Below are 230686 nucleotides of genomic sequence, written 5' to 3'. Positions count from 1 at the left end.
AGTTTAATTTGCAAAAAAAATCATTGTTTTGATTTATCTAAAAATGGTTATATAAACTTATTACCTCATTCAATAAAAAGTGAATATGGTAAAGAAATGTTAGAATCTAGAAACACATTGTGTAAAAGTGGATTTTTCCATCCAATGACTAAATCTGTTAGTGATTTAATCATTAAAACCATGGCGCCTTTTAATAAAAAGAATATACAAATGTTAGATGCTGGATGTGGAGAGGGATCACATTTAAAAGACATCTTATCTAATACAAATGTTAGTTCAAAGTCTAATTTTAAAGGTATAGGTATAGATATATCTAAAGAAGGAATTCATATAGCTTCAAGAGAGTATCAAGATGCCATATGGAGCGTAGCTGATCTATCAAAGATGCCCTTTAAAGATAATGCTTTCGATATAATTCTTAGCATACTTTCCCCTTCTAATTACTCAGAATTTAATAGACTTTTAAGTTCTTCTGGGTTTCTTATAAAGGTTATACCTGGAAGTGATTATCTGTTAGAACTTAGAAGTATTTTGTATAATAATACCGATAAAGAGAAATATTCAAATGAAAGAGTCATAAATCATTTTTCTAATAATTTTAATATAGTAGCTACAGAAAAAGTAAATTATACTGCTTATTTAGATGCATCACTTTTTAAACACCTTATAAAAATGACTCCCCTTTCTTGGAATATAACTGATAATAAAATTAAAGAAGCTTTAAGTCTCAATATAGAAAAAATCACTGTAGATTTATTAATACTAATAGGAAAGAAAAAATAAAATCCACAGATTTTATTTTTTCTTTATTTAATAATTTAATTTAAACCTTGTTATTTGCTGTTAATTAATTGTTTTATATTTCCTATATACTTCTAAACAATTGCTCCTAATAAAAGAACTTCTATATTATCTCTATATATTTTATCAAACTGTGATATAGGTAATGGATTCTTCCCCTTTCCAACTTCTATAGTATAGCCAGGCCTTACAAACTTTTCTATAAACCAATCTTTATACCCTGCATAAGAAACTATTCCCGTAGTTTCTGATAACATATATCCACTAGCTTTTGAAAATATCTCAGCAATTTTTCTTGAGTCGTTAGGTATTATATTTAGATATTTCCAGTATATTACCTCTCCTTGTGTATGATATGCTATTACCAGTCTAAAATTATGTGCTCTTGTAAAGTTTGCTAAAGACTTAGTTTCTGGTTCTGATTCTGGATAGGGTCCTGAGTACCTAGTAGGACCTGGACCATAAATTCCATAGACTACCTCTGCTTGCTTAGACAAAGCCCAAGAAGCATCATAATTATGATTTAAATCCACACCTCTAATATTAGCCTGCCAGTCTTTAGAAAAGTCAGTACTTCCTTTATTCCACTGAATAAGCCTTGAATAATACGGATTGTCTCTCTTTAATCCCTCAATAACTAGATCCACCCCATCTGGATTTACCATAGGCATTATATAAATTGTGCTTTTATTAAAGATATCCTTTATCCTATACCCATTTATAAGTCCATCCTCAGAGTAAGCCTTTGAAAAGTCCTCAATAAACTTCATAAGAAGAGTTGATGTAATCCACTCTAGCGAATGATGAGCCGCATTATAAAACACTTCATTTGGACCATTTCCAAGCTTAATATAATATAGGTTTTTTTCAAGTACACTCTTTCCTAAAATTCCTCTTTCAATAAAAGGATACCTGGCTTTTAATCCTACCATATCCCTTTCCATAATTTCATAAGTATAATCTATATTTGTATCTACTACATCTATTCCAAAAGGCACTACTATACTTTCACCTATAGTTAAATTATTTATATCTATCCTTGGATTTGCTGTGATTATTTTATTTATAGTAGTGTAATGTGTTCTTGCTATATCATATATATTGTCTCCTGGTCTTAAAATATAATCTTCATATCCTAGTAAAAATTTATTTAGTATTTTGTAAGTTTCTTCTCCTATAATCCCATCTGCTGTTAAACCATTATTTTGTTGAAACCTTATAACTGCACTTCTTGTCTCATTTCCAAACACTCCATCTAATACACCAGGACTATACCCTATCTTTTTTAAAACAGCTTGTATTTTCATTACATCAGATCCCTTAGATCCTATTTTTAAAACCTCCACAATACCCCCCCCTAATTATTATTTATATAAGTTAATTTAAATTAATATATATTTTATTTATACTAAAATCTTTTAATAATTAGAATGATTATTACTTGTATTTAATGTATTATTAATATATCAAGTGATTCTTAGACTGAGGTGGAGTTTGCTTATAAAGAATACATCTCTCCATCAAAGGCTTAGAAGAACTTATCTAGTGGCATAGCAGCCCTCATCCCCCACCTTGAAGAGGATAGGGGTGTTACGGATGGTAGCCATGGGATAAAATAAACCTAATTAGAGGTGTTAAAATATGAGTTCTAAATTTAAAAGACTTAGCCCTGAAGAGGCTCTTGAAAAGGCAAACAGTGGGAAAAGAGGATCTCTTAAAATTTTCTTAGGTTATGCCCCTGGAGTTGGGAAGACTTATTCTATGCTAAACGAGGCTAATAGAAGACTTTTTAGACAAGAAGATGTAGTAGCTGGCTGCATTGAAACTCATGGAAGAATAGATACTAAAGAACAAATAGGTGTTTTAAAAATCATTGCTAAAAAAAAGATCGAATATAACGGTAGAATCTTAGAGGAGATGGACACTGAAACCATAATAAAGCTTAAGCCTGATGCAGTTTTAGTAGACGAATTAGCCCATACTAATGTACCTGGCTCTAAAAACAAAAAACGCTTTGAAGATGTTGAAGAAATGCTAAGTGAAGGTATAGATGTAGTAACTACTGTAAACATTCAACACTTAGAAAGTTTAAATGATGTAATAAGACAGATAACTGGGATAAAGGTTAGAGAAACAATACCAGACTCTATTGTGGAAAATGCAGATGAAGTTGTTGTAATAGATGTAACCCCTGACGCCCTTCAAAATAGATTAAAAAGAGGAAATATTTATAAGACTGAAATAGATAGAGCTCTAAAAAACTTCTTTAGAAAGGGCAACCTAAATGCTTTAAGAGAAATAGCACTACGACAAGTTGCAGAAGAAGTAGATGAAGACTTAACCGAATATATGAAAGAGCATGAAATCAGGGAAAATTGGCATACTGCTGAAAGAGTAATGATTTGTATAAGCTCTAGTGAATCTTCAAAAAAACTTATACGAAGAGGTGCTAGAATTGCCAAAAGGTATAAGTGTGAATGGCTTGTAGTAGATGTTATTTGCACTAGCTTATTTTATGCTAAAGCTAGTCCTAAGGATGAAGAAAATTTAAATAATAATAGAATCTTAGCAAAGCAGCTAGGTGCCCAAGTATTTACACTTAAAGGGAAAAGTGTTTCAAGAGAACTTGTAAACTTTGCTTTTGAAAGACATATAACACAAATAATAATAGGTAATAGTAATCGCTCTACCCTTCAAACTATGCTTAGAGGATCTACTGTATATAAAATTTTGAAATATACAAATGATATTGAAGTTCATGTAATTCCAAATTAAAAACTCATTATAATATTAGTTAAATTTAAAGAGGTAGTCCAAATATTTGAACTACCTCTTTAAATTTTTATATTAATCCAAGTTTTTCTGCAACTTCAAGATTCAATTTTAGTACATTTACTCTCTTTTCTCCAAATACTCCAAGACTTTTTCCTTGTACTGATTTATCTATGATTTCATTTAAGTCATCTTTGCTAATACCAGTGCTTTTGGAAATAGAGTCTACTTGAATCCTTGCTGATTTTATACTTATATTAGGATCTAATCCAGATCCACTGCTTGTTAGTAAATCTGTTGGTATATTTTCTTTTTTTGCAGTTGGATTATCCATCAAAAATTCATCCATATCTTTTTTTACTCTATCTTTTAGAATTTCACTTGAAGGTCCCAAATTTTGTGATCCTGATGCTACACCTAAATATCCTATCTCTCCATCTTTATTTGGTATGGTATCTTCTGTGCTATAGGTGTTATAATTTATTCCTGAAACTCTACCTTTAAAGAATCTTTCATCTGTAAAGCTTTGTCCTATAAACTCTGAACCTATCTTTTTGCCATTCACCTCTATGATACTTCCGTTAGCTTTTTTATTAAAAACTATTTGACTTACTCCTGTCATAAAGAGGGGGAATATTAATCCACATAATATAAGCATCACTATACTTATAATTAAACTTTGTTTTAAAATTTTCATATAGATACCTCCTGATCAATTTTTATTAATTTACCCTCTACATAAAAAAGGGGCTTATTACTAAATCTATTATCTTAATCCCAACAAAAGGTACAACTATTCCTCCAACTCCATATATAAACAAGTTTCTCTTTAATAATTGTTCTGATTTCATTGGTCTATATTTTACTCCTTTCATAGCTATTGGTATTAATGCAGGTATTACAATTGCATTAAATATTAATGCAGATAATATAGCTGTAGTTGAACTTGTAAGATTCATTACATTAAGTACCTTCATCTCTGGAATAGCTACGGTGAACATAGCTGGTATTATAGCAAAGTATTTAGCCACATCATTAGCTATACTAAAAGTAGTTAATGAACCTCTAGTTATAAGAAGTTGTTTACCTATTTCTACAACTTCTAGTATTTTTGTAGGATCTGAATCTAAATCTACCATATTAGCTGCTTCCTTTGCAGCCATAGTTCCACTATTCATAGCAATGCCTACATCTGCTTGAGCTAATGCTGGTGCATCATTAGTACCATCCCCTGTCATGGCCACTATCTTCCCTTTAGCTTGTTCTTTCTTTATAATATCTATCTTATCTTCTGGTTTACACTCTGGTATAAACTCATCTACTCCGGCTTCTCTAGCTATAGTTTCTGCTGTAAGAGGATTATCTCCTGTACACATTATAGTTTTTATACCCATTTCCCTTAATCTTTGAAACCTTTCAGGAAGTCCTGGTTTTACAGTATCCTTTAGATATATTACTCCATATATTTCATTTCCTACAGAAACAACTAAAGGTGTTCCTCCTACTTTAGATACACTATTAACTATCTCGTCTATATCTTCTGGTATTTCCCCTCCAAGATTCTTTACAAAGGTTTTAACTGACTCTGCAGCTCCCTTTCTTATTGTAGTTCCATCTTTAAGATTCACTCCACTCATTCTAGTTTGTGCTGTGAACTCTATGAAGTCTAAATCCATATATTCTTCTTTATTTATTTCAACTTCCATTTTAGTTGAAAGTTCTATAACTGATCTTCCTTCTGGTGTATCATCTTTTAAAGATGATATAACTGCGTATTTTATTATATCTTCTTTTGAATGCATTTTAACAGAAATAAAATCTGATGCCATTCTATTACCAAAAGTTATAGTTCCTGTCTTATCTAATATCATTGTATCTACGTCTCCACAGGCTTCTACTGCTTTTCCTGACATAGCTATAACATTAAATCTTGTAACTCTGTCCATTCCTGCCACACCTATGGCAGATAATAATCCTCCAATTGTGGTAGGTATAAGGCAGACTAGAAGTGCTACTAAAGTAGAAACTGCTATAGTAACCTTTGAATAGTTTGCTATAGGATATAAAGTAGCTATTACAACTAAAAATATTATAGTAAGACTAACTAAAAGTGTAGTTAGTGCTATTTCGTTTGGTGTCTTCTGCCTTTTAGCACCTTCCACAAGGCTTATCATCTTATCTAAAAAAGACTCACCAGGTGTTGCTGTTATCTCAACCTTAAGCCAATCACTTACAACTGTAGTTCCTCCAGTAACTGAACTAAAATCTCCCCCAGCCTCTTTCATAACTGGTGCTGACTCACCAGTTATAGCTGACTCATCAACGGAGGCCATACCAGATACGATGACTCCATCATTAGGTATCATATCACCCATTTCTACAAGAACTATATCTCCCTTTTTAACTTCACTAGAACTTATTATACTTAAAGAACCATCTTCCAAAATCAGGTTCGCTTTAGTATCTTTTCTTGTTTTTTTCATGCTGTTAGCCTGTGCTTTTCCTCTACCTTCTGCTACAGCTTCAGCAAAATTTGCAAATAATACTGTTATAAGTAATATTGTAGTGACTATAACATTGTATCCCCTTAAATTTGCTGGATTATTCCCAAAAATGTTTGGAAATAAACTTAAAATAAATGTTACAAAAAAACCTATTTCTACTACAAACATAACTGGACTTTTAATCATATACTTAGGATTTAACTTTATAAAAGACTCTTTCATAGCCATTAAAAACGTTTCTTTTGTTACAAACCTTTTGCTATTTTCCTTACTCATAATTACAACCTCCTGTTAATATATACAACCTTTATCTATATCTTTAGATGCATATATAAGCTTATGCAATATTAATTTTTCCCAAACTATACTCTTACAATATCTAATTTTAACCTTTAGCTTTTCTAATGTAGTGTTAGATATTCTGCAATAGGTCCTAAGGCTAAAGTAGGTAAAAAAGTAAGTGCTCCTATAATTATTACAATAAATATAAGCATCATCACAAACATACCATTATCAGTTTTAAATGTACCTGCGCTTTCAGGTACAGCCTTTTTATTTGCAAGAGACCCTGCCACAGCAAGAAGTAATATCATAGTTATATATCTTCCAAATAACATTACAAGTCCTGTAGAGGTATTCCAAAATATAGTATTATCAAGTAGCCCTTCAAAGCCTGACCCATTATTAGCTGCGCTAGATGCATATTGATATACTATTTGAGATAACCCGTGGAATCCAGGATTACTGATACCATTAAGTCCGGCTTTTGTAATTACTGCTATAGCTGTTGGTACAAGTATTAATATGGGGTGTATAAGTATTCCAAAGGCTATAAGTTTCATTTCTTTTCCTTCTATCTTTTTGCCCAAAAATTCTGGTGTCCTCCCAACCATAAGTCCACAGATAAAAACAGTTATTATGGCATACATTATCATACCCATAAATCCTACTCCCTTACCTCCAAACACTACATTTAACATCATATTCCATAGAGGAACTATTCCTCCTAATGGAGTTAATGAATCGTGCATATTATTTACAGATCCTGTAGTAAAGGCCGTTGTAACTGTTGTAAATAATGAAGATTGTGCTATGCCAAATCTTACTTCTTTTCCTTCCATATTGCCCATAAGCTGACTTAACCCAATGCCCTCTAGTGCTGGATTACCAGCCATTTCAGCTTTATAGCATACAGTTAAAGCTACAACAAATAATATAGCCATAGCTGCATAAATTGCAAAGGCTTGTTTCTTATTTTTTAAGTATAAACCAAAAGCACAAACTAATGCCCCTGGTATCATCATCATAGATAGCATTTCTATAACATTAGTAAGTGGTGTTGGGTTTTCAAAAGGATGCGAAGAGTTTGCTCCAAAAAAGCCCCCTCCATTTGTTCCTAGATGTTTTATAGCTTCTAATGAAGCTACAGGTCCTAATGCTATATCTTGCATTTTATTTTCTATAGTAACAACTGTTTGTATTGGTTTGAATGTTTGAGGTACTCCTTGCCATACTAAAAGCAAAGTTATAACTGCTGCAAATGGAATTAAAAGTCTAGTTGTTATCCTTGTGAAATCCACAAAAAAGTTTCCTATGCCTTTATCTCCACATATGCCTCTTATAAATGCTACCGCTGCACAAAATCCAGTAGCAGCTGATGTAAACATTAAAAATGTTATTGATATCATCTGACTTAAATACGAAAGAGAACTTTCCCCTGCATAATCTTGAAGATTAGTATTTGTAATAAAACTTATAGCAGTATTAAAAGAAAGGTCTGATGACATTGCTTTTATTCCATTTGGATTTAAAATGCTTACACCTTGAAGTCTAAGTATTCCATAGACTATAATGCACATAACTACATTAGAAACTAATATAGCTAAAGTATACTTTTTAAACCCCATATCCTCCCCTTTTATTCCTGCTAACTTATATATAAAGTTATCAACTTTATCGAAAATTATATCGCCCTTACCTTTTTCCATGGACATTATCTTGTACAAATATTTTCCAACTACTATGGAAAGAAAAACAAATATTATAAGTACTAAAACTATTTGAAAAATCCCCATATAAATCCCTCCTCTTATTAAAACTTTTCTGGATTGAAAAGTACATAAAATAAATATATAAAAAGTAAAATCATTATTATAATAAGAGCTATCATAATAAACCTCCCTTTATTCTTTTTTACTGCTTATTTGTTTTTCACACCAATTACAAAATAAAAACATTAATAAAAAAAAGCATAACAAAATACTTAAAAATACTAAATCAAGAACCATGCTTAATTCCCTCCTTACTTAAGATATATCCACAATTTTTAATCTTTTCCCTTGGCATAACATCTATTATATATCTTTAAAATTTAAAACTAAACTATGGTTAAATCTTTAAAATAAGCTTATCTACCTTATTAGAGGCAATGAAACAACAAGGGCTATGTATACCGTAGGGATGTTTGATGTTTTCTCGTTTTAAGATAGGTATATAAATATATAAAAGCTACCTTTATCATTTATATAATAAAGGTAGCTTTTACACTGTGTTTTATATTGTTATATCCTTGCATTTCTATATTTTTATATTAGTTCCTACATTAGCATCTTCCATAGTAAATACTTTTTTTATATCTTCTTTAGTCAAAATTAACATTAAATCACTCCCTGTATTTTTTTGGATGCACCCTAGAGGTGCATCCATTATATGGTATAACAACTGTTTTGTAAGTATACTTACAGGTACTTCTTATATTGTTTTATTTGTTTTTTATAATATGGGTATTTATCCACGTATTATTAGTGAATTCTCTAGACTTTATTTCAACTCTATCACCATATATGTTTAATAATAATCCTTGTGAATATTTACTATCTTCTTCGCCTTTTTCTGAGCAAGTGTAGGCTATTGAAGATGTGTTTACCATAGTAAATCCATCTTCGTAAATAGATTTTGGATGATTCAATATATAGTGTGAATGTCCTGAAAAGAGTATACTTTGTGGATACCCTTTTAATATCTCCATTAGCTTTTCATCCTTTAATTCCCCAGATTCACAGCTACCATATACGGTATTGTAAATTGGTTGATGCAAAAATATAAATATAGGTTTATTATCTTTATCATGAACTTCTAATACCTTTTTAAGCCATCTATATTGAGTTTCAGATATTATTGCAGTATCTCCATTAGCCATATCTGAAATCATAGACTCTTCACCACCTAAAGTTATAAAGTGATATCCTTCTATCCATTTATCATAATAAAGAGAAGGCATACCTGTTTTTTTAACAAATCTATCACTTAATTCTTTATCTGTAACTTTAGACTCGGGAAAAACTCCTCTTTCGTAATACTCATGGTTACCAATAGAAATAACCCTTTCTACCTTTGGATCTAAGGTTTTATTTAACAAGTGCATAAACTCATCATACTGAGATTCTAGACCATTGTTTGTAATATCTCCTACTACAGCTAATACTTTAAGGTTTGGCGCTACATTTTTGTAATCATTTAAAGCGCTTTTAAACAAATCCTTTTCTCTTTCATCACCAATATGCACATCGCTTATAACACCTATTTGAAGATTTGGTATAGAATATTTATCCTTTTCCTTACTAGCAAAAACATTACTATGTAGTATAAAGTTAAGTGCTATTAGCCCCAGTATAAATATAAAAACCTTTTGTTTCAATTTAACTTAATGTAAATCCTTGTTTTAAAATTGAACTCTTTATTGCTCCCTTAGTTGCGGGCTCATTATACTGGACCTTTACCTTCCCTGTTCCAGCATCAACCTGAACCTCTTGCACACCTTGTATTTTATCTAATGAGTTTTTGATTTTAGTCTTACCTTCTGAATTCATAACCCCTGACACTTCATATTGAATCTTCTTCATAAAAAATCCTCCTTTGTATTTAATAACTTAAACATATTATTATCAAATACAAAGGATTTTATGTAATAACTATTACATATTTATATATACTTTTTAGTGTCCACAATATTTAAAGGATTTCAGTAATTGCTTCAATTTCTTTTGTTAATTAAACTGGCTATCATAAAGTTTATAATAATATTCCTTTCTTTTTATTAATTCTTCATGTGTACCCATTTCCATTATGCTTCCATTATCAATTACCATAATTTTATCTGCATCTTTTATAGTGCTTAATCTATGAGCTATTATAAAACTTGTTCTACCTTTCATAACTCCTAGCAAAGCTTCTTGTATTTTAAGTTCTGTACGTGTATCTACGCTACTTGTAGCCTCATCTAATACTAATATTGCTGGATTAGATAAAATAGCTCTAGCTATAGATACAAGTTGTTTTTCTCCTTGACTTAAACTTACTCCACCCTCCGAAATAATTGTATTATATCCTTTAGGTAATTTACTTATAAAAGCATCTGCATTAGCCAGCTTAGCCGCACTTTCTATTTCCTCATCTGTAGCATTTAAGTTTCCATACCGAATATTTTCTTTTATAGTATCCGAAAAAAGATAGCTATCTTGGAGTACTATTCCAAAAGCTTTTCTTAAACTATCTTTAGTGTATTTTTTAATGCTTTTCCCATCTATTAGTATATCTCCCTTTGAAACATTGTAAAACCCTGTAAGTAAATTAACTATAGTTGTCTTTCCAGCACCCGTAGGCCCAACTAAGGCAATATTTTCTCCCCTTTTCACATTAAAGCTTATGTCCTTAAGCACATAAGAATCTTCATTATACCCAAAGGTTACATTTTGAAATTCAACATCTCCTCTTACATTGCTTAATACCTGTGCATTTTTTATATCTCTTGGCTCTTCCTTTTCATCTAAAGTTTCAAATACCCTTTCAGCACCTGCTACGGCAGATTGAAAGGTATTAAATATACTTGCTAAGTCATTTAAAGGTCTTGCAAACTGCCTTGAATAGCTAATAAAACTTGCTATTATTCCAACGGTAATTAAATCCTTTACCGCAAGTACTCCACCTATAGCTGCTACAGCTGCAAATCCAATATTATTAATCACATTCATTAAGGGCATTATATAACCAGACCATACTTGAGCCTTTATTCCTACTTCACATAAGTTTGAATTTAAGTCATCAAACTCTTCAATTATCTTATCTTCCCTATTAAAAGCCTTTACCACATGAATTCCAGATATAGACTCTTCAATATGACCGTTTAATTTACCTAAAACCACCTGCTGCTCTTTGAATAATACCTTGGTTCTTTTTGCTATACTATTTGTCATAAATAAAACCAAAGGTAATGTCACCATACTTGCAACAGTAAGAAGAGGACTTAATATAAGCATCATAGTAAAAGCACCTATAATATTTATGAAACTTGACATTAATTGAATTGTGGACTGAGATATGGTAGTACTTACGTTTTCTATATCGTTAGATAATCTACTCATTATTTCTCCATGAGTATGACTATCAAAAAACATCAAAGGTAAACTTTGAAGCTTTTCAAAAAGTGCTTCTCTTAATCTAAATACAATTCTTTGGGATATACCAGCCATTATAAACCCTTGCAATAACGTTATAAAACTATCTATAATATATGTGGATATAAGCACTATAGCTATTATTTTAAGGGTTTTAAAATCAACATAAAGCTTCCCTAAATTTAAAGCATCTACAGCTTTCCCTATTAAATATGGAACTAAAAGTCCAAAAGCTGAGCCTATTATTACAAGAGTAAATATTACTATCAATAGTTTTCTTTCTTTCCCAAAATACTCCCAAAGCCTTATAAGAGTTTCTTTAAAATTCTTTGGCTTAACTACTGGTTGCATACCTCTGTTTCTTTTGAAACTGTTTCCAGCGGGTATATTAGGTTTGGGACTTGTATATGAAGCACTCCTTTTATCTTTCTCCATTTATCTCCTCCCCCTTCCTATTTGTGAGTAATATATATCTTGGTAAACTTCAGAGCTTTTCATTAACTCTTCATGAGTTCCTATACCTACCATACATCCATTATCTAATACAATTATTTTATCTGCGGACATAACTGAAGTAATTCTTTGTGCTATTAATAAACAGATAATATTTTGTGAGTATTCCTTTAACCCTTTTCTTATCTCTCTTTCAGTAGTTAAATCCACCGCACTAGTAGAATCATCTAAAATAAGTATGTTTGGATGTTTAATCAAGGCCCTTGCAATAGAAATTCTTTGTTTTTGACCTCCAGAAAGATTCACTCCGCCCTGACCTAAAATAGTATCATACCCTTTTTCAAAAGAAGTTATAAAATCATCAGCTTTTGAGATTTTAGCTACCATTTGCACTTCTTCTAAACTTGCATTTTCATTTCCCCACCTTATATTATCTAAAATACTTCCTGTAAAAAGTATTGTTTTTTGTGGAACTATGGATATTATCTCTCTTAGAACTTTTAAATCGAAATCCTTTACATCCACTCCATTTACTTTTATGTAACCTGATTTCACATCATAAAATCTTGGTATTAAATTAACTAAGCTACTCTTTCCAGATCCTGTGGCTCCAATTATACCTATGGTTTCTCCAATATCACAGGTAAATGTAATATTTTTAAGAATATCCCCGCCGTTTTTATCATAAGAAAAGTATACATTGTTAAATTTTATTTTTTCATATGTATCTTTTGGCTTTAAGGTATCTTCTTTAACTATTAGGCTGTCTTCCTCTGAAAAGACCTCTCCTATACGCTCTGCTGACGTCCTTGCTCTTATAAACATGTTAAATACATGAGATATCATTATTAATGAAAATAATATTTGTGTCATATAATTTATAAATGCAATTATTTGTCCTACTTTCATAGTTCCGTTATTTACTTTTATTCCCCCAAACCAAATAACTAAAACAATTCCTAAATTTACGGTTAAAGTGATGCTAGGATTTAGAATTGACATAACCTTCATACCCTTTATTGAAGCATCAGTAAGCTCTCCATTTACATCTTTAAATCTTTCCTTTTCATAGCTGAATCTATTAAAAGCTTTTACCACCCTTACCCCAGATAGATACTCTCCCATTACTCCATTTACTTTATCTAAAGCTCTTTGTATGTTTTTAAAAAAAGGATAGCTAACCTTCATATTTATAAATATAAATACAGTAATAATAGGGACTATTGCTATAAGTATGAAAGCCATAGATGGATTAATTAATATGGCCATTATTATACTTCCGATGCACAGTATAGGTGCCTTCACAAATATCCTCATTGTTCCATGAGCAAAGGTTTGTACTTGATTTACATCACTTGTGAGCCTTGTCATAAGTGATGCTGTTTTAAATTTATCTACATTTTCAAAGGAAAAACTTTGTATCTTTTTAAAAAGGTCTCCTCTAAGATCACTACCAAACCTTTGCGATACATTACTTGAAATAATATTTCGTGTTATAGCACATGATGCTCCTATAGCTGTTACAAGAAGCATTAGTCCCCCCAAATTAAGCACTAATGATATATCCTTTGTTGCAACCCCTTTATCTATAATTTTCGACATTATAGTAGGTTGCATAAGATCACAAAGAGTCTCAATAGTTATAAATATAAATGCAATCATATACTTATTTTTATACCTTTTTATATACTTATTCAAATAATCCATTATATCACACCCCAAAATCAAACTCATAATATGTTTAAATAAGAAAAAGGCAGATTTTAGCTGCCTTTTATTTCTTTTATATTTCAAAATCATAGACCTATATATATTTTACACAAGCTATACAATTTCTCTTATTATTTTGCTATTATTTCAATTCCATCTTCTGTTACTAAAATCATGTTCTCCCACTGTGATGAAAGTGATCCGTCTTTTGTAATAGCTGTCCAGTCATTATCCTCATCTATAAATAGCTTATAATCACCTGCATTTATCATAGGTTCAATAGTAAACATCATTCCAGGAACTAAAATCATTCCCTGCCCTTTTACCCCATAATGATATACAAAAGGCTCCTCATGAAATTCGATTCCAACTCCATGTCCGCCAAAATCTTTAACTACAGAAAATCCATTATTTTCTGCATGGGTTTGAATAGCTTCTCCAATATCACCTAAAAATCCCCAAGGCTTAACTGCTTCTATTCCTTTTTCTAAACATTCTTTACTTACCTTAACTAGCTTTCTAGCCTCATCACTTACATCACCAATCATGAACATCCTTGAAGCATCAGAATAATATCCATTAAATATAGTAGACACATCTACATTTATTATGTCTCCATTTTTAAGTATTATGTCTTTACTTGGTATACCATGACAAACTTCCTCATTAATTGATGTGCAAACACTCTTTGGAAAGCCCTCAAAATTAAGAGGAGCTGGTACAGCACCTTTAGATATAGTATAATCATAAACTAACTTATCAATTTCTTCTGTGCTCATTCCCTCTTTAATATTTTCAGCTACTAAATCTAAAATAGCATCGTTAATAGCTGCACTCTTTTTTATAGCCTCTATTTCTTTTGCATTTTTAATCATATCTCTTGTAGGTACTTCATATCCTTCAAGTTCTAGCGAACTTAATCTTTCATCAAAATCTAAATGGCACCTCTTGTATTTGAGTCCACTTCCGCACCAACACTTACTATTTCTATTTAAACTCATATTATCGTCTCCTTAACATAATACAATTCTTTGCTATATATTATTAATTAATAATACATATAACATTATACTCTTTTATGATAATTTTAAAAGTACTGTTTGTATTATATGTTGTATCTATTTTTATGTACTCTTTATATATTCTTTTTCATATAATACCTCTTATTTCCTATTGGACAGTCATATACCAAAAACTTCATATCCCTTTTTAATCTATATTCATTTTAAAGTCTTTCTAATTGCTAAATCTAAATATTAATTTTTCTCCATCAAAAGTTGGGCCACATACACTTTCAAACTTTCCTGAAGTATAATTATTAATAGTTTTATTCCAAAATGACTGAGCCTTTTTATTTAAGGATGTATGATTAGTATGAAGTTGCCATTTACCTTGAAATTTATCAAAAACTTGTTTTGCTGAAATTTCGCCAATATCTTTTCCACGATATGGTCTAAGTAAGAAAAACTCATACAGATAATAATCAATATCTTTAGGTGAGTATTCTCCCGTCGACACTAACGCAAATCCTGCTGGTTTCTTATCTGCAAAAATTATAAAAGGAAAGAGTAGTTCAGGTTTTTGAAACCATATATCTTGCACGTGATATTGTTCTTCCAAAGTCTTTATTGGTTCATCTTCATAAATTCCATATTCATTTGGAATATTGCCATAAATTTCAGATAAATCATATAAATATAGTGGATATAAGTTTTTAATTATGTTTCCACTTTCATTATTTGCTAAAACTAATTCTATTTCCATAATAATTCTCCTTGTTATATTAATTAACTTAATATATCACTCATATTAAAGTCTTCTTTCGCTAACCAAGCTTAGCAAATGCAACTGTTACTCCTTTATCACAGGAAACAAATCCATTTGATTCATAGAAACCTCTCGTTTCTTCAGCATCCTCTGTAAGCAAAACCTTTTGTCGGACTTTGCTATATTTATCTAAAATATCTTTTAAAAGTTTTGTCCCTATCCCTTTTCTCTTGTATGAATCTAATACTAAAATATCTTGGATATATATTATAGTTATGCCATCTCCAACAACTCTAATTAATCCAATTAATTTTTCCTTGTCCCATGCAGATATAACCATTAAGGATGCCTCTATACTTCCCATTAGTTTAGACAAATCCTCTGTATAGCTTGTCCATCCTGCATCTTCATATAAGTCTTTTATATCTTCTCTATTAAATTCATTAACATATTTATATATAACATTATCCATATATTATTTTAGTAGCGCTTATATCTAATGACAAAAGCCACTAAATATTCACTTCCTTTCTGTATTTCTCTAATATCTTGTAAGAATAATATTTTACATTAAATCATAGTAATTTACATTCACACCATTTATAATTGAATTACCATTACTTCTCCATCATAAATACTTAATGGATAAAGCTCTTCTTCAAATCTTGCCTGTAACATAGAATAGCAATTTGAAGCGACATATTTTCCTTGTTCCCTTGATACTGTTAAGTCAGCACATTCTTCCCAGTTTTCCCTGTCTATTTCTTTAAAGATAAGTTTCATTTGTATCTCCCCCAAACTTCATGTACAAGTAAGATTATACCATAAATGGCCTCTATTATAAATCTTACTTAAAGTAGATCCTATCCTCTTCCATTCTATCCACAATAGCTAATGATTCAACTTTCACGCCTAAATTATTTATGGCTTCTCTTCCACCTTGAAAACCTTTTTCAATAACAATTCCTACTCCTACAACTTCTGCTCCAGCTTGTTTTACTATATCAATTAATCCACAAGCAGCACATCCACTAGCTAAAAAGTCATCTAATATAATCACTCTTTCATTAGCCTTTATAAAACTTTTACTTACCATCACATTATAAGTTTTATCTTTAGTATAGGAATGAACCGATGATTTATAAAGATCATTGTCTATATTTAAGCTCTCAGCCTTTTTTGCAAAAACTACTGGCACAAAGTCAAAATATTGAGATGCTATAGCTGCTATACCAATACCTGAAGCTTCTATAGTAACAATCTTATCCACCTTTTCTCCTTCAAATCTTCGCTTAAATTCTTTTCCTATTTCATTTAATAAAACTATGTCCATCTGATGGTTTAAAAAGCTATCAACCTTTAATATTCTTCCATCTCTAACCTTGCCGTCTTGTATTATTCTATTTTTTAATAAATCCATAAAATTCATTCCTTTCGATTAGATACCATATTAGATTTCGTGTTGATTTTTAAAGAGCTTGTCTTTATGGAGTAATATCATGAATACTAAGGTTAAAAGTACTCCCTTAAATACGCTGCTCATGCTTATACTCCACCATATTCCATTTAGTCCAAGCAAATTTTCTGAAGATAATATTTTGGCTGCTGGTACTCTAAGCCCTGTGAATACTATACCTATAATAGATGGGAATAAGGTTCTTCCAAGTCCATTAAATGCTCCTGTAGTAGTTATTTCAAGACACATAAAGAGCTGAGAATATCCAAGAATTCTTAAATAAACTATCCCATATTCTATAGCTTCTTTTTCAGGTATAAAGAATCCAAATATGTACTTTCCTCCAAATACTAAAAGTAGTGTGGCCAGTATTCCAACTACAGATGCCATTGCTAAGGTGTAAAAATATCCTTTACGTATTCTATCATATCTTTTAGCACCATAATTTTGACCAACAAAGGCTCCAAGAGCTGTAGAAAGCCCTCCTGCAGTCATCCATGATACAGCCTCTATTTGGGATCCAACCTTTTGAACTGCTATAGGTACAGGTCCCCATACAGCAATTATTCTTGCTATTAGCATGGAAAACAATGTAAATAATCCATTTTGGAAGGCCACAGGCATTCCAAGCTTCGCTATATCTTTTACATAATAAAAATCTATTTTAGAAAATATATTTATTTTAAATGCATGTTCTTCACTTTTATACATAATAACTAAAAAACAAGTAGTAACTAAAGCCTGAGCCAAAACTGTTGCTATAGCTGCTCCCTTTACTCCCATAACTGGGAATGGACCTACTCCAAATATCAATAATGGGTCAAAAATTATATTAAATATAAGACCTACAGTGTTTATTAAAAATGGTATTTTACTATTGCCTGTACCATTAAATATAGCTGTAAATACAGGGTTTAAAAAGTTAAATATAATCCCCATTCCAACTATGGAAAGATAGCTTTCAGCCATAGATATTACATGAGTATCACCAAGATTGAAAAAGCTAATAAGATTACTTTTAAAAATCACAAGTATAAAGGTATATATTATAGCCAAAATTATATTTATTTGTAGGCTTGTAACTATATACTTTTTCGCTGCCTTCTCATCCTTTTTTCCAACAGCTTGGGATACTCTAACCTCGGCACCAATCTTTGATATTAATATAAATGCCATAGAAAGCCAAGTAAAAAATCCAGCAGTGCCAATAGCCGCTACAGCCTTACTTCCAACTCTTCCTATCCATATCATATCCGTCATATTATAAGCCATTTGTATAAAAGAAGTACCCATTATTGGTAATGCAAGTCTTATAAGGCTTGTACCTATATTTCCCTCTACAAGATCTATTTTTTTCAACTACACCACTCATTTCTTAACAAATTTTATTTCTTAACAATCTTAAGTATATCTACAATAATCTCTTTAAGCAATATCCTATATTTATCTTTTATTTTAATGTTTTTTAAAATTACAAAACTCAATCTACAAATTTTATTTCCTAAGAAATACTACAATTCTATCTTTTATTTAGAACAAAACACCTTTACTAGCTGCAAAAAAAGAGATAGAAATCTGAGTTTTCTATCTCTTAAAAAATGTGTTATCTACTTTTTAATATTTTTTATAGATTCTTTTGCATATTTTGTATTAACAATCTTATCATAGGGAGCCCTTTTATCAAGTTCTCCTGCTGTGTCCATTACATCCATTAACTTATTTAAGCTTTCCTCTTTTAATATAGGATCTTCACACCAAGCATCTACAGACTTGTATCTTTTAACTACCTTTATTAGGTCATCCATGCTAATATCAGTAAAAAATGGTGCTATAGATTTTGCTATGTCTTCTTCACTATGATTTTTAACATATAGTTGTCCTTTGTATATAGCATTTGTGAACTTTTGAATTACTTCTGGATTCTTTTCCATATAATTATTAGTTACACAGTATGCTGTATAAGGTATCTCTCCTGATAATTCTCCTATAGAAGCTAATATATATCCCTTATTTTCCTTTTCTACAGCTGTGGCCGCTGGCTCAAATAACGTTACATAATCACCTTCACCCGCTATAAATACTCCACTCATTACATTAAATTGTACATCAGTTCTTACATTTACTTCTCCTTCTTTAGTATTTTCCCCTACCTTAAGCCCCTTATCTTTTATAACATACTCTAATGTCATTTCAGGCATTCCGCCTTTTCTTCCCCCAATTACTTCTTTTCCTTTTAATTCTTCAAGCTTAAAGTCCTTTTTATCTTCTCTTCCAACTAAAAAGCTTCCATCTCTTTTAGTAACTTGCGCAAAGTTTATAGCATAATCTTTACTCTTTTTATTATAGATATATATAGAAGCTTCCGGCCCCATAAGTCCTATTTGTGACTCTCCTGAAACTAGAGCAGCCATGGTTTTATCTGCACCTTGAGCTGACATAAGTTCTACTTTTAACCCTTCCTCTTCAAAAAAGCCTTCATTAATAGCTACATACTGTGGTGCATAAAAAACAGAATGAGTAACTTCCGCAACCTTTATTTTAGTTATCTCATCTTTTTTAGTGCAAGATGTAAGTGTTATTGTTATTGCTATTGCTAATGTAAATGGCAAAGCCAATGCTATCTTTTTAATAATTTTCATAATGTCACCACCACTTTTTTATAATATAAACCTTTTAATATTTTATTGTAACTTAGTTAATTTCTTTTTTGTTTATATAACTTTTCTATTACATTTACAACTTGATACATAATCAAAGCACAAATTGCTAAAACTACAACACCCATCATAACCAAATCTAATTTAAATACCTGTCCACCATATACAATCAAATATCCTATACCATACCTAGATACTAAAAACTCTCCAACTATAACCCCAACCCAGGACATTCCTATATTTATCTTTACTATATTTATTATATTTCCAATGTTTGAAGGTAATATAAGCTTTCTTAGTATTTGACCTTTTGTAGCTCCAAAGCTTTTTAGCATTTTAATCTTTTCCTCATCTGCATTTATGAAATGATTATATGCAGATAAAATAGTTGTAACTAATGAAATTGTTATTGCAATTACTACTATACCTTTTATACCAGCCCCAACCCATACTATAAGAATAGGTGCCAGTGCAGTTTTGGGTAATGCATTTAAAACAACTAAAAATGGATCTAAAATTTTAGATGCAGTTTCAGACCACCAAAGCATTATAGCTATTAAAATTCCGAGTATGGTCCCTATAGTAAATCCAAATACAGTTTCTAGTACCGAGATCCCTATATGTTTAAATAGCTCACCAGTTTTTACGTATTTTAGAAAAAGCAAATATATATCACTTGGTTTACTAAATAAAAAAGTATCTATTACATTAACCTTTGCCAGGACTTCCCAAATTAATAGACATATTATAAGAATAAAAATTTGCCAAAATAAAATCATTCTTTTTTGTCTTTTTTTATCCTTCAAAAAGCTTTCATAAGGGCTCAAATCTTTATTTTTCATAAATATCTAGCTCCTTCCATAAAACATCAAAATAATCCTTAAACTCCGGTGCCTTCCTTGCAGATAAAGGAGTTTTATCCCCTTCAACTGTAAGCTTAATATCATGTATAGACTTTATGGTTGAAGGCCTTCTAGACAGTACCCCTACAAAATCTGCCATGGATATTGCTTCAGATATATCATGTGTAACTAATATTGTAGTCTTCTTCTCATTTTTTATAATTTTATATATATCATCGCTAACTAAAAGCCTAGTTTGATAGTCAAGGGAGGAAAAAGCTTCATCTAAAAGCAAAATATCTGGATCCACCGCAAGAGTCCTAATTAAAGCTACTCTTTGCCTCATTCCTCCAGACAGCTCTTTTGGGTACCTATTTCTAAATTCCCAAAGCCCATAATTTTTTAAAAGACCTTCTATCCTTTTTTTATGGTTATTATCTAGCTTTTTTTGTATCTCAAGTCCAATAGTTATATTATCCATTATAGTTCTCCACTCTAAAAGATGATCTCTTTGAAACATATAACCTATTTTACCCTTAATATAAACTTCTCCAAAGTTTGGTTTTAAAAGACCGCTTAATATATTAAGAAGTGTTGATTTACCACAACCTGACGGCCCTAATATAGCCAAAATCTTACCTTTTTCTACAGAAAAATTTATATTTTTAAGCACATTTAATTCACCTTCTAAAGTGTAAAAGTCCTTATTAATATCTTTAACATCTACCATTATCTCCATAAACTCACCTCCATAAAAGGTCACAGCTAAACCTAAATTTAACATAGGCGCCTTTATACTATATTATCTAACTCTAATATAAAGTGTGATTAATTCTTTTGAAATATTTATTCTATCATGTTTAAAATCAGAAGCTATATTAAAACATAAAAAGTTATAGGTAGAAACTTCCACCTATAACTTTTATGCTATTTTAAAATATAACATCCATTAATAATTACCCTAACATATTATTTAACATTATTATCTGATTTACCTTCAAAATTTAAATTCTTGTTTACTTTGTCTAAATAATCTACTTCTTGTACTATGTTGTTTTCAAAACTTTTCACAGCATTTCTTGTATAACGTCCTATTCTAACTACACCTTTACCATCTGTATTTAGCCTTTTCATAAAATCTCCTCCTTTTTATATAGTTTCAGCTATTTTTCAAAAAACATACTAGAAAATATATATCTTATAATTATGAATGTTTCCCACAGTAGTTTCATTATCATTTGATAATAACTTGTACCCATTATTACATATCATATGTCTCATTTTAAGGGTTCTATCATATAATGTGAGTATATAAAATTATCAATTAGGAGTGAATTAATTGGAAAATGCTAAACTTGGAACAAGAGCCTCCTTAATCACTATTTTAGTAAATATAGTTCTTTGTATATTTAAAATGCTAGCAGCTTTTGTCGGCAAAAGTAGCGCAATGCTAGCCGATGCTGTTCATAGTCTTGCTGACATATTAACAACAGTTATGGTTATAATCGGTCTTAAAGTATCAAGTAAAGCAGCGGATACAACCCATCCATATGGTCATGAAAAATTCGAGCCCATATTTGCAAAAATTATGAGTTTTATATTAATATTCACTGGAGTCTCTATAGGCTATAAGGCCTTAATGGACTTAATATCAGGAAATCTAAATTACCCTGGTAAAATAGCATTAATTGCTGCTGCAGTTTCTATATTTGTAAAAGAACTTATGTATTGGTATACAATAAAGATAGCAAAGAAAATAAAAAGTGTTGCCATGGAAACGGACGCTTGGCACCATCGTTCTGATGCATTATCCTCTATAGGTACATTCTTAGGTATATTAGGTGCAAGAATGGGATTGAAAATTTTAGACCCTATTGCAGGACTTCTCGTAAGTTTTTTAATTATAAAAATTGGTATAGAATATTACTTAAAATCCATAAATGAGCTAGTGGACCACTCTGCAGAAGATAATATTGTAAGACAGATTGAATATATAGCCTCTAATGTTCCTGGAGTTATTAATATTGTTAACTTAAAGACTAGATACTTTGGAAATAAAGTATATGCTGACATTGAAATATCTGTAGATGGAGATTTAACTGTAAATGAGGGGGATAAAATAGCTGAAAATGTCCATGGGTTAATTGAAGATAATATTTCAGACATAAAACACTGCCTAGTAAAGTTAAAACCTAAATAATAAATTGATATTTATAGGTGGACTCGGTATTTATGGTGCATATATAAATAAAAAGTATACAGGCACTTGGCTTAAGATTCATAGAATAGCAGCTTTTACACTAATAGTTTCTATAATCATACACGTTATATAAAAGGTAGCTTTTTATTGCAAAAAACACCCTATAGGATACACAAATAAAGAAGTGCATCTATAAGGTGTTTTGATTTAATTATGCTGCTATCTTCAAAAATTCTTCCATAGAAAGAGTATACTGAATTTGCTTTGAAAATTCTTTATCTTTTGTAAACCCTATTTTCTTGAAAGCTTTTGTGGATCTTTTATTTTCGTAGCTTATTTTGGCGATTACCTCATCTACTCTCCAATTAAAAAATGCGTGTTTTAATCCTTCAAAAATAGCTTCAGGTCCAAGTCCTTGACCCCACTTTTCTCTATCACCAATTACTATTACCATTTCTGCTCCACTAGGCTTTGGAACAAGTCTCAAAAAACCAATAGGTTCATCTTTTTTTGTAGTTACCATGAAAAAGCTACCATCATTATTAAATAAATGAGTAAGGATTGGCATATTAGTATTATGTATTACTTGTTTAATACTTTTACAGACGTTTTGTCCTTCATTTAAATATTCGACCACTTCTTCATCCTCCAGCCAGTCAATAATCTTCCATGCATCATTAGTAAAGACTTCTTGACGTAACCTTATATTATTAACCTTCATTTTTATATAACCCCCATAAAATAATAAAAACCCTATTATAGGCAAAATTCTCGCCCTTAATAGGTTTCGACTAAATACTTATAAAGCATACCATCCTAATACATTTATGACAACCATTGTATCCTGCCCTTTTATGGGGTAATCTAAGTTTACTAACATTTAAATGAGGATGTCTTTAAAAAAATACCTATTGCTCCTTTAAGCTAGCTTTTTAGATATAAAAATTATAAATCAAGAAGTACCTTCTTAACAAAACCCCACCAAATTAATTTGATGGGGTTTACTTGAATTAAATTTAACTTTTCTAGTCTCTATATTTCCATAATAATAGGTAAAATTATCGGTCTTCTTTTTGTCTTTTCATATAAAAACTTTTCTACAGCCTTTTTCATATTTACTTTTAGGATATACCACTCAACTACCTTATTATCAAGGCAATTTTCAAGTTCTCTTCTAGCAATTTCTTTAGCTTCATTAATTAAGGCATCTGACTCCTTTACATATACAAATCCTCTTGTTATTATATCTGGACCTGCAATTATACTGAAGGATTCTTTTTCTATAGTTACAACTATTGTAAGCATACCATCTTGAGATAAATATTTTCTATCTCTAAGAACTACATTACCTACATCTCCAACTCCAAGGCCGTCTACAAATACAGACCCTGTGTGTACCTTTCCTGAGATCTTAGCCTCTTTTTTAGAAACTTCTAAAACTTCTCCTGTTTCTAAAATAAATGTGTTTTTCTCATCCATCCCAAGGCCTTGAGCTAGCTTTGTATGATGTCTTAAATGTCTATATTCACCGTGTACAGGCATAAAGTACTTAGGTCGAATCAAAGCATGAATTAATTTTAGTTCATCTCTATATGCATGACCTGATACATGTACCTCTTCTAAATCTTCGTAAATTACCCCAGCACCCTTTTTAAATAATTGATTTATAACTTTATTTATCATTTTAACATTACCAGGAATAGGTGAAGCTGAAATAATAAATAAATCTTTTGGTTCAATTTCAATCTTTCTATGAGTACCAAAAGCTATTCTAGTAAGAGCTGCCATAGGTTCTCCTTGGCTTCCTGTAGTTATTATTGTTACTTGCTCATTAGGATACTTTTTCATTTGATCTAAAGTTATTACTTGACCTTCTGGTATGTGTAAATATCCAAGTTCCATAGCAAGCTCTGAAATATTTTCCATACTTCTTCCACTAAAAGCTACTTTTCTACCGAATTTAATAGATGCATTTACTATCTGCTGCATCCTGTGTATATTTGAAGCAAAGGTCGCTACTATAACTCTTCCCTTAGCATTAGATAATATTCTAGTTAATGTATCACCTATTGCCTTTTCTGAAATGGTGTGACCTGCACGTTCCACATTAGTACTATCAGCCAAAAGCAATAACACTCCTTGCTTACCTAATGCAGAAATACGTTCTAAGTCCATAACCAAACCATCTATAGGTGTAAAGTCTATTTTAAAGTCTCCAGTGTGGAATATTACTCCGACTGGCGTATGAACTGCAATACAACAAGAATCTGCTATACTGTGAGTATTTCTAATAAATTCTACCTTTAAATCTTGTAATTCAACTATATCTCCTGCTTCCACCACATGAAGATCACAATCTGAAAGTATATTGTGTTCTTTTAATTTGTTTTTAACTATGCCCAAAGTTAAATTTGTACCATAAACTGGTACGTTTATTTGTTTTAAAATGTAAGGTAATGCTCCAATATGATCTTCATGTCCATGAGTTAAAAAAATACCCTTTACCTTTTCAGAATTATCCACTAAATATTTTACATCTGGAATGACTAAATCCACTCCATACATATCTTCATCTGGAAAAGATACTCCACAATCTATAACCATTATCTCATCTTTATACTCAATTGCTGTTATATTTTTTCCTATTTCCCCAAGTCCGCCTAATGGGATAACTTTTACACTATTTTCCATTATTATTAATTCCCTCCGTTTCTCTATAAGGATAGTATCTTTCTATTATCTTTCCTTACAATGTTCAAATTAATTCTTTTTACTTTAAATTTTCAAAACCTTTAAAATACAGTACTTTTCATAAAATAATTTATTTCACTACCTTTAAGTATATATAAATGTTTTATCTAAATTTCTATAATTAATTTCAATATTTATTCTTATAACAAATATTATAAGCTATATTTAATACAATATATGATTTTTTCATACATTATAATTTCATTTTAACATTAAATCATCTTTTATACACCAAATTTATAATAATTCAACAGTGTTTTAATTTTGACCCCTCTGACACCTCAAATGATTCTAAGCTATTTGTCTACTCTCCAATCATATTTGCCGTTAGGTAAGTTTATCTTATGACCATTAATTATAACAGTATCATCATTATCCCAAGTAATTTCAGAAACATTAATTTTATATTCCCAATAAATATTTCTTGCCTTCTTATTTTTATTATTTATTATTAATTCGCCTCTCACTGCATAATCTACTGTTGCACCGCCATTACAAAGATATGTCCTAATAACATATCTTCCATCTAGAGATGTGGAACTACTCAAATATTCGCCAGTTGGTAAATTACTCATATTATCCAACGGTGTATTTTCAGTTCTAAAAAAGGTTATTGCTATAACAATAGAAATTATTACTACACCAAAAATTATTTTAATTTTCTTCATAAATAAACCTCATAATATTATTATTTTTTCCTAATTGCTGATATTTTTCTTCAATCTTTAAATCGATCTCACCATCGGTTAAGTAATCAAAATCTTTGAATTTAAACACCTGTATTCCTCCTTATAAATAAATTGTAATTTATTTATCTATTTTAAGTAAATTATAACATATCTTCCATACCCTTTTATTAATTTTCAAATGTTCAGGCCAATTGAACTTAAAGCATAAAAAGATACCGTATTATTCACTTCTAGATAATACGATATTTAAATGAATTATTAACTTTTAATATTTTCATTAAAACATTCTATGTTGCAAAAACTTTATTCTTCAATAAATTTCATCAATTCTTCATTAAATTTTTCTCGCTCATCATAGAATGATCCATGACCACTGAATTTAAATGGTACAAGCTTTGCATTTTTAATACATTGTTTTTGTACTTCTCCTAGCTGGAATGGAACAACTTTGTCATGAATGCCGTGAATAATTAAGGTTGGGACATTTATTGTTCCTAGATCATAAAATAGCACTTCATTTAACCAAGTATTTGCAATCTCGGCAGTTGCCCACCCTGCTGCCTGTAACCCCAATTGAAATAGCCAATCAGATAATGGTTTTGTTATATATTGAAAGAAAAATATATCTCCAAAATCCCGCAACATTTTAGGACGATCAGTGTATGTTCCCTGGATAATTTTGATTATGTCCTCTTTTTCTAAACCATACGGGAAATTTGGGCGCTTGATAAGACTAGGAGCTGCTGCTGCAAAAAGAGCAAGTTTAGATACTCCGTATCCTTTATGTCGGGCCATGTATCGAATAGCTATAGCTCCTCCAGTTGAATGTCCTGCAAGTGTGAAATCATGTAATTCTAACTCATCAACCACGCATCTAACATCGTTTGATAATCGATCGTAGTCATAACCTCTATAAGGCTTATCCGAGTTTCCGAATCCTCTGATATCTATTCCTATGCACCTATATCCCCTCTTTGGAATCTGGTCAAATTGATATTCAAATAAATTATGACTACCAGGCCAACCGTGTATAAAAAGAATTGTATTCTTTCCCTCCGGATTAAGATCCTCTATATAAATTTTTACATTTGGTTCTACTCTAACATAGTATCCCAATTATAACCTCCAATTAATAAATAGCTATGTTAATATATTATTCACGTAAGTATAAATTTATGAATATTGATCCTAATTCTTAAATACCTTACTATTCAATTTCCAAACCTCCTTACTTTGTAATATCTATATGAATCTAATTACTTTTTTATTGAGGCATAAAAAATATCGCAAATTCATTTCTGAATAACGCGATATTTTAATATATTATTTATTTTTGATTTTTCATTTAGTCAAAAAATCTATTTTAAGCTTGGAGCATATTTTTTTAATGCTTCTTCTCTAATTGAATTTTGATGATCAAATTCTGATAATACTTAATTAGCATAATCAGAATTTGCATTTTGTAAAGATTTCTTTAAACCGTTACCTTCATTTTGCAAAGGAACTTTTCCATAATTAACACCTGTTATTAGATAATATGGATCTGTTTCTGATTTTTTTAGAAACAATAAATAATCGTTATTTGTTTTCATTAATTCGTATCCAGCAATGTTATAAGTCAAATTTTCCTTTTTATTGTATGCTGTATTTTCTAAAATTATAATTTCTGTTCCTGAAGTAAATGAATTTCCACTTATAACTTTCTCAATTAAAAAATTAGACAAAGTATAAGAGATATCAATTCGACCTTCTTGATTATATATAATTGTTGGCTCTTCTTGATTAATCTTTTTACCAACCACAATAATATCTGTATTATCCTCAACAGAATTTAAATCAGGAAATTCATCAATTTTTGCATCTAAGACTAAGTTTTGACCAAATAAATGGTCTTCCATACCATTATCAGTATCAAAATAACTTTTCATTCATAATATAAGGTGGAAGCTATTTTCTATGGAGGATATATATGTACAACTGTCCCTATTTTTATAATATGATGAATTTAAATAGATATATTCAGATGAACAATCAAATGAGATTTGAAAGTATGATGAGATCTATTGCACAAGATTCTCATATATCCTTAGATAACAACAATATAAATCTTATTTTGGACTCACAAAATTACTATGGTATACCAAAACATTTTCGTAAATCTACTAATATGTTAAATGTCGAAAGTAGCAAAGAATTAAATCTTAGTGGATTAAATGCATTAAATATTTCTGGTAGCAAGCAATTTTCAGAATACAATTTGCCTCTTGTAATAGACAGTATAGGCACTTCATTGCCTATAACAATTATTGACCTTAGGCAAGAATCACACGGATTTATTAACGGAGCGCCCATTAGCTTTGCTAATGCTAAAAATAATGCTAACATGGGTTTAACAAAGGACGAAGTAATTCTTGATGAATACAATAGACTAAATAGTATTAAATTAAACGTTCCCATTACTTATTATAACCATAAAAATATAACTATAGTTCCAAAAAAAGTTGAAGATGAAGATCATCTTGTTACATCTAAATCACTATCATATATTCGCATCCCTGTTACTGATGGTAAGATTCCTACAGATGATATGGTAGATTATTTTGTAAGTTTTGTAAAATCACAACCTAAGAATACCTGGCTTCATTTTCACTGTAAACAAGGTATAGGAAGGACTACTACTTTCATGATTATGTATGATATGATGAAAAATGCTCACCATGTTACAGCTGATGATATCATAAAAAGACAACTACTATTAGCAAATTTTGATGAGGGTCAGATTAAATCTTTTTATAATAATGAAAGAATTATTTTTTTGAATAACTTCTATTTTTCCTTTGATTTTTTATAAAATGCCAGTGTTAAAATCAAGGCTAAGCCCTCTGCAAAGGGTACTGTAAGCCATACGCCATTTAATGCAAATATATTAGGTAAAATAAATAATCCTAGTAATATAAATACTACTCCTCTAAGAAGGGATGTAATTGTAGCTATCATAGAGTACTCAATAGCTTGGAAGTAACTTCCCATAACTATATTTACTCCCATAATTATAAAAGCTACAAAGTAAAGCTGTATTCCCTTTGATGTAATCTCCATAAGTTCTAAATTTTCTTTATTAAAAAGCTCTACGATTTGTCTTGGGAAAGACATTCCAACTGCAAAAAATGCCACCCCAACAAATAATGCAAAGGTTATTGCCATCTTTAAAACCTTATTAACTCTATCCATTTGATTTGCCCCATAGTTTGTACTTATTATAGGCTGACTAGCCTGGCAAATACCTGTAAATATAGCTACACACATTAATGATATGTTTGCAATTATGCTGTATGCCGATATTCCTATAGTTCCGGTTATATCTTCTAACACTATGTTGAAGGCAAATATTACTATTCCAGATGAAATTTCTATTATAAAGCTTGGGGTTCCATTTTTTAATATTCTTTTAAATGTATGTGTTTCAAGATTTGTCTTTACAAACTTCAAGTTACCTCTACCTTTTATAAAGTGGAAATATATTAATATAAATAAACTTGTAATAGATCCAGAAATAGTAGCAAGTGCCGCTCCCCTCATACCTAAGTGTAATACTAAAACAAATAGTGCATCTAAAACTATATTAATAATTGTTCCAATAATACTACTCCACATAGCAAGCTTTGGTGCGTTATCATTTCTTATAAATACCGACAAAGCATTTACTATTAGAAAAGAGAAATTAAACATTATAATTATACTTAAATAATCTTTAACTAAATTAAAATTGCTTTCTGTAGCACCTAGAAATATGCATAGGTTGTCTATAAAAACACTTCCTAAAATAGTAATTAGTGCTCCAAATACTATTGCCATTATCATAGATTGAGTGAATATTTCATCTACCACATGGAACTTTTTCCGTCCTATATTTATAGCCATAACGGTGGCTCCACCTACTCCTGAAAGTAGCCCTAATGCAAATATTACATTGTAAACAGGTAATGCAATATTAAGAGCTGCAAGTCCTTCGCTTCCTATTCCCCTTCCTATGAATATAGTATCAAATAAAATATACATAGATGACATAAAAGTAGATGCAACGCTTGCACCTAAATATCTTAAGAAAAGTTTAAATATATCATCTTGTAAAACGTCCACCTTTTGTTTCATTCCTTGTCCTCCATAAAAAAAGTGGCAGATTAGTATGCCACCTTTTTAAACAAATTTTAATTTTTTTATTCTATTACCTTTTTCTTTAACATAGCCATAACTATCATACCTATAACTGAGCCTACAACCAAGGATATAAAGTATCCAAGTGGATTAGATATAACAGGTAATACAAATATTCCACCATGTGGAGCTCTTAAAGTACACCCAAAAGCCATAGATAAAGCTCCTGCTGTTGCTGATCCAATTACACAAGCTGGAATTACTCTTAAAGGATCTGCTGCTGCAAAAGGAATAGCTCCTTCTGTTATAAATGATAAACCCATTATATAATTTACTAAACCTGATTGTCTTTCTTTTTTTGTAAATCTATTCTTAAAGAAAGTTGTACATAAAGCTATTGATAGTGGAGGCACCATACCCCCAATCATTACTGCAGCCATAAAGTGAAATTGGTTATTGGCAAGAGAAGCTGTTCCAAATACATAAGCTGCCTTATTTATAGGGCCTCCCATATCTATAGCCATCATTCCCCCTAAAACTGCTCCAAGAACTATCTTACTGCTTTCTCCCATGTTATTCAAAATAGTTGTTATTCCATTATTTAGTGCTGAAAGTGGAGGATTAATTCCATATACAATTATTACTCCTATTAGTAAAATACCAAGTAGAGGATAAATAAGTACTGGTTTTATACCCTCTAAGCTACTTGGAAGTTTGGAAAATACCTTTTTTAATGCTACTACTAAATATCCTGCTATAAAACCTGCTAAAAGCGCTCCAAGGAAACCTGATCCACCTTCATTTGCAAGCATACCACCAACAAACCCTACTGCTAAAGCTGGCCTATCTCCAATACTCATAGCAATATACCCAGCTAAAACTGGAAGCATAAATCCAAAGGAAGTACCACCTACCTTCATTAGAAATTCTGCAAATGGTGTATTAGAACCAAAATTTGATGGATCTATACTATAATCATCAAATAAGAAAGCTAAGGCTATTAATATACCTCCACCTATAACGAAAGGTAACATGTGAGAAACACCATTCATTAAATGTTTATATATCTCACGACCTAGACCTTCTTTTTCTGTTACATCTTCTTCATCTTTACCTTTACTACCATAATGATAAATAGGAACATTCCCACTTATGGCCTCACTTATTAGCTCCTGAGGTTTGTGTATACCATTTGAAACTCTAGTTTGAATAACCTTTTTACCATCAAATCGAGCCATTTCAACATTCTTATCTGCTGCTATTATTATACATTCAGCCTTTTCTATTTCATCTTTAGTTAGAATATTCTTTGCTCCTCCAGCTCCATTAGTTTCAACCTTTATAGTTATGTCCATATCTTTACCCTTATTTTCTAAACTTTCCGCTGCCATAAATGTATGGGCAATACCAGTTGGGCAAGCTGTAACAGCTAATACTCTATATCCATCTTTTTGTTCTATTTTATCTTTTTCTTTGTCCTTTTCTTCAGTTATTTTGTTATTTTCTTTAAAATCTATTAGTCTTAAAAATTCTTCCTTATCTTTTGCATCTATTAAACTATTTCTAAAATCTTCATCCATTAAAATAGTAGAAAGCCTTGAAAGAACTTCTAAATGAATATTATCTTCTCCTTCTGGAGCAGCTATCATGAAAAATAGTTTTGCTTTCTCTCCATCTAAGCTATCATAATCTAACCCATCTTTAATAACCATAGCACTAAGTCCAGCTTTTTTAACTGCCTTTGTTTTAGCATGTGGTATTGCAATACCATCTCCAATACCAGTAGTACTAATCTCTTCCCTTTTTAACACTTCATTTTTGTACTCTTCTTTATTTAATAAAATCCCTCTGCCATCCATTAAATCTACTAATCTACTTATAGCTTCATTTTTAGTTATTATTATAGGGTTTAATTCTATACCACTTTTATTTAATAAATCAATAATTTTCATTTATTACCCTCCTTTTATATATATTTTTATATAATCTCATTTAATAATTTTTCTATTAAATCTTTTTTAGCAAGATCTTCTGAAAATGCACTAGCACTGCCTGTGGCCACTCCCATTTTGAAAGCTTCCTCTAGGTCTTTATTTTTTAAATATCCCGCTATAAATCCTGCTACCATAGAATCTCCAGCCCCTACTGAATTTTTCACGTCTCCTTTAGGTGCAACACTTTTCATAACTTCTCCATTAGACTTTATAAATATTGCTCCCTTTGATGCTCTAGACACAAGTACATTTTCTGCTCCCATTTCTTGAAGCTTTTTTGCATAATATATTATTTTCTCATCATCTTTAATCTCTATATTAAATAAATCTGAAAGTTCATGATGGTTTGGTTTAATCAAAAATGGCTTATACTTTAATACATTTAATAAAAGTTCTCCTGTTGCATCTACTATAAATTTTACTTTTTTCAAATTAAGTCTTTCCATTATAGTTTCATAAATGTCTTTTGGAAGAGTATCCGGTATGCTTCCTGCAAGAACTAAAAAATCTCCTTCTTTAATAGCTTCTAGCTTACTAAACAATTCATTAAGCTCTTCCTTACTTATATAAGGACCTTTTCCATTTATCTCTGATTCTTCCTTAGATTTAAGCTTTACATTTATTCTTGACATACCATTATTTAATTTAATAAAATCTGTATGAACACCCTTTGATTTCACTCTTCTTTCTATCTCGTCACCAGTAAATCCAGCTATACATCCAAGTGCTACACTTTCAACTTCCAAATTGTTTAAAACAGTAGACACATTAATGCCCTTACCACCTGCATAAATTTCTTCATAAGATGTTCTATTCACACGTCCAAGGTTAAAATCATCAACCCTAACCACATAGTCTAAAGCTGGATTAAAAGTAATAGTATAAATCACTTTGTAATCACCTCCAATATTTCTGTTAAAGCTTTGTATTTATTATCCAAAAGCTTAGTTGTAATTATACTTGCCTTTGAAATATTTCCAAAAGTTATAGAACTAATTTCATCAAATTTAGAATCATCAGCTAGTATATATGCTGATCTAGCTCTATTTAGAGCCTCTTCTTTAACTGACGCTTCTTTAATATCAGGGGTTGTATAACCCCTTTTAATTGATATACCATTAACACCAAAAAAGCCCTTAGTAAAATTATATTTCTTTAGGCTGCTAATTGCTTCAATTCCAACTATGGCCTCTGTGATACCCTTTACCTCTCCACCTAAAATATAAGTTTTATGATCATTTTGAATAAGCTTTTTAGCATGACCTATAGCATTTGTAACGAATATAGCTTCTTTTTCCTTTATAAAATCTATCATAAGTTCTGTAGTAGTTCCTGCATCTAAATAAACAAAATCATAAGGCTTTATAAGTGATGCTGCATATTTCGCTATTTCAAGCTTTTCATTAGTTTTTAGTCCTTGCCTTACAGCAACCTTATCTTCCCTTGTATTAATATCCTTATCTAAGGCCATTGCCCCTCCATGAATCTTATTTAGTTTTCCCTCTTTATGAAGTGCATTTAAATCTCTCCTAATTGTAGACTCAGATGCATTTAACTTTATAACTAAATCACTAACATGAACCACAGAGTTATTCTTTAATTCTTCAAGAATAAATTCATATCTTTCTTCTGTTAACATCTCTATCACTTCCTAATTACATATTACATCTATCATAAAAATAAATCAACCATTTCCATTCATAATAATTCATAAGCGCCCATTTACCTTTAATTCCATTCATGTTTATTTGTAAAAAAAGCACTACTTCATCTTAAAGTAGCGCTTATATTTTTTCATTATATTTATTATTAGTATTTATCTTTCCAAAATAATATTAATCACAAATAAATTATATTATTATAACTAACTTTTCCACATAGATGGCCTTAATATAAGTAACATTGGATATATTTCAAGTCTCCCCGCTAACATACAAAATGAAAAGACTATTTTGCTAAGTGATGAAAAGCTACTAAAGTTACCTATAGGTCCCACAACTTTAAACCCTGGTCCTATGTTACCCATAGTTGCAAACACCGATGTTACTGTGCTCTCAAAATCCATTCCATCTATAGATACAATTATCACTGCTATTACGATAATTGCCATATATGCAAATATAAATATACCTACCTCAGATATAATTTTGTCATCAACTACCTTGCCGTCAAGCTTTACTGAATTAACCATTCTAGGGTGAATTATTTTATTTATATTCCGTTTTATAGCTTTAAATAAAAGCACTATACGCACAGTTTTAATTCCTCCACCAGTAGATCCTGCACAACATCCTGTAAGCATTAGCAGTGCTAAAATTGACTTACTAAGTGTGGGCCAAAGATCAAAGTTCGTTGTAGCATAACCTGTAGTTGTTACGATTGAAGCAACTTGAAATGAAGACTGCCTAAAAGATGTAGCTAAGGAATTTCCATTTAACCCTTTAATATTAAAAGCTATTATAATCATAGCAGCAAATACTATTAAAAAGTAATACTTTACCTCTTCATTTTTAAAAGCCTGCTTTATATTTCCTGTAATAAGATGAAAATATACCGTGAAATTAACTCCAAAAAGTAACATAAATACAGTTATAATAACTTCCACATAAACATTATCATAGGCTCCAACACTACTGTTCATACTAGAAAAACCTCCTGTACCTGCTGTACCAAATGCATGAATTAAGGCATCATAAAAATCTAATCCTGCAAATAAAAGTAATACTATTTGCATTATTGTCATAACAAGATATATTAAATACATTATCTTCGCGGTCTGTTTTATCCTAGGAACAACCTTACCTGGAGAGGGACCTGGACTTTCTGCTCTTAATAAATGTATAGTATTTCCCCCAATAGATGGCATAAGTGCTAAAGTAAATATCAAAATTCCCATACCACCTATCCAATGGGTAAAACTCCGCCAAAATAAAATTCCCTTAGGTAGGGATTGTACTTCTTGCAAAATAGTAGCACCTGTAGTTGTAAATCCTGATACCGTCTCAAATATACAATCTACGAAAGAAGGTATTGATCCACTTATGTAAAATGGAAGAGCTCCAAAGATGGATATAGCAACCCAACATATAGCAACAGCTAAAAACCCATCCTTAGCATAAAATGTCTTTTTCTTAGGATTTATTAAAGACATAAATACACCAATAATTAACATTATTATGATAGTTACAATAAAACTATTAGTATCACTCCCACCGTAATATACGGATACAATAAGGGGTAATATCATAACTAATGCTTCATATTTTATAACATTTCCAAGTACCTTTAGTACCATTAAGTAATTCATATTAGAGTCCTCCCTCAAGGAGTATATCGTTTATTCCCATTACATTATGTCTTTCTGTTACTATAATTACGCTATCATTAATTTTAATAATATCATTTCCCCCAGGAATTATTATCTTATGATTTCTTACAATAGCTGCAATTAATACACCTTTTTTAATCTTTATATCTTTTAAAGGCACATTTTTGCACCTAGTATTAGCACTTGCTACAAATTCTAAAGCCTCAGCCTTTTCCCCTACTATCTTATATAAATTTTCAATAAAATTTCCATCTTTACTGTTAAGTCCTCTTACATATTTTATTATTTTATTTGCTGTAATCATTTTAGGACTTATAACACTTTCAACTCCAACCTTTTTAATTATATTACTATAATTCACGCGTGTTACCTTGGTTATTACATTATGTACCCTTGCATTTAAAGCAAAAAGAGATGATACTATATTTTCTTCGTCTCTATCAGTTAAAGCTATAAATACATCAGTTTCATTTAAATTTTCAGATTCTAAGATCTCTTCTTCTGTTCCATCGCCATGGATGATAATAGCCTCTGGTATTAATTCATTTAGTTCTTCACATTTATCATAATTTTTTTCTATTACTTTTATTTTTGCTCCAATTTTATTAATTAATTTAACAAGATAGTAGCTTATCCTTCCGCCACCTATTATCATTACATTTTTGACTCTCTTTTGATACTTACCAAGATGTTGTAAAAAGGAGGTTATATTGGAATGATCCCCTATAACATAAACTTTATCATTAGCTTTAAGCACAAAATCACCTGTAGGTATTAAAACCTTATCATTTCTTTCTACTACACAAAATAACACAGAACACTTTTTTAAATTTATATCAGATATAGCTTTATTCACAATAATATCCTCATTTAAAAGTCTAAAACTAACTAAATCAGCCATGCCATTTGCAAAGGTTTCTATACTAGATACAGACGGAAACTTTATAAGCTCTGCAATTTCCATTGCAGCTTCTTTTTCTGGATTTATAATCATCTCAATACCAAGCTCATCTTTTAACATTGAAAGTTCCTCTGCATACTCAGGATCTCTAATTCTTGCAATAGTATGTTTTGCACCTAGCCTTTTTGCTGCTAAAGAGCAAAGAGCATTCCTCTCATCACTATCAGTAACAGCAATGATTACATCGGCTCTTTCTACCTCAGATTCTTTAAGTACATTAACTCTTGTACCATTACCTTTTATACACATTACATCAAGACTATCAGTAGCCTTCTTAAGCACTTCAGGATTTTTATCAATAACCATAACATCATTTCCTTCTTCTGATAGATGTTTAGCTAAAGTATATCCAACCTTGCCAGCCCCCACAATTATAATATACATTTTGTTTTTACCTTTCCTTTCATATGCATTATATGGTAAACAATATCTTATAGACAATAAATATTATAATACAGTTCCTATCCAATAGCTACCATAAAAACTTAAAAGATAATGCATAAATCCATTTAATAAAGGAGTAGTCACTTATAAATAGTGGCTACTCCTTTATTTTTAGGAAACTACAGTTTTGCTTTCCATTTCCTTTTCCAAAAGAAGCTGATTTGTATAAAGCTTATAATAGTAACCCTTTTTCCTTATAAGCTCCCTATGAGTTCCATGTTCAGTTATCTTTCCTTTTCCTATAACAAGAATCTTGTCTGCTGATACTATGGTTGAAAGCCTATGAGCTACCACAAAACTTGTTCTATCTGAAAGTACTTTTTCTATAGCGTTTTGTATCATTCTTTCTGTTTCTGTATCTATAGATGAGGTAGCTTCGTCTAGTACAAACAGTGCTGGATTTGCAACTATTGCTCTTGCAAAGGATATAAGTTGTTTTTCTCCTGTTGAAAGGTTTCCTCCACCCTCTCCAACCTCTGAATCATAGCCTTTTTCCATCTTCATTATGAAGCTATGAGCATTTACAAGTTTTGATGCTCTTTCAATTTCTTCATCTGTAGCTTCAAGCTTTCCATAGATTATATTATCTTTAATAGTTCCACTAAAAAGGTGTGGACTTTGAAGTACATAACCTATATTTGACTGTAGCCACAACATAGACCTTTCTCTATAGTCTTTACCATCAATTAATATTTCACCACTTGTAGGTTCATAAAATCTACATAATAAATTTACTAAAGTGCTTTTCCCTGAACCAGTTTCCCCAACAAGGGCAATAGTTTCTCCTTGCTTTACCTTTAAATTAAAATTTTCTAAAACCTTTTCTCCATTTTTATATGAAAAGCATACATTTTTAAATTCAATGTCTCCATGTATCTTTTCCCAGTTTTCTTTTTTTGCATCAAACAAATCTCCATACTTTTCTATTACATCTTCTCTATCCCATATATCTGGCTCTGTTTCTATAAGAGATATTATTCTTTCTGCTGATGCCTGTGCATTTTTAAGTTCTGCAAGAGTTCCAGCTAGCTGGCTTACAGGGTCAAAAAACTGTATAGTATAAGCAATAAACATTACAAAGGTACCATAAGACAAGGTTCCAGCTATAACGCTATTACCCCCAAACCATAGTGCAAATCCGGTACCTATACTCCCCATAGATAAAACAATAGGAAGAAATAACGCAGAAAACATAGCTGCTCTTACAGAGGAATTTCTCATTTTAGTAGCATCCTCTTTAAATTCATTTAAGTTTTCTTCCTCTCTAACAAGAGTTTTAGTAGTTTTAGCTCCAGATATCTCCTCACTAAAATCTGCTGTTAACTGAGAGTTTAATTTTCTTACACTTCTATAGGATTTTAATATTTTCTTTTGAAAGTACATTCCTATAAAAAATAATGGAGGTACAACGCACATACTTATAAGGGTTAGCTTTACGTTATTATAAAGCATTATTCCTATGAAAGATACCATGAGAACCAAAGCCCACACCATATCTATAAGCCCCCAAGATATAATTTCACTAAGCTTTGCTACATCCGACGTCATCCTTGCCATAAGCCATCCTACAGATGAATTATCATAATAAGAAAATGATAATTGTTGAAGCCTTTTGAATCCAAGATTCCTTATATGATAGGCAAGGTGAGTTTCAATTTTACCTGCCTGCATTATAAATAGTTTTATATTTAGCACTTGGAAAACAACTATAAGAAAATAAACTATCGCAAAGGTCTTTATCCCATCTAAACTTTTACCTACAATAAAATTATCAATAGCATATCTTGTAAGAAGTGGCATTATAGCATCTACCCCTGCTACTCCTACCATTAAAATTGCTAAAAATATAAGTCCTTTTTTGAATTCAAGAAGATACTTAAAAAACCTCCGCCAAATTCCAATATCCAGCTTTTGTGTTGATTTATCTTCATCTATTCTAGCCATTCCATCATCCCCTTTTTACTCTTTAATGCCTTTTTCATAACTCTCCCTAAAGACTTACCTATAATAAAATTTTTATTCATTTAAAGCCTCTTCTTCATCTTCACTAAAAGCATCTAATGAATTTTGTATGTCCCATATTCTTTTATAGATACCATCCTTACTTATAAGCTCTTTATGATTTCCCATATCTTCAATCTTTCCTTGATTTAAAACTATTATTTTATCTGCATCCATAACTGTTGAAATTCTATGAGATATTATAAATGTAGTGTTATCTTTACTTTTCTTTTTTAACTCTTCTCTAATTACCCTGTCTGTTTCTGCATCTACTGCACTTAAGGAGTCATCAAATATTAATATAGGCATGTTTTTTATAAGAGTTCTTGCTATTGCAACCCTTTGCCTTTGTCCTCCAGATAGAGTAACCCCCTTTTCTCCAACTACAGTATCATACCCTTTTTCAAAGGAGCTTATAACTTCATGCACCGCAGCTGACGTTGCTGCACTTTCTATTTCCCTATCACTGGAGTCTAATTTAGATATCATAATATTTTCCTTTATAGTACGTGCATAAAGAAAAGGCTCTTGTAGCACAATTCCTATATTATTTCTTACCCATTTTCTTTCAATATCTTTAAGCTCTATGCCATCTATTTTTATAGAACCACTGTCATAATCATAAAGTCTTAATAAAAGATGCACTAATGATGACTTTCCTGATCCAGTAGGTCCAACTATAGCTATAGTTTCACCTTTTTTAACACTAAAACTTAAATTTTCAAGTATTTTAGTATCCTTGTCATATTTAAATGACACATTTTCAAATGTTACCTCACCCTTGATGTCAGGCTTTAAAGCCTTACCATATTCCTGTTCTACTGGTGTTTCAAGAATATTTGTAATTCTTTTAAGAGAAACTGTCATTTTTCCCATATCTGAAAGAATTCTACCAAGCTGTCTTACAGGCCAAAGTAACATACCCTCATAGGTATTAAAAACGACTAAAGTTCCAAGACTTATCTCACCTTTATTTGCATAATATATACCGGCAATTAAAACGAGTCCAATTTGAGTCATACAAAGCAAATCCGATATAGACCAATAATTAGAAAGTAATTTAACTAAATTAAAATTCAAATCTCTATATTTTCTATTTTGTTTTTCATATTTTTCTATTTCAAAACTTTGCCTTCCAAAAGCTTTTACCACTCTAACGCCACTTAAGTTTTCTTGAAGTACAGATGTAAGAACCCCTTCTTGTGCGTCAGCCTTTTCAAAATTGTGCTTAATCTTTTTAAAGAATACATATGAAAATATAAATATAAATGGCACTATTACCATGGCAATCACTGTCATCTTTTTATTTAGTGATAGCATCATTATAAGTGCAAAGGTTACTATAAATACTGCCCTTCCTATATCGACAAGTTGCACTGCAAAAAATCTTCTAATAGTATCTACATCTGATGTACAACGTTGAATTAAATCTCCTGATTCTGAATTCACATGATATCCATAGGGTAAGTTTTGAATATGATCATAAAGTTTTACCCTTATATTTTTAGCAATATTTTCAGCTGCCTTAGCCGCAAGCTTTCCTCTTAAAAATAAGAAAACCCCTCTTATAACGGTTAGTGTTATTAGAAACAAAGAACATATCCATAAGTTTCTAGAAAGCACTCCTTTACCACCAAAAAACTCTATAATTTTCTCAATAAATGGTGATGCATTCAAAGGTGTATTTCCGATAATAGAATCTATAGTAGTCTTTATAACCATAGGTTCTAGCATAGCTATAAATGTTGATATAGCTATAGAGGCAATTGCCGCAACATATAACAACCTATTTCCTTTAACTAGTTTTAAAAGTTTTTTCAAATTAATCCCCCCTTGTATTGTCATAATAATGTTCCCGTCAAATTAATCTTTTAAAAAGGTTTTAATATAATTTTTTAACTCAGGTACTAAAATTAAAATACTCACCTCTTACTTTTTCTTTAACATAATTTTTAATCATACTTACCACTCCTTTTATATTTTTGTAAAATAAAAAACCGAAGAATGTAGTATTCTACGGCTTTAAACGCATAAACTGTATCTTAAGTTTAAATAGAGCTCACAATTGATATGAAATCTTGTCTTTAAACTAAAAATTACAATCTTTATCTTATGTTACAGTATGTACCTTACAATGAACTGTTTCTAGGTACAGACTTCAACTTAAGATAAAGTAGCTTTTAGAAGGATAATCTAATTATATATCCTTAAAGCTAATATAAAAAGCCATAGGTACACAACCCATGGCTATACATTACTAAATTACAAATTAAAAACGTATACCAAGATCGTGCATGTATAATTTATTAAATTGTGCTGAAACATTAACATCATGGGCTACTTTATTATTAACAGAACTCACTAAAATGTTCATATCATTGCCTGCTACGAACCTTTGAATCATCAACATATTCACGACCTCCTTTTTTTATTTATTGTAGTTATTTACCACATAATAATTATATAATGGAAATTAATAAATTGCAACAAGAATTTCAGATTATTCAAAAGAATCTTTATTGTGTGTTTGTAGGTTTTCTATGATAGCCTTAAATTTTTTAGGATTAATCTCATGGGTAACGAACTCACCCTTATAAAAAAGAGAATAGTTAGTATAGCAACATGGACTATTTATAGCCTCTTCTCTGGTTTTTAGTCTAACAGCTTCATATATACAATTATTATCCTTTGCTATTTCTTGTTGAACTATATTTACGTTATAATCCATAAAAGGACATGCATCAGAATAATATGCTACAAAGCCTCCATTATCATAAGAAGTGGCCTCTTTAGCTTTAGGCAAAATCTTAGGATCCATAGCATCCTCATTAAATTTTAAGCATAATAGTTCAAAATAAGGCTTAGCTTTATCTACCACTAAAAATTCTTGCTTTAAAAAGAACTTTTTATCACTTATAAAGGGCCTTTTCTTATCACTGCATAAAGTAACTATTCCATCTTTACCTTTTGCCTTTGCTTCCTCTATACACTTACTAAGTAGCTCTTTCCCATAACCTTTTCCAGCATATCTTCCTGATACCCAAAAACAATTTATCACCATATAATTAGGTGCATTTACTGGAACATATGCTATTTCTGAAGGGCAATATTCTATAAAAACCTTTGCTCTTTCATCTAACTTTGTAAATTTATATCCATTTTCTATATTGTCTTTAAGCCATTGCTTTTTAAGTTGATAACCATCTTTACACTTTTTATCTGAAATAGCACAACATATATGCTCGCTTTCTATGTTTTCTTTAGTTAAAGTAATAAATCCCATAAATACCTCCTATAAATAAACAAACTCTTTATATTGTAGTTATTAATTAATCTGAGATTTCCTCTATATTTTAATTTTAAGTAAAAGTTCTATTTACTTCTTAATTCCACTAACTCTTCTTCTGTAAGATTACGCCATGTACCAGTATCTATACCCTGGATTTTTATATTAATAATTCGGATACGCTGAAGACTTATCACATTATACCCAAAAGTCTTTGTCATCTTTCTAATTTGCTTATTAAGCCCTTGGGTAAGTATAATTCTAAAAGTATCTTCACTAATCCTACTTACCGTGCAAGGCCTTGTTCGAACTCCAGAAATTTCTACACCTTCTGACATTCCCTTTATAAAAGAATCATCAAAAGGTCTATCCACAGTTACTATATATTCCTTCTCATGGTTATTTTCTGACTCTAAAATTTTATTTGCAAGGTCACCATCATTAGTCATTAATATTAGCCCTTCAGATGCCTTATCTAATCTTCCAATAGGAAAAATGTATTCCTCATAATTCATAAAGCTAATTATGTTACCTTCCACTTCCTTTGCCGCAGTACAAGTGATCCCTACCGGTTTATTTAATGCAATATATATCTTTTCCTTAGGCAAAAGAGGAGTATCATCAATAAGAATATCATCCTCCTTCTCTACCCACTGCCCTTTAATAGCTAACTCTCCATTTACCTTTATTCTACCTTCCTCAATAAATTTATTTGTTTCACTCCTAGAACAAAACCCATAATTACTAAGAAGTTTATTTATCCTCATATTAAAATATCTGTCCTTTCATTTGTATCTGATATATCTAATTCAGACTACATATAAAATATCATAGTATTATTTCCTATTAATAACCTTCACCTGCAAAGATTCAATTACATCTAGTGCCTTTTCATGTAACTCATCATTAAAACTAGCACAAAGTCTTCCATCAACTATAATCTCTGCATTCCTATATTGTGACTGAAACATAATAACATTGCTTATTACGCACATATTGGTAACCACTCCAACTAGCTCAATTTCATTAATATCTTTTCCTATTTCACTAGCTAATTTCACCATGTCCGTTGGATCTATTCCAAAACCCTCTTTATTGTAATGCAATGTAGTTTTAGAGTTTATAAACTCATTTAACTTTCCATATAACATGTGACCATCAGTATCCTTTATACAGTGTGAGATTGGTAAAGATTTACCTTCCCTAGTATCTAAATAATTTTCATAATGAGTATCATAAGTAAATAAAACCTTGTCCTCATTTTTAAGATATTCATTTACCTTATTATATATAGGCATTTCTAATGTTTTAGCCTTTATGAATCCTAATGTACCATCTACGAAGTCATTTTGATAGTCAACAACTACTAATAATTTAGTCATCATTAGCACCCCCTAATCCCCATTATCCCTTTATTATAACCATTTTACAATACCTAGCTAAAAATTAAATCCACACCTTTTTTCTCCATGTCTTTAATATAATCATCTTTACACTTACAATCATTATTACAAATACAAAATTCATTATTAATAGTTTTTATAAGGTCTTTTCTAAGGTCATTATAACTCTTCTTAATTGTTTTATATTCATCAAATAATATACATGCAATAATCATTGTAACAAAAAGCATTCCAAATATAATTGGGTCAAACCTTTTTAGAATAGTTTCTGTACTATGATTTTGAAGAAAAGCCATTACATAAGAACTATATCTGTTGATATTCCAAACTACATAAATACCTAGTAAAACAATAGCTCCACCTGGTAAGGTTAATAAACTAAGTTTTTTATTCATTTGTTCTTTTAGCTCGCATACCTTATTAGTTTTTTTCTTAACTGTGTAACTAAGTGTTGAGTAATTCAATTTAAAACCCCCATTTATTATCATTAAATAAGATACCCTTAGCTATTACTTTTTAAGATATCTACTAATAAATATGATTTTTTATGAAAAGTTATTACTTCACTAATTAACATCTTAATTATATTCTTCAAAATAATTAATGCTATATTGTATTATTTTACTTAGGCTTTTGTTAAAAGTTTTTTATATGTCCTATCAATACCTATAGCGCCAATTGGAGCTGTAACTAAAATAGCAAGTACTGCAACTGTAAGAATGGTGTTTCCTGCCAAAACCCCAGCTGAAAGAGGTATCGAACCAATAGCAGCTTGAACAGTAGCCTTAGGCAAATAAGATATGGCACAAAAAAGCTTTTCTCTATTTGTAAGCTTGGTTTTTATTAAACATATATAAACTCCACATATTCTAAAAATAAGTGCACTTAAAATAAGAATAACTGCCATAAGGCCTACATCTGAAACAAACCTAATGTCAACAGCAGCCCCTACTAGAACAAAAAGCAAAATTTCAGCCCCCACCCATACTTTTAAGAGCTTCTCAGATAAACGCTTAGCCAAAACCTCGTATTTTTTTAAGATAGTTCCTCCTAAAGCCATTACTGCTAGTAATCCTGACATAGGAATATAGGATTTAACTTCTGATTCAAGACTTATAAATAAAAAAGAAACACTAAGAATTATTAATATTTTTACAGTATCTCTTATATGAAGTTTTTTGAATACAAACACAAGTAAAAGTCCTGATAGAATACCTATAGCCAAACCAACAACTATCGAAATTGGAACTGCTGTAAGACTTAGTAGACTAAAGCCTTTTCCCTGATACATACCCATAAATGATGTAAATAATACAATAACATAAACATCATCTACAGATGCTCCTGCTAATATTAATTGTGGTATGCTTTTTTCCTTACCATACCCACCTTCCATAACTTTAAGCATCCTAGGCACAACTACCGCTGGAGAAACAGCAGCGAGAACAGTTCCCATTATAGCAGCTTCTATATATGACACCTTAAAAAGTATTGGAGCAAGTAATGTTATTGCAACAAGTTCAAAGGTAGCCGGTACAAAGCACATCAAAATAGCAGGTGTTCCTACCTTTTTTAAATCCTTAACATCTAGTGAAAGACCTGCCCTTGAAAGTATTACAATAAGGGCTATTTGCCTTAGATCCTTAGATATATTAAGAATATCCGGTGATATTAAATTTAATACAAAAGGTCCAAGAATAACTCCAGTAATAAGCATACCTAAAATTCCTGGTAACCTAACTCTATTTAGAATACCACTTAATGTGAATCCTATAATAAGAATAAGAGCAAGACTAAATAACATAAAACTCCTCCTTTATTAAATAACAAATATTAAATAACAAAAAAAGCTGATAGCTCCGCAATAATATTATTGCAGAAGTCATCAGCTAAATAAGCGATTTTAGCATTTGCTAAGGGAGTACTTCATTCCCAATAATGAAATTATAACATAATAATATAATAATATACACCTTGTTGTGATTAAAATATCACATACATTGAAATTTCACTCTACACTTCCAACACTGTTACTTAACTAAACTCTTCAAAATAAAACCATAGACTAATTGATTAGTCCATGGTCTTATTTGTTAATCAGTTCATGGTGATAGGATATCACAAATAAAACATTAATATTATATTCTTAGCCTAAAAATGAACTTATAATTGCAATCACAATATATAGATAAGGTTCAAATTTGGTAACTATTCTATCACTAGAGAATGGTTGGTTTACTGTTTTATTAGCAAATTTATGAAAAACTTTACTCATAATATTAAAAACAATCCACCCACAAATAGTTCCTATGGTATTCATTATTAAATCATCAACATCCGTTGCACGATATGGAACAAACAATTGACTAATTTCAATAATAATTGAAAATAATATTCCTTGATACAATGTTGACCATAATGTTCTATATCTTTTCCATAATGTTGGTAATAAAAATCCGAAAGGCATAAAAAATATTATATTAAGTATTGATGATATTTGAATTCCATCTTTAAAAGGTACTAAATTTATATTAGGATTGAATATAGGCCTATTAAATCTTGAAATTCTTTGCCATTTTTCCAAAGAAGGAAATCCTACTACTTGTGTTAATGCAACTACAAGATACAATATAAACATGTATCTAAAGAAGTAATGTTGCCAACTTACTTTATTTTCAAAGTTCTTATTACTCTTTCTTAAGAAAATATTTAAAATGGTTATTAAAATAAATGATATTATAAAACTTATTAATTCCCTCATCTCTTCTCTCCTTTTTTGAACTCAATATTAACTAGCCAATTAAAATTTCATTTTAAAACTAAACAAAAATATTCTTTTTTTAATTTTTTATTACCAAATATATTATATAATTAATTATCTAAAACTTATTTAAGAATATCTTAAATCTTTCTTAATATAATAATTATCAAGTGATGCTTAGACTCAGGTGGAGTTTGCTTATAAGGAATACATCTCTCCATCTGAGTCTTAGAAGAACTTATCCAGGGGCATAGCAGCCGTCATCCCCCACCTTGAATAGGATAGGGGTGTTACGGATGGTAGCCATCGGACAAAATTTAAATTGAGGTGGAATGATGGATAAGGTTAATGTAATATTTTTTGATATGGGAAATACTTTATTACATTTTCATTATGGAAACTCAGATGATGAAAAAGATATGCAAGGTTTAATATATTTAACTGAATATCTAAATAAATTTAATACAAATATTAAATTTGATGAAGTAAAGCAAGGATTTTATCAAAGTTGGATGGAAGGGATAAAAGATATAAAAGTAACACTTACAGAGTACCCAATAGAAGACTTTCTAAATAATTTTCTTCAAAAACATGAATTAAGTCTTAACTTAGAGCAATGCATAGAAGCAATTAATTTATTCTATACAGGTTATAGGGAACAAGTATATTTTGAAAATAGTATATATGACACCTTAAAAATAATAAAAGAGAAGGGTTACAAAATAGGAATTATATCAAATACTTGTTATTATGATGAGGTTATGAAAGAATGTTTTAAAAAAGCAAATATTTATGACTTAATTGACAGTTTTACATTTAGTTATTCATTAAAAATTGGTAAACCCAATAAAAAAAATTTTAAAACTGCTTTTGAAACAATGAAAATTACACCAGTAGAGGCAATAATGGTGGGTGATAATTTAGAAAGTGATATTAAACCAGCATTAGATTTGGTAATGAAAACTATATGGCTTAATCATAAAAATAACAATATAAATGGTAAAATTGTACCACATATTGAAATATCATGTATATCAGAATTGCCTAAATACAGATAGATACATGGGGTTATAAGTTGTTTATTAAATGTTTTGTAAGGCATACGAACTCTTTATATAATAAACTATTCTATAAAGAGTTCGTACCAAATTATATTCAAAACTACTTACTATTAATACTGGGAAATGTTTTCAAATAATTATGCAAGCTAAAAACCATGTCTTAAATTTATAATTTAACTTCTCTAATCTTGTCTCTATGAACTAAACAAAACTCATAACCCTTCTTCATAAAATCAAGGATTGAGTTGTTTTCATATATTTCCCTTAAACAGTCCATAGCTGGTTTGCCATCTATTTCTATACTATAAAAACAATCATATGCCTTTTGTTCATAAGGATTTAGATAAGCCAGTCTCTTCTCATTAAGAATTGGATCTATGGCCATCTCACTTAGTATCCACTTTAAATGAGGAGTTTCATATTCTTCAGGACTATCATGAAAATATGACTGCCATATATTAAACCAAATAAAATGAGTAATTTCATGCAAAGCACATCCAACAGCCTCTTTATCACTATTTATATAAAAAATATCAAATGTATTAGTTTCAAGGTATCTAGGCATTACTGGATTTAAACTAATGTATGCTACCATATTATTAAATTTATCTTTTAAATCTATATCAAAGACTTCTTCAAATCCCTGTTGTATTTCTTCTTCATAAAAATCCCAATATTTTTGATAGCTATTTTTCTTTTCTAACAATACTAATTCATTGCTATTGTAGTTATCCAGTAACCTTTTCTCAATATATTCAACCTGATCAGTTTTATCTAAGGAAATAAAGACAGATTCATCTATGTCTTTATAAAAATAAGTAATCATATCTAAAAATGTCTCTGGCTCATATAGTAAAAATTCTTTAATAGAATTCATTATATAAGAAAAATCTGCTACTTCAAATTTAACTTTCACTCTAATCCCTCCCCCTGAATTTAATTATGTGAATTAGATTTATTCTCCCAGTTAATTGATGCTATTTTTTAATTTATAAGTTTAAAACTGTATTATAATATCTATCCGACAAATCATCATGAGTAATAATAAATGTTATTCTATTGCTACTGTCATCAATTATCCTATTTAAAATATCATTTGCGCTTTCTTTATCTATATTTGAAGTTATCTCATCTAAAATAAGAACATCCGAATGATTATATAAAGCTCTAACTATGGCAATCTTTTGTTTCTCTCCTCCTGAAAGATTAGTTCCCCCTTCAAGTATAACAGTATCCAAATTAATATTTTTAAAAATTGTCTCTAAAATAGGATCTTTAATTAAGTCATTTTCTATTTCTAATAATCTCTCTTTTCCCAAAAATAAATTATCTCTTAAAGTACCTTTTATAATAGGAACATTTTGAGATAGATACTCTACATTAGATCTAATACTTTTATTTGTTATATTGATGATACTTTCTTTATTTAACTTTACACCTTTTGCTTCTCTAAACTTTGGAATTAATTTAAGTAAAGTAGATTTACCTGCACCACTTGAACCCTTTATCCAAATTATATCACCTTTTTTATAGCTACCATTAATATTCTTAGATAATACTCTATCTTTTATCATTAGTTCATCTATTTGTAAATCAACTGTATCTATTGATTCTATATCAATATGTCCGTCTAATTCTCTATGTTGTTTAAGTTCTTCTACAAACCTTTTTGAGTTGACCATATCTCTTTTATTCAAATTAGAGCTGGTCAACTGATTTACTTGATTAAAAAACAAAGGCAATATTATTGTATAAATAACCAGATTCATTGGATTTTGATTTAATTTCATATAGTCCATTACTAAGAAAACCATAACCATAATGTTTACTATAGAATTCATTGATTTTAACAAAGTACTTGATGACTGAGCATAAATATTGACCTTAGCCATTGACCCGTAAATCTTTTTTAATGATGAATCAAATTGTTCAAATAATCTCTCATAATCAGGTAATTGTTTTAAATAATCTGTTTGGTTTACTATAGAGAGAATCTCTTGCCATCCAGATGAAGTGCTCTCTTGCATATTTTTTGATCGTTTCATTAGTTCTTTATTTAGTAGTCTATAACCAAAATAATTAATAGGTACAATTATTACTAATATAATAGCAATATAAGGATTCATCAAAAAAACCATTACCGTTATTGAAGTAATTATTATGAGGCTTGACCATATTTTAATAGCATCTCCTGTATAGTATGCATAGAAACTATTTACTGAAATGGCTATTCTCTCAATCAAATTCATAGGTCCCTTTTCATTGATTTCATCATACTTCAAATGAAACATACTATTTAACATCATTACACAATTCTTTATATTAAAACCCTTTGCAAACTTTTCCCTTATTGCTGTAAATATAATTTCTATAATTAAAGCAAGTAACAAAACTACGAATAACCATATAACTCTTTCAGATGTAAAACCTATACTGTCATTATTCCATATCTGTATAAGTATAGGCGGTGCCAAATATGCTAAACTATTTATTATAACCATACATATCATAACAATTAAAAACTGACTATATTTCACTTACAATCACATCCTATAAATATTTCTGAAACTCCCACACCTAAATGAGTGGTCTTTTTATGCGAAGCTGTAAATGTCGCTTTTGTTTATAGATAACCCTTATACGTTGCTACCTAATTGTTACTTATGCCCCCCCAATACTATATACTATATACTATATAGTATTTGCCATGTTATTTAAATAAATACCACTCTACATATTCCGACAATATTAGATATATGATAGCTATAGTGTCAACCTACATCACTCTAATTAGAAAGTCTTCATTAGACAATTCATGAAACTCTAAAAAAAGTGCCACTAAATTAACTTTAGTGACACTTTTACTTTTTCTATTCTATTTAAAAACCTATTTTATATCTGATTTAATCATTGGAAGTATTATTTCAACATCAGAGTGTGGTCTTGGTATTACGTGAACTGATACTAATTCTCCAACTCTTTCAGCAGCAGCAGCTCCTGCATCTGTAGCAGCTTTAACAGCTCCAACGTCACCTCTTACCATTACAGTAACAAGTCCAGCACCTATTTGCTCTTTACCTACTAAAGTTACATTTGCAGCTTTAACCATAGCGTCTGCTGCCTCTATTGCTCCTACTAATCCTTTTGTTTCTATCATTCCTAATGCATCATGTTTCATTTTAAATTCCTCCTAAATATTTTTATTATATTTATATTAATTTTATAAATATTTACTTAATTATTGTTATCTTTGTTTTTGAGCTAATGCCCATTGCGTTAGCTTCTTCAATATCAAGATGGCATTCAAGTTTTGAAGCGTCATTTGCTCTAATAGCAACATTGCTATATATTCCACCTCTTAAGTCATCAATTTTTATTGATACTGTATCTCCATTGCAAACACCTAAGTTTTTAGCGTTTTCTTTTGTCATATGAATATGTCTTTGTGCAACAACTAATCCTTCTTCAAGTTGAACAGAACCTTTTGGTCCAATTAATGTAACCCCAGCTGTTCCGCTTAAGTCTCCAGATAGCTTTACATGTTGCATTACTCCAAGTTTAATGCAGTCTCCCATCAATACCTCAACTTGCGTTTTACTTCTTTCAGGTCCTAAAATTCTAACTCTTTCAATTGCTCCCTTTGGCCCACAAATTGTTAAAACTTCATTACAAGCATATTGACCAGTCTGAGATAAATCTTTAAACTTTGTAAGCTTATAATCTTTTCCAAAAAGACTTTCTATATCCTTTTCTGAAAGATGCACATGTCTATTAGAAATTCCTACTGGAATCTTTGATAAATCTTCTTTAGGCAACGTATTTGCTTGCTTATCCTTAACAGCTTCTAATACAAGCTTTAATAATTCTTCATAATTGTCCATTAGTTATTGCCTTTCATAGATGAAATCATTTGATTAACTAAAGCTAAAAGTTCTTCTTCTTTTAATTTGCTACTATTAGATTCAGTAACTATAGTTTTCTCATTAGACTCTTTTAAAGTTTTTGCTGCTGCTGCAATTTGATCTGGGCTCATATTCATACTTTGATTTCTAGCTGCATTACAATTTTCCGCAGTTTTTATACGATTAAAGCTTGCATCATTAGATGCTAATGTTGCACAATCTTTTAAGCCATAAGCAACTCTCTTAATATTTATAAGGTGTTTTGGAGTAACATTTTCAGATGTTGAACTTCCTCCCCATGTACCACACCCTAATGTAAATGAAGGACTAAGTCCTGTGCTTGCACCTGTTCCCCCTTGTGATCCACCAGTATTAACAAGAATACGGGAAGCTGGTTTCTTTGCAAAAGCCATAACCATGTCTCTATCTTCAGTATGTATGCTCATTGTATGTCCAATTCCATTTTGAAGTAATTCAATACTTAATTCACATGCTTCGTTGCAATCTTTTACTGTATAGAATCCAAGAACTGTTGTAAGCTTTTCATATGATAGTAGATTAGTACCACCTACACCATTTTGTTTTCCTATAAGTACTTTAGTGCCTTGTGGAATTGAAATTCCTGCAGAACAGGCTATAACTTGTGGACTTCTTCCAACGAATTTAGCATTCATAGTATGTCCATTTTTAAATAATATTTTGCATACTTTATCAGTTTCTTCTTCTGTCATAAAGTATCCGCCTTGTTTTTTAAACTCTGCAACAACTGCATCGTGATTGCATTCTTCACATATTATAGATTGTTCTGAAGCACAGATTGTACCATTATCGAAAGTCTTACTTGCCATAATGTTTCTAACAGCTTTTTCTATGTTGGCAGTCTTTTCTATATATGCTGGAGAGTTTCCTGCTCCAACACCAAGAGCTGGTTTTCCTGCACTATAAGCAGCTTTAACCATTCCTGGGCCACCTGTTGCTATTATTATTGCAACTTCATTACATTTCATTAATTCATTTGTAGCTTCAATAGTTGGTGTTTTTACAGTACTTATAATATTCTCTGGTGCACCAGCTTCTATAGCTGCTTGGTTCATTAACTCAATTGCTTTAATTGTACATTTTGCAGCAGATGGATGTGGAGCAAATACTATAGCATTACGAGATTTTATAGAAATCATAGCTTTAAAAATTGCAGTAGAAGTTGGGTTTGTTGAAGGTATTATACCCATAACTAAACCAACTGGTTCAGCAATCTCTATAACCTTATTCACCTTATCTTCGTTAATTACGCCTATAGTTTTCATATCTTTTATTGAATCATATACTGCAGAAGATGCCATATGGTTTTTATAAGTTTTATCCTCAACTTTACCAAAACCAGTTTCTTCAACTGCCATTTGTGCTAAACAAACAAGATTTTCTTCTGCAACTCTAACCATATTGCATAGTATTTTATCGATTTGTTCTTCATTATAAGTAGCAATTTTATTAGCTGCCACTTTTCCAAGTCTAGCAAGGTTTCTTGCCTCTTGTACTGAATATAAATCCTTATCAAAATTTTCCATTGTATGTTCATTCCTTTCGTAAATTTATAGAATTTCAAACTGAAATCTTAAATTCACATTTATTAATTAAGAAAAATCAAGTAATTAAATCTTACTATTTTTTTCGTAATATGCTTTGAATTTTATAATTAATAGCTTCTTATCAGCTTTTGAAATTGTTCTACCCGTAATTACAAAGTCTTCATACTCACGAGCTAAGTTTCTAAGCTTAACAACTTTTAGCTTATCTAATATTAAAATAACTTTTTCTATACCATCTTCACTTACTAATTTATCTATATCACTTTTATGTAGTTTATCTAAATCCATTTCTTTAACCTGTACTAAACCTTTTACAAATTTTTCTTCTTCTACTACTTTTGAAACTTCTTTTTTAGATTGTACTTCTATATCTTCCACTTGTGATGCTGTAGCTTGTACTCCTACATCTTTATTTTCTAACTTCTCTACCTTAGTATGCTTTATATCTTCTTTTTGTATTTCTTCTATTCCTATAACATCCTCATTAGATGTGATAACTTTCAAAACCTCAACTGTATCTTTAGGTCCAATTATAGTTTTAAGTTCTTCGCTTGGTCTTGGCATTATGTGATCTGAAATTAAATATTCTGGGTTAATCTTTTTTACAGCTGCCGAACCCGCTTCTATAGCTGCCCTAACCGAACCTACATCCCCTGTAACTATAACTGTTACAAGACCACCACCTACATAAGTTTTTTCAACAATACTTACATCTGATGATTTTAGCATTGTATCAGCAGCCTCAATTGCTGTAATTAATCCTTTTGTTTCTATTAAACCAATTGCTTGCATAGGTTTATCCTCCTAGCTTTTTTATGAAAGATCCGCCCAGTTTGCTGGATATGTTACATAAAACATCCTTGCTTTATCTGGTGAACCCCAAACTACTTTAGAACCTGATGGTACAAACAAAACATCTCCTGGATATGCTGTGTATATCTTTTCATTGATTTCAACTGTTAAAGTTCCTTCTATAACATAATCAATTTCTTCATAAGTTAATTCCCAATCAAATTTTGAGTCTTGAATTACCAAAAATCCAGCGCTCATTTTTGATTCCTTTTTACTTATTAATTCTTGAAAATACACTCTTGCATCTTTATTACCAGTATCAAATGTATCCATTTTTACTGTGTTTCCTCTAACGAGTTTAACTCCACTAGAATCACACTCTGCATCAAATAAAAGATTTTTTGGTTTTAAATTTTCCATAAGTTCTTCTAAAAGACCTTTGTCCATCATTGCTCTAAAGACGTTAAGTATCATTTCACTATCAATATCTTCTATACTTGTAGTCTTTTTATCTTCTACGCTTTCTATTTTAGGTTTTGTAGTTTTAAATAAACCTTTATCTTCTGTTGTAAATGTTATTTCATTATTTATTGCAAGTTCTTTAGCTGATGGTGTAATTATTTCAGTTCCATCTATATACAATGTCTTTTCTCCACTTACTATTAATTGTTCAACGCTCTTTGCACTAATTAACTTTTTCATATTTTCACATCCCGTCAGATAATTTTAGTCTTTATATTAATCCTAAAGTCCTATGACTTTTCTAAAAGAAATTGTGTTTTAACTTAAGGTGCAATCATTGTCAATTATCCCAACTACAACTGCATCTACTGGGATATTATCCTTTTCTAGCATCATACGTGCAGATGATCCAGTACTTACAATAACCCTATCTCCAATACCTGCCCCCATAATGTCAGCAACAATAAACCTGTGTCCTTCACCCGTTTCACCGATATCCTCAGCTAGCATAAATCTAAGTCCATTAAGTGATTCTGATTTCCTAGTAGCCCATACTGTATCAATAATTCTTGCTATTATCATTTTAATTTACCTTGTTCCATTTTAAGTTCAATCTCATTTAATGCAGATTCAACTGATGAAGTGTCACCAAAAATAGCAAGCAAAACCATGTGTTGGGGACATGTACCCCTAATATCTTCAACATCAACACCAACAGCTTTTTCAGCAATATCTGCAACATAAATCATATCAATAAGTTTACCTTGAACGAGGCCTATTGTATCAGCATTATCTAAACTTGCTTTGCAATTTCCTCCCATTCGTCTTCTAAGAATCTCTTTAGTGCCATTGGAAGGTGATTTTATAATTCTAAAATCCACTTTTAAACACACTCCTTATTATTCAATAATATCCTGTGTACAACTTAACGCTATTCCAAGTGGTGTAACAAACATAGGGTTTTTAGGTTTATGAGTATATATCCCTGTACTTTTTTCTATAATTCCTTCAATTCCTGTTAAACAGCAAGTACCACCTACTAAAGAAATTTCATCTACACTATAATTCCTAATATTATTAGTAATTATTGATGCTACCTTTTCAACTACTGGTTTTAGTATCGGTAAAATCTCTTTATGATTTTTATTATCTCTTTTGAACTTATCTGCCTTTGAAAAATCAATTTTATATGCACCTGATATAACAAGTGAAAAGTGAGTACCCCCTGTAGCTTCATCAACAACATGAACAACTTTTCCATCTTTTAAAATTGATATCCCAGTTGTTCCACCACCAATGTCTACAACAGCGCCGTTTTCAATCTTAAGTACAGCATTTGCAGCGGTAGGTTCATCTAAAAGACAGGTCAATTCAAATCCAGCTGCTTGAACCACATTTTTAATTGCTCCAGAATCTAAAGTATCTGTTCCAGGTGGAATTGCTGCAGCTGCATAAATAAGCTCAGTATTTAATTTCCCCTCTATTTCCTCTTTAAGTTCTCTAACAAGTCTTACTGCACCAATATAATCAACAACCATACCATCACGAACTACATCATCATATCTGTATGCACCAGCAACAGGTTTATAGTTTTCATCTAAAACTGCTAAAACTACACATGCAGTACCTAAGTCTACACCGGTATAATAGACAGAAGTTTTTTTTGTAATTGGTTTTTTTATAACTTCTTCGAATTTTTTAATTAAATCATCACAATATTCAAAGTTTATTCTTTGATTTGACATTTTCTCCTTTGACATTCTTTTCCTCCTACTGCTGAACAAATCAATTGAGATAATGAATTAATTATTAAATTAATTCTCTCCACAATTTTATTTTTTACATCAGTATTATCATTTTCAAAGCTTTCAAGTATTTCAACTTGTAACTCTTGTAAAATACAACGAAGTATATGCATTTTTAAAATTATCTTGCCATTTTTAAGTTGCATATGAAAATCTGTTATCTCAAAACAGTCATCAAGCTCACTTGAAGAGTTTAATGAATTCATTCCTGTACAATCTTTAAAATATACATCTTCAAAATCTTCTTTTTTTTCTATAGCTTTTCTTATATTTGATAATCTTTTGCTTAAATTCATAATATTTTGTGCTAAAAATACATCTTCTTCTAATATTTCACTAGTAGTAATAAGGATTTTAGCTTCTATAGCTTTTAATCTTAAACAAAATTTCTTTTTAAATTTAAAATCTATATCTACTTCTTCTTTTACTGTCTTATCTTGTTTATTTTCTGTTCCTTTGATTTGAAACTTGTTATTTTTAGAACCATCCATCTTTATATTTGAAGCATTATTATTTATTTTTATTCTCTTGTCAGATAAGTATTGAGCCGCTCCTGGCGTAAGTCGCTTCCCTTGCTCTATTTCGTAGGTCTCAAAATGTTCCTTCTTATATATATCTCTTAAATATTCTTCGGTAATAAATTTTTTCATTGACCTTACTCCTTACCTTTTTTAAATAAATACTTCTTTAAAGCATCAATACTTCCATATTATCTATTAACATTAATGACGAATTACTTCTACTTTTAAATCGTATTTTGAAATCCATCCTTCTATTCTATCTAAATCTTCATCCTTTAAACTAGGATCATCCTTTATAGGATATTCCACATTTAATTGATTGTATTTGTTTACTCCCATCTTATGATACGGAAGTAAATCAACTCCTTTAAAGTTCTTATAATCTTTATATGGTTTTAAAAATTCCATAGCTCTTTCAATATCTTCTTTTGAATCATTAACACCTTTTAGTAAAGGCATACGAATTTTTACATTATATTTTAAACGGAAAAGTTCTTGTAGATTTTCTAAAATCTGTTCATTTCTAACGCCTGTTAATTTAAGGTGTGTATCAGAATCTATATGTTTAATATCGAATAAAAATAAGTCTGTAAACTCTGCAACTTTAAGTACTGATTCTAGTTTTGCATAACCACAAGTTTCAATTGCAGTATTTATACCTTCTTGCTTACATGCCATTAATAAGCTACAAGCTGCCTCAGGTTGCATTAAAACTTCACCGCCACCAAGTGTAACTCCGCCACCAGACATTTCATAAAATGTTCTATCCTCTTCTATAATTTCTAGAAGTTCTGATATAGTTTTTGTTTCTCCTACTATTGTTAAAGCTGATTTAAGACAAGCTTCTTCACACTTTCCACACCCTATGCACTCTATATCACGATTAACTTCATGCTTTAGAGTTTCCTTTGAGATGCTATGTATTCCAACTGGACAAACAGGAACACAGTCACCACAATTAACACATAAATTAGTTTTAAGCATAACTCTATGCTGTTTAATAAGTCCTTCAGGATTTGCACACCATTTACAACGAAGTGGACATCCTTGGAAAAATATTAATGTTCTTATGCCATCTCCATCATACATATTATACTTTTGAATGTTAAAAATTCTTGCTTTTCGTTCCATTACACCTAAATTTACATTACTCATATTCTTCATTCTCCAGTTTCATTTACTTTGATTTTAAATGGAATCTATAATCTACATATAATATGTAGATTATAGATTTTGTAAAATTTAATTACTTTGAAGTTTACACTAACTTTGATTAAAAGTGTGTAATTACAGTTCTACTGATTATTTCATCTTGAACATCTTTACATAACTCAACAAAGAATGCACTGTATCCAGCAACACGAACTATTAGGTCACGATATTGCTCAGGGTGTTTTTGTGCTTCTATTAAAGTTTTGTTATCTAAGTAGTTAAACTGAATTTCTCCAAGTTGAAGAGTACACGCACTACGTAGTAATGTAATGATTCCTTGCTCTCCTTCTTTTGTATCTAAAAGACCAGCTATTAATTTAAAGTTGTGAACCATTCCTATATTCATATCTTCACAAGACATCTTAGAAACAGACTTAATTATAGCAGTAGGTCCTTTAAAGTCAGCTCCTTGTGATGGACTTATCCCATCTGATAGAGGCATCCATGCTCTACGTCCATTTGCTGTAGCTCCAGTTAATTGTCCAAATGGAGTGTTGTTAGAAATTGATAAAGTACCATGACTAAGAACTGAATATAATGTCTTATATTTACGGTGTTCTCTTTCTGTAAAGTCAATTAGATCAGCTGCAATGTAATCTGCATAGTCATCATCGTTACCATACTTAGGTGCTTCTAAACAATCTTTTCTTAATTTATCATATCCAACAAAGTCAGCATTTAAAGCTTCCTTCATTTCTTGCAAACTGTATTTCTTATCATCAAATACTAGTTTCTTTATAGCTGCCATAGAATCTGTGTAAGTAGCTAAACCACTCCATACAACTCCTGGTCCAAAGTTATACATGGCTCCACCAGCTTCTACTCCTTTACCTTGTTCCATACAACCTTCATACATCATAGACATAAGTGGTTTTGCTGCAAGTTCTCTATGAACACGTTGAGAAATTACTGTAGCAACACTTGTCCATTTGGTGATATATTTAACTTGGTCTTTAACAGCTGCTTCAAATTGTTCATAAGTTTTAAGGTTACTTATATCTCCAGCATCTGGACATACAGGCTTACCATACCATTGTGGTACACCATTATTTAAAGCAAGTTCTATACATATTGGCCATTGAGTATATCCTGTAGAAGTCCATTGGTATAACCTTCCTGACTTTTGAGGCTCAACACATCCCATTAAGCAATAATCTCTTGCATCTTCTATAGAAACTCCTTTTGATAACATCATTTTTATGTGAACATCATCAAAGTGACATGCTGGGAATCCCATACCTGCACGAATAACTTCAACTATCTTTTTAAGATACTTTTGTGGTGATGACTTGTGTATACGACAAGCTAAAGATGGTTGATATATCTTAACATGACGAACTGCATCCATTAAAAGATATGTCAAATCATTTGTAGCGTCACGTCCTTCTCTAGTAACACCGCCTACGCACATGTTAACGAATGGTTGATAACCTGCGAAGAATTTAGATCCTCCTTCACTTGTTATCCACATCATTTCAGACATTTTTATAAGCATACAACCTGCCAATTCAAATGCTTCAAAATCATTCATACGTCCTGACTCAATATCATTTTTGTAGAATTCATACATGTATTGGTCAACACGTCCTATAGACATACCTGTTTGGTTTTCTTCAACTACAAGTAATGATTCTATAGTCCAAACTGATTGAATTGCTTCAAAAAAAGTTGATGGCTTATGTGCTGGTACTCTAGCATTTACTTCAGAAATCTTTAGAAGTTCTGCTTTACGAGTAGGATTAGTTTCTTTTACTGCAAGCTCTGCTGCGTAATCTGAAATACGTTTAGCATATATCATAACACCTTCTGCAGTATCAATTAATGATCTGTAAAAGTATATCTTTTCAATATCTTCTGGTCTGTCATAGCTAAGATTTGCTAACTTTTCTTCTGCTTCTTTTACTATGTCAAGCATACCTTTTTTCATTAATATAACGTCATATCCTGGGTTAGAGTCTCCTCCACCATTTACTGCGTGATATGAACAATCTGAAACAAAAGATTCTCCTGAAAGTTCCCATACTCCAGCTTCACGATACTGGCTTTCACAGTACTCATCAACTGATTTACCTTCCCAAAATGGAAATAATTCTTCACGCATAATTTTCTTATCTTCTTTTGAAATATAGAATGGGTCTTGTGGACGAGTTCCTATTGTATCTATTTCGTCTACCATCCATCTCCAAGCTATATCAGGTGAAAATGCTCCTGCACGTGGACTTCCGTTTGGTGCTCCAACTATAAGCTCATTATCTTGAATTAATAAAGGTGCAGTTTCACAACAACGTTTAAAAGATTTACCACGTATAAGTGATTTAGGCATACCTGGGTTTTCCTTAGTTATTTGAGTTATAACTCTTGCACGGTGAGTTGTTATTGATGGAACATGCTTTAAGTAGTTTTCTTTTAACTTAACTAAACGCTCTGTTATTCCATTTGGAATTTCACCATTTCCTACAACTTTAGTAGTTGGCTCTTCGTCTACCATATCTTTTGAAACCTTTTTAAACATTTCTAATATACTAGCACGTTCTATTTCTGACATGTTCTTAGTAGCTTCCATAAACTTACTTGAAAATTCTTTTGAAAATTCGTTAATATCCATTTCAATTACCTCACATTCTTTAATTTGTTCTTAAGACAGATCCCTACTTTAACTCTTTTAAAACTTCTTTTATTATACGTTCTAATATCTTAAAGTCCTCTGTTTTATCTTTGTCTTCATTAGTATCTATAACTCTATTTGTATCATCTACTGATCTTTTAAATTCATCAACTTTACGAACTCCATAACCAATTTTACGTATATATACTAAATTCATAGGTGAAACATTATCCGATGTCATACCCTTGCCTGCAGATCCGCTACCTAAAGTCATTGAAGGGAATAAATTTGTAGTAGCTCCCATACTTCCAAAAGTTCCTGGAGTATTAACAAGTACTCTACCAACCGGCTTCTTCAATGCAAATTGCTGAATAACATCTTCATCTTTTGAATGTATAACTAATGTATGTCCATGTCGCTCACTTAGTAACAATTCTATACATTTTTCACAAGCATGCATCCAATCATTTTCTACGTAAAATGCTAATACAGGACTTAGCTTTTCTCTTGAATAAGGATTTACTTTTGAAACAAACTTTTGCTCTGAAATAAGAATCCTAATATCTTCTGGAACGCTAAATCCAGCTCTTTTAGCTAAAAATTGTGGTGACTTACCAACCATCTCAAAGTCAAGACTTCCATCTCTAAAAAAGAATAATTTCCCTAAGCTTTCAGCTTCCTGTTTAGTCATAAAGTACCCACCATTTTTTTGTAGTTCCTTTTTTACTTCTGTTTCAATGCAGCTATCAACAACAATTGACTGCTCTGCAGCAGAAACAACACCGTAATCAAAGCTCTTACTTTCAATAATATCTTTAGCCGCATTACTTATATCAGCTGTACGCTCTATAAATGCTGGGCCATTTCCATTACCGCCATATATTACTGGCTTGCCAGATTTATAAGCTTCATCAAGCATTTCTGGTACACCGGTATTCATTATAAGTGAAGTGTCTTTATGATTCATAAGTTCTAAGGATCCACTTTTCATAACTGTATGCAAATATGCAAGAGCACCTTCTGGAAGGCCAGCTTCTTTTGCAGCTCTTATTAGAATATCCATTGTTTTAAAAGTGGTATTCTTAGCTCTTGGATGAGGTGAAAATATAATTGCATTTCCTGATTTAATTGCAATTAAAGCTTTATATATTGTTGTAGAAACTGGACTTGTTGCTGGACAAAAGGCTATAATAACACCCATTGGTACTCCAACATCTTTTGTCATGTTTTCTTTATCATCACTTATAATCCCTACACAATTCATACCTTTAAGTCTATTTTTTAGATCCTTACATACAAAATGGTTTTTTATATATTTATCTTCCCATCTTCCATATTCGGTTTCCTCATTAGACATTTTTGCAAGTTCATTTAAATGTTTTTTAATTTCCTCAATCATACATTCAACTATCTCATCAAGTTTTGCTTGTGGGAATGTTGCTAATCTTTTTTGGGCCTCACGAGCATTTTCAACAAGAATCCTCGCTTCTTGCATGGAGAGTAAATCATTATCAATAATATTCATACTGCTCTCTCCCTTTCCTTTTCCTTATAAACACTATATTTTTTATTCTGCTACAAGACTTGAAAGTTCATAACGTTTTATTATCTTATCAATATCTTGATGTGGTCTTGCGATAACAATTGAACTATAAACATTTGCATCTTCCATAGCTTCAACAGCTGCAACGCCGGCATCTACTGCCGCCGTACAGGCACCAACATCTCCACGAACTAATACAGTTATATAACCTGATGCAACGTTTGCATATCCTTCAAGTTCAACATTTGACGCTTTACACATCGCATCTGCTGCCTCTAGAGCAAAAACTAAACCAAAAGTTTCAACTAGTCCTAAAGCTTCATAACTTGCCATCTGTATCCATTCCTCCTATATTCTATAAATCAATATCGTGTACTGAAACAATATCGCCAACTTGTCTTATAGGACGTGGCATAACATTGTGTGCTGTTAATGTTCCAATTGATGCTGCTGCTTTAGCCCCTGCTTCTACTGCAGATTTTACTGCGCCTACATCACCTTTTACCATAATTGTTACAAGAGTTGATCCAATATTTTCATATGAGATTAATTCTACATTAGCTGCTTTAAGCATTTGGTCTGCAGCATGAAGTGCAGGAACTAATCCTATTGTTTCTACAAGACCTAGGGCCTCATTTCCATAATATCTCACTTATAAATCCTCCTTCATGATCTTAGCTCATGTATATTTGTGTTTATATGTATTCTTTTATTTATCAATATCCTAGTAAAGGTCTTAATCTACTAAATGCAAAGGATGTAAAACTAATCTCTAATGTATTTATTGATTGTAGCGGCGCCCTCTTCATGTGCATAATAATAAACTCTTAATTGTCCATTTTTATTTAAATCTATTCTTGTTTCCTCTATAAGTCCATTTGCTTCTGCTGTCATTAGAGCATTAATTACTGAATCTCTTTTTAGTGCTTTAAAATCGCCATAGTCACCTTTTAAAGCTTCTATAACATCATCAGCGCAAGCTTCTTCGACTTTAGTAAAGTGTTTTAAGATTGCATAATTAAGTGGTTTCATCTATTTAAACCTCCTCTTTCTTTTTTCTAAACAAATCAAGCGGATTCATAGATATTGTAACTATACCAAACATCATTACTACAGCTCCCATCCAAGCAACTGGAGGTAATGACCATCCATCCATTCCACCGTATACACCTAATACTAGTAAGCAGAACAATGGTCCAAAGAAAGAATATGTACCGTTACATGCAGTACCAAGACCAGCTCCACACATACTGTTTGCAGCATACCATGTCATAAATGTTAAAAATGTTAAAAGGCCGCTTAAGGCAAACCAAATCATTGCAGGACCGCTTGTAAATGCTTGAATTGCAAGATTTGTAGAAATATTTACTCCGCCAGCCATCATTCCTAAAACAGGAACTAGTATAAATAAATTTGCTATACCTGATGTTACTTGACGAATACAAATACCGATTTCAGGATCAATCATAGCTGTACCATATCCAGCAACACAGCCTTCAAATCCCCATCCTAAAGCTGCAATAACAGCTATTCCTAAACCTAAAAGTAAGCTTGGTGAAGTCTCTCCTGTAAATCCTGTACTACCAATTAAGAAACTTGCGCTTACGCATATAACAATTCCAACTGCCATACGTTTATTTAATTCTTGTTTATATAAAACTTTTCCTAATATAGCAGCTATTGCAGGGCAAAGTGCCGATATTGGAACAACTATTGAACCAGCCATCTGTATAGCTATAACATAAGCTGTACTAGCTATAGGTCCACCAATAAGTGCGGCTAAAATCATAATACGTCCTGGAGGAGTATTGATACATCTTAAAAAGTCTTTAAACTTCCCTTTAAGTCCTGCATACGAAAGAGCCCACACAGCGCTACAGACATCATTAATTGCATTTCCAAGTGCTGCAATTAAATAAACTACAACAAATGCTGACAACCCTTTTGTATTAGCACCATACCAGTCCCCCCAAACTCCTTTAGTCATACCCATTGTTAAAAACGCTGTGTATAATCCATAAGAAACCCCTGAAAACAAAGCTAGAGATATACCCCTTTTAAAGAAACTACTTTGCAAATTTTTTCTTGCAACAACGGCTTTTGCATTTGCCGTTTTTGAAACTTCAGCCATAAAATAAAACTCCCTTCAATAAAATTAATTTATATATTAATTAATAAAATATATACCCTATGCAAACTTACCTTACTAAAAACCTTTTCTTACAGTAATTAATTTTTCTTTGTGATTGTTATAATTTCTTCATTCCATCCATAAACTATGTTAATAACTTTTCAATTCATATCTACAATATAAATTATAATCCCTTCCCTATAGGTCAAAGTCAATGAATATATCTCTAAATATTTAAACAAATCTTTATTTTTAACAATTCAATATATTCCTTTCAAGTTTTCTTAAATATCCTTAATAGGCCTAACCCTGCTTATACCAATACTTGTGTCCTGTGTAAATATAGATTTAATTTTTAGAAAACAAAAAAGAGGATATAATTAAAATTCAATTATATCCTCTTATAAATTCTATATTTTTCTAAAACAATTATGATTTTTGCATAATATTTCTTAAAGTTCTTGCATACTCTACCCTAGGGTCAACGTTTTCACTATTGTAAGTTTAACTTTTTTTCTCAATTTTAATTAAAATCTCTGTTACAAATTTATCTATATTGTTCGTTGTCCAATAATCTGTTACATATCTTTCATAAGCGTCCTTACTGCATATATATCCATGATCTTTTGCCCACTCTTCCATTTTTATATACGTGTCATTAATGTTATGATGTGACCCTATATGATAACAGGTAACTGCCATCCATCCACCAAAGTCTATACTTAATTCTTCCTTACATTTCAAAATGGCTTGTTGCATTATGCAAACTTTATCACACTTTCCCTCAATTTTATCTTTAATGGAGGGGAAATGTATAATTACAGGCCCTGTTATTGCATTTTCTATACTATCTATGTAATTAGTAAATTCTATATTAATTATGGAATCCATATAATCGTATTCAAAATCCTGTTCTAAAAAGGTTAAAGTATTACTATTTATATACTTTACAGCTACATCACAAGCATTATTTTTAATTACCATCTGTGCCTCAACTATTAAATCATGCCAGTCTTTAACAGACCTCTTTTTTAGATTTATTTCCTTTTCAAGTTCATTTAACTCATTAATTTTATTTCCAAAACTTTTATCGAAAAAATCATAAGTGGTACCTTCTAAGAATGCTTTCATTTCTTCAAGTTTAAATCCACTTTGTTTATAATATTTTATAATTGGCACAGATAATAAATTTTTCTTGCTATAATATCTGTAGCCACTTTCATCACATACCTTATCTGGAGACAATATACCCATTTTGTCGTAATACCTTAAAGCTTTTGTTGTAAGTTTGCACATTTCCCCAACTTTTCCTATGGAATAAAACTCTTTACTCATACTAGGCCTCCCTGTTGTGATATTTAAAATCCACATTTAAATATGAACTATATGTTAATCTTTAAATTTCGAAAATAGCTTCAAGATGTACAACTTTACATCTTGAAGCCTATATTTTCATTAAATAATTATATATTTTACCTTTATTCCATAATCTTATCTAAAATCTTTAATAAATCTTCTTTAGTTGTTTCTCTAGGATTTGCAATTGTGCAAATATCATTTATAGCTGCATTAACAATTTCTTCTCTTGCTGCTTTAACTAAATCCATGTCAATTCCTTGTTGCTTAAATGTTTTTGGAATCATTAAAGTGGTTTGAAGCTGTACAATAGCTCTAATTAAATTGTTAACTCCAATATACACGTTAGGTGCACGTAAATTTAATAACTTTGCAAGCCTTTGATATTTTTTAGCTGCTAAATTATATTCAACTTTTAAAGTATCTTTACTTAAATTAGCATTATACTCAATTATATGAGGTAATATCATTGCATTACTTCTTCCGTGAGAAATATGAAGTTTTCCTCCTACAGCATGAGCTAAACTATGAGTGATTCCAAGTCCAGCTGCATTAAATGCCATACCTGCAAGGCATGATGCATTATGAAGTTTCTCTCTTGCTACTATATCATTTCCATCGTTGTAAGCTCTTGGCAAAAATCTAAAAGCTAAAGTTACAGCCTTTTCTGCCAGGGCATCTGAAAAGTCAGTAGCTGTATTTGAAACATAAGCTTCTATAGCATGTGTAATTACATCCATTCCTGTGTCAGCAGTTATGCCTTTTGGAACAGTTTTTACTAACGCTGGATCTAGTATAGCAAAGTCTGGAAGAAGGGATTTATCTGCAAGAGCGCATTTTAATCCTTCTTGTTTATTTGTAATTACCGCATATTCAGTTACCTCAGACCCTGTACCACTTGTAGTGGGTATAGCATAAAATTCTTTTATAGAAGAAACTCCTCCGCTAACCTTTTTAGCATATTCTCTAATAGCTTTAGCTCCATCAATTGCTGAACCTCCACCTAAAGCTATAAGTATTTCTGCATTGCAACTTTGTAACTTTTGGATACCAGCTGCAACAATCTCTAAAGATGGATCAGGCACAATATCGCTATATATATAAGTTTCACAATCAACAAGTTTTCCTTGTATCATAGAGGCAACGCCTGAAGTTTCCATAAATTTATCACATACAATTAGTACCTTCTTATTTTTTACTTCATTCAATCTATCTAAAGAACCCTCTCCAAAATAGACATTAGTGTTAATACTAAATTCTTTCATATCCATATCCTCCTACTTTTAAAGCATTTAAGATATAAATAAACCTAGTTATTCCATAATTTAAAAATAAAATCAATATAAAATTATAACAATCAAATCACGTTTAATATTATATCAATATTATCTTAATAATACAACTATTGACCTAGCTTAAATCAAATTATGCTCACAATTTAGTATAATAAAATGCTTGTACCTGGTAATTTTTTAGACCTCAGAGGCGCTCTTATATTCTTTGGCTTATATTTTTCTTTGCTCCAAAATAAGTTGCTATAAAATATCCACCATATATAAGGATTAATACAAATAGTGAAATTAATACATTACTCATTGCTCCCGTGCCCCCGACTAGGCCTATTATTTTCTGAGAAAATTTTAGTCCCACCATGGAATGTATCAATGCCAAGGATAATGGCATTATAAAGTATATTGCTATTTGACTTAACAAAGATCTATTAATTTCATTTTCATCTACCCCTATTTTTCTTAATAGGTTATATCTTTCTACATTTTCCGTTGATTCAGATAGCTGTTGAAGTGCTAATATAGCTGCTGAAGTTATTAAAAATACTCCTCCAATATAAATACCTAGATAAGATATTATTGCTCCAAAACTTGATGATTGTGCCACTAACTCATCTATTGTAATATAATACAAACTGCCTTTTTCCTTTTCCACTAAAGGGTCCAACTCATCTTTAATTAATTTTTCTATATCCTTTTTATCTTTTTTATAATTTAAGTTTAAGAAAGAACCTACAGGTGTTAGCTCTTCTGTAACAGAATCATTAACTATAATAGTACATAAATTACGTTTCATCATATAATCATAAGCAACAACTTCCATTACATTAACTTCACTTGGTTTTAATTTAAATCCATCTATATTTATTTCCTTATTAGAATCTAAAATCTTATCAAACACCTTTATAGAATCTTTTATATCTGTAAAGATTGCATATTCATCCCTGTCCAATTTAATCGTATCTTTCTTTGCCATCTTCATGATTTCATTAAATTTTGATATTCCTATAACTTGAACTGCTTGATTTGAGCTTACGGGATAATAACTTTTAAGTTTTTCTTTTCCTTCCTCTGATAAAATATCATTATATTTAAAACCACTATTATAATTTGTGTAATTTACATATTCATTAGAATACTTGCTTAAATCTACTCCATTTTCCTCTAATACCTTTTCTATATTAGCTCCATTAAAATTCCAACATGTTAAATCATATTGGGTTAAATCTTTTATATCTGAATTCATAGCGCTATTTATACCAAGGCCTCCTGAAAACATACAAATTCCGAAAAATAACATTAAACATATAAAAGACATAGATATAAATACTGTGTTTATCTTACTATTTATTTGTCTTAATACAAACATATTTAGCCCTTTTAAATAATGTTTTTTATTAGCTTGAACAAGCTTTAATAAAAATCCTGATAAAGAAAAGAAAAATAAAAAGGTCCCAACTGTACCTAATAATATACTTAAGCCACTTACTTTAAACTCCAATTCAGCTACTCCGCTATTTAAAATCATATAGTATGCATATCCAATAATAAAGCAGCTCACAATGAATGTTATTACTGAAATCCAAATGTTTCTTATCTTTATGTTTTCATTTTTGCTTGATGATGTTAACAAATCAATAAGGTTAACTTTTCTTATAGTTATTGAATTAAACAATAGTACAATTAAATATATACCACCAAAACAAAGTAAAGTTTTTATCATTGAACTTGAAGAAAAAACAAATTTAAACTTAGTAAGATTTACTTCAAACATTTTTGCTGTTAGCACTGATAATCCTTGTGATAATAGCACCCCTATACCGAGTCCTATAGCTAAAGATATTATCCCAACTAATAAAGTTTCTATAAAAATTATTTTAGATAAACTTCCTTTTTCCATTCCTAGCGTCATATATATTCCAAATTCTTTTTTTCTTCTTTTTATTAAATAATTATTTGCATATATAATCAAAAATCCTAAAACAAAGGATACAAATATAGATGCATAGCCCATTATAGATTCTACTTGTTCAAAAGCTACTGCTTGAACCTCATTTAATTCCATCATGATACTTTGAGATTGTATTGAATTAAAGGTGTAAAATATACATACTCCAAATACTAATGTTAGAAAATAGATAGTATAATCTTTGAAACTTCTTTTTAAATTCCTAAAAGCTAGCTTAGAATACATTGTTTTGGTCACCTCCAAGAAGGGTTATAACTTCAATTATCTTCTTAAAGAATTCTTTTCTTGAGTCACTTCCACGAACTAATTCATTAAATATCTTTCCATCTTTAATAAATAAAATACGACTGGCATAACTAGCAGAAAAAGCATCATGAGTAACCATCATAATTGTGGCATTTAAACTTTTATTTAAATCTTCTAAGCTTTCTAAAAGCATTTTAGCTGATTTAGAATCTAATGCTCCAGTAGGCTCATCTGCTAATATTAATGAAGGACTTGTTATTATTGCTCTTGCAGATGCAACTCTTTGCTTTTGTCCACCTGACATTTCATATGGATACTTATTTAAAACCTCTTCTATATTTAATTTTTTAGCTATGTCTCTTACTCTTTTATCTATTTCCTTGTGATCAACTTTTAATATAGTTAAAGCTAAAGCTATATTTTCATAAGCTGTTAGAGTATCTAAAAGATTAAAATCCTGAAATATAAATCCTAGTTCTTCTCTTCTAAACCTTGATACCTTTTTTGAATTTAATTTTGTAATATCATTTCCAGATATATGAATATGTCCACTAGTTACCTTATCTATTGTTGATATACAGTTTAAAAGGGTAGTTTTTCCACTACCTGAAGCCCCCATAACACCAACAAATTCTCCTTCTTCAACGGAAAAGCTTATATTATCAATTGCTTTTGTAATATTTCCTTTCCTTCCATAATATTTCTCTATATTACTTACTCTTAAAACTTCTTTTTCCATATTATCCTCCTCCTACTAAGTCTTTAGGATAATTGTAAGCCTTATTAAGCCCTGGAGCCATAGAATGACATAACAGAAAGCTTACACTTTTGTAATATAACTATATTTAAAATTATTTTTCAAAAATCATCATTCTATTTATAGGAAATATTATGGATACTTTAGTTCCAACATTAATTTCTGAAGTTAAACTTATTCCAAGTCCAAGTTTCATGGCTAATTTTTTGCATAGATATAAACCTATGCCTGTGGATTTCCCAAATTGACGTCCCTTTTCTCCAGTATACCCCTTTTCAAAAGCCTTAATTACATCTTTCTCATTCATGCCAGTGGCTGTATCTTCAATGTTCAACATAATATTTTCTCCTATATTATTTGTATAGAACTTGATTGTACCTTCACCCTTCCCCATATATTTAATGGAATTGGATATTATTTGATTTATAATAAATTCAATCCACTTACTATCCGAATAAACAATTGCCTCTAAATCCTTTACTTCAATTTTTATTTTTCTTTCTATTAATGTATTAGCATTTCTTTTTATAACTTTATTAATAGAGCTTTTTAAATTTAATTCTTTTATTATATAGTCCTTTTCTAAAGCATTACTTCTAGTGTAAAAAAGTGCTTGTTCTATATAATTTTCAACTTTATCTATTTCTTCATCTATGCTTTTTGTAATCTCTGATTTATTATTTTCTATAAGTAGCTTACAGCTAGATATCGGAGTCTTTACCTCGTGAACCCATAGTTCTATATATTCTCTATATTCATTATTATTTATTTTTAAAGAAGCAATTTCATCGTTCATAGCTTTAGTAGCTTCTTTAATTACGTAATATAAAATCTTACTATCTAGGAAATTCCCATCATCTATCACCTCTGAAATTAAATATTTTTTATCCAACCTATCTAAATTTGAAATTAACTCATTGTAATATTTTCTTTTATTAAAATAATCATATACATGAAATATGGATACCCCAATAAAATTAAGTATAAAAATAAAAAAAATAGCATAAGAGTCTACCCTTAGAGCAGCCAGTAATATTGAACTAAATATTAGTATAGATAAACTTATAATTATAAATAATATTCTTTCTTTAATGAAATCCATTAATTCCATATTAATATATACCCTTGACCTCTCTTAGTTTTTAAATAGTCTATTACTCCTATTTCTTCTAGCTTTTTTCTTAATCTATTTATATTTACTGTTAATGTATTATCATCAACAAATTCATCTGATTGCCATAAAGCTTCTATTATCTCATTCCTAGATACTATCTTTTCCTTATTTTTTATTAAAACATATAATATTTTGCTTTCATTTTTGCTAAGTTCTATTTTTTTATTATTATATTCCACTTCACTTATGGATAAGTTGTGTAAAAGTCCTTTGTATTCCAATATCTCTGAATCGGAATCACTGTAGGTTCTTCTTATTATAGAAGATATTCTAGCTAAAAGTATTTGAGTATTATAAGGCTTTGTTATAAAATCATCTGCTCCTAAATTCATACTCATAAGTTCATCTAATTCACTATCCCTACTTGTTACCACTATTATTGGCACAGAACTTCTTCTCCTAATTTCCCTACAAATATAATAACCATCATAGTAAGGAAGATTAATATCTAATAAAATTAAATGATATTTTTCTTTCATAACTTCTTCTACTATATTTTCAAAATTTAAAGAATAACTAGTTTCATATCCATATCTATTTAAAAATGTACTTAGTTCCTTCCTAATCTTTTCCTCATCTTCTATAATAAAAATTTTCTTTGTGTCCATATTATCCTCCTAATCAATAAACCTATTATCTTCTTGTTTTGCATCTTATTAAAGTATATATCAAATCTTTTTATAACAACATAGCTTATATAAGAGCTTCCCACTTTTCCATTACATCATATAACTTACTTTCTAGCTCTTCTTTCTCAGTATAAAGCTCATTTAATTCACTATAACTATCTTTTAAAGAGTTCATCTTTTCATCTATTTCTTTTATCTTTTCCTCTAAAATTGATATTTCATCTTCAATCTTAGCTATCTTTTTATCTACCTTTGGTCTATCATCTACTTTTTTTACTACTTTAATCTTTTCTTTCCTTTCTTTTTTCTCTTCTACAACCTCTACCTTAAGCTTATCCTTTTCTTCTTTATAATTATCATAATTACCTAAGTAGTTCTTAAAGGTTTTATTATTAATTTCTATTATTCTGCTACTCATTTTATTTATAAAATATCTATCATGGGATATAAAGAGTATGGTGCCTTCAAAACATTCTAATGACTCTTCTAATGCTTCAATAGAATCTATATCCAGATGGTTAGTAGGCTCATCTAATATTAATAAATTTATTTCTTCATATAAGAGTTTGCTTAACTTAAGTCTAACCCTTTCCCCGCCTGATAGTTTATTAACTTTTTTAAATACATCACTTCCAAAGAACATAAACTTTGATAAATACTCTCTAGCCTTACCTTCAAGTATCATAAAGTCTTCTCTAAAAGAGTCAACTACGGATAATTCTTCATCCTTAAAAGTTATATTCTGAGGTAAGTATGCCACCTTTACACTTTCTCCAATTCTAACACTACCTTCATCTGTAGCCTCTTCCCCTAGTAGCATTTTTAAAAATGTAGTTTTTCCACTTCCGTTTGATCCTATTAATGCTGCTCTATCTTTAAAATTAATTAGTAAGTTTGTATCCTTAAATAGCTGCTTTTCCTCATAGCTCTTACTTAAACTATTTGCAATTACAACTTGATTTCCAGACCTTTCTACAGTGTTAAAATCCAGCTTAATATTTTGCTTATCAAATTTAGGTTTTTTAATCTTTTGCATTTTATCTAGCTTTTTTTGCATACTAGCTGCCCTTTTAAAGAATTTGTTATTGTCTGCCCTTTGTGCCCAATCTCTTAGATCCTTTATGGTCTTTTCCATAGCAGATATTTGTTTTTGTTGCTCTTTAAATTGATGAAATTGTATAAGCATATTTTCGTCCTTTTGCCTTACAAATTCTGAATAGTTTCCTTTATAGGTTTCACATTCCCCATCTTCTATTTCTATAATTTTTGTTACTACATTATCTAAAAAATACCTATCGTGAGATACTATAATAACCATGCCTTTGTAACTCTTTAAATAACCCTCAAGCCACTCTGTAGCCTGCATATCTAAATGATTTGTAGGTTCATCTAAGAGTAATATATCAGGGCTTTCAAGTAGAATTCTCCCAAGTACCACAGTGGTCTTTTCACCTCCACTTAATATACTAAAATCTTTACTCAAAAAACTTTCCAAAAAATTAAGTCCAGTGCATACCTTGCTTAATTTTTCTTCCCTTTCATAGCCACCCTTAACCTCATAACTTTGCTGAATATCACTGTATCTTTTAAGAGTTATCTCTAGCTTCTCTCCTGTTAAGTGCTTCATTTCCTCTTCCATAAGCTTCATTTTTTCTTCCATAAGTTCAAGGTCACTAAAGGCCAAGTTCAAAATCTCCCTTACCTTAAGATTGTCATCATAATTATGAACTTGCTCAAGATAACCAATAGACTTTCCTCTAGGTATAGAAATAAATCCTTTATCATCCCTAGTGATTTTCTCTACCCCTGCTATTACTTTTAATATAGTACTTTTCCCACTTCCGTTTACACCAACTATACCAACTCTTTCAGTATCATAAATACTAAAACTTATGTTTTCAAGCACTAGAGTGGCATCTAGATACTTCTTTAAATTATTAAACGATAATTCCATCATAATAAATTCCTCTTTTCCTTCTTTACTTTTTTTATTCTTTACCTTTTTCGCCAAACTCTATTATTATCAAAGCAAATTAGAATGCTTATTACTATAACTTGATCAAGTATTTTTAGTAAAACAAAAAGACCATAAGAAGATTTCTCCTCTTACAGTCTAAAACACAAAATTACTATATTTAGTTAAGATAAAATTAGAAATTATTAAAGATTTTAAGTAGGTATCCTTAAAGGTAGTGTTCACTTTAACTTAAAACTAATATTAACTAAATTAAAGCTAACATCATATTAAGCTTCAAAACACTATACTACCCCTATATAAATCATTAAACCTTTTCATCTTATTAAATATAAATATTTTAGTAACGTAAGTTATCTTCTAAATTGCTAATTCCATAAAAGAGTACAACAAATACACCTTCCACATCTATGTGAAAACAATACTCTAATAGAACAGACTATTAATTTTTAGGTAAAATTAATATTTTAATTAGCAATTAGTTGGTATCATAACTTACATTCCTCCTTAATATATTCTTTGGTTATTATACCATGTAAAGAAATATAAGTAAATATGGTAATATAAAATAGCTAATAGATACTAACCTTAGTTTAAATTATCTAAAAGGTTTAGAATAGACTTTGATGTATCACTCATTTGCTCTTTATTTGTTATAAAGGCATCTCCATCTCCTTTTTGATATCCATAATCTCCAAATCCACCATGATTTCCACCTTCTATTTCAATAAATTCTGAGTCAGATGGCATAACGTTTTTGGCTTCTTTTATTTTATTCAAATTCGCTACTTTATCATTGCTCCCCCATAAGGACAAAACCTTAATTTGGTTACTAGTAAAATCTTTTTTATCTTTAGGATATGATGCTAAAAATACTAGCCCTTTTATTTTATTATTCTTAAGTGCATAATCTGCTGCCATAACTCCACCTAAAGAATGTCCTCCTATAACCCAGCTATTAATGTCTTTATGCTTACTTACTATATTTTCTGCCTTATTAGGAGATAATATAGCTAAATTAAAGCTCATTTTAGCAATAACAACCGTATATCCCTTTGATGCTATTTCCTTTGCTATAGGTGCATATGCTGAAGCTTCTACCTTTGCCCCTGGATAAAAAATAAATCCTATGTTCTTATTATTATATATTGGTTTAAATAAAATATCTCCATTTTCCTCTACCGTAACCAAAGAATCAGATTTCAAAGCATCCAAAGCTAAAGAACTAGACTTATAATATGAACTTACATATACAAAAAATGTTGAAACCATTATTATTAGAAAAATAGCAATACCTCTAAAAACTTTAAATTTAAAAGACCTTTTTTGTTTCATGTTATATCTCCTTTTATATTTGCACTAATTTTTAATATAAAATGCTTGTACCTTGTAATTTACTGGGACCCTGGGATACTAGATGCTTAAGGGATATTGATGATTTCATGCAATCGGACTCTAAGCTAAAAGAGTCAATAATTTTTTGGGCTTCGGAGGCCCCTTTTAGTTCGCAGTATAATATTTAGCTTGGGCATTCCACATTTCGCTGTATAACTTACCATCTTTTAATAAGCTCTCATGATTACCACGTTCAACAATTTCTCCCATGTCAAGTACAATAATATCAGAGCAAAATCTACAACTACTCATTCTATGTGATATATAAACACAAGTTTTATCACCTACTAAGGAGTCAAATCTTTGATATATATCATACTCACTTAAGGGGTCAAGAGCTGCAGTTGGTTCATCTAAAATTACTAATGCGGCGTCCTTGTAAAGTGCTCTTGCAATTGCTATTTTTTGCTTTTCTCCACCGCTAAACTTTTCACTTTTGCCACTGCTTCCAATCGCACTTATCATTGTAACTTCATTAATATTTTCATAAATCTTATCTTCAAAATGATTTAAACCACTTTTATTTAAACAACGTTTTACTTTATTTTGGTCATAATCTATGGAGCTTGCTACATTTTCTCCTAAACTAAAAGAAAATAATCCAAAGTCTTGAAACACCACTGAAAATAATGATAAATATTCCTCATAATTATATTTTCTTATGTCCACTCCATTTAATGTTATCCTTCCCTTTGTAGGTTCATAAAGTCTACATAAGAGCTTTATAAATGTACTTTTGCCTGCCCCATTTGGTCCTATAAGACCAACCTTTTCATGAAGATTTAACTCACAAGAAACATCCTTTAATACATAATCATTCTTACATTGATACTTAAACCATACATGTTCAAAACAAAACTTATATTCATGATCACTTCTCTTTTCAATAGGAATTGATCCTGTTTCAAATTTATTTTCTAAATCTAAAAACTCCATCAGCTTATTCATGTATACCATTATTTCCGAAATATCTTCATTAACCGAAACCATATTAAGAATAGCTTCATTCATTTTAATAATTGCCTGGCTATATTTTAAAAAGCTCGAAAGACTTATAGCATTTGCTAATACCTTCAAAGTAACCACTCCATAAGATAACACAGTAATAAGTGCACTTGAAAAAGCCTGTACAACAGAGCTGATATTCCAAAATGTACATTCCCTTTTATAATTCTTTCTTATTAATTTACTTGTTTTGCTAAAAGTATCAGACACTAAATCTTCCGCATCATAGGATTGGACCATTTTAACCATATCCTCATCCCTAATCATTCTAGCCAAATAAGCAAATCTCTTCTCACTATCCAGTTTCACTTCGAATAATTCGCTTATTTCATTTTGTGCCCACTTTACAACTTTCCCCATGACACCGCTTATTAAAATAATTATTATTAAAATAAACATAATGGAAAACAAAGGACTCGTAATAGTATTTAACCATGTATAATTAGATTTTCCATCACTAATACATAATTTCAAAGTTAAGGTCAGGGCAAATATAAAAGAAATAATATTTTGCAAAAGCTTTGCATAATCTTTTAAAAGAGTTGCATAATTACCCTTATATCTTAGTGCCATAAAAGCACTTGTGAAATCTTTTATAACATTACCATCTTCAAGACTTGCATAATCAAGCTTTAAGGGTTTTTCATGAATCATACTTTCAATTTTCATAGAAAGAGCTGTTGATCGTGCATTAACCAATTTATTAAGGTACTCAGATAAAATTCCAAAAACACAAGTCATAACCGCCATTATTATTGAGTATTTAAATGCAACTTTGTATTGTTTATTTATAAGCTCATTTAATATAGGAGCACTAAAGGCTATGGATATAAATGGAACTAAACCTGCTACAAAAGCACTTACTATAATAAGGGGCCCCATAGAATGATCTAAGGAGTGAAATCTCTTCATTATTTTAAAGGCATCTTTATGCAATTTACCTATCTTCATATTACTTCCTCCTGATAATAATGGGCTTGAACTAAAAACATTTCTCTATATGGTCCCTCTTCCCTAACTAGCTTTTCATGGCTACCATCCTGCTTTATCTTACCTTTTTCAAGAAAAATAACTCTATCACAAAATTGTGTAGAACTTAATCTATGTGAAATAAAAAGTGAGGTCTTTCCCTTTGTAAATTCATTATATTTTAAATACATATCTGCTTCCGCTAAAGGATCTAATGCAGCTGTTGGCTCATCTAAAATTAAAACCTCAGCATTTTTATAAAGGGCCCTTGCTAGCATTAATTTTTGATACTGTCCACCAGAAAACTCCACACCATTTTCATCTAGGTTCTTAGTTAGAATAGTTTTTTCTTTTGAAACTAAATTTTGTACTGTTTCATAGAAACTGGCACCTTTTAAGCTCTTATTTATTAATGCTTCATCACTATCTTTTTCTAATTTACAAGATATATTTTGCACAATACTTTCTGGAAATACCTTGATGTCCTGAAACACAATACCAGTAAGTTTCAATACTTCCGTTGGATTAACTTTTGAAATATCCACACCATTAATAAGTATTCTTCCTGACTTTGGCTTATAAAGCCCACTCATAAGTTTCACTAAAGTGGTTTTTCCAGCCCCATTTGCTCCTACAAGAGCTATTTTTTCGCCACCCTCAATGGTTAAGTTTAAATTTTCAAATAAAGGGATACCCCCCTCATAAGAAAAACTAACATTTTCAAAAACATAAGTGTAGTTTTTAGACTTTGGTATTGTTAATTCATATTTACCTTCTCCAATTTCCTCTCCTAAAAGGAATGTCCTTAAATTATCTACAATAATAATATTTTCTGTAAAGCTAGCATAATGCTGAAATATATTCTTAATCCATATATTTAAACCACCAATTACCCCAAGATATAAAACAAAATCACTTATGGATAAACCCTTTGTAACCCTATACACTAAGTAGCCATAGCAAATAACATCTCTAAATAGCCCTGATAAAAGTCCAATTCCTTGTGCCTTAAAATTATTGATTTCTCTTTTATTATTATAAAACATGATTTTATCACGTAAAAAGCTAAATTTATCAGAAAACCATTTTTGCATTTTATAAATTCTTACATCCTTGCCTATCTTATCATCCAAGCACTTTCTGTATAAATAATAATTTTCATAAACAAGAGAATTTTTCTCATCTTGATGATTTAAAATCCATTTTCTATTTTTCACATCTTTAATAACTCTAAAAGAACCAGTTACAATTAGCACTATCATAATAAGCGGATGTAGTCTAGCAGATACAAATGCAAATATTATTAAAGAGCATAAATCCACTACTAAATTTAATAGGCTTCGAGTAACCTCCTCAACCCCAATTTCATTACCTACCCCAATGGCTTCATAGGCCTTTTCAAAATCCTTTTTTCCCTTACTACTTTCAATATATTCATAAGGCAATTTCAAGAATTTAAGAAAAAGATGTGGCATTTCAAGTATTCTATATAAAAATAAGCTAGCATTTAACTTTTGGTAACAATAGTTTTCAAAGGTACATGAAAGTGCATAACTACTTACCATGACCATTATAATAAAAAGCGCCTTTAAAGGATCTCCCTTCTCTTCTAATATAAAAATAGCATTACTAGTTAAAAAAATCACAAAAATACAATTCAATGTTTTAAGTACTATATATAACATGGCATAAATAGGACCTAGTACACCTTCTTCTTTTCTCCACCTATTTAAACAAAACTTCGTGTTTTTAATTTTAGTACCCATAAAATCACCTCAATATAATAGTATCATCTTTTAATTTATATAAAAAAAGCTGACGTGAATTGTCAGTTTTTCTACGTGAATTGTACATATTAAAATGGTATGGTAATCTCACTTGCAAATATCCCAGGTTCATTTTGCAAATTAAGAAACCCATTATATTTATCAACTAAAAGCTGAACCCTTTTCATTCCAAAACCATGCTCACCACGTTTATTTGAAATATAGTTTCTTGCATTAAACTCTAAGTTTTCCTTAGAACTATTTTGTATGGACATATAAAATTGTGATCCATAAACATCTGCATAAATTCTAATAAAGCGCCCTTCTACTGGCACTTGAACGCAAGCCTCAATAGCATTTTCAAGAAGATTACTAACCATTACACATAAGTCCACATCATTTATCTTCAAATCCTCTGGTAAAACAGCCTTAAAATCTACCTCTATGTTATGACGTTTCATAATACTTATTTTACTATTTAAAATTGCATCCATCATGACATTTCCCGACTTTACCAAGTTATCTACTGCATCTAAATCCTTCTCAACCTTAAAAAGATATTCATCCAACTCCTTAAGTTCATTCATGGATAAATAAGCCTTCATGGTTTGCAGATGATTATGATAATCATGTCTCCAACCCCTCATATTCATGTAAATATCCTTTATTTCCGCATACTGATGAGAAAGCAATTTTCTTTGGAAAAGCTCCATATTTCTATAACTTTCACTTTCCTTTGAAGATGCATATTGATCAAAGGCTATAACCATCATAACTATAGCAATTAAAAGACTATTAGAAGCTTCAACAAAAATCATAGACAAAGACATGAGTATTAAAGGAATAAAGGTTCTTTTAGTAACATTTTTATGAAACAATAAAATTATCCATAAACATATAAATGCAAATATTATCCCTCCGCCTGCATATGGCTTGTACAAGACAATAAAGATATAAGATAAAACAAGTGGTACAAACCATCTTAGCTGTTGAATAAATACATCATTATTATAAAAAATTAAATATATAGATATTATTAAACTCTGAAAGCCATAGATTAAAAAATTATAATACCAATAATCCAAATTCAAAAATACAATTATCTCTTTTGTTATACCACATAAGACTATGAGAGCTAATCCAATAACGTAAATCTTAATATTTTTATCTAGATTTGTATTCCTAGCAAAACTATAAATTAATAAAAACAATAATAAACTTCGGATAAACATTAATGATATACCTTCCTTCTATAAGCTAAATAAGCCATCATGAGTTCTTCCCACATTCCTCTAGCAATTGGAATTTCAGTATCATTGTTCATTAAAACCTCCGTCTTTTCTATCTTCTCAATCATACCTAAATTGATAATATAGCATCTATGGACTTTAAAAAAACTTTCCTTTGAAAGCTCTTCTACCCACTCCCTAAGTTTTGTATTTGAAACATAACTCCCCTTATTTATATGTAAAATAGTACTATGATTTGAGCTCTCAATATAATAAATATCATTTTCGTAAAGATTAATAATCCCATCTTTAGTCTTAACTATTAAAGATTTCTCAACTGAACTTAGCTTCTTAATAATTTTATTCATGAGTTGGTATACACTCTCCACTTTTATAGGTTTAAGAATATATCCACAAGCATCTACATTGTACCCCTCAAAAACATAATCTTTTATTCCTGTAATAAAAGCTAAAGGTATATTTTTATCTCTTTGTCTAATAATTTCAGCAAGGGCATAACCATTCATAGTTTTAAGTTGAATATCCAATAGCACTGCATCCACTTTTTCTTCTTCAAAAGCAAATAAAAAGGCCTCAGCACTATCAAAAACCCTCAGCGATAATACCATGCCATAGTCTTTTGCTACACCTTTAAGCATTGCAGCCAAATAATCCTGATGAATCTTTTCATCCTCAACAATTGCTATTTTCATGCCCTCACCCCTCTTTGGAACTTATGTTATAATTATACCATAACCTAGTATATGTTTTTAATCTAATATGCTATAAAATAGGAGGAATTATATGAAAAATAAATTCAAAATATTAATACCAGTAATAATATTGTTATCATTAAATTTGATAGGTTGTGAAAGTAATCCTCCCAAAATATCAAATCAAGATACAAAACCTACTTTGCAAGTTAAAACATATGATTTAATTAAATATAAAGATTCATATGTAGGTGATAATAGTGCTGTAGGAAATATAATAGCAAAGTTACCTGCTAATGTTTATAATGCAGGCTTTAGTTTGCAAACTAATAAAGAGCCATACGGAATAACTATTAACTATAAAGCAAACCAAAATTTAGACAAAAAAGATTATAATGAATTTTGGAGTAGTAAAAACATTAATGAGCTTTTAGAAAAGAATGCAGTAGTATTATTATCCCTTATACAAAATGCTGATGTTATAGAATTTAATGTAGATGAAATAGGTGAAAAGTCTTATAAATATAATAGAAAAGATTTAGAACAAAAATATGGTGGGAATTTAAAAAACTTATTTGAAGATGATAATTCATTTGAAAAGTTTTTAAATAACTAGTAAGTTTGTAGCCTATATCCGATGGCTACCATCCGTAACACCCCTATCCTCTTCAAGCTGGGGATGACGGCTGCTACGCCCCTGGATAAGTTCTTCTAAGACTCAGATGGAGAGATGTATTCCTTATAAGCAAACTCCACCTGAGTCTAAGAATCACTTGATGAAATGGATTAAGAGAAGTCATCCGACTTCCCTTAATCCTTGCTATATTATCAATACTATCTGAGTCAGATGGCATAACGTTTTTGGATTCTTTTATTTTATTATTCTTAAGTACATAATCTGCTGCCATAACTCCACCTAGCTTATTTAAAAACTGTAATATCTTTTGCATCCAATCTTACAGACTCATGTGCTGTATAGTCTGACTTTCCTATAGCAACAATTAGAACGGGCACATATCTTTCGGGATCAAGTCCAAAGGCTTCTGCAACTTTATCTTCCTCAAATCCACCCATAGGGTTAGTGTCATATCCATGTTGTCTTGCAACCAGCATAAGCTGCATTGCAGCAAGACTTGAATCTATTTTTACAATATCATTCATTTTTTCCTTTGGTGCATTTTCATATCCTGGCATAAAGAAATCCATTAATTCCTTTTTGACATCTTTAGTCATTAAACCTTTTTCTACGGCAGAGCCATAAATTTCTTCTGCCTTTTCATAGCATTTCATATCTCCAAAAATAAGTATCATAGCAGAAGAAGTATCATTCTGTCTTGTATTAAATCTGATTAGATGAATGTCTGTTAAAAGTTATATCTTTAAAATCATTATTTTTCATTTGAACCTCCACCTTTTATAATTTCTTTTCCATCACTGAAAGCATTACCTACCTTTTCTCCCATACTCCAGTATGCCGTATGTATAGGATCAAATATTATAGGATTAAGTTTTTTTACGTCAATTTTTGAATCTGTCAAAATAGACTCATCTGCTGATACATTGATAATCATACCTCTTAAAATTTCTGTTTTTTCATCATAGGATATCATTTTACATTCAAGAGACATAGGAAGTTCCTCTATAATAGGTGCATTTATCTTTTCCGCTTTTGTGTGATGAAAACCTGCTTTTTCAAATTTATTAGGCTCCTTATTTCCTGAAACAATACCTACATAATCACATGCTTTTAAATATTCCTCTGTTGCAATACTTACTGTGAATTCACCTATTTCTTTCAGATTTTTAATGGTTTTATGATTTGAAGCAAGACAAAATGATATTTCAGTTGAATTGCTTATTCCTCCCCATGCAGCATTCATTGCATTTGGAACCCCATTTTTATCATATGTTCCTATAATGTAAACTGGCTGTGGATATGTCCATGCTTTAGCCCCAAAATTTTTTCTCATAACTTTTCCTCCCTTTAACAAATTAATTATTAGTTCTTTTATTTAAATATCTATATCCATATTTATATAGATAAGGTATACTAATTTTCTTTACTCTATCAACTGCTTATCACTTTGGATAAAGAAAGAAGAATATTTACTGATATTTATATAGCTCCAGCTTTAGCTGTTCTTTAATTCTAATTTCTTTTCTATATTTTCAAGTACATCAATAAGCTTTTCAATTTCCTCCTGCTTAAATGGAACAGGAAGCTCACACTGATTTTTGCTTTGTTTTTCTTCACATTCGACAAGTTCAGACCTTGCATAATCAGTAAGTGAAACAATCACTTCTCTTCCATTTTCTTTATTCCTTTTTCTTTCAACATGGCCTTTCTCTTCTAAAATCTTGAGATGCCTTGTAACCGCTGCAGGATCTATTTCAAGATAACCAGCTATTTTAGTCTGTAGACTATCTCCATTATCCCTAAGGTATATTAAAATCTCATACCTTGTAAGACTAAATCCTGTACTACTTTCAAATTCCTTCGTAAGTTTCTGTTCAACGCTTCTTAATTTCTGAAGCATATTGCTAAATGCTTTTAATTTCATATTCCTTAAATCTCCTAATATTCTTTCATAATAAAGACTAATTTATTCTTTAATTTATTCTTTAATTAATCCTTTCAATTCCCTATTCATCCAATCTGATTCTTTAAAAACTGATCTACCTATTCCTACAAGATCGCATACATTTCTATCAAGGATATCCATAACATCTGTGCCTTTTTTCACTCCTCCTGTTAAAATTACAGGAATATTCACTGCTTCAAAAATAGGTTTAGATATTACATCAAAATATCCAGGTCTTGTATCCTTTATGGTGTAAAAGCACATACCTCCTTCTCATTTGACTAATCAATTGTTGATGCCTCAAGTATACTCTTTAGTACAAATTTTGTCAATAATGCTTATGATGTTCTATAAATAAAGTTGACACCTTATTCTCTTATAATTCAAAATATAATTAAGGTAATTGGTAACAAAAAGGCACCCTTTCTAATTTTTCTCGTTAAAAGTCCCCATCAAAAAACTCTGATGGGGACTGCATTTACACACTATACACTTTGTAGCTTACCTAAAAAATTAACTCTCCTGGTTTGTATCCACTAGGTAATTCTTCTTCACTTAAAAATTTGAAGTTATCATCACTCAATATTGGTAAGAATGCTTCATATGGTATCCTAGAAAACTCACAGGCATAATTACTAGCTCCGAACCATCTTTCCTCTTTACTGCTCAAATTTAAATCCCTAGCAAATTTTGTATGATTCGAGCAATCATGAACTGCTAAATCCCAATTTTCCTCATCAGCTATCTTCATAAATTTAAGAGTTAATTCCCTACTCCAAATGGGAGATATGTAACCCTGTCTAGAGATATACATATTTTCTTCGCTATAATTATATATGTTGTTATCATTTAAATGTAATTCTGCACAATTTATAAAATCTAGTTTTGTATCTAAAATTACTTGCTTTTTCTTTGAAAATTCTTCGAAAAACTCAGGTGTCATTGGGGTTTCAATACCTACATTTTGAATATATTTTTTAGCTATTTTAATATTTTCAATAACCTTGTCCGAACAATTCGTAGCCCCAAGGTTAAAGCGTATTTCATCAAGACCAGCTTCACCTAATGCTTTCAGTGTCTCTTCCGTAGCCGAAATACCATTTGTGTATAGATGCTGATAAATTCCTGCAGCTTTAAATTTCTTTATAACTGAATAGTATTTTTCAATTTCCATAAATGGTTCTAAATAAACATAGGCAACTCCAGTAGGTTTCTTGTGGATTGAAAGTAATAAGTCAATATCTTTCTCATAAAATTTTGTGCCACCAATTTCCCACATACCTTCACCAATAGGAGGAAGATTATCAAGCTCTCCATAATTATAGCAAAACTTGCACTGTGCATCGCACTTATTAGTCTTCCTTATTGCACCTAATCCAGTTCCAAATAGGCAAGAACGACATCCTTTTGAGAATTTGTTATCATTTCCTACAAAGAATGTTCTATTCTCTAAGTTTTTCAAGCCTTTTATTTGAGACATTAATATATCATTTCTATGATCAATAGTTTCCTCAATTTGTGCAAAAGTTGCATAAATAATTTCTTGCTGCTTTACCATAAGTTCCTGGTCCTCTGGAAGCATTGCAAAAAATTCAAACCACATCAAAGCATCTTTCTTTGGTATCTTCATAATATTTCCTCCTATATTTAAACCCTAAAGATTCAGTGCAAAATAAATTCAAAAAAGATTATCACTTCTCACGGTAAATATCTTCTATGAATTCTTTTCCTTTTGTTCTTTAGAACATATAATTATTATATGGTAGCATACTTTCTCTACATCTGCAATTATCAACGTTTGAGTTGTTTGAGTCAAGTAAAAGTGGGCAACTATTTTATTTAATTTATTTAAGTGTGGTTAATATACCTTCCCTCACCTTTAGTATGAAAGCTCATAAAAAAGCACTTCATTAAGTTTTAGTTTAATGAAATGCTTTTACCTGGTAATTTACTGGAACCCTGGGGTGCTGGAGGAAGCAAGGTGACACTCTTGCTATTTGCGATTGCTAATATTTCTGCTTAAGCGCAATTTTCCATTTTATTCTACCCTGGGTTCCTTGTGAGGACATGCTTTGCTAGACTCTCTTTATACGATTTCCTTCCAGCCTTTACACACATCAATCCAACTTACAAAATTGGAACAATATTTTTCCAATTCATCACAGGTTAGTTTAACTGCACTATTACTACTTCCAGCGGCAGGGTATACTGTTTCAAATCGCTTTAGCGATACATCTAAATAAACCTTAACATTGCCCGGTAACGCAAAAGGGCACACTCCACCAACATCATGTCCTATTAAATTATGAACTTCCTCATATATCAGCATCTTTGCCTTTGTATGAAAATATTGTTTATATGCACTATTGTCAACTTTGGCATCTCCAGCCATTACAATGATGATAGGATTATTCTCTACCATAAAGCTAAGACTTTTGGCAATTCGTGCACCATCTATCCCTAAAGCCTTAGCCGCCAAATCAACAGTAGCCGATGAAATTTCAAATTCTTCAATTTTATCTTCTATTCTAAATCCCTTAAAATATGTTTTTACTTTTTCAATAGACATTGACTAATCTCCTTTTTATTATACTTTTTATACTATCCTTATCGTAAATAAAAGTTACACCTGAACCCAGAGCAACATATTTTCTTCAAAAAGATTGTTAAGCGCCCAGTATCTTTCTTCAGATCTATATGATCAGAGACAAAGAATTTAGCCTTAAGAGTTTTTACATATTCCAGTGGTTCCAAATATGCACCTACATCATAAATAAAATTGATTGCATATTTATCCACTAATTTACTGGAACCCTTGGGTACTGACGGGGAACAAAATAACACTCTTGCTATTTGCGATTGCTAATATTTCCGCTTAAGCGCAGTTTTCCATTTTATTCTACCCTGAGTTCCTTGTGAGGACATGCTTTGCTGGGCTCACTTGCTATTCTTTTCATCTATGATATAAAATTTTTCTTCAACACTTCTCCAGTTAACTATCATATTTGAATCTCTATTTCTACTTTTCTTTCCATTGTAAGCAATTAAGCAAGCTTCTTTAAATGAGTTCCAATGTACTTCATCTAATTTCAATACTTCATCAAAAGTAAAATATAAAATATCGCATTCAATATTTTTAAATTCCCATTTTTCAATATTATTCAATCTCTCCTCTGATATTATGGTTTTAAGATTGTAGAAGTCTTTTTTGGATATATTATTTCAGCTATAGTTTTACTCATACATGGTAAAAGGAAAATTCTATAGTTCATTATATTCATAGCAACATCTACTCTGCTTTTATTTTTCCTATACCTAAATGCACAAAATTCCCTTATAGCTTCTGGTATATTAATTTTTATCCGATCATAGACTTCAACTATTTTTTCTCTAATGTTTTTCATACCACATTCATTAACAACTAAATCCAATGCTTAATATTCTGAAATACTATTATTAGTCGTTTCTTTATTTAAATTCTCTCTTCTATATGGATGACTTCTTTTGTGCTCTATAATTTGCTTATTTACTTCATTAATTTCATTCTTTATTTTATGTGCCTGCTTTTTATGTTCTTCTAAGATGTTAAGCTCATCTTGTATTGAAGCTATTATCTCATCATTAACTATACCAGCATTACTCCATAAATTGTTTATATCCCGTATCATATCTGTTAAATCCTCTTCAATCAAAACACCATATTCTAAATTGTTATACATACCATTTTGAGTAAAGTTTGCTGATGTAATCACAGCCTTTTTTTCATCAATAACATAGATTTTAGCATGAAGATTAGAATAATATCTTACTTCAATATTATTGTTCTTAGTTAACTTATTGAGTATATTTATGTCTGAGGAACTACTTATAAAGTCATCTAATGAAAGTCTTGTTAGAATTCTTATTTTTATTCCATCTAAAACGTCAATTATATTTATTAGAAGATTTTTAGATATATATGGTGCTACAATTGTTATTTCATCTTTTGCATCAGCTATCAACTGTTTAAGTTCTTCTCCAATACAATTAGATTTATTATGGTTATATAAAAATTTTACACTCATTATAGAATCTCCAATCATAATTATTACAATTGGTATTTCTATATTTATGTGAAAATTCCTTTAAAATAATAAACTCCTATCATAAAATTTCAAACTCTTAACCCCTTGAATAAGTTGCAACGCCCCATAAAGACTATCAGGAGCATCATCATAAAATGTACACTATCGCTATGACCCTACATAAGTTCTTCTAAAAATCAGATGGAGAGATGTATTCCTTATAAGCAAGCTCCACCTTAATCTAAGAATCCCTTGATATTAAGTATGGTTAATATCTTTGCTCTCATTTTTAATATGAAAACTCATAAAAAAAGCATTTCATTAAATTTTACTTTAATGAAATGCTTTTACCTAGGAACTTCATGGCCCTAGAGGTGTTAGATGGAGATGAAGTTTCCCTCTTGCTATTTGCCATTGCTAATATTTCCGCTTAAGCGCAATTTTCCATTTCATTCTACTCTGGGTTCCTTGTGAGGACATGCTTTGCTAGACTCACTTGCTAAAGATCAAGTTATAGAGGTCCAATATAAGGGTAATTTACTAAAGATGAAAGTATTAAAGTTTGAATTAAATTCTGGTGTAATAGAACCATTAATAACAAATATACTAGCTTTATGACATTGACCCTGAGGTACTAGATGGTGACGAAGTTACCCTCTTGCTCTCTCCCACTTTCCCATGAAATGTATTCATCTGAAAGCATATCTCTATTTTATGATTTCTATTATATTCATGCTCATTTTCCTTACTATAAATTGTTTCAACTTTACTTCCTAGCAAATAAAAGTTATCTATTGATGGGGCCTTTAATACATAATCATGAGTATTTTTAAATTTAAGATATTCTTCTCTCAATTCCATCAATAATCTCCCTAATACATTAATACCAACTAGCTCATTTTCATCTATAGGCTTTGCTCCCCAAAAATCATCTTTGTGAGATTCTTCTACAATTGGATATTCCAAAGTAGACTCAAGTAACGTACCAAACTTAATCCAATTTTGTGCAAGCTTCACTCTTAAACACCATTTCATAATTTGCACTCTTATATTCTCCCAGTCTTCTCTTGTGTTATTTCTATATAGCTTACTTTTCATTTTACCTGTCATTGGACTATTCTGACTAATGATAGCCCTCTGTACATCTGGCAAATGTGGGTATCTGCATGCTTGATATAGTGCCTCTGATGTTCTTATATAAACTCCACTTAACTCTATTGGATATCCCGAAGCCATATTTGACAAGCCACCAAAATTTTCGTGAGTTTTTCGAAAAATAATAGATGAATCTCTTTTATAAACTCTCTTCACAGATCTATCTTTCATTAAATAGTTCCTCCAAATCTATTTCCTTTGGTTTTATATTTATACTAACGCCATTTCCTTGTGTCATCCTTGGAAATAATGGATACCACATACGAAAAGGATGATTTCCTTCATATGTGGGATTTCCATACCACAATGCTAATGGACAATTATTCGCAATATTTCTATACGTTATAAAAAATGAACCAAACCCTAATGATTCTAATTTTTGAAAACCAAGTGGTCTCATTGATTGAGCAGGTGACTCTGCTGACATTACCAACTTTGCTCCCACTTTTAAAAAAGCTTTTTCTACTATGTTTCTTGCTTTATCTGAAGTAAATAAAACTTCATTTATTGTTGTAGATGGGTTTCTGAATAATTTATCATTCCACCTATTTGTTTTACATATTTCTATTACCTTATTGTGGTAGTCTTCCACAAAGCAATCCTCACATTTAAGTGGCCATAACACCTCTATGCTGGAATTATCCTCCTTTATATCATTTATACACATATGTCTCCAACCTTCAATCTCCAAACCTTTAGTATCTGCTTCACTTTTTATTCTTTTATATGCATAAGACCATCCTGATTTATGTAATGCTATATGATAACTAAACAGCTTAGACCCTTGATTAAATTTATTTTTATTAATCCAAGTTAATAAATCATATACAAACTTGTTTCCTGTAAATATGCAGTCATCTATATAAAAATAAAAATCTTCACTAGAGCAACTTTCTATGCTTAAATTATACTCTTCTTCAAGGACTTCATCTACTATTTCTAATAAATCCTTTTGACTACTTCCTCTAGTTTGAATACTTAAAAAAGTAGTATTTCTTATCCTATTAATGGGGTTATCTCCAAAGATAACATTGCTAGTTAGTACACTTTTTATTCTTTCCTTTACAGCTTCACGTGAAAGATAAAACCTTTTGAGTATCCCATCCATTTCTTGAAGAATTATATCTTGATCATCTTTTTCAAATTGATAAACCCATCTTTCAATATGATCACAAGACATATATGATTCTGATGGCATCTTATAATCCTTTATAGTTTCAAAAATTGATTTAATTAAGTATTCTCTTTTCACTCATAATACCCCCATATGAATTATTGTATAATATAAAACTTCCAATGCATGGTCTTTTAATTTTAACTTAGTAGTTCTAGTATATTTATATCCTTATTTATCATATACTTAAACTACTTGATTCGATAAAAAATACAGTATTCCTTTATAAATCGTATGCTATGATTCCCTTTAAATCGACATTATAAATTCAAGTGATTTGCATATTTTTTTATTATTAATATTCATCACTTTAAAGCATTTCTATAAATAATATTACTCTATATACATTTTAATTTATTCAGTACATATGTCCGTATTTTTTATAGCCTGTTTTGGAACCTTTAGTTATTTAAGCCTGTATTTATTTTCATAAAATCGCTCTCGTGTAAGCATAATAAAAAAGCATTTCATTAAGTTTTACCCTAATGAAATGCTTTTACTTGGTAATTTACTTCCCTACGAGGTGTTAGAGGGGTGCGAGGTTTCCCTTTTTATTCCTCAACACTTTGTTTTTATCATGTGCTTTAAAAATAATATCATCTACATTCATATTGTTAAAAATCTTTTTTCTTTCTTTATATAAATCTAAATATTTAGGGTTTTCGTTTATGAGATTATATACAATCAACTTTGATTTAGGATATTTTTTCTTTAAGTCTTTCTTATAAACAACTCTTTCGCCTTTTTTTAGCACTCTAACTAAACTTGTAGATGCATTTATTTCTATATTTTTATAATGCTCTAACACTTCATTATTGTAAAAATTATCATAACTTAGTATTAACTTGTCAGTAACAATGCTTTTAGGAACTAGTATTATCTTTTTACCACCTATACTTGGTAATTTATAGTCCTTTTTAATCCATTTTTTTATATTATCATCCCAAATATTATTACTAAATAAAGTCATCGGAATATTATAAATCTTACACTGATTTTGAGTGAAGTCTATTAAATATTCTCTAATTACATTTGTAGTTATATCAGATATACTATCCTTTCCAATTCCATCTATCATTAATTCACAATCTGATAAATCCTTTAAATTCCCTGTTTTAGCTGCTCTACTTTTAGATAACATTTTATACAGTTTTGCTGCCTTTTTTCCTCTTACTCCATTTCCATATATGGAGTGTTCTGATAACCCTAAGTGTGTTTCGGATGGTTCTTTTAAGCCATTTAGCATTCTCTTAGCATTTATTTCATCATTTTTTCTTATTAAATTTATAACTCCATTAAAAAATTTTATAATAGCGTTATTACAGCTTTTTGCGAAGTCACCATTTAATTTTGTAAAAATATATGGGTCTATGAATAATTCTAAATCCTGTTGTAAATCTATATCTACAAATTCTAAGTCTTCTTGATTTTTCTTAATGTTGTATGATTCTGTTAATTTTATATTAATCACCTCATAATTATATTTTATCTATGATTAACTAAAAAACAAAGCTCTATAATACTATATTACCTCCTTTCCACTCATTAAAGAAAAGCATTGAAATACATACAGTATTAATATACAATATTAAGTAGGTAACTATAATATTTGAATATTAGTATGTATTTATTAACTTTTGAGCAATAATAGCGCTAACTATTTTGCTCTTTTGTTTTTTAGAATTTTTATTTTATGTTTGGTATACTACTAAATGCTCCTAACAAATATTGTTTGACAATTTTACTATCTTTTCTTATACCTTTAAACTCTGTTAAACGCTTGATTTTACTAACCCCATATTCATTTTTATCTATAAAATATATTTGGTCTTTCCTCAAATCTTCATCTAGTAACATTATATTATGTGTAGTACAAATTAATTGAGCATTGCTTATGTTTGAGTTAAATAACTTTACTAAATGATTTACTAATAGCGGATGTAACCTTGCATCTATTTCATCTATTATTATAATCTTACCATTTTCAATAGAATCAATTATGGGACCAGCTATTTCAAACATCTTTTTAGTTCCGTTAGACTCAATTCCTATATTCTTTTCTATAGTACCAATTTCTGACCAATTCTCAGAGTATACTTTATGAAGAACTTTTAAGTCTACCCTTTTAAATGAAGGTAATAAGTCTAATTTATCTATAACGTTCTTTTTCAAAGATTCCGCGAAAAATTTTCTACTATCATCTTCTTTAATTTCTAGATTAATATCTAAAACATCTATAGCTGCTTTATTAAGAAACTTTAGCACCTTTTTTTTATTTTCTTCATTCTCTTCTATGTAACTAACAGTAGATGATAGAAATTCATTTGTATCATCTCCATCAAAAATTTCAATACTTTTAAACCAATTATAGACATTCATAGCAATTTCGTTATTTCCAAAATTAGCCCATGATAAAAATAATGCGTCTTCTCTTGTATTTTGAATTAAATGTTTAACATTTTCAAAATCACTTGTAATGCTTATATCTTTCCAACTAGGACCTTTTCTAATAAATACTTCAGTTCTTCTCTTTATTTTTTTATACAAATATTCCTTCTCTATTTTGCCGTTTAATATTGAGAAACCATATTCATATAAAATATTATTAACTATAAATGATACCTCAAAAGACTTTGGCTTATTGAGTCCTGTTTCATTAAATGCAAAATTATTTAAAACAGATATAATCTTTGCTTGAATTTCAAATCGTGCTAAAACACAATTACACATATATTGTAGTGCATTCACAAAATTACTTTTTCCACTTCCATTTGCTCCAAATATGAGAGCCGATTTGTTTAATCTTCCATATTGCGTTTTAAATGTATTTTGTTCTATAAACTTTCTATCCTTTCCTGATTCCATTGATAAATTAGTTTCTTCATAAAAAGAAGTATAATTATCAAATTTATATCCTACAAGCATATTATTCCCTCGCTAACTTTAATATTCAAATTAATGACTTTTGCTTCTTTATGTTAATTTTATACCATTAACCTCATGTAGTCAATAGCTTAATTGGTGTTTTTGCATCTTTCTTTCGCTTTTCATACTTAAGCCATTCAAAAGTCTTATTGCTTGAATTTGCACATTTTATGCATAATATATTCTCTTCTGAATATATATTTTTTCAAGAGTATAAAGTTGCAGATGGTATCCTATATTCTTCTACCCGCACCAGTATAAATTGAAGCTTAGCTTTCACATCTACGATAGCTGAGGTAATCTTTAAAAAACATATGAATTCGATTCCCCATTACAATGAAGAGCATAATTAATTGCATATTAAGTTTCTACTTCATCCCTCTACCATGGTAATTAGGGTAATATTCTAACATTTCGATAAAATGACCCAATAAATCTTTTATGTATGGTTTTCTCAGTTTTTAGAATATATGTTCCAAGTCCCTGAATAATAAAAAAATCTCCCAAGGATTTCAATTCTCTCAAAGAAAAATATGCTATCAGCCTTAATTAACATGTAAACTCTTTCTAAATAAAATTAATTTCTAATCCTTATTTTCCACTTCTCTTTTTCCTGGTGTGTGTCACCTTTAAACAACAGTCCACCCACAATCAAGTGATGGGCCACGAATATGCTAAACAATAAAACTACATTTTCGCTATATTTCCGGTGGGTTATGACCTCCATAATGCCCAACATATCAATCGGTAAACTTTTAAAATCCTTCTTCTATACTAGTAGATGGATTAAATCCTACTGATTCTTGAAGTCTATCTGTTTAAGCGTAAGTTGCTGGAACATAGGCTTGTTTAATTGGTTCAAATATCTTTTCAAAGGTAACTTCTTTACTTAAAGAATTACTTAATGCCTTTTCTAAAGCCCCTATAAATTTCTTAAGCTTTTCTGGGCTATTATTGCCGATATTAAATACCTTGTGAGGAACTTCATTTTCATTTATGGATGGATTATTAAGTAATTTTTCAATTCCTTCTACTATATCATCTACATAGATAAAATCTCTATATAAATCATGGTCAAAGTCTCCATTATTAAATATCTTAATAGGTTCTCCTTTAAAGTACTTATCAGTAAATCCAAAGTATGCATTTCTGGTCTTCCTATAGGGCATAGACTGTAAAAAAATTCAATCCTGTAGATGGTATATTGTAAAGATGACTGTAAATATGATCCATTAATTCATTTGACTTTTAGTGGCTGCATATAATGATACTGAATTGTCTACAAAATCAGTTTCTTCAAATAATACCTTTTTATTAGAACCATATACCGAGCTTGAAAATGCATAAACAAGATAATCTACTGGGTTATATCTACATGCTTCTAAAATATTTAAACGTCCTATAGTATTACTCTGCAATCTTTTTCTATAGGTTTCTTAGATTAATATTCTTGACCTTAAGGGTATTAGAGGGGGCGAAGTGTAGTTCTATCACTCTATTAGTATCCTTGATATTCTTAATATTATTCTATATTGTTCTATATTGTTAAGGTTATCCACCTTTTTCTATTAGCTTTAGTTTTGATATGATTTTTACCATTTACCTCTTCTACCTGTATCACTTATCCTAGCTTCCACATTTAAGACTCCTTTTAGAAGATAAAGACACTTTCTCCATTTTTATCTACATCGTTTATAACATTCTGTCTTGTTTGCTCTGATTCTTTCTACGGTACAGTTGCTTTATTGCATGATATACGTATTTTAACGGTTTCTCCAAGGTAATCGCGGGAAACAAAGTGACCCTCTTTTTATTACTGCTCAAACATATTTTTATTTTCTTCAATAAAGTCCTTTTGCTTATTTATATAGTCTACTAATGGTTTTACATCCTCACTTGTAGAAGATCCTAAAGCTTTTTTATATTCACTTGAAGTTTCACCACTCATATACTTTAAACCTAATCTATTATCTAATAGATGTTTTAAATATATAAACCTTCCTATCCTACCATTACCATCTTGAAATGGATGAATTATTTCGAATTCGAAGTGAAATCTAGCAATATCCTCTATTCTAACTTTCTCCAAAGAATAGAAGTTATTCATTAAAATATTTAGTTTGTCTTCAACTTCTAAGGAGTTAGCAGTATCAAATTTAGCTCCTAATATCTTGTTTTGATACTTTTTAAATACTCCTGCAATTCCTAAATCGTGCAATTTAGTTCTATACATTAGGCTACCATGCCAATTTTTTATCATATCTAAGGTTAAATCCTTATCTATGCTATCTATAAGCAAATCAAAAGTATAAAATGAGTTAACTGTTTCTTGTACATCATCTAAGGTATGAGTTCCAGTAACAATATTCTTTTCAAATAACATTTGCAAATCTTCTATAGTAAAAGCGCTACCCTCTATTTTATTTGAATGATATATAAAATCATATTTCATCAATTCATTCAATGAATTATGAATTCCCTTAGTTTGATTTAATATTTCTAAAAATCTATTATAATCTGTTAAGTTCACCACTTTTCTATAAACCCTTCTGTAATTATTCAATTTATATACAATTATTATAACCTTTAAACCAAGTAATAATTTTGGGGACATCTGAGTCGCTCCAGAGAAAACAACGTAATCCTCTTACTAATATTCTTTTATTAAACCAATATTGTCTTTATCTCTTTTTACCTTATAAACATTCTATTCTATCAATCCCCCTTTTTTAACATAAAAAGAAGAGAAAGACTAATCTTCCTCCTCTACTATCTGTTGCAACTTTCTTGCCATATGCTCTATTAAATTTACAACTAATGCATTTCCCATGCAAAAATATCTAAACGACTGAGTCATTCCTGTATTAGTCCAGTTATCTGGAAATCCATTAATTCTTTCACATTCTAGTGGAGTTAGCACTCTTAACCTTCCTGTTTCAACATCCTCAACAACATGAGTACTTCTGTTTTTAGTTGATTCACTTGTTAACATTGTACGAGCTGGCTTATTTATTGAATCTGGAAATGCTATTCCGCCTTCTCTAAATATGTACTTATGACCTTCCTTAGATGTTCTCTCAATAGCTTTAGAGCCTTTCATATAAATCCACTTTTCTAAATCCTCATCAGATAAAATATATTTCTCATCTACATGTTTTTCTAGTACATCTTGTAATGTAATTTGATACTTTGTCAATAAATTATTTGGAGTAGTTTCTATTGTATATATTACTCCATTTCTGTACATTCCAGAATTTTTAAATTCAAAGTTAAAATCATTTGAAATTTTAAGTGTATCCAAATCAAACTTTTCTTTTATATCTATACCATTAATAGTTTCTTGTGAAAAAGTTTGTATGTTAAAGATAGAACTAAAGAATCCTGAATGTTGAAGTTGCTGATATACACTTTGATTTTTTAATTCCTTATAATAATTAGTTGTGTTATGCACAGCAAAAATAAATGTACGCCTTCTTCTTTGTTGAAATCCATATTCAGCAGCATTTATTACTCTCCATTCAATAGAATAACCTAATTTAGCAAGACAGTTTATAATTACCCCAAAATCTCTTCCTCTTTGTTTTGATGGTGATTTTAATAATCTATCAACATTTTCTAAAAGCACAAATGGTGGTCTCTTATCTTTTAAGATTCTTTCAATTTCCCACCAAAGCACACCCTTTTTACCTTGTATTCCTTTAGCTCCAGTACTTGCAACAGAATAATCCTGACAAGGGAATCCCCCTACTAACACTGTATGATATGGAATACTCTCTGTTGGGACTTGTGATATATCTACATTACTAAATTCATTTATTCCACCGGAGGTTTCAAAATGACTCTTATAGCATTCAAAAGCATGTTGAGTTTTTTTGCTAGGCTCCCACTGATTCGCCCAAACTGTTGTCCAATGAGAAGAACCCTTTTCAAATCCAACTCTAAATCCCCCAACCCCAGCAAACAATTCACAAATTGTATATTTCATTTAATCTTACCTCCTAATATGTAACGTATAGATTATACTATATATTATTTAAAAAAGGAAGATCGATTTTAAAAATGTTAAATTATATAGTAAACTTTTATTTTAAATTTCTTTTTCAATTTGTTCTTTTATATATTTAGAATTTAGCCAAAAACATTTTTTTCTTTCTTTTGTGCCTTGAGGTGTAAGGGCTAAGTCATTTGCATCTTTTCCTTTTGGTCTTATATGTGCAATTTCTCCATTACTAATTTTAATAAAGTTATTATAGTCACCTTGTTTAATCTTATTTGTAGTATCTATCCATACCTTGTACATACTATTATCTAAATCTGCTATAGGCATATTCCAAAGCATAACCTTATTTAGTAAAATATCATCCAATCCTAATTCTGATTGTTTTTTAAAATTTATTTTACTCTTGAATATTATCCATAAATGCTTCTTATTTTCGAACTTATTTCTTATAGTCGAAGTGTTCCATTCTTCATTTACTATTTCGCAATAATCTATTTGTTCAAAAGACATTGATTCTTTTGGTATCCCATTAGGTTTTAATAAAATAGTTTTAATTTCAATATTAGCTTTTTTAAATTCTTCAAAGTTATCAAGCTTGTCTCCGAAAGCTATTTTACAAACATCATCAATTACAAGCCTTATAAAATTTTTAGCTTTTCTTTGTCTATTAATTGAATACACCTTTATAATTTCATCAAGAGACTTATTTACGATTTCATTAAATATATTGTAGATTTTTTGATCAAAAAGCATATATTCATCACTCAAAGATTTAGCTAATTTAAACTTTTTATATTGTTCCTTTCTAAGTAAATCCTCTATTATATAATCTACATATGATCGTTTATAAGAAAATGCTCTTTGAGGAGCCAAGATATTTGAATTTGGTTGTAATCTTTTACTCTTTTCTGCAGTACTTCCTTTAGTGCACGCACCTAAATACATTGTATCTCCTTCTGAAATTTCATGAGCTTTACCGTCCTTAACTTTTGATACAATTGTATTCCAATCACTTTCAATAATTTTCAAATCCTGCTGTGAGGGTTTCCATAAACTTATAATCTTAAATATTAAGTCTTCTGTAGGAACATCTTTCTTGTTCATATAAAACATCAAAAGAAGCTCTTCACATTTATCCATTATTGAATTATTATCCCATACTTCATTGTTCAATTTAAAATAATCAATAATACTTAATACTACTCTTTCCTTAGCTGAATACCCTAATCTTTCTCTTATATTATTGGAATTAGGTTTCTTTTTAATATTTTTAAGAGGGCATACCTTTAATTCTACACCTACTTCATCAAAGTCAGCTTCTTGTTTGCTGTTAACCCTATATCCAAAATATGATTCTTCTACAGTTTGTCCTAGTCTTCCTTTTGACTTTTTATTATTAAATCTATACTCTCTATTATATATGTTCAATTCATTTAAACTTTTATTAAGCAGTTTTCTTGCATATTGTTCTATAGATTCTTTATTATTTTTATCATAGTTGTAATCCACTTATATCCCCCCATACAAATATTCTCTTTATTAGATATTATACTATTGTTATAACATATATTACATTACCAATTTTCCATTTATGTTAATTGAATTATTTAATGATATAATATAATACATAACAAATAAGCAATATCAAGTATAATAACTTTTATAAACTAAAGGGGTGGACTATTGTATGATGAATGTAGATGCTAAAAAAATTGCTAAAATTATAGAAGCTGGAAGATTCACTCAAACTCCACTTGTGAGGTGCTGGAATGAAACAAAGTCATCATCTTTATATATATCGATGATATGTCTTTGAAAATGAAAAAAGTAGAAGTCTTTTAACTAAGTCTCCTACTTTCCCATTCTCTAAGTAATTCATCTACAATATATAAATATTTCTAAAGCCTTACTGCTACTTATATTATGATTATATACAAATCCTTCAATAGCTTCTATAACTAATAAGTTTTTGTCATTTTCTATACCATCCATATCTTTTCCTCCATTAAATATATTCAAAATTCCTTCAATTATAAAATTTATAATTAAAATTCATACCAACAATTCTAAATCCTCAAAATACCATCTAAATTAAAATAAACATTACGTATTTTAAATGGCGAGGGATTAGTATACTGTAGTTTTACTTTCTCAAAATCACTTATCCTCTTAGAGTGGTAATAGGGTCTATCAAATTTCAATCTTGCATCCCTTAACCAATTTGGAACTTCTAAGCCATGGATTTGTAAATAATAATCTATTAAAGCTGATACTTTTGTTAAATATACTATTTCTTCCTTACTGCACAGTTCTAAATTTATAGTTTCATTATTTAAACTATTTATAAATCCCATATCTTTGTATTTCAACAACTCTAGAAGTTGATTTAAACTTGTATCCTCATCTAAATAATTAAACAAATCTTGTAAATACTTATTCCCAATCATAGCCTAAATCCTCTCCTAAGTATTTAATGAAATTCATCTGTCTTTCTCCTATAAGAGTTAACGATATATGTTCCTCAAAAATATTTAATAGCTCTGCTTTAGTTGATATATTTAAATCCTTACATAATATATATGCATCTACAAAATCTTTGGCTGGTTCCGGTCTTGCAGCTAATATCTTCATAGCCAATAATTGTTCAGCTTTAGGTTTTAATATCTTTAAATTAGAATATATCTTATAGGTCTCTTTATCTTCCTTTAAATAGTCAAATATATTTAATAATTTATCTTTATCCATAAGACCTATTTCATTTGATTCACCCATAGGTTTCCTCCTTGTATAATGTAGTTACTGCTCTAATTATATCATATAAATATGTAGTTTCTGTTAGAATATCATAACGTTAACATTTAAAAACAGTACCTAGAAAAGCTTCAGATATATCTTGGAAATAAAGCAAAAACCAAAGTTACAATAGAATTTAACGTATGGAGTTATATATAACTTTCATATTAAAAATGAGAGCAGATATATTAACCCTACTTAAATAAATACGAAAAAAACAAGCTCCTCATAAAGCCCCTCATAGGTCCCCTATAAACAAATATAAGCCCCTTATAAGGACATAAGACAATAATAATAATAATAATAATAATAAAAAGAATATTAAAAATAAATATAATAATAAAACCATAATAATAAATAAAATATTGTAAATATACTAGTAATAAAAACAAAGGTAAAATTTAATACTAGTAAATTTATTTTAAAAACAAAGGCACTATTATTTTTAATATTTAGTAGAACTTTATTAACTATTGCATACTTAAAGGGTAGACCAATTACTTTGAAGCTATAAAGGAATTAATGATAAGTTAAATCAAAGGGTTGCCTACCTTTACTTGACTGAAGCTATGGATTTATTTGGCTATTTTTTTTAATTAAACCCAGTGTATAATCATAGTAATTAAGCTTATTAGATTTTTAATTAATGTAATTTAAAAATGATATTTATTAGGGGGAAATACTTATGTGGGGTAAATTCATGAATAATAAAAAAGTAATAATATCCGTAGCGTCACTGATAATATTAATGTCACTGGTAATAATGTGTTCACAGCTGTCAGGTTGTGCAGCAGTCAATTCTAAAGAAATGTTAAGCCTTATAGATAAGGGTGAAACAATAACATTAGAATTAGCAAGTCCTAGTTATGACATTAAGGAAAAGGGAAAGCAATAGGAGGAACTAGATTGGGTACAACTAGACCAACTTAAGACATTTAATCAAGGGTTTAGACAAGAATTTGACCAGGTGTTCAACATTAATATTGTAACGGAGAAAGGTGTAAATGGAAAGTCAGGTTGTTTATATGTAGACGAGGCAGGTGACAGAGAAGGTAATACAACCTTAGAGGACGCCTTTAGAAATAAGACATTCGTTACTAAGTATTGGGATGGCAGTGAAGTAAAGGATAAGATGGCTAAACTAGGGAATAACGTTTATACAGATGTAGCTGACAGTGATAGTGACGCAATAGCAGCATCTATAAATGCCTACTATAACTTAATGCCAGACGCAACTAATCCTGAATCATTTAATGGTACACAGTCATTAACAAGAGAGCAATTCTATGAGTTAGTATACAAGACAGAAAACGGAGTGCAGGAGATAGAAATAGATAAGAACTTCGAGACAGCAGTTGGAGGTGCTACAAGTCATACAAAGTTTGCACAAGGCGTAGATGAATATGGTTTCTTATCTGTAGAGAATAAGAGTTTAGATGGTAATTCATATAGTGGCAGCATATCAAGGTCAGAGGCCATCTATATGTTAGTTAATAAACACTTTAAAGATGAAATGTCAAAGGTAACTGGTAAAGAGAAGGCATTTAAAGATAATAAGAATGCGGGAGATTTAGCTTTAAAGGCGGGTTTTAAGTATAAAGACAAGGAGAGTAAAGAGGTAGTAGCGAAGGATAGGTGGCAATCATATACACTAGCCTATATGTTACAAAACAACATTAAGGGTATGCAGGAAGAGGTTTATAAGGCAATGGTAGTAGCTAAGAATTTAGGCTTATTAACATCAGACGAATCAAGATGGGACGAACCATTAAGTAAATCAGAATCAATCATGTTAATAGCTAATACACAGCTAGCTAAAAACAAAGCTTATGGTTATTTAAGTGAGGGAGAGTATGGTAAAATCAACTTAGATAAGTTTAAGGTATCAACAGGAAAGCCAGAGGTACTAGGAGTAACAGAAGAAGGCTTAGAGTATGGCAAGGATTGGATAGAAACAGAGGGTATGCCATCTGACCCTAACAAGGTATTATCTAACGGTATAACACTTTGGGACGCTAAGCTACAGTATGATGCAGCTAAGGAAAGTATAGGGAGATTAGGATTACCTAATGCAGAATTTGATGCATTTCTTAAAGACGTAGCGGAGAGTTTAGGAACAACAGTCTTAGAGATAGAGAGTTTACCTGATACACCACCAGCACCACCAACACCGAAGGTAGTGCAAAAGCAAGAGAAACCAGCACAAAAGCCAACACAAGCACCTGCTGAAAAGCCAACACCACAACCAAGTAAACCAGCTAACAACGGTGGGTGGGAACAGCGGAGTAGACGCAGATGGATACAGCTCTAACGGAGTAGACGATTTCATTAGAGATAAGACAATTATACCTGACGGGTTCACACCTTATGACGGACCAGGCTTAGGAGATGGAAACTAATCACTAAAGTAAGCATGTAAGAGTTTATAGGAAATAAATCATAAGATAAGGAGGTATAATAATATACATGAGGAAGGTTAATAAGATAATATCCACCTTACTGTGTTTACTTCTAGTGTTAACATCAGTTCCAATAACAGCACTTGCAGAGGGTGCAGGAGTTGGTGACAATGATAACGGTTAAGGGGAATACTTTAAGAAGTTGTTCCTAAACAGTGAAGGTGGATTAGATTCAATAGAAACAAGTCCACCTTACCACTTATATACACCCTTAAGTAATTCTATTTCTCTTTTATGTCCTTCAAGTTCATTTGGAGTTTCAAGAAAAAATGGTAGATGGCATAGCTTCTTATGATTAATTATATTAGATATAGCATCTAAACCTATATAGCCCTCTCCTATTGTTTCATGTCTATCTTTGTGGCTTTTAAATGGATTTTTACTATCATTTAAATGAATAGCACATAATTTATCAAGACCTATTATCCTGTCAAACTCATCTAAAACTTTATCTAATTCATTTACTATATCATATCCTGCATCATAAATATGGCATGTATCTAAACATACACCTATATGATCTTTTAGCCTAGCACCCTTTATAATTTCAGCTATTTCTTCAAAATTTCTTCCTATTTCAGTTCCTTTTCCAGACATGGTTTCTAATAGGACCTTTGTTGTCTGCTCTTCTTTCAAAATTGAGTTTAAAGCATAAACTATATATTCTATTCCTGCCTCTACTCCCTGCTTCACATGATTTCCGGGATGAAAATTATATAAGTTATTTGGTATATATTCCATCCTATTTAGATCATCCTTCATTATCTCTATAGCGAATTCTCTATTTCTATCATCAGCTGAACATGGATTTAATGTATAGGGTGCATGGGCTAAGATTTTCCCAAAGTTATTTTCCTTTGCTAATTCTAAAAATTCTTTAACATCCTTTTCGTCTATATCCTTTGCTTTACTTCCTCTTGGATTACGAGTGAAAAACTGAAAAGTATTGGCTCCGATTTTCAGGGCATTTTCACCCATGTTCTTAAATCCCTTTGATGAAAACAAATGACATCCTATATTTATCATATATATATTTCCTCCGTACTTTACTTTATTTTATTAACTTATTATACCCTTCACTTATCAATATCACTATACCATAATTATACTATAATATAATCACTAATGAAATCATTTACACCTTAACTAATATAGAAAATGCGAGGTAAATATGAGTAATATAATTAAATCTGATATATCACACAACCTAGAAGGTATTACCATAAAGTCTATTGATACAGGCGATAAAAGTATAATTAAAAATGAGATTCTTAAAGCTAGTGAAGCTGGTCTCATAAATAGCTTAATAGATTCAAATCTAGCTTTAACTCCAAAGTTAATAGTAAACGACTACTCAAAGGGTAGCAAAGTTTTAACCGAAATAATTTCTGAATTAACTAAGTGTAAGGAATTTTTTATATCCGTTGCCTTTATTACAAGTAGTGGTATAACCCCCTTACTTGAAACTCTTAAATATTTAGATGAAAAAGGTATTAAAGGTAAGATATTAACTACAGATTATTTGAACTTTAGTGAGCCTAAAGCCCTTAGAAAACTACTTGAATTTTCAAATATTGAAATTAAACTATATAGCAAAGAAAACTTTCATACTAAAGGTTACATATTTAAATATGATGATCATTATAAATTAATCGTTGGTAGTTCAAATTTAACTCAATCAGCCTTAACCAAAAACAAAGAATGGAATTTAAAAATTTCTTCTTTAGAGGAAGGTTCTTTAACTGAAAATGTTATTGATGAGTTTAACGGACTTTGGGATGATGCCTATGATCTAACTTTAGATTGGATAGAAACCTACCAGGATATTTATAAAAAGCAAATTGAATACGCTAGAAAAAGTAGTGTTCCAAGGCTTTCACAATATAAGCTTAAGCCAAATAAAATGCAGGTAGCTGCCATACAAGGATTAAATAAGATCCGGGAAGATGGCTCTGATAAAGCTCTTTTAATTTCTGCTACAGGTACTGGAAAAACCTATTTATCTGCTTTTGAACTAAGAAATTATAATCCTAAAAAGGCCCTATTTATAGTACATAGAGAACAAATAGCAAGGCAAGCTTTAAATAGCTTTCAAAATGTATTTGGTGATACTAGAACTATGGGTATTCTATCTGGAACTAGGAAGGATATTAATAAGGACTTTATCTTTTGTACAGTCCAAACACTATCAAAGGATGATGTTCTTAAAAGTTTTAAAAGGGATGAATTTGATTATATTATCATTGATGAAGTACATAAAGCAGGAGCTAATAGCTATCAGAAGATAGTTGAATATTTTGCCCCTAAATTTTTGCTTGGTATGACAGCCACACCTGAAAGATGTGATGACTTTGATATTTTCAAAATGTTTAATTACAATATCGCCTATGAAATACGTCTTCAAAAAGCCTTAGAAGAAGATTTACTTTGCCCCTTCCATTACTTTGGTGTATCTGATATTAGCGTGGATGGTGTGGAGCTCGAAGATAACTCTTTCTTCAGAGCCTTAGTAGCTAAAGAAAGAGTTAATCATATAATAGATAAAATTAATTTTTATGGATATTGTGGTGAAAGAGTAAAGGGATTAATATTTTGTAGTGATAAGAAGGAAGCCCATGAACTTTCAGATATATTTAACACCTATGGATATAAAACAGTGGCTCTAACCGGAGATAATACTCAAAATGAAAGAGAAATAGCAATTCAGAGCTTAGAACAAGATGAAATAGATAATTCTTTAGATTATATATTTACTGTGGATATCTTTAATGAAGGTGTAGATATCCCCTCTGTTAATCAAGTTGTTATGTTAAGGCCAACTAAGTCCTCCATTATCTTTGTTCAACAATTAGGTAGAGGCCTTAGGAAGGATAAGTTTAAAGAATACGTTGTTATCATAGACTTTATAGGAAACTATAACAATAACTTTCTAATTCCTATTGCTTTATCTGGAGATAGGACTTTTAACAAAGATAATATTAGAAAGTATGTTATGGAAGGCACAAGAATAATACCTGGTTGCTCCACTATTAATTTTGATGAAATATCTAAGAAAAAGATATTTGAGTCTATTGATAGGGCTAACTTTAATGATATTAAGCTAATTAAAGAAAGCTATAATACTCTTAAACAAAAGATTGGTAGAATACCAAGTTTAGCGGATTTTGATACCTATGAGTCTATTGATCCTTTAAGAATATTCCAAAGCAAAAGTCTTGGCTCTTATTATATGTTTTTACAAAAGTATGAAAAGGAATATGACATAAGACTTGATGATTCAAAGGAATTGTTTATTGAATTTATTTCTAAAAAGCTAGCTTCTGGTAAAAGAATTCATGAACTACTTATGCTTAAATACGCCATTAACTATGAAACTGATCTAATTTACAATCTGAAAAAGGGATTAAAAGAAGATTATGATATAGACTTTAAAGCTAGTACTGAAACCAATGTAGTTAACGTTCTTACAAATGAATTTTTATCAGGCGCCGGTAAAAAGACTTATGAAAAATGTATCTTCTTAGAAAAGTCAGATTCTGATTATAATATTTCTAAATCATTTAAAGATCACCTTCAAAATAATGATTTTAAATATATGGTTGAGGAATTAATTGATTTTGGAATAGAAAGATACAATAAGTTTTACAGTAACAGATATATGAATACTAGCCTTCAGTTATATGAGAAATATACCTATGAGGATGTTTGTAGACTCCTAGAGTGGAAAAAAGGAGAGGTTGCTCTTAATATTGGTGGCTATAAATTTGATAAAGCCACTAAAACCTACCCTGTATTTATCAATTATAAAAAGTCTTCCGATATTACAGATACCATTAATTACGAAGATAGATTTCAATCCCCTTCTCAGTTAATTGCTATATCAAAGGTAGGTAGAACGATAACTTCTGATGATATAGTACAAGCTTATAGAGGTGAAGAAAATGGTGTTGAAATGAGCTTATTTGTTAGAAAAAATAAGGATGATAAAGTTTCAAAAGAATTTTACTTCCTAGGTAAAATCAAAGCCATAGGAAAACCCATACAATTTATTATGAAAAACACTAGTAAAACAGCTGTAGAAATTAAATATCAATTAGTTACTCCTATAAGAGAAGATATTTATGACTATATAACTAGCTTTCTACCATAGTTCCGCCATTAACATGAATCACCTGACCAGTTACATATGATGAATCTTCTGAGGCTAAATAAACATAGGCTGGAGCTAATTCATAGGGTTGCCCTGCCATTTTCATTTGTGTATTAGATCCAAATGTTGTAACCTTAGTTTCATTAAAACTTGATACTATAAGCGGTGTCCAAATAGGTCCTGGTGCTACTGCATTTACTCTAATTCCATTACCAACTAAAGATAGTGATAATGAACGAGTAAAGCTTACAATTGCTCCTTTTGTTGCAGAATAATCTATAAGGTCTTTGTGTCCTTCATAGGCAGTAACTGAGGTTGTATTAATTATTGTACTTCCTTTCTTTAGATGCGGAAGAGCTGCCTTTGTAAGATAAAACATAGAAAAAATATTTGTCTTAAAGGTTGATTCAAGTTGATCTAGTGTTATTAAATCTATACTTGTCTTTGGATACTGAACTCCTGAATTATTTACTAGTATATCTAACTTTTTAAAGGTATCTATTGTCTTGTCTATTATAGACTTACAAAAGTTTTCATCAGATATATCACCTGCTATAAGCAAGCATTTTCTTCCACAGTTTTCAACATACCTTTTAGTCTCCTCTGCGTCTTCATCTTCATTTAAATATGAAATAACAACATCTGCTCCTTCTTTTGCAAAGGCTACTGCCACCGCTCTTCCAATTCCACTATCACCACCTGTAATTATGGCGACTTTATCTTTTAGTTTTTCACTTCCTTTATAGCATGGATTATCAAATATAGGTCTTGGTTCCATTATCCCCTCCATGCCCGGCTGAGCTTGTTGATGCTGTGGTGGGAAACTTATAGGTTTTTGTTTACATTCCATATTTTCTTTATTATCCATATTTACCTCCTAATAAACCATTATTATAAGAAATTTTACACATATAATTACTGTTTATTATTAGTAAATTAGTTTGGAAATATTCTTATAAGGAGTTTATATTCTAAATTCTATATTCTAATACGGACTACTAAAAAGACCTGCTCCTTTTATGATTTCCTGTTCCCTAAATAAACTTGAAACCGCTTGTTCATAATCACTTAACCTTTGAGACTTCTTTATTTTCTTAGCATACTTTTCATTATTTGAAAATATGTGACTCATGTATCCCCATAATTCTTTCATTCTAAACATTGCATTTCTCTCTTCATTTAAGAATTCTCTATATCCACTAAAAATTTCATCATGGAAATCTTTAAGTACCTCTTTGTCTAAATTAGTATTGTTTTTGATCTCATTTATAAATCCTGGATTAGCTATTATTCCTCTACCTATCATTACTTTATTTACCTCTGGAAAGTCCTTTATTAACTTTTCATGGTTATGAGTAGTAAAAATATCGCCATTATAACATATTGGATTAGAGCTTAAAGACAGTGCATCTTTAAATACCTCTAAATTAGGTTTATTTCCATAAAAGTCTTTTTGTGTTCTAGGATGAATGATTAATTCCTCTATAGGATATTTATTATAAATTTTTATAAGCTCATAAAACTCTTCTGAGCTATCCTTTCCTATTCTAGTCTTTATAGAAATTTTCATATCATCCATTTTGAATATTTCCTCTAAAAACATATCAAGCTCTTCTCTTTTAGCTAGAAACCCAGAGCCTGTATTTTTTGAAACAACAGTTCCTGAAGGACAGCCTAAATTTAAATTAACCTCATTATAACCTAAGCTTTGTAATTTTCTAGAAGTATTAATAAATCCTTCCGAATCATTAGTAAGTAGTTGAGGCACAACATTCATACCCTTATTGTTTTCAGGTAACACATCCCTTAGCTCTTTAGTTTTAAGACTTCTACTTTTATTTGTTACAATAAAAGGTGTAAAGTATTTATCAATGTTATGAAAAAATTTATCATAAGCATTTCTATATATGTATCCTGTGATTCCTTCCATTGGTGCTAAATAATATTTCATTTAAGAACTCCTTATATTCTAATTTCATTTTAAAGGTAAGTTTAAATTTATTATATTACCTTACCTTTTTTCTTTGCATCAGCATCTAGTCCTGATCCTACTCCAACACCCACTGCCATACCAATAGGTAGTCCTAATGCTAAATTATGAAACAACGTTAGTCCGAAGATGAGTCCCAAACTAACTCCTATACTGATATAAATGCTAGTATAATGCCCTTCAGGTACTAATTTATGCTCTTTTTGCAAATGTAATTTCATAGCTTCAATTTTCTTAGTATGTTGTTTTAGTTCCTGTTTATCAAGCAAACCTCTCTTATTCCTTAACTCCCTAACTTGATCATCTAATTCATTAAGATATTTATTACATTCATTACAATCAAAAGAGTAGAGCCTTTTATAAATTCGCTCTAGTAAATCTAATTTTAACCGCCCTGCCAATTTCTCATCTACTTCATTCCTAAGGAGTTGAATATTTGCTAAAATTTCATTAAAATCTTTACTATCCATGATATACCTCTTCCATTTAATATAATTTTATAACTGATGTTCTTATAGTTATAAGCCATTTTTTCTATAACATTTATTTATTGCATTTTCTTTTAGCTTTTATATAATAATTTATACTTGAAACACCAAAAGCAGCACCTATCATAATAAGCATCAGTGCATCATAATACTTTCTTTCAGTTAAATTCACTATTCCTAAGCTTAAAAAAGCAAGACTTACAAACGCATTTATTGCACCTTCAAATTTATTAGCTGCTATTTTACCATATTTATTTATCTGTCTTATTCTATGATTATAGGCTAGGTATGGTAAAAAGTTAAATATAAATACAATTATATTTATCATGAATAATCCCAAAACAATTAAAAATATAGGTCTTATAGTAATTACTGATACAAATAATATAATCATAAGCACAATGCCTGTGATGAAAGAGTACAATGTTCCCCTACCTGTTTGTATTTTCATTCTTGTATATTTTTCTATTTCCGATTCCTTATCACTGTAAATTGGCTTTATTCCAGTAGGGCCTGAAAAAATGTGCATTTCATTCCCTATAGAAACAACAGGTGTCCAACCCGCTTCTTTAAATAAAGTAAAATATTCCTCACTAGGCTCACTTTGATAGTCTAAGCTATACACTATCTCTTGATTCAAATCCTTTTTTAATTTGTAGAAAAATCCACCTACTATGTCTTCTAGTATCCAACCTTCCTTTGCATAATTTTTTAGTTTTTCCATGTCACTTTCTTCACTAAAAGCAAATCCGCTGATCATGACATATTTATTTTTCACAAATATCACCCCTTTTCTACTACTTTAAAAATTTTTCAGCGAAGTTAATCATTTGTTTTTTTCGCTCAATCTCTTTTATAAGCATCTCACGCCCTAGACTTGTAATCTTATATATCTTCTTATTTTCATCTGTGCTAGGCTTTAATTCTATGAGCCCTGCTACTAAGAGCTTTTTAAGTGTTGTGTATAGTGATGCAGGTCCAATTGTTACTTTATTTTCAGTAAATTCCTCAATAGTTTTCATAATTAAGTAACCATGCTTTTCCTCACTAACACTAGATAAAATATAAAAAGCAGAATCTGTTAATTCACCTATGTCAATGGAATCTTTTCTTGCCATAATAACCTTCTCCCTTTTCTTATACGCTATATCATTTAATGATATAGCATTAAACATACTATATCATTAAGTGATATAGTTGTCAATTATTTATTTGTCTACTTAATACCATTTAAAACTTATACTAAAGAATCATACAAATTAAAACTAAATTAATGTTTTATGCACACTGCTTTCCTCTTATGTATAAGTTTATACACCTTTACAAATACTAAAATCAAACTAATAGAGGTGATAATATGACTTCTGAAGAAAAAGCTTATATAGCTGGAATTATAGATGGTGAAGGTAGTATTATGCTTTTAAAGTTTCATCACAATCAATTCCCCTCTCCATGCATAAGCAAAAATCCACGATATTTCCATCGTGGATTTTTTGCTGGAGTCAAAACATACCATTTGAGCTCCTCTATATTGTCATTAGATTCCTTTATTAATATTTTAACTGCTTAATTATTTTAAAACTGAATCCTTTATCGTCATATGGTACTGAGTTTCAAAATACTCTTCTAAACTTTTTACTTCTTCATCCATCTTTTCGCTAGCACTATCCCATCTTTGAGACTCTTTTGTACTTTGCGTTGAATCATTATGATCTTTATCTTCTATTTTAGTTAAAGTATTGCTAGTTAAATCATAATAGTAATAAAATCCATTCCCCATGGCTGAAACATAATAATATTTTTCTACCTGATCCTTTTCATAGTTAAACTCATAATAGTCAACTGTAGGATTGCCTTCTTTATCAGTCTTTACAAATTTAACATATCCATCTTGGCCTTTTTTTATTGTAATTGCAAGACCACTATTTTCAAAGGGGCTATTAGTTTTATCTGTATATAAAAGAAGTCCATTTTCTTCTTTAAATTCTTGTAATTGAGAGCTTGATTTAACATCGCTTTTCTCCTCTTTTTTAAGAGAGCCACATCCTGTTAATATACTAAATGTTAAAATTAATACCATAAAAATTTTTATGTTCTTTTTCATTTTTATATCTCCATTCATCATATATTTATAAGTGTTTTTATATTTGACTTTATTTCTGATTCTGAGTTATTGTTTATCTTCATGTATTGACTATCCATTACTTTAGAAAGCTTTTCTGCAAATCCATACTGAATATAGGAATCCTCCGTATCCATAACCATGCTTTTTATACCTTCATTTTGAATCTTTTTACCTATGGCTAATGCATCTTCAAAAGCGTTCTGGCTCTTCATAGAAACGTTAGCTTTTCCATCAGATACAAGGATTATATATTGCAGTGAATTAGTATTCTTGATCTTTTCCGCCTTTAAAAGTTCATAAGCCCTATACAATCCTAACGCTAAAGGCGTCTTTCCTCCCGTTGGCAGATGCTTAAGACATTTTTCCGCTAAATCTACACTTCTAGTGATATTAAGCAGAACCTTTGCTTCTTCATTTCTAAAAGCTATTACTCCTACCTTATCTCTTTTTTCATATGCATCATTTAAAAGTGAAAGTACTAATCCTTTTACAATACCCATTCTTCTTTTAGCTCCCATAGAACTACTAGCATCTACTACAAATAAAATAGTTGCTCCAGTACGATTTTCCCTAACCTTTTCCCTAAAATCCTCTGGTTTTATGCAAATAACCCCTTCCTTTCTAATTCTATTTTTTTGATTACAAGCTGCTATTCTAAGAGTTGCATCAAAAGCTATGTCCTTTAATCTTCCCTTTGGAAACTTATATTTCACATATCTACCACTTATACTATCTGTTTTTGTCTTACTCCTTTTTCCTGAACCTTTTAGCTGAGATTGCCCTTCAAATATTACCTTTATAGATAAATTCCCATCATATTCATTTATCGCTTCTACTCTTTCCTTAATCTCATCTTCATTCTCTGACATTATCTCAGTATTTCCATAACTACTTTGATGTGTTCTTGTGTCACTCTCTCCTTCTAAACTACTATCTTCCATATCCTCACTGTATTGTTCATCTGATATATCTTTATTGATTTCATCTTTATGTTGCTTATCATCTATATATTTATTACCCTCTTCGTTACCTTGATGATCTTGTTCAAAAGAGATATCTTCTCTAATTCTATGAGGTAAAGCATAAAAAGCTGCCTCCTCTATATCCTTGTACTCTATAGTATTCCTACCGTCTAACGCTACTATAGCTTTTGCTGTTTGTATAAGTATTATTTCTGCTCTGTTTCCTGAACATTTTCCTTCTGCTGAAAGTATAGCCGCGAAATGAAAATTTTCTTCAGAAACTATTACTTTACTTATAAGATTTCTGGCTTTTTCAATAGAATTTTTAAAGTTTTCTTCTCTCTTAATCCATTCATTACAGAATTCTTTTGGGTTTCTTTCATATTTAATACACCTATCCATAATTTTTATTCTAAGCTCAACATCTTCCTCACCTTTTACCTCTACATATAATCCAAACCTATCAATAAACTGGGTCCTTAATTCTCCTTCCTCTGGATTCATTGATCCAACAAGCACAAATTTTGATGGATGGCTATAAGAAATCCCTTCTCTTTCAATTACATTTATCCCCGTAGATGAAACCTCAAGAAGTATATTAACAATATGATCACTTAAAAGATTGACCTCATCTATATATAAGAAGTTATTATGAGCCTTTTTTAAAAGTCCGTCTTCTAACCTTTTTTCACCTTCTTTAATAGCCCTTTTTATATCTATGCTACCAACAACTCTATCTTCTGTTGCATTTAAAGGAAGATTAATTACTGACATATTATCCATAACATTTGCTAGTGATCTTACAATCGTTGATTTTGCGCTTCCCTTTTCTCCACTTATAAGCACCCCACCAATATTAGGATTAATAAGATTTAAAATTAATGCCTTTTTTAGTTTTTCTTGTCCTACTACTGCAGAAAAAGGGAAATAAGTTTTATTATTCATTAATACCACCCTATACTTTTACTTATAAATTTGTATTTTCTATCACTTCATACACATTTTCAAAGTCCATAGTCCCATCTTCAAATGGTTTTCTTCTCATTCTATGAGGCAAAGAAAACTTTGCCGCTACAAATAAATCTTCCTTCTCAACATTATAGCTTCCTCTGTATGCTGCATGAGTAATTGCAGTTTTAATAAAGGTAATATCCGCTCTATGACCATCTACTTTAAGCATAATTGCAATCTTAGCTACTAATTTTAAACACTCTGGTGAGTATTTTACTTCTTTTAATATATCTTTAGCTTTCTGGATTTGACGTCCTAGTTTCTCCTGCTCATCCTTATACTTTTCTACAAATACAGAAGGATTATCTTCAAATTCAAGTCTCCTTTTAATAAGCTCAACTCTTAAGTCCTCATCCTTTTCTCCGCATACGTCAACTACAAGCCCGAACCTATCTATAAGCTGTGGTCTTAAATCCCCTTCTTCTGGGTTCATAGTTCCCACAAGCACAAACCTAGCTGGATGTACATATGAAATTCCTTCTCTCTCCACAGAATTAACCCCCATAGCAGCTGCATCAAGCAAAATATCTACCACATGATCATCTAATAGATTTACCTCATCTAAGTATAGTATATTTCTATTAGCCTCTGCTAAAATTCCAGGTTCAAAAACCTTTTCTCCATTCTTCATAGCATGTTCAATATCTATACTTCCGACAACTCTATCTTCAGTTGCACTTACCGGAAGATTTATAACCCTCATTCTTCTTTCAACTATCTTTTTATTGCTACCTTTAAATGTTTCTAAACAATCTCTACACCAAAAGCTATCATCTTCTGGATCACAAGAAAACTTGCAATTTTCTACTTCCTTTCTAAGCAACATAACATCAGTAATGGCTCTAACAGCAGTAGATTTTGCAGTTCCCTTTTCCCCTCTTATAAGTACTCCTCCTAAAAGCGGATTTATAACATTTAGTATAAGCGCTTTTTTCATATCCTCTTGTCCAACTATGGCACAAAAAGGATAAAGTTGAATTTTATTATCCACGTTCCTACCTCCTATAGCCTTTCTTCTATACCATCTTCAAGTTCCAAGTATATCTCCTTTATTTTTTCAAGTTGTTCTTCCGTAGCATTCCAATATCCCCTATTATAATACTCCATCATGCTCTCCAATATATCCATATAGGCATACGGATTATTTTCCTTCATCCTTTTACTTAAAGCTTCATCTTCTACATAGCAGCTATGCATATCATTATAAATCCATTCATCTACACTATTTGTTGTAGCTGCAAATCCTAAAACATTTTCAAATCTCTCTGAAATTTTTTGAACCCCATGGTATTTATGTTTCAACATTCCGTCAATCCATTTAGGATTCAATACCCTTGTTCTTATTCCTCTTGATATTGATTTTTCCAAAGTTTCTGTAAATATCTTTTCTTCAGTAGTATCAGTTATATAAAGTTTTGCTTGTTTACCTTTTACCATTTCCACAGATTTTGCAAGACCTCCAAAGAATTCGTAATAATGATCTAAATCTGTAACCTGATACTCATGATTGCTTCTTATTTGAGATACAAGTTCCACAGCCATTAGATTTTTTTCATAAAGCCCTTGTACTTTCTTACCTCTCATATTTCTGTTGTAAACATGTTGAAGTTTATTTATGAACACACCACCTAATTGTTCTTCCTCTTCCCATCTTTTTGTTTCTACTACATCTGTTATGCCCGTACCATATTGACCCTCCTCAGGTCCAAAAATTCTTGATATAGCAAGTTCTTTTGCTTCTTTTTCTCCATGTCCTTCTTCCACAAGTTTTTTATATAACTTCTTAGAGTTTGCCTTAAAATAGTTTTCCTCGTCACTTTCCTCAAGTTCATATATCAGCTCAAATACATCACTAAGATTTTCAATAAGGTTTGGAAACATATCTCTAAAAAAACCACATATATTTATTGTTACATCTATTCTAGGTCTTCCAAGTTTTTCTATAGGTATAATTTCATATTTAGTCTCCCAAGTGCTACTTTTGTCAGATATTCTTACTCCCAGGTAAGATAAAATTTGTGAAAAGGTTTCTCCCTGAGTTCTTGAAGTTTCAAGTCCCCATAAAATAACTGCAATAGATAAAGGAAATTGATCATTTTCCTCTCTATAAGCATTAATTGTATTTTCACTAACTTTTAAACCTCTCATATAAGCTGTAGATGTTGGAATAAGTCTTGAGTCAAATTGATGTAAATTATAGCCTGTAGGCATTATCTCAGGATGTCTATATATATCGCCTGCCAATTTGCTTTGATTATATTGCGCCGATAACGTTTTTAATAATCCCTCTATTTCAAAATTTTCTTGTACTTCTTTATAAACCTTTTTCCCATATTCCAAAGTTGATATAAATTCCTTTTTTATATCCTTATCAATCCAGTCAAAAAAATCAATATCATTATTATCCATATAATAAATAAAAACTTCATCTGCTAATCTATCTAATTCTCTTAAAATTTGAAAATTATGTTCTTCCAAAAGTTTTTCTACATCGTAACCATTTGTTTTAGCTACAAGAACTCTAATAGATAAGATTCCATTTCTGCTATAATTCAATAAACTTCTTACATAATCTTTTGACTCTTCTTCGCTAAATACATCTCCAAATGCATGTAATCCTTTTGATATAAGACTACTGTTCATCCTATATAACTCACTTTCTATCTTTTCAAGTTCACTTGGCATATTTAATTGTTCTGCCATAGAAAAGACATCAGATAATATATTCTTGCTACTTTCAGGTGATATAAGTAATGACTGATGATAATTATCCACTAAAGACATAAGTTTTGAGTAGTCTCCATATAGTTCTCCTGGAACAAAAACCGGTGGCTGATAACTTATAATATTGGCATTAGATCTTCTTTTAGCCATAACAGCCTCTGAAGGATTACCACAATAATATAGGTACATATGAGGGATATCACCTAGAAGTTTGTCTGCATAGCATTCTCCACTAATACCACACTCTTTTCCCTTTAAAAATTCTAAGGTCCCATGGGTACCTACATGGATTATAGCATCAGCCTTAAACTCCTCCCTAACCCATCTATAAAATCCTTGATATTGATGATGAGGCAACAATGTTTTATCATGATAAGTTTTCTCTGAATCCTCATGAATTCCTCTAGAAGGTTGAAGTCCTATAAATACATTCTTTAAGATTGCACCCGGTATAAGAAATTCATGGTTTTCATTAGCCATGATTTCCCCTGGAGACTCTCCCCACTGCTCTATCATTTCATTGTAATCAAAAGTGTTTTTTAATTCTTCTATGTAATCTTTATCACTATATTTTATAATATCCTTCCACTCATCATTATATCTTCCTGAGTTTACAGCTCTTCCCGCAGTAAATATATTCATTAAATCTTCCTTTTTAAGATCATCTACCTTATATCCCACACATTTTAAGCTTTTCAATATATTTTCAACTGATGAAAAGGTATCTAAAAATGCTCCTCCAAATAAATTACTTTCTCCTGGTGGATAATTGTAGCATATAATGGCCACCTTTTTTTCTTGATTTTTCTTATTTTTAAGATTAATCTGTCTTTTTATTCTTGAAGCTAGCCTATCTGCTCTTTCTTCTATAACTTCTAACTCTTCTATAAGAACATCAAATTCCTCATCATATTTAGGTTCACACATCGCTCCTATAGGATTGGTTTCTATACATCCATCTAATTCTGGCAACATAACAGATATCATAGTCTCTGACGAACTACATCCTTGGATAGATTCTTTCCACTCCTTAGAAGTCTTCTTTGTCATAAAAAATGGATGGAAGTATGGTACATTAGCATTTTTCAAAAATTTAACTCCTGCATCAGCATCGCCTCCCATAGGACCTGCTCCAATCCTAAAGGACATAAAATTCACTATTAGATCAATGCTATATTTTTTTTGTTTCAAAATAATCTCTTCGAATTTGTCCTTATTTTCAGAAAAGGGGCCCGATACAGCTATAGGAATCACATTTGCAAATTCCTCAACTTTATTCTTAATAGTTGCGACGCATTTAAATGTATCTGTTGGATATGTCTGTCCATAAAATAAAAATACTATATTGGGCTTACCTTCATTAAAAGGAAAATGCATTTCATAATCATTAAAGGTGTCATAAAATTCCCTACATTCGGGATTACAAATACTTACACCTCGAAATTCCTTGGGGTCCATAGGCTTTGGTAAATTTGCAATATTCCCATATTCTCTAAGCAAAAGCAATAACATATTTGTAATGTTTTCTTTATTAGCTATATTGAAATATTTCATTACAGCAGAATAATTTTTCATATCTTTAACCTTTTTCGAGTTTGGTATTCCCGTACCTTCTGCCTTAAATTGGATAGTTTTCATTTCAGACATGCCCATATCCTTAATTTCTTCTTTAGGCTTCATAGTTTCAGCAGTGAAATTACCTAATTTTAAATATTCTCTTACAGAATTTCCATAAGGTATTATATTACCCTTGCAATTATCAAGTGCCTTATAAACAGATTTTATAACATTAGCATTAGCCCCCATAAGATCAATAAATACTAAATCACTATTTTCTATAGCTTCATTCATATTTTCAATCTTTTTACAATCCATTTCCTTTACTGCGTAGTATAACTTTAAGTTTAGAATGTTTCCATATCTTTCTTTAATATACCGTCCGGAATCAATTAAGTGTTTTATAGCTGTAGTTGATACTGTTACAAATGTAATTTTCATTAATTTCATCTCCTAAGTGCTCTCTTTGCATAAAATATAGGTTTGTTTCCTTCTTTATCTTGAATTAATTCAGCCTCAACTTTAAATACTTTTTCCAATACACCACTTTCTAATATAGTTAAAGGTCCACCTTTTATAAATATCTTTTTATCTTGTATTACTATAATTTCATCCGAGTACCTTATTGCATGATTTATATCATGAATAACCATTATAATGGTTATTCCTTCTTCTTTATTTAGCTTTGATATTAACTCCATTATTTCTAATTGATGTGATATATCAAGATACGTTGTAGGTTCATCAAGTAAAAGGACTTCTGGCTTTTGAGCTATTGCCATAGCAATCCATGCTCTTTGTCTTTCTCCCCCAGAAAGAGTATTGAGATTTCTATATTGTAAATCTTGTAGCCCTGTTTTATTGATGGCCCAGTCCACTATCTTATCATCTTTATCTTCTTTGCCTTTCCACCATCTTTTATGTGAAAACCTTCCGTATTGAACCAATTCCCTTACTGTACCTTCTGTAAAGCCATCATTTCTTTGACATAAAACAGCCATCTTTTTTGCAACATCTTTTGTTTTCATTTTAAACATATCCTTGTCTTCTAAAAATACATTTCCAGACTTAGGCTTTGTATTTCTGCTCATTGTGCGCAACAATGTTGTTTTGCCACATCCATTAGGGCCAATTATTGAATAGATCTTTCCTTTTTCTATAGAAAGATTTATATTATCAATTACTTTATGTTCATTGTAACTTATAGTTATGTTTTCAATCTTTAGTATTATATTCTTACTCATACGCCTACCTACCTTCTTAGTAAATATAGGAAAAAGGGTGCACCTAATGCAGCCATTACAATCCCTACTGGAATTTCTACAGGACTTAATATAGTTCTAGCAAAGGTATCGCTGAACATAACTAAGGCTGCCCCCAAAAGTGCTGAAGCAGGAAACATATATTTATAATCATTGCCCATAATCATCCTTATACTATGGGGTACAATAAGCCCCACAAATCCCAAAAGCCCTACAACACATACAGCACTTGCTGCAAGAATTGCTGCTAATGCTGTAAATGCTAATCTTGTCACTTCAACATTTAATCCAAGCCCTCTTGCTGCATCATCTCCAATAATAAGAATGTTTAATTTTTCAGAAAATATATTTACTAGAATTAACCCTGTAACTGTATAAGGGAGAATAAGTTTTACCTCCGGCCAGCTTCTAGCTGACAAACTTCCATTCATAAAAGTCAGGGCCCCATGAACACGATCGCTATAAAACACCAACACTGCTGAAATTCCTGCTCCAAATATTGCAGATACTGCAACTCCTGCTAATACTATTCTAATAGGTTGTATTCCACCTTTCCAAGCCATCATATATATAATGCTAGCAGCTATCATGGCGCCACAAAAGGCTGCAGGCGGTGCAAAGTCTTGATACTCAGGAAATATTACAAGTATTATTATTGCAAAAAGTCCTGCCCCACTGCTTATACCTATAATACCAGGGTCTGCAAGAGGATTATTCATAACCCCTTGTAAAATAGCACCTGATAAAGCAAGATTTATTCCAACTAGAGCTCCAAGAATAACTCTTGGAAGTCTAATATTCCAAATTACCATCCTTTGGGCACTTCCATCGTCATTCATAATTACTTCAAGTAACCGTTTTGTTGATATCGGAATGGTTCCCATCACATTTCCTAATATAAATCCTATTACTACCATAGCCATAAGTACAATAATCACTGTAATCTTAAACCTTTTTCTATCTTTTATAGCAATTCTATTTTTCATAAAATTCTTCCACCTTACCATATATGCTTGGATATATGCTTCTTGCCATATACTCTATTGCCTCTCCATAATAAGGACCTGAATTATACAGAAAATATTCTTGAGGCAAGTAAATCACACGTCCTTCTGTAATTGCTTTTACTCCCTTCCAAACAGGATTTATTTCAAATTGTTCCTCCATAACTTTCTTTGCTTGTTCATCATTTGAAACCATACTTGAAACTAAAATATAATCTGGATTGCTACCTACAATATACTCAACATCTAAGGGTGTAGTTTCAGAACCTAAAGTGTCTGGAGGTAAATTGGAAGCTATATTTTTAAGTTTAAGCGTTTTAGCTATATCTCCCGCTATGCTATTATCAAGCTTTACTGAAACTGATTTAGCCGTAACATATAATATGGCAACAGACTTTTCTTCTGAAGGAAGTTTTGAAACTATAGTATCCTTAGAAGACTCAAGTTTTTTTATACACTCTCCAGACTTTTGCTGTTGGTTTAATATTTTTCCAAACGCTTCATAAGTTAAAACCACATCGTCAAATCCTTTTATATAAGTTATAATTACATTAAACCCCATTTCTCTAAGCTTTTTTGCCTCTGATCCTTGGGTACCTGCTTGCGCTATAATCAGGTCTGGTTTCAATGATACAACCGACTCCATATTTATGGAATATACCGCACCTATCTTCGGAAGATCTAATATTTCATTTTTATATTCAGGTATAATCTTAAGATTTTCAGAAATATCTGAAGTGCATATGGACTTTCCCCCTAAGTCATACCAAATATTAAGAGGTGTCCCAGAAAGTACTGCTACTTTCTTTGGTTTTTCATTTAGTATAGTTTCATTTTTCAAATAATCCTTTATGGTTAAAGGATACTCATTACCTATAACTTCTATTGAAAATGATTTTTGTATAGTATCATCAGTCTTTAAGTTATTTAATGTATTCGTTGTAGTTAATTCTGAATCTTTATTACAAGCCGTAAGGCTTAAAACCATTAGTGATACTATTATCATTTTTGATATTTTTTTCATATAATTCATCCTTTCTTAAACCGTTATGAATAACACTATATTTATAATTAATCATATAATATAGTGTTATCATTATAGCTATAACCTAAATCCTTTTAGCATGAATTACTAGCCTACCATCGCTAACTTCATAGGTACAGGTAGAAAGAGTTAAAATATTATCCTTTGAAGACACGGTAACACCCATCTTAAACATAGATTTATCATTAATACTATTTAAAAACTCCTCATAGTCTTCTTCGCTATTAAAATGGGTTCTAATATAATTAAAATTCGTATCCGTAATATATACTGAAAAAATTTGCCACTTTATATCTTTATAAAGATTATTAAATTCAATAATTTCATTATCATACAAGAACTTACTATCTTTATATTTTACAAGATCTGCAAACATTGAACCATCATTCATGTTGTGCCCATAAAGTATTATATTAATATCATCACTTGCACCTTTATTCCTAAAATCCATAAATATACTTCCATATTTACTTTTTTCCTGGTATGGATCATGATCTAAATAAAATTCATTGTCTTTCCCTTTAAATACAGGATAATCTATTGTTGTATTATGTATTTTAATCCATCCTATAGTTTCTTCATTCAATTCTAAAAGAGGGCTATATTTTTCAGAAATGACATCTTCCTCTTTGGTTTGTAAATCATTTAATGTTCTTTCACATACAACTGCATCTTTATTATTTAGATTTTCTGTACCTATGACCTTTACTTTATCAAATTTTATAGTGTTTTTATTACTCTCTAACTTACAATTAATTAATATATATGTGGCATATATAAAAACTATAGTCCAAATTATAACCAGCCTTTTTTTCATACTCATTCTTCCTCACCAATTAGGTACATTACATTTTTACTTTGTATTTTTATAAAAGAGAGGCTATTAAAACCTCCCTTTTTTCAACTTATTATTTACCCATAACTTTTCTATTTTTAATTTTGCATGATCCATACATAGATATTGACATAATTGAAGCTATAAATATAACTATTGATAAATTTAAAAAACTATTATCTCCAGTTTTAGGATTTGAAACATTGCCATTGTTTTTTGTTGTTATAGTATCATTTTTATTATTACTTCCATTTACATTTGCTCCTTTTGCTTCACTGGACTTTGCTTGAGTTGTAATAGCTTTTATAGTGTTTTTATCAAAGCTTATTTTAAAATTAGTTTTTCTTCCCATTGCTGCAACATTACTTTCTACTTGTACTGGCTCATCTATACTATCAACAAGAAATTTGTAAGTTACAGTCTTGGTATCACCGTTTTGTGAGATTTTACTAGCACTATCAAATGTTCCTGCTGAATTTTTAACAGTTAAGTCGCTCATCGTATCTTTCATCTCTAAAATCACATACATTTTACTATTATTAACCTCTAATTTGACAGGATTTATTATTGCATTACTAGCCTGTGAAGATAATTCTCCTGTGCTAGAATTTAAAGCTTGTACATTAATTGTATACTCCCCATCACTAAGAGTCTCTGCCGCAAAAGCTTTTACCCCTGTAACCAACATAAGAGTCATAATGGATGTTAAAATACTTAATGCTAATCTTTTTGAATGTGTTTTCATAATATACTCCCCAATCTATTTTTATTTTAAAAAATAAAAATTTCACACCAAACCTACTATGACTGAAATCTTAAAACATATACATAAATTCCTTTATCTTTGAACTTTTCCAAAACAAAAATCCTTCTGCATTAAGCCAGAAGGATTTTATCGTTTAAACCACGCAATGAATACGTTTTCAAACACCATCTATCATTCGTAGAGCTTATCGGTGTATAAAAATAGGCAGATTTTCTGGCTTAAGTATCATCGTATATGCAAAGTATAAAATCATAATTTATTCTTGCAAAACTCCTCTATTCACAGTGGCGGGACCGCGAAGGATTTAACCCTTCTTCCCTTTTAATCAATAAATACTTATATTTATTGAACCTATTCCATAATATTTTATTTTTACAAATTAACTATATCATGTATAATATTCTAATACAAGCACTTTTTATTTCATTTGTATTCTTACTCTAAAATTGGAATAACAAAAATCCACGATATTTCTATCGTGGATTTGTTGTCTAAAACTCTAATTTTAATACAATTTATCAATGCTTGATTAACGCTAAAAGGTTTGAATATTGCTAAATTGTGCACCTAGCGATCTTACTAATTTCATTTGTTATTTAAGTGCGATTAATATATTTTTTGTGGTTTTATTATGGAAATCAACTAAAAAAGCACTCCATTAAACTTTATTTTAATGAAATGCTTTTACCTGGTAATTTTCTGGACCTCGAGGTGTTAGATTGGGACGAAGTTACCCTCTTGCTATTTGGGATTGCTAATATTTCTGCTTAAGCGCAGTTTTCCATTTTATTCTACCCTGGATTCCTTGTGGGGACATGCTTTGATGAACTCACTTGTTAACCGCGACAGTTTTTGTTGCTTATATGAAGTGATTGAACTCAGTAGCAAAAAGTGTTATGCTATCAATGTTAAACTTAGTAAAATGTCTTTACTATATAAAAATAAAGTATGAAATTTCAATTGATATAATAATATATTAAAGAGCTTATTTTTGTAGGCTCTTTTTTAATGATAAAGAGAGGTACTAATATGATAAAAGTTGATAACTTATCCTACTCATTTCCGAAAAAGGATCTATATAATAATATTTCATTTACATTAGAAGATGGACAGCATTGTGCTTTCATAGGAACAAATGGCAGTGGAAAAAGTACACTAATAGATATCCTTATTGATCCAGAAAAATATATGTTTGATGGTTCCTTAGAGAAATCCCCTAATTGTAGAATTGGGTATGTAAGTCAATTCTCAGAACAGGGCGAAACAAAAGAAATTACAGTTTTCGAATATATCGGAGAAGAATTTATTAAACTACAAAATGAAATGACATCTATTTGCAGTGAGATGGAAACATCCACCAATGTTGATACTTTACTAGAAAAGTATCAACAAACTTTAGACGCATTTGACGCAATTAATGGTGATGATTTTGAAAAAGTTATTAATAAGAAACTAAATCTTACAAACTTAATGAAGTATAAAGATATAATGATATCTTCCCTTAGTGGTGGTGAAATTAAGCTTATTCAAGTAATTAAGGCAATGCTAAATAGTCCTGACTTAATGATTATGGATGAACCAGATGTGTTTTTAGACTTTGAAAACCTTAATTCTCTTAAAAATCTAATTAATTCACATAAAGGAACAATGTTAATTATTACTCACAACAGATATCTACTTAATCATTGTTTCAACAAAATTATCCACCTTGAAAACATGGAAATACAAGAGTTTGATGGAAGCTATATTGATTATAACTTCTCATTACTTCAAACTAAAATTGAGTTACAAGAACTAGCCGCTGTTGATAATGAAGAAATTGATAGAAACGAAAAACTAATAGATAAACTAAGATTTCTCGCAACTGATCATGCTGAACCTGCAAAAGGAAGAGCTCTAAATGCTAGAGTTAAAGTTCAAGAAAGATTAGAAAAACGTAGAATAAAAGCCCCCTTTGTAGAAATTAAAGAACCTTATATAAGTTTAGCTGCCTATAATGTAATGGATGAAGCCACGGTTTTAAAAGTTACTGATTACAGTGTTGCCTTTGATGACATGCTTCTAGAAAATGTTAACTTTGAGATTAAATCTACTGATAAAGTAGCCATTGTAGGATTAAATGGTACAGGGAAAACTACTTTACTAGGAGAAATCTTAAAAAACAATAATGATTCTATTGAGCTAAATGGAAATGTTGAAATAGCATATTTATCTCAACTACAAAGCAAAACGCTAAATAATTCTAATACCATACTTGAAGAGTTTTTCGATGTTGGTTTCGAAACTCGTGAAGATATTTTATCGCATATTTCATACTATGGTTTTGAAGAAAAAAGAATTAATCAAAAAATAGGCACATTATCTGGTGGAGAAAAAAATCTACTTCAATTAGCTAAAATTTCTGAAAGTAAATCAAACATGTTGCTTCTTGATGAACCAACATGCCATTTAGATACATATTCACAAATAGCACTTGAAAAAGCTATACAAAATTATAAAGGTGCTATTATAATGATTTCACATGATTTCTATACTATAGTAAACTGTATGGATTATGTTTTAATCATTGAAGATAAGACAATTAGAAAAGTAAAGATGAAAAAATTTAAAAGGATGATTTATGCTAATCATTTTGGCAGGGACTATTTAGAAATTGAACAAAACAAAAAAATAGTTGAAACAAAAATACAATTAGCTTTAAAATATAATGATTTTATCCTTGCAAAAGAATTGTCTGAAGAGTTAGAAGGTCTGATTAAGTTACTTCAAATTTAGTGATTAGCAAGGGGCTCACCACCTGCCCCTCTAACACCTCGGTGGCAATATTTAAATGCATTATCCAATAAATTAGAAATTAGATTTACTAAAAATTTAATTATTTTTTTCCACACTGTTTTCCTCTTATGTATAAGTTTATATACCTTTACAAATACTAAAATCAAACTAATAGAGGTGATAATATGACTTCTGAAGAAAAAGCTTATATAGCTGGAATTATAGATGGTGAAGGTAGTATTATGCTTTTAAAGTTTCATCATAATCAATTCCCCTCTCCATGCATAAGCATAAGTTCAACTACTATAGAATTATTACAATGGATAAAAGACGTAACTAAGATTGGAACAATAAAGGCAAAGAAAAATTATAATATAGAAAAGCATGCAGATTCATTCACCTATACAATAAAGTATAATGATGCTATCAATCTTCTAGTTGAGATTGAACCATATTTAGTTATTAAAAGTAAAAAGAAAACTTTTACAAGGAATTCATGGGTCTAAAATTGGAATAAGTAAAAATCCACGATATTTCTATCGTGGATTTATTGGTGGAGGCGAGGGGACATGCTCTTCCAGCATTTCTGAACTGGCACTGACTATGTGTTAAACTTAATACTATTAAGTCTCCTGGCGTATTATGAAAGCCATAATTTAGTTATGCTAAGCTTCCATCCTAGTACCTCATGCTAACTCTTAAGAATTAGTTTAGAAGCCTATAAGTCGATACGAGGCTGTTGAATTTCTTCACATACCTCTCGGCATTGCCGTCACCTTAAAGTGTTACGGGTTCACCGATAAAGCCAAGTTTTCACTTCTAGATCACTCTAAAAGGCGACCCTATTTATGAATCGAACCCCTGTCCGAAAGTAGATAGGCTTTAGCATCTCCGAGTGCAGTCTATTATTTAAAATTCCCTCTGCAAAGCGCCAATAGACAGGCTCTTTACTTCAGTAGCTTCATAATTTCCGTTCCTAAGTCAAAGCTTTCTTAGGCTCGGGTCCCTACTAATCGGCGCCCTATCCTAGGCCGTAGGACTCCCAGGTAGAACGAACAGCTATATTAAGCTGCTAATGCAAAATTATCTTCTGCGTTTACATTTTCTTCTAGTTTTTTAAGGCGGGCCCAGAAGGTCCCTCCACTCGCTTCTAAAGCTGCTCCCACCCCCGTCGAAGCCATTACGCCCCCATGTCATAACATGATACTCGGTTAAGAGTGCTTTAAGTAAACTATTCAATTTTAATTTTACATCAATATAGAATTACATTATATCAAAGCTATATACTATAGTCAATGGTTATTCTATATATCCGATGTATACAATGATACATCAGTTAATGTTATTTATCAATAGGTTATGTGTATATATAATGTTACTTTTATAATCATTTGCTATTTTTTCACAAAAAGACAGTAAGATTAGTAATACATTAAAATCCCACGCTACCTAATTATTAAATTTTACATTACCTCTATTTTAAAACATAACTATCTCATATAATAATTTTCATTCTTTATTAATAGCACACATCACATATAGCCATAAATCTCAAATACCTTCCAAATAGAATCTTCTTTAGATAAAAGTAAGCGTAAGCTGCTCTTTCATTATATTATAAACATCTTCAAACTCACATGCTGATAATTATTTATTCTTAGTTTTAATTTCTAATTTAAGCTTATTGGCTATACTAAAATTAATATTATTATATATGACAAATCCTATAATAGAACCTAATGTATTTAATATTAAATCATCTATATCACAACTTCCTAAATTAAATAGTAATTGAATTGTTTCAATAGATGCACTTACTAAAATTGAAATAAAAATAGTATTGTTTAATCTTTTACAATTATTAAACAATATAGGTAATAAAAATCCCAAAGGAATAAACACCAAAATATTTCCAAATATATTTTGTATAATATTATACCCTTGACCACTTGTGTATAATAAAATTGTTTTAAATGGAATAAAATTTGAATAAGCTATTCTCTTACTCAATGGCATTTCTAACCCTAATGCAGCTCTTGATCTTGCAATAGTAATAGCAGTACCGTTTTTTAAGATAACTACTTCAACTAAAATTGCTAAATATATCAAAAATATTAACCACATTAATAATTTGAAACCTTTAAAATTAAGTCTTTTATTCAACACATCCACCTCTGTTAAAATATTTCAACATTTCTATCTAAATTTAATTATACAGTCTAGGATTTATACACTTAATCACATAAAATAAGCAGATGCCGTTACTGAACATCCTAATAACAAAGCCAAACTTAGAATTACTATTGTCATTATTTTTCTCATAATTTTATCTCCCGTTTTTTATTTATAGCTTGTACATAATTCATTGACACACATATATATTTTTCTTTCTCCTCATTATCTAAAACTTCATTCTTAATTAAATAGGTGCTAAAATATACCTTTAGCACCTTCTAAACTTCTCTTATTTATACTTTTCTTTCATTTCTCTATCTATATCTCTTTTATGATCTCTTTCAAGCATTGAGTCTCTCTTATCATAGTTCTTTTTACCCTTACCTACTCCTAGATGCATTTTAACTCTTCCATTTTTTAAATATAAGGATAGGGGGACTAGTGTATATCCATCTTGAGATGCTAGAGCATCTAATTTATATATTTCACTTTTATGAAGTAGTAACTTTCTATCTCTTAGAGGGTCCACATTAAATATATTGCCTTCTTCGTAAGGACTTACGTGAAGATTTCTTACAAATATCTCACCATTTCTAACCTCTGCGTAGCTATCTTTTAGATTTGATCTTCCGTTTCTTATAGATTTAACTTCTGTTCCTACAAGCTCTAAGCCTGCTTCAAAGCCTTGTTCTATAAAATAGTCATGTCTTGCTTTTCTATTTTCAGCTAATACCTTTTCTGATTTACTTTTAGCCATTTACCTCACCCACCTTAATTATCCGTTATAACTTAATCTTAATTATATACTTATCCTTTATTAACTTTCAATATTATCTTATGAATTAATTTCCTAGGCAATAAATTAGATCCATAAACCAAAACCTTGTTTTGAAATCCTGGTATTATGATTTCTTTACCTTTTTTAAAACCTTTATAGGCACTTATAGCTACCTTTTCTGCTGTCATCATAGAATTTTTTGCAACCTTTGACTTTTTAACCTTAGCCCTGCTTTGAAAATTAGTGTCTGTGGGGCCTGGGCATAGAGTTGATACATTTATATTATAAGGGCTAAGCTCTAGTCTTAAAGCTCCTGATAAAGACAGTACATAGGCCTTTGTTGCATAATACACCGACATCATAGGTCCTGATTGGAATGCAGCGGTAGAGGCTACATTTATAATGCCTCCACCACCATTTTTAATTAACTCTGGTATAAATAGCTTTAATATATGAGTCAAAGACTTTATATTTAATTCTATCATAGTAAGATCCTTATCTTTATCTACCTCATGAAACCTTCCAAAGCTTCCATACCCAGCATTATTAATTATATTTTCTATAACTATATTATTATCTTTAATATCCTGATAGATTTCTATGATACTTTTTTCTAATGTAAGATCTACTCCATATATAATTACTTTTATTTTATATGTGTTTTCAAAATGTAATTTAATCTCTCTTAGCTTTTTAATATCCCTTGCTACAAGGCACAAATTATGATTATTTTTAGCAAATACTAAGGCTAATTCATAGCCTATACCACCTGTAGCTCCTGTTATAAAAGTATATTTATCTATTTTATATTTATCCACTTTTACACCTATCCATAAGAATTTTTAAATATTAAATTTTTATCTCTTATTCTTTGTAGTACTCACTTTTAACATCTTCTATTATATCACTTTCATCCTCTTCATCATCTTTATCTTCCTCATCTAAATAACTCATCTTCTTTGTTAGAAGGGCTTTATCTTCTGTATTTAGATCCTCTTTTAAAAGGTCAAAGTATATCTCATGATTTTCAAGGTCTACTCTAGCTACTTTTATTCTTACTGGATCTCCTAGCCTATATATATTTTTTGTTCTTTCCCCTACTAAGCTAAGATGCCTTTCATCATATATATAGTAATCATCATCTAGGGTACTTATATGAACCAAACCTTCTACTGTATTAGGTAGCTGTGCAAAGAATCCAAAGCTAGTTACTGAGGATATTACCGCCTCAAATTCTTCTCCAATTTTTTCGCTCATGTATTCAGCTTTTTTCATATCATCTACTTCTCTCTCAGCCTCTTCTGCTGTTCTTTCTCTTTCAGAGGACTGTTTTGCTGCATAGTCTACAATAGGAACAAGCTTTGAAGCTCTTTCTGAGTCAACTTTACCATTTATAAATTCTTTAATTATTCTATGAATCATAAGGTCTGGATATCTTCTTATTGGTGATGTAAAGTGACAATAATATTTAGCTGCAAGGCCAAAGTGTCCTACAGATTCAGGGCCATATTTAGCTTGCATCATGGATCTTAAAAGAAGAGTGCTTACTACACTTTCTTCCTTTTCTCCTTTAACTTTGTTTAATACCTCTTGTAATGAACTTGGATGTATTTCTTTACTCCATTTAACTACATAACCTAGGTTATATATAAATTCACTAAAACGTTGCAACTTCTCTTCATCTGGATTTTCGTGAATTCTATAAATGAATGGGATATTAGCCCAGTACATATGCTCAGCAATGGTTTCATTGCATACTAACATAAATTCTTCTATGATTCTATTTGATATTTCTCTTTCATAAGGTCTTATATCAATTGGTTTACCCATCTTGTCTAGTATAATTTTAGATTCTTCAAAGTCAAAGTCGATAGCTCCTCTATCAAGTCTTTTCTTATTTAATATATTACAAAGCTCTTCCATAGCCTTAAAATCATCATAAAGATAATCATATCTTTCTAACAGTTCATTATCTTCTTTTTTGAGTATCTTTGTTACCTCAGTATAGGTCATTCTCTCACTTGTATTTATTACACTTTCATATATTTCATGTTCTAAAACCTTTCCTGATTTATCTATAACCATAAAACAGCTTAAAGCCAATCTATCTACCTTAGGATTTAAAGAACAAATACCATTAGATAACTTTTGTGGAAGCATTGGTATAACTCTATCTATTAAGTAAACTGAAGTGGCTCTTTTTAGTGCTTCTTTATCTAGTGGGTTGTTTTCCTTTACATAGTGAGATACGTCTGCTATATGAACTCCTAGTTTGTAGTTTCCACTTTCAAGCCTTTCTATAGACACAGCATCATCTAAATCCTTTGCATCTTCACCATCAATCGTTACCATTCTAACTTCTCTTAAATCTTTTCTCTTCTTGTATTCATCCTTTGGTATATGATCTTCTATATTTTCTGCAAATTTTAGAACCTTTTCTGGGAATTCTTCTGGCAATGAGTGTTTTTTAATTATAGTTAATATATCAAGACCCCTGTCACCTTTTTTACCTAATATCTCTAAGACTTTTCCTTCAGGATTTCTTCTCTTTCCTGGCCATTCTGTAATCTCTACTATAACTACATCATTATCATCTGCGCCATTTTTTTGGTTTTTAGGTATGAATATATCATTTTGTATCCTTTTATCTTCTGGAATAACGAATCCAAAGTTACTACTACTTTCATAAACTCCTATGATGGTAGTATTTGTTCTTTCTGTTATTCTTATAATCTCTCCTTCTCTTTTTTTACCATTAAAGTCTTCTTTTGTGACTTTTGCAACAACCTTATCACCGTTCATAGCTCCATTTATAAATGAACTAGGTATAAATACATCTTTTAAGCCCTCTTCATCAGGTATAACAAATCCAAATCCCTTTTGGTGAGCTTGAAGTCTTCCCGGAACTAACCCCATTTTCTCAGTAAGTCCGAGCTTATCTGTATTTGTTTTTACTATAAGTCCTTCTTTTTCCATTACCTTTATTACTTTTTTAAATTCTTTATATTCACCCTTATTTATATCAAAAACAGCAGCTAATTCTCGAATTTCCATTGGTTTATATGTTTGATTTCTCATAAAATTAATAATACTTTCTTTAACGTTCATATAATCACTGCTACTCAAAATACGGACAAACATACCCATATCGAGATTATTACTGTTTCTTCGTGTCTGTCCTCATCTAATAAATTAGATTACTAACATTTGATATAACACTCCACAGTCGTAAATTCCCAACTAGCCATTGGTACATATATACAATTGCTTCTAATTTGCAATTTTGTATATTTTAGCATCTCTCAAATTTAAACTTGCATTTAAATCTCTATCCTCTTTATACCCACATTCACAAATATACTCTCTATCACTTAGTTTTAAATCTTTTTTAATAGAACCACATTCATGACATAGTTTACTTGAAGGATAAAATCTATCAACTATTCTTAATTCAATACCATATTCATTACATTTATTAGTTAATTTAACTCTAAACATATTAAATCCTTGTTTTGATATTGCTTTTGAAAGATGTTTATTCTTCATCATTCCTCTTACATTTAAATCTTCAATAGTAACAAAGCTTGGATTTTGCTTAACTACTTCATTCACAGATTGATTTAAATAGTTTTCTCTAACATTTCCTAAAGCCTGATGAAGTTTTTGTACTTTAACTATTTGTTTTTGGATATTTTGTCTAGTAGCATTTCCTCCTTCTTTTTTAATATTTTTATTTCTTAATTTTAAACTTTCATACTTTCTTGAAAGTTTTCTTTGTTCTCTTTTTAATTTCTTTTCTATTTTCTTAACTCTTTTAGTTTTATTAATGTTCTTTTTAGTAATTCCATTAGACATTATTGAGAAATCTTTTAGTCCTAAATCAATACCTAATCCTTCATTTGAATTAACTTGATATTTTTCTTCGACTTTTACTAATACTGAAACATAGTATCTATTAGCCTTTTTTGATACTGTTCCACTTACAACATTTGCTCCAACTGGTAAATATCCGAATTCTTTTAATCTAACATTCTTTAAAGAAGGTATCATTAATTTATGACGTTCGATTTTCCAATCACCTTTATTATTTTTAGGAAAATAAATTTTAACATCTTGATTCTTTTTCTTTTTAAATCTAGGGAATTTAGATTCTCCCTTAAAAAACTTTTTATAAGCAGTTTCAGCATTACACATAGCTTTCTTTCTAGCTTTAGAACCACAACTATTAATCCAAATATATTCATCTAAAGTTTTAACTTCATGATTTATATATTTATCAAAATCATTAGCATTCATAAATGATTGTTTTTTATCGATTAATCCATCTTTATATTGTTGATACAATTCTTTGTTCTTAGCTAGATAAGAATTATATAAATATCTACAAACTCCAATTTCTTGATTAATCTTTTGTTTTTGTATCTCTGTTGGATTGATTTCCGTTTTGTAAGCTTTTAGCAATTTCCTCATCTTCCTCTATCTTTTTCTTATACTTTCGCATCCCATAAATCTTACAACTAAAAACATGAAGTATGGAAATTATATCTTGAACTAACTCTTCATTAGGTGATAATGTTTCATTATTAACAACTATTATTTTTTGTATTCGAATCGTTTGTTACACCTTTAAATTCAAGATATTGGTCATATGTATAATATCTTCTATCGGTAGGAGTCCTTTTTGCTATTAGTATTTTATCTCTGTCCCATCTTTGCAATGTTTTTACTGATACATTTAATAATCCTGCAAAATCTTCCGGTTTATAGTTTGTTATATGTTTACTCATTATTATCACACTTTGAGTACATATTAACACCCTTAAACACATTTGTTAATATTTTTAATAACTGAAATTTTCCTCCTCTTATGTTTAAATACTATTTTTAATATATATTATTATATTTTGCCCTTAATTTCTATGTTAATTCTAGTATATCTAAGTTATAAGATTAATTATATCATGAAATACATTTAAAAATTATTATGTTTTGTTTAACATTTTTAAATTGCTCTTAAATAGGTCTAAATTAAAAGTAGGCTACTATGATAACATAGAAGCCTACTTTTAAAAGTCTTTTTTATTTAAACATATTTATTAATAGTCCACCATGTTTTACTATAACTGGTGCAAATACTAATGAAACTATAGTCATAAGCTTTATCAATATATTCATGGATGGGCCTGAAGTATCCTTAAATGGGTCTCCTACTGTATCTCCAACAACAGTAGCCTTATGTGCATAACTTCCCTTACCACCATGAACTCCGCTTTCTACGTACTTCTTAGCGTTATCCCAAGCTCCACCTGCGTTTGACATCATTATAGCCATTAAAACGCCTGTAGCTACGGCTCCACCAATAAGTCCACCTAAAGCTTCAGCTCCTAAAAGTATTCCAACTAAAATTGGAATTACTATTGCAAGTATTCCTGGAAGAATCATTTCTTTTAACGCAGCTGCAGTAGATATTTCAACACATTTTGCATAATCTGGTTTAGTTGTTTCTTCCATGATTCCTGGTATTTCTCTAAATTGTCTTCTAACTTCTTCAACCATTTCATTTGCAGCCTTACCTACGGATTCCATAGTAAGTGCTCCAAACAAGAAAGGTAACATAGCTCCTATTAATAATCCTACTAAACTAACTGGATTTAATAAATCTATGTTATTTAGGTTAACTGCTTGAGCATAAGATGCAAATAATGCTAATGCTGTTAATGCAGCTGAACCTATGGCAAATCCTTTTCCTATTGCTGCTGTAGTATTACCAACAGAATCTAATTTATCTGTTATTTCTCTAACTTCAGCTGGTAAATGAGACATTTCTGCTATACCACCAGCGTTATCAGCTATTGGGCCATAAGCATCTACGGCTACTGTTAAGCCTGTTATAGATAGCATTCCTACAGCTGCAAGGGATATACCATAAAGTCCCATAGCCGCATTTTGAAATCCACCCATAACTGAATAAGAAACAAGTATACCAATAGATATTAGTATTATTGGAATTACTGTAGATTTCATTCCTACAGCTAAACCAGATATTATAGTAGTAGCTGCGCCTGTCTCTGCTTGCTCACTTATAGTTTTAACTGATTTGTAATCAGAAGATGTATACATTTCTGTAACCTTACCAATTATCATCCCAACTACAAGGCCTGCTGCTACTGCAAAGAAAGCTTTATAGTTTCCAAATACAGTTTTACTTAATACTGCAGCTGCTATAATAACTATTACTCCACCTACATAAGTTCCTGAATTTAATGCTTTTTGAGGATTAGAATTTTTGCTATTTCTAGCTAATAAAGATCCTATAATTGATGCTATTATTCCTATGCCCATTAATACCATAGGATATAAAACTCCTTCTCCAGTTGTAAATACAACTGCTCCTAAAGTTATAGCGGATATCATAGATCCTACATAAGATTCAAATAAATCTGCTCCCATACCAGCAACGTCTCCAACATTATCTCCAACGTTGTCTGCTATAACTGCTGGGTTTCTTGGGTCGTCTTCTGGTATTCCAGCTTCAACTTTTCCTACAAGATCTGCTCCAACATCTGCAGCTTTAGTATAAATACCACCACCAACACGGGCAAATAATGCAATTGAACTTGCTCCAAGACCAAAACCTGTTAAATAAACTGGGTTACCATCAAACATTAGGTATAATATACTAAATCCCAATACTCCAAGACCTACTACACTCATTCCCATTACAGCTCCACCTGAAAATGCAATCTTCAAGGCTGGACTTTGACCATGTCTTGCTGCTTCTGCTGTTCTAACATTTGCTTTAGTTGCAACTATCATACCAAAGTATCCTGCAACCATAGAGAAGATAGCTCCTACTACAAAACAAATTGCAGTCTGCCAGTTTAAAAATATAACTATAATTGCCGCAACAATAACTATAAATATTGCAAGATATCTATATTCCCTATTCAAAAAGGCCATAGCCCCTTCGTGTATGTATCCAGCAATCTCTTTCATTCTATCATTACCAGCATCTTGCTTAGATATATCCTTAGCTAGAATAAAAGCAAATATAAGAGCTAAAATTCCACTAAGTGCTACTAAATAGATATAAGTAGAGTTCATAAAAAAAACCTCCTAATAAAATAATTTATACTTATTAATTACTTTTATATTAAAGACTTCATTCATCTTAAACTTAGTACAATTTAATAATTAAGTTAAGACCAAATATTTTCCTATCTCTAAATAAAAATAAAAATAAATCATTACAATAACATTGAATTTAATAAATACAAATGCTCATAAAAAAAGCTGCCTTTAAGATAATAAAGTTTCTTTTATTAAAGGCTCTTTAACCTTCTAAAATCAACACCATTATAAGCAGCAATAAGGTTTATGTAATCTTACAACCTTATTATAATAACAAAATCTTAAGTATAGGTTATTAACTATAATCTTAAATTTCAAAATCTTCTTTGTTAATATTCATTGCTATTATAATCTATACTATATTTAATGCTATAGTAGTAATCGCAAATAAAATTGCTGTAACTACTGTAAGTTTTACAAGCAGCGCTTCTTTAGTTCTAGACTTATTTTTGCTAAAAAATGTTTCTGATCCTCCAGTTATAAATCCTTTTAACCCATCTGCCTTACTTGGTTGCATTAAAACTACTGTCATAAGAGCTAATGCTAATATAAATTCTAAAACCACTAAAAAATTATGCATTATAATTCCCTCCTAAAATATATTACCTTTTATATGTAATATACATAAAGTCATTTTAGCATATTACAATTAAGTTTACAACTTTTTTAATTTTATTTGCAATGTTTTTTGTATTATTCTATGAATAACATATGCTATTTGAAATATTAAGCTTAAAAATAAGCCTACTCTCTTCTTTAGAGTAGGCTTATTAAGTAAATAATCTTATTTAAACTACTTATTACTAAAACTTTTATTTAAATTATCTATTTTTAATATTATTAAAAGCTTTTATTCCTCTGTATTCAGCCATGTCATCTAATTCTTCTTCTATTCTTAATAATTGATTGTATTTAGCAACTCTTTCACTTCTAGCTGGAGCTCCTGTCTTTATTTGTCCTGCATTTACTGCTACAACAAGATCTGCTATTGTAGTATCTTCTGTTTCTCCTGATCTATGAGAAACTACTGCAGTGTATCCAGCTCTTTGAGCTCTTTCAATTGCATTTAAAGTTTCTGTTAATGTACCAATTTGATTTAACTTTATAAGTATTGAATTAGCTACGCCCTTTTCAATCCCCATGTTTAATCTCTTAGTATTAGTTACAAATAAGTCGTCTCCTACTAGTTGAACTTTATCTCCTATCTTTTCAGTTAGAAGTCTCCATCCCTCCCAGTCCTCTTCTGCCATACCATCTTCTATTGATATAATTGGGTACTTACTTGCAAGCTCTACATAGTAATTAGCCATTTCTTCTGGAGTAAGTATTCTTCCCTCTCCTTTTAAGTTGTAGTTTCCATCTTCAAAGAATTCTGATGAAGCTGGGTCAAGAGCTATAAAGATATCTTTTCCTGGTTTGTATCCAGCTTTTTCTATAGCTTCTACTATAATTGCAATTGCTTCTTCATTAGAACCAAGGTTTGGAGCAAATCCACCCTCATCACCTACACCAGTATCATATCCTTTAGATTTTAATAATGTCTTTAATGTATGATATACTTCTGAACCCATTCTTAAAGCTTCGCTAAAAGATGAAGCTCCTACTGGCATTATCATAAATTCTTGAAGGTCTACGTTGTTATCAGCATGTTCTCCACCATTTATGATATTCATCATAGGTACTGGAAGAACCTTTGCATTAACTCCACCTATATATTGATATAGTGGAAGTCCTAAGTAGTTAGCTGCTGCTTTTGCTACTGCTAGAGATACCCCTAGTATAGCATTTGCACCTAGTTTACCTTTATTTTCTGTTCCATCTAATTCTATCATAAGATTATCTATAGATACTTGATCAAATATATTCATACCTACAAGTTCTGTTGCTATGGTTTCGTTGATGTTTTCAACTGCTTTTAAAACACCCTTACCTTTAAATTTAGATTTGTCTCCATCTCTTAATTCAACAGCTTCAAATATTCCTGTAGATGCTCCTGATGGTACTGAAGCTACTCCAACAGTTCCATCTTCTAATGTTACTTCCACCTCTACAGTTGGAAATGATCTTGAGTCTAATATTTGTCTTGCAAAAATGTCTACTATTTCAACATAATTTTTCATTAATTATACCTCCTATTATCGTTAAGTCTTTATTTATATTATTGCTATAAAGAAGATATATAATACCTATGACTTCCTTATAGCTATATATCTATTATTTGATCAAAGATTCTGCTGTCATTTCAACAGGAGCTTCAAGTCCCATTGCTTGTAATATTGTAGGTGTTATATCTGAAAGTCTTCCCTCTTCTCTAAGAGGTGTTGCATTATTTGAAATATATATAAATGGAACCTTATTTGTTGTATGAGCTGTCATAGGGTTCTTTGTTCCATACTCTACCATTTGTTCTGAATTTCCGTGATCAGCAGTTACAAATAGAGAACCATCCTTTTCTAATATCTTATCTGAAATTTTACCTAAACATTCATCTATGACTTCAATGGCTTTTTTAGCAGCTTCAAATACGCCTGTATGACCTACCATATCTGGATTAGCAAAGTTTAATATTATCATATCATATTGATCTTCATCTATTTTTTCTATTAACTTTTCAGTTACTTCATAAGCACTCATTTCAGGTTGTAGATCATAAGTTGCAACCTTTGGGGATAACACTAAAACTCTATCTTCGCCTTCATTTGGAGCTTCAACTCCTCCATTAAAGAAGAATGTAACATGTGCATATTTTTCAGTTTCAGCTATTCTTAGTTGCTTTTTCCCAAGTTTACTTACGTATTCTCCAAGAGTATTAGTATATATTTCTGGTTTATATGCAACTTCTACCCCTTCAAGTGTCTTATCGTATTGTGTCATGGTTACATAAGTCAAATTTAAAGTTGTCCTTGGGAAACCTTGGAATTCTTTATCATTTAATGCTCTAGTTATTTCTCTTGCTCTATCTGGCCTAAAATTGAAAAATATTATAGAATCATTGTCTTCTATCTTACCTACAGGAGTCTCATTTTCTTCTATAACACAAGGTAATATGAACTCATCTGTCTTATTATCCTTATAAGATCTTTCTACACATTGAACTCCAGATGTAGCTCTGTCACCTTCACCAAGTACCATAGCATTATAAGCTAATTGAATTCTTTCCCATCTATTATCTCTATCCATAGCATAATATCTACCACTTATAGTAGCTATCTTGCCAAGCCCTATTTCATTCATATATTTTTCCATGTCAGCTATAACTTCAATGCCTGATGTAGGGGGTACGTCTCTTCCATCTGTAAATGCATGTAGGTAAACCTTAGTTAACCCTTTATCTTTTGCCATTTGTAGTAAGGCTTTAACATGATCTACATGGGAGTGAACTCCACCATCTGATAAAAGGCCTAGAAGATGTAATGCACTGTTATTTTCCTTTGCCTTATCCATAGCTAAGTTTAAAGCTTCATTTTTGAAAAATTTACCTTCTTCTATTTCTTTTGTAATTTTAGTAAGCTCTTGATAAATTATTCTACCTGATCCTATATTTAAATGTCCTACTTCAGAATTACCCATCTGTCCAGCTGGTAATCCTACATCTAGTCCACTTGCATTTAAGTATGTGTGTGGATAACTACTCCATATCTTGTCGTAATTTGGTTTATTTGCTGCAAGTACAGCATTTCCTTCGGCTTTATCTGTTGCTCCAAATCCATCTAATATCATTAACATAACTGGTCTTTTAGTCATAATATTCCTCCAACGTTTTTATTTATAATTCTTTTATAATTAGAATTTTATAATTAATTACTAGAGTAATATTCTATATTCTAACATATAAAAGACATTCAGTTGATAACAATTATCTTTGTAATTATTATACTACTTATGTATACCTAAGACAATAGAACTGCAAATAGTATACAAGACTTAAATAATATAAGATCTTTTCTAATTTTAAGTTCTATGCTTAGGATAATATATCTAAAAGGAATACTTAATAATTGACTATGGCAGAAAACTCTGTTGAAACTAGGCTAGCTCCACCTACTAATGCACCATCAATATCTGATTTTGCCATTTGCTCTTTTATTGTAGATGACTTAACTGAACCACCGTATTGAATTCTTACTTTATCTGATACTTCTTTTCCGTATAATCCTTCTACAACTTTTCTTATGTGTGCTATAGTTTCATTTGCTTCATCAGAAGTAGCTGTTTTACCTGTGCCTATAGCCCAGATTGGCTCATAAGCTATTACAATTTGTTCTACCTTATCTTTTGAGATGCCCATAAGGTCTAACTTAATTTGAGATCCAATTATTTCATTTGTTATATTAGCTTCTCTTTGAGCTAGTGATTCTCCAACACACAGTATAGGAATCATATTATGACTAAATGAAGCTTTTAACTTCTTATTTACACTTTCATCTGTTTCATTAAAGTATTGTCTTCTTTCACTATGTCCTATTATAACATAATCTACTCCCATAGATTCTAACATTCCTGGAGATATTTCTCCTGTAAACGCTCCTTTTTCTTCAAAATGCATGTTTTGAGCTCCAACCTTTATATTACTGCCCTTAGCTGCTTTTAATACTGCATCTAAAGATATAAATGGTACACAAACCACTACATCACATTTGCTATTTTTAACTAAAGGTTTTAAATCTTCTATAGTTTTTACAGCTTCATCCACTGTATAGTGCATCTTCCAGTTTCCTGCTATAATTGGCTTTCTCACTAAAAACACCTCTTTCTTTTAATTTTCAGGGTAATTATTTGTGAATTAAATATTATTTATATAGGTAATTATTTATAATTTCTATAACATTTATTAGTTATTACTTATTACTTGTCACTCAAAGCAACTATTCCTGGTAATTCTTTTCCTTCTAAAAATTCTAAAGAAGCTCCACCACCTGTTGATATATGGGTCATTTTGTCTCCAAATCCCAATATATTAACAGCTGCTGCTGAATCTCCTCCACCTATTATAGTTACAGCATTAGATTCTGCCATAGCTTTTGCAACTTCTACAGTTCCTTTTGCAAAGTTTTCAAATTCAAAAACTCCCATAGGTCCATTCCAAATTACAGTCTTTGCCATCTTTATTTCATCTGAAAATAGCTTTGAAGTTTTTGGTCCTATATCAAGTCCCATGTATCCTTCAGTTATATTTTCATCTTTTGTTATAATAGGGGTTGCATCTTTTGAGAATTTATCTGCTATTACATTGTCTACAGGTATTAATAATTTAACATTCTTTTCTTTAGCTTTTTCCATCATTTCTTTTGCATAATCTACTTTATCCGCTTCAAGTAATGAAGTTCCTATTTCATAACCCATTGCTTTTAAGAAAGTAAATGCCATTCCTCCACCTATTATTAAAGTATCTACCTTATCTAATAAGTTGTTTATAACATTTATCTTATCTGAAACCTTTGCGCCTCCAAGTATTGCTACAAAAGGTCTTTCTGGATTTTCTATAGCGCTTCCTAAAAACCTTAATTCTTTTTGAATTAGATATCCACATACTGAAGTTTCAACAAATTTTGTAACTCCTACTGTAGATGAATGAGCTCTATGAGCAGTTCCAAATGCATCATTTACATATATATCAGCAATGGATGCTAATTCCTTTGAAAAGCTATCTTCATTTTTACCTTCTTCAGGCCTAAATCTAGTGTTTTCTAAAAGAACTATATCCCCTTCATTCATCTTTGATATAGCTTTTTTAGCATTTTCTCCTACAACCTTATCATCTGCTGCAAATACCACTTCTTTTTCTAGTAACTCGCTTAGTCTTTTTGCTACAGGTGCTAAAGTTTTTGTTGAATCTGGTCCTTTAGCTTTTCCAAGGTGAGAACATAATATAACCTTAGCGCCATTTTCAACTAAGTATTTAATTGTAGGCATAGCTCCTAAAAGTCTATTTTCATCTGTTATAACTCCATCTTGAAGTGGAACGTTAAAGTCACATCTTACTAAAACCCTTTTCCCTTTTACTTGAACATCTTCTATGGTCTTTTTATTAAATTTCAAAACTTTCACCTCTTTTTATATATTTATCCGATGGCTACCATCCGTAACACCCCTATCCTCTTCAAGGTGGGGAATGACGGCTGCTACGCCCCTGGATAAGTTCTTCTAAAACTCAGATGGAGAGATGTATTCCTTATAAGCAAACTCCACCTGAGTCTAAGAATCACTTGATAATATCAAAGATTTATATATTAAAATAGTCTGGCCTTATAGCTTTAACTAACTACAAAACCAGACATTTATTAAATCTTCTTTAAAGCTAATTTTTATATTAAAAATAAAATTTAAATTTTAAAATTATAGGCTTTTTGCAATCTTTGAAGTAAGGTCTGCAAGTCTATTTGAATATCCCCATTCGTTGTCATACCAAGAAACTACCTTTGCCATGTTTCCTTCTATAACCATAGTTGATGGTGCATCTATTATAGAAGATCTAGCATCTCCTCTGTAGTCCATGGATACTAATGGCTCTTCTTCGTATCCAAGTATACCCTTCATGTAAGTTTCTGATGCTTCTTTAAATGCTGCATTTATTTCTTCAACTGTAGTATCTCTTTCTAGTTCTACAACTAGGTCTGTGCAAGAAACAGTTGGTGTTGGAACTCTAAGTGAGAATCCATTTAATTTTCCTTTTAATTCTGGTAATACAAGTGCAACTGCCTTAGCAGCTCCTGTTGTAGTTGGTATCATTGATTCTGCTGCTGCTCTTGCTCTTCTTAAATCACTATGAGGAGCATCTAATATTTTTTGATCATTTGTATATGAGTGAATAGTTGTCATAAGACCCTTCTTTATGCCAAACTTTTCTTGTAAAACCTTAGCAAAAGGTGCTAAGCAGTTTGTTGTACAAGATGCATTTGATATAATGTTGTGCTTAGATGGATCGTATTTTTCATCATTAACACCCATAACTATTGTTATATCTTCATTTTTAGCTGGTGCAGATATAACAACTTTTTTAACTGATCCTTGTGCCATATGATCTTTAGCTTTTTGTCCATCTGTAAAGAATCCTGTAGATTCTATAACTATATCTACTCCCATTGAAGCCCAGCCTATGTTCTTAGGTTCTCTTTCAGCAAATATCTTTATTTCTCTTCCGTCTACCACTATTGAATTTTCTTTTGCTTCTACGGATTTATCGTATCTACCAAATAATGAGTCATATTTTAAAAGATGAGCTAATGTTTTAGCATCTGTTAAATCATTTATTGCAACCACTTCTAATTGATTACCGTAATTTGCTACTAATGCCTTAAAAACATTTCTTCCTATTCTTCCAAATCCATTTATTCCAATTTTAACCATTTGTAATCTCCTCCTAATTTATACTTAGATTATTTATTATAAATATTTATACACTTTAATTAGATATTTTAAGTTGTTTTAGTCACACTTTTAATTGATTAATAATTTTAAATTTATATTTAAAATTATTAATCAAGTGTATAAATAAGTTTATAGCTCTTTTATTATTGCCATAAGCCCTCTAGCAGCACCCTCATCTGTAATAAGTGTACTATTAGAATTTCCAAACTCTGTGGAAATGATAGCATCTGCTTTACTTGAACCTCCAGCTACAGCTATAACAATAGGTATTCTTTTTGTATCATTTAAGGTTACACCAACAGCTGATGTTGAACATACAAGTTTACCTTTTTTATCAAAATAACATCCAAAGGCTTCTCCTTCTGCACCACTATCTACTATAGATTTTACCTTACTAAGTTCCATACCTCTTTTTAATGCCATTTCTTCTGCTTTTCCAATGCCGTATATTAAAACATCTGAGGACTTTATACTATCTAAAACATTTTTCACATCTTTTTCTTTTAATATACTTTCTAATATTTTGTCACTTATGTTGTCTGGCACGTGAAGCATTTTATAATGTCCATTTACCTTTTTAGATAAATTAGCCGCTAGTGTATTTGCTTGAGTTTCTACATTTATACCCATGCCACCTCTAGCCGGAACAACTAATACATCTTCTATATTATTTATCTTAGATAAACTATCTACTACTTCTTTTATTGTACTTCCTCCGGTTAAGGCTATTGTGTATCCTGATTTTAGAGTGGCCTTTAAAAAGTTTGCTCCTGCTCTACCAATTTCCTTAATCACCGTCTTGTCTTCATCCATATCTCCTGGAACAATAATTACATCTTTAAGGCCTAGTGTTTCTTTTATTTTAATTTCGATTTCAGATAACCCTTTTATTTCATGAATAAAATTTTTGAGCTTATCTATTATTTCTTCTCCTTCTTTTGTAACCGTCATTCCTGGGGTATTTATCTCTATAAGGTTTTGAGATTTTAAAAAGTTTATTTCTGTTCTTACTATTCTCTCCCCTATTTCTAAATTATTGGCAAGTATTCTTCTTCCAATAGGTTGATTATAATATATAGTCCTTAAAATATTATATCGTTTTTCTAAAAGGTCAATTAATTCAGGAACTATCTTTTGTTGTAACTTTAGAATTTCTTCCAAAGAAAACACCCCCTTGGTCACCAAATGTCCCAGTTTATTTTTTACTGTCCCACAACTATTATTATATGTCATTTTTTTAAGATTTTAAAGCATGTTTCGAAAAAAGTTGTTAACAAATTGTTAACTCGCATAGATTTAAGATTTATATTAAAACCTTTTTCTTTTACTTGAAGATTTTATTTGTAGCTCATCTCTATATTTTGCCACAGTGCGACGTGAAATATTCATACCATTTTCACTCAATTTTTCACAAATAACTTGATCTGAAAGTGGTTTGTTTTTATCTTCTTCTTCAATTAATCTTTTCATTTCTTTTTTAATATTGAAAACTGAAATATCTTCTCCTTCTTTTAAGCTATAAACTCCAGTAGTAAAAAGATCTTTAAGTTTAATAGTTCCTTTATTTGTATATATGTATTTATCCTTTATAGCTCTACTTATAGTTGATTCATGCATGTTTAAACTTTCAGCTATTTGTTTTAATGTCATAGGTTTTAAATACTCTTTGCCAAACTCAAAAAAATCATATTGAAGCTCTATGATTTTTTCTATTACTTTATATATAGTGCTCTTTCTTTGTTCAATACTCTTAATTAAAAACATAGCACTATTTATTTTTTCCTTTACAAATTCAGTAGCCACATCATCTTTTTCTTGATTTAATATATCTTTATATAATGAATTTATAGAAAGTCTTGGCATCAAACTTTCATTCATCTCGATATAATATTTATCATCAACTTTTCTAATATAGGCATCTGGAGATACATATTTAACTTCTTCTCCCGTGAAAAATCCCCTTGAAGGTTTAGGCTCTAATGTTTTTATCTTATCACCATAAGTTTGAGCCTCTTTTACAGTAATATTTAATGCTTTTGCAATGTTTTGATATTTATTTTCCGATAAGTCTTGTAAATGTTCATCCACAATTTTACATATATTTTCATCCAAGAAATGTTTTTTTCTCATTTGAATTTTAAGACATTCTTTTAAGTTTCTAGCTCCTATACCATCTGGCTCAAAGTTTTGAACTATTTTTAAGGCATCATTAAAAGTATCTGTGTTTATCTTAAGTTCTTTTGCTATATCTTCAATAGATAAACTTAAATAGCCTTTGCTATCTAAACTTTCAATTATATACTCACAAATAGCCTTTGTGTAATCATCTTCATTTAATTCAGATACTTGCTCATATAAATACTCCTTCAATGACTTTTCACTGGATATAAAATTAAAAGGTGAGATTTCTTCATGTTCATTATAATTTTTGTAATTTTTAGAGCTATAATTATCGAACTCTAAATATTTCACTAATTCTTTATATTCAATTATGTCTTTTTGTTCTTCTTCTTTTTTGTTCTCATACTCTACCTCTAAAATAGGATTTTCTTGAAACTCATTTTCTATATATTCTTGAAGATCATAACTAGACATCTGCAAAAGCTTTACAGAAAGTTGCATTTGTTGAGTCATTATTAATTTTTGTTCTTGAGCTAAATTTAAGCTAAAATCCATCTTCATATTCTTCAATCACCCTATTTATTATTTTAATTAATACAATTATACCATGCCAAACTGTTTTGTAAATTATAGCACTTCATTATAATTTAAATTTAGGCATTTCCAAAAACGCCACCCTACTGGTTAGTGTTTTTGAAAATGCCTTAAATCAGTATCTATATAATTGATTATCTCTCACCTTTTTTGTATGGAACTCCGTCTGCTAGTGGTGCTTGAGTCTTTCCAACAAATCCCGCAAGCATTATCATTGTTAATAAATATGGGAAGGCTGCATAAAATTCTCCTGGAATGCTCCATCCAAAACTCTTTGCATATAATTGTAAGGTTTCAGCAAACCCAAATAGCATACATGCAAGCATAGCATTTTTAGGTTTCCAATTACCAAATATCATAGCTGCAAGAGCTATAAATCCTCTACCACTTACCATGTTCTCTCTATAAAGGTTCATGATTCCTATAGATAATGTAGCTCCACCAAGTCCACCTAATACACCTGATAGTAATACAGATAAATAACGCACCTTGTATACACTTATCCCTAATGTATCTGCTGCCTTTGGATGTTCTCCAACAGCTCTTATCCTTAAACCTAGTGGTGTTTTATATATTACATATTGTGATACAAAAACTAATATTAACGCAATCCAAACAAACCAATTTAACTCTGCTAAAAGAGGTCCTATTAATGGCACCTTACCAAAAGCTGCAGATGGATATGGAAGTGCTGTTACTGTACTTGTTTGTGAAGGTGTCCCAAAGAACTTATATACAAGGTATCCCACCAATGCTGGTGCAAATACGTTAATTCCAACACCTGATATAACTTGATCTGCCATAAGGTGAATACTTAAATAAGCATGTATTGCTGCAAAAAACATTCCACCTACTATGGCACATATTACACCAATCCAAGGATTCCCTGTAAGATAAGATCCAAGTACTGCAAAGAAGGCTCCCGCTGTCATTATACCCTCTAATGCTATATTTACAACTCCAGATTTTTCAGAGAAAATTCCACCTAAACTTGCAAATATAAGAGGTGTTGCTAATCTTAATGTAGCAGATATTATACCAATAATCGTTAAAAACAACATATTACTCATTTACAATGGCCTCCTTTTTTCTCTTTTCAGAAATCCATTTAAAGATGTATTCAGCCGCTATAAATAATATTACTATTCCTTGAACTAATGCAGATATAGTTTTGGGTATTCCATAAAGCATTAATGTACCAGAACTTAAATTCAAAGCACCAAATAATAAGGCTGAAAAAATAACTCCTATTGGATTACTCTTAGCAACTAAAGCTACAGCTATACCATCCATTCCAAAGTTTGGAAAGGCAAATAATTGAACTGATTGATGTTGCACTCCTGCTATGTGAATTGCCCCACCAAGTCCTGCAACTGCTCCTGAAATTGCCATAGCAAGTATTATATTTTTCTTTATGCTTATTCCACCATACTCTGCTGCAAATGGATTAAGACCTACAGCACGTATTTCATATCCTATAGTTGTCTTCCAAAATAGAATATATATTAACACTGCTAGTAATATTGCTATAAATATCCCTGTATTTAATCTATAATTATCTCCCAAAAATCTTGTAAGATAAGCACTTTCTTTAATTGGGAAAGTAGATGCACTATCTGGTTTATGAAATACACCCATAGTGAAATAATTTGCTAAGTTCATAGCAATAAAGTTCATCATTATAGTGTTTACAACTTCATTAGTTCCAATCTTAGCTTTTAAATATCCAGGTATTGCTGCCCAGAATCCTCCTGAAACAATACCAACTATAAGTATTAACATTATATGTATGCCTCTTGGTATTCCAGGTATAAGTCCTACCATAGTAGCTGTCATCATTCCAATTATAAATTGACCTTCAACACCTATATTAAATAGTCCTGTCTTAAATGCTATAGCATGAGCAAGACCTGTAAATATAAGTGGTGTAGTAAATACTAAAGTTTCTATTAACTGTGACCTTGATCCAAAGCTTCCTGCCCAAATAGATGAAAAAAGTGTTTTAGTTGATTCAGCAAATCCTGTATTTAATGCGAGCATTACAAAGAAAATAGAAATAAATAAAGCAACAATAATTGAAAAAGCTGAAATGGAAAATTCTCTTACAAATCCCGGTAATTCTTTTTTCTCTTTTTTAGGATTATTCATGACTTTCTCCTCCCTTCACTTCTTTCTTTAATGTGCCACCAGCCATTAATATGCCTAGCTTTTGTTCCGTAGCATCTTTTACATCTAAGATATCAACTATTTGGCCATCATAGATAACAGCTATTCTATCTGCAAGAGAAAGTACTTCATCTAGCTCTAAGGATACTAAAAGTACTGCTCTATTATTATCCCTTTCTTCAACTAATCTTTTATGAATATACTCTATAGCTCCTACATCTAATCCTCTTGTAGGTTGAGCTGCTATAAGCAATTCTGGGTTTTTTTCAATTTCCCTTGCTATAACTATTTTTTGTTGATTTCCACCCGATAGTGATGATGCAGTTACATCTTCATTAGGGGTTCTAATATCATAGTTTTTAATTAGTCTTTTTGTATAATCTTTAATTTCTTTATAATTCATCATGATGCCTTTTGCAAAAGGTGCTTTATAATGAACACCAAGTATAGAATTTTCATATAAAGAGTAATTTAATATAAGTCCTCTTTTATGCCTATCTTCTGCTATATGTCCTAATCCTGCTTCTATGGCATCTTTTGAAGTTTTACCTGTTATATCTTTACCGTTTAACACAATCTTGCCACTAAGTGGCTTTCTAAGCCCTGCTATAGCTTCTATAAGCTCAGTCTGGCCATTACCATCTACCCCTGCTATAGCTAGTATTTCTCCTCGTCTAACCTCTAAATTAACACCTTTAACTGCTGGTATCTTTCTATGATCCAAAACCTTAAGATCTTCTATCTTTAAAACTGATTCTCCAAATTTTATATCACTTTTTTCTACTTTTAAGTTTACTTTTCTACCTACCATCATTTCCGCAAGTTCATCTATATTAGTTCCTTTTGTTTCTATAACACCAATAAGCTTTCCTCTACGAATAATAGTTACTCTATCACTCATAATCATAACCTCTTTTAATTTATGAGTAATAAGTATTATGGATTTACCCTCTTTTACAAGGTTTTTTAGGATTACTCCTAATTCTACGATTTCCTGTGGAGTAAGAACTGCTGTAGGTTCATCTAGTATAAGAATTTCTGCTCCTCTGTAAAGAGCCTTCAATATTTCCACCTTTTGCTGTTGTCCCACTGTCATGTCTTCTATTATAGCTTCAGGATCTATATTAAAGCCATATTTTTGTGAAAGCGCTTTAGTATCGGCTATAGCTTTATTTATATCTAAATTTAATCCCTTTTTAGGTTCGTTACCTAATATCATGTTTTGAGCTACTGTAAAGTTATGAACTAGCATAAAATGTTGATGAACCATTCCTATACCTAAATCTATGGCTTCTTTTGGATTATTTATGCTTACTTTATTTCCTTTTATAAATATATCTCCTGCTTCTTGCGCATACAGTCCATAAAGAACATTCATCAAAGTTGTCTTTCCAGCTCCATTTTCTCCTAGTAAAACGTGGATTTCTCCTTTGTTTAAGTCAAAATCAACATCTTCATTAGCAATTACACCTGGAAATACTTTAGTTATACCCTTCATTTCAACAACTTTTTCCACGAAATCCTCTCCTTCCTATTTTATTTGAAAAAGACTAGATGCGGGGCATCTAGTCTTATTATGTTTTAAAACTACTTAATTTCTACTGCTTTGAATTTTAAAAGTTCAGCACGTGTGCCTGGAACTACTATTTTACCATCTTTTATTTCTTGTTCAGCTTTTTTGGATAAATCCATAGCATCCTTTGAAACATCAGGATGTACAGTTGGAGCTATTCCAACAGCGCCTTCTTTAATTCCTAATACTTTAAGTTTTCCGCCTACAAATTTATCAGCTTGAATATCTTTTATTGTATCTATAACAGCAACGTCAACTTTTTTCTCCATAGAGAATAAGATAACATCTTTGTAGTCTTTTGCTGTAACTGCTTGGTCTGAGTCAACACCTATTGCAAATTTATCCATGTCTTTTGCTGCTTTAAATACTCCAAGTCCTGCACCACCAGCTGCATGGTAAACTATATCAACTCCACTACCATATAAAAGTTTTGCTGCTTCAAATCCTTTACCTTGGTCATCAAATGAATCAATGTATTTAACGTTTTGTCCTGGTGTTTTTTCGTCTTTAGACATTAGTAACTTACCTGCTTCTTCGTTAACGCTCATAACTCCAGCTACGAATCCAGCTTCAAATCTACCAATAACGTCTCCTTCTTTACCACCGACAAATCCAATTTTATTTGTTTTTGTCATTTTACCAGCTATTACTCCTGCTAAGAATGAACCCTCATGTTCTTTAAATGTTATTGATGAAACATTAGGATTTTCAACTACAGCATCAACTAGCAAGAATTTTTTGTCTGTAACTTGTGATGATACGTTTTTCATTGCATCTTCCATCATAAATCCACAGCCTACTATTAAGTCAGCTTGATTTGACATAGTCTTTAAGTTTGGCTCATAAGCATCTTGTTGTTTTGATTCTATTGGATTCAATTTTTGAATTCCTAAATCCTTACTTGCTTGTTCTATACCTCTTACTGCAGACTCATTAAAGGAACCATCATTAACTCCTCCTTGGTCTGTAACTAATCCAACTTTGATCTTTTTAGTATCCCCCGCTGCTGGCGCTTTATCCCCTTCAGTAGTTTTGCTAGCACATCCTGCAAATAATGTAGCTACAACTGCAACTGATGCTAATGCAGCAACTAATTTTTTCTTATTCATACTAATTCCCTCCTATTTTTTATACTTCCCTCACAACATAAAATTCTATAAACCTTTTAAAAACTATCTTAATCTTTATATAAAGCAAATATTCTTTTAAATTTATCATATTTCATATGCAATTATACGTTTACACTAGGTGAAAATACTAAACCGCTTACATACTCATTATAAAAACTAAACTTTCTTTAAAAATATTTTATAGAAAGTTATCTATGTTGCTTTTATATTATATCATAATATATTTGTAAATGGAATATAGAATTTTAAAAAACATATTCTTTTAGCTGTAGTTTATTTCCAAACTACAGCTAAAAGTTTTATTTTATGACTTAAACCCTGTCTTAACTAATATTTCTTCTGCTTTAGTTCCTTCATCTTCACTTACTAGAACTATAGGTCCTGTACATCCCATACCACTTTCGGAGTATACATTTTCCTTCCAAAGAGCTCTGCACGCATCTTCAAGTTCTAATATGTCTATTCCAGCTATAGAATAAGTTACAACCTTTTTAGGTGGCATTTTAACTTCTTCCTCAGCAGGTTTAACCTTTTCTTTTGTATTCTTTGCTATTATATCTTTTAGACCAGCCTTATTAGCCTTACTAAATTCGTCTTTTGCTACGCCTATTAAGTTATTTGTTGCACAAGTAGCTGAATATCTTAAAGCTTCACAAATAAGTGGTGCTCCTGATGCTCTAGAAACTATATTAACTAATTTAGTATAGCCTTCTCCAACACCTGGTCCATAACCTGCGCCTACTGTTTCGTAGTTTCCACCTGTAGTAAAGGATGAAAATAGTTTTACTAATATATTACCTGTAAGAGAATCACAAATCATAACATCTGGTGTTGCAGTTAAAAGATCATTACCTCTCATTACTGAGCCACCATCTGCTCTTAAAGATTCTGAAAATTGTAATTCATATCCATTATCTTTTAACTCTTTTAATATACGTTCAACTTGTCTTGCACCATCAATATTTAATATTCCTAGTGTAGGATTCTTAATTCCTAAGGATTTAGCTACAGCTATTCCTGAAATGGCATTTAACACCATTCCCTCTACTCTATTAGTTGATGTAGTACCTGTTGTAGTTGCTAATATAAGATCTCTTCCAGTAGCAGGTGTAGATACCTTACCTACTGTGGAAACTCCTATTGGAAAATCAAAGTGTTGAGTTACGCAGCCTTGTATTTCCCCTGATTCTAATAATTCAACCATTTTCTTATGGCCTTCTTCGGCATTTTCAACTTCAACTATATTAAAGTCTCCATCTACCTTAGGTCCAATAAGCACTATTTCAAAATCATTATATTTATTTTTTGCGAGTTCTGCAGCTTTTACCATTTCTTCTACGCCATGTTCACTACCAAAGGTAGTAAGGCCTATTTTAACTTTTTCTTTAAAATTTCCACTTTTTATTCCTTCTGCTATGTCATTAAACACATCAGCTATCATACCTTTTACTTTTAATTCTTCCATTACACTCACGCCCCTTAATTATTCATTAAGTAAGCTGCAAAATCTTTCATTGCATCAGCTACCATAGATTTAACTTCTTCTTTTGAAACTCCCTCTACTTCTGCCTTTGCTCCAGTATTTTTCTCAACTACTATAGATACTCCGTCAAATAGGTTAGTCATTCTTCCTAAGAATAAGCTTCCTTTTCCTATTACCATAAATTTATTCATTTCATTGTTAAGCATGTGCTCTCTAGCATGACCAATTATAGGTACTCCAGATGGTATATGTCCTTGTGTTGGAGCATATCCTGGATATCCACGATCAAGCACAAAGTTTCCAATTTCTTTTCTATCTAATTGACCCTTTTTAACAGCTAAAGCTCCTATCATTTTATAGTTTTGTGTAGGAACATCTCCAGCTCCTGCTGTTTCTGTTAAATCTGGTGTTTGCATTTCTGGTGCAAATTTATCTATATCTGTTATTTTTAGACCTGCTCTTTCAAGAGGTTCTGAAACAAGTGCTTCAAGAACTGCTTGTGGTGAAGATCCGTGTCCTATTGTATGTCTTCCAACTATATCAGTTCTTAGAACTGGGTTTATTCCATCATTTTCACCTATTAATAATGCAAATCCACCAATACAGTCTTCTAAAATATTAAGTCCTTTTTTTATGTGGTCTTTTCCATTCATTCCAAGTTTGGCTGAAGATCCGCCACCTACTACTGCTACTGTTTTATATATTCCTGCTTTAACTAAAGCTGATGCTGTTATTAAAGCATGGCTAGGGCCTGCGCAAAAACCTCTAAGGTCAATTCCAGTAGCTCCTGTAAATCCAGCTACTTCTCCTAGACCCTTAGCAATGTTTCCACCACCTCTTTGATTCATGTCTCCAATAGCTTCTTCTGAACATTCAATTATATATTCAACTTCAGTATTTTTTATATCTGAATCCTTCATAAGATGCATCAATGCTAAAACTCCTGAAGCTTTCACTACTAAGTTTTCTATAATTATATGAGCAGTTAAATTTTTATCGAACTCATGAGCTCTTTTTACACAACCGACAAGAGTTTCTCCTTCATATAATCCTTCTGCTATTCCATTATCTACAAGTTTATTTATATCTTCTATATCTGAACCTTCTTTTAATTCACTAGCTTTACTATTTAATACAGGACTATTTACAAACTTTTCTCTTACCTTTTCAGTAAAGCCTTTTTCTAATAGCACAAGATCAAAGGAATCTGAAAGTTTTATCATTCCATAAAACTCATCTTGTGGCATTATTTCACCAAATTTACCATACCTTCTAGCATTCTCTATTGTCTCATTATACCATGGTCTTGGACGTTCTTTTAATTCTTCTGGTGTCATATTTCCTATATAAGTTTGGTTTGGAGCGTACCCCACTACCTCTTCGTAACTTCTTAAATTATCTTTAATTTTTGTTAGGTATTCAGAATCTGGATGTGTTTCTCTTTCTAGTGATTGAGTTGTACCATTATGTATTACCATATCTGGTGCATTAACTAAGATATATGATGCTTTTTTTATTACCGGAAAATCCATATAGAAAACCCTCCTTATTATTTTAAATTATCAAAATGTTAAAATGTTAAAATTAACAATTAAGAATTAGGAAACATTATTATAATCCTAAATTCTTAACTCTTAATTATTAATTTTATAGGGGCAAGTCATATGACTTGCTCCTATAATTTTAAGTATTTTAAACTTCAAATACCTTTTGACCTTCTACTGGTGTTTCAAGAGCTTCTAAAGCTTTTTCCACCAATTTATATCTAAGCTCATACTCATCTTTAGGAGTTAATGCTGGGTTTCCTAATGGATGTGGTATAGCTATAGTAGGAACTATTCTGTTAGCTCCAACTGTTAGAGATATTGGAACTACCGTACACATATGAACTACTGGTAATCCAGCTCTTTCAATTTCTTTAACTAACGTTGCACCGCAACGTGTACAAGTTCCTCAAGTAGAAGTTAATATAACTGCATCTACTCCGTCAGCGATTAATTTCTTAGCTATTTCTTCTCCAAATTTCTTTGAAGATGCAACTGCTGTTCCATTACCAACTGTAGAATAGAAGAATTTATGAAGTGATCCGATTTTTCCTTCCTTTTCCATGTTTCTTAAAACATCTACAGGAATTACTCTATCTGAGTCATCATTAGCATAAGTTGGATCATATCCACCATGAGCTGTCTCATAAGTGTCTTTTGTTAAATCCATTACTCCTTCTATATTATACTCACCGTATTTAGAAGCACTAGATGATTCTATATGATCTGGGTTTCCTTTTGGAACTATTCCCCCAGATGTTACTATAGCAATTTTAGCTTTAGTTATATCAGCTACTGGTGGTAATGCTTCTACTCTATCGAATACTGGCATTTTAAATTCACTTTCAAATTCTTCACCTTTAAGCTTTTTAACTAATAGATCAACTGCTCTTTCAGAACCTCTTTTTTCATTGAAATAGTTCTTTCTTATGCCTCTTTCAATGTAGCCGTCTTCTGATGGTAATAATATTTCTTCACCTTTTGCAAGTTTTAAAGCCATTTTAGCTACTGCTGGAAGAGCTTGCCTCATACCAACTGCACTATTTCTTGTTTCAACAATATATACTTGCTTTTTGTACATGTCTGCTCCAGGATTTTCTGGATACATTGCTGTAAGAACTGGTATATTTAATTTTTCTTCAACAGCCTTTGCTACAGCACCACAAGCAACACCGTATCTTCCTGCATTAAATGCTGGTCCTGCTATAAATAGATCTGGCTTGAATTCTTTCACCATCTCTATTATTTTTGCTTCAGCCTCTTCCATATTTTCATTAAAATATGAGTCTCCACAGATTATAGTTCCAACTATGGTAGCCTCACCCTTAAGTAAGCCATTAAGACCCATACCAGGTCCTATGAATCCTTCTCTAGATTCTGGTGTTATATCGGCTTTTTCTTCTCCACCTATTCCAGCGTAAAATTGATTAATATAATGTACTACACGTATCAAAATTATTTCCCCCCTTCATGGAGTTTATTATTAGTATTTTATTTTTTTAATCTTATTTATTGAATTTAGAAAATTCTTCTCTTACACCCTTAACTTCTGAAATTATAGTGTCTACATCTAAAACCATTTCCATCATTCCGCATTGCTCATCATAAATTTCTGCATTGCATTCATCTTTGATTTCAGGTTCTACCATGTGGTAAACTCCAAGTCCTAGCTCAACTCCTGCTAAAGGGCCTGCAAATGTTGGGTCTCCAGCAGCAACTGTTTCTGCTGAAAGTCCTGAAGCTTCTGCTTCAGCTCCACCTATTATAACTACTAAATTTTCTGCACCATGCTTTTCAGAAAGGTCTTTTACTCTTTGTTGGATCTCCAGATCCATAGCTCCTGCAGCTGTTCAAACAAAGCATTCTGTGGAAACGAAAACTACTTCTGCTCCTGCGGATTTTACACAAGCTTCTATAGCAGGGCCTGGTATACCGTCTCTATCTCCTATTGCAATAACTTTTTTTCCTTCTAACATATTATTCCATCCTTTCAAAACAAATAATTTTAATTTTAGTAACCCTTAGCAGTTAAGTAATTAAACCCAACTTCTGAAGTAGCTCCTGTAATAACTTGAATTTCTGCATTTATAGATCCATCTTCTCTTAAACTTCCTAGATATCCTCCAGCAATTACGTTTGCAACTTCTGGATGACCTATTACTCTCTTCATTGGAGGCAATGTTATAACTTCATTAGCGTTTCCGCCTGTAACTATAGCATCTCCCTTTGGAGTTGAGTCTGCAAGTGATTGTGAACTTCCATCTTGACCTGCATATTCATCAGTAACAAGTACTGTTTTTATGCCTTTTTCTGTTATCTTGTTACAGTTCATAACTAAGTCAGCATCTGGATTACCAAATCCTTCTTCTGATATTATAACCGCTTCTGCTCCTAAGAATTCAACTAATTTTGAAGTCATATTAGATGATCTTTCTTTATCTGCAAGATATACGTTTTCATTAGTTATAACACAACCTAAGAAGTTATAGTCTTTACCATGTCTTGAATATAAATCTTCAATTATAGGTTGGTTTAAATGAACATAAGTTGGGTTCTTATCGCAAGCTGAAACACAGTTTCCACTTACTATAGCTCCATCAAATACTTCTGTTGGGTATATAAATGTAGGTATTATCTTCTTAGCATCTACCCCATAAACATAGGTATCGTGAAGTAATCCTTGAGTTTGAAGCATGTAAACATATATAACCTTTGGTAGGTCTGGATATTGTTTAACTTGCTCTAACAATGGTAATGTTTCAAAAGTTTTTACTTCATCAGGCTCTACATTTTTTCCTGCTTTACCTAAGTATGTAGCTGCCTTAAATCCTACCATTCTTACTGCTTGCTCATGATCATGTTGAAGTACGCCTTCTTTTGGTTCAACTATTATAACTAGGTTATTAGTTTTTGAGAATGGAGTATATTTAGCTCCCTCTCCTGCCATGTCAATAATTCCTTCTTGGAACCCTACAATTTTACCTGTAGTAACTACAGCAGCGCCTTTTAATACATGTGTTCTTCCTGATCCTACAGTATCAACCTTACTCATGAAGCCTGGGAATATTCCACCCTTACCTTCAACTTTTACTCTAGGCTCAATTACGTCTTTTACAGGGATAATTCTTACTTCTTCACCTGGTCTTGCGATATCAAAGTCTATGCTTTGAATTCTCTCATCTCCAGACACTTCTTGTAACAATTCTTGTTTATTTACATAGAGTACACCATTTTGAACTTTAGTCTCTGGTCCAAATTGAACATCCTTTATGAATATATTTCCAATTTCTAGACGCAAAGCGTTCACCTCCTAAATATTCTTATATTATCCAAGCTGCTATGAAATATGCACAGTAACTCAGTTTGGAACTTAATAAATATTACTTTTATTTCAGATGAAGCCTAAACTCCATCTGAAATTTAAGAATTGTTATTTAATGTCTTTAGCCATGAATTTAATCCTAAATAATTAAATTTTAGACTTATAGACAATAAATAAATTATAGATTATCGTATACTGATTTTATGAAATTTTCTACATCATCAATGGTGCTTATCTTATCTGGAGTTATAGTTTCTAATTTTTCACCATTTTTGTATATTATCATTGTTGGAAGTCCTAAAACTTTTTGTGATATAGCAAGTCTTCTAGAACCACCAATGTTTAAGCTAGCAAATTTTATTTTGTCGCCATATTTTTCTTCTAGCGCATGTACTGATGGCATAAGTTCTAAACATATTTCACATTTGTCTCCCCAAAAGTCAACAAATACAGGCTTTTCTGTATAGTTAGTTACCTCAGCTTCAAAGTTTTCTTTGTTTAATTCTAACATTGTAAATCCCTCCACTTTCTTTATTTTGGATATATTTAAATTTTAATTAATCCGCAAAATTAGCTTCAACATATTTTTCTGCTGTAGTTGCTGCAATAGCTCCATCAGCAGTAGCTGTTACTACTTGTCTTAAAGTCTTTTCTCTTATGTCTCCAGCTGCAAATACGCCTTCAATATCACATCTCATATCTTCATCTGTTATTATATCGCCTCTACCATTTAGCTTGATTTTTCCTTTAAACAATTCTGATATTGGAAGATATCCTACAAATACAAAGCATCCATCTACAGTAAGGTCAGTTACTTCATTTGTTTTTACATTTCTAAGAACTAGTCCTTCAAGAATTTCATCGCCCTTAGCTTCTTCAACTACTGTATCTAATATGAATTTGATTTTTGGATTCTTTTGTGCTTTTTCTAAGGAAGTTTTAGCTGCTCTAAAACCTTCTCTTCTATGAATTATAGTTACACTATCTGCAAACTTAGTTAGGTATATAGCTTCATCTATAGCAGAATCTCCACCACCTATAACAGCTACATCTAATTCTGTAAAGAAATCAGCATCACAAGTTGCACAATAAGAAACTCCCTTACCTCTAAGTTCAGTTTCATTTTTAAATCCTGAAAGTCTTGGGTAAGCTCCTGTAGCTATTATTATAGTTTTAGCTTCATAAGTTCCTTTTTTACAAATTATCTTTTTTATCTTTCCTTCTAATTCAACTTCTAAAACCTCATCCTTTAAAAATTCAGTTCCAAATTCTTCTGCTTGCTTTCTCATTCTTTCTACTAATTGTGGTCCTGTAGAATCTGGAGCTGATCCAGGATAGTTTTCTAATTCATCTGTAGTAGCTGTTTGACCACCAAACTTACCTCTTTCTATTAAAAGAGTTTTCATCTTTGATCTTGAAGCATATAATCCTGCAGATAAACCTGCTGGGCCACCACCTATTATTATAGTATCATAAATTTGAGCCATTAAAATTCCTCCTTACATAATTTAAGTTAATATTTCTAACTATTTATACAATTTGTTTTAATATAAATTTTATCCTAATTGGATTTAATCTATAGCATGATGTACTAAATCATAGTCTATTAATTGAAAGTCCTGTAAAATTTCTTCTGTCCAGTTTGGTGTATCAAAGTCATTAAGAAATCTTTTTGTAGTATTTATAGAATTTTCAATAATATTTAGGGAGTCCATATCTAACTGCTTTTCCTTGTCTTTTGATATTAATACTGTTCTAAATGGCGTTTCATTAGGTTTTACACTACTCATAAGGGGATGGGTTAATAATCTATGTCCAAGATGTATATAATCCCTAACCTTATACAATAAGTCTAAAGGTGCAATGCTTAAAAATTCTACGTTGTAATCATCTTCTAGTTTCTTTTTACTTAAAGTATTATTTGTAATTACAATAAACTTTTCAATAATCATATTAATTCCTTCCTAGGTTATGAATTTTAAAATTCTTTTTATATTTCCTTAGATTTTTTCCACCCTTTATTTTGAATTGTGTGGACTATCATTTTATAAAAAAAGACAAAGAAAAAAGGCTTACTCCCTTTTCCCCTGTCTTTTTACCTGAGAGAATTACTCCTTCGGTGCTATCGCTTTCCAGAGATGTGTCAGCATTCGGTCCTTTTGCCTGAGAGATTCATAATATATGGGCTATATTACTTACTCCTTCGGCTACCCTTTTTATAAGGTTATCTTCCGAAAACTTCATTCACTTATATATTAATTTTCATTTAGCTTGTTATTTTTTTCACCCTTATTGTAACCCATAAAAGATAAAAATTCTACTGTTATTTCAAATATCTTCTATAGCTTTTTTTTATAGCACCTATTATGAAACCGTATAGATTGATAATTTTCTATTTATTTCGACAAAGTTCTATTTTAAATAACATAGCTATACTTAAGATACGATTCTAATTAATCTACTATATTTAAGTCTTTCTTATTTCATAACAGGGAAATCCATCTGCCTTAAGGCTTCATAGGCTACTATAGATACTGTGTTTGAAAGATTTAAGGATCTCGTTGTAGTATTAATCATAGGAATCCTTATACATTTATTTGGGTCACTATCTCTTATGTAATCTGGAAGTCCCATAGATTCTCTACCAAATACTATGAAGTCCCCTTCTTTAAATTCTACTTCATGATAAAAGTTTTTTCCTTTCGTTGTAGAAAAATAAAATCTACCATGGCTGTATTTTTCTCTAAGTGCCTCATAACTTTCATGAATTTCAATATCTAAGAGAGGCCAATAATCAAGTCCTGCTCTTTTAAGGTGTTTTTCATCTAAACTAAAACCTAAAGGTTTTATAAGATGTAACTTAGAGTTTGTTAATACACAAGTTCTAGCTATATTGCCTGTGTTTTGAGGTATTTCTGGTTGATATAGTACTATATTTAAATTCAATTTTATTGCCTCCGCTATTTTAGGATTTTAAATAATAAAAAGCTTTTCATTATTTATATAAAACACTGTTTCTATGTTATTTTGTTCATTTAGAACACTATATATATTATAGTATAGTTCTATTACATTTATAGTGAATTTAGTATGAACTTTTCTATAATTTTTGCAACTCCATCATTATCATTAGTATCAGTTACATAATCTGCCTGCTCTTTTATATTACTAGGTGCATTTCCCATAGCAACGCCAAGTCCTGCAAATTTTATCATAGATAAATCATTTTCATTATCTCCAATGCAAATTATTTCTTCAGGTTTAATATTATAGTATGCTGCTAAAATCTCTACTCCTCTTCCTTTAGATACTCCTTTTGTCATTATTTCAAAGTTATTTTCATAAGAACTTACAACTTCTATTCCTTTAACCTTTAGCATATCCATTTTAGCTCTTTTAACCTTTTCTACGTCCTCATCTATTCCTATACATTTTACTATAGACTCTTCATTTTTCTCAAAGACCTCATCCCAATTATCTTTTATTATATTAATTTCTATTTTATTATCCTCTGGTAAATCTTTATTCATATCATCATATATCTTTGCAGAAAAAACTAGTTTATCTGAAAATAATGCACTTGGTGTATGAAAGTGGCCATGAATCTTATGTCTTTTTAATATTTCAAGTAAAATCTTACAATTTTCTTTACCTAAAACATTTTTATATATAACATCTTCCTTGCTTCTATCTCTTATAAATGCTCCATTAGCTGAAATTATAGGTGTCTTTATATCTATCATTGATGCATAATAATTTGCTGAATTAAACATTCTTCCTGTACTTAAAACTACATGTACCCCCATTTCATCAGCTCTTTTTATAGCTTCTTTTGTTTTATCACTAATTTCTTTATTAGTATTTAATAAAGTACCATCCATATCAGTACATATCATTTTATATTTCATATTAAATTCTCCTTCTAGTTATCCACCTTTATTTCTAAGGTTAGATATTCCTACTCACACACCATTATATCAAATTTTAAAAAAATTAAAACCACCTCTTAATCTAAGAAGTAGTTTTAACTCTAAAAAATATAATATATTTATATATATAATAAGATATTCCTTGTATTTCTTTTAAGTACTTTTCTAAATTAAAATAAAATTCTTCCCCTTTAAACTCCTTTGATTTGTATCCTCCATAATAGTCTTTGTATAAGCATTCTATTAACTCTAGACACGTATTTCTAAGCTTAACATTGCTAATTTTATTTATATAATCCTTTTCCGTTTCATTGCTTTCTCTTTTTATACCTATAGTTTTAAGTCTTCTTTCTAAATAAAAATAAGAATATTTATAATCACCCTTTAATATTTTGTTTTTTCTTCTATTTTGAGTAACCAGGTTAATAAACATGTATATAAATATTACAATTATTACTTTAATGAAAACATAATTACCTTTATAGCTATAATCCAAATTAGTATTTATATCATTTTCTTCGTCATTAGCATCTTTAATAATTTCATCTTTATTAGGGTCTTGCATTAAATCCTGGTCAGGAGACTTATTTATATTAACTTCAGGCATGTTTTCATTTAAAGAACTTTCATATTCTCTAGCAGTAGGCGATGAATCCTCTATAGTCCATATCATATTTTTAGAATCTACTAGTACCTCTGTCCAAGCATGGGCATCTTTATTTGTAACTAAATAAAAGTCTTCGTAACTTTTCTCCTTTGGCATATTAAACCCTTCCACATACCTTGATGGAACCCCTGCTATCCTGTTCATAACAGTTGCTGCCGTTGCAAAATAGACGCAATATCCCTTCTTTTCTTCAAATAAAAAATAATCTACAAAGTCTTTATCTAAGGGAACATCTTTAACATCTAAAGAATAGTTATAATTTGATTCTAAGTATTCTCTTATCCTTTTTGACTTTTCTAATGGATTATCGGTTCCCTTTACTATATCTTCTACTAAAGTTTTAGTTCTTTCAGTTATGGAATCTGGTAACTGAGTATAGTTATATAAATCTTCCCTAGCATAATCTGTACCTATATTAATTAATATAGGTTTCATTCTATACTCATCGATAAAATCTAATTTATACCCTTCTTTTATTATATTAAAAGATTTATAAATATCCGCACGTTCATTTTTATAAATTTTATTACCTTCTGGATAATTTATATCCATAATGTATATAGGAGTAAATACTGTATTAGTTTTAATGTTAGTAGTTTCTATATACATTTCACTTTTTTTCGTTTCACCAAAATAACTTATATATCTACTATCTGTGTCACTGGTTTTAAATATATCTTGTAACTCTTCATATTGTGCAAGCCAAGAGTTTCCTGTATAAATACTTTTTACACTGCCCTTTAAATGATAGCTTTGATCCGTTTTTACCCTAAAAGCTTCTTTATTATCTAATTGTATTTTTCCACCTAGTTTAAGATTACTATCATTATACCCTGAAACCTTTAATCCATAACCTTTTTCATTTAAACTACCTTCTATATTTTCGTTAGTTATGGCACTATTTATCTTGGTTTTTAATATATTTCCATACCTACCTTCAATATCTACTGGATACAATTTAATTAACACTGCTATTAAAAGCCCATAAAATAAGGTTTGGGTAATTACGGAAGTGCTTTTTATATTTTCTCTTATGTTATGTACTCTCATTTTTTTCATATTAATTCTATTAGATGATACGGAAAAATTAATAACTACAATTAAAGAGTAATAAAATAAACTTTCTTCCACTGAAGTCTCATAACCTAAATACCATAAAAACAGCATGGTAAAGGTGGTTAAAATCAATAAGATATGGGTAATTCCCTTATAATACAATAAAAATATTACTAAACAAATTATAGGAAGCACCACAGTTATTATTCTTTTATAATCATTAAAATTCGTATCACTTCCACTTGATATAACTTTATTTAATAAATCTAAATCTTCTATAATAGACTTATTAAACATAACAATATTTTCTTTATTAAAGTAAATGAATATTAAACTTGCTATGATTATTAAAATCCAAGCTACTGCCTTATATCTTTTATATACTAAAACCTCTTTATATACATAAAATAAAATAAAAGTTATTAATATCAGTATAGTTATATATGTGTAATTAAAGTTTATAATCTTATAACTATTTGTTAATAACTTAAAAAAGAAAATTATATTTACATAAAATATAAAGGCTACCCATCTTATATCTTTTAACTCCATAATATCACCACCTAACTTAGGTCTTTATGTTAATTTGTGCTTTAAAAAGAAGTACCATGAGGATCTTTACTCATTAGATTAATATCTACGAAGCTTATTCCGTTAATGGATAAATTTTCGAAATCTTCTTTAGTATGCTCCTTGTCCAAATAAAAGACTGTTATGTTCTTCTTATCTTTATTAATTTTTGATAAGGATCTAATTAAACTTCCTGTCACCTTGCCTGTTATCATTATAATAGGATTATTCCTTAATTCATTGGATTTCGATGCTATAAATTTATTATATTCTCTAACTCCATCGCTTTTATTCTCAACAAAAAACTCCATAAGATTAGAAAAATCTTCTTTACTTTTTACAGATATAACTTCTTCATTTTTAGCATTTATATAAAGTTTAACTCTTATATTTTGATTTAAACTATACATTATCCATGAAATACATATATCTATAAGGGTTTCTTCTTTTAAACTCATGCTATCTTCTTCATATATAGATTCATTCATATCTAGTAAAACTATTACCTCTTTACAAGATAATGCATCATAGTTTTTTACAACAAGCTTATTTGCCTTGGCGCTTACCTTCCAGTTTACTCGCTTTAAATTATCCCCTTCTCTATATTCTCTCATTTCCCTTATTGAATATATATCCTCTAAAAGTCCCATCTTTAAAAATGCATTTTCATAAAACTTATTTTTAGAGCACATTAACTTTTCTAAGTCATAAATTTTAGGATAAACTTTTATTGTATCTTTACTTTTAATTTGTTTTTTAATATTTATTATATTAAATATATCTGAAATGAATATGGTAAAGCTTTTCAAATCATAATTTCCTCGAACTTTAAATTTTATATAATAGCTATATTCTGATACTCCAAAGTGCGGAATGGACATAGCTTCACCTTCATATTTATCTTCCTTTAAAGAAAATAATTTACCTTTAATTATTAAATAAGGTATCTTAAATATCCCCTTATTAGAAACTATTAGTTTAATGTTTGTATTATCTTTAACGTAAAATGTATCTTCATTTAACTCTACATTTACCTTTATAGAAAAATAGTAGGATATAGAAGTTATTATAGCTATTATAAATATAGATAAAAATATATATAGTATAGTGTAAGATAGTATGCCACCTTGAATGTACGCATATATCGATGTCATAAGTAGCAAGAAAATAAACTTAAGATTTATTTTGTTTACCCTATGATCTATTTTCATCACATAGTTACCTTTGGGACTTCTATATTTTTCACTATATCCGAAATCATATTTTCTTTATTATAACCATTAGACGTAGCTTTAGATGATAATATTATTCTATGAGATAATACTAAGCTTACATTTTCTCTTATATCCTCTGGTATTACATAATCTCTCCCTTTTATTAGGGCTGACGCTTGACCTATCCTTTGAAGCGACATTATAGCTCTTGTGCTTACTCCTAATGATAAATACTTAGAAGTCCTTGTTGCCTCTGATATATCTACCATATAATCTAAAATTTTATCATTAACCTTAACTTTTCTAACTTGCTTTTGAAGATATAACAATTCTTCTTTATTTATAGCTCCATCCATGTATTGAAAGGACTCTTTTTCTTTATATAATTTTAATATTTCTTTTTCGCTTTCTTTTGATGGATATCCAAGTCTCACCATAATCATAAATCTATCTAATTGAGCTTCTGGAAGTGAAAATGTTCCTTCATATTCTATAGGATTTTGCGTTGCTAGTACAAAAAAAGGTGTTTCTACCTCATATGTATTATTTCCTTCTGACACTTGATATTCTTCCATAACTTCTAAAAGGGCAGATTGAGTTTTAGGAGAGGTTCTATTTATTTCATCTGCTAGGACTATATTTGAAAATATGGGTCCCTTCTTAAATTCAAATTCCATACTCTTTTGATCATAAATCGAAATACCTATTATGTCTGAAGGGGATAGGTCTGGTGTAAATTGAATACGACTATAACTTAAGGATAAGGATTTAGCTAAAGCTTTAACTAGAGTCGTTTTACCAACGCCTGGTACATCTTCTATTAATACATGTCCTCCACCTATAACAGCCTTTAAAACATTTGTTATTTCATCTTCTTTTCCAATTATTACTTTTTGTATATTATTTAAGATTTTATTTATTAAATCTACTTCTCTCATAATTAACGCAAAAACTGCTACCTCCTTACTAATAATTCTAATTTTCCTTATATAAGTATATCATAAGGTTGTAATTAAACTCAATTCTTCTTAATTCAAATAAGCTTTAACCTTTCTTCATTCTTAATGTTATTTAACAATTAATAGGTTACACACTATAACCCACATTATATCCAACTACTTGAAACCCTAACCACTAAATGAAAAATAAGGAAGCCTTTATATTTTAAAGACTTCCTTATTTAAATACTCAAATTAATAATCTATGGTTTTTTGGTTCCTACTCTTACTATCCCATCTATAGACCTATAAGTGTCATTAGACAAAAATTCAGTATCTATTAATACTCCATTTTCATAAACCTTTCTGTAAACCTTAACCTTTGTTCCATTTATAGGGTTCTTTTCTACAACTGTTTGTCCCTCTGGAAGATTAGGATCTTCTACATTTTTAACTCCTGCATTTATTGTTTCATAAGCTTCAGATACAATTTCGTAAGTTCTTCCAGTAGATGCACTATTACCATATATATTAAAGCTTAATACTCTATCTTTACTAGTTACACCTTCTATATATATAGGTGAATCAAATGTATTTTTAAACTTATAGTCTAAAGAACTACCAAAGTCTACCGTAGCATCTAACCCAAGAGGCATATAACTTGTACCTAATGAGTGATTATATCTTTCTACAGACTTAAGCCCAGTTCTTAAAACGGCTTGATATAATGTACTAGATACTTGGCATATACCTCCGCCTAAATCATCTTCCACCTTATTACCAACTATTACTGGAGCGTTTCTATATCCTTTTTCTACTGTTCTTTTTCCTACTATATCATTATAACTAAAGGTTTCCCCTGGCATAAGGACCTTACCATTTATTGCATTAGTTGCAAGTTCTACATTAACAGCTCTATCATTAGTAGAGTTATGTGAGTACTTAGTCGAAAAGGATGCTATTTTAGAATTAATCTTATTTAATTCTTCTGCAGATACAGTAGCTTTTATTTCATCTACCTTAGCTTCAATTTCAACTTTTTCATCCACCTTACCATTAATATTTGCTACTATATCAGTCTTAAGGGCCTCTTTATCTATCTCATAACCAGGCTTATCCTCTGATACATTAAAATTACCACTAGATGGCATGCTTAGCTTAGCATTTGTTGGAGCTACATTAACTTCTGTAGCTACTTCTTCAATAAATTCATCTATATATGTTGGATCATAAGTAAAATCTAAATCTATTTCCTTACCAGAGTTGCTTTTAAGTATTTTATATTTACCTAGCATTGTGCTATCTTTTCCATAATCAAAAGCTTCTTCAACTACTTCTTCTATATTATATTTAGATTCAAGCTTACTATAGTCCATTTCATAGTTATTATCTACTGCCTTTACAGATAACTTTTTATTTAGAATTGCATCACCATAATTTTCTTTTAATAACTCTATAGCCTCTTCTTTAGTTTTTGCTGACAAATCTATTGACTCTACCTTTACATCTGAATAAATAATATTATTCCATCCTAATGTATATTTGTAAATATACCCTAGATAAGCGGATAATGATAATATAATAACTAAAGCCACAATTGATATAATTATAATTGTTTTTTTATTTTTAATTTCTTTTTTAGAACGTGTCATTTTCTCTCCCCTTTCATATCCATAAACATTATACTATAAATTATACGTAGTTTAAAACATGTTAGACTCATATAGTTAATATTTTATTTAAAGTTTATTTTTATTTCCTTCATACATTATACACATATTTTTTCCAAATTGTTTAATATTTCATAAAATTTATGTTAGAATTTATATTAGGTACTTTTAAAATAAATAAAGACTTTGTTTAAAGGTACCTTATATTAAATATACACTAAGGAGTGATATTATGTCCATTAATTACAACAAAGACAGATTAAGCTATTACTTAGAAAATATCTTAAAAGTTTCAAGTCCTACAGGGTATACAAATAATATAAATGACTATCTAAAAAAAGAACTTACAGAGTTAAAAGCAAATTTTATAGAAACTACTAAAGGTGCTTTAATTGTTACTATAAAAGGTTTAGATGAATCTTATCAAAGAACCTTTTCTGCTCACGTAGATACATTAGGTGCTATGGTTAAAGAAATTAAATCAAACGGTACTTTAGCTTTAACTCCAGTTGGAGGTTACATGATGACTGCTATAGATGGTGAAAACTGCACCATTGAAACATTAGATGGTAGAAGCTACACAGGTACTGTGCAAACTATAAAGCCTTCTGTACACATAAGTGGAGATGAAGCTCGTGAACTTAAAAGAACCCCAGAAAATATGGAGGTTATCTTAGATGAAAGAGTAAGCTGTAAATCCGACACAGAAGACCTTGGAATAAATGTAGGGGATTTCATCTGCCTTGATACTAGAACTACCTTCACTGAAAAAGGATATATAAAAAGTAGATATTTAGATGATAAAGCTAGTGTTGCAGTATTACTTTATACTATAGAGTTAATGATAAATAATGATATAAAACCAGCTCACACCACAAACTTTTTCATAAGTAATTACGAAGAAGTGGGACATGGTGCAAAGGCTTCTATTCCTGAAAATACAAGAGAATTTATAGCTGTAGACATGGGTGCACCAGGACCTGGTCAAAACTCTACTGAATATGCTGTTTGCATCTGTGCAAAAGACTCTTCAGGACCTTATGATTATAATTTAAGAAAAACCTTAATAGATGTATGTATAAAAAATAATATAGACTATAAAATCGACATATATCCATATTACGGTTCAGATGCTTCAGCAGTATTAGGCGCTGGTTGGGACGTTAAAGCAGCTCTTATAGGGCCTGGAGTATTTGCTTCACATGCCTATGAAAGAACTCACATTGATGCTTTAATAGCAACTTTAGACTTAGTTATTAAATATAGCTTATGTAAATAAAAAAACCAAGCAGTAAAAACCCAATTATCCTATTACCCACTACAATAAAAAAGACTTTAGTAGATTGAATTAATCCTACTAAAGTTTTTTTGTTATTAATTTAAATAATGTACTCCTATAAGTATTTCTTTAAGTGTACCACCAAGCTTAATGTCTTTAGAAATAAAGGTAAACCCTTCTATCAAGGTGGCTACACGCATGTTTCAATCTCCAATGGAGCTTAATATCTTTAGAAATTTTTTCTTTAACCCTAGCATGTCCATAAATGCTACGTTTCAATCTCCAATGGAGCTTAATATCTTTAGAAATATACACTTGAACTTAAAGGAAATGCCACTTATAGAATTGTTTCAATCTCCAATGGAGCTTAATGTCTTTAGAAATTCCCAAATGGATTCACTCCCTTTCAATTTAGCCTTCGTTTCAATCTCCAATGGAGCTTAATGTCTTTAGAAATATCTACAAGGGATAGTTCAAGCATTTTGTATGAGTGTTTCAATCTCCAATGGAGCTTAATGTCTTTAGAAATGCAAAAAGAAGATTTGTTTTTGATACCTTATTTCGTTTCAATCTCCAATGGAGCTTAATGTCTTTAGAAATGCTCTAAACCTTCCTTCTCTGTGGCTTGTGTTCCGTGTTTCAATCTCCAATGGAGCTTAATGTCTTTAGAAATTAATAATAGGATTTGAAGCAAATAAAGAAGGGTTAGTTTCAATCTCCAATGGAGCTTAATGTCTTTAGAAATTTAATTTTGTATCTAAAGATAATTATACTCTTTAATCGTTTCAATCTCCAATGGAGCTTAATGTCTTTAGAAATCTTTAAAGGGCAATCGCTTCGGCATCCTTCTTCTGGAGTTTCAATCTCCAATGGAGCTTAATGTCTTTAGAAATGATTAACATTACAATGTGAATGTGGTGAAAAATTTCAGTTTCAATCTCCAATGGAGCTTAATGTCTTTAGAAATTAATTCTGAATTAATATCTTTTAACCCTTTGTTAAGTTTCAATCTCCAATGGAGCTTAATGTCTTTAGAAATTTTTCTTCTCCATTCCTCCATGGTAAAACCTCCATAGTTTCAATCTCCAATGGAGCTTAATGTCTTTAGAAATTTTTCTTCTCCATTCCTCCATGGTAAAACCTCCATAGTTTCAATCTCCAATGGAGCTTAATGTCTTTAGAAATTAGAAAGCGTTACATGTAACGATGATGTAACAGAATGGTTTCAATCTCCAATGGAGCTTAATGTCTTTAGAAATGAAAATAAGCAAAGCCAACAGATAATAGGAGAATTAAGTTTCAATCTCCAATGGAGCTTAATGTCTTTAGAAATAAAGCTAAATGTAATGAATGTGTAGAAAAAGATGAGTTTCAATCTCCAATGGAGCTTAATGTCTTTAGCGCTTGCGATTTAGGCTTTGAAATCACTGGTCTCGCAGGCCTCTTTTCGCAGGGGTACTATTTCTTCAATAAAATGCTTTACAAATATTATAGTAATCCTTGCTAAAGTGGCTATTTGCAAGTATCGCCAAGGTACCGCGTTTTTCAATACACATAGGCTTGCGATTTAATAAATCATATTTATAACACTTTTTAACATGAACTATATCATAACCAACTAAATATATCATACCATATTGCCTTACTTTTATCTAATTAAAAATAGTATATATTATTCTAAGATTCAGATGAAGATAGCATTTATCATAATTAAGCTCCACCTGAATCCAAAAATAGTTTTACAAGCTACCTTTTCCTATTCTTTTTACTATTTTTATCGCTTGTTTGTCTATAATTACTACTATTTTTTTCTAACAACTTCTTAAGTAAATCTTCACTAACTGCAGGCCCATCATACACATTTTTTGATTCCTTTTCATCAGTATCCTCTTTTTGTAAATCATCAGATGCCTTTATTATCCCCCTAGCATAAATGCTATTTTTCCTTTTTCCCATTTCTAAGGCTGTTGGTAACACTACTCCTTGCGAAAATTCAGCAGGATGTGCTAAAGTCATATATCTTGATTCCTCATTTGAAAGTGATAAAGTTTTCATAATAAAAAATTCTCTTATACTTATATAGTTATCTATTTTATCGCAATTAAATTTTTTCACAACGTAGTTTTTATAAAAATCTATATATTCATCAATTTTACTTGTTTCATCATCATAAAAATCAAAGGTAAAACCTCTGTATTTCTCTTCTAAGTTCTCAATACTTAGTCTAACATCTTTAACTTGAACTTTGCCATATCCAAAAGGTTTTGCGAGACCTATGTTTTGTTTACACCCTTCATTTAGCTTAATAGCCCAAAGTAAAAGTCCTAATTCATCTTTATTAAGATTATTAAAATACACCCTTCCATTAAATTTAGCTTTGCTCTTCAATGGTGTAAATTTAACATTAACATCAGTGTTTTTATTTAGCTCACAATCCATTATTTCATCTTTTATCCAATACTGCTTTATTCCTCTTATTGTGAAGTCTCCCTTATCATTATATGTTAGTAAATTTTTCTTATCATTTAAAGGTTGATTTATATAGTCTGGATAACATGTTGCTTTTGGTTCACCTAAAATTACTGTCTTCTCAGTATCTAGCGTCGCTCCTGTGGACTCTTCTGCTTCCATGAAACTAAGTCTACTTTTATATCTTTCTTCATTGTTAGCAAATCCAAATAACGCTTTTTGATAATCTATAACCTCTTCTTTTAAAATTTTCGGTATACCATCATGAATTGATCCATTATAAAATATTCTTAGATAAGGAGTAAACCCAAAATAAGTATACTTATCGCTTTTTGCAAAAAATATTGGTTTTGCATACATCTCTCCTACTTCTTCTGGCAATTTATAAAACTTTGCTTTCTCTTTTTTTATAGGTGGATCATCTTTTTTTTCTTTTATAGTTAGATTATCCTTATAAGATCTAACCTCTTCAGTTGTAAGTTCTATCTTCTCTGAATCTTTATCTATCTCATTAATTAAATAGTGGGATGATTTCTTTGGGACAAACCCGGAACAAAGCAGAAATCCCTTTTTCCCTAGACCATTCACGTTTGAATCTATCTTAGATACTTTTGAACTACCATCCTCTAACTGTTTTATATCGTAAGATATTGGTATAGAATATGGAGGCTTAGTGTATTTATCTCTATTTTCACAACCTTTTATATAAGCATACCACCTATTTCTTTCCACATCTTTGTTTCTAGTCTTATCAACTTCAAAATCTAAAATCCTTTTTGTATACATATATTTAATACTTCCACTATTTACATTCATTCGTCTTAAATTACTTTCAGATATACTATAAAAGGTTTTGCCCTTAATATGCTTTGCTGGAACAATAATGTATTTACCACTTACATCTTTATATACGTAACCTGCTTGAACCTTTCCAGGCATTTTATTAACTAGACTTATATCAATAGTTTCATTATATTGAAGTTTTAACTTTTTGTTTTTACTGGCTAATGCTCTATATAAAAACAGTGTATCTTTAATATCATTTACGGGGCTACTAAGGCTTAAAATACTAAGATTATTTTTAATAAGTCCCCTCAGGGTACTTGCTGGTATTGCATATTTGTTATTTTGATTTTTAAAAAACTCCTTATTTTCTCCGCATACCATAATAGGGCTTAATGCCTCTATTACATAATCAACATAGCCATTATAAAAACCCTCTTCTTTCCTATACATAATTCCATGCCGTGGAAGCTTTTCCTTAGAATCGTATCTTTCTAATACTATTTTATTTAAACTAACAAAATTATACGGTGCTATAGATTCTCTTAATGGTATTGACGATTTTATCATACCTATTCACCTCCCATAACTGCTCCACATAACCTTGTATAATCAATGTAAGCTTGATTATCATTTTTATCATAGGCTATATAGTGCTTTATTTTTATTTCTTTTCCAAACCATTCTTCTAATAACTGCTTCTCTTCAAAGGTATCATCCTCTTTTTCATCTTCCACTAAAACAGCTTTCAAATCCTCTCCACACCTAAATATATGTAACTCTTTCTGCTTATTAAAGATCCTACCCTCAATGAGCAATTCCTTGTCACAAATGTCAATATCTTTTAACCTACCAAACTTAACCTCATTCAATGCATAAATTAGTGCATATTCAAAGTTATCGCCTATAAGTTTTCTTTTATCTAGTGCATCTGATAAAGGTATCTCAACCATTTTCATATAATTTCACCCCTTAGTAGTTTATAATTGATTTTACTAACAAGTTTATATATTCTTCATTAATAACACTTTTATTTTTAAATTGTATCTGTGATCTTTTATCTTTATAGGAAACATTCATAACATCGCATATCAATCTTCCTCTACCAATATTGTTTCCACTTCCAAGTGATACACCACCAAGTCCAATATCTCTTAATGCTAAAGTGATAAGTCCTGCAATTGCATTACTTTCCTTTGATGTTTCCTTAAGGTTATATTTAACCTTTATCACAACATCTCCTTGTACTGGTTTGTCCGTAAATTTAGCACCAGTTATAGTTCCGCTTGTAAACTTATCAATTTTTATTCTAGGATAATTATTTTTATCTCTTGCATTACTTATTACAGTATCAGAAGTATAAACTTGTCCTGATTTTCTACCTTCTACATCACTTTTATCATTTCCAAATGCTAATTCAATTAAATTTTCATCCTTATTTAAATATGTGGCAATCTTTTTGCATTGAGATTTTAATGCTCCTTTTATTCCAGGTCCAGGAATGATATACTCGCCACTGCTATTCATTATACTAATAGAGTCTGCCTTTTCGTCATCGTTACTATTATTACCTTTAGTAAGCAGTACCCCATCTGTTTTACCCTTTAATTCGAATTTAATAAAGTTATCAAAATTGCTTTTTTCCTTTAGCATCTTTGTGATATCTTTACTCTGTTCATTCCTTTCAAGATATCTAAACATTTCCTTATAATCGTGCATGTTATATTCATATTCTTCTGCCTTAATTAAATCAAATTCTCCTGCACCTGTAGTCTTATATGCTCCAAATTGTATCTGTTTATTACCCAAGGCTTTAAAGCATTCATAAATTACACTTTTAAATTCTTCCTTTTCATTACAATCTTTAGAAAATACTTCTACCTTAATCTTAAATCTTTGACCACTGCCTAAGTACTCTCTTTCAAATTTACATTTTTTGATACTTGTCCCCGTATTTCCATCAATTTTAAGACCTGGTCGCATTTCTATATTAGTTTTATCTCCTATAGCATCATATATAAAAATACTACTACACCCTTTACTTCTATCTTCATTACTACTTCCAAAACATCTATTAATTATAATTTCATTATAACCACTTTTACTTAGATATGATCTAAATGCTCCTGCTATACCTGTTGCAGATATAACAGGTAGTGAGCTATCTTTATCAATTAAAATGCCTTCATCATTGCCACCCACGTGAAGAGGACTACTGTTTTCTACTTCAACGATGATTTTTGTTATATATTGACTGCCTTTAGTTGCCATTATATTTTACCTCCTTTCTCAAAATGAAAGTAAATAATTTTTCTAAATATTGCATATTATAATTAAACACATATTCATTATTTATTATAGGCTTAATTCCAAAAATATCTATTTCCTTATTGCTCACATATTTTGTTTTGAACTCATCTACATCCTCTGACTTATTAATAAAACACTTTAAGTACTCTAATAGACTTTTATTTCCTACCTTGCTATCTTCAAATTGTCTAAGAACATTCTTGTTATTTTGTTTAGTTTCGATATGATTGAAATAATTCAAAAAATACTCTTTACCTTTCTTAGAACCAAAATTCCTTGCATTTATTGTGTTTTCAATCAATTTACCCTTTTGTGACCTTCCAAGTTTGTCAGTAAATTTTTGACTAAATGTTAGTATATTCTCATCTATTTTATATTCTAGTGAATTTTTAAATATATTATCTAAAATTAGTTGAAGCTGCTTTTCGTCTTGCTCATCTAATTTAACATGTTTGATACTTTCTTTATTTTTGCTATATTTAGATGTTTTATTACACCTAAGTTCATCTAATATTATAACTCTCCCATATCCTTCTTCCACTCGCTCACCTATAGAATGTTCTTCTAATCTAGAAATATTAGATAATTTCAAATCTCCTGTATATTGATATTTAAATATACTCCCTGCTTTTATTCCTTCAATTTGTGGCAATCTACATCTCCACTTATTATTATATCCAGATATTATTTGTTTTTGCACCGATGTTCTCTGAAGTTTTACTGTTTCAAGTTGAAGTATATCTTTTAAGTAATCTTCTTCTATATAGTTTATATATCGTCCAAATTTATCCCTAGATATTATATCTGAAGCTGCATATATAATTAACTCTCCATCGAAATCCTCTTCGTTAATACTATTTATAATTTCTGGATTTTTAGAGTGAACCTTTACATCTTTTATAATGCATTTCCCATAACCACTTCCCTTAGAACCGCCAAGATAGAATATACTATTATCTAACATTTTTACACATTGGTCTATTTCATCATTTAATATATTGCTCATCTGTATAATTCCTTTAAATGTCTGACCTTTCACAATTGCTTCATACCTAAATAAGTTTTCACTATCTCTTCTTGTATTAACATGAAGATTAAATACTTTATCCACATTAATACCTTGCATTATTTCATCTTTAAATAAACAAAATTCACTACCTGTAAATCGCTTGTACTCTTCTATAACTTCCTCTTCCATTTCATTTATAAGTGGTATTCTGGTAAAAGATGAATTAAAACTTTTTATATCATCTTTATTTGCATAAAAACAACAGGGAAACGGTAACGCTCTTTTTCCTGATATCTCTGGATAAGCATTTAAGAACTTCATATTTTTTAAAAGCTTATTTCGAAGTTCCGTATTAATACTTATATCTTCGCTTATTTTATTTTCCCTAATATATTTCCCTATATATGCTCCCCTTAAAGTTGACCCTGCCAAATAACTTAATGCATACTCAGTATCTTTTTGACTTCCTTCGCTACCCATCTTCACATCTTCAATTGTATTAATCGAATAGGTTATATACTTAACCATTTAATTTCACCTTCTTTTCAAAAGACTTTAAATATTGTCTTGTTACATTTTCACCATTCACAAATAAAAGGCATATTACTTCTCCTTTTCCTCTGCTTTCCATTGTTCCAAGGTGCCTTAAACTACTTACAGCTGCACATAATAATTCAATTTCTTCTTCTTCTAATTTTCTTGATACATTTAAGTCACATTTTAAAATAAACCCTTTATTTACAACTCTAACTTGTCTTAACGATCCATTTCTAGCTATCCCATCATCGTCTATACTTGTAAAGCTTCTAACAGATGTCATAGAGTTTAATACTTCATTGTTATTAAACATTCCTTTTGATATACCAAATCTTATACTATCAATTATTTCACTTCCCATAGTGCAATCACTAAATCTAAGTGCATTAGGATTTTCAACACCTTCTCTTCCAAAAAGTGAAATAACCCCCTCTTCACTCTTTTTTCCTAAAACCTTGTTACTACTTTTTATATAGAAGACTATATTCTCCGCTTCTTCTCTTAATTTACCTTTAAAAGTCTTGCCTTTTAGATATGGTAATCCATTATCATCATGTAGCACTTCACTATCTACATAACCTGGCACAGATTCTCCACTTCCGAAAATAGTTTCAGAACAAAGTTCAATAGATATATATATCTTTTCCACAACACTATGCCTCCTTTATTTGTATGTATAGGTCTATAGCCTCTATAGCATCATAAAACATACATACTCCATCCGTACTAAATCCGAATTCCCCATTTGTATCCTTAAGCTTATCAATAATGTTTCCAAGTTTATTTGACTCTACAAAAACCTTAACTGGACCTTTGCCCTCTTTTAATTTTTCTCGAAGCTCTTTTACTTTACTTCGTGCTATATCCTTATTTGTAACAGATTCCATAGCCTGTACAAAGTTTTTATAATTCATCCAAGAATCTTCACTTTGAATGAATATGGGTCTCATATTTAAAGTGTTACCATCGTAACATTTATAATGTTTTTCCCTTATTTCAGAAATACTTCCTGAAATATCACCCTGTTCTATATGCCAATCAATTAAACTCGCATCCTTACTACCAATTGTACTTTTTGCATTAGAACAAAGCTGCTCTGCAAGCTCATAAGCCTTTGAGAACGGATAATGTGATTTAACAATAGCAATTCCAGCACAAGCTTTCAAGCTCTCGCCTTCAAAGGGTTGTTTCTGCAAAGCTTCAATAAAAATTTTACTACAATCGATTCCTATTCTTCCATCACAAACAAAACATACATCGTCACCGGATATTATAAGAGGTCTAATCGGAATAATATTTTCTTTAAGATTTAGTACTTCTTTTAAATTGGAAATATCGTTTATAACCTTTTCACACATGATTTTAAATGAATTCAAATAAGCATCTTTTATACTTTTGCTAAACCTTTTAAGTTTAATTATATATTGCTCATTATAGATTTCAACATTTTCATCTGAATTTAATTTATTCTGATTCTTAAAATTATCCATCCTTTGCCCCATCTTATTTCCATCTATATGCACTACTGCTGTATAGTTCTTTTTGCTTAAGTTCCCTCCAAGATCATCACTGGCTTTAGGAAACAGGAATCCATTAACTTCTAAATCCTTAAAGCATTCCCTATATTTAAGTTTAACTCTAGTTTCGCTAGATATTAAACCTTTTTTCTGATTCTTATCTATATATTCTATAGCAGGCATATTAGTTGAAGCGCAGCGTTTATTTATACCAAAACTTAAAATTCTTGAGTTTGTTTTTCTTTCAGATTTCTTAACAGCAAGATTCTTATAGGCCTTATCGATTACCTGAGCTATATCATGAATCTTTTTATCAAATTCAGCTCCAGTTATGAAAAGCTCCACTCCTGGATATTCCTCAATTACCTTTCTTGATAGATCCGCCGTGAATTTATTTGCGATATTTTTGTCTGTAAATAAATATAGGCTTTTTCCCCCACCTTCATATATAGGATTTCCATTATATCTTTTGGCATATTCATTTGACAGATCTTCTGTAATATACTTTACTATTGATGATGCTCCAATATTTTCTGCAAGCTTATTACTTTTAAAAACATAACTTTGTTTTTTAGATATTTCACAGATTAATACATAATCCATTTTATTACCTCCATTTAATCCATTCTATAATAGTTTTAAAAATATCCTCTTCTTCATTTATTACCAATATATTATTTGATACTTTGGTTTTATAAAAATCATCAACCTCATTTTTTAATGTTTCTTTATCTTCAATATTTGATATTATGCATAAACTTGTATACTCTCCACAAACCTTGCTTGCATTGTCCTTTAACTTAAATAGTTCCATTTTACATTTTGCATTTTCTGTTGAATTAACTTTTATTGAATTAACTTTCCTAACACAACAAAACTTAAATCCATATCTAAAAATATATTCAAAATGATATTTTATGTTTTCTGTTTGTAATTTTTTTATGACTATATTACATAATATCTCCACATCATCAACCATGATTTTATCCTGATATCTAGATACCTCATATCCATGTAGTTCACAAATTTCCAATATAATAGGATTACATTCTTTTAAAAAAAATTTTAACTCAATATTTTTAGTTTCATTATTTTCTTCATAAAGAAGTTTTTCAATCTCATTATCTAAATAACTGTACAAATACCTGAACTTACCTGAATCATTATTTTCACATTCTTTAATGTAACTATAAGTTAAAGCTGCCATAGCCTTTGTTCCACCAGTATAATTAAGATGTATAACTTGATTCCCATATAAGAAACCGTTTTCTTTTGCTTTGATATTTATTCCGTCTATAACCTTCTTAAGTACGGCCCTTATATCTTTCCCATAACTTTTATCACAGCCACATAAAATTACATCAATATCCGGTCTTTTTCTTTTAATAAGTTTTTCAATGCTTTTAGCAATCATTTCCGTACCTATGTAGTCTTTTGTATTGCGTGAATGAACTAGATAAACTTTACTATTTTTCTTTGATAAGCCAAAGGCTGCTATATAATTTGGAATAGGGTTTGTTCCTACTAAAAGTATTAAATAGTCACCCTTAACTTTATTCATCAGCTCTCCTCCTAATCCACTCTTTCATTTCTTCCTTTATATTTTCAAATTTATCCACACCTATAATAAGTACATTCCTATTTACATCCCTATCCCATACATTTTTTATCTCTTCTTCTAGAATCTTTGAATCTCTATTTAGTGTAATTAAACAGACTCCTGCATCTGACCCTCCAAGTTGCCTTGCCCTTTCTTTAATTTCAAAAAGCTTATGTTTCGCAAGCTCTTGTTCTTTATCATCAACAGATGATAAAGATATACAAAAAAGTTTATAATTTCTATAAGCAATAAGATCAATTTCAAATTCATCCTTTTCTTCACCGTTAACAGAATTTACAACATTGTCAACGTATCCTTCTTCTCTTAACTCTAATAGTATTTTAAAACAATATTCCTCAAGCCAGGTTCCTTTTAATATCTTCTTATATAATTTCATATCCTTATTTGAAGAACTACTCACCTTTTCCTTTAATCCATCCATAATATTAATATTATTTTTATCATAATAGTTAAGCACATTCCAATCTATTTTATTTCTCTTTTTATCGAATTCAAAGTAGATTTTTTCAAGCCATTTAATGTACCTTAAATACTCTTCATTATCACAACCTATAAATAAATTAAATATCTTTTCTCCAAGTTCAGCATCAAACGGCACAACTTTATAGCTATTTTCTATATGTTTTTCATGAAGACTTATAATATCATCTATTTTAATTTCGAATATACTATCAATTTTTGATAGGTTTTCAATCCAGTACTTTTCCTTTTCTTTTTCAATAACTTCATAACATATTTCTTCTTTTTCTCCGTCAATATAGCTTGTAACAAATTTAAAATTTTCACATTTGTTATCTAGCTTTGCAAATTCTTTAAATGCATGATAGGCACCTGCAGACATAACCTTAGTGCCTCCAGTATAATTTAATTCAATAACGTTTTTATTTCCTACATTACTTTGAATATTTTCTAAGTGGTTACGAAATTCTACTTTAACTTCATTAATATTACTTTTATTAATAACCACAGGTATAATATTAAGGTCTTTAATTTTATTTGACTTTTCTTGTTTTTCCTCTAATAATCTCTTAAGTTCTTTTGCTATGCTTTCAGTATCTGATAGTCCATTATTATCTCTTGTATAACAAAGATATATGGTTGTCCCGCTTTTAATGCTTGTAAAAGCAGAAATCAAATTAGGCAATGGGTTAGTTCCGATTAAAAGAAATAAGAAATCTACCTTACTAAGTTCCATGATACTCCTCCTACATTTATCCCGCATTTCATAGTATATAATATATTACCATACATAACTATTGTGTATGGTAATATATTGTATCTAAAGTTTTCTACATAGTAATCCTAATTCCTCTATTTTCTAACATGTATTATAATTATTATGCATACATAAATGTAAATTTGCTCAAAATATTTTTCCCTCTTATATATTGGTCTTTCTCTTCTAGTATATCTTTAAATTGTTCCTGCACCACTTTATTAGTTCTACAAAGCTTCTCTACTTGCTCTAATATCTTCTTTTGACCCTTAATATCCTTCGTATATTCAAAAGCATCTAAAGAAGTACAAAGATTAATAAGTTTTATAGTTATTTCCCCATGGGCTATAGCCTCTTGTGCTTTTTTAACTAGTTTATTCCCTCTATTTATATTTCCATTTTTATATTGAAGGATTGCTAAATGCTTAAATATTAATTCCCATGGATGTTCATTGGTTTTAAACCCATATTCCTCATAGTTAATAGTTTGGATTCTTTCAATAAATCTTTGCTCAATTTTATCAGAATAGAATATATTAAGTGCTTTTATATAAACAAATAACATATAATCATTAGGATTATTTTCATTATTTAGTTTAATGATATTTTTAAACTGTTGTTTTAAATCCTTTGTACCAAAGTACTCCACTTCATATTTTTTATACAAATTAATATCTTCCATGTCTAATGCTAGATGTAACATATAGGAAATAGTAATTAATCTTTGACCCTTATTATTTTCAAATTCAACTAAAGCCTCTTCGAAGTGTTTTAGTGACTCTTCTTTATTTCTATTAAAAGCATAAAATTGTGCTATAGAACTAAGAGCCTTACCTCTTATAATTAAGCAGGACGCCCTTTGTTTCTCTAGTCCCATTAATTCTGCTACTTCTTTTTTTGTATCTTTCCATAAATCAAGCCCTAGAAGACTTGGTTTTAATTTTTCAATAGCCACATCAAAATTAAATTCATTTGCATCAATTTCAACAATCCTATTAATTGTTGTTAAATATTCTTCAATATCTACTTCATCTTTGTTTTCTATACATATATCAAAATATTTCTTTGATCCTTCACTGTTTCCTAAATGGTTATATCCTCTTCCAATTAAATCTGCTAACCTATATATATACACCTTTTCTACTTTAGCTTTATCATCCTTTCCACCTTCATTAAATATTTGAATAACCTCCCAAAGCTTTAATGCTATAAATAAACCTTTCTTATATTGAACCATATCTTTAGATAATAAATAACTTAATTCACTTATATATATATTCATTTTATTCTTATCAAAAATTTCACTAAGCCTTTTTTCTATAGGGTTACTCCAATGTTTTAAATAATATTCTTTAAAAGTAGAACAACTTTCATTGATATTATAAATTTCATTTAAAGCACCCATAACATCTCGTTTCCCAAACTTTGAAACCAATCTACTAGAAATTGTATCTATATCGTCATATGCCCATAATAAAAATTCCCTTCCTGTAATATTGTTCAGTTCTTCTCCCGCAACCTTTACGCCAAAATCTAACTCATTGTTATCTAACATATCTCTTATAATATCACAGGCAAAATCTGCTAAATACAAATAGGGCATAGTATCAACGCTATTGTTATAATCTATAGATTTTACATTCATATTAAAATTAATAGGCTTTGCTATCCTTCGTTCCATCATTTTAGTTCCGATAGCTGCCTTAAAAGTTTTAATATCTGTTAAATAGAAAATATATCTTTCTCCATTATTAATTGATTTTTTAGAATAACCTAATGCTGTATATTTTTCTATTTCTTCCTTCTGGTATGATTTTATAGGAATAGATCGAGTAGCTATATTAAGATTTACCTCACTATCATTATAGACATCTGACGTATAAAATACTAAATTAAATATCAAGTTACGTACCATATGTTCATATAGGTTGGAAGCGTTATCATCATCCACTATATTTGATACATTCACATAGTCCTTTCTCTTTGTCCTACTCTTTATAAGACAAGTAAAATGATACTTTCCATTTTCTCTTAAGTAAATCTTAAGATTTTCAATAATCTTTTCCTTTATTGATTTACCTTCGGAATTCGTTTTATTAGAATTCATTTCAGTTGTATGTATCCCCCTTGGATAATCTAGTGAAAATAGTTCACACTGCTTTTTAAAAAAGCCATCTAATCTTTTTTCCTCATCCTCACAGTCTTCCCCTACATATACGACTCCACCAATAAACTTTTTTAAATACTCTTTTTTTTCAAAGTTTCCACTTTCATCAATACAAATAGTAACCATACTAACCATCCCCTCTATTCTTATTATCATATATATTAACACATAGTTCTTTAATATAAACCAGTACATTAGTAATTATCTTTATTTATCTATGTAAAATATTAATTCTACCCTACATCAAAATTATAAAAACAAACACACACATAAAGTGAAATTGTTGTTTCAATCTCCAATGGAGCTTAATGTCTTTAGAAATAGGAAGGGTGCAATTTTGATAATTGCACCTTCTCAGTTTCAATCTCCAATGGAGCTTAATATCTTTAGAAATGGGGGATAATGTTATAATATTTACAATTGGTAATTGTGTTTCAATCTCCAATGGAGCTTAATGTCTTTAGAAATGAGGCACGTGGTAGCTTTCTAAGCGGCTATTTAGGTGTTTCAATCTCCAATGGAGCTTAATGTCTTTAGAAATGTGAAAGGAATTGCTAGAGCCAACTTTAAGGAATCTGTTTCAATCTCCAATGGAGCTTAATGTCTTTAGAAATGGAGGGTGAGAAATCCTCCTACCCTTAATACACTTGTTTCAATCTCCAATGGAGCTTAATGTCTTTAGAAATAATGATGATAGGCTTCATGACTTAATAAAAGGTTATAGTTTCAATCTCCAATGGAGCTTAATGTCTTTAGAAATTTTATTTCCTTTCTATTTTTTCGTAATGGCTTTATGTGTTTCAATCTCCAATGGAGCTTAATGTCTTTAGAAATGAAAACCAAGAAGTAGAAATACCATGGGAACGATACGGTTTCAATCTCCAATGGAGCTTAATGTCTTTAGAAATTGGCGATAATATTCCTACAATACTGGATAAAATTAGTTTCAATCTCCAATGGAGCTTAATGTCTTTAGAAATTAAGTAGCTTATAGTGCTTTCACTTTTCCAGTAGAAGTTTCAATCTCCAATGGAGCTTAATGTCTTTAGAAATAATCAACCACCTTTTATTATATTTAAGTTATATATAATGTTTCAATCTCCAATGGAGCTTAATGTCTTTAGAAATCGGATGATGAAAATGGGTATCCGAACTTGAATATAGGGTTTCAATCTCCAATGGAGCTTAATGTCTTTAGAAATCAAAGATATTGCTAAGGGGTGAATATAAAATGATTAGTTTCAATCTCCAATGGAGCTTAATGTCTTTAGAAATACTGTTGTTGCCGGTATAATTTTGGTGAAATAATCGTTTCAATCTCCAATGGAGCTTAATGTCTTTAGAAATCCGAACTTGAAATGGCACTCATAGAATTGGCAAAAAGTTTCAATCTCCAATGGAGCTTAATGTCTTTAGAAATGGTTTAAACACTTTATATAGTCTTAAATGGACTTTGGTTTCAATCTCCAATGGAGCTTAATGTCTTTAGAAATAAATTAATACCACTTGAAAGTTCAAGTTTTTATTAAGTTTCAATCTCCAATGGAGCTTAATGTCTTTAGAAATGAACACAAATAATAATTATCAATGAAAATAAAGAAGTTTCAATCTCCAATGGAGCTTAATGTCTTTAGAAATATAGGTGTCACAAGAGAGTGCATATACTAATGGACAATGTTTCAATCTCCAATGGAGCTTAATGTCTTTAGAAATAGATACTGAAAGCGGAGTTCAAAAGGTTATAAAAGTTTCAATCTCCAATGGAGCTTAATGTCTTTAGAAATATACGTACTAAACGAAAAAGAAGTGTTACATTTTAAGTTTCAATCTCCAATGGAGCTTAATGTCTTTAGAAATATGCCTAATCCTTATATGACACCTTCTATTTTTTGGGCGTTTCAATCTCCAATGGAGCTTAATGTCTTTAGAAATAAGTTGTAGCATTTAATAAAGCTATATTAGGCAAAGTTTCAATCTCCAATGGAGCTTAATGTCTTTAGAAATATAAAAAGTTGGTGTCCAGAGGGTGGACAAGTAGAAGTTTCAATCTCCAATGGAGCTTAATGTCTTTAGAAATGTTGATAATTTTAAGACATATGACTTATATAAAGGAGTTTCAATCTCCAATGGAGCTTAATGTCTTTAGAAATTTATATTGTTTTAATACTCAAAATTGATCTATAGTGTTTCAATCTCCAATGGAGCTTAATGTCTTTAGAAATAATTAAAGATATGCTTAAAATTGATATTTGAGCGGGTTTCAATCTCCAATGGAGCTTAATGTCTTTAGAAATGCAGTTAGACGTTGAATATAAATTAGATATGTTAGGTTTCAATCTCCAATGGAGCTTAATGTCTTTAGAAATAGTATAAAGCTTAACAACTACTTGTCAACCTTCAGTCGTTTCAATCTCCAATGGAGCTTAATGTCTTTAGAAATTATAACCGACCTCCTTTTAATTTATTCATATATATTCGTTTCAATCTCCAATGGAGCTTAATGTCTTTAGAAATATAAAGCAAATTTATTTGTTATTATTAGTTCATACCAGTTTCAATCTCCAATGGAGCTTAATGTCTTTAGAAATGTTTAATATAAGAGTTGTAGAGTATCGGTCAAGCAAGTTTCAATCTCCAATGGAGCTTAATGTCTTTAGAAATAAAGAAAGTAATTAGAAGGAGGGAACAAAAAGGAGGTTTCAATCTCCAATGGAGCTTAATGTCTTTAGAAATCTTATAAGCCTAAATTGACCATGTGAACAGGTGTTCAAGTTTCAATCTCCAATGGAGCTTAATGTCTTTAGAAATCTTTAATGAGTATGAATGGATTGAGGATTATTTAAAGTTTCAATCTCCAATGGAGCTTAATGTCTTTAGAAATTTAATATAGTATATACTCTTAATATCTACGTTTATCGGTTTCAATCTCCAATGGAGCTTAATGTCTTTAGAAATGAGCAAAAGGAGAGCAAGGCGCTAAAGGAGATACAGGGTTTCAATCTCCAATGGAGCTTAATGTCTTTAGAAATGTTTATATGTACAATAAAAGGATTGTACATATATGCGGTTTCAATCTCCAATGGAGCTTAATGTCTTTAGAAATGGTTTATACTTAAAGAAAGAAATTAGAAAGGAGGGGTTTCAATCTCCAATGGAGCTTAATGTCTTTAGAAATCGCTCGCGATTTAGGCCTTGAAATCACTGGTCTTACAGGCCTCTTTTCGCAGGGGTACTATTTCTTCAATATTTTTTTTGTGAATACTACAGTAATCCCTGCTAAAGTGGCTATTTGCAAGTATCGCCAAGGTACCGTGTTTTTCAATACACATAGGCTTGCGATTTAATAAATCATATTTGTAACATCCAGTGGAACAAATGAACCTTTTCTTATAATTTTAGATTCACAAGAGGAACATATAGGATATACCATAATACTATCCCCTTTTTCAATCTTTATCTTTCTAATATTATATTCAAGTTCAACATACTTTTTACCATCTAAATCACATTCAAAAACACTATATTGGTTTCTAGACCCAAAATTTTTTAGCATTTTATGAAGTCTATATCTTTTTTTATCATCAACTATATCATAACTAACTAAATATATCATACCATATTCACTTCCTTTTATCTAATTAAAAATGGTATATATTCAATTTCTTCCATCAAAGCCTTACTAAATAATCTCGCTTGCATATGAAAGCACTGTTGGTATGTAGTTTTATATTTAAATAAAGGATGATATATTTCATCATACTTTTTACCTTCATATGCCTGAAGAAACTTTTTGATAGCTTTTTTAGTCATTTTTACTTCCCCTAAAACAGTTTCAAAATCATCTGGTTTAAGTATTTTATTATTTACTATACTAATTACCAATCTATCTATAAACAAAGCTCTAAATTCTTCCATCAAATCAAGCGCTAAAGATGGTCTTCCATATCTTAATCTATGGAGATATCCTATATTAGGATCAAGTCCTACACTTGAAACGGCTGAAGAAATTTCATTTGCAAGTAATACATATCCAAAACTCAACATAGCATTTATAGGGTCCTTTGGAGGCCTTTTGTTACGATTTTCAAAAGTAAAATCACCTTTTATCATTTCAGGAAAAGCAGAAAAGTAAGTTGCTGCTGCTCTTCCTTCTATTCCTCTTATAGAATCCACATTATCTTGATCTTCAAGACGTTTTTCAAGTCTGCTTAGCTCATCTATAGCCTCTTTAAACCCTTGACTCTTTTCTTCAACACGGTTACTTTTCATAAGTATAGTTCTACTATTTTTAATCTTTCCTGATATAAACCTTTTAGCAAAATTTACTGATCCATTATCAATATCCATGTGATTCTCATATTGTTTCAATCTTACAATAACGTTTTTTGAAACTTCCCCCTCCATACGTCCTATAAACTTTCCCCACTCTGTTAAGTAACATAAAGTTATTTTATTTTCGGCAAATAGCCTTATAGTTGAAGCTGTAACTGTCACTTCTCCAAAAATAACAACCTGCTTTATCTTAAATATCGGTATATCAATTAAAAGTTCTTTGCCTTTATATAACTTTAATCTTTCATCTTCCTTTCTCAACATAGTATATTGCTCTGTTACATAAAGTGTACTCAATTTCATAATCATCTCCTACTACTATATAAATACTTATCGCCTTTTCATAGCTTTAATTATACTTCGTTCTCTTGGCAGACATATGTGGTTTATACTACAATACCTACACCTATTGTCATCCACGCCCTCAGGTATTTTCATGGACTTATATAGATTTCTTATTTCTTCAACGGTCTCAATTATCTCTTGTTTAAGTTTATTACTTATTTCAAACTCTACCCTCTCTTTTGAACCAACATAATAAACATACCCTTTATTTACAGGTCTATTAAGTTTTTCTTCTAATAACATAGCTTGCAATGCCATTTGATATTTATCATTTTTCCATAGGCCCTTTTTACCCTTTTTGTATTCTACTGGGTAGATTTCATCACCATCTTCTTCAACTGTATCAACTTTAAGCACTACGCCGTACTTATCTGATATAAGCTTAACAGCCTTATATATAATCTTACCCCGCCTGTCCTCTTCCCCAAACTCATCCACATTTTCATGAACTTGATCACCAAGAATAGTATGAACATTACTTTCAAATTCATTTTGAATATATTCATAATAACAACGTCTAGGACAATAAAGATAAGTATTAACAGCACTAGCTTCTATATAAAAAGAATCCTTATCTATTTCTTCAACACTATACATTGTCCCATCCCCATTCCTGTTTTATACCCTATGCCTACATAAGAAGCTAATGCAAATAACTTTTCTAGGTTTCTTTGAACTTCTTCATCTGGAAACTTCAAGTTTAAAGTTATCTGCCCTTTAAATCCTGTTATATCAAACTTCTTATATCTTGCTACTTCTGTATTAATGTTAAGTCCCTCTATAACTACATACTTTTCAAGTTGTTCAATAATCTCATCATCCAAAAGCTCTTTTCCAAAAATCTCGCAATAAGTCTTACTTAAACTTTTAAATATCCTTTTTGGATTTGGAAGCGGTGAATTTACAGGGTTTATTCTAAATGTTGTTGGACTTATAAAATTCATTGTTCCTCTTTTAATTCTACATGTGTCTAGGGTCTCTTCATCTATAACCTTAAAATGTATTTTCTCTATTAAAAGCTCAGTTTCTCCATAATTAAAGCTTTTATTTTTTTTAATAAATTCAAAAAGCCCTTTATTAATTTCATCAGTAAATAATGCTATATTTACTTTTAACAAAGAATTTTCACTAAAATGCCCTTTATTGACTCCATCTTCACTAAATATCGGTGATATAGAAAAAGATTGCTTACTTAACTGGTCATGGTACCTTGTTGAAATATCCTTATCGTAGTCCTTTAATATCTTAAAAAATATTCCGTGCCATATTCTTGCTGTGTCCATAGTATTTTCAATTCTATCTCTATTTCTAAAATGTATAGTATAATAATTTAACATATACCCTCCAACTATCACATGAACATGCCTTATGAGTAATCTCATAAATAATCTTGTGCACCCCATGATTTTTTTGTTCTCTATTGTTTTATCCGATGGCTACCTTCCGTAACACCCTATCCTCTTCAAGGTAGGGGATGACGGCTGCTACGCCCCTGGATAAGTTCTTCTAAGACTCAGATGGAGAGATGTATTCCTTATAAGCAAACTCCACCTGAGTCTAAGAATCACTTGATATAACGTTATATATGGCTTTATTTATAGCTTTCTAATATATAAAACTCTCTTCTTTTATACTATTATTCCTTATTTTCACCATCTCACTATCAACAATAATACTATTAGTTCCAATTATCACAAGATAATCGCTTTCGCTATCAGAAAATTGGACTTTTAACTTTTGAAGGAATATAGGTTGGTTTTTTATCTTTTTTCTGATGCTATATTCTTCTTTTGGCTCCTTTGAAATTGTGTATATGGGTATATAACTTTCTTTGAATGCTTTAGTTATCTTTTCTGGCAAAGCTATTCTTTCTCTTCCTATACTTGTATACTCATATCCCACTAAGGTTAGGTTATTTATAGCTTCAACCTTATTTATATACTTTTCTTCAAATCTACTCTGTGTACCATAAAACCCATATTCCCAAGTAATTTCTATAGCATTTTCTCGAATTCCATTAACTATTATAAAAACATCTATATTATCTACTCCATTTATTTCTTGCTCATAATCACTAAGTTCTACTTTTGCGGCCTTTTCAAAATCCTTTTTACTTTCACACCATTCAATATCATAATATCTTATCAAATGAAATACATCATATACAAATATTTGATATTCCTGTCCAAACTTATAGTATTTATCAAAAATTAGAGCTGGCGCATTTATATCTGAACCTCTAAAGTTAAGTAATGACTTTGTTTTAGCTATCTCTGAATTTATATAATGAATCATTTCCTCTTTCACATCTAATTTTAAAATCTTTATGTCCTCTTCTGAAAAATCATCAAGCATTGAGTCATCTATAATTTCTTCATCCTCTTCGTCTTCCTCTTTTGAGTAACTTTTATAAAAGTCAATGAAGAGATTATTGTCGATATTTTGTACTACTTCTTCTTTTTCACTTGAACTTGTATACTTATCAATAAAGATACATTGTTTTTTATACTTATTTATCCTTGATAATAGCCATTTAAAGTTCTGCTTACTCTTTGGTGCAAATACCGATATAACCATATTAAATAATTCTTCTATAATAAACTTATTTTGCTGAGCCATCTTTCTATACATTTCACTAATTGGGAAACATAGTTCTAATATTCCATTACTCTTTATGTACCTTTTCATTATATTTCTTTCTGGCATAGCTTCTTTTATAATACTTTTAAGTTCAAGTCTTGATATTTCTCTTGTTTCCTCTTTAAAAGCTTCATATACCCCATCGGTAACACATAATATAACCTTACTTCTCTCATCTTGGATGCTTTTCCCTAGTATCCTCCCAGCTCTACCTAATCTTTGTAGTGCCTGATCACAGGTATTAGCTTCTGTTATTACCTCATCAATATTTTGTCCTTCTTTATGTTCCTTTTTAAAATTATACCCTATATCAACTGTTGGGGTTGCCAATATGAGTGGTTTCTTTACAGATCTCTTTCTTTCTTCGGACTTTATAGCACCTGTAATAACACCGATGTTTTCCTTATTAAATCCATCTTTTAAAAGTTGTTCTTTTAGTTTATTCACTCTATATATTGACTGACTTATAACTAAACAGTCATTTTCTAATTCATTATTTTTATACTTTTCACAAAGAACCTCTTCTATGCTTGCATTTGTAACATATAAATCTAGTTCAGAAAGGGTCTTTAAGCTTTCATAATTTTCGCTTTCTAACTCCTCATTCTCATTAGATATTACCTTATATTCGATACCACCTAATTTTAAATACTCTTCCACTAGTTCATCTGGAGTAGCTGTCAATATGCATATCTTTCTTCCATATTCAAAATAATTAAACTCTTTAGATATAATCATAAAAAATAAGAAGTTAGTTAATTGTTTTGCATTATAATAGTGAAATTCATCAATAACTATATAATTAAACTTTTTTATTATGATATTCATTAAATTTCCCTTATCACTGTTACCATATAATGAATAAAAACAATAATAAAAGATATCTGGATTTACTACTACGATTATAGGCCTTTTACCTTCATACTCTACTTCATCTATACAAAGTTCTCTCCTAAATTGTAATGGGTTACTTAGTACTTCATATAATGTAGCGCCTTTTCTGTGATTCCCTCTTATCTTTCCTATAACACTTGCATCAATTTTCACTACTATATGAGGTAAATCACACTTTTTAACAAAGTCCTTTATATCTTCTGAATGCTGTCTTAAAAGTTCATTTGTAGGCGCAATAAATAATGTATCTATATTCATATTTTCCTTTAAATATAATAAAGATGATATGGTTTTTCCAGCACCTGTGGGATAAGTGTTAAATACAACTGAATTTTTATTTAGTTCAAAAAGTGTTCTTGTTTGATGATATAAATAAGGAGAAAAGGGATCCTTTTTCAAAGATTCACCTTTTACAGTATAATGCTTCATATATTACCTCCAAGTTTTACTTCACAAGGATAAAAGATCTCACCTTCCTTAGTTTTTATCTTGTACATCTTACCTTCACCTCTTAAATTTTTAAACAAAGAAACTGGTTGCATATTTATAAGTTCAAATCCCTTAATTTTAAAATCCTCACTTAAATCTACAGTGTTAATTAATCCATAGCATTTTTTATCTGACTTTTCAATATCAAAATCGCATCTTTCATAGCTAACTTTAACTTTACCAAGAAACTTTCCAAGACGAATATAACTAACTTTCTTTAATTCCCACTTTGAAAATATTAATCCCTCTGCTTTGTTGCTTGAAGACAACACCTTAATCTTACCTACCTGAGGATAATTAACTAAAGCTCTTTCCATCTTATGATAGTATTTATCTGACAAAGCATTGAATGTGGATATATTGTATTTAGGCTCTTTTATATAAGCTGGTGTAATATATAATCCATTATCATTAACTACCTTAAAATCTTCTTCGTAACTAATATAGTTTTGATTATATTTAGATCTACACCAACCCATAGCATAACTAAGTGCATAGTTACCAATAAAAGGTTTGGTAGAAAAAAGAGTGTCTATCTCTTGACTTGAAAAGAATACTTCTTCCATAAATTCTAACGTATATTTATAAATCTGCATTTCTATTCACCATACTGCTTTGATTGTTCTTCAAATAAATCTGCTGCTTTTTCCTCTCCACCTTCTTGATACACACTTTTTATATATTCTAATAAGTCATTTAGCTCTTCGCGATTAAGATCTTTTATATTTCCAAATATCCCTTTTTCCAAGTCTTCAAATGACGCTTTTGCATACTCTTCAACCTTACCTTTTTCAAGAGGAAACTCTATTTTAGAAGCATCCACTAACTTATCATACACACTTTGAGTTAATTCAAGATTTGAGAAAAGCTCACAATCTGAAAAGGCCACCTTCAATATTGTATTATTCATCTTGCCTATTCTACTAGATATAGCCCCATATCTCTTACTTCTAAGTATATTAGATATACCATATATGAATTCAATAAAAGTTACATCCTTAAAGGTTATCATGTCCATAAATACGGTTCCAGGCTTTATATATTCGTCTTCATTTATTGATGATGAAGCTTTCCCATCTTCATCTCTCATTGTTCCATTGTCATAAAGTGCATTAAATGTCTTAACACCTGTTACCATATTAAAGGGTAGTATAGAATAAGAATTATCATATATCATTCTTGATTTTTGTGCACCACCATCACCTACTGCATATCCGTAAGTCATACAATCTAAACATTTACCACAAGGAGTATTTTTGTTTAAGGCACATACACTTTTATCTTTAGTAACAAATAATAAATCATTAAGTCTTAAATACTCTCTCCCTGTTCTTCTCTCCACTGCACATTGCTTTCTTTTACTTATAATTGCTCTAAAATCCTTTGTGTCATTTTCTATACCAAGAGAGGCTCTTTCTTTATTTAACCCTTCTCCAGAACCTTCTGTTCTAAAAATACACTCTGATTGTGCTTCTCTTAATACGGCTACTGTAATATATTTTCCTTTTGGGAAATGTGTATATTTCTCCATAAAGTTATTTTCTTTACCCTTAATTATATCTTCTCTTTTCATAATTATTTTTCACTCCCATTTTTATTTGATTTTGTCATAGCTAATCTATAATAGTAACTATAAGTAGATAATATATTTTTCTTCTCATTTTCAAGGTTATATATCCTACCATCTAATGCCTCATCTAGAATCTTCTCCATAAACAAATCAACATAATTTTCTACTGCTTCAATCTTTTTCTTGCCATAGTAAGGATCTACTCTTTCAAAATACTTTTGTATTTCCCTTTTACATAAAGCCGTTATATCTTCCTTTGTATATAGATTCTTATTCCACCTGCATAATATATCCATTATAATATTAATCGGTTTATTTATAGCATTATCCTTTATGAATCCACCATTTATACTTCCTCTTATATAGTTTTCATTAGCAAATATAGCTAATTCCTTAATGCTTGACACTATTTCCTCACCCTCCTTAACATAACTTAAAACTTCATCTATAAAGATATTGATTTCTTTAATCTTTAAATTAATATCTTTTTCTTTTTTCTTTAATATCTTATAAATACAATATATAAAATTTGTTTTTCCCTTAGCTAAAGCTTTTAATGAGTCATAAACTATATCCGATGTTTCACCCATTGTCTTAGCCATTGTAAATAAGTTTACAAATAACTTTGTTGTGCTTACACACTCTTCTTTAGTCCAACTCTTTTCAAATATATTCTTAAATACTACCGGAACATCACCAACATATATTTCCTCCATCTCATCTTGATTTAATATAGGTACAGGGAATTCACTTATAACTACCTTAGAGTCAAAATATATGTTGAAAGTTAGGGCATATAATAATGCAGAAATCCATTTTGATGTTTCATTATCTTTTTTAACTAAATGTATAGGTAAAATAAAATAGTTTGTTAAAGTCTCTGAATAATTAGGTATCGCTATACCATTTACTTTTGCTTTTGTAAAAAGGGGCTCTATATCTTGAACATTTTTATTTGCTTGCTGTATAAATGTTCTATATTCATTGAAATATAGTGCACTTATATCTTTATTTTTGAATTCACTAATACTTTCCCTAAATGCCCTAATATACGCCCTAGTATTAAACCCCCTAGGAAGTATGCTTAAATATCTCCTGCTTACCTCCATATTAGATGTATAGGTAACTTTATGAAGTAAATATTCTATATTACATATGGAACATACATTTCTTTTAGGTTCACTTACCCCTGCATTAATCTTATTAGAAAAGTTCTGTATCTTTAGCTTGTAAGGTACATCCATTGCCATCCAACTGCTTGTCTCATATTCACTACTACATAAACAGCATTTGCTACTCTTCTTATCTCCATAACTACTTAATATATTTTGTTTTTTGAATACATTGTTATTATAAAATGATATAATTATATTTTTATTAAGATAATCTTTTAAATCCTTCCACATACTTTCTTCGATTTCATCTTCTTCTCTTGATATATTATCTTCCAAATAACTTATTATTTTATTTGTTAATTCTTCATCCTTCATCTTATAGTCATCGTATATCATCTGCCCTAAAACGTAGGGTCTTATATATAGTCCTTCAAATACATCTAAGTAGTCCCTATCTATTTCATTAATATCAAAGAAGTCATATACCTTATTCCAAGTAAGTGTAGTATCTTTAACTACCACATGCATATTTATAAAAGTATAAAAGGACCTTATAAATTCTGAAAATCTAAGCTTGTCTTCATTGTTATCGATAAAATAAGTTTCGTTTTCTTTTCTTTCTAAAATGTATTTACTAACCCTTTGCTCTTTTAGAAGCAATGTGTTTTTCTTTAATAATTTATTCAGATTACTTAAAGCCTTCTTGTCTTTTTCTGTAGTAATTTTTATTTTTAAATTTTCTACAAGTTCCTGAATATCTTCTAATCCTTCACTAGAATAAATTCCTATATATTTATCTATAACAACTTGTATGCCATTATCTTTTTTGTTAATATCAGGTATCTTTGACTTCTCACACCTGTTTTTAATTTCATAAACTATATCTTCTAGTGACGCAATTCCTAAACACTTTTTATCTACTTTTATACCTGATTGAACATTTTTAATATATATTTTAAAGTCCTTGAAAATCTTACCTTTAATTGAGTCGCTGCATCTTTCAATGAGTCTTTCTCTATCTTTTTCTGAGAAAACGATTTCCTTGTCTTCAACTAAGTAAATTACTCCTTCCTTGTAATAAGCAATTGGGATGAATCCTTTTTCTTTCAAAAATGTTGCTATAGTATTGTGGCATATGTTAGTAAGTATCCCCCTGTCTTCCGTTATAATATGATGAACTATTTTATACTGCTTACCTTTATACTTTGTTGCATTATTAATGTTATTTAAAAATTGTCTCTTTTTTTCCTCTTCATCCATAGTTTTTGATAAATCTAGTACATCTAATGCTCTAATTATAGAAATTAAAATTTCCATCTTTTCCTTACCTAGTTTATATCTTTCAGGATTGAAAATTAAGCTTTCTGTAAAAGAGCTCATATGCGCTGAATGCTCCGCTATTATAGCTCTAATATCTTCAATGTATTCCTTATATTCTGGCAAGAATTCTTTAATATTTAATATTTCACATTCTCTAAGTATATTGATATATTCACCTTTGTTATTTTGTTCAGATATAATACTTAAATATGACTTTTCAGCATTTGTCTCTATTTTATTAAGATCATGTATTGTTATTGCCACCATCAATACTCTTAGTTCAACTTCATCTATTGGTAAAATGTTCTGAATTTCATCTAAAATTCCAATCATACTAACTATATGACTATATAATGTTTGATTTTTTTTCATTCCATACTGAACTATCTTTTTATATTCTTTTAAATTCTGGCTTACTATCTTTTCATAATAATCATTAAATACACTTATTTCTTTTAAAGAAGTTAATCTTAATTTAAGTATATCTTTTATATTTTCCTTACTAATATTCCCACCCTCTCCCTTAATCTTTACTTATCTTTTTAATATAGCTTAAATTCTTTACCTGTATCCTATCCATATTTTTGATTATATGTCACATTTCTTTTGTTAATCACATTATACTCTTACTAAAATAACAATTACAATCTAAGTGTGTTATAAATAAATATAGCGACACACATGTTGTCGCTATATTAGTATATAACTATTAACTTTTTAATCATATAATTCAATTGCCTTCTTTAATTCTTCTTTTATCTTTTCTTTTAACCATAGCGGTTTAATAATCTTCGCTTCACTTCCAAAGCTTAAAATCCACTTTGTAAACTCTATATTTGAGGATGTTGTTCCTTTAAATATAATACTTCCTTCACATTTTTCTATTATTTGCTGATTTTCACACCATCTCCTTTCTCTAATATTGTTAACAGATATACCACAAAATAAAATTTCAAAATCAAAAGGTTCCTTAGATTTTTCCACTTCCCAAGTATATTTATAATATTTCTTTAAATTGAAGTCTCCTGAAATTTCATAATAAATATCCTCTAGCGAACATTCTGTAATCCTATCTATTCTAAACATAAGTATTTTATCATTTTTATGACAATAGGCATTTATATAATAGGTTTCTTTTGCTAAACAGAATCCATAAACATCTATAATCCTGTAGCTATCTTTTTTCTTAGTTCTATATTTAATTTTAACACTTCGTTTTTTAGTAAAGGCTTCAAGTAATAACATAAATATTTCATAACTACTATAACTTTGATTACTTATAATCTCATATCTTCTTTTAACTATAAGGTTTTCTTTTATACTATCTAATAGGTCTTTATCCATTGGTGATACTAGCCCTTCTATTTGTTCAAGTATCTCACTAATAAGGTTTAAGTCCCTTCCAAATGCACTAAAAGATATTAAAGAAATATAAAGAAGATTTATTTTTTTTCTTGATAAATAAAAAGGTAAATATCCATCATCCGTATTTAGATAGTATTTTGTTCCATCTCTCCATATAGGTAAATAACTTTCTTCTAATTCTTTTATATATCGTTCACAAGTTCTTTGATCTTTTCCAACTAGTTGTGCCATTTCTTTTGTTGATAATCTTTTACCTTTTAATAATTCATATGTAATATAGATTATAGCATTTCTTTTTTCTTCTCTTAAGCACACATTTTTATTATTCATTTTTACTCCTTTTATATAAATCTACTTTTCTTTAGCAATAGCTGCTATTCTAATTTCTTCAAAAATTAGGCAAATCCTTTATTCTAAAAGTTAATATATATTGGATATATAAAAATAAAGGATTTTCTTGAAATTTAAGAAAATCCTTTATTTTTTATATACTATATTTTATTTTTTCTTTCTTCTATGGAATACTGAATTATATTTTCTAAAAGCATTTTAAAGTCCATATTAACTCCTGCTGCACTTTTAGGAAATAGGCTGTTTTTAGTCATTCCAGGTAATGTATTTATTTCTAATATATACGGAATACCTTCCTTTACTATCATGTCTACTCTAGCATAAACGTTACATTTTAATTCTTTCCAACAAGCAATTGCCATCTCTTCTACTTCTTTATGAAGTTTCTCATTTAAATTAACTATAATCTCTTCTGCTCCACCATCTTCATACTTTGAAGTATAGTCAAAAAAATGTGACTTTGGTTTTATAGCAAGTACTGGTAACATCTTACCCTTTAATATACAACAGGTAATCTCATCTCCCTTTATATATTCCTCTATCATAACTTCTGTATCATATTTAAAAGCTTCCTCTATAGCATTTTTAACATCTTTTTCTTCACTTATTAAATTTGTGGCAACGCTAGATCCACCGCTATTAGGCTTTATGACTACCGGATATGATAATTTATTTATTTGCTCATAATTTAGCTCTTCTAAAGAGTTTAAACTAATCCACTTTCCAGTTCTTATGTCTGCATATTTTAATATCTTTTTAGTCATATCTTTGTCCATACATATAGCGCTACTTAATGAATCACATCCTGAGTAAGGTATATTCAATGTTTTTAATACCGATTGGATTGTTCCATCTTCCCCAAACTTGCCGTGAAGTGCTATAAATGCAAAATCTATATTTTTTACCTTTTCTATTAATTCTTCTGTACTATTTATTATAATTTCGCTTACTTTATATTTCTCTGAATTTAAATTCATAGCTATTTCTTTACCTGTTTTAAGGGATATTTCTCTTTCTGATGATATGCCCCCCATTATTACGCCTATATTCATAACCTACCTCCAGATTTTTGTATTTTTAAGATTACTTTATATTACACATTTATTATATTTTTATTTATTGTTATCAGTTTAATTATATGTGAAAAGCCTCTTTTATAAAAGAACCACGTCACTTGAAATATTTCTTAATAAATCAACCACTTAAGTTAATAAAGGTTTCCGCAATAAAAAAGACTTGTATAAATACAAGTCTTTATAGAGGCTTAATTTTAGATTAATACGGTTGACTAAAGTATAAATCCTCTATCATTATATCACTTAACTACACAAGTAAACAATAAAAAACAAAAAATTTATTTATTATTTACAATTATGCTTATAATATTTAAGTTTTACTATTACCAGCCTCCAGAGCTACCTCCGCCTCCAGAACTGCCGCCGCCAAAGCCACCTAGGTTAATGCCTCCGCCGCCACTGCCCTTACTGCTTCCATATCCTCCTGATCCCATATAAGGTGGAATGAAAATTCCTCTTTTGTACCTTCCGCCACCTCTGCCTCCAGGACCTCCTTTATTATTTCGGCCTCCGCGACTTCCAAATATTATCATAATTATAAAGAAGATTATTATGCTTCCTACAGAAGATGCTCCTTTGCCAGATGAGTTTTTGTCTTGAGCCTGCTTTATTTTATCTAAAGGTACTTTAACATTATTTTCTAAGGTAACATCGTATTCTGCGGCTGCTGCCCCAGCAAATATTGCATATGAATCCTTTATTCCTTTAGCAAAGTCACCTTCTTTAAAGCTTGGTCTTGCTACTTCATCCATTATCCTAGCAGAACCAACATCTGTTATTGCTCCCTCAAGGCCTTTTCCTACCTCTACAGCATACTTTTTATCCTTAACTGCAACAATCATAAGAAGACCATTATCTTTAGACTTTTCTCCTACTCCCCATTTAGAAAATAATCCATAGCCATATTCTCTTATATCTTTTCCATTTAAACTGTCTATGGTTACAACTACGAGTTGTGCTCCTGTTTTATCTTCTAACTCTTTCCCTAAAGATATTATAAACTCTTTAGTGTCATTATCTATAGAGCTTGAGTAATCATTTATATATTTAAAGGTTGTAGGCTCTGGATAATCTTCTGCTGCACTTACCTGTATACCAAGACATAATAAAAGAATAAAAGAAAGAACTATATTTTTTTTAAATAACTTTTTCATCTTTCTTCTCCTTTAAAGCCTTATTTTTTATTGTTAAATTCTACCTTAGGTGCTTCTTTTGCTGCTTCATCTGCTTTAAAGTAAGGTTTTTCTTTAAATCCAAACATTCCTGCTACTATATTTCTTGGAAATCTTTTAATTGATGTATTATATTCACTAGCTGCATCATTAAAATTTTGTCTTGAAACTGATATTCTATTTTCTGTACCTTCAAGCTGAACTGTAAGGTCTCTAAAAACTTGATCAGACTTAAGGTCTGGATATCTTTCTGATATTGCAAGAAGTCTTCCAACAGCACCTGTTAATTCTTGATCCGCTGCGGCCTTTTCTTCTGTTGTAGTTGCACCTGCAAGTTTAGATCTAGATTCTGCTACTTGTGTGAATATTTCACTTTCTTGAGCTGCATAACCTTTTACGGTTTCTACAACGTTTGGTATAAGATCTGACCTCCTTTGAAGTTGAGCATCTATATTAGATTCTGCTGTGTTTACTTTTTGCTGTGATGTAACCATTGAATTATAAGATCCTACAAAAGGAATCGTTATAACTAATATAACCAATAAAACTGTTAATAACACTTTCAATGATTTTTTCATCTAATTCACCTCCGAAATTATTTAAATATCCTGTTGTATTATAATAATACTATTTTTCTTCTTCAATGTCACCATAATAATCACAATACACATTAATAATGCATCTTTCACAGTCAGGTTTTCTAGCATAACAACATCTTCTTCCGTGAAATATGATTAAATGATGAGCTAAGGACCAGCTTTCTTTTGGTATGCATTCTTGAAGTTGTTTTTCTGTATTTAAAACATCTTTTGCTTTTGCAAGACCAATTCTATTAGATACTCTGTATACATGTGTATCTACTGCAATGGCTGGGACTCCAAAGGCATTTGACAATACAACATTGGCAGTTTTTCTTCCTGCACCTGCAAGAGATGTTATCTCTTCCATTGTCCCTGGAACTTCTCCATTAAAGTTTTCTTTAAGCTGCCTACACATAGTTAATATATTTTTTGATTTATTTCTATAAAGTCCTATAGTTTTAATTTTTTCTTCTAAATCTTCTTGAGTTAATTTCAAAAAGTCATCTACTGTAGGATATTCTATAAATAAATCTTTTGTAACCTCATTAACCTTTTTATCTGTAGTTTGGGCAGATAATATTGTAGCTACTAGAAGTTGAAAAGTTGTCTTATGATCAAGTTCACATCTTGCATCAGGATATTCCTTTTTTAATAGTTCAATTACCTTTAAGCTTTTATTATTCATTTTTATAAACTCCTCGATATTCTTCTGGTAACAAAGAAGCTATAGATGTCATTATATAATTTAAAATTCTATCCTCATATTCATGTTTACCCTCTTCACTATTTTTAGAAGGTAGATTAAAGCCTTCACCTATATTTACATTTACTTTAGCATAATTAAAAGTTTCATGCGACATATCTCCACCTTTATTTATAGGCAAAAGCTTTTCAGTTCCTATAGTGCCTATTGGAACTATAGTGGCCTTTGTGAGCCTTGCTATTAAAACCACTCCTCTTTTTGCTTCTATCATGCTGCCTTTCCTACTTCTAGTACCTTCTGGAAATATAAATACATTATTACCATCTTTTAAGGTATTAACCACCTTTGTTAAGGCTTGCTTATCTGCAGTATTTGGCTTTATAGTTATATTTTTAACTATATTAACACCCATATTGGTAATAAGATCGTTAGATAGTTTGGCTCCCGCAACAAAGGTAACATCATAATCCTTTAAAACCTTGTTTAACACAAGCCCATCAGAATTACTTAAGTGATTTCCAACAAATATTATTGGTTTTTTACATTTTTCAATATTTTCAAATCCATTAACTTTTATATCTGCATATTTATTTACATAATGATTCATTACCCTTCTAGAAAAAAATATAAACATCCCCTGAGGCATTTTCGAAATAAGTTTAACCATAGCTTTTGATATCATAAAATCTCTACCCTTCTATATTAACCTTTAATTTTTTGTGTAAGTAATTATATATAGTATATTATAATTTTCTTATTTTTAAAAGCCTTATAGCATAGTCTTTAACATAGGGTGAAGCCATACTGTCTATATCTATATCTTTATTGTTTTCAAAATTTATGAATCTTATGAGTGCATTTCTTTGAATTAAATTTTTCCCTCTCCAAGAGGCTGATGTATTTTTCAAAGTTTCTTTAAATTCTTTATTATTTATGTATATAAGTTCTTTTGTTTGTATATTACTACTAAATTCTAAAGGCCTAAATCCTTCTATATTCGAAAGCTTTACTTTAGTATTATAAGGGCAAGATTTTTGGCAAGAATCACATCCAAATATTCTTCCACCTAAAACTTTAAACCATTTATCTTCTATTTGTTTTTTTTGAGTAATGTAAGATAGACATATGTTAGAATTCCGTCTCTTATGATTTATAGCCTTAGTTGGGCATTCCTTCAAACAAATGTTACAACTTCCACAGCTTTCATATTTTTCTATATCTGAAAATTTATTATTTCCATATTTTATTTCAATATCCATATCTGTTATTATTTCTCCAAGAAAAACAAAAGATCCATACTTTTCAGTTATTATCATGTTATTTTTCCCTACAAATCCAAGCCCCGCCTTATATGCTATGTAGCGCTCTGGTAACACATTGCTGTCTACAAAGGCCTTTGCCTCATAACCTTTTTCATTTAAAAAATCAACTATTTTATCTAAGTAAGATCTAACTACAATATGATAATCTAGTCCTTCAGTGTATTTTGAAAACCCTGTATCATTGTTAAAGTTATTGTTATAAAGATAAGGAAAAGCTATAGATATTATAACTTTTCCTTTTTCCATTAACATATGAGGATTTATCCTTTTTTCTATATCTGTCTCTTCAAATTCATTTTCTAGTTCATTTATCTTTCTATATTGTAAAAATGATCTTAGTTCTTCAAAACTTTTTGATGGTATAAAACCAAAAGTATCTAGTCCTAAGGATCTTATATAATTTTCAAGTTCATTTATATTTTTCATAATATAACCTCTTAAATAACCATTTCATTATATATAGATTTTTTTCTTCCTTTATAATCTTTAATTTCTATTATAGTGGCTGCACTTTTAAATTTCAATATCTTAGCTGGAATTCCTACTGCTGTACTTTGAGCTGGTACATCTTTTAAAACTACTGCATTAGCACCTATTTTTGCCCCACTTCCTACATAAATAGGTCCTAATACTTTGGCTCCCGTTCCTATTATAGCACCATCCCCTATAGTTGGATGCCTTTTACCCTTTTCTTTACCTGTTCCACCAAGGGTTACTCCATGGTATAAAGTTACGTTATCGCCAATCTCTGCGGTTTCTCCTATAACTACCCCCATACCATGATCTATAAAAAGTCCCCTTCCTATTTTAGCTCCTGGGTGTATCTCTATTCCAGTAAAGAATCTTCCTGTTTGCGATAATAACCTTGCAATAAAAAACAGGTGTCTTTTGTAAAATAATCTAGCTATTCTATAAAAAATCAATGAGTGTATTGATGGATATAAAAGTAGCACCTCTATAAAACTTTTGGCTGCTGGATCATTTTCCATTATATTCTTAATATCATATCTTAAATTTTTAAACACGGCCCCACCTCAATTTTAATTATTCGTAAATGCCCATTGAAATATATTTTTCTCCACCATCTGGAGCTACAGTTACTATTTTAATATCTTTTCCATATCTTTTTGCAAGTTCTAATGATGCATGAACATTAGCTCCAGATGATATTCCTACGAGCATCCCTTCTTTTAATGCTACTAATCTTGCTGCTTCAAAAGCATCTTCATCTTTTACCCTTATTATCTCATCCACAACAGATCCATCATATATTTCAGGTACAAATCCTGCTCCTATACCTTGAATTTTGTGTGATCCTGGGTTACCCCCTGATAATACATGTGAATTTTCTGGTTCTACTGCGATTACTTTTATATCTTTTTTTAGTTCTTTAAGTCTTCTTCCAACTCCGGATATAGTTCCACCAGTGCCCACTCCTGCAACAAATATATCCATATCAGGTACATCTTTTAATAATTCTTCTGCTGTAGTTTCATAATGTTTTTCAGGGTTTGCTAGATTTAAGAATTGTTGTGGTATGAAATATTCATCTTTTCCTTTTGCTATTTCTTCAGCTTTCCCTATAGCACCCTTCATTCCTTTAGTTCCATCTGTTAGTATTAGCTCTGCACCATATGCCTTTATCATATTTCTTCTTTCTACACTCATAGTATCTGGCATAACAATTATTACCTTATAACCTTTTAATCTTCCTATCATAGCTAATGCTATTCCAGTATTTCCACTTGTAGGTTCCACAATGGTGTATCCTGGTTTTAGAAGTCCTAATTTTTCTGCTTTTTCTACCATACCTAGTGCTGCTCTATCTTTTGTGCTACCTGCTGGATTAAATTTTTCTAGTTTTAAATAAACTTTCCCCATGTCTTTTCCACCTAAGTTTCCAAGTGTTAATAAAGGTGTGTTACCTATCATTTCTAAAGCATTGTTAAATATCATATATTATTCCTCCTAATTTTTTATTTATTTAAATTTAATTATAAATTTTATCACATTGAATTGTTCTAAATATTGTTGTTAATATAAAAAAACTCCGCCCCTTTTTAGAGACGAAGAATACTTCGTAGCCCACTCTAATTAAACCTAGAATTAACTCTGTTCGAGCACTAATATACTCTATCGCTATAACGGGCGCTACCGAAAAACCGTACTAAAATTTCAGGTCTCTACTCCAAAGGGCACTTCACATAAACTCCAGTAGGAATATCTCACCACAATTCCCTCTCTAAAACCTTTATATATGCTACTTTCCTTCTTCAACGTATTTCCGAGTATCTTGATATGAATTATACTACTATTATATTACCAATTAAGAAATTGTCAACCCTATTTAATAAATATCTTTTATTATTTCTTATTGATTTATGTTAATATCCTAATATACCACATATGATTAAATACATTTAAGGTAAACCTGTTATTTAATTTAAATATAGGTTTACCTTGTTATTGGCCAAAAACTAATTTCTATCTAACTACAGAATCTATGTTTCCCTATAACTTTTATTAAAGGCCTAGACCATATCCATTCATTAGTGGCTGTATTAGGATTAAAATAATAAACAGCTCCTCCAGATGGATCCCATCCATTTAAGGCATCTCTTGCTGCGTTAATAGAGTTTTGCTCCATGTTAGCATTAACCTGACCATCTACTATAGCTGTGAAAGCTCCAGGTTGATACACCACGCCTGCAATGGTAGATGGAAATCTAGAGTCCCTAGTCCTATTCATTATAACAGCCCCTACTGCCACCTGCCCTTCATAGGGTTCACCTCTAGCCTCTCCATTTATGAGTCTTGCCAAAAGCATTACGTCTTGATTATTATAATTTTTCGAAGAACTTTCCTGGCTAGATGTAGGTGAGCTCACTATGCCTAAAGCTGCTAAAGTAGCATCACCTACAACCCCATCTACATTAAGACCATTTTTACCTTGAAACTTTTTTACTGCGTTATAGGTTTGGTATCCATAAATTCCATCTGCAGCTCCACTATAATATCCCCACCTTTTTAAACGACTTTGTATATCCGTAACTACATTTCCTTTAGAACCATAGCTATAACTAATTGCACCTGCCTCTTTATAACTTATAGGTAACACTAAAGATGAAATATAATATGTACTTAAAATCATTATTATATATAGCACCATATATTTACCTTTGAATACTCTTTTAAACAAAATAACCTCCTCCTTTCTCTTAAGGTTATTTTGTTTCATAATAGAGAAATTAATACATCTTTAATGATAAAAAAATAATTTCATTGATATTGTTTTATTTTCTAATAATTATAACTTAGATTTCCCACAAAATAATCTTATTAAATCCACCTATATATAATTATAAACTAGCGAGTTCTTTATCTTTGTTTGCTATTATGATAATATAATTCTATATTTCAAACTATAATCAAACTTAAATTTATAGTTTAAACTAATATTTCAAATTAAGATTGGAGTTATGTTTTATATGGAACTTGCAAAAGATTTTTTGCCTATATGTAAAGATGATATGAAAGATAGAGGAATAGATCAGTTAGATTTTATAATAGTTTCTGGGGATGCCTATGTAGATCACCCTTCCTTTGGTACAGCAATAATAGCTAGGACTCTTGAATCTGATGGCTTTAGCGTTGGTATAATAGCCCAGCCAAACTGGCATAACTTAGATGATTTCAAAAAGCTCGGTAAACCAAAGTATGCCTTCCTTATAAATTCAGGAAATATAGATTCTATGGTTAACCATTATACTGTAGGAAAAAAGAAAAGAAGGGATGATCTTTATTCCCCTGGCGGAATAGGTGAAAAAAGGCCAGATAGAGCTGTAATAGTTTATACAAACAGAGTAAAAGAAGCCTTTAAAGATGTTCCTATAATTATAGGTGGTATTGAAGCTAGTCTTAGAAGATTTGCCCATTATGATTATTGGGATGACAAAATAAGAAAAAGCATTATATCAGATTCTAAAGCCGACCTTTTAATTTATGGTATGGGAGAAAAAACGGTACTTGAAGTAGCCAACCTTTTAAGATATGGCATGGATATTAAAAACATAGTAAATGTACGGGGTACAGTGTATCAAACTAAGGACATATCAAAGCTAAAGGACTTTATAAAAGTTTCTTCTTTTGAAGAAGTTTCTACTTCTAAAAAGGCTTATGGCGAAAACTTTAAATTAGAATCCTATGAACAAGATCCTATAAGAGGTAAGACTATAGTAGAGCCTAGCGGTGATAAATACATAGTCCAAAACCCTCCGCAATATCCTTTAACTGAAGTGGAAATGGATGCTTCTTATAACTTACCTTACAAAAGAACCTATCATCCTATTTATGAAGATAAAGGCGGTATACCTGCTATAAAGGAAGTTGAATTTTCTATAACTAGTCATAGGGGTTGCTTTGGCTCTTGCTCTTTTTGTGCTCTTACCTTCCACCAAGGAAGAATGATACAAAATAGAAGTTCAAATTCCATTGTAAATGAGGCTAAACTTCTTACATCTTTAAATGGATTTAAGGGATATATTCATGATATAGGTGGCCCAACAGCAAACTTCAGACATAAATCTTGTAAATTACAAGAAGAACACGGTACTTGCAAGACTAAGCAATGTATGTTTCCAAAGCCATGTAAGAACTTAATTATAGATCATAAAGAATATTTAAGTGTTTTAAGAAACGTTAGAGAATTACCTGGGATAAAGAAAGTATTTATTCGCTCTGGCATAAGATACGACTATCTGATTTATGATAAAGATAAAGAGTTTTTTGAAGAGTTATGTAAATATCATATAAGCGGTCAGTTAAAAGTAGCACCAGAACATGTAAGTAATAAGGTATTAAAGCACATGGGAAAGCCTACAAAAGAAGTTTATAACAAATTTGCTAGCACCTACTTTGCAATTAACAAAAAGATAGGTAAAGACCAGTATCTAGTTCCTTACCTTATGTCTAGTCACCCTGGAAGTGATCTTAATGCAGCCATTGAGCTTGCCTTATATATAAAAGAAATGGGATATACACCAGAGCAGGTTCAAGACTTTTATCCAACCCCTGGAAGTCTATCCACTGTTATTTATTATACGGGTATAAACCCTCTTACAAATGAGGATGTATACGTTCCAAGAGATATGAAAGAGAAGAATATGCAAAGAGCCCTTTTACAATTTACAAAGCCTGAAAACTATAATTTAGTCAAAGAGGCTTTAATAAAAAACAACAGGGAAGACCTTATAGGTAAAGATAAAAATTGCCTAATAGGATGGAATGAGCCCCGAAGAATTAAATATAAAAAGAGATAAAAAAAGAGTGTAGACTTAGAATTATATAATTCTTTTTGCCTACGCTTTTTTATTTTTTCTTTATTTTTTAATTCCTAGAACTTTAATGCCATTATGAATACATTCTATAGCTAATGGGAAATTTGGTCCCCTTTCACCATCTATATCTGTAACTATATTTTCATCACATTCTATTTTTATTTTATCACTCTTAAAATAAACAATAGAATTTTGACCTTCTAAATGCTCTCCTCTCATAATTTTTATGAAAAGAGGAATTAAATCTTTTAATGGAACTGCTTTTATAATTATAACATCTAAAAACCCATCGTCTATTTCAGCTTTATAAGCTAAATTAAAACCACCTGCAGTTTGACCATTAAATACTAACATAAGGTACATATCTCCATGAAACTTTTCTTCTTTTGATTCTACTTTTATGTTAATCTTTCTAAAGTTAGGTAATTGCTCTATTCCTTTAATGTAATAAGCAAGCTTACCTATAGTATTTTTAACATTTACATCTGTCTTTTGTGAAACATCAGTAAATAGACCAGTACTTGCAACATTTATGAAGTACTTGTCATTAATTTTTCCAATATCCATAGATTTAGGTGTACTAGATAATATATCTTTACAGGCTTTCTCAACATCTTCAGACATACCTATAAACTTTGCAAAATCATTTGCTGTCCCAACAGGTAATATTGCAATAGGTAAATCTATGTTCTTTTGTTTCATACAATTGACAACTGTATCTACAGTGCCATCTCCACCAGCTATAATTATATACTGATAACTTTCATCCAAATCTTCAAAAGCTTTTTCTATATCTGTATCATAGCTTATCCTATATGGAATCACTGTATATCCTTTTTTTTGGTGAGTTTTTATAACAGTATCTAGATCCTTTAATATAGCATTCTCACCAGAAAAAGGATTGTATATAAACTTCACATTTTTCATTTTTATACCTCCTAGTTTTTTTAGAAAACTATATTTTGATTATAGCATTTAATATATACACTGTCGACAATATAAGATTTTAATTCTAAATCCCTGCAAATCATATAAAACATTTCATAATTAAAGGTGTATCATAATTAAAATGATACACCCTGTTTCATCCTATTTTTCAGACACTTTCGGATATAGATATTGGAATATCATTTCATATGCTTCTAAATATCTATCATTAGGTTTGTATGTGTATAAATCCTTTGGTAATATGATATATTTTCCTTCCTTAACTGCTGTTAAAGAAGACCACACTTCACTAGTTTCTAAATCTTCCATTCTTTTGCGCTTTATCTTTTCTGTATCAGATCCCATTTCCGTAACAAATATAAAATCTGGATTTTCCTCTAATAGTACCTCCATACTAAAATCTACAGCACCCTTACCTTTTACTATATTATCACCAATAATTTCAGCATTTAAGTCTTTTAAAATCTCCCCATTTATACTATTAGAATCTTTAATTTTTGTCCCCTTTGCTGTACACATCATAAGCATTACTCTAGGTTTTTCACCTTGAGGAACCTTTGAGATTATGTTATCAATTTCACTTTTTATATCTGTAGCATATTTTTCATAACTATCTTCTCTTTCTAAAAGAGCTGTATAGATTCTAATTAACTTCATATAATCATTTTTATTATCAATTTCCATACATAAAACTGGTACATCACTTTCTTCTAATACAGTTGACAATTTTACATGAGTTGAAAATGCATTTGAGAGAATTACTAAATCAGGTTGTAAAGAAATAATAGTCTCAGCACTAGGATTACCTGGTGTCCCTACAATTGTTGCATCTTTACTTTCAAGTACTGGTTTCTCATCCGATTCTTCTACGCGACCTATGACTTTTCCGCCCAGTTTATACCAAAGGTCTAGATAAGAATTATAAGCACAGACAACTTTTGTAGGATTTTTTTTAATTGTTACTTCTTTATTTCTACTGTCAACAAAAGTTATACTATCTCCGTTGTCAACTATACCATATTTATCCAATGAATCCTTATATGCCGAATCACTTCCAACCTCTCCATTAGTTTTTTCTACTCCATTATTTTCTTTAGAAGTAGTATTCCCAGAACACCCTACTAATAAAACTAGGGTCATAGCTATTGCAATAAATGATGACATGATTTTAAATTTTTTCATCTTACATTCCTCCATTTTATTTATTTCATTTATGTATCTAAATCACACAATCTCTGTGGAATTATATAGGGACAGTTATTTATTTCATCTTGATAAATATTAGCATCAATAGAAAATACTTCTTTTATTAAGCTTAAAGTCATTACTTTATTAGGCTTTCCAAAATTACAAACTTCCCCCTGTTTTAAAACATATATATTATCTGAATATCTAATTGCTTGATTTAAATCATGAAGTACCATAATAACAGTAATATTAAGAGATTTATTTAGTTCTTTAACTATCTCAAGAACTTCTAGTTGATAAGATATATCTAAAAAGGTTGTAGGCTCATCTAATATTAGAATACTAGGCTTTTGAGCTAAAGCCATAGAAATCCAAGCTCTTTGCCTTTCCCCTCCTGAAAGTGTAGACACACATCTATCTTTTAAATTATATATTCTCGTCTTTTTCATAGCCCATTCAACTATTTTCTCATCATCCTTACCTATTCTCTTTCCAAATTTCAAATGAGGCTGTCTTCCATAAGATACAAGATTTTCAACGGTTAAATCCGTATTAATATTTCTTATTTGAGGTAATATTGCCATCTCTTGTGCAATCTTTTTAGTATTAAATTTGTATATGTCTTTACCATATAGTTCTACATCACCACTAGTTATCTTTATAAGTCTAGATAAAGCTTTTATAAGTGTAGATTTCCCTGAACCATTAGGACCAACTATTGTTACTATATCTCCCTTTTGAACTTTAAAGTCCAAATTCTTAATAATTGTCTTTTTTCCATAACACACATTAATGTTCTTCGCTTCTAGTGAAATCATTGCTTAGCCTCCTTTGACCTAAGTAAATACAAGAAGAAAGGTGCACCTAATGCTGACATTATTATTCCTACAGGTATTTCAATAGGAGCAAACAATACTCTAGAAATCAAATCACATATGAGCACAATAATAGCTCCTAATAAAATTGCTGCAGGAAATAAAAATCTATAATCAGATCCAATAATTAACCGAGAAATATGTGGTACAATTAAGCCTACAAACCCTAGTAAACCAACTACACTTACTGCACTACCAGCAAGTAATGAGGATAAGATTATAAATATAAATCTTATCATTTCCACACTGACACCTAATCCCGTAGCTACTTCATCCCCTAAAACTAGAATATTAAGCTTGTCCGATAGTATTAAGGAAATTATAACACCTACTATCACATATGGTAATATGCTATGTACATTTGCCCAAGTTACCCCATTAAGCCCTCCCACCATAAAGTTTATAACTCCAGAAACCCTATCAGGAAAAAAGGTTAGTAGAGCATTATTCCCTGCACCTAACAAAGAATTCACTGCAACTCCTGCTAAAATTAATCTATTGGGTACCAATCCATCTTTCCATGCTAGTCCATAAATCAACATAGTTACTACAAATGCTCCTACAAATGCTCCCAAAGGGACTAAGTTGTAATACTCGGGGAATAAGATTAGTATTGTCAATGCTGCAAACCCAGCACCTGAAGATACCCCAATTATACTTGGGCTAGCTAATGAATTTCGCATAACACCTTGAATAATTGTCCCTGATAAAGAAAGCGAAATACCTACTAGTACGGATATAATTGTTCTTGGCAATCGAATATTCCAAATAATATGATAGTGAACTGTTCCATTTTTATCCGTAAGGGCTCGAATTATTTCTTTTGGACTTACTTTTATAGCTCCTATACCAACACTTAGAAATAGACTAATTATAAAGATAACTAACAAGATAACCAAAATAATAAATTTATTTCTATTCTTAATATTCATAAAACCTCCTTATCTAAAATATTTAATGAATATACAGCCCCTAACTTATAAATATAGTGTTATTATTTTTACAAGTATAAATGGAAAATAAAAAAACCATACCAAAACTGGCATGGAAATAAAAGGCGCATTAAATTAGTTATAACAATGCAAATATAGTTAGAAATACTGCGATAGTATTATTAACTATAATCATCTATTTTTGCACACTCTTAAATTCGAAGAGTATTGTACAACTAATATAGGCAGGTTTCCTGACTTATGTCCACACAAAACGCCTTCCCAAATAATTCAGTGGCATATGTTTTGTGTATAGGACAATTACAGTAGCGGCTCTGCGTAGGATTTTCACCTAACTTCCCTTTTAACGTAAATGCACCCATATTTCCAATATTCACATAACTATTATTATAATGTCATACAAATATAAAGTCAATCTAACCAAACAAAGATCAAAGGTTTGAACTTGAAAAGTTTTTAGGAATGTTTTCCGTTGATTTATAATGATTTGTATCAAATCCTTACATCTTACAAAAATTATAGCCAAAAAGAAAGATTTAAGCTATAATTATTATGTATTCATATAAGTTTTTAGGGGAGGATTAATAGTGAAAAAAAGTTTTTTGCCTAATTTGTTTACTTTTGCAAATTTAGGTTTTGGTATCATGTCCTTATTAATGAATTTTAGAGGTGACTATAAATTAGCCTGTATATTCATAATCATTGCAGGTTTAATAGACAGGTATGATGGTACAATAGCTAGAATGCTTGATGTATCTAGTGATCTTGGTAAACAACTAGATTCTTTATCAGATCTTGTATCTTTTGGAGTAGCGCCTTCTATGTTAGCATATAATATGTATAATTTTATTGATTTAGGTATCTTAGGATATGCTATATTAATAATATTCCCAATTTGCGGTGCATATAGACTCGCTAAATTTAATTCTGTAGAGTTTAAAGGATTCTTTTCAGGTATACCTATTACAGCCGCAGGTTGTATTATGGCCCTATTTGGTCTTTTAACTTTAAAAGGTGAAATAAATTTTATTTTACCAACACTTTTAATGTCTATATTATCTTATTTAATGATAAGTAATATAAAAATAAAGAAAATATAATGTAAAAAAGATATTACTACTCTTCTTTAGTGTTAGTAATATCTTTTTTTTGATTTGCCTTTTCTGTTCCCTTTTCATTTCTTTTTTCATCTTTTTCTGTAGCCTTGCCACCACTACCTTTTAAACGAAGTTCCGGAAATCTTACTTTTCCCATCCCCTCATTATTATATTTATACTCATAATTATCATCTATCTCATCTAAAATATACTGTGTATTAATTTTACTTTTCAATACTTGAGATTTAATCCTACAATAATCAAGGTAGCAGTCCTCACAACATTCTAATGTATCAATTATATTTCTAATTAAATCATTTAATTCATCAGCAGTTTTCAAAGCCTCTTTTATTTGCTTCTTTTCTACTAATGCAACTCCATTTAGTTCATGAGCTCCACCCACCATTGCTCTATAGGATGTTACAAGCTTACAAAGTATATCTACCAAGTTATTCATATCTGCATAATGGCTTTCTATTAAAGATCTATTACCCAATATACCACCTGCTTTTTAAATACTCTTATATAAATATATTGCTTAATATTTGCGTTAATTACTTAATCCTTTTTTAATATTAAAATCCCTCTAGAAATCCTAGAGGGATTTTAAATTTATATGCTACTTCATCTGTAAACACTTCTTTTTTATTGTTTCTTTTTAATTGATTTGAATTCCAAAAAAAGTACTCTCTTGATAAATTATTCAAGAGAGTACTTTTTGTTACCTTTAACCTATATTATTCTCCAAGGATTTGTTTCTTAAGTTCTATACCTGTAGGAGTAACTGCAAGACCGCCTAAAGCTGTTTCGCGAAGTTCACAAGGCATACTCTTACCAATTTTATACATGGCTATTACTGTATCATCAAAGGGAATCTTACTTTCTACCCCTGACATTACTAGATCTGCTGCTGCTAAAGCACTTACAGCCCCTGATGCATTTCTTTTTGCACAAGGGACTTCTACAAGTCCCGCAATTGGATCACATACAAGGCCTAATATGTTTTTTATTACAATGGCTCCTGCATGAAGACTCATAGCTGGGCTTCCACCCATCATTTCAACTGTAGCTGCTGCTGCCATAGCTGCTGCTGATCCACATTCTGCTTGGCATCCACCTTCTGCTCCTGAAAGAGTAGCATTTTGAGCAATTATAAGACCTACTGCTGATGCAGCAAATAGACCCATTACCATTTCTTCTTCACTTTTATTTAAAGCTTCTCCAGCAGTTATTATAACGGAGGGAATTATACCACAAGAGCCCGCTGTAGGCGAAGCTACTATCCTACCCATGGATGCATTAACCTCAGAACACGATAATGCTCTTGCCATAGCTTTACCCATAATGTTCCCTGTTAAGGAATTTCCTCTTTTTAGATATTCATTAACCTTAAAAGCATCTCCACCTATAAGTCCACTTACAGACTTTGTTACATGTGTTAATCCGTAAGATGCTGATTCTTCCATTACTTTAAGATTTTTCAACATTTTATTCATCACAGTTTCTCTATCCATTTCTGACTTTTCCATTTCGAATCTTACAGCATATTCACTTAAACTTATGTTTTCTGTGTCACATATTTCTATTAATTCTTTTCCTGTATTTGCAAACATGTTATGCACCTTCCTTTATGGGGTTAATAGCTCTAACGCCTATAACATTTTCTAATGCCTTTATTTTTTCTATTCCACTTTTAGGTATTATATTATCTGTTTCAAATATCATAGTAGCCTCGGATCCTTTTTTACTTCTAAACACACTCATAGATGCTATATTAGTTCCCTCTTCATAAATTAAAGAAGTAACCTTTGAGATTAGACCTAAAACATCAATATGTTTAACTATAAGAGTTGGATATTCACCTGTAAATTCAAGTTTTTCTTCATCTACTTCTAGTATAATTATATTACCCCCACCTATAGATGATCCCATAACTGTAACTAAATTATCATCTTTAAGTTTAATTAAAAATTTAACTGTATTAGGGTGAACATCTCCTAAATCCGCTTCTCTAAAACTTACCTTGATATCCTTTTCTTTTGCTATGTCCAAAGAATATCTAAGTTTTTCATCATCAGGGTCCATACCTAATATTCCAGCAACTAAAGCTCTATCTGTACCATGGCCTTTATAGGTTTTAGCAAAAGAGCCATGTAACAAAAATATAACTTCTTTTATTTCAGGTCCTGCTATTATTGAAGCTATTTTTGCAAGTCTTGCGGCTCCTGCTGTATGTGAACTGGACGGGCCTATCATTATTGGCCCTAGTATATCAAAAACTCCAAATCTACTCATGTAATCACCTTATCCTCTTCATCTTTAATTAATCATAAATATATTCCTCTAGTATTTATAAAACCAGCTTCCTCCAATAAATTCTCTTAATATTGAATTCTCTGGCACCATATTTGTATCTACTTCTTTAAAGAAATTTAAAAAGCTTATAAGTCTTAATGCTTCATAATATACAGGACTATCATAATTTATCTTTGAAAGTTCTTCTATTGCATACTTTTTAAGCACGCATAATTCATATACTAATGTAGAATTAAACATAACATCTGCCTCTTCTTGAAAGGTAAATATATTCTTTTCTTCTCCCCTTCTTATAGAAGCCCACATGGAAAGGGTATTTTCTCCACTGTAACCCCTTGATAAAAGGTCTCTTACGATCCTTCTTATCATCCTAACATCTGTTGTTGATATTCTATTATGATTATCAATATTTAACTGTGTAAGAGCGCTTATATATATCTTAAATTTATTGTTAGGATTTATTGATTCAGTGAGTTTATCATTAAGACCATGTATTCCTTCTATTATTATGATTCCATTTTTAGGCATGCTCACTTTATTTCCTGCCCACCTTCTTTTTCCTTCCTTAAAGTCAAAGGTTGGTACACTTATTTCTTCCCCTCTTAGTAATTTATTTAGATCTTTATTAAAAAGTTCCAAATCTAAGGCCTCTATGGATTCAAAATCATAATCTCCGTTTTCATCTTTAGGGGTAAGTTCCCTGTCAATAAAATAATCATCTAAGGAAATTGGAACAGGTATATAACCATTTACTCTAAGCTGTATCGCAAGTCTGTTTGCAAAGGTAGTTTTACCTGAAGATGTGGGACCCGCTATAAGTACTATTTTAACTTCTTCTTTTTCACTTATCATATCAGCTATATATGCTATCTTTTTTTCATGAAGTGCTTCTGCCACCCGTATAAGCTCTAAAACATCTCCGCTTTTAACCTTATCATTTAAAGCTCCTACATCTCCAATTTCCAAAATATTATTCCAATGTTCAGTTTCAGCAAATATTTTTGCTAATTTCTTATGTTCTACAAACTTAGGTATCACTTTAGGATTATTTGATTCTGGAAATCTTAATATAAACCCTGGCTTATAATAAATTAGTTCAAAAATTTGTAAAGCACCTGTAGAATATACCATTGGTCCATAAAAGTAATCATATCTACCATCTAGCTCATATAGCTTTACCTCTTCATTATCTATACTTCTAAGAAGTCTAAGCTTATCTTCCATACCATAAGATTCAAATATCTTAGCTGCCTTTTTTTTAGTAACAGAAACCTTATTTATAACCATATCCTTATCTATTATTTCTTTCATCCTTTTTATTATGGCTATTAAATCCTTTTCATTTAAGGGATCTTTTTTATCAATCTCTCCATATATTCCTTTACTAAGAGAGTGTTCTATATTTACTTTTGATTCTTCAAATAGATCATATACTGCTTTTATCATAACGAATTGAAGACTTCTGGCATAGGTTTTAGCTCCTATATCACTATCTAGCTTTACTATTTCAAGCCTTCCACCTTTTTCTAATTTCGTATTAAGTTCATAATAATCCTTATCTATTTTAGCTAATAAAGCTTCTTTTGTATAGTCTAATTTATAAGTATCAATTACTTTTTTTATAGTTGTACCGCTTTCAACTAAAGCTTCTTTTCCATCAATAAAACACAAGTTAATATCTCCCATATATTGATTCCCCTTTAGCTTATATTTAATCTTAAATTCAAATACCATTATACTTCATAAAAATTGTTTTTGCATATAGCTTATAATTTATATTTTTTTTGACAACATATATATAAGGAGGCGCTTAAATGTTTATAGTGTTTTTTAGAACAATTATATTATATGTCTTTGTTGTAATAACTATGAGGCTTATGGGAAAAAGACAGATAGGTGAACTGCAACCCTTTGAACTTGTTATAACAATTATGGTATCTGAGCTCGCTGCTTTGCCTATGCAAAATGCTGGAATACCTATAATTCACGGAATAATACCTATAATAACACTTTTAACATTGCAGGTAATACTTTCAGAAATACAACTTAAAAGTGATAAATTTAGAAGCTTAATAGATGGGAGGCCAAGTATCCTTATAAAAAATGGCAAAGTAAACATAGATGAATTAAAAAATCAAAGATTAAGCATAAATGATCTTTTAGAAGAACTAAGAATAAAGGGTGAATTAGACATAAGTGACATAGCCTATGCCTTAATTGAAACTGATGGTCAGATGTCCGTTATAAATAAGCACCAATATGATAACGTAAAGAGAAGAGACTTAAATATAAAAGAAGAACAGATAAGTTTACCCGTACTCTTAATTTGTAATGGTGAGATAAAAGAAGATGGCCTTGATTATTATAAAAAAGATGAAAAGTGGATAAAGGATATTCTAACTAAAAATAATATTAATTCTGAAAAGGAAGTTTTTATTGCATTAATGGATTCAAAAGGAGAATTTTTTTATCAACTAATGAAAGAAAGGTGATAAATTTTATGAGGAACATGATTATATCCTTCTCACTTTTTGTGGTAATGATTTTTTCTATGAGTTTTTCTATAAGTTATCTAAATAAAACCTGCAAGTCACTTCTTGAATGTTGTGATAAACTTGAAGAAGATATAGCTGCTGAAAATTGGAATAATATCTATGAAGATAGCATAGATTTTCTTCATAAGGTTCAAAAAGACTCTAAACCATTATCAATTTTCATAGATCATCAAGAATTAGATAATATGTCAAATGAACTTTATAAGTTTACCCAATACACTAAATGGGAAAACAAAGAGGAGGCTTTAGCAAGTCTTCACGTGGTAAAATTTTATATTAATCATATACAAGAACTTCAAAAAGTTAATGCACAAAACATATTTTAGCTAAATCCCTTTAAAAATTATACAAATAGTTTATAATTTAAGTATAGAACTTTTATATAAATTGTTTTATAATGAATATATGATAAAGCGTCCCAGTGGGACAGTTTATATCCCTTAAGTAATATATCAATATTAATTGATATATTTAATTAATGAAAGGTGGTTTTTTTTATGGCATTAGTTACAACTAAAGAAATGTTTAAAAAAGCTTATGAAGGCAAATACGCAATAGGAGCTTTCAATATTAACAATATGGAGATAGTTCAAGGAGTAATGAGGGGTGCTAAAGCTAAAAACTCTGCTGTAATACTTCAATGTTCAACTGGAGCTATTAAATATGCAGGTCCTGAATATTTAAAGGCAATGGTAGAAGCTTCTGTAAAAGAAACTGGAATAGATGTTGCACTTCACTTAGATCATGGTCCAGATTTAGATTCAGTTAAACTTGCAATAGCTAGTGGATTTACATCCGTTATGTTTGATGGTTCTCATTATGATTATGAGGAGAACGTTGCAAAAACTATAGAAGTTGTTGAATATGCACATAGCCGTGGAGTTGTTGTAGAAGCTGAACTAGGTGTTCTTGCAGGCGTTGAAGATGATGTTAAGAGCGACGTTCATGTATATACTGACCCAGATCAAGCTGTAGATTTTGTTAAAAGAACTGGTGTAGATTCTTTAGCTATAGCAATAGGCACAAGTCACGGAGCATTTAAATTTGCAGGAGAAGCTAAATTAAGATTTGATATATTAGAAGATATCCAAAAGAAATTACCAGGTTTCCCAATAGTTCTTCATGGTGCTTCAGCTGTAGATGCAAAAGTTGTTGCAACTTGCAATGAATTCGGTGGAAACATAGCAGGATCAAAGGGTGTTCCTGAAGATATGTTAAGAAAAGCAACATCAATGGCTGTTTGCAAAATTAACATGGATACAGATTTAAGACTTGCAATGACTGCTGCTGTAAGAAAAACTTTTGGAGAAGATCCAAAAGAGTTTGACCCAAGAAAATATTTAGGTGCTGGAAGAAGCGCAGTACAAAAAACAGTAGAAGATAAAATAGAATTTGTTTTAGGATCTACTGACAGTATGAATAAATAATAATAAAAAACTAAAATGGTGGTACTACCCTTAAGGGAAAGTACCACCATTTTTATATAACTTATTCGTAATCTATATGCTGCTACTTTTCTATATAATTAATTACATGTTTAATAACTATATTTATACTTCCGTCACCATTTTTCTTAATCTCAAACCTGTCTTTATCATGATAAGCCTCTTCACTTAAATATAGATCAATATCTTTATCTATTTTAAGCCTTGTTCGTTTAAGTTTTTTATCTACCCACTGTTTATCTATAGTTACTGTATCTTCTATGCCTTGAGCTTCTACAAATTGAACAAAGCTTTCTTTTGCTAAAGGCTCTTCTTTAAATAGTTCAGTAGATAGATCTTCAACATTAATGGTTTCTTCTTCTCTTAATTTCTTTTTTACAGTAGTTCTTATTGTTTCTGCCTTACCTGCATTTTCACTTACATTGTTTCTAGTCCAGTTTTCTGTGGCATTTAATAAGTTTTTAGTCATATCTCTTTCATTATCTACAAGGCTACAGCCTAGATAATTAGAAATAAAATAGTTAGAACCATATTGCTCTTTTTCCTTAGATTTACTTTGCTTATCTAGAACCATAAGATGAAACTTTTCATCTTCTCTTATAGGCTTAATAAAAGCACATTTTTGAATTTTTTGACCGCTAGATGGAAGTCCTGATGTTTGAGACACTATATTTATATCTATATTATTTTCTTTAAAGTCTATTTTATGCACATAGTTTTTTATATAATCCATCTTCAATATGGCAAGCATTGGACTATATTCTGTGGATATTGATACCACTATAAGGTCACAAGATGGAACATTTCCATTAGATTTCATTAATGTGAAGAGTTGATTTGCAATGTCATGAGACACAGTTACTATATCATTTTCTCCATTTAAATATTCTTGTGCTGACTCTTTAACTATGTTTCTTCCAGAATTAAATACAGCATACTTAAGCTCTTCATCTTTTAAAAGCTTTTCCATATGTTTTAATAAAAACTTATATATTTCTTCGTTTAAATCTAAAATAAAAGAATTAAGAAGCGGCTCCCCAGCATTATTGTCTAGAATGTGTATTATAGCTTCATTTATGTGTATATCATTAATATATTCCATATATTCACCAACCTAGTATATTTTAATTATGCTTTTCAAATCCATTTTAATATAGTAATTAGTAACAATACCAAGCTTTCTATTTTACCATGTATCTATGATTTTTTAATAGCTCTAGGATTATACTTAAATGCTAAATTCAAAATCTTTTCATCTGGAGCAAATTTTATCATTATAGTCTCTGCTCCCTTATTTAATATTGCTACAAAAATTTCTCCATTATAGTTTGGAGGATATAAGTTTATTACCTTATTTGGTTTATTAACAAAATCCTTTATATACTGACTATTATCCTTAGCTATAATTTGTGCGTCCTTTACATTAAAATTTATTATTCTTTTTCTCTTTTTCATTTCAAATATCTTATCTATATCTATCTCCCCATTTGTAAATATGTATTCATACTCAATAAAAAGGTTTTTCTTAAAGAAAAATATTCCTACAGCAATTAATTCAAAAATTATAAATAAAGAAAACTTACCTATTATAAGACCTGCTACTCCTAATATTACAATTAAGTACATTAATACATTTGCTACTTTATAAGCAAAGTGCTTTTTAGTAGTTAATAATTGTTCATAAAAATTATCCATACCCTATCCCCTTTTTCATCTTATGTAAAGACTCATTAACTCTTTTATTTCCCATAAAAATATAGATATTTACAATAAAGTATTATATCATAATATGTAATACTTTTAAACAAAGGAAGGTTGATAAGAATGAAGGAACTAGAAACCAAAATATTAGATATTGATTTAGATGAGGTACGAAATAAAATAAAATATTTAAATCTTGAAAATGTGAAATGTGAAAATCAGGTAAATAACTTGTTTGACTTCCCAAATAAAACTCTCTTAGCTAAAAAAGGTTACGCTAGAGTGAGGTTTGTAGAGGATTTATTAAATAATAAAGTTGTATATTATATGACCACAAAAAAGATGATAAGCCAAGACAAATTTAAGGTAATGGAAGAGGTTGAAATAGAAGTTAGTGATGGAGAGGAGGCTATTAAATTATTTGAATCTTTAGGCCTTGAACTTGTAGGCTCCGTAAAAAAGTACAGAGAAAGTTATAGATATAAAAATTCTTTAATCGAAATAGATATAAACGATAAATCTTTTTGCCCTTTTCCATATATAGAAGTTGAAACTTCTACTGAAGAAGAGTTAAAAGAGGTCGTAGAACTTTTAGGTTATACCATGGAAGATACCTGTTCAAAAACTATATACGACATATTAAATGATAAGGGTATAACACCTAAATCTCCTTTGGGAATCTAATTTTTATTCCATAACTCATCACTTAGGCTTCCTAAATAAAATAATTTAACCACCTGTATGTACCGATACACAACTTTACATTTCAATATATAATTGACTCTTATTACATAGTACAATGTATATATTAAGTTTTTTAGGAGGGCACTATGAACAAGAATAATGATGACTTACTAACTGGGGATTTAAAGTCCAATTTGTTACGAATGTCTATACCCACCATGCTAGGTTTTATGCTCCAATCCGTCTATGATATAGTTGATATCATATGGATTGGTAGAATTTCTTCTTCTGCCGTAGCAGGAGTTACTCTATTTTCTACTATATTTTGGATGGTAGATATTTTAAATGAAATTATAGGTACTAGTTCCATATCACTTATATCTCAAGGTTATGGAGCTAAGGATCAAAAGAAAACTAGTCTTGCAATTGAGCAAACCCTAGTTTTCAAGGCTCTAGTTGCAGTAATTGCCGCAATTATAATGTTATTAATAATAAAGCCTTTATTAAACATATTTTCTAAGGATACCGTTGTAATTCAGTCCGCTTTAAGCTATGGGTATATACGAATATTTTTCTTACCTATAATGTTTTCATCTTACACTGTAAACACAGCTTTAAGATGCCTTGGGGATGCTAAGACTCCTATGAAGATAATGTTTGTGTCCTCAATATTAAACGTTATATTAGATCCTATATTTATGTTTGAAACTATACCCGGCACCTCTATACCAGGACTTAATCTTGGCGTACTTGGTGCAGGAATCGCTACTGTAATATCCACTGTAGTGGCTTTTATTATTGGATTTTATATTTTAATCTCTGGTAAAGGAAAAATAAAAATAAAAATAAAAAACCTATTTAAATTAGATTTAGAGGTAGATAAAAAACTTTTAACCATTGGGCTTCCTTCTGGAATGGAAATGCTATTTAGACAATTTTCAGGAATGATAACAATATACTTTGTGTCTGATTATGGTACTAATGCCTTAGCAGCTATTGGTATAGGAAATAAGTTATTTAACTTTGCCTTTATGCCCCTACTTGGATTTGCCATAGGCAGTAGTTCCATAGTTGGACAGTGCCTTGGTGCTGAAAATATAAGTAGAGCTAAAGAAACTGTTAAATATAGTACCATAATAAATGTATCACTCATGTGTTTAATAACTTTAGTAGCATTCTTATTTCCTTCTTTTATTATGAAAGCCTTTATTAAAGACCCTGACGTCATAGCTATTGGTATACCAATGATTAAAATTATGACCCCCGCTTTAATAGCTTCTGGAGTTTCTATGGGACTTGGATCGGTATTTTCAGGTTCAGGACACAATACTCCTTTTATGGTATCTAGCCTTATTTCAAGGTGGGGAGTACAAATTCCACTTATCGCCATAATGGTTCGAGTCCTTAATCTACCTATAAATTATATATGGTCAACTTTTTTAATCGCTAATGTAGTTGAAGTTATTGTAGTATATATCTTTTATAAAAAAGGAACCTGGGAACATAAAAGGGTATAAATTTCTTAGTAACATATCTTCATCAATAAGTAATGATATGCTACTTTTTAATAACACATTTAAAATTATTTATAGAATAAAGATTGAGAGATAGGTGATTATTTTGAAACTAAAAAAAAGGCTACTAATATTCACAATTGTATCTATTATTATATCAACATTTTATATTTTCAAAAGCAGAAAAAAAGAAGTAGCCTTTTATGATTTTATAAACAATATTAATGAAGAAAGAAAGTTTAACGTATCTAACTCTACTCCTTTAGATATCTCAAAATATATGGAAAATAAAAATATAAATGAGGAGATATTTACAAATGAAGATTTAGAAAAACTTACAAACTATAAGTACGCAAATGAAAACATTTCAAATAAAATCTTAACTCTAAATGAAGTTAATGAAGATATTGAATATACCTTTAAACTACTTAAATATGTATATGGCCCTTATGAATATTTCGGTGGAGATGAAGTCTTTCTAAAAAAAGAAAATGAAATTCTAAATGAATTGCCTAATATGGGAAATATAAAATATGATGATATTAAAAAACTATTATTAGAGGCATTGAGTTTTATAAATGATGGTCATTTCAGTATTTCTAATTCATCTATTAATATAAACAAAAACTCTATCTATGTATATAATGAAGATTATATATTTAAAAAAGATACTAATGGGTATTATACCACTATTAACAATACTAAGTGGTATGCAACGTCTATAGATGAAAAACCCTCGGATAAATATATGAAGACTACAATAACTAAAGATGGAGAATTGGCCTATTCAATTGGCATGTTATTAAATAATAGTGAAGATATTTATCCCATAAACATAAGTCTAACAAATAATAAAACAAATAAGACTATCGATAAAATTGTTAATTTAGAAAGAAACTTAAAAACTAATAAAACACCTGAAGCTTCTGTAACTGAGAAAACTTTAGATAATATTCCTATCTTAAAAATTATGAGTATGAGACCAACAAACTCTAATGACAATAGTTTATATGATTTTGTAGAGAGTGCTGAAAGATTGAATAAAAATAAAGTATTAATTATTGATTTAAGAGGAAATATTGGTGGCGCTGAATCCTTATGGAAAAAGTGGTTAAATGCTTACATCGGACAGGATATAGAAATAACCCAAAGTGTAGGAAAAAAGAATAGTAAGGCAAAGCTTTGGGCCTATAAAAAATATAGTGAAAGATTTAGTTCTGATAAAGAATTATTAGTTAAGATAAATAGTAGCATTAATAATGAAGATTATGGATATTGGGATTCATATTTATTTAAGGGAAAATGGTATGAAAACGAAAATTTAATTTTTGTTTTAGTAGATGATGATGTGGCTTCGGCTTCAGAAGGATTCTTAAGCTATCTTAGAAACATAGAAAATGTAGTTTTTGTGGGCTCTAATTCAAGAGGATGCCTTCTAGTACCAGATACCTCTGAGTTTAGCCTTCCTAATTCTAATATTATTTTAAGATTTGGAACTGGTATAGCATTTAAGAATACCGATACTAATATTGATGGAGTAGGATTTGAACCAGATATATGGGTAAATAGTAGTGATGCACTTGATAGAGTCCTTAAGTTATGCGAAAGATACACTATCTCTTCAATGAAGCATATGAAATAATATTTTATTAAATCATATTTAATGTCCTTGACCTATTCCTCTAAGTGTTTTATAATAGCATGTATAATTAAACAAAGATGCAATGATTAGGAGTAGTAATAATTAGTTTAGTCTAAAGAGAGCTGTTGTCTGGTGAAAAACAGTGATAAACTTTATGAACTCGCCTAGGAGTAAGCTTGAGGAAATGCAAGCAGGGTAAATCCCTTATCTTTTCAAGAGAGGTTATTTTATTATGGCCTAATCAGAGTGGTACCGCGGAATATGCTTTCGTCTCTTTATAAGAGATGAGGGCTTTTTTTAATTCCCAAATATATCAATCTAAAATCATATATTCAAGGAGGAATTCAAATGGCTAAATATAATATTTCAGTAGATAAAAAATGGCAAAAAAAATGGGAAGATACTAATTTATATAAGTTTGATGAGGATAGTTCAAAAGAGAAACTATATGTATTAGAGATGTTTTCTTACCCTTCAGGTAGTAAGTTACATGCTGGTCACTGGTTTAACTATGGCCCTGTAGACTCTTGGGCAAGACTTAAGAGAATGCAAGGATATAACGTATTTCAGCCCATGGGCTTTGATGCCTTTGGACTTCCAGCAGAAAACTTTGCAATAAAAACAGGTATACATCCTAAAGATTCTACAGTTAAAAACATAAAAACCATGGAAGAACAATTAAAATCCATGGGTGCTATGTTTAACTGGGATCATGAGGTTATAACTTCTGATCCTGAATACTACAAATGGACTCAGTGGCTTTTCTTAAAACTTTTTGAAAAAGATTTAGCTTACAGAAAAAAGGCTCCTGTAAATTGGTGCCCTAGCTGTAATACAGTGCTCGCAAATGAGCAGGTAGTTGATGGTGTTTGTGAAAGATGTGAAACAGAAGTTACAAAAAAGGAATTAACTCAATGGTTTTTGAAAATAACTGATTATGCAGATGAGTTATTAGAAAATATAGATACCCTAGATTGGCCTGAAAAAACAAAGTCCATGCAAAAACATTGGATAGGCAAATCTACTGGGGCTGAAGTAACCTTTAAGGTTAAAGACTCAGATTTAAGCTTTGGAGTATTCACAACTAGAGCTGATACACTTTTTGGAGTATCCTATGTAGTTTTAGCCCCTGAAAACCCATTAGTGGATGTCTTAATATTAGATAAATATAAAGATGAGGTTGAATCTTATAAGCTTCAAGCTAAAAAACAGTCTGAAATTGAAAGACAATCTATAACTAGAGATAAAACAGGAGTATTTAGTGGTTCTTATGCAATAAATCCTATAAACGGTAGAGAAGTTCCTATTTGGATTGGTGACTACGTACTTGCAACCTATGGTACTGGTGCTGTTATGGCTGTTCCAGCCCATGATGAAAGAGACTTTTCTTTTGCTACTAAGTATAATCTTTCTATTGAAAGAGTTATCGATGGTGGAAAAGAATTACCTTATACTGACCATGGAACTATGATAAATAGTGGAGAGTTTAATGGTTTAACTACAAAAGAAGGTAAAGACGCTATAGTATCTAAATTGGAATCTTTAAATCTTGGATCTTTAAAAACAAATTATAGGTTAAGAGATTGGCTTATATCAAGACAAAGATATTGGGGCGCTCCAATTCCTATAGTACACTGTGAACATTGTGGAACTGTTGCTGTTCCAGAAGAGCAGCTTCCAGTGATATTACCTTATGATGTAGAGTTTACTCCAGATGGAAAGTCACCACTAGCTAAATCAGAAGATTTTATAAATACAACTTGCCCAAAATGTGGTGGTGCTGCTAAAAGAGAAGCTGATACCTTAGATACCTTTGTATGTTCATCTTGGTATTATTTAAGATATGCAGATTCTAATAACAGTGAAAAGGCCTTTGACATAGATAAGATAAATAAAATCTTACCTGTAGATAAATATGTGGGTGGACCAGAACATGCTTGCATGCACCTTCTTTACGCTAGATTTATAACTAAGGCTTTAAGAGATATGGGTTATTTAAACTTTGATGAGCCGTTTAAATCACTAACTCATCAAGGCTTAATACTAGGACCTGATGGCCATAAAATGAGTAAGTCTAAAGGCAATACCATATCCCCTGATGATTATATTAGTGAATATGGCTCTGATGTATTTAGGATGTATTTAATGTTTGGATTCTCATATGTTGAAGGTGGCGCTTGGAGTGATGATGGTCTTAAATCTATAGCTAGATTTGTTGAAAGAATGGAAAGAGTTATTGATTCTGCAAGAGAAGCTATAGAAGATAACACAGAAGATAAAACTACTATGGATAAAGCGGAAAAGGAATTAAACTACTGGAGACATTTTGCTATAAAAAATGTTACCACCGACTCAGAGATACTTCAGTTTAATACCGCTATAGCAAGAATTATGGAACTTACCACTGCTTTATCTAAATATATGAATGAATCACGAAAGAATCTAAGTCTACTTAAGGATACATTAACAGATTTTATAAAACTTATAGCTCCATTTACCCCTCATTTTGCCGAAGAGCAATGGAACCTTTTATACAAGATAAAAGATTCAGACATAGACTATTCCGTGTTTAATCAAAAATGGCCTAAGTTAGATGAAAAGGCCTTAATAAAAGACGAAATAGAAATAGCTATACAAGTTAACGGAAAAATAAAAACTAGAATAAATATAGCTTCTGGCTTATCTGAAGATTTAATTAAAGAAGCAGCCTTAAGTGACAGTGATATAACCTCTTCTATAGAAGGAAAATCTATAGTAAAGGTAATAGTTATAAAAGGACGACTTGTTAACATAGTTGTTAAATAATACTTTCCATTAATCCTAAACTTATAAATCATTCATCATTAATTTATTAAATTAGCTAATTAACTTTTCACCTTGACAGACAATAACTACTATTATAAAATATTTTATATAATATTTATTTTATCTATGGTTATACTATTATGTATTACTATAAGTAATAGTAACTCTATATTATAATTACCTTAGACTAAAATAATTTAAGAAAAGAGGGATACACATGGGTGTTATTAAAATAAGTGATGTGGCTTATGATGAATTCAAAGGCCTACTAGATCAAAACGAACTTCCAAATTATATTATAAGGATTAACTTAGCTGGTATGGGCTGAAGTGGCCCTTCATTTAATATTGTTCTGGATGAACAAAAAGATACAGATATAGTTGAAACAGTTAAGGACATTACTTTCCTTATAGATAAAAACCTTGTAGAAGATTTTGAAGGATTTAGAATAACTTCATCTGCTGAAAATGGCAGTGGATTAATGCTAGAACCTACAAAAGATCTAGGTGAATCTGGTGGTTGTTCAAGTTGCAGTAGTTGCGGCTAATATCACTTTAATAAGAAAGGTAGAAGATTTTAAAATCTTCTACCTTTTTTTTGTAATCTCTATCTATTATCTTGCCCAATCATGTAAAAGTTCTCTCATAACATTTAAACCATAGCTAGTATCTGATTCATAGTATCCCTTTGATTTTAAGTTTTTCACTTCTCCATAAGACTTTTTTAAAGATAATTTTTGATTTTTACCTGCCAAAACCCAAAGTGTTCTATAGTTAATAGGCTTTATAGTTAGTTCCCCTTCACCAAGTCCGTCTGTAAAATATATAACAAAAGATCTTCTAAGAGCCTTTTTATTTATATATTCAAAAACTGGAGAAAAAGCAGTACCACCTTTCTTTTCTAACCTAGGTTTTAGGTCTTTTCTAGAGTTTAATTTATATACCCTTCTAATTTTATCATCACATTCAATTACAGTAATTTTTATATTTCTATTTTTAACTATTCCAAACACTTCTATAAATATTTGTTCTATCTCTTTATCAGTGATACTGCCACTTATATCTATAGCAATTATTATCTCAGCTACATGACTTTTTAATGTTCCTCTAAGGTCTAACCTATTTGGTTGCCTTCTATCTTTTCTAGTAATAGTCTTTCTACTTCCAGAGGGCATAGATTTAATTATACTTTTAAGGTAATCTACCCATGCAATTTCAGGAACACTATTTAAGCTTGATAGTATTTCTTCAAGTCCCCTAGGTGACTTCCCCTTGTTAGCATTTATTGCAACTCCTTTAATAAGTTCCTTTGAGTCTTCCATATTTAACCCTTGTGAAGAGTTTATAAAAGAATCATGAATACTTTCTAAATCTAAATCTTTTAAATTAAGATTTTTCTTTCCTGAATTATTGGAAATATCCTCTATAGCTTTATATATTTCTTTTGCATAGGCCTCTATAGTAGAGTCTTTATTTAGCTCTACATTTAATGCTAAGGATATATTATCAATTTTTGTTGCATAGGAAGGTAGGCCCTTTATAAATTGATTAACCGATATGTCCATAGCTATATTCACAGGTACTTTTCCATACTTACTATACAAATCTTGAGCTCTAACATGATGGCCATACATAATATGATAAATTTCATGCTTTATAAGTGCTTTCATCTCCTCAAGACTACAATTTAAAAACTTCCAAGGATTAAAGTACATTATAAATCCTAATAAATCTATCTCTGTGCTTATAGGCCACTCTATGTCAAAACTAATATCTCTTTTAGTCTTCATCATAAAAAATCCAAAAAAGCTATCTTCCCCTTGCATTAATGAAAATACAACACCCTCTATTAACTCCTTAAATTCTCTTTTAGTTTTATCCCCAAAGATTTTACTCATAACTATTTTATCTTCTTCTTTGTTTCCTGTATAAACCTTAGAAAGTTCTTTAAGAAGACTTATTCTTAATGTTTCCACTGATTTACTTTCCATTTATATCATCTCCAAAGAAAACAAGAGAAAAATAGTTCAATAAAGTCATCACTGTCTAAAAACCTTATATAAAGGCTTTCTTCGTATTCCTCTCGTATTTCTTTCATTATTCCCATTCTTAAATCCATAGGATATAGCTGTAGATATTTTGAAAACAGAGATAATTCTCTTTCACCATGACTATTTTCATTTAAATATACTAAGGAGTTTTTAGCTATAATGTAAAGCCTTGAGTGACTTTCGAGGCTTACTCTTTCCTTAATATTTTCTGAAATTACCTCGCTATCAAATATATCCTTAGGCTTTATGGATATGGATTTATAATTTTTTATAAAAGACATAAAATCCTGCGCTATAGCTGATCCTACATTTCCCTTAACAACATTATAAAATATGTTATCAGAGTATATGTTCCTAGACTGTAGATATACCTTATATGCCCTAGATATCCTCTCCCAGCTCCTTGGAGTTGCTTTTATACTATCCATAGCATCTGGTCTATGTAGGTACTCCTTGAAGGTAGAAATAAACTCTAGTACATGTTCATGTATTAGACTCTCTTTGCCCATGCCCCACTTTATCCATTCATTCACATCTGAATCCATTTCTACCCACACAAATCTGTTTTCCTGTGCAGGATCCATGTCTACAACTTGATATTCACTATTTTCAAAGGAATCATATTTATTAGATGGATTCATAGCTGCAATAACTTGAACATTTTCTGGGAGTATATATCCATTTATCTCTTTATTTAATATTAAGTTCATAAGTTCTTGTTGAACACTATGTTCACATCTATTTATTTCATCTATAAATAATATGATCTTTCTATTCTCATCTTCTTTTGCAGCCCTTTCTATATCTACTAACTTAGTATGAACTGCATATACTGTCCTTTTTCTTTTTTCTATGCCCTCTTCTTTATATACATCGTAATATTCTACTGTTGGAAGCCCTCCTATTTCACCTTCTTTTAAAAGGTTTGCATCTATAGTTACTAAATAATATCCCTTTTCTTTACTTAGTTTTTTAACCAAAGAGGTCTTCCCTATACCACTTTCTCCTATTATTAAAGGAACTGCTTCACTTTTTAATATTAAGTCTACTGTTAATAAAGCTTCTGAAAACTTCAAATAAATACTTCCCTTCCTTATATTTCTATATCGCTAGCTTATAATCAATTAAGACCTTTTTTGCTTTTTTACTCCCATAATTATATATAAACTTAATCTTATCTATATCCAATATCTCCAGATTCAAAAAATCTTTAACATACTTTTCTTCTATATTATCATCTTTTAATTTTTCCATTAAGACTTCATCTATAAGTTCTTCAGTAACATCTTCATATATATATTTCAAAATATTTATATTTACTTTTAAAAATTCTTTAATTCTTTCTTCATTATAAATATCTATATACGTAATTGCCTCTTCACTTTGTGATATAGCAATCTTTTGTAATTCAACGGTTGGTTTTTCTATATATTTAATAGCTGACCAATGATTTTTAACTGCCTCTATTTGAACCTTTTCATTAGGATCTTTTATATATCTTATTGAATCATAATCCTTTTTTACTGCCTCAATTTGCATCTTTAAAGAAGGCTCTTTTATAAATTGTATAGCCCACCCTTTAGAATTAATGGCTTCATGTTTAGTTTTTTCTGTGGGACTTTTTATATATTTTAGAGAATTCCAAGAACCCTTTACTGATAAAATTTGTATTTCTTCTAAAGGATCTTTTATATACTCTATTGAATAAGGATTAGATTTTACCGCCTCTTTTTGAACCTCTATAGCTGGATATTTTATATATTGTATAATTGAACTATTCTTTTTTACAGCTGTAAGTTGCATTTCTATATCTGGATCTTCTATATTTTTAATATGAAATGGATTGTCATAAATTAACTTTAGATCTTTCTCTTTTTTTGACATTATTATTCTCCTTAAAACATAGTTTCATATTCGTTAATAATAATTATTTATTAAAAATTATATCATATGTATTTTAATGACGCATTATTAAAAAGGCGAATTATTAAAATAATTCCCCTTTTCTTTATATTGTATTTTTATTTAGTCTTTAAACTTTTCTACATCTCTTTTTATTGAAAAAAGTAAGTTATTAAGTTCCCAGACCTCGCCTTCTTCTACAAGCTTATTTAATTGGATTTGATATCTACTAGATTCAGCTATTTTACCTATAGAAACTAGGCTAAGTATATTATTCATTATATTAGATATTATATCTGATTTAACTTCAAATAGTTTTTGTGCATCTTTTATTTCATCTTTTATTTCTAACATTTGTTCATCAAGCTTAAATGCTGAATCAGCAGCATTTTTAAGTTTACCTTTTATTTCATAAGGTATTTCTTGTTTATATTTATAATTTAAAGAGTGTTCTACTGTAGCCCAAAAGTTCATAGCTAAAGTCCTTATTTGAAATTCAGCTAATATATCCTTTTGTCCTTCAGCCATGTTAACAGGGTATTTTATTATAATGTGATAACTTCTATATCCACTTTCTTTAACATTTGTCACATAGTCCTTTTCATACATTATTTGCATATCTTTTCTTTCTCTTATAAGCTCTACAACCTTCTCTATATCATCTACAAACTGACACATTACTCTTATTCCAGCTATATCCTCTATCTCATATTGAAGCCTATCTAAAGGAATATCAAATTTACTTGCCTTTTCTAATATACTAGATATTTCTTTAACTCTTCCTGTTACAAACTCCACTGGGGAGTACTCATTTTTTCTCCTATACTCTTTTCTTATACTTCGAAATTTAACTTTTAATTCCTCCACCGCTTGTTCATATGGAGTCAGAAAGGATTTCCATTCTTTTATTGCCATAAAATCACCCTCTATTTATATCTATTATATCCATAGACATTATAACAGATAAGCAAGGTAAATATAAACAATATTTATATTGTTTAATGAATTTTTGTATCCCTTATGATATAATTTAAACTATTACTATAATAAAATAAGGGGGACTATTTATGAGCTTTTTTAAGAAAAATGATAATAAAACTATAAATGAAATTAAATTAGATTCCAAAGATGAATATAACATTAAGGAGGATCCAATACCGGAAAATCATGAATCCGAAAATAAAGTACATATAGCAAAAGAGATTTCCATATTAAAAGACAATATTGAATATGTGGCCGCTACTTCATCAGATATAAATTCCTCTATTAATCAAATGTCTGCTGGTAACATATCTCAAAGTAATGATTTAGCTAAAGCTTCGGACATACTTAGCGATTTTAATAAAGACATGGAAGAACTTGCTGTAAACGTAGTTAATGTTCAAATTAAAGTTATGGATAGTGATAAAAATGCTGATGATGGCTTAGAAACTATAAAAACACTGGACTCTTCTTTAGGAGACCTTGAAGATGCTCTTAGCGTTTCAAACTCCACAGTTAATGACTTAGTGGGAAAATTAGAGTCTGTTAACACTATTACAGATTCCATAAGCCAAATAGCAAGTCAGACTAATCTATTGGCTCTTAATGCAGCAATAGAAGCAGCTAGAGCTGGAGATGCTGGTAAAGGCTTCTCTGTAGTAGCTGGTGAGGTAAGAAAGCTTGCAGAGAACTCAAAGATTGCTGTTCAAAATATAACTAAAATACTTGAAGAAATAAAGGTAGATATATTAAATA

General features: G+C 30.3%; 203 protein-coding genes, 1 other RNA gene, 3 pseudogenes, 2 CRISPR repeat arrays, 4 riboswitches and 2 other annotated features (2 of these 215 cut by a window edge). Of the genes and pseudogenes, 25 read left to right on the top strand and 182 right to left on the bottom strand.

The features are described from left to right. Positions 1–783, top strand: partial view of a putative RNA methyltransferase gene (locus tag BV55_RS0109865; protein WP_029452660.1) — the 3' portion only. Its footprint begins 102 nt before the window's first position; the window shows 783 of its 885 coding nt (coding positions 103–885); the start codon falls outside the window, past its left edge; its stop codon occupies positions 781–783. 92 nt (positions 784–875) lie between these two features. Here the strand turns inward: BV55_RS0109865 and BV55_RS0109860 are convergent, their stop codons facing one another. Further along, positions 876–2147 carry a M14 family metallopeptidase gene (locus BV55_RS0109860; protein WP_029452659.1) on the bottom strand — a complete coding sequence of 424 codons (1272 nt, stop codon included), beginning with the start codon at positions 2145–2147 and terminating at the stop codon, positions 876–878. A 295-nt stretch (positions 2148–2442) separates the two neighbouring features. Between BV55_RS0109860 and BV55_RS0109855 the strand changes: the two genes are divergently transcribed. After that, positions 2443–3576: a universal stress protein gene (locus BV55_RS0109855; protein ID WP_029452658.1), complete on the top strand. Its 1134-nt coding sequence runs from the start codon at positions 2443–2445 to the stop codon at positions 3574–3576. 67 nt (positions 3577–3643) lie between these two features. Here BV55_RS0109855 and BV55_RS0109850 read toward each other — a convergent pair whose 3' ends face one another. From BV55_RS0109850 to BV55_RS15705, 19 genes are all read right to left on the bottom strand, one after another. Further along, a complete protein-coding gene (locus BV55_RS0109850) occupies positions 3644–4270 on the bottom strand; it encodes a K(+)-transporting ATPase subunit C (protein ID WP_029452657.1) in 627 nt (208 codons plus the stop codon). A 37-nt stretch (positions 4271–4307) separates the two neighbouring features. After that, positions 4308–6353 (bottom strand): potassium-transporting ATPase subunit KdpB, encoded by a 2046-nt coding sequence (gene kdpB, locus BV55_RS0109845; RefSeq protein ID WP_029452656.1) that lies wholly within the window; start codon positions 6351–6353, stop codon positions 4308–4310. 125 nt (positions 6354–6478) lie between these two features. After that, complete coding sequence (gene kdpA, locus BV55_RS0109840; RefSeq protein ID WP_029452655.1) at positions 6479–8152, bottom strand: potassium-transporting ATPase subunit KdpA; 1674 nt, start codon at positions 8150–8152, stop codon at positions 6479–6481. A gap of 17 nt (positions 8153–8169) precedes the next feature. Then, the gene (kdpF, locus tag BV55_RS15955; protein ID WP_084170603.1) at positions 8170–8247 is read right to left on the bottom strand and encodes a K(+)-transporting ATPase subunit F; all 78 of its coding nucleotides are present in this window, start codon (positions 8245–8247) and stop codon (positions 8170–8172) included. Positions 8248–8654: 407 nt separating this feature from the next. Continuing rightward, positions 8655–8798, bottom strand: coding sequence for a hypothetical protein (locus BV55_RS15710; protein ID WP_198023213.1), 144 nt, complete (start codon positions 8796–8798; stop codon positions 8655–8657). Between the two features lie 40 nt (positions 8799–8838). Beyond that, on the bottom strand, positions 8839–9774 hold the full coding sequence (locus BV55_RS14900; RefSeq protein WP_029452654.1) for a metallophosphoesterase family protein: 936 nt from the start codon (positions 9772–9774) through the stop codon (positions 8839–8841). 1 nt (position 9775) lies between these two features. Next, positions 9776–9979 (bottom strand): heavy-metal-associated domain-containing protein, encoded by a 204-nt coding sequence (locus BV55_RS0109820; RefSeq protein WP_029452653.1) that lies wholly within the window; start codon positions 9977–9979, stop codon positions 9776–9778. A gap of 144 nt (positions 9980–10123) precedes the next feature. Further along, complete coding sequence (locus BV55_RS0109815) at positions 10124–11965, bottom strand: ABC transporter ATP-binding protein (RefSeq protein ID WP_029452652.1); 1842 nt, start codon at positions 11963–11965, stop codon at positions 10124–10126. Continuing rightward, positions 11966–13690, bottom strand: a complete 1725-nt coding sequence (locus tag BV55_RS0109810; RefSeq protein WP_029452651.1) for an ABC transporter ATP-binding protein — start codon at positions 13688–13690, stop codon at positions 11966–11968. Between the two features lie 134 nt (positions 13691–13824). Then, a complete protein-coding gene (locus BV55_RS0109805) occupies positions 13825–14694 on the bottom strand; it encodes a methionyl aminopeptidase (protein ID WP_029452650.1) in 870 nt (289 codons plus the stop codon). A 235-nt stretch (positions 14695–14929) separates the two neighbouring features. Continuing rightward, on the bottom strand, positions 14930–15457 hold the full coding sequence (locus BV55_RS0109800; protein ID WP_029452649.1) for a GNAT family N-acetyltransferase: 528 nt from the start codon (positions 15455–15457) through the stop codon (positions 14930–14932). Positions 15458–15518: 61 nt separating this feature from the next. Continuing rightward, positions 15519–15932, bottom strand: a complete 414-nt coding sequence (locus BV55_RS0109795; RefSeq protein WP_029452648.1) for a GNAT family N-acetyltransferase — start codon at positions 15930–15932, stop codon at positions 15519–15521. A 128-nt stretch (positions 15933–16060) separates the two neighbouring features. Next, positions 16061–16243 carry a hypothetical protein gene (locus BV55_RS0109790; protein ID WP_029452647.1) on the bottom strand — a complete coding sequence of 61 codons (183 nt, stop codon included), beginning with the start codon at positions 16241–16243 and terminating at the stop codon, positions 16061–16063. Between the two features lie 64 nt (positions 16244–16307). Continuing rightward, positions 16308–16880, bottom strand: a complete 573-nt coding sequence (locus tag BV55_RS0109785) for a xanthine phosphoribosyltransferase (RefSeq protein ID WP_029452646.1) — start codon at positions 16878–16880, stop codon at positions 16308–16310. 30 nt (positions 16881–16910) lie between these two features. Further along, positions 16911–18275, bottom strand: coding sequence for an MATE family efflux transporter (locus BV55_RS0109780; protein WP_029452645.1), 1365 nt, complete (start codon positions 18273–18275; stop codon positions 16911–16913). A 248-nt stretch (positions 18276–18523) separates the two neighbouring features. Next, positions 18524–19555 (bottom strand): ABC transporter substrate-binding protein, encoded by a 1032-nt coding sequence (locus BV55_RS0109775; RefSeq protein WP_035794354.1) that lies wholly within the window; start codon positions 19553–19555, stop codon positions 18524–18526. A gap of 56 nt (positions 19556–19611) precedes the next feature. Then, on the bottom strand, positions 19612–20415 hold the full coding sequence (locus BV55_RS0109770; RefSeq protein WP_029452643.1) for an ABC transporter permease: 804 nt from the start codon (positions 20413–20415) through the stop codon (positions 19612–19614). Further along, positions 20405–21154: an ABC transporter ATP-binding protein gene (locus BV55_RS0109765; RefSeq protein WP_029452642.1), complete on the bottom strand. Its 750-nt coding sequence runs from the start codon at positions 21152–21154 to the stop codon at positions 20405–20407. The genes BV55_RS0109770 and BV55_RS0109765 overlap by 11 nt, the downstream gene beginning before the upstream one ends. 230 nt (positions 21155–21384) lie before the next feature. Next, complete coding sequence (locus tag BV55_RS15705) at positions 21385–21549, bottom strand: hypothetical protein (protein WP_198023212.1); 165 nt, start codon at positions 21547–21549, stop codon at positions 21385–21387. Positions 21550–21754: 205 nt separating this feature from the next. Here BV55_RS15705 and BV55_RS0109755 point away from each other — a divergent pair, with 205 nt between their 5' ends. Continuing rightward, positions 21755–22615: a cation diffusion facilitator family transporter gene (locus tag BV55_RS0109755; protein WP_029452641.1), complete on the top strand. Its 861-nt coding sequence runs from the start codon at positions 21755–21757 to the stop codon at positions 22613–22615. Between the two features lie 211 nt (positions 22616–22826). Here the strand turns inward: BV55_RS0109755 and BV55_RS0109750 are convergent, their stop codons facing one another. The 6 genes from BV55_RS0109750 to BV55_RS0109725 all read right to left on the bottom strand — a co-directional run bounded on the left by BV55_RS0109750 (position 22827) and on the right by BV55_RS0109725 (position 27983). Continuing rightward, positions 22827–23336 (bottom strand): GNAT family N-acetyltransferase, encoded by a 510-nt coding sequence (locus BV55_RS0109750; protein ID WP_029452640.1) that lies wholly within the window; start codon positions 23334–23336, stop codon positions 22827–22829. Positions 23337–23647: 311 nt separating this feature from the next. Continuing rightward, the gene (locus tag BV55_RS0109745) at positions 23648–25306 is read right to left on the bottom strand and encodes a ribonuclease J (protein WP_029452639.1); all 1659 of its coding nucleotides are present in this window, start codon (positions 25304–25306) and stop codon (positions 23648–23650) included. Positions 25307–25662: 356 nt separating this feature from the next. Then, positions 25663–26034, bottom strand: coding sequence for a DUF5412 family protein (locus BV55_RS0109740; RefSeq protein ID WP_035794347.1), 372 nt, complete (start codon positions 26032–26034; stop codon positions 25663–25665). Next, positions 26021–26143 (bottom strand): hypothetical protein, encoded by a 123-nt coding sequence (locus BV55_RS15895; protein WP_278246643.1) that lies wholly within the window; start codon positions 26141–26143, stop codon positions 26021–26023. The genes BV55_RS0109740 and BV55_RS15895 overlap by 14 nt, the downstream gene beginning before the upstream one ends. A gap of 215 nt (positions 26144–26358) precedes the next feature. Next, positions 26359–27171: an alpha/beta fold hydrolase gene (locus BV55_RS0109730; RefSeq protein WP_029452637.1), complete on the bottom strand. Its 813-nt coding sequence runs from the start codon at positions 27169–27171 to the stop codon at positions 26359–26361. Between the two features lie 317 nt (positions 27172–27488). After that, complete coding sequence (locus BV55_RS0109725) at positions 27489–27983, bottom strand: hypothetical protein (RefSeq protein ID WP_029452636.1); 495 nt, start codon at positions 27981–27983, stop codon at positions 27489–27491. Between the two features lie 161 nt (positions 27984–28144). On the opposite strand from BV55_RS0109725, the pseudogene BV55_RS0109720 reads away from it, so the two are divergent. Further along, positions 28145–28885: pseudogene (locus BV55_RS0109720) on the top strand (fused DSP-PTPase phosphatase/NAD kinase-like protein); the annotation flags it as partial. Here the strand turns inward: BV55_RS0109720 and BV55_RS0109715 are convergent. The 15 genes from BV55_RS0109715 to BV55_RS0109640 all read right to left on the bottom strand — a co-directional run bounded on the left by BV55_RS0109715 (position 28882) and on the right by BV55_RS0109640 (position 46388). Then, positions 28882–30207, bottom strand: a complete 1326-nt coding sequence (locus BV55_RS0109715) for an MATE family efflux transporter (protein ID WP_029452634.1) — start codon at positions 30205–30207, stop codon at positions 28882–28884. The pseudogene BV55_RS0109720 and the gene BV55_RS0109715 sit on opposite strands and share 4 nt — an antisense overlap. Before the next feature lie 65 nt (positions 30208–30272). Then, positions 30273–32162: a PTS fructose transporter subunit IIABC gene (locus BV55_RS0109710; RefSeq protein WP_029452633.1), complete on the bottom strand. Its 1890-nt coding sequence runs from the start codon at positions 32160–32162 to the stop codon at positions 30273–30275. Between the two features lie 26 nt (positions 32163–32188). After that, entirely contained in the window at positions 32189–33094 is a 906-nt protein-coding gene (gene pfkB / locus BV55_RS0109705) for a 1-phosphofructokinase (RefSeq protein ID WP_029452632.1), read from the bottom strand. Continuing rightward, complete coding sequence (locus tag BV55_RS0109700; RefSeq protein WP_029452631.1) at positions 33091–33843, bottom strand: DeoR/GlpR family DNA-binding transcription regulator; 753 nt, start codon at positions 33841–33843, stop codon at positions 33091–33093. Before BV55_RS0109700 ends, pfkB begins: the two co-directional genes overlap by 4 nt. Before the next feature lie 225 nt (positions 33844–34068). Continuing rightward, positions 34069–35511: a TrkH family potassium uptake protein gene (locus BV55_RS0109695; RefSeq protein ID WP_029452630.1), complete on the bottom strand. Its 1443-nt coding sequence runs from the start codon at positions 35509–35511 to the stop codon at positions 34069–34071. Position 35512: 1 nt separating this feature from the next. Beyond that, entirely contained in the window at positions 35513–36877 is a 1365-nt protein-coding gene (gene trkA, locus BV55_RS0109690) for a Trk system potassium transporter TrkA (protein WP_029452629.1), read from the bottom strand. A 171-nt stretch (positions 36878–37048) separates the two neighbouring features. Beyond that, positions 37049–38881 carry an ABC transporter ATP-binding protein gene (locus tag BV55_RS0109685; RefSeq protein ID WP_029452628.1) on the bottom strand — a complete coding sequence of 611 codons (1833 nt, stop codon included), beginning with the start codon at positions 38879–38881 and terminating at the stop codon, positions 37049–37051. Positions 38882–38953: 72 nt separating this feature from the next. After that, complete coding sequence (locus tag BV55_RS0109675) at positions 38954–40759, bottom strand: ABC transporter ATP-binding protein (RefSeq protein WP_242850873.1); 1806 nt, start codon at positions 40757–40759, stop codon at positions 38954–38956. A gap of 448 nt (positions 40760–41207) precedes the next feature. Beyond that, positions 41208–41348 (bottom strand): hypothetical protein, encoded by a 141-nt coding sequence (locus BV55_RS15590; protein WP_157469642.1) that lies wholly within the window; start codon positions 41346–41348, stop codon positions 41208–41210. 90 nt (positions 41349–41438) lie between these two features. Then, positions 41439–42221, bottom strand: coding sequence for a GNAT family N-acetyltransferase (locus BV55_RS0109665; RefSeq protein ID WP_029452626.1), 783 nt, complete (start codon positions 42219–42221; stop codon positions 41439–41441). Positions 42222–42310: 89 nt separating this feature from the next. Next, a complete protein-coding gene (locus BV55_RS0109660) occupies positions 42311–42991 on the bottom strand; it encodes a pseudouridine synthase (protein WP_029452625.1) in 681 nt (226 codons plus the stop codon). 69 nt (positions 42992–43060) lie between these two features. Continuing rightward, positions 43061–43606 (bottom strand): cysteine hydrolase family protein, encoded by a 546-nt coding sequence (locus BV55_RS0109655; RefSeq protein ID WP_029452624.1) that lies wholly within the window; start codon positions 43604–43606, stop codon positions 43061–43063. A gap of 53 nt (positions 43607–43659) precedes the next feature. Then, a complete protein-coding gene (locus BV55_RS0109650; RefSeq protein ID WP_029452623.1) occupies positions 43660–44091 on the bottom strand; it encodes a hypothetical protein in 432 nt (143 codons plus the stop codon). Positions 44092–44252: 161 nt separating this feature from the next. Further along, positions 44253–45431, bottom strand: coding sequence for a cation:proton antiporter (locus BV55_RS0109645; RefSeq protein ID WP_029452622.1), 1179 nt, complete (start codon positions 45429–45431; stop codon positions 44253–44255). A 65-nt stretch (positions 45432–45496) separates the two neighbouring features. Then, positions 45497–45570, bottom strand: a riboswitch (Fluoride riboswitch). A 203-nt stretch (positions 45571–45773) separates the two neighbouring features. Next, entirely contained in the window at positions 45774–46388 is a 615-nt protein-coding gene (locus BV55_RS0109640; RefSeq protein WP_029452621.1) for a VanZ family protein, read from the bottom strand. Between the two features lie 335 nt (positions 46389–46723). Here BV55_RS0109640 and BV55_RS15145 point away from each other — a divergent pair, with 335 nt between their 5' ends. Continuing rightward, positions 46724–47446, top strand: coding sequence for an HAD family hydrolase (locus tag BV55_RS15145; protein ID WP_051652478.1), 723 nt, complete (start codon positions 46724–46726; stop codon positions 47444–47446). A 169-nt stretch (positions 47447–47615) separates the two neighbouring features. On the opposite strand, the gene BV55_RS0109630 is transcribed toward BV55_RS15145, so the two are convergent. The 30 genes from BV55_RS0109630 to BV55_RS0109485 form a co-directional block, all read right to left on the bottom strand. Continuing rightward, positions 47616–48365: a hypothetical protein gene (locus tag BV55_RS0109630; protein WP_029452619.1), complete on the bottom strand. Its 750-nt coding sequence runs from the start codon at positions 48363–48365 to the stop codon at positions 47616–47618. A gap of 73 nt (positions 48366–48438) precedes the next feature. Beyond that, positions 48439–49986, bottom strand: coding sequence for an ATP-binding cassette domain-containing protein (locus tag BV55_RS0109625; protein ID WP_051652477.1), 1548 nt, complete (start codon positions 49984–49986; stop codon positions 48439–48441). A 350-nt stretch (positions 49987–50336) separates the two neighbouring features. After that, positions 50337–50627: an ethanolamine utilization microcompartment protein EutM gene (eutM, locus tag BV55_RS0109620; protein WP_029452617.1), complete on the bottom strand. Its 291-nt coding sequence runs from the start codon at positions 50625–50627 to the stop codon at positions 50337–50339. Between the two features lie 52 nt (positions 50628–50679). Then, positions 50680–51330 carry a phosphate propanoyltransferase gene (locus BV55_RS0109615; RefSeq protein ID WP_029452616.1) on the bottom strand — a complete coding sequence of 217 codons (651 nt, stop codon included), beginning with the start codon at positions 51328–51330 and terminating at the stop codon, positions 50680–50682. Next, positions 51330–52916 carry an acetaldehyde dehydrogenase (acetylating) gene (locus BV55_RS0109610; protein ID WP_029452615.1) on the bottom strand — a complete coding sequence of 529 codons (1587 nt, stop codon included), beginning with the start codon at positions 52914–52916 and terminating at the stop codon, positions 51330–51332. The genes BV55_RS0109615 and BV55_RS0109610 overlap by 1 nt, the downstream gene beginning before the upstream one ends. Before the next feature lie 84 nt (positions 52917–53000). Then, complete coding sequence (locus tag BV55_RS0109605) at positions 53001–53729, bottom strand: BMC domain-containing protein (RefSeq protein WP_029452614.1); 729 nt, start codon at positions 53727–53729, stop codon at positions 53001–53003. Positions 53730–53750: 21 nt separating this feature from the next. Continuing rightward, positions 53751–54431, bottom strand: a complete 681-nt coding sequence (locus BV55_RS0109600; RefSeq protein WP_029452613.1) for a cupin domain-containing protein — start codon at positions 54429–54431, stop codon at positions 53751–53753. A gap of 78 nt (positions 54432–54509) precedes the next feature. Further along, a complete protein-coding gene (locus BV55_RS0109595) occupies positions 54510–54773 on the bottom strand; it encodes a EutN/CcmL family microcompartment protein (protein WP_029452612.1) in 264 nt (87 codons plus the stop codon). Continuing rightward, on the bottom strand, positions 54770–55072 hold the full coding sequence (locus BV55_RS0109590; RefSeq protein WP_029452611.1) for a BMC domain-containing protein: 303 nt from the start codon (positions 55070–55072) through the stop codon (positions 54770–54772). The genes BV55_RS0109595 and BV55_RS0109590 overlap by 4 nt, the downstream gene beginning before the upstream one ends. A gap of 18 nt (positions 55073–55090) precedes the next feature. Next, positions 55091–55936 carry an ethanolamine utilization protein EutJ gene (gene eutJ / locus BV55_RS0109585; protein WP_029452610.1) on the bottom strand — a complete coding sequence of 282 codons (846 nt, stop codon included), beginning with the start codon at positions 55934–55936 and terminating at the stop codon, positions 55091–55093. Beyond that, positions 55918–56646, bottom strand: a complete 729-nt coding sequence (locus BV55_RS0109580) for an ATP--cob(I)alamin adenosyltransferase (RefSeq protein WP_029452609.1) — start codon at positions 56644–56646, stop codon at positions 55918–55920. Before BV55_RS0109580 ends, eutJ begins: the two co-directional genes overlap by 19 nt. A 72-nt stretch (positions 56647–56718) precedes the next feature. Continuing rightward, positions 56719–57672, bottom strand: a complete 954-nt coding sequence (gene cutD / locus BV55_RS0109575) for a choline TMA-lyase-activating enzyme (RefSeq protein ID WP_029452608.1) — start codon at positions 57670–57672, stop codon at positions 56719–56721. Between the two features lie 118 nt (positions 57673–57790). Then, a complete protein-coding gene (gene cutC, locus BV55_RS0109570; protein WP_029452607.1) occupies positions 57791–60334 on the bottom strand; it encodes a choline trimethylamine-lyase in 2544 nt (847 codons plus the stop codon). A gap of 43 nt (positions 60335–60377) precedes the next feature. Then, positions 60378–61859: an aldehyde dehydrogenase family protein gene (locus tag BV55_RS0109565; RefSeq protein ID WP_051652476.1), complete on the bottom strand. Its 1482-nt coding sequence runs from the start codon at positions 61857–61859 to the stop codon at positions 60378–60380. A 42-nt stretch (positions 61860–61901) separates the two neighbouring features. Next, positions 61902–62210, bottom strand: coding sequence for a BMC domain-containing protein (locus BV55_RS0109560; protein WP_029452605.1), 309 nt, complete (start codon positions 62208–62210; stop codon positions 61902–61904). 22 nt (positions 62211–62232) lie between these two features. Then, positions 62233–62529, bottom strand: coding sequence for a BMC domain-containing protein (locus BV55_RS0109555; protein ID WP_029452604.1), 297 nt, complete (start codon positions 62527–62529; stop codon positions 62233–62235). Positions 62530–62642: 113 nt separating this feature from the next. Then, positions 62643–62909 (bottom strand): hypothetical protein, encoded by a 267-nt coding sequence (locus tag BV55_RS0109550; RefSeq protein WP_029452603.1) that lies wholly within the window; start codon positions 62907–62909, stop codon positions 62643–62645. 4 nt (positions 62910–62913) lie between these two features. Beyond that, positions 62914–64008, bottom strand: coding sequence for a membrane protein (locus BV55_RS0109545; RefSeq protein ID WP_029452602.1), 1095 nt, complete (start codon positions 64006–64008; stop codon positions 62914–62916). Positions 64009–64512: 504 nt separating this feature from the next. Then, on the bottom strand, positions 64513–65343 hold the full coding sequence (locus BV55_RS0109540) for a MerR family transcriptional regulator (protein WP_029452601.1): 831 nt from the start codon (positions 65341–65343) through the stop codon (positions 64513–64515). Between the two features lie 143 nt (positions 65344–65486). Beyond that, positions 65487–66629 (bottom strand): 1-propanol dehydrogenase PduQ, encoded by a 1143-nt coding sequence (locus BV55_RS0109535; protein WP_029452600.1) that lies wholly within the window; start codon positions 66627–66629, stop codon positions 65487–65489. A 226-nt stretch (positions 66630–66855) separates the two neighbouring features. Continuing rightward, on the bottom strand, positions 66856–68847 hold the full coding sequence (locus BV55_RS0109530) for an ABC transporter permease (RefSeq protein WP_029452599.1): 1992 nt from the start codon (positions 68845–68847) through the stop codon (positions 66856–66858). Further along, positions 68837–69607 carry an ABC transporter ATP-binding protein gene (locus BV55_RS0109525; RefSeq protein WP_029452598.1) on the bottom strand — a complete coding sequence of 257 codons (771 nt, stop codon included), beginning with the start codon at positions 69605–69607 and terminating at the stop codon, positions 68837–68839. The genes BV55_RS0109530 and BV55_RS0109525 overlap by 11 nt, the downstream gene beginning before the upstream one ends. A gap of 112 nt (positions 69608–69719) precedes the next feature. Then, a complete protein-coding gene (locus BV55_RS0109520) occupies positions 69720–70736 on the bottom strand; it encodes a sensor histidine kinase (protein WP_029452597.1) in 1017 nt (338 codons plus the stop codon). Continuing rightward, the gene (locus tag BV55_RS0109515; RefSeq protein WP_029452596.1) at positions 70727–71407 is read right to left on the bottom strand and encodes a response regulator transcription factor; all 681 of its coding nucleotides are present in this window, start codon (positions 71405–71407) and stop codon (positions 70727–70729) included. Before BV55_RS0109515 ends, BV55_RS0109520 begins: the two co-directional genes overlap by 10 nt. 85 nt (positions 71408–71492) lie before the next feature. Then, positions 71493–73385 (bottom strand): ribosomal protection-like ABC-F family protein, encoded by a 1893-nt coding sequence (abc-f, locus tag BV55_RS0109510; protein ID WP_029452595.1) that lies wholly within the window; start codon positions 73383–73385, stop codon positions 71493–71495. Positions 73386–73991: 606 nt separating this feature from the next. Continuing rightward, positions 73992–74738 (bottom strand): alpha/beta hydrolase, encoded by a 747-nt coding sequence (locus tag BV55_RS0109505; protein WP_029452594.1) that lies wholly within the window; start codon positions 74736–74738, stop codon positions 73992–73994. A 165-nt stretch (positions 74739–74903) separates the two neighbouring features. Further along, on the bottom strand, positions 74904–76754 hold the full coding sequence (locus BV55_RS15140; RefSeq protein WP_051652475.1) for an ABC transporter ATP-binding protein: 1851 nt from the start codon (positions 76752–76754) through the stop codon (positions 74904–74906). Then, positions 76751–78538, bottom strand: a complete 1788-nt coding sequence (locus BV55_RS0109495; protein WP_029452592.1) for an ABC transporter ATP-binding protein — start codon at positions 78536–78538, stop codon at positions 76751–76753. The genes BV55_RS15140 and BV55_RS0109495 overlap by 4 nt, the downstream gene beginning before the upstream one ends. Before the next feature lie 89 nt (positions 78539–78627). After that, on the bottom strand, positions 78628–79479 hold the full coding sequence (locus tag BV55_RS0109490) for a sensor histidine kinase (RefSeq protein ID WP_242850872.1): 852 nt from the start codon (positions 79477–79479) through the stop codon (positions 78628–78630). 290 nt (positions 79480–79769) lie between these two features. Then, positions 79770–80480, bottom strand: a complete 711-nt coding sequence (locus BV55_RS0109485; protein ID WP_029452590.1) for a LytR/AlgR family response regulator transcription factor — start codon at positions 80478–80480, stop codon at positions 79770–79772. A 91-nt stretch (positions 80481–80571) separates the two neighbouring features. Here BV55_RS0109485 and BV55_RS0109480 point away from each other — a divergent pair, with 91 nt between their 5' ends. Next, entirely contained in the window at positions 80572–81096 is a 525-nt protein-coding gene (locus BV55_RS0109480) for a DUF4825 domain-containing protein (protein WP_029452589.1), read from the top strand. Between the two features lie 73 nt (positions 81097–81169). On the opposite strand, the gene BV55_RS0109475 is transcribed toward BV55_RS0109480, so the two are convergent. The 10 genes from BV55_RS0109475 to BV55_RS0109430 all read right to left on the bottom strand — a co-directional run bounded on the left by BV55_RS0109475 (position 81170) and on the right by BV55_RS0109430 (position 87126). After that, positions 81170–81430, bottom strand: a complete 261-nt coding sequence (locus tag BV55_RS0109475; protein WP_029452588.1) for a hypothetical protein — start codon at positions 81428–81430, stop codon at positions 81170–81172. After that, positions 81402–81791, bottom strand: a complete 390-nt coding sequence (locus BV55_RS0109470) for a nitroreductase family protein (RefSeq protein ID WP_084170535.1) — start codon at positions 81789–81791, stop codon at positions 81402–81404. The genes BV55_RS0109475 and BV55_RS0109470 overlap by 29 nt, the downstream gene beginning before the upstream one ends. A 77-nt stretch (positions 81792–81868) precedes the next feature. Next, positions 81869–82450: a flavin reductase family protein gene (locus tag BV55_RS0109465; protein WP_029452586.1), complete on the bottom strand. Its 582-nt coding sequence runs from the start codon at positions 82448–82450 to the stop codon at positions 81869–81871. A gap of 162 nt (positions 82451–82612) precedes the next feature. Beyond that, the gene (locus BV55_RS0109460) at positions 82613–83017 is read right to left on the bottom strand and encodes a MarR family winged helix-turn-helix transcriptional regulator (RefSeq protein WP_198023211.1); all 405 of its coding nucleotides are present in this window, start codon (positions 83015–83017) and stop codon (positions 82613–82615) included. Between the two features lie 78 nt (positions 83018–83095). Next, positions 83096–83326: a hypothetical protein gene (locus BV55_RS0109455; RefSeq protein ID WP_029452584.1), complete on the bottom strand. Its 231-nt coding sequence runs from the start codon at positions 83324–83326 to the stop codon at positions 83096–83098. A 241-nt stretch (positions 83327–83567) separates the two neighbouring features. Next, a complete protein-coding gene (locus BV55_RS0109450) occupies positions 83568–84692 on the bottom strand; it encodes a radical SAM protein (RefSeq protein WP_029452583.1) in 1125 nt (374 codons plus the stop codon). Positions 84693–85148: 456 nt separating this feature from the next. Further along, positions 85149–85631 (bottom strand): YbaK/EbsC family protein, encoded by a 483-nt coding sequence (locus tag BV55_RS0109445; RefSeq protein WP_029452582.1) that lies wholly within the window; start codon positions 85629–85631, stop codon positions 85149–85151. A gap of 368 nt (positions 85632–85999) precedes the next feature. Further along, a complete protein-coding gene (locus BV55_RS0109440; RefSeq protein WP_029452581.1) occupies positions 86000–86227 on the bottom strand; it encodes a hypothetical protein in 228 nt (75 codons plus the stop codon). A gap of 14 nt (positions 86228–86241) precedes the next feature. Next, positions 86242–86493 carry a hypothetical protein gene (locus tag BV55_RS0109435; RefSeq protein ID WP_029452580.1) on the bottom strand — a complete coding sequence of 84 codons (252 nt, stop codon included), beginning with the start codon at positions 86491–86493 and terminating at the stop codon, positions 86242–86244. A 3-nt stretch (positions 86494–86496) separates the two neighbouring features. After that, positions 86497–87126, bottom strand: coding sequence for a phospholipase D family protein (locus BV55_RS0109430; RefSeq protein WP_029452579.1), 630 nt, complete (start codon positions 87124–87126; stop codon positions 86497–86499). Positions 87127–87609: 483 nt separating this feature from the next. Between BV55_RS0109430 and BV55_RS15890 the strand changes: the two genes are divergently transcribed. After that, positions 87610–87744, top strand: a complete 135-nt coding sequence (locus tag BV55_RS15890) for a hypothetical protein (RefSeq protein ID WP_278246642.1) — start codon at positions 87610–87612, stop codon at positions 87742–87744. On the opposite strand, the gene BV55_RS0109420 is transcribed toward BV55_RS15890, so the two are convergent. The 11 genes from BV55_RS0109420 to BV55_RS0109360 form a co-directional block, all read right to left on the bottom strand. Continuing rightward, positions 87739–88452 (bottom strand): NADAR family protein, encoded by a 714-nt coding sequence (locus tag BV55_RS0109420; protein WP_084170533.1) that lies wholly within the window; start codon positions 88450–88452, stop codon positions 87739–87741. The genes BV55_RS15890 and BV55_RS0109420 overlap by 6 nt on opposite strands. After that, the gene (locus BV55_RS0109415; RefSeq protein WP_029452577.1) at positions 88442–89533 is read right to left on the bottom strand and encodes a phosphoribosyltransferase-like protein; all 1092 of its coding nucleotides are present in this window, start codon (positions 89531–89533) and stop codon (positions 88442–88444) included. The genes BV55_RS0109420 and BV55_RS0109415 overlap by 11 nt, the downstream gene beginning before the upstream one ends. A gap of 448 nt (positions 89534–89981) precedes the next feature. Beyond that, the gene (locus BV55_RS0109410; RefSeq protein WP_029452576.1) at positions 89982–90926 is read right to left on the bottom strand and encodes a hypothetical protein; all 945 of its coding nucleotides are present in this window, start codon (positions 90924–90926) and stop codon (positions 89982–89984) included. 215 nt (positions 90927–91141) lie between these two features. Then, a complete protein-coding gene (locus tag BV55_RS0109405; RefSeq protein WP_029452575.1) occupies positions 91142–92380 on the bottom strand; it encodes an AAA family ATPase in 1239 nt (412 codons plus the stop codon). Between the two features lie 818 nt (positions 92381–93198). Further along, positions 93199–93549, bottom strand: coding sequence for an NAD-dependent epimerase/dehydratase family protein (locus tag BV55_RS15840; protein WP_242850871.1), 351 nt, complete (start codon positions 93547–93549; stop codon positions 93199–93201). A 63-nt stretch (positions 93550–93612) separates the two neighbouring features. Then, positions 93613–93798, bottom strand: coding sequence for an NAD-dependent epimerase/dehydratase family protein (locus tag BV55_RS15835; RefSeq protein ID WP_242850870.1), 186 nt, complete (start codon positions 93796–93798; stop codon positions 93613–93615). A gap of 395 nt (positions 93799–94193) precedes the next feature. Then, positions 94194–94994, bottom strand: coding sequence for a Fic family protein (locus BV55_RS0109390; protein ID WP_084170532.1), 801 nt, complete (start codon positions 94992–94994; stop codon positions 94194–94196). 138 nt (positions 94995–95132) lie between these two features. Further along, entirely contained in the window at positions 95133–96365 is a 1233-nt protein-coding gene (gene dcm, locus BV55_RS0109385; RefSeq protein WP_029452573.1) for a DNA (cytosine-5-)-methyltransferase, read from the bottom strand. Positions 96366–96467: 102 nt separating this feature from the next. After that, entirely contained in the window at positions 96468–97889 is a 1422-nt protein-coding gene (locus BV55_RS0109380; RefSeq protein ID WP_029452572.1) for a Sau3AI family type II restriction endonuclease, read from the bottom strand. Between the two features lie 557 nt (positions 97890–98446). Then, on the bottom strand, positions 98447–98827 hold the full coding sequence (locus BV55_RS0109365) for a hypothetical protein (protein WP_029452571.1): 381 nt from the start codon (positions 98825–98827) through the stop codon (positions 98447–98449). Further along, positions 98814–99152, bottom strand: coding sequence for a hypothetical protein (locus tag BV55_RS0109360; protein ID WP_051652474.1), 339 nt, complete (start codon positions 99150–99152; stop codon positions 98814–98816). Before BV55_RS0109360 ends, BV55_RS0109365 begins: the two co-directional genes overlap by 14 nt. 721 nt (positions 99153–99873) lie before the next feature. Between BV55_RS0109360 and BV55_RS0109355 the strand changes: the two genes are divergently transcribed. Beyond that, positions 99874–100068 carry a hypothetical protein gene (locus BV55_RS0109355; protein ID WP_198023209.1) on the top strand — a complete coding sequence of 65 codons (195 nt, stop codon included), beginning with the start codon at positions 99874–99876 and terminating at the stop codon, positions 100066–100068. Positions 100069–100140: 72 nt separating this feature from the next. Next, a complete protein-coding gene (locus BV55_RS0109350; RefSeq protein WP_029452568.1) occupies positions 100141–101484 on the top strand; it encodes a hypothetical protein in 1344 nt (447 codons plus the stop codon). A gap of 340 nt (positions 101485–101824) precedes the next feature. Here BV55_RS0109350 and BV55_RS0109340 read toward each other — a convergent pair whose 3' ends face one another. Then, a complete protein-coding gene (locus BV55_RS0109340) occupies positions 101825–102658 on the bottom strand; it encodes a deoxyribonuclease IV (RefSeq protein ID WP_029452567.1) in 834 nt (277 codons plus the stop codon). 145 nt (positions 102659–102803) lie between these two features. Between BV55_RS0109340 and BV55_RS0109335 the strand changes: the two genes are divergently transcribed. Continuing rightward, positions 102804–105782: a DEAD/DEAH box helicase gene (locus BV55_RS0109335; protein ID WP_029452566.1), complete on the top strand. Its 2979-nt coding sequence runs from the start codon at positions 102804–102806 to the stop codon at positions 105780–105782. On the opposite strand, the gene BV55_RS0109330 is transcribed toward BV55_RS0109335, so the two are convergent. From BV55_RS0109330 to BV55_RS0109310, 5 genes are all read right to left on the bottom strand, one after another. Then, positions 105766–106650 carry an SDR family oxidoreductase gene (locus tag BV55_RS0109330; protein ID WP_051652473.1) on the bottom strand — a complete coding sequence of 295 codons (885 nt, stop codon included), beginning with the start codon at positions 106648–106650 and terminating at the stop codon, positions 105766–105768. The genes BV55_RS0109335 and BV55_RS0109330 overlap by 17 nt on opposite strands. A gap of 117 nt (positions 106651–106767) precedes the next feature. After that, positions 106768–107733 carry a tRNA dihydrouridine synthase gene (locus BV55_RS0109325; protein WP_029452564.1) on the bottom strand — a complete coding sequence of 322 codons (966 nt, stop codon included), beginning with the start codon at positions 107731–107733 and terminating at the stop codon, positions 106768–106770. Positions 107734–107783: 50 nt separating this feature from the next. Continuing rightward, positions 107784–108242, bottom strand: a complete 459-nt coding sequence (locus BV55_RS15700) for a glycine zipper domain-containing protein (RefSeq protein WP_029452563.1) — start codon at positions 108240–108242, stop codon at positions 107784–107786. 73 nt (positions 108243–108315) lie between these two features. Then, the gene (locus tag BV55_RS0109315) at positions 108316–109038 is read right to left on the bottom strand and encodes a DUF2812 domain-containing protein (protein WP_029452562.1); all 723 of its coding nucleotides are present in this window, start codon (positions 109036–109038) and stop codon (positions 108316–108318) included. A 19-nt stretch (positions 109039–109057) separates the two neighbouring features. Next, entirely contained in the window at positions 109058–109378 is a 321-nt protein-coding gene (locus tag BV55_RS0109310) for a PadR family transcriptional regulator (RefSeq protein WP_029452561.1), read from the bottom strand. Between the two features lie 239 nt (positions 109379–109617). Between BV55_RS0109310 and BV55_RS15995 the strand changes: the two are divergent. Further along, positions 109618–109722: pseudogene (locus BV55_RS15995) on the top strand (LAGLIDADG family homing endonuclease); the annotation flags it as partial. Positions 109723–109830: 108 nt separating this feature from the next. Here BV55_RS15995 and BV55_RS0109300 read toward each other — a convergent pair. The 9 genes from BV55_RS0109300 to BV55_RS0109260 all read right to left on the bottom strand — a co-directional run bounded on the left by BV55_RS0109300 (position 109831) and on the right by BV55_RS0109260 (position 121530). Next, positions 109831–110364, bottom strand: coding sequence for a hypothetical protein (locus tag BV55_RS0109300; RefSeq protein ID WP_029452559.1), 534 nt, complete (start codon positions 110362–110364; stop codon positions 109831–109833). Between the two features lie 17 nt (positions 110365–110381). Further along, the gene (locus BV55_RS0109295) at positions 110382–112292 is read right to left on the bottom strand and encodes a magnesium chelatase subunit D family protein (RefSeq protein WP_029452558.1); all 1911 of its coding nucleotides are present in this window, start codon (positions 112290–112292) and stop codon (positions 110382–110384) included. A 22-nt stretch (positions 112293–112314) separates the two neighbouring features. Further along, positions 112315–113349, bottom strand: a complete 1035-nt coding sequence (locus BV55_RS0109290; protein ID WP_029452557.1) for a magnesium chelatase ATPase subunit I — start codon at positions 113347–113349, stop codon at positions 112315–112317. An 11-nt stretch (positions 113350–113360) separates the two neighbouring features. After that, positions 113361–117080 (bottom strand): cobaltochelatase subunit CobN, encoded by a 3720-nt coding sequence (locus BV55_RS0109285; RefSeq protein WP_029452556.1) that lies wholly within the window; start codon positions 117078–117080, stop codon positions 113361–113363. 5 nt (positions 117081–117085) lie between these two features. After that, a complete protein-coding gene (locus BV55_RS0109280) occupies positions 117086–117883 on the bottom strand; it encodes an ABC transporter ATP-binding protein (RefSeq protein ID WP_029452555.1) in 798 nt (265 codons plus the stop codon). Positions 117884–117891: 8 nt separating this feature from the next. After that, positions 117892–118887 carry a FecCD family ABC transporter permease gene (locus tag BV55_RS0109275; RefSeq protein ID WP_029452554.1) on the bottom strand — a complete coding sequence of 332 codons (996 nt, stop codon included), beginning with the start codon at positions 118885–118887 and terminating at the stop codon, positions 117892–117894. Next, positions 118877–119929 carry an ABC transporter substrate-binding protein gene (locus BV55_RS0109270; protein ID WP_242850869.1) on the bottom strand — a complete coding sequence of 351 codons (1053 nt, stop codon included), beginning with the start codon at positions 119927–119929 and terminating at the stop codon, positions 118877–118879. The genes BV55_RS0109275 and BV55_RS0109270 overlap by 11 nt, the downstream gene beginning before the upstream one ends. An 85-nt stretch (positions 119930–120014) precedes the next feature. Beyond that, entirely contained in the window at positions 120015–120773 is a 759-nt protein-coding gene (gene srtB / locus BV55_RS0109265; RefSeq protein ID WP_084170531.1) for a class B sortase, read from the bottom strand. A gap of 85 nt (positions 120774–120858) precedes the next feature. Beyond that, the gene (locus BV55_RS0109260) at positions 120859–121530 is read right to left on the bottom strand and encodes an NEAT domain-containing protein (protein WP_029452551.1); all 672 of its coding nucleotides are present in this window, start codon (positions 121528–121530) and stop codon (positions 120859–120861) included. A gap of 207 nt (positions 121531–121737) precedes the next feature. Beyond that, positions 121738–121921, bottom strand: a riboswitch (cobalamin riboswitch). 659 nt (positions 121922–122580) lie between these two features. Here BV55_RS0109260 and BV55_RS0109255 point away from each other — a divergent pair. Both BV55_RS0109255 and BV55_RS0109245 read left to right on the top strand, forming a co-directional pair. Next, positions 122581–124326: an ABC-F family ATP-binding cassette domain-containing protein gene (locus BV55_RS0109255; RefSeq protein WP_029452550.1), complete on the top strand. Its 1746-nt coding sequence runs from the start codon at positions 122581–122583 to the stop codon at positions 124324–124326. 185 nt (positions 124327–124511) lie between these two features. Beyond that, a complete protein-coding gene (locus BV55_RS0109245) occupies positions 124512–124832 on the top strand; it encodes an LAGLIDADG family homing endonuclease (RefSeq protein ID WP_029452549.1) in 321 nt (106 codons plus the stop codon). 343 nt (positions 124833–125175) lie between these two features. Here the strand turns inward: BV55_RS0109245 and ssrA are convergent. The 34 genes and pseudogenes from ssrA to BV55_RS0109055 all read right to left on the bottom strand — a co-directional run bounded on the left by ssrA (position 125176) and on the right by BV55_RS0109055 (position 165737). Beyond that, positions 125176–125508: a transfer-messenger RNA gene (ssrA, locus tag BV55_RS15360) on the bottom strand. Between the two features lie 465 nt (positions 125509–125973). Beyond that, positions 125974–126489, bottom strand: coding sequence for a VanZ family protein (locus BV55_RS0109235; RefSeq protein WP_051652470.1), 516 nt, complete (start codon positions 126487–126489; stop codon positions 125974–125976). Positions 126490–126790: 301 nt separating this feature from the next. Next, positions 126791–127258, bottom strand: a complete 468-nt coding sequence (gene smpB, locus BV55_RS0109220) for an SsrA-binding protein SmpB (RefSeq protein WP_029452547.1) — start codon at positions 127256–127258, stop codon at positions 126791–126793. Between the two features lie 50 nt (positions 127259–127308). Continuing rightward, positions 127309–128097 carry an SDR family NAD(P)-dependent oxidoreductase gene (locus BV55_RS0109215; RefSeq protein ID WP_242850868.1) on the bottom strand — a complete coding sequence of 263 codons (789 nt, stop codon included), beginning with the start codon at positions 128095–128097 and terminating at the stop codon, positions 127309–127311. 46 nt (positions 128098–128143) lie between these two features. Further along, positions 128144–130387, bottom strand: a complete 2244-nt coding sequence (gene rnr, locus BV55_RS0109210) for a ribonuclease R (protein WP_029452545.1) — start codon at positions 130385–130387, stop codon at positions 128144–128146. 162 nt (positions 130388–130549) lie between these two features. Then, positions 130550–131740: an RNA-guided endonuclease TnpB family protein gene (locus tag BV55_RS0109205; protein ID WP_029452544.1), complete on the bottom strand. Its 1191-nt coding sequence runs from the start codon at positions 131738–131740 to the stop codon at positions 130550–130552. After that, positions 131682–132054 (bottom strand): annotated as a pseudogene (locus BV55_RS15355) (IS607 family transposase). The gene BV55_RS0109205 and the pseudogene BV55_RS15355 overlap by 59 nt, the downstream one beginning before the upstream one ends. Before the next feature lie 304 nt (positions 132055–132358). Beyond that, positions 132359–134383, bottom strand: coding sequence for a sodium-translocating pyrophosphatase (locus tag BV55_RS0109195; protein ID WP_029452542.1), 2025 nt, complete (start codon positions 134381–134383; stop codon positions 132359–132361). 379 nt (positions 134384–134762) lie between these two features. Further along, positions 134763–134990, bottom strand: a complete 228-nt coding sequence (gene secG, locus BV55_RS0109190; protein ID WP_029452541.1) for a preprotein translocase subunit SecG — start codon at positions 134988–134990, stop codon at positions 134763–134765. Between the two features lie 241 nt (positions 134991–135231). Continuing rightward, the gene (gene eno, locus BV55_RS0109185) at positions 135232–136530 is read right to left on the bottom strand and encodes a phosphopyruvate hydratase (RefSeq protein ID WP_029452540.1); all 1299 of its coding nucleotides are present in this window, start codon (positions 136528–136530) and stop codon (positions 135232–135234) included. A gap of 94 nt (positions 136531–136624) precedes the next feature. Further along, positions 136625–138154 carry a 2,3-bisphosphoglycerate-independent phosphoglycerate mutase gene (gene gpmI / locus BV55_RS0109180; RefSeq protein WP_029452539.1) on the bottom strand — a complete coding sequence of 510 codons (1530 nt, stop codon included), beginning with the start codon at positions 138152–138154 and terminating at the stop codon, positions 136625–136627. A 247-nt stretch (positions 138155–138401) separates the two neighbouring features. After that, positions 138402–139148 carry a triose-phosphate isomerase gene (gene tpiA, locus BV55_RS0109175; RefSeq protein ID WP_029452538.1) on the bottom strand — a complete coding sequence of 249 codons (747 nt, stop codon included), beginning with the start codon at positions 139146–139148 and terminating at the stop codon, positions 138402–138404. A 107-nt stretch (positions 139149–139255) separates the two neighbouring features. Further along, positions 139256–140449, bottom strand: a complete 1194-nt coding sequence (locus BV55_RS0109170; protein ID WP_029452537.1) for a phosphoglycerate kinase — start codon at positions 140447–140449, stop codon at positions 139256–139258. A 297-nt stretch (positions 140450–140746) separates the two neighbouring features. Beyond that, positions 140747–141757 carry a type I glyceraldehyde-3-phosphate dehydrogenase gene (gene gap / locus BV55_RS0109165; protein WP_029452536.1) on the bottom strand — a complete coding sequence of 337 codons (1011 nt, stop codon included), beginning with the start codon at positions 141755–141757 and terminating at the stop codon, positions 140747–140749. 150 nt (positions 141758–141907) lie between these two features. Continuing rightward, complete coding sequence (locus BV55_RS0109160) at positions 141908–142939, bottom strand: sugar-binding transcriptional regulator (RefSeq protein ID WP_029452535.1); 1032 nt, start codon at positions 142937–142939, stop codon at positions 141908–141910. Positions 142940–143086: 147 nt separating this feature from the next. Next, entirely contained in the window at positions 143087–144454 is a 1368-nt protein-coding gene (rpoN, locus tag BV55_RS0109155) for an RNA polymerase factor sigma-54 (RefSeq protein ID WP_198023230.1), read from the bottom strand. A gap of 173 nt (positions 144455–144627) precedes the next feature. Continuing rightward, complete coding sequence (locus BV55_RS0109150) at positions 144628–145563, bottom strand: ABC transporter permease (protein ID WP_035794342.1); 936 nt, start codon at positions 145561–145563, stop codon at positions 144628–144630. Further along, positions 145556–146641, bottom strand: a complete 1086-nt coding sequence (locus BV55_RS0109145) for an ABC transporter permease (protein ID WP_029452532.1) — start codon at positions 146639–146641, stop codon at positions 145556–145558. The genes BV55_RS0109150 and BV55_RS0109145 overlap by 8 nt, the downstream gene beginning before the upstream one ends. Next, complete coding sequence (locus BV55_RS0109140) at positions 146634–148175, bottom strand: ABC transporter ATP-binding protein (RefSeq protein WP_029452531.1); 1542 nt, start codon at positions 148173–148175, stop codon at positions 146634–146636. Before BV55_RS0109140 ends, BV55_RS0109145 begins: the two co-directional genes overlap by 8 nt. 71 nt (positions 148176–148246) lie before the next feature. Further along, positions 148247–149341 (bottom strand): BMP family lipoprotein, encoded by a 1095-nt coding sequence (locus BV55_RS0109135; protein ID WP_029452530.1) that lies wholly within the window; start codon positions 149339–149341, stop codon positions 148247–148249. Positions 149342–149666: 325 nt separating this feature from the next. Next, the gene (grdD, locus tag BV55_RS0109130) at positions 149667–150827 is read right to left on the bottom strand and encodes a glycine/sarcosine/betaine reductase complex component C subunit alpha (protein WP_029452529.1); all 1161 of its coding nucleotides are present in this window, start codon (positions 150825–150827) and stop codon (positions 149667–149669) included. A gap of 14 nt (positions 150828–150841) precedes the next feature. After that, complete coding sequence (gene grdC / locus BV55_RS0109125; RefSeq protein WP_029452528.1) at positions 150842–152377, bottom strand: glycine/sarcosine/betaine reductase complex component C subunit beta; 1536 nt, start codon at positions 152375–152377, stop codon at positions 150842–150844. A 160-nt stretch (positions 152378–152537) separates the two neighbouring features. Continuing rightward, positions 152538–153842 carry a glycine reductase complex selenoprotein B gene (gene grdB, locus BV55_RS0109115; RefSeq protein ID WP_084170530.1) on the bottom strand — a complete coding sequence of 435 codons (1305 nt, stop codon included), beginning with the start codon at positions 153840–153842 and terminating at the stop codon, positions 152538–152540. 52 nt (positions 153843–153894) lie between these two features. Further along, positions 153895–154365 carry a glycine/sarcosine/betaine reductase complex selenoprotein A gene (grdA, locus tag BV55_RS0109110; RefSeq protein ID WP_084170529.1) on the bottom strand — a complete coding sequence of 157 codons (471 nt, stop codon included), beginning with the start codon at positions 154363–154365 and terminating at the stop codon, positions 153895–153897. A gap of 35 nt (positions 154366–154400) precedes the next feature. After that, positions 154401–155687, bottom strand: a complete 1287-nt coding sequence (locus BV55_RS0109100; protein ID WP_029452523.1) for a glycine/sarcosine/betaine reductase component B subunit — start codon at positions 155685–155687, stop codon at positions 154401–154403. Positions 155688–155889: 202 nt separating this feature from the next. After that, positions 155890–156222, bottom strand: a complete 333-nt coding sequence (gene trxA / locus BV55_RS0109095) for a thioredoxin TrxA (protein WP_029452522.1) — start codon at positions 156220–156222, stop codon at positions 155890–155892. A 46-nt stretch (positions 156223–156268) separates the two neighbouring features. Further along, complete coding sequence (gene trxB, locus BV55_RS0109090) at positions 156269–157198, bottom strand: thioredoxin-disulfide reductase (protein WP_029452521.1); 930 nt, start codon at positions 157196–157198, stop codon at positions 156269–156271. 84 nt (positions 157199–157282) lie between these two features. Then, positions 157283–157663: a GrdX family protein gene (locus BV55_RS0109085; RefSeq protein WP_029452520.1), complete on the bottom strand. Its 381-nt coding sequence runs from the start codon at positions 157661–157663 to the stop codon at positions 157283–157285. A gap of 189 nt (positions 157664–157852) precedes the next feature. Beyond that, a riboswitch (glycine riboswitch) is annotated at positions 157853–157955 on the bottom strand. A 234-nt stretch (positions 157956–158189) separates the two neighbouring features. Then, on the bottom strand, positions 158190–158657 hold the full coding sequence (locus tag BV55_RS0109080) for a tRNA (cytidine(34)-2'-O)-methyltransferase (RefSeq protein ID WP_029452519.1): 468 nt from the start codon (positions 158655–158657) through the stop codon (positions 158190–158192). A gap of 128 nt (positions 158658–158785) precedes the next feature. Further along, positions 158786–159619 carry a Cof-type HAD-IIB family hydrolase gene (locus BV55_RS0109075; RefSeq protein WP_029452518.1) on the bottom strand — a complete coding sequence of 278 codons (834 nt, stop codon included), beginning with the start codon at positions 159617–159619 and terminating at the stop codon, positions 158786–158788. A 103-nt stretch (positions 159620–159722) separates the two neighbouring features. Continuing rightward, entirely contained in the window at positions 159723–161915 is a 2193-nt protein-coding gene (locus BV55_RS0109070; RefSeq protein WP_029452517.1) for a transglutaminase-like domain-containing protein, read from the bottom strand. Between the two features lie 41 nt (positions 161916–161956). After that, positions 161957–163087: a DUF58 domain-containing protein gene (locus BV55_RS0109065; protein ID WP_198023207.1), complete on the bottom strand. Its 1131-nt coding sequence runs from the start codon at positions 163085–163087 to the stop codon at positions 161957–161959. 56 nt (positions 163088–163143) lie between these two features. Beyond that, on the bottom strand, positions 163144–164085 hold the full coding sequence (locus tag BV55_RS0109060; protein WP_029452515.1) for an AAA family ATPase: 942 nt from the start codon (positions 164083–164085) through the stop codon (positions 163144–163146). Between the two features lie 263 nt (positions 164086–164348). Next, a complete protein-coding gene (locus BV55_RS0109055) occupies positions 164349–165737 on the bottom strand; it encodes a VanW family protein (protein WP_029452514.1) in 1389 nt (462 codons plus the stop codon). 256 nt (positions 165738–165993) lie between these two features. On the opposite strand from BV55_RS0109055, the gene BV55_RS0109050 reads away from it, so the two are divergent. Continuing rightward, positions 165994–167034 carry a M42 family metallopeptidase gene (locus BV55_RS0109050; RefSeq protein WP_029452513.1) on the top strand — a complete coding sequence of 347 codons (1041 nt, stop codon included), beginning with the start codon at positions 165994–165996 and terminating at the stop codon, positions 167032–167034. Positions 167035–167234: 200 nt separating this feature from the next. Continuing rightward, positions 167235–168439: a CRISPR direct-repeat array (repeat unit 37 nt; unit sequence GTTTCAATCTCCAATGGAGCTTAATGTCTTTAGAAAT). 341 nt (positions 168440–168780) lie between these two features. Here the strand turns inward: BV55_RS0109050 and BV55_RS0109045 are convergent. From BV55_RS0109045 to sleB, 27 genes are all read right to left on the bottom strand, one after another. Beyond that, positions 168781–170856 (bottom strand): TIGR03986 family type III CRISPR-associated RAMP protein, encoded by a 2076-nt coding sequence (locus BV55_RS0109045; RefSeq protein WP_029452512.1) that lies wholly within the window; start codon positions 170854–170856, stop codon positions 168781–168783. Between the two features lie 2 nt (positions 170857–170858). Further along, entirely contained in the window at positions 170859–171245 is a 387-nt protein-coding gene (locus tag BV55_RS0109040) for a hypothetical protein (RefSeq protein WP_029452511.1), read from the bottom strand. 13 nt (positions 171246–171258) lie between these two features. Beyond that, positions 171259–172557, bottom strand: coding sequence for an RAMP superfamily CRISPR-associated protein (locus BV55_RS0109035; RefSeq protein ID WP_029452510.1), 1299 nt, complete (start codon positions 172555–172557; stop codon positions 171259–171261). Further along, positions 172547–174133: a hypothetical protein gene (locus BV55_RS0109030; protein ID WP_029452509.1), complete on the bottom strand. Its 1587-nt coding sequence runs from the start codon at positions 174131–174133 to the stop codon at positions 172547–172549. The genes BV55_RS0109035 and BV55_RS0109030 overlap by 11 nt, the downstream gene beginning before the upstream one ends. Next, the gene (locus tag BV55_RS0109025) at positions 174126–174791 is read right to left on the bottom strand and encodes an RAMP superfamily CRISPR-associated protein (protein WP_029452508.1); all 666 of its coding nucleotides are present in this window, start codon (positions 174789–174791) and stop codon (positions 174126–174128) included. Before BV55_RS0109025 ends, BV55_RS0109030 begins: the two co-directional genes overlap by 8 nt. Before the next feature lie 4 nt (positions 174792–174795). Next, complete coding sequence (locus BV55_RS0109020; RefSeq protein ID WP_029452507.1) at positions 174796–176262, bottom strand: Cas10/Cmr2 second palm domain-containing protein; 1467 nt, start codon at positions 176260–176262, stop codon at positions 174796–174798. Positions 176263–176266: 4 nt separating this feature from the next. Further along, a complete protein-coding gene (locus BV55_RS0109015; protein ID WP_029452506.1) occupies positions 176267–177220 on the bottom strand; it encodes a hypothetical protein in 954 nt (317 codons plus the stop codon). Beyond that, a complete protein-coding gene (locus tag BV55_RS0109010) occupies positions 177213–178475 on the bottom strand; it encodes a Card1-like endonuclease domain-containing protein (RefSeq protein ID WP_029452505.1) in 1263 nt (420 codons plus the stop codon). Before BV55_RS0109010 ends, BV55_RS0109015 begins: the two co-directional genes overlap by 8 nt. Positions 178476–178617: 142 nt before the next feature. Beyond that, positions 178618–180789, bottom strand: coding sequence for a hypothetical protein (locus BV55_RS0109005; RefSeq protein ID WP_029452504.1), 2172 nt, complete (start codon positions 180787–180789; stop codon positions 178618–178620). Between the two features lie 159 nt (positions 180790–180948). After that, positions 180949–183838: a CRISPR direct-repeat array (repeat unit 37 nt; unit sequence GTTTCAATCTCCAATGGAGCTTAATGTCTTTAGAAAT). Between the two features lie 165 nt (positions 183839–184003). Further along, complete coding sequence (gene cas2, locus BV55_RS0108995) at positions 184004–184276, bottom strand: CRISPR-associated endonuclease Cas2 (protein WP_029452502.1); 273 nt, start codon at positions 184274–184276, stop codon at positions 184004–184006. Between the two features lie 17 nt (positions 184277–184293). Then, complete coding sequence (gene cas1, locus BV55_RS0108990; protein ID WP_051652468.1) at positions 184294–185298, bottom strand: CRISPR-associated endonuclease Cas1; 1005 nt, start codon at positions 185296–185298, stop codon at positions 184294–184296. A gap of 27 nt (positions 185299–185325) precedes the next feature. Further along, complete coding sequence (gene cas4, locus BV55_RS0108985; RefSeq protein WP_051652467.1) at positions 185326–185937, bottom strand: CRISPR-associated protein Cas4; 612 nt, start codon at positions 185935–185937, stop codon at positions 185326–185328. Further along, on the bottom strand, positions 185916–186677 hold the full coding sequence (gene cas6, locus BV55_RS0108980) for a CRISPR-associated endoribonuclease Cas6 (protein WP_029452499.1): 762 nt from the start codon (positions 186675–186677) through the stop codon (positions 185916–185918). Before cas6 ends, cas4 begins: the two co-directional genes overlap by 22 nt. A gap of 268 nt (positions 186678–186945) precedes the next feature. Next, positions 186946–189303, bottom strand: a complete 2358-nt coding sequence (gene cas3, locus BV55_RS0108975; protein ID WP_029452498.1) for a type I-D CRISPR-associated helicase Cas3' — start codon at positions 189301–189303, stop codon at positions 186946–186948. Then, the gene (gene cas5d / locus BV55_RS0108970; RefSeq protein ID WP_029452497.1) at positions 189300–189959 is read right to left on the bottom strand and encodes a type I-D CRISPR-associated protein Cas5/Csc1; all 660 of its coding nucleotides are present in this window, start codon (positions 189957–189959) and stop codon (positions 189300–189302) included. The genes cas3 and cas5d overlap by 4 nt, the downstream gene beginning before the upstream one ends. 2 nt (positions 189960–189961) lie before the next feature. Beyond that, positions 189962–190936: a type I-D CRISPR-associated protein Cas7/Csc2 gene (gene cas7d, locus BV55_RS0108965; RefSeq protein WP_051652466.1), complete on the bottom strand. Its 975-nt coding sequence runs from the start codon at positions 190934–190936 to the stop codon at positions 189962–189964. Positions 190937–190938: 2 nt separating this feature from the next. After that, entirely contained in the window at positions 190939–193740 is a 2802-nt protein-coding gene (gene cas10d / locus BV55_RS0108960) for a type I-D CRISPR-associated protein Cas10d/Csc3 (RefSeq protein ID WP_029452495.1), read from the bottom strand. 345 nt (positions 193741–194085) lie between these two features. After that, positions 194086–195063: a helix-turn-helix transcriptional regulator gene (locus tag BV55_RS0108955; RefSeq protein ID WP_029452494.1), complete on the bottom strand. Its 978-nt coding sequence runs from the start codon at positions 195061–195063 to the stop codon at positions 194086–194088. Positions 195064–195224: 161 nt separating this feature from the next. Next, complete coding sequence (locus BV55_RS0108950; protein WP_029452493.1) at positions 195225–196136, bottom strand: D-alanine--D-alanine ligase; 912 nt, start codon at positions 196134–196136, stop codon at positions 195225–195227. A 347-nt stretch (positions 196137–196483) separates the two neighbouring features. Continuing rightward, on the bottom strand, positions 196484–197314 hold the full coding sequence (locus tag BV55_RS0108945; RefSeq protein ID WP_029452492.1) for a TPM domain-containing protein: 831 nt from the start codon (positions 197312–197314) through the stop codon (positions 196484–196486). A gap of 20 nt (positions 197315–197334) precedes the next feature. Next, on the bottom strand, positions 197335–197910 hold the full coding sequence (locus tag BV55_RS0108940) for a LemA family protein (RefSeq protein WP_029452491.1): 576 nt from the start codon (positions 197908–197910) through the stop codon (positions 197335–197337). 49 nt (positions 197911–197959) lie between these two features. After that, a complete protein-coding gene (nth, locus tag BV55_RS0108935) occupies positions 197960–198598 on the bottom strand; it encodes an endonuclease III (RefSeq protein ID WP_029452490.1) in 639 nt (212 codons plus the stop codon). Further along, positions 198591–199298 carry a lysophospholipid acyltransferase family protein gene (locus BV55_RS0108930; RefSeq protein WP_029452489.1) on the bottom strand — a complete coding sequence of 236 codons (708 nt, stop codon included), beginning with the start codon at positions 199296–199298 and terminating at the stop codon, positions 198591–198593. Before BV55_RS0108930 ends, nth begins: the two co-directional genes overlap by 8 nt. Positions 199299–199359: 61 nt before the next feature. Continuing rightward, complete coding sequence (gene queG, locus BV55_RS0108925) at positions 199360–200364, bottom strand: tRNA epoxyqueuosine(34) reductase QueG (protein WP_029452488.1); 1005 nt, start codon at positions 200362–200364, stop codon at positions 199360–199362. Positions 200365–200375: 11 nt separating this feature from the next. Beyond that, entirely contained in the window at positions 200376–200963 is a 588-nt protein-coding gene (gene epsC, locus BV55_RS0108920) for a serine O-acetyltransferase EpsC (protein ID WP_029452487.1), read from the bottom strand. Positions 200964–200982: 19 nt separating this feature from the next. Continuing rightward, positions 200983–201894: a cysteine synthase A gene (cysK, locus tag BV55_RS0108915; RefSeq protein ID WP_029452486.1), complete on the bottom strand. Its 912-nt coding sequence runs from the start codon at positions 201892–201894 to the stop codon at positions 200983–200985. 103 nt (positions 201895–201997) lie between these two features. Continuing rightward, positions 201998–202224 (bottom strand) — a binding site (T-box leader). Positions 202225–202426: 202 nt separating this feature from the next. Next, complete coding sequence (gene sleB, locus BV55_RS0108910) at positions 202427–203137, bottom strand: spore cortex-lytic enzyme (protein WP_029452485.1); 711 nt, start codon at positions 203135–203137, stop codon at positions 202427–202429. 289 nt (positions 203138–203426) lie between these two features. Here sleB and BV55_RS0108905 point away from each other — a divergent pair, with 289 nt between their 5' ends. After that, positions 203427–205256, top strand: coding sequence for a YgiQ family radical SAM protein (locus BV55_RS0108905; protein WP_029452484.1), 1830 nt, complete (start codon positions 203427–203429; stop codon positions 205254–205256). A 60-nt stretch (positions 205257–205316) separates the two neighbouring features. Here the strand turns inward: BV55_RS0108905 and BV55_RS0108900 are convergent, their stop codons facing one another. The 4 genes from BV55_RS0108900 to BV55_RS0108885 form a co-directional block, all read right to left on the bottom strand. Then, on the bottom strand, positions 205317–206201 hold the full coding sequence (locus BV55_RS0108900; protein ID WP_029452483.1) for a YegS/Rv2252/BmrU family lipid kinase: 885 nt from the start codon (positions 206199–206201) through the stop codon (positions 205317–205319). A 162-nt stretch (positions 206202–206363) separates the two neighbouring features. Then, positions 206364–207404 (bottom strand): ABC transporter substrate-binding protein, encoded by a 1041-nt coding sequence (locus BV55_RS0108895; protein ID WP_029452482.1) that lies wholly within the window; start codon positions 207402–207404, stop codon positions 206364–206366. Between the two features lie 29 nt (positions 207405–207433). Further along, on the bottom strand, positions 207434–208228 hold the full coding sequence (locus BV55_RS0108890; protein WP_029452481.1) for an ABC transporter ATP-binding protein: 795 nt from the start codon (positions 208226–208228) through the stop codon (positions 207434–207436). After that, positions 208225–209217, bottom strand: a complete 993-nt coding sequence (locus BV55_RS0108885; RefSeq protein ID WP_029452480.1) for a FecCD family ABC transporter permease — start codon at positions 209215–209217, stop codon at positions 208225–208227. The genes BV55_RS0108890 and BV55_RS0108885 overlap by 4 nt, the downstream gene beginning before the upstream one ends. A 227-nt stretch (positions 209218–209444) precedes the next feature. Continuing rightward, a riboswitch (cobalamin riboswitch) is annotated at positions 209445–209615 on the bottom strand. A 210-nt stretch (positions 209616–209825) separates the two neighbouring features. On the opposite strand from BV55_RS0108885, the gene pssA reads away from it, so the two are divergent. Beyond that, positions 209826–210338 (top strand): CDP-diacylglycerol--serine O-phosphatidyltransferase, encoded by a 513-nt coding sequence (gene pssA / locus BV55_RS0108880; RefSeq protein ID WP_029452479.1) that lies wholly within the window; start codon positions 209826–209828, stop codon positions 210336–210338. A gap of 16 nt (positions 210339–210354) precedes the next feature. Here pssA and BV55_RS0108875 read toward each other — a convergent pair whose 3' ends face one another. The 4 genes from BV55_RS0108875 to BV55_RS0108860 form a co-directional block, all read right to left on the bottom strand. Beyond that, positions 210355–210831: a hypothetical protein gene (locus tag BV55_RS0108875; RefSeq protein WP_185158320.1), complete on the bottom strand. Its 477-nt coding sequence runs from the start codon at positions 210829–210831 to the stop codon at positions 210355–210357. A gap of 241 nt (positions 210832–211072) precedes the next feature. Further along, positions 211073–211948: an L-serine ammonia-lyase, iron-sulfur-dependent, subunit alpha gene (gene sdaAA, locus BV55_RS0108870; RefSeq protein ID WP_029452477.1), complete on the bottom strand. Its 876-nt coding sequence runs from the start codon at positions 211946–211948 to the stop codon at positions 211073–211075. 1 nt (position 211949) lies between these two features. Then, positions 211950–212630 carry an L-serine ammonia-lyase, iron-sulfur-dependent subunit beta gene (sdaAB, locus tag BV55_RS0108865; RefSeq protein WP_029452476.1) on the bottom strand — a complete coding sequence of 227 codons (681 nt, stop codon included), beginning with the start codon at positions 212628–212630 and terminating at the stop codon, positions 211950–211952. Positions 212631–212678: 48 nt separating this feature from the next. Further along, positions 212679–214337 carry a nucleoside kinase gene (locus BV55_RS0108860; RefSeq protein ID WP_029452475.1) on the bottom strand — a complete coding sequence of 553 codons (1659 nt, stop codon included), beginning with the start codon at positions 214335–214337 and terminating at the stop codon, positions 212679–212681. A gap of 128 nt (positions 214338–214465) precedes the next feature. Between BV55_RS0108860 and BV55_RS0108855 the strand changes: the two genes are divergently transcribed. The 3 genes from BV55_RS0108855 to fba all read left to right on the top strand — a co-directional run bounded on the left by BV55_RS0108855 (position 214466) and on the right by fba (position 216633). Then, positions 214466–215143 carry a DUF421 domain-containing protein gene (locus BV55_RS0108855; RefSeq protein ID WP_029452474.1) on the top strand — a complete coding sequence of 226 codons (678 nt, stop codon included), beginning with the start codon at positions 214466–214468 and terminating at the stop codon, positions 215141–215143. An 8-nt stretch (positions 215144–215151) separates the two neighbouring features. Continuing rightward, the gene (locus tag BV55_RS0108850) at positions 215152–215532 is read left to right on the top strand and encodes a DUF4363 family protein (RefSeq protein WP_029452473.1); all 381 of its coding nucleotides are present in this window, start codon (positions 215152–215154) and stop codon (positions 215530–215532) included. Positions 215533–215703: 171 nt separating this feature from the next. Continuing rightward, positions 215704–216633 (top strand): class II fructose-1,6-bisphosphate aldolase, encoded by a 930-nt coding sequence (gene fba, locus BV55_RS0108845; protein ID WP_029452472.1) that lies wholly within the window; start codon positions 215704–215706, stop codon positions 216631–216633. A gap of 82 nt (positions 216634–216715) precedes the next feature. Here the strand turns inward: fba and BV55_RS0108840 are convergent, their stop codons facing one another. Both BV55_RS0108840 and BV55_RS0108835 read right to left on the bottom strand, forming a co-directional pair. After that, positions 216716–217753 (bottom strand): nucleoid-associated protein, encoded by a 1038-nt coding sequence (locus BV55_RS0108840; protein WP_029452471.1) that lies wholly within the window; start codon positions 217751–217753, stop codon positions 216716–216718. 95 nt (positions 217754–217848) lie between these two features. Then, complete coding sequence (locus BV55_RS0108835; protein WP_029452470.1) at positions 217849–218346, bottom strand: DUF6106 family protein; 498 nt, start codon at positions 218344–218346, stop codon at positions 217849–217851. A 129-nt stretch (positions 218347–218475) separates the two neighbouring features. On the opposite strand from BV55_RS0108835, the gene BV55_RS0108830 reads away from it, so the two are divergent. From BV55_RS0108830 to BV55_RS15990, 5 genes are all read left to right on the top strand, one after another. Next, positions 218476–219036 carry a class IV adenylate cyclase gene (locus BV55_RS0108830; RefSeq protein ID WP_029452469.1) on the top strand — a complete coding sequence of 187 codons (561 nt, stop codon included), beginning with the start codon at positions 218476–218478 and terminating at the stop codon, positions 219034–219036. A gap of 146 nt (positions 219037–219182) precedes the next feature. After that, complete coding sequence (locus BV55_RS0108825) at positions 219183–220553, top strand: MATE family efflux transporter (protein WP_029452468.1); 1371 nt, start codon at positions 219183–219185, stop codon at positions 220551–220553. 103 nt (positions 220554–220656) lie between these two features. Next, entirely contained in the window at positions 220657–222192 is a 1536-nt protein-coding gene (locus tag BV55_RS0108820; RefSeq protein WP_029452467.1) for a S41 family peptidase, read from the top strand. Between the two features lie 73 nt (positions 222193–222265). Continuing rightward, positions 222266–222470 (top strand) — a binding site (T-box leader). A gap of 70 nt (positions 222471–222540) precedes the next feature. Further along, the gene (gene leuS / locus BV55_RS0108815) at positions 222541–224997 is read left to right on the top strand and encodes a leucine--tRNA ligase (RefSeq protein ID WP_029452466.1); all 2457 of its coding nucleotides are present in this window, start codon (positions 222541–222543) and stop codon (positions 224995–224997) included. 217 nt (positions 224998–225214) lie between these two features. Beyond that, positions 225215–225325, top strand: a complete 111-nt coding sequence (locus tag BV55_RS15990) for an iron-sulfur cluster assembly accessory protein (protein ID WP_479723174.1) — start codon at positions 225215–225217, stop codon at positions 225323–225325. Between the two features lie 285 nt (positions 225326–225610). On the opposite strand, the gene BV55_RS0108805 is transcribed toward BV55_RS15990, so the two are convergent. The 4 genes from BV55_RS0108805 to yjbM all read right to left on the bottom strand — a co-directional run bounded on the left by BV55_RS0108805 (position 225611) and on the right by yjbM (position 229864). Further along, a complete protein-coding gene (locus BV55_RS0108805; protein ID WP_084170524.1) occupies positions 225611–226987 on the bottom strand; it encodes a vWA domain-containing protein in 1377 nt (458 codons plus the stop codon). A gap of 5 nt (positions 226988–226992) precedes the next feature. Then, positions 226993–228123 carry an AAA family ATPase gene (locus tag BV55_RS0108800; protein ID WP_029452464.1) on the bottom strand — a complete coding sequence of 377 codons (1131 nt, stop codon included), beginning with the start codon at positions 228121–228123 and terminating at the stop codon, positions 226993–226995. Between the two features lie 25 nt (positions 228124–228148). Continuing rightward, positions 228149–228931 (bottom strand): hypothetical protein, encoded by a 783-nt coding sequence (locus tag BV55_RS0108795; protein WP_029452463.1) that lies wholly within the window; start codon positions 228929–228931, stop codon positions 228149–228151. A 141-nt stretch (positions 228932–229072) separates the two neighbouring features. Then, positions 229073–229864 (bottom strand): GTP diphosphokinase, encoded by a 792-nt coding sequence (gene yjbM, locus BV55_RS0108790; protein WP_029452462.1) that lies wholly within the window; start codon positions 229862–229864, stop codon positions 229073–229075. A 152-nt stretch (positions 229865–230016) separates the two neighbouring features. On the opposite strand from yjbM, the gene BV55_RS0108785 reads away from it, so the two are divergent. Then, positions 230017–230686, top strand: partial view of a methyl-accepting chemotaxis protein gene (locus BV55_RS0108785; RefSeq protein WP_029452461.1) — the 5' portion only. Its footprint extends 317 nt past the window's final position; 670 of the gene's 987 nt are visible here — the first part of the coding sequence; it begins with the start codon at positions 230017–230019; its stop codon lies beyond the right edge, outside the window.

This window comes from Clostridium algidicarnis (assembly GCF_000703125.1).
Taxonomy (GTDB): domain Bacteria; phylum Bacillota; class Clostridia; order Clostridiales; family Clostridiaceae; genus Clostridium_L; species Clostridium_L algidicarnis.
This window is presented reverse-complemented; position numbering and strand designations above follow the sequence as displayed.

Coding starts and splice junctions, on each gene's coding strand:
- BV55_RS0109595 (WP_029452612.1), bottom strand. CDS start 54,773: ATGATAATAGCAAGAATTATTGATACAGTATGGGCTACTAGGAAATCA.
- BV55_RS0109365 (WP_029452571.1), bottom strand. CDS start 98,827: ATGATTGGGAATAAGTATTTACAAGATTTGTTTAATTATTTAGATGAG.
- eutJ (WP_029452610.1), bottom strand. CDS start 55,936: ATGTCAAATCAAAGAATAAACTTTGAATATTGTGATGATTTAATTAAA.
- BV55_RS0109085 (WP_029452520.1), bottom strand. CDS start 157,663: ATGATTATTGAAAAGTTTATTGTAATTACAAATAATACTTTAAGTAAA.
- BV55_RS0109495 (WP_029452592.1), bottom strand. CDS start 78,538: ATGGGTACTAAAATTAAAAACACGAAGTTTTGTTTAAATAGGTGGAGA.
- BV55_RS0109485 (WP_029452590.1), bottom strand. CDS start 80,480: ATGAAAATAGCAATTGTTGAGGATGAAAAGATTCATCAGGATTATTTG.
- BV55_RS0109430 (WP_029452579.1), bottom strand. CDS start 87,126: ATGAGTGTAAAATTTTTATATAACCATAATAAATCTAATTGTATTGGA.
- BV55_RS0109325 (WP_029452564.1), bottom strand. CDS start 107,733: ATGAAATATTATTTAGCACCAATGGAAGGAATCACAGGATACATATAT.
- BV55_RS0109855 (WP_029452658.1), top strand. CDS start 2,443: ATGAGTTCTAAATTTAAAAGACTTAGCCCTGAAGAGGCTCTTGAAAAG.
- secG (WP_029452541.1), bottom strand. CDS start 134,990: ATGCATAATTTTTTAGTGGTTTTAGAATTTATATTAGCATTAGCTCTT.
- sdaAB (WP_029452476.1), bottom strand. CDS start 212,630: ATGAGTAGATTTGGAGTTTTTGATATACTAGGGCCAATAATGATAGGC.
- BV55_RS0109515 (WP_029452596.1), bottom strand. CDS start 71,407: ATGGACACAAAGAAAATTTTTATTATAGAAGATGAGGAAAAGATTAGG.
- rpoN (WP_198023230.1), bottom strand. CDS start 144,454: ATGGATTTTAGCTTAAATTTAGCTCAAGAACAAAAATTAATAATGACT.
- eutM (WP_029452617.1), bottom strand. CDS start 50,627: ATGAAACATGATGCATTAGGAATGATAGAAACAAAAGGATTAGTAGGA.
- BV55_RS0109285 (WP_029452556.1), bottom strand. CDS start 117,080: ATGAAAATTACATTTGTAACAGTATCAACTACAGCTATAAAACACTTA.
- gpmI (WP_029452539.1), bottom strand. CDS start 138,154: ATGACTAAAAGACCAGTTATGTTAATGATATTAGATGGATTTGGAGCA.
- BV55_RS0109535 (WP_029452600.1), bottom strand. CDS start 66,629: ATGAAAGAATTTAGTATTAACACTAATGTCTATTTTGGAGAGGGTTCT.
- BV55_RS0109035 (WP_029452510.1), bottom strand. CDS start 172,557: ATGGCAACTAAAGGCAGTCAATATATAACAAAAATCATCGTTGAAGTA.
- BV55_RS15145 (WP_051652478.1), top strand. CDS start 46,724: ATGGATAAGGTTAATGTAATATTTTTTGATATGGGAAATACTTTATTA.
- BV55_RS0109550 (WP_029452603.1), bottom strand. CDS start 62,909: ATGAAACCACTTAATTATGCAATCTTAAAACACTTTACTAAAGTCGAA.
- BV55_RS0109445 (WP_029452582.1), bottom strand. CDS start 85,631: ATGTCTATTGAAAAAGTAAAAACATATTTTAAGGGATTTAGAATAGAA.
- BV55_RS15590 (WP_157469642.1), bottom strand. CDS start 41,348: ATGTTGATGATTCAAAGGTTCGTAGCAGGCAATGATATGAACATTTTA.
- BV55_RS0109600 (WP_029452613.1), bottom strand. CDS start 54,431: ATGAAAAAGTTAATTAGTGCAAAGAGCGTTGAACAATTAATAGTAAGT.
- BV55_RS0108805 (WP_084170524.1), bottom strand. CDS start 226,987: ATGGAAAGTAAATCAGTGGAAACATTAAGAATAAGTCTTCTTAAAGAA.
- BV55_RS0109580 (WP_029452609.1), bottom strand. CDS start 56,646: ATGAAAAAATTTATTACCGAAGAATATTTAAGAGATATATATAAGAAG.
- BV55_RS0109470 (WP_084170535.1), bottom strand. CDS start 81,791: ATGATACTTATTTTTGGAGATATGAAATGCTATGAAAAGGCAGAAGAA.
- cas7d (WP_051652466.1), bottom strand. CDS start 190,936: ATGAAAAGAGAAGATATAATTAAGGGTAAAGAAAATAACTTTATGGAG.
- cas2 (WP_029452502.1), bottom strand. CDS start 184,276: ATGATATATTTAGTTAGTTATGATATAGTTGATGATAAAAAAAGATAT.
- kdpA (WP_029452655.1), bottom strand. CDS start 8,152: ATGGGGATTTTTCAAATAGTTTTAGTACTTATAATATTTGTTTTTCTT.
- BV55_RS0109255 (WP_029452550.1), top strand. CDS start 122,581: ATGATAAAAGTTGATAACTTATCCTACTCATTTCCGAAAAAGGATCTA.
- yjbM (WP_029452462.1), bottom strand. CDS start 229,864: ATGGCAATAAAAGAATGGAAATCCTTTCTGACTCCATATGAACAAGCG.
- BV55_RS0109145 (WP_029452532.1), bottom strand. CDS start 146,641: ATGAATAATCCTAAAAAAGAGAAAAAAGAATTACCGGGATTTGTAAGA.
- BV55_RS0108955 (WP_029452494.1), bottom strand. CDS start 195,063: ATGAATAATAAAAATGTGTGCTTAAGAGAAGAAAAAAGAAATGCTATA.
- BV55_RS0108795 (WP_029452463.1), bottom strand. CDS start 228,931: ATGTCAAAAAAAGAGAAAGATCTAAAGTTAATTTATGACAATCCATTT.
- cas3 (WP_029452498.1), bottom strand. CDS start 189,303: ATGAAGCATTATACTGTAAAAGGTGAATCTTTGAAAAAGGATCCCTTT.
- BV55_RS0109340 (WP_029452567.1), bottom strand. CDS start 102,658: ATGATAAATATAGGATGTCATTTGTTTTCATCAAAGGGATTTAAGAAC.
- BV55_RS0108890 (WP_029452481.1), bottom strand. CDS start 208,228: ATGATTTCACTAGAAGCGAAGAACATTAATGTGTGTTATGGAAAAAAG.
- trxA (WP_029452522.1), bottom strand. CDS start 156,222: ATGTTAGAATTAAACAAAGAAAACTTTGAAGCTGAGGTAACTAACTAT.
- BV55_RS0108895 (WP_029452482.1), bottom strand. CDS start 207,404: ATGAAAAAATTTAAAATCATGTCATCATTTATTGCAATAGCTATGACC.
- grdC (WP_029452528.1), bottom strand. CDS start 152,377: ATGGATTTTCCGGTAATAAAAAAAGCATCATATATCTTAGTTAATGCA.
- BV55_RS0109460 (WP_198023211.1), bottom strand. CDS start 83,017: ATGCTTCAGAAATTAAGAAGCGTTGAACAGAAACTTACGAAGGAATTT.
- BV55_RS0109135 (WP_029452530.1), bottom strand. CDS start 149,341: ATGAATAAGAAAAAATTAGTTGCTGCATTAGCATCAGTTGCAGTTGTA.
- BV55_RS0108825 (WP_029452468.1), top strand. CDS start 219,183: ATGAACAAGAATAATGATGACTTACTAACTGGGGATTTAAAGTCCAAT.
- grdD (WP_029452529.1), bottom strand. CDS start 150,827: ATGGAAGAATTAAAAGTAAAAGGTATGATAGCTGATGTGTTTAATGAC.
- BV55_RS0109725 (WP_029452636.1), bottom strand. CDS start 27,983: ATGAAAAGTTATTTTGATACTGATAATGGTATGGAAGACCATTTATTT.
- BV55_RS0109770 (WP_029452643.1), bottom strand. CDS start 20,415: ATGAAAAATAAAGATTTGAGCCCTTATGAAAGCTTTTTGAAGGATAAA.
- BV55_RS0109505 (WP_029452594.1), bottom strand. CDS start 74,738: ATGAAACAAAAAAGGTCTTTTAAATTTAAAGTTTTTAGAGGTATTGCT.
- BV55_RS0109390 (WP_084170532.1), bottom strand. CDS start 94,994: ATGTCCCCAAAATTATTACTTGGTTTAAAGGTTATAATAATTGTATAT.
- BV55_RS0109070 (WP_029452517.1), bottom strand. CDS start 161,915: ATGGAGTTAAAAGATATAAGATGGGTAGCCTTTATATTTTATGTAAAT.
- trxB (WP_029452521.1), bottom strand. CDS start 157,198: ATGGCTCAAATTTATGATACTATAATAATAGGTGGTGGCCCAGCAGGT.
- BV55_RS0109710 (WP_029452633.1), bottom strand. CDS start 32,162: ATGAAAATTATTGATTTATTAAATAAAAGTGGTATAGAATTAAACCCT.
- BV55_RS0109695 (WP_029452630.1), bottom strand. CDS start 35,511: ATGAATTACTTAATGGTACTAAAGGTACTTGGAAATGTTATAAAATAT.
- BV55_RS0109610 (WP_029452615.1), bottom strand. CDS start 52,916: ATGGAAAATTTTGATAAGGATTTATATTCAGTACAAGAGGCAAGAAAC.
- queG (WP_029452488.1), bottom strand. CDS start 200,364: ATGAAAAATATAAATGAACTTGAAAATTATATAAGATCCTTAGGACTA.
- BV55_RS0108930 (WP_029452489.1), bottom strand. CDS start 199,298: ATGATATCAAAAGCTATGGTTAAACTTATTTCGAAAATGCCTCAGGGG.
- BV55_RS0109245 (WP_029452549.1), top strand. CDS start 124,512: ATGACTTCTGAAGAAAAAGCTTATATAGCTGGAATTATAGATGGTGAA.
- BV55_RS0108950 (WP_029452493.1), bottom strand. CDS start 196,136: ATGAATATAGGCGTAATAATGGGGGGCATATCATCAGAAAGAGAAATA.
- BV55_RS0109645 (WP_029452622.1), bottom strand. CDS start 45,431: ATGTTATTTAGTCTTGCTCTTATTCTTATTATAGGATTCACATTAAGT.
- BV55_RS0109310 (WP_029452561.1), bottom strand. CDS start 109,378: ATGGCAAGAAAAGATTCCATTGACATAGGTGAATTAACAGATTCTGCT.
- BV55_RS0109850 (WP_029452657.1), bottom strand. CDS start 4,270: ATGAAAATTTTAAAACAAAGTTTAATTATAAGTATAGTGATGCTTATA.
- BV55_RS0108840 (WP_029452471.1), bottom strand. CDS start 217,753: ATGGAATATATTAATGATATACACATAAATGAAGCTATAATACACATT.
- BV55_RS0109545 (WP_029452602.1), bottom strand. CDS start 64,008: ATGGCTGAAGTTTCAAAAACGGCAAATGCAAAAGCCGTTGTTGCAAGA.
- BV55_RS0109020 (WP_029452507.1), bottom strand. CDS start 176,262: ATGGATTATGTATTAATCTGTGAAATATCTAAAAAACAAAGTTATGTT.
- gap (WP_029452536.1), bottom strand. CDS start 141,757: ATGGTTAAAATTGGAATAAATGGATTTGGAAGAATAGGAAGAAATGTT.
- BV55_RS0109260 (WP_029452551.1), bottom strand. CDS start 121,530: ATGAAAACACATTCAAAAAGATTAGCATTAAGTATTTTAACATCCATT.
- BV55_RS0109275 (WP_029452554.1), bottom strand. CDS start 118,887: ATGAAAAATAGAATTGCTATAAAAGATAGAAAAAGGTTTAAGATTACA.
- BV55_RS0109665 (WP_029452626.1), bottom strand. CDS start 42,221: ATGGGATTTATTACTTTAACTAAAGAAAACATAGAAAGCGAGCATATA.
- kdpF (WP_084170603.1), bottom strand. CDS start 8,247: ATGATAGCTCTTATTATAATAATGATTTTACTTTTTATATATTTATTT.
- BV55_RS0109800 (WP_029452649.1), bottom strand. CDS start 15,457: ATGGAAATAGAATTAGTTTTAGCAAATAATGAAAGTGGAAACATAATT.
- BV55_RS0109465 (WP_029452586.1), bottom strand. CDS start 82,450: ATGAGAAAAAATTTTGGGGCTAAAGCATGGACATATCCACAGCCAGTT.
- BV55_RS0109700 (WP_029452631.1), bottom strand. CDS start 33,843: ATGTTAACAGAAGAAAGATATGAATTTATTCTTGAAGAATTAAAGAAT.
- eno (WP_029452540.1), bottom strand. CDS start 136,530: ATGAAAAATTATGTTGAAATAGTAGACATTTTTGCAAGACAAATATTA.
- BV55_RS0109605 (WP_029452614.1), bottom strand. CDS start 53,729: ATGCAAGCAATTGGTTTAATAGAAACAAAAGGATTAATTACAGCAATT.
- BV55_RS0108940 (WP_029452491.1), bottom strand. CDS start 197,910: ATGAAAAAATCATTGAAAGTGTTATTAACAGTTTTATTGGTTATATTA.
- BV55_RS0109060 (WP_029452515.1), bottom strand. CDS start 164,085: ATGAGAGAAGTAGATTTAATAAATAAAATCTTAAATAATATACAAAAA.
- srtB (WP_084170531.1), bottom strand. CDS start 120,773: ATGAGTATGAAAAAAAGGCTGGTTATAATTTGGACTATAGTTTTTATA.
- BV55_RS0109530 (WP_029452599.1), bottom strand. CDS start 68,847: ATGTATTCTAAGCTAGCTTTTAGGAATTTAAAAAGAAGTTTCAAAGAT.
- BV55_RS0109660 (WP_029452625.1), bottom strand. CDS start 42,991: ATGAGGATAAATAAACTTCTTAGTAATTATGGGTTTTGTTCTAGGAGT.
- BV55_RS0109030 (WP_029452509.1), bottom strand. CDS start 174,133: ATGGTTAAGTATATAACCTATTCGATTAATACAATTGAAGATGTGAAG.
- BV55_RS0108900 (WP_029452483.1), bottom strand. CDS start 206,201: ATGAAAAATGTGAAGTTTATATACAATCCTTTTTCTGGTGAGAATGCT.
- cysK (WP_029452486.1), bottom strand. CDS start 201,894: ATGATATTTAACAATGCTTTAGAAATGATAGGTAACACACCTTTATTA.
- BV55_RS0109405 (WP_029452575.1), bottom strand. CDS start 92,380: ATGCTTGTAGGATATAAATTTGATAATTATACTTCTTTTTATGAAGAA.
- BV55_RS0109335 (WP_029452566.1), top strand. CDS start 102,804: ATGAGTAATATAATTAAATCTGATATATCACACAACCTAGAAGGTATT.
- fba (WP_029452472.1), top strand. CDS start 215,704: ATGGCATTAGTTACAACTAAAGAAATGTTTAAAAAAGCTTATGAAGGC.
- BV55_RS15705 (WP_198023212.1), bottom strand. CDS start 21,549: ATGAAAAGGCTAAATACAGATGGTAAAGGTGTAGTTAGAATAGGACGT.
- BV55_RS0108830 (WP_029452469.1), top strand. CDS start 218,476: ATGAAGGAACTAGAAACCAAAATATTAGATATTGATTTAGATGAGGTA.
- BV55_RS0109065 (WP_198023207.1), bottom strand. CDS start 163,087: ATGACATCGATATATGCGTACATTCAAGGTGGCATACTATCTTACACT.
- BV55_RS0109040 (WP_029452511.1), bottom strand. CDS start 171,245: ATGAAAATGGTTGAGATACCTTTATCAGATGCACTAGATAAAAGAAAA.
- BV55_RS15700 (WP_029452563.1), bottom strand. CDS start 108,242: ATGGATAGTAAAGATTTTAATGAAATTTTAGCAAATATTCAACTCCTT.
- BV55_RS0109795 (WP_029452648.1), bottom strand. CDS start 15,932: ATGGATAATGTTATATATAAATATGTTAATGAATTTAATAGAGAAGAT.
- BV55_RS0109745 (WP_029452639.1), bottom strand. CDS start 25,306: ATGGAAAATAGTGTAAAAGTTATCCCATTAGGCGGACTTGGGGAAATA.
- BV55_RS0109270 (WP_242850869.1), bottom strand. CDS start 119,929: ATGAAAAAAATATCAAAAATGATAATAGTATCACTAATGGTTTTAAGC.
- BV55_RS0109640 (WP_029452621.1), bottom strand. CDS start 46,388: ATGAGGGAATTAATAAGTTTTATAATATCATTTATTTTAATAACCATT.
- BV55_RS0109790 (WP_029452647.1), bottom strand. CDS start 16,243: ATGAAACTTATCTTTAAAGAAATAGACAGGGAAAACTGGGAAGAATGT.
- cas5d (WP_029452497.1), bottom strand. CDS start 189,959: ATGCAGATTTATAAATATACGTTAGAATTTATGGAAGAAGTATTCTTT.
- BV55_RS0109475 (WP_029452588.1), bottom strand. CDS start 81,430: ATGCAAAAGATATTACAGTTTTTAAATAAGCTAGGTGGAGTTATGGCA.
- abc-f (WP_029452595.1), bottom strand. CDS start 73,385: ATGATGGAATTATCGTTTAATAATTTAAAGAAGTATCTAGATGCCACT.
- BV55_RS0109150 (WP_035794342.1), bottom strand. CDS start 145,563: ATGAGTAATATGTTGTTTTTAACGATTATTGGTATAATATCTGCTACA.
- BV55_RS0109525 (WP_029452598.1), bottom strand. CDS start 69,607: ATGGAAAAAGAAGTTTTAAGAGTAAGTAATATAGAGAAATATTATGGA.
- BV55_RS0109815 (WP_029452652.1), bottom strand. CDS start 11,965: ATGGAGAAAGATAAAAGGAGTGCTTCATATACAAGTCCCAAACCTAAT.
- BV55_RS0109010 (WP_029452505.1), bottom strand. CDS start 178,475: ATGGAACTTAGTAAGGTAGATTTCTTATTTCTTTTAATCGGAACTAAC.
- BV55_RS0109045 (WP_029452512.1), bottom strand. CDS start 170,856: ATGATAAAATCGTCAATACCATTAAGAGAATCTATAGCACCGTATAAT.
- BV55_RS0109015 (WP_029452506.1), bottom strand. CDS start 177,220: ATGAATAAAGTTAAGGGTGACTATTTAATACTTTTAGTAGGAACAAAC.
- BV55_RS0108905 (WP_029452484.1), top strand. CDS start 203,427: ATGGAACTTGCAAAAGATTTTTTGCCTATATGTAAAGATGATATGAAA.
- BV55_RS0108885 (WP_029452480.1), bottom strand. CDS start 209,217: ATGAATATTAAGAATAGAAATAAATTTATTATTTTGGTTATCTTGTTA.
- BV55_RS0109450 (WP_029452583.1), bottom strand. CDS start 84,692: ATGAAGATACCAAAGAAAGATGCTTTGATGTGGTTTGAATTTTTTGCA.
- cutC (WP_029452607.1), bottom strand. CDS start 60,334: ATGGATATTAACGAATTTTCAAAAGAATTTTCAAGTAAGTTTATGGAA.
- BV55_RS0109360 (WP_051652474.1), bottom strand. CDS start 99,152: ATGGGTGAATCAAATGAAATAGGTCTTATGGATAAAGATAAATTATTA.
- BV55_RS0109775 (WP_035794354.1), bottom strand. CDS start 19,555: ATGAAAATTATTAAAAAGATAGCATTGGCTTTGCCATTTACATTAGCA.
- trkA (WP_029452629.1), bottom strand. CDS start 36,877: ATGTATATTATAATTGTGGGGGCTGGCAAGGTTGGATATACTTTAGCT.
- BV55_RS0109455 (WP_029452584.1), bottom strand. CDS start 83,326: ATGTGCTTTTACACCATAAAGGATACAAGACCTGGATATTTTGATGTA.
- nth (WP_029452490.1), bottom strand. CDS start 198,598: ATGAATAATAAAAGCTTAAAGGTAATTGAACTATTAAAAAAGGAATAT.
- BV55_RS0109715 (WP_029452634.1), bottom strand. CDS start 30,207: ATGAAACAAAAGGTGGACGTTTTACAAGATGATATATTTAAACTTTTC.
- kdpB (WP_029452656.1), bottom strand. CDS start 6,353: ATGAGTAAGGAAAATAGCAAAAGGTTTGTAACAAAAGAAACGTTTTTA.
- rnr (WP_029452545.1), bottom strand. CDS start 130,387: ATGAACGTTAAAGAAAGTATTATTAATTTTATGAGAAATCAAACATAT.
- BV55_RS0109685 (WP_029452628.1), bottom strand. CDS start 38,881: ATGGCTAGAATAGATGAAGATAAATCAACACAAAAGCTGGATATTGGA.
- cutD (WP_029452608.1), bottom strand. CDS start 57,672: ATGAGTAATGTAAATTTAGGTGTAATGGAACGAAAAGCAAGAATTTTT.
- BV55_RS15140 (WP_051652475.1), bottom strand. CDS start 76,754: ATGAAGATAGGTAAATTGCATAAAGATGCCTTTAAAATAATGAAGAGA.
- BV55_RS0109520 (WP_029452597.1), bottom strand. CDS start 70,736: ATGGAATTAATGGATTTCATTAAAGAAAGAATATTATTTATAATTATA.
- BV55_RS0109565 (WP_051652476.1), bottom strand. CDS start 61,859: ATGAATATTATTGATAATGATTTACTCTCCATGCAAGAAGCGAGGATT.
- BV55_RS0109280 (WP_029452555.1), bottom strand. CDS start 117,883: ATGAGTAAGAATATAATACTAAAGATTGAAAACATAACTATAAGTTAC.
- BV55_RS15990 (WP_479723174.1), top strand. CDS start 225,215: ATGGGTGTTATTAAAATAAGTGATGTGGCTTATGATGAATTCAAAGGC.
- smpB (WP_029452547.1), bottom strand. CDS start 127,258: ATGGCTAAAAGTAAATCAGAAAAGGTATTAGCTGAAAATAGAAAAGCA.
- BV55_RS0109330 (WP_051652473.1), bottom strand. CDS start 106,650: ATGGATAATAAAGAAAATATGGAATGTAAACAAAAACCTATAAGTTTC.
- BV55_RS0109805 (WP_029452650.1), bottom strand. CDS start 14,694: ATGAGTTTAAATAGAAATAGTAAGTGTTGGTGCGGAAGTGGACTCAAA.
- BV55_RS0109540 (WP_029452601.1), bottom strand. CDS start 65,343: ATGAGTAAAGAGTTTTATTCCATAGGAAAAGTTGGGGAAATGTGCAAA.
- sdaAA (WP_029452477.1), bottom strand. CDS start 211,948: ATGTTTGCAAATACAGGAAAAGAATTAATAGAAATATGTGACACAGAA.
- BV55_RS0109615 (WP_029452616.1), bottom strand. CDS start 51,330: ATGGACAATTATGAAGAATTATTAAAGCTTGTATTAGAAGCTGTTAAG.
- BV55_RS0109655 (WP_029452624.1), bottom strand. CDS start 43,606: ATGACTAAATTATTAGTAGTTGTTGACTATCAAAATGACTTCGTAGAT.
- BV55_RS0109740 (WP_035794347.1), bottom strand. CDS start 26,034: ATGAAGAAAATTAAAATAATTTTTGGTGTAGTAATAATTTCTATTGTT.
- BV55_RS0108850 (WP_029452473.1), top strand. CDS start 215,152: ATGAGGAACATGATTATATCCTTCTCACTTTTTGTGGTAATGATTTTT.
- BV55_RS0108860 (WP_029452475.1), bottom strand. CDS start 214,337: ATGGGAGATATTAACTTGTGTTTTATTGATGGAAAAGAAGCTTTAGTT.
- cas10d (WP_029452495.1), bottom strand. CDS start 193,740: ATGAAAAAAAATCAAACATTATATAGTCATATAGTTAGTATGATTGGA.
- BV55_RS0108855 (WP_029452474.1), top strand. CDS start 214,466: ATGTTTATAGTGTTTTTTAGAACAATTATATTATATGTCTTTGTTGTA.
- BV55_RS0109480 (WP_029452589.1), top strand. CDS start 80,572: ATGAAAAATAAATTCAAAATATTAATACCAGTAATAATATTGTTATCA.
- BV55_RS0109765 (WP_029452642.1), bottom strand. CDS start 21,154: ATGGAGATAATGGTAGATGTTAAAGATATTAATAAGGACTTTTACACT.
- leuS (WP_029452466.1), top strand. CDS start 222,541: ATGGCTAAATATAATATTTCAGTAGATAAAAAATGGCAAAAAAAATGG.
- BV55_RS0109785 (WP_029452646.1), bottom strand. CDS start 16,880: ATGGATTTATTAAAAAATAGAATAATACAAGACGGCAAGGTTAGAGAT.
- BV55_RS0109810 (WP_029452651.1), bottom strand. CDS start 13,690: ATGGATTATTTGAATAAGTATATAAAAAGGTATAAAAATAAGTATATG.
- BV55_RS0109300 (WP_029452559.1), bottom strand. CDS start 110,364: ATGAAAAAGAACATAAAAATTTTTATGGTATTAATTTTAACATTTAGT.
- dcm (WP_029452573.1), bottom strand. CDS start 96,365: ATGAAATATACAATTTGTGAATTGTTTGCTGGGGTTGGGGGATTTAGA.
- BV55_RS0109560 (WP_029452605.1), bottom strand. CDS start 62,210: ATGGCAAGTTATGAAGCTTTAGGACTAGTTGAAACTTTTGGTTTAGTT.
- cas1 (WP_051652468.1), bottom strand. CDS start 185,298: ATGAAATTGAGTACACTTTATGTAACAGAGCAATATACTATGTTGAGA.
- cas4 (WP_051652467.1), bottom strand. CDS start 185,937: ATGTATAGTGTTGAAGAAATAGATAAGGATTCTTTTTATATAGAAGCT.
- BV55_RS0109005 (WP_029452504.1), bottom strand. CDS start 180,789: ATGGTTACTATTTGTATTGATGAAAGTGGAAACTTTGAAAAAAAAGAG.
- BV55_RS0109750 (WP_029452640.1), bottom strand. CDS start 23,336: ATGAAGGTTAATAATATAAGGTTACGTCAAGAAGTCTTTACTAATGAT.
- BV55_RS0109420 (WP_084170533.1), bottom strand. CDS start 88,452: ATGAAAGATAGATCTGTGAAGAGAGTTTATAAAAGAGATTCATCTATT.
- BV55_RS0109195 (WP_029452542.1), bottom strand. CDS start 134,383: ATGAACTCTACTTATATCTATTTAGTAGCACTTAGTGGAATTTTAGCT.
- BV55_RS15840 (WP_242850871.1), bottom strand. CDS start 93,549: ATGCCCTATAGGAAGACCAGAAATGCATACTTTGGATTTACTGATAAG.
- BV55_RS0109075 (WP_029452518.1), bottom strand. CDS start 159,619: ATGAAATATAAAATGATATGTACTGATATGGATGGTACTTTATTAAAT.
- BV55_RS0109820 (WP_029452653.1), bottom strand. CDS start 9,979: ATGAAGAAGATTCAATATGAAGTGTCAGGGGTTATGAATTCAGAAGGT.
- cas6 (WP_029452499.1), bottom strand. CDS start 186,677: ATGTTAAATTATTATACTATACATTTTAGAAATAGAGATAGAATTGAA.
- BV55_RS0108945 (WP_029452492.1), bottom strand. CDS start 197,314: ATGAAAAAGTTATTTAAAAAAAATATAGTTCTTTCTTTTATTCTTTTA.
- BV55_RS0108835 (WP_029452470.1), bottom strand. CDS start 218,346: ATGGATAATTTTTATGAACAATTATTAACTACTAAAAAGCACTTTGCT.
- BV55_RS0109295 (WP_029452558.1), bottom strand. CDS start 112,292: ATGAATAATAAAACTTATTTCCCTTTTTCTGCAGTAGTAGGACAAGAA.
- BV55_RS0109355 (WP_198023209.1), top strand. CDS start 99,874: ATGAATAATAAAAAAGTAATAATATCCGTAGCGTCACTGATAATATTA.
- BV55_RS0109055 (WP_029452514.1), bottom strand. CDS start 165,737: ATGACACGTTCTAAAAAAGAAATTAAAAATAAAAAAACAATTATAATT.